This is a genomic window from Nonomuraea sp. NPDC049141 (assembly GCF_040648415.1).
Classification (GTDB): domain Bacteria; phylum Actinomycetota; class Actinomycetes; order Streptosporangiales; family Streptosporangiaceae; genus Nonomuraea.
In genome coordinates this window covers 57,672-285,879 of sequence record NZ_JBEZDR010000002.1, presented here as the reverse complement: position 1 = coordinate 285,879, position 228,208 = coordinate 57,672, and the positions used below count along the sequence as shown (strand labels likewise).

Here is a 228,208-nt window from a genome sequence, read left to right as displayed (position 1 = left end):
GTGTGCCCGCCGACGACCGCCGGGCCTGGTCCGACTACGGCGGCATGTGGCACGCGGTGGACGTGCGCTACCCGTCGCGGCTCATCTGGGGCAGGCCGCCGCTGCACACCGTGGGCCGTGGCCTGGCGGCCGGGTTCTTCGCGGGATTCTGGACGTGGATCGTGCTGGTCGTCCTGTCGGCGTTCGACCTGTGGCCGCGCGCCCTGACCCAACCGGGCGGCCTCGCCGTGGGCCTCGCGATCGCCGCCGTGCCCGCCGTCCGCGCCCTGCTCGACCTGACCGGCCAGACCTGGATCGAGGGCCAGATCGTACGGCTGCGCAGCCGCCGATCGGGCGGCGACGACAACAACACGAAGTACGTCTACTGGTGCGCCATCGACGAGGGCCGCAGCCGCGAACTCAAGGCGTACGGCATGGCCGAAGAGGAGTGGACCCGCCTGTCGGAAGGCGACCTGGTCCGCGCCAGAACCGGACGGCGGGTCGGCTGGATCGCCGAGATCGAGGTGCTCCGGAACACGACCCACCGGGGCCATTACGCCGACACCCGGGACCACCTGATCGAGGCCCCACACAATCTCGGCGAGGTCCGGCCCGAGTGGGGCGGATAAGAAACTCATGTCACGCCATCAGCGACTTTTCGCTCCCAACACCCCCTAGATCTGGGGATCCGTCCACGGCGATGAACGAGTGATTCTGGAGGGGCAGCTCAGGAAAGAGAAACGAGAGGCCACCATGAAAACTCGCTCGATTCGCAAGACGGCCGCCCTGCTTCTGGGGGCGTCACTCATCGCCATTCCGATGAACGCGGCGCCCGCGTCGGCCGCCGGCGACGAGGACTTCAAGGCATTCAGCATGTGGTTCGACGTCGGCAACCTCTCCAACACCAACAAGTGCATTCCCGTGTGGGTGACCGCACGGTACCGGGATGCGTCCGGTAGCGATACCTGGACCAAGCTGATCAGGACGAACACCAACGGCTGCGACTCCGACCCAGAGCATCTGCAGAAATTCGGTGATTTTCAAAGCACCTACAGCACGGTCCACCTGCTGGCCGGTCCGAAGCCGGCCCATCACTTCCGCTGGAAGGACCTCACGAGCTTGACGCTGACGGTGACCACTCCGAACACGCCGCCGGGGCGCCAGAAGAACGTGCGGATAATCAAGGAGGTCATTTCGGCGCAGGACCTCGACAACAATTGGCACGAGCTGTTCAACGAGAAATACGAGTACACGTTCTCCGACGGTCATAACGACTTCGAAATGTTCGTCAAGCACCCTGCGTGAGCCTCGGGGGCCGGGGGATTATCCACGCGGAATCCCCCGATACCCGGTCAGGTGCGGTGGCGGGCGCGGGATGCGGCGGCGTGGGCGCGGTTGGCGCACCGGGTCGAGCAGAACTGCCGCCGCCCCGGCCGGCTCCGGTCGATGAAGGCGTCGCGGCACGGCGCGGCGGCGCACAGGCGCAGGCGTACCCAGTCCCCCGCGGCGGCGACGTCGAGCAGCTCGCGCACCGCACGCACCGCCAGCCGGTCCGCCGTCCCCGCGCCGTCCGGCGCCACGAGCCGTAGCACCGGCACCCCGTCGACATCCTCGACCTCCACGCGCGCCGACAGCCCCGCCGTGAACCGAGTCAGCGCCCGCGTCCGCTCCGGCACTTCGCAGGCCAGCACGGCCCGCAACCGCCCGCGCATCTCCCGCACAGCGGCCAACTCTGACTCCAAGAAATCCGCCTGCCCCCCAGGCTCCTCGCCAGCCAACTCCCCCGGCTCCTTGCCCGCCCGCCCCCCAGGCTCCTCGCCAACACGCCGGCCGGGCGTCCGACCAAATGGTTCGCCGAACTCCTCGCAGAACCGCCGCAGCGCCGCAGGGTCCGGCAGTCGTTCCGGCTCGTCCAGATACTCGTCCCACGTGTTGGCCAGGTCCAACGCCACCAACCCCGTATCGACGTACTGGCGCATCCCCGACTCCTCCTGCTAGCGTCACGAGTATGACCACTATAACTCCTGACGCAAGATTCGCCATCCTCGACGCCCCGTCCAACCTCGGCCTCCGCCCGCCTGCCCCCGACGTGGTCCCCGGCTGCTACAAGGCCCCGTGGGCGCTCCGCGACGCCGGGCTGCGGGAGCGGATCGGCGCGAGTGACGCGGGCGCGGTGGTTCCGCCGCGCTATGTGTCCACCTGGCAGCCGGGCGACGGCGTCCGCAACGGCCCGGCGATCGCCGCGTACGCCAGGAAGCTGGCCGACCGCGTCGCCGCCATCCGCGCGTCGGGGACGTTCCCGATCGTCCTCGGCGGCGACTGCTCGATCCTGCTCGGCCCAGCCCTCGCACTGCGCGAAGCAGGTCGGTACGGCCTGGCGTACCTGGACGCCCATGCCGACTTCCGCCACCTCGGCAACTCCCCGCACGTGGGCTCAGCGGGCGGAGAAGCCCTCGCCCTGGTGACCGGTCGTGGCGACGACTACCTGGTGGACATCGGCGGCCTGCGCCCGTACGTCGCCGACGAGGACGTGATCGTGCTCGGCGTACGCGACGACGAGGACCTCAGGGACGTCAAGGAGTCCGGCCTCGCCCACGTGCCCGCCCCCGGCATCGGCCCCGGCACCCTCGACGTCGCCAGGGAGATCCTGGTCCGCGACGACCTCGACGGCTTCTGGATCCACATCGACGCCGACGTACTCGACCCCGCGGTGCTGCCCGCCGTCGACTCCCCCACGCCCGGCGGGCTCGACGCGGACGGCCTGGCCGGGCTGCTGCGCGGCCTGCTCCGTCTCCCGGGAGCCGCCGGTCTGGAGATCACGATTTTCGACCCCGACCTCGACGAGGACGGCACGCAGGCCGCCCTGCTCGTGGACGTCCTCGCGTCGGCGCTCCGATGATGACTCGCCGCACGCCCTTGACGATGCCTGATCCACCCCAGAGGATTATGTACAGATTGTGGACTAAAAGCACCATGGGAGCTGAGAATGACCAAGCCGCTCAGTGTGCAGCTCTACTCCGTAAGGGACCAACTGGCCGCGGACCGTGACGACGTGCTACGCCGGATAGCCGGGATCGGTTACGGAGCCGTCGAGCCCTTCGACCCCACCGGCGACCCCAAGGGCTTCCGGCGGGTGGCCGACGACCTCGGGCTGGCCGTGTCGAGCACGCACGCCTACGCCCTGCTCAGCCAGGAGCCGGCCGAGGTCTTCGACGCCATCGCCACCGTCGGCACCGACCTGGTGATCATCCCGGGCGGCATCGCGCACGAGGAGTTCACCACGCGCGACGGCCTGTCCAGGACCGCCGACCTGCTGAACGGCCTGGCCGAGCAGGCGTCCGCGTACGGCATGCGGATCGGCTACCACAACCACTGGTGGGAGATCGAGCCGCGGATCGACGGCCGCCACGCTTTGGAGGCGCTCGCCGACCTGCTGGCTCCGGAGGTGTTCCTGGAGATCGACACCTATTGGGCGGCTGTGGGCGGCGCGGACGTACCTGCCTTACTCCGTGGACTCTCCTCCAGGATCCTGGCGCTGCACGTCAAGGACGGCCCGGTCGTCAAGGACGAGCCGCACGTGGCCGTGGGCCAGGGCGTCATGCCGGTGCCGGAGATCCTCGCGGCCAGCCCGAACGCCTGGCGGATCGTGGAGCTCGACAGCTGCGCGGGCGACATCTTCGACGCTCTCGCGGGCAGCCACGCCTACCTCACGCAGCTGAGCGGTTCGTGAACGCCGGCCCCGTAGGCGTCGCCGTCGTCGGCGCCGGTGTGATCAGCAGCCATTATCTCCGCCACCTGTCCACCTTCCCGGACGTCCGGGTGCTCGGCGTGGCCGACCTCGACACGGCCAGGGCCGAGACCGCCGCGCGCGAGTACGGGGTGCCGGTCTCCGGCACCGTCGACACCGTACTGGCGCTGCCGGAGGTGGAGATCGTCGTCAACCTGACGATCCCGTCCGCGCACGGCGCCGTGGCGCTCGCGGCGCTGCGCGCGGGCAAGCACGTGTACGGCGAGAAGCCGCTGGCCCTGGACATGGACGAGGCGGCCAAGGTCACGGCGGAGGCCGCGAACCTGAACCTGCTCGTCGGCAACGCCCCCGACACCTTCCTCGGCGCGGGGCTCCAGTCGGCGGCCAGGGCGCTCGCCGCCGGCCTCATCGGCACCCCGGTCGCCGTCACGGCCGCCCTGCAGAGCCTGGGTCCCGAGTCGTGGCACCCCAATCCCGAGTTCCTGTACCAGCGCGGCGCCGGCCCGCTGTTCGACCTGGGCCCCTACTACCTGACCGCCCTCGTCGCCCTGCTCGGTCCGGCGGCCCGAGTCGCGGCCAGTACGCGGCGGGCTCGTGACCACCGGGTGATCGGCTCGGGGCCGAAGGCGGGCACGGCGTTTCCCGTGGAGGTGCCCACGCACGTCAACGCGCTGATCGACTTCGCGGGCAGCGCCAGCGCGACCACCACGTTCAGCTTCGACTCGCCCGTCGACCGGAGGATGATCGAGGTCATCGGCACCGAGGGGGCGCTGTCGCTGCCCGACCCCAACACCTTCGACGGACCGCTGCTGGCCCGCGGCCCGCATGACGCCGAGTGGCGCGAACTGCCTGTCACGGGCACGACCGCCGGGCGCGGGCTGGGCGTCCTGGACATGGCCAGATCACTGCGCACCGGAACCCCGCACCGGGCCTCGGGCGCGCTCGCCCTGCACGTCCTGGAGATCATGACCGCCATCGGCGACGCCGGAGAAGACGGGGAGTCCCGCCGCCTCCACACCACCTCGCCAACCCCACCACCACTCCCCGACGACTGGGACCCGCACGCCGCCACACTGGACTGACACCGCCGCCAGGTGGCATCGGCCGCCTCCGGCGCCGCGACGATGGCGCCGCCGAACTGTCGGCGGCGCCACCGCCTTGGTGAAGCAACCGCGCCGGACCGCGGCCTTGCGAAGGTGGCGGTCGCGGAAGGGGCCGGGCCACAGCCGATGGACGCGGTTGCCGGACCGGGCCGGCCAGCCCGATGGACCCCACAGACGGTGCTGGATCGCGGACAACGGACGTCACGGACGGCGTCAGGCGGGGATGACGTAGGGGTTGGTGGTGGAGTGGCCGGCGCCGTTCACGGCCGTGATGTACAGCCACGGTCGCCGGGGATCCACGTCGGTCGGGGCGGTGAAGGGGATCCAGGCGGCGGTGGATTCGTCTGGTCCTTGAGTCACGGTCACTGTCTTGACCCCGGCCCCGGTCCGGGCGTACTGGACCTTGACCGTGCCGCCCGCGAGGTCCCTCCCCTTGACCGCGATCCCGGCAGCGTTCCTGGTCGCGCCGAGGATGAGCGGCTCGTTCCAGGAGGCGTGGAGGTCGTCGCTCAGCGACGGGGTCATCCAGTTGAGCTGGCACGTCAGGAACGGGTCCCAGCCATAGGAGATCACCTTGGTCACGGCCGTCCCGGCCGCCATGATCTGGGCGTCGAGGCGTTTCTTGGTCGTACGGCCACGCAGCGGCATCGGGTCGGCCCGGCCGCACTCGCCGGGCACCGGGGCGGGCTCGAATGCCTCCACGTTCACCCACAGCTCCACCCCCGGCGGCCGTGACCGCGCCGCCGCTTGGAGGTAGTCGTAGGTCGAGCCGTAGTACGCCTGCCGGTTGGTGACGTCGCCCACCACCGGCACCAGCCGGGGATCGACTTTGGCGTCCGCTTCGTCGAGGCCGTAGACGGGCGTCTTGCCCGTCCCGCGCCCATCCTGCACGGCGACGGCCATGGGCGCGCCGTGCGCGGTGGCCGCGATGGCGAGCAACCCCGCCCCCACGCGCTGCGGCGGGAAGCCCTTGTCCCTGCGCGCGTCGAAATAGGGGCTGACCAGGATCTTCTTCCCCGGCAGCGTGGCGGCCACCACAGCGTGCTGGGCCTGGTACAGGTCGATGGTCGGATCGACGCTGGGCCGCGACTTCACCGCCAGCTCGAACGACTGGTACACCCCGGCGAACGCCGCCGACGCCCCGTACCTGCCCCGATAGTCCGTCAGCACCCGCTCGGTGAGCGCGGTGACGGCGCCGAGGTGCACCAGGTTCGGCAGCCACGGCCGCTTGACGTCCTGCGGCGCGGCGGGCAGTCCGGGGAACACTTTCATCCCGTACGCGGCCGCCTCCGCCATCAGGTTGCCCAGCCCGTCGCCGTCGGTCGCGATCAGCACGAGGTCGTACGGGCCGCTGGAGCATGACTTGCCCAGCAGCAGCCGGTAGTAGACGCGCCCGCCGCTCTCGATCCGCCGGTCCAGCGCCGGGCACCGCAGCAGGCCGGCGCCGAACAGCTCGTTCGCCGCGTAGCCGTACACCCGGCGGATGCGCGGGACCGCCTCGCGGGCGGCCTGGTAGCACGTCTTCCGGTTCTCGACGCAGCCGGTGAAGTCGGGGTCGGGCACCCCGTCCTTGAGCAGCCGCCCCGCCCGGTCGACCCGGCTCGGCACCAGGCGCGGGCCGAACGTGATGAGCGTGTCGCCCCCGACCCCGTGGATCGCCTCCACGGTCCGCCGCGTGACGCACGGGTCGGAGCGCGGCACCAACCAGTAACCGGTGATCGCGTACGGCGTGGTGACCCGCATGTCCCGCGCCGGGCACACCGCGTCATCGGGGGTCGTAGTGGGCGTAGTGGCCTCGACCGCCACGCCGGAAACAGCCTCGACCCGCCCGAGGGGAACGACGGCGGCCGCCATCACCGCCACGGCCGCGACCAAGCGCAGGATCCACCCGGATACCAAAGGACCTCCTCGCGCGAGTGCCCCTCGCGGCCAGAACGGTCGTACCCGTCAGATCACTCAATGCACCTTATCGAGCCGAGCACACCGCGCACCTGGGACGGCGTCAAAAGCCCGCCGTCCCAGGTGCCACGCTCAGGCCACCGGATCGTCAGCCGGATCCCGGTACGGAGCGGTGAACGTGTGCATCCCCGCCCCCACCTCGACCGGCTCCCCGGCTGGCAGCGAGACCTCGGCCGTCGTCCCCGGCGGTACGGAGACGGTGACCGTGAGCTTGCCGCCCGACCGGGACCAGGCCACCGCCGCCGGACCGTACGGCGTCTCGTGCTCGGCGGAGGCGTGGGTGAGGCCGGCGCCGGGCCGCGGTGCGACGCGGATGCGGCGGTAGCCGGGCGCGGCGGGGGCGAGGCCGGCCAGCGTGCCGTGCAGGAAGTCGGCGACCGCGCCCAGCGCGTAGTGGTTGAACGAGGTCATCTCGCCGGGGTTGACCGAGCCGTCGGGCAGGAGGCTGTCCCAGCGTTCCCAGATCGTGGTGGCGCCCATGGTCACCGGGTACAGCCACGAGGGGCATTCGCGCTGCGTCAGCAGCCGGTAGGCCGTGTCGTGCTCCCCGACCGACGCCAGGGCGGCGCAGACCAGTGGCGTGCCGACGAAACCGGTGCCGATGCGGTAGTCGTCCTGGTCGACCAGCTCCGCCAGCCGCTTGCCCTGCCGGGCCCGCTGCTCCGGCGTCTCCGCCAGGCCGAGGTGCAGGGCCAGCGCGTAGGCGGTCTGGGTGTCGCTGACCAGGCGGCCCGACGGCGAGACGTACTCGCGGCGGAAGGCCGCCCGCACCTCGGCCGCCAGCGCACCGTACTTCTCCGCGTCGCCGCCCCGGCCCAGCAGCTCCGCGGTGTCGGCCAGGAGCTGCGCGGTCCACGCGTGGTAGGCGGTGGCGATGAGGTACGCGTCGGTCCTGGCCTTGCCGGGCTGGTCCGGCGGCGCGGCGGGGTCGAGCCAGTCGCCGAACTGGAAGCCCTCGTCCCACAGGTGGTCGTCGCCGGCGATGCCCGCGATGTGGTCGACCCACCCCTTCATGCTGTCGTACTGCGCCTCCAGCACCCCGAGGTCCCCGAAACGCTCGTAGAGCACCCAGGGCACGATCACCGCCGCGTCTCCCCAGGCCGCCGCCGGCTTGGGGGGTATGGCGAGGCCGACCCACGGAATGTAGTAAGGCACCATGCCCGACTCGTCCTGGTCCGCGGCCAGGTCGGCCAGCCAGGAGCCGAGGGTGCCCGCGCAGTCGTACAGGAAGCTCGCGGTGGGGGCGAAGACCTGGATGTCGCCGGTCCAGCCGAGACGCTCGTCGCGCTGGGGGCAGTCGGTCGGCAGGTCGACGAAGTTGCCGCGCATGCTCCACACGACGTTGTCGTGCAGGCGCTGGAGCTGGGGGTCCGAGCAGGTGAACCAGCCGGTGCGGCGCATGTCGGTGTGGCAGACGACGGCCTGGACGCTGTCGGGGGCGAGCTCGCCCGGCCAGTCGATCAGCTCGGCGTAGCGGAAGCCGTGCATGGTGAAGCGCGGCTCCCACTCCTCCGCCGCGCCGCCCGCGAGGGTGTACTCGTCCTGGGCGGCCGCGTTGCGCAGCGGGCGCCGCGACAGGACGCCGTTCTCCAGGACCTCGGCGTGGCGCAGTGTGATGGTGTGGCCGGCGGGGCCCTCGACGCGGATGCGCAGGCGGCCGGAGATGTTCTGGCCGAAGTCGAGGATCGTCTCGCCGCCGGGGCCCTGGAAGACCTCGACGGGACGCAGCGTCTCCACCCGGCGGACCGGCGGCCCGGTGGGGGCGACGAGCAGGCCGGGGTCATGGTCCACGAGGTCGGCGGGCAGCCAGGCGCTGTCGTCGAAGCCGGCCGAGGACCAGCCGGCGGGCATCAGGCGGGCGTCGTACTTCTCGCCGTCGTACAGGCTCGCCGCGAGGATCGGGCCGCGGGCGCAGCGCCAGGAGCCGTCGGTGGTCACCACGTCGGTCGAGCCGTCGGCGTAGACCACTTCGAGCTGGGCGATGAGCGCGGTACGCGTACCGTACGTCTCGACCCGGCCGTCCCTGAAGCCGAGGCGGCCGCGGTACCACCCGTCGGCGAGCATCGCGCCGATGGCGTTGTCGCCCTCCGACAGCAGCGCGGTGACGTCGTGCGTACGGTAACGCAGCCGGTGGTCGTAGCTCGACCAGCCCGGCGCGAGCACGTCGTCGCCTACGACGCGCCCGTTGATCTCCACCTCGTACAGGCCGTGGCCGGTCACGTACAGGCGCGCCCGCTCGACCGGCCCGCGGAGGGCGAAGTCGCGCCTGAGCATGGTCGCGGGCCCGTCCGGCGCGTCGAGCAGCTCGGCGGGCGGCGCCGCCGCGCCCGCCTGCCACTGCTCCGCGTCCAGCAGCCCCGCCTCGACCGAGTTCCACTCGCTCCACTCGCTCGTCTTGCCGTCCTGACCGCGGACCCGCACACGTACGTCCCGGCGCTCGCGCGAGCTCAGATCGTCACCGGGCCACGGGACCAGCACGGATTCCGAGCGCCCGGTCGCCGAGACGACCTTGCCCTCCGCATCGCGGATCTCGACCTCATAGCCGTGCTGCAGCCAGCCCGGACGGTCGTTGCGGACCGTCCAGGACAGCCGTGGCCTGGGTTCTCCGATGCCGATCGGCTCTCGGTGGTGCTCGAAACGCAGGTCGATGGTCATGCGGCTCCTCTGAGCGGTCAGCCCTTGACAGCGCCGGCGGTCATCCCGGCGACGATCTTGCGGTTGAAGAAGATGAAGGCGAGCAGCGGCGGGATCGTGATGAGCACGATGTCCATGAACAGCAGGTTCCACTGCGTGCTGTACTGGCTCTGGAAGTTGTACAGGGTGAGCTGGACGGTGGCGTTCTCGTCACCGGGCAGGAAGTAGAGCGGGTTGACGAAGTCGTTGAAGACGGCGACCGACGTCGTCAGGATGACCGTGATCGTCACCGGCCGGAGCAGCGGGAAGATCACCTTGAAGAACAGCTTGAACCCGGTGCAGCCGTCGATCATCGCCGCCTCGTCCAGCTCGCGCGGCACCGCCGACACAAAAGCACGATAAAGCAGCACGGAGTACGACATGTGGAAGGCGACCTCGACCAGGATGAGCCCCGGCAACGTCTTGAACAGGCCGAGAGTCTGGAGCACCCAGATGGTCGGGACGATCGCGGGCGGGATGATCAGCCCGGACAGCACCAGGAAGTTGACCACCGACCGCATCCGGCCGGCCCTTCGCTGGAGCACGAACCCGGCCATCGAGCAGAAGACCACGAGCAGCGTCACGGCGGCGACCGTGAGCACGGTGCTGTTGACGAAGGCCCTCAGCAGGACGTAGTCGCGGGCCTCGATCACCTCGACGAAGTTCTGGACCACGGGCCAGCTCGTCGGCCAGCCGAAGTCCAGCTCTCCCGACTGGACCTCGTCCTTGACCGCCGTGAGCACCATGAACGAGAACGGCACGACGAAGATGACGACGGCCAGGACGACCGCGACGAGTTCGAGTCCGGACCTCCGCAGTGCCCTCATGCGGCGACCTCCCTGGCGCTCAAGAAGCGGGTGAGCGGCACGACCAGCGCGGTGACCACGACGAACAGGATCACGTTCCCGGCGGTCGAGAGGCCGAAGAACCCCGCCTGATACTGCTTGTAGATGATCGAGGCGATGACGTCGCTGGTGAAGCCGGGCCCGCCGCGGGTCATCGTCCAGATGAGGTCGAAGGAGCGCAGCCCGCCGATGAACGACAGGATGATCACCGAGTTGGTGGCGGGCCAGCTCAGCGGCAACGTCACATACCTGAACCGGTGCCAGGCGCTGCCGCCGTCGACCGCGACCGCCTGGTAGTAGTCGCGCGGGATCGACATCATGCCCGCGATGTAGATGACGGTGGCCAGGCCGACGCCCTTCCAGACGTCCACGAGCGCCACCGACAGCAGCGCGGTGTTCGCGTCGCCGAGCCAGTCCGGGCCCGAGATGCCCACCAGGGCCAGCGCCTTGTTCACCAGCCCGGTGTCGGGCTTGAGCAGCACACTGAACGTGATGCCGACCGCGACCGTGCTCACCAGCACCGGGAAGAACACCACGGAACGCAGGAAGCCGCGCATCTTCAGCCGCGAGGTGAGCACCACGCCGAGCGCCATCCCCAGGACGACCTTCAGCCCGCTGGTGGTCACCGCGTAGATCAGCGTGTTCTGGAAGCCGATTCGCAGGTTCTGCTCGGCGAAGAAGTCGGTGAAGTTCTCCAGCCCCACGAAGGTGCTGTCGAACAGTGTCCACCTGGTCATCGAGAAGTAGAAGGCCATGATCGTCGGGACCAGGAAGACGACCGTGTAGACGATCCCCGCGGGCACGTAGAACAGGTAGGGGTACGGGTTGCCACGCCCGTCCTTGCCCTTCCGCGCGGGGGCACGCCGCCCGGCCGCCGCTGTGGGCGGCTCGGACGACGTGACCGTGTCGGGCCTCGAGGAGGTCACCACCCTGCGAGCCCCAGTTGCTTGGCCTGCTTCTCCACGTCCTTGTCGTACTGGGCCGCCCCCTCCGCCGCGGTGGTCAGGCCGGAGCCGACCGCGACCGTGATGTTCTCCAGGGACGGGCCCTTGACCGGGGAGACGAACTCCAGCGCGGGCGCCGCTTCCTTCTTGTCGAGGTAGCCCTGCAGATCCTTGGCCACCTGGACCGCGTCGGCCGGGAGCGTGGCCCCCTTGATCCGGTACGGACCGGACGGCGGCGTCCCCTTGCCGAGGGCCGCCGTACCCGCCGGGGAGGCGATGAAGGCCAGGAACTTCTTGGCGGCGTCGAGCTTCTTGGTCGTCTTGGGGATGTAGGCGGCCGAGGGCTCCCAGACCGTGGCACCGTTCTTCGCGGCGTCGTCACCCGGGAGGGCGAAGTAGCCGATGTCAGTGGCCACCTGCGGGAACTTCCCGATGAAACCGGGCACCACCCCCGTGAGCAGCGGGAAGTGCGCGCCCTGGCCTTCGGCCAGCAGCTTGATCCCCGCGTCCAGGTTGGCCGAGCCGAAGCCCTTGTTGAGGTACCCCTTGGCGTGCACCTCTTCCAGACGCTTGAAGCCGGTGAGCGCGGCCGGGGTGGTGGCGTACTTCGCCTTGTTGGCCGTGTAGTCCTGCGCGAAGGTCGGCGAGGCGGCCTGGACGTTGAAGAAGTCGGCCAGCACGAACAGCTGTGAGGTCCACGAGTCCTTGAACGTGGAGATCACCGGTGTCAGCCCGGCGGCCTTGATCTTGTCGTTGTTGGCCGTGAACTCGGCCCAGCTCTTCGGGACCTGGAGCCCGAGCTTCTCGTAGACCTTCCTGTTGTAGAGGATGCCGCCTCCGGTGGCGGTGCCCGCGGGCACGCCGTACACCTTTCCGGCCTGGGTGACCACGGGCAGGTACGTCTCCTCGACGTCCTTGATGACCGGGTCGCCCGTGAGGTCGACGAGGGTCTGACCGGGATTCAGCGCCTGGAGGAGGGAGCCGGAGTTGTACCAGAAGACGTCGCTCATCTCGCCAGTCGACAGCTTGGTCTTGATGATGTTGTCGCCTTCGGTGCCCGCCGGGCGGGACTCCGTCTCTATCTTGATCTTCGGATTGGCCGCCTCGAAGGCCTGGACGACGGCTTTGGCCGCGTTGACCGTCGACTCGTTGTTGTCGTAGAGGAAGGAGATCGTGACGCTGCCGTCGGAGGCGGTCGTCCCGCCGGACGAGCCGCATGCCGCCAATGAGAGGAGAGGGAGGGCGGCGAAGAAGGCCACCCCGAGCCTGTGACGCGTGGTCTTCATAACACCCCTTGGGGCTCGAAGCTTAAATCGTTTCAATGGCCTCGTTAGGGCGTTAACATAGGCTTTACATTCCGGGGGCGTCAAGCCTTTCCTGCGGTAACGAAACGGAAACGTATCAGTAGACCTGCCGCGTGTCCGCCCCTCGGCGCCCCCGAACTACCGACCTGAAGCGAAACGATTCAAAGCCTTCAGTGCCGATGATCCGGCCCCTATCCTGGACATCCGACCCCTCGGTGCCTAAGGAGCCCTCCATGCACGTCGTCGTCACAGGTGCCCATGGAAAGGTCGGACGTGCGGCCACCCGGGCCCTGCTCGAAGCCGGTCACGAGGTGACCGCCGTCGACCTCACCCGCCCGATCTGGGAGCGCCCGGAGCCCGGCGCCCCCCACTACCAGCAGGCCGACCTGACCGACGCCGGGGCGGCGTACGCGGTGGCCCGCGGCGCCGACGCGATCGTCCACACCGCCGCCATCCCCGTGCCCACCACCAACCCCCCGCACGTGGTCTTCCAGAACAACCTGATGGCCACCTTCAACATGCTGGAGGCGGCGATCAGGTTCGGCGCGACCCGGTTCGTGAACATCTCCAGCGAGACCGTGCCCGGCTTCTTCTTCCCCGAGCGCCCGTTCCTGCCCGACTACGCGCCCGTGGACGAGGAGCACCCGATCCGGCCGCAGGATCCGTACGCCACCGCCAAGCACTTCGGCGAGCAGCTCATGGACGCCGCCGTGCGCCGATCAGACATTCGATGCATCTCCCTGCGCCCGAGCTGGGTGCAGCACGAGGGCAATTACGAGCGCAATCTCGGCCCGCAGATCCGCGACGGGCAGCCGGGCGCCGGGCTGTGGAGCTACATCGACGCCTACGACCTGGCCGACGCCATCGTGCTGGCCACCGAGTCCGACCTGCCGGGGCACGAGGTGTTCTACATCGCCTCGCCCGACAACGTGGGCGGCCACGACTTCGCGGCGCTCCTGCGGGAGCACTTCGGCGACGCGATCCCGCTGCGGCCGCTCGCCCGTCCCGACGCCTCCGGCATCTCCTGCGCCAAGGCGGTGCGCATGCTCGGCTGGACGCCCAAGCGCTCGTGGCGCGACTACCTCGACGAGGAGGGCCACGCACTCAAGAAGTGACCTTGGTGATGCGGACGGCGTCGGCGATGACGTAGCCCGTCGTGGTGGTCCAGCGGCTCACCCCGACCACGTTGTAGGTGCCCGCGTTGAGGGTGTACGTGCCGAGGGTCCGCCACTGGCCGCCGCCCGTGCGCTGGTCCACGGCCACGCTCTGGTTCCCGCCCGAGGCCGCCACGATGTACGGCGTGGCGCTGTTGTAGCCGGCGTTGGCGGCGTACCAGACCTCCACCCGGTAGCTCCCGGCGCTGGGGATGGCCGCCTTGTACCAGGCCGGGTCGCTGGCCGCGACGGGGTCGGCGAAGCGGTAGTCGGCGCCGTAGAGTTGCGCGGAGAACGACGAGGTGCCCCAGGAGGAGCTCGCGGCGAATCCGGCGTCGGAATTGTCGATTACCACGCTGAACGCACCCGAGCCCGTCACCACCGAGCCCGCGCTCGGCGCGCTCTCCTGGTGGGTCCGGTTCAGCGCGGTCACGTAGTAGGTGTACGTGCCGGTGGCCGTCGCCGTGGCGTCGGTGAAGGCGGTCTGCCTGGTCGTGCCGAGCAGGTTGCGGGCGTCGGCGTACGAGCACGGATCGGCGGCCGGTTGGGAGCCGCTGACCCGGTAGATCGCGTAGGCCGTGGACCCGCTCGCCTGCCACGAGAGCGCGACGCCGCCTGAGCTCCTGGTCGCCGCCGTGATCGTGGGAGCCGCCGGTGCGGCGGCGGTGCCGCGGGCGGGCAGCAGGGCGGGCTTGGCGTAGTGGGCGGCGACCAGCGTGGCGATGGCGCCGATCCGGTTGGCCTTGACGTCCTTGGCGCTGAAGTAGACGTCTCCGACCACCTCAGGGTGTTTCCTGTTGTCGGTCAGGTGGTCGCTGAGCTCGGCGGCATCCTGCCAGGCCGTGTCCTGGCCGCTGGCACCCGCCCGGTAGGCGGCCTGGCCGACGACCAGTTGGACGCCGGTGCCCCGCACCACGCCCGACCACCAGGTGGTCAGCACCGCGTAGTCCGCCGCGCTGTAGCCGATGTTCCAGTAGATCTGCGGCGCGAGGTAGTCGACCCAGCCCTGCTTGACCCAGAGCCTGCTGTCGGCGTAGATCGCGTCGTAGGACTGCAGGCCCGACGTGCTCGATCCGAGCGGGTCGGTGCTCGCGTTGCGCCAGATGCCGAACGGGCTGATGCCGAAGGCCACCCAGGACTTGGCGGTGTGGATGCGCTGGTCCAACTCGCGCACCAGCAGGTTGACGTTCTCGCGCCGCCAGTCGGCGATGCTGCTGAACCCGCTGCCGTACTGGGCGAAGGTCGCGGCGTCCGGGATGGTCTGGCCGCTGACCGGATAGGGGTAGAAGTAGTCGTCGAGGTGCACGCCGTCGAGGTCGTAGCGGGTGACGGCGTCCATGATGGCGTCCTCGATGAAGTCGCGGACCTCCGGGATGCCGGGGTTGTAGACGAGCTTGCCGCCGTAGGCGAACCGCCAGCTCGGATGCTGGCGGGCCGGATGGGTCGCGACCAGCTTGCTCGGGTCGTCGTCGTTGGCGATCCGGTACGGGTTGAACCAGGCGTGGAACTCCAGGTTGCGGGCGTGGGCCTCGGCGACCATGAAAGCCATCGGGTCGTAGCCCGGGTCCTTGCCCTGGGTGCCGGTCAGCCACTGCGACCACGGCTCGTACGAAGAGGGCCAGAACGCGTCCGCCGTCGGCCTGACCTGCACGAACACCGCGTTCATCCGCTTGGACACAGCCAGGTCCAGCCACGCGCGGAACTCCGCCTGCTGGGTCGCCACGCTCAGCCCCGCGCTGCTCGGCCAGTCGATGTTGGCGACCGACGAGACCCACATCCCCCGTAACTGCCGCTTGGGCGTCGCGGGATCCGTCGTGCACGCCGCGGCCGAAACCGCGGGTGTCGTGGTGGGCACTACGAGAGCGGTGAGCACAAGGGTGAGCGTGGCCAGGATGGTGCGCAGGGGGTGCATGGTCACGAAAAGAAGTTTCAGCTTCTATCGATCAGAGCGCAATAGTCTTCAGCCGATCGGGGGGCCCAACTTTCACGGCCCACTTGTGCGGGCGAAAAGTTTCTTCTAACTCATCAGTAATGTCAATTATCGACATCTGTCAGGAACGCGCTTACTGTGCAGCCGTCGACTCGAATCGAGGGAGCTCCCATGTCACTCTCCCCCAAGCGATTAACCGCTCTCGTCTCCTCGGTCCTCGCCGCTCTCCTGGTCTTCGCCGGCCAACCCGCCATCGCGGCCAAGGACACACCGCTCTCCGATGCCTTCGCCCGCGCCGCCGCGGCCCAGGATGTTCCCCGTGACCTGCTCGTCGCCCTCGCCTACGCCGAGACCCACCTCGACGGCCACAACGGCGAGCCCAGCGCCAGCGGCGGATACGGCGTGATGCACCTGGTCAGCAACCCCACCACGAAGGCGCTGGAGAAGGCGGCCGGGCTCACCGGGCTCTCGGTCAAGAAGCTGCGCGCCGACACCGAGGCCAACATCCTCGGCGGCGCCGCGCTGCTGCGCGCCGACGCCGACGAGCTCGGCCTCGACCAGGCCGCCAGGAAGGACCCCGGCCGCTGGTACGAGGCCGTGGCCAAGTACGGCAACACCGCCTCACCCCAGCTCGCCCGCCTCTACGCCGACGCGGTCTACGAACTGCTCGGCCTCGGCATCCAGACCAAGGACGTCCGCGTGGCGCCGCAAGAGGTGACCGCCGACCGAGGCCAGTACGCCGGCACGCGCTCGCTCAGCGCCGAGGCGGCCAGCCCCGACTATCCGGACGCCACCTGGACGGCCGCCAGCTCCAGCAACTACACCGCCTCCAGCCGCCCGTCGGCCTACGCCATCGACCGCGTCGTCATCCACGTGACCCAGGGCTCCTACGCCGGGACCATCTCCTGGTTCCAGAACTCGGCCGCCCAGGTCTCGGCCCACTACGTGGTCAAGTCGTCGAACGGCGCCATCACCCAGATGGTCCGCGACAAGGACATCGCCTGGCACGCCGGCAACTGGTCGTACAACACCAGGTCCATCGGCATCGAGCACGAGGGCTACGTCAGTGAGGCCTCCTGGTTCACCGACGCGATGTACCGCTCCTCGGCCGCGCTGACCAGCTACATCTGCGACAAGTACGGCATCCCGAAGGACCGCAGCCACATCATCGGCCACTCCGAGGTGCCCGGCGCCGACCACACCGACCCGGGGCAGTACTGGAACTGGACCACGTACATGAGCTACGTGACCGGTGGCGGCGGCACCCCGTCGTGGACCACCACGGTCGACAACACCACCTCCGGCCAGTTCACCGCCAGCGCCAACTGGGGCACCTCCACCTACTCCACCCAGCGTTACGGCGCGGACTACCGGTTCGCCAACCCCGTGGCCGCCAGTGACCCGGCCTGGTACCAGGCGACCATCCCCAGCGCGGGCACCTACCGCGTGGAGGTCTGGTATCCGGACGACGCCGGCTACAACAGCTCCGCGCCGTACATCGTCGCCGCCTCCGGCGGCAACCAGACGGTGTACGTGGACCAACGCTCCGGCGGCGGCAGCTGGCACAGCCTGGGCACCTTCTCCCTCAACGCGGGCACCGCCAACGTCGTGGGAGTCAGCCGGTGGACCTCCGGCACCGGCTACGTCATCGCGGACGCCGTCCGCATCAGCAAGGTCTGAGATCCATCTGGTACGGCCCGTGCCCGGTCGTACGGGCCGTACTTGTTCGTCGCGCCCAAATAAACGTCGATAAATATATGCGTATTCGCTAATAAGCAGCCGGATGGAAACTTCCCTCTTTGCACGCTCAACCAAAGCATGTTAGATGGAGGGCGGCGCGGTAGTTGATCCAGACTCCGGCAAGGAGGCTCGTGCACATGGCGCTGGTTCTCGACGGCGTCCGCGTACGGCAGCGCGGGGAAACCTGGCTGCACGACATCCACCTCGAATTATCCAGCGGAATGACCACCCTCGTCGGCCCGATGGCGGCGGGGAAGACGACGCTGATGCGTGTCGTCGGGGGGCTGCTTCCGCCCGACTCGGGGCGGGTCGTGGTGAACGGAAAAGACGTAACGGCTATTTCCGTGCGCAAACGCTCGGTCGCCTTCGTCTATCAGCAATTCATCAATTATCCCTCGCTCTCGGTCTACGAGAACATCGCCTCACCGCTGCGCCTGGCACGCTCCTTTCCGAAGAAAGATATGGATCGCCGGGTGCGCGAGGTCGCCGAAATCATGGGCATCGGCGACCTGCTCGACCGCCGGCCCGCCGAGCTGTCGGGCGGCCAGCAGCAACGCACCGCGATCGCCCGCGCACTGGCCCGGCCGGTCGACGTGCTGCTGCTCGACGAGCCGCTGGCCAACCTCGACTTCAAGCTCCGCGAGCAGTTGCGCGGCGATCTGAAGGACATGTTCCGCGACTCGCCGAGCGTGGTCCTCTATTCGACGGCCGACCCGGCCGAGGCCCTGACCTTCGCCTCGCCGACGGTGGTCCTGGGCGAGGGCCGGGTGCTGGACGTGGGCGACGTGGCGGACATGTACGCCCAGCCGCCGACGCTGGCCGTCGCCGCGACGCTCAGCGATCCGCCCCTGAACCTGCTGCCCGGCGTCGTGCGCGAGGGCCGGATCGAGTGCCTGGGCAGCTCGTTCCCCTCCCCCGGCGCGCACGTCTCGGGACGGAACGTCGTCCTCGCGGTCCGCCCCCACCAGGTGACCATCGAACGGAGCGGATCCGACGTGCTGGAGTTCCCGGCGGAGATCAGGCTCGCGGAGGTGACGGGCAGCGAGACCTTCCTGCACCTGCTGCTGGCCGACGGGCGGCACCTCGTCGCCCAGCTCGCGGGCACCCAGCTCTTCACCCCCGGCGAGCGGACCGTGGCCTACGTGGACCCGGCGCACATCTTCGTCTTCGACGACGCCGGCGGGCGCCTGCTCGCCACCTCGGCCGCGGAGGTCGACCTGCATGGCTGACATCCGGCTCGAAGGCGTGGGGCACAGCTACGACGGCGGCCGGACCTGGGCGCTGAAGCCGATGACGTGGACGTGGCGGAGCTCCAGGGCGTACGCGCTGCTCGGCCCGAGCGGATGCGGCAAGACGACGCTGCTGAACATCATCTCGGGGCTGCTCTCCCCGACCGTGGGGCGCATCTGGTTCGACGACCGCGAGGTGACCGCCGTGCCGACGGCGGGCCGCAACATCGCGCAGGTCTTCCAGTTCCCGGTGCTGTACGAGGAGATGTCGGTCTACGACAACCTGGCCTTCCCCCTGCGCAACCGAAAATATCCCAAGGCGGAGATCGACCAGCGGGTACGCCGGGTCTCGCAGCTCCTCGGACTGGACGACCACCTCCGACGCCGGTCACGGCGGCTGGACCCGGGCCGGCAGCAGATCGTCAGCCTGGGCCGCGGGCTGGTCCGCTCCGAGGTGGCCGCCGTACTGCTCGACGAGCCGCTCACCGTCGTGGACCCGGCGCTGAAGTGGACGCTGCGCAGCAAGCTCAAGGAGATCCACCGCGACACCGGGCACACGCTCATCTACGTCACCCACGACCAGACCGAGGCGCTGACCTTCGCCGACGAGGTGGTGGTGCTCAACGAGGGGGCGATCGTGCAGGCGGGCGAGCCGGCCGAGCTGTTCCTGTCGCCCGCGCACGAGTTCGTCGGCCACTTCATCGGCTCGCCCGGCATGAACGTCGTGCCCGCCGAGATCGCCGACGGGGTGGTCAGAGTGGCGGGGACGGACGTCGGGCGAGCTGTCGGCGAGCTGGAGCCGGGGCCCGTGCACATCGGGGTGCGGCCGGAGTTCGCCCGGCTCGGCGCCGGGGAGACCTCGCCCGGACTGCCCGTACGCGTGACGGCGGTCGACCGGATGGGCGCCTACAACCTGGTGCACGTCCAGGCCGGTGACCACCCGATGATCGCCAAGACGGAGGCGGATGCCCGGTTCGCACCGGACGCCGTGGAGTTCCTGCACTTCGCACCCGACCGGGCGTTCCTGTTCAGGGACGCGGTCCGGTGCGGGTCCATCGCACCGCTGGACGGAGAGGGCGCACCGTGACCGAGCAGAGCGTCACAGTCGCGGGCAGCCCGGTGGGCGGCGAGATCGTCACCGCCGCCGCCCCGCAGGACGGCACGCCCGACACGCGGGTGAGCGTCAAGCCGAAGAACAACCGCGCCTGGTTCCTCGTGCTGCCGGTCGTCGTGTCGGTGGCGTTCACCGCGGTGATCCCGCTGATGACCGTCGTCAACTTCTCCGTCCAGGACATCTTCAGTCCCGACGACCGGATCTTCGTGGGGCTGGAGTGGTTCAGATCCGTCGCCCGCGACCCCGAGATCCGCGCCGCGTTCGTACGGACCCTGCTCTTCTCGGCCCAGGTGCTGCTGCTGGAGATCCCGCTCGGGGTGGCGCTCGCGGTGGCGATGCCGCGGCGCGGGATCTGGGTGTCGGCGGCCCTGGTCATCGTCGCGCTGCCGCTGCTCATCCCGTGGAACGTAGTGGGCACCATCTGGCAGATCTTCGCCCGCGCCGACATCGGGCTGGGTGGCTGGACGATCAACAACGTCCTGGGCGTCGACTTCAACTACACCCTGGACTCCACCGACGCCTGGATCACGGTCCTGATCATGGACGTGTGGCACTGGACCCCGCTGGTGGCGCTGCTGGCCTACGCGGGGCTGCGGTCGATCCCCGACCCCTACTTCCAGGCCGCGCAGATCGATGGCGCCTCCGCCTGGGCGACCTTCCGCCACATCCAGCTGCCCCGGCTGCGCGGGGTGCTGACGATCGCGATCCTGCTCCGGTTCATGGACAGCTTCATGATCTACACCGAGCCGTTCGTGGTGACCGGGGGCGGGCCGGGCAACGCCACCTCGTTCCTGAGCATCCTGCTGTCGAAGATCGCCGTCGGGCAGTTCGACCTGGGGCCGGCCGGCGCCTTCTCGCTGCTGTACTTCCTCGTCGTGCAGATCGTCTCGTACGTCTTCTTCACCGTACTGACCAGGGCAGGGAGGTGACCGCGATGGCCGAGGGGCAGGTCGCCGTGGCGCGGCGGGCCAGGCGGCAGTTGCCGTGGGCGCGGGCGGTGTTCTGGCTGTACGCCGCCACCCTGATGCTGCCGCTGCTGTGGATGTTCGGCATGTCCATCCGCCCGAACGAGGACATCCTCGGCAGTTTTTCGCTCATTCCGCAGCGGACCACGCTCGACAACTACCGGACGTTCTTCACGGACCCGGTCTGGTATTCGAGCTACCTGAACTCCATCATCTACACGTCCATGAACGCGGTGATGTCGCTCATCGTGGCGCTGCCGGCCGCCTATGCCTTCTCCCGGTTCCGGTTCGCCGGGGACAAGCACCTGTTCTTCTGGCTGCTGACGAATCGCATGGCGCCGCCGGCCGTCTTCCTGCTGCCCTTTTTCCAGATTTATCAGAGCGTGGGGTTGTTCGATACCCATCTCGGCGTGGCCATCGCGCACATGCTGTTCAACGTCCCGCTCGCCGTCTGGATCCTCGAAGGGTTCATGTCCGGAATACCGCGCGAGATAGATGAGACGGCGGCGATCGACGGCTATTCCCTGCCGCGATTCTTCCTGCGCATCTTCCTGCCGATGATCCGCTCCGCCGTGGGCGTGACCCTCTTCTTCTGCTTCATGTTCAGCTGGGTCGAGCTGCTCATCGCCAGGACCATCACCTCGGTCGACGCCAAGCCCATCGCCGCCACGATGACCCGGACGGTGAGCGCGGCCGGAGTGGACTGGGGGCTCCTGGCCACGGCGGGCGTGCTGACCATCATTCCCGGCGCCATCGTCATCTGGTTCGTGCGCAACTACGTGGCTAAGGGCTTCGCCCTCGGAAGGGTCTGACGATGCAGTGGATGGTGTGGACCCTCCCCACGGCCCTGGTCTTCATCGGCCTGGCGCTGCTGCTGTGCGGCATGGCGATCTGGGGCCACTTCTCGCCACCGGTCGCCCGGCGCGGCTTCCTGCGCATCGAGACCGACCGTGGTGACCGCTTGTACATCGGCCTGATCAGCGCGGCCGTCGTACTCGCCGGCTGGATCGCCGTCACCGACCTGTCCATGTGGCTGGCGCTGGCGTGCGCGCTCCTGGTGACGATCGTGATCGGGATTTGGGGCTGACCGAAGGAGGCATTCAGGCGATGAGACGTCTAAGGGGCAGAACCACGGCGCTTGGCCTGGCCGTGCTCGTCCTGCTGGCGAACGGCTGCTCGGGCGGTGAGAAGAAACCCCAGAGCAACTTCACCGAGGCCGAGGGGAAGGCGGCGGCGCAGAAGTGGGTGTCCAGCGAGTTCACGCCGAGCACCCTGTCCAAGGACCAGCAGCTCGCGGAGATGGACTGGTTCACCAAGGCCGCCGCTCCATACCGCGGCATGGAGATCAACGTCGTCTCCGAGACGATCACCACCCACGAGTACGAGTCGCAGAAACTCGCCAAGGCGTTCACCGACATCACCGGGATCAAGGTCAAGCACGACCTGATCCAGGAAGGTGACGTGATCGAGAAGCTGCAGACCCAGATCCAGGGCAACCAGAACATCTACGACGCCTACGTCAACGACTCCGACCTCATCGGCACCCACTCCCGCGGCAACTATGTCTTCCCGTTGTCCGACTACATGGCGGGCGAGGGCAAGGCGATCACCTCGCCCACCCTCGACCTGAACGACTTCATCGGCACCAGCTTCACCACCGGGCCGGACAAGAAGCTGTACCAGCTGCCCGACCAGCAGTTCGCCAACCTCTACTGGTTCCGCTACGACTGGTTCACAAACCCGGCGATCAAGAAGCAGTTCAAGGACGCCTACGGCTACGACCTGGGTGTGCCGGTCAACTGGGCGGCATATGAGGACATCGCCGACTTCTTCACCAACAAGGTGAACGGCAACGGGACCGTCGACGGCAAGAAGGTCTACGGCCACATGGACTACGGCCGCAAGGACCCCTCGCTCGGCTGGCGCTTCACCGACGCGTGGCTGTCCATGGCCGGCAATGGCGACCCGGGCATCCCCAACGGCCTGCCGGTGGACGAGTGGGGCATCAGGGTGGAGAACTGCCGCCCGGTCGGCTCCTCGATGACCCGCGGCGGCGACACCAACGGGCCCGCCTCGGTGTACGCGCTGACCAAGTACGTCGACTGGTTGAAGAAGTACGCGCCGAAGGAAGCGGCCGGCATGAACTTCAGCGAGGCGGGACCGGTGCCGGCGCAGGGCAACATCGCCCAGCAGGTCTTCTGGTACACCACGTTCACCGCCGACATGACCAAGCCGGGACTCCCGGTCGTCAACGCCGACGGGACGCCGAAGTGGCGCATCGCGCCCAGCCCGCACGGCATCTACTGGAAGGAAGGCAACAAGCTGGGCTACCAGGACGCCGGCTCCTGGACCCTGCTGAAGAACACCCCCAAGGAGCGCAGAGCGGCGGCCTGGCTGTACGCCCAGTTCGTCACCTCCAAGACGGTCTCGCTGAAGAAGTCGATCACCGGTCTGACCTTCATCCGCGACTCCGACATCAAGAGCGACTACTTCGCCAAGAACGCGGCCAAGTACGGCGGCCTGATCGAGTTCTACAACTCGCCCGCCCGCAAGCAGTGGACGCCGACCGGCACCAACGTGCCCGACTACCCGAAGCTGGCCCAGCTCTGGTGGCAGAACGTCGCCACCGCCGTCACCGGTGAGACCACCGCCCAGCAGTCGATGGACAACCTGGCCAAGCAGCAGGACGACATCCTGTCCCGGCTGGAGCGCCGCGGCGGCAACTGCGCGCCCAAGCTGAACCCTGAGCAGCCCGCCCAGTACTGGCTGGACCAGCCCGGCGCCCCGGTGCCGAAGCTGGCCGACGAGCGCGGCAAGCCGGCGACGCTGGACTACGACAAGCTCATCGCCACGTGGAAGACCGGAGGCTGATCAGTCGCGGCGGGACCGACAGGTAATCTGTCGGTCCCCCTCCTTAGTGTGCCTACACGGCCAGTAAGCGCGAATGATTGGATCAGTGCCGTGGAGGCCTCTGTCGAGCAGCTCGTGTACGTCCGTGAGGACGAATACACGGTTGCTCGGATGAGCGCCGAGTCCACACCCTCCTTCGTAGCCGTGGGCCGCGCGCTGGCCGGCGTCCAGCCGGGAGAGACGCTGGAGCTCACCGGCGAGTGGGGCGAGCACCCCCGCCACGGCAGGCGCTTCACGGTGACGGCGTGCGAGCGGGTCGTGCCGTCCACCACCCGGGCCATCCAGCTCTACCTGGGCTCCGGCCTGATCCGCGGCATCGGCCCGCGACTCGCCCAGGCCATCGTCGGCCACTTCGGCGAGGCGACGCTGACCGTCATCGACACCGAGCCCCAGCGGCTCACGGAAGTCGTCAACATCGGCCCGGCACGGCAGGGCCAGATCCTGGAGGCGTGGCGGGAGCAGAAGGAGATCGCCGCGCTGATGGTGGTCCTCCAGGGCTTCGGGGTCAGCCCGCTGCTCGCCGCCAAGATCTTCCAGGTCTTCGGCCGCGACTCGGCGGAGCTCGTCGCCTCCGACCCGTACCAGCTCATCGGCCGGGTGCGGGGCATCGCGTTCGGCACGGCCGACAAGATCGCTCTCCAGTCGGGAGTCCCGGAGCACAGCCCGCAGCGGATCAAGGCGGCGCTGCTCGACCGGCTGGAGAGCGCCGCCGCCCGGGGCGGCCACTGCTACCTGTCGATGACCGCGCTGCTCACGCAGACCGCCGAGCTCGTCGAGCAGGATCAGGACGTGGTGCGGCCGATGATCGACGCCCTCACGGCCGAGCGGCGGGTGGTCGTCGAGGCGGCCCCCGACCAGATCGTGGTCTACGGCAAGGAGCTGCACAGCCGCGAGCTCAAGCTGGCCGAGCACGTGGACCGGTTGTGGCGGGCCCGCTCGACGCTGCCCATGCGGCCCTTCCAGGAGGACCCCGCGCTGCACGACGACCAGAAAGCGGCCGTGACCATGGCGCTGACCAGCACCGTATCGGTCCTCACCGGCGGTCCTGGCTGCGGCAAGAGCCACACGGTGCGGGTGATCGCGGCCACCGCGCGGGCGATGGGCGGCCAGGTGACGCTCGCCGCGCCCACCGGGAAGGCGGCCAAGCGCCTGTCGGAGCTCACCGGCCTGCCCGCCATGACCATCCACCGGATGCTGGCCCAGCAGCCCGACCCCGACAAGCTGTTCGACCAGACGCCCGCGCAGGCCGACCTGATCGTGGTCGACGAGGCGTCCATGCTGGACCTGCACCTGGCCACCCGGCTCACCTCGGCCATCCCGTCGGGCAGCCACCTGCTGCTCGTCGGCGACAGCGACCAGCTGCCGAGCATCGGCCCCGGCAGCGTGCTGGCCGACCTGCTGCGCGTCGAGGAGATCCCACGCGTACGGCTCACCCACGTCTTCCGCCAGGCCGACGGCAGCGGCATCATCCAGAACGCCCACCGCATCAAGGCCGGGCGGCTGCCCGCGATCCCGGGCGGCGGCGGCTTCTGGTTCGAGGAGCTCGACGACCCCGAGGCCGTCGCCGAACGGGTCGTCCACCTGGCGACGGTGGCGATCCCGCGCAAGCAGGGCGTCGAGCCGGGTCAGGTGCAGGTGCTGTGCCCGATGCGCAAGGGCGTGGCGGGCACCGCCGAGATCGGCCGCCGGCTCCAGGAGCGGCTCAACCCGGCCAGGGAGGGACGGGCCGAGCACTGGTCGGGCGCCTCGGCCTTCCGGATCGGCGACCGGGTCATGCCGATCCGCAACAACTACGACAAGGGCGTCTTCAACGGCGAGACGGGCACGATCACCGACATCATCCAGGAGCAGCGGCTCGTGGAGATCGTCATCGACGACGGCGACACGGTGACCTACGGCTTCGACGAGCTCGACGACCTGACCCACGCCTACGCGATCAGCGTGCACCGCTCGCAGGGCAGCGAATATCCGTTCGTGGTCGCGCCGCTCGTCGCCGAGTCCGGCGGCATCATGCTGCGCCGCAAGCTTCTCTACACCCTGGTCACGCGGGCCCGGTCGTGGGTGGTGCTGGTCGGCGAGCGCAAAGCGCTGGAGCTGGCGGTCGCCCGGCTCGGCGACCGCCGCAACACCGGCCTCACCCGGCGGCTGGCCCACCTGCTGGCCTGACATTTTGCTGGCCTGACATCCCCCGAAGGAGCACCATGGCCATCGACTTCACCCTCGCCCCCGAGCACGAGAAGATCCGCGACCGGGTCCGGGCCTTCATCCAGGGCACGGTCGTCCCGGCCGTCGAGGAGGTGCCGGAGAGCGACCGCGAGGCCTACCTGCGGACCATCTTCCGGCTGCGCGAGAAGGCCAAGGCCGAAGGGCTGTGGCTGCCGCACATGCCCAAGGAGTGGGGCGGCATGGGCCTCGGCCACGTCGAGCTGGCCATGGTGCAGTCGGAGGCCGCCAAGACCCGGCTCGGGCCGTGGGTACTCAACTGCATGGCACCCGACGAGGGCAACATGCACACGCTGCTGCACTGGGCGAGCGACGAGCAGAAGGAGAGATACCTGCGTCCCCTGCTTGAGGGGAGCAAGATGTCGTGCTTCGCGATGACCGAGCCGGAGGTCGCCGGCTCCGACCCGACGCTGATCCGTACGCGGGCGGTGAAGGACGGCGACGAATGGGTGATCAACGGCCACAAGTGGTTCATCTCCAACGCCCGCCGGGCCGGCTTCGCCATCCTCATCGCCAGGACCGAGCTCGACCTGCCCGAAGGCGCGCGGGGCGCCAACACGGCCTTCCTCGTCGACCTGCCCTCGCCCGGCTGGAACGACATCCGCGAGGTCGAGACCATGCACGGCTCGACGGGCCACAGCGAGATCGTCATCACCGACCTGCGCGTGCCCGACGGCCAGGTGCTCGGCGGGCGGGGCAACGGCCACCGGCTCGGCCAATACCGCCTGGGCCCGGCCCGGCTGGCGCACTGCATGCGCTGGATCTCGCAGGCGGAGACGGCGCTGGACATGATGGTCGACCGCGCGCTCAACAGGTACAGCCACGGCTCTCTGCTCGCCGACAAGCAGGGGGTGCAGTGGCTGATCGCCGACTCGGCCATGGAGCTGTACCAGTGCAAGCTGATGGTGCTGCACGCCGCGTACAAGATCGACAAGGGCGAGGACTTCCGTACGGAGGTGTCGATGGCCAAGCACTTCGTGGCCAACAGTCTCAACCGCATCATCGACCGGGCGATCCAGGTGCACGGCGCGCTCGGCTACTCCACCGACACGCCGCTGGCGAACATGTTCCAGCACGCCCGCTGGGCCAGGTTCGCCGACGGGGCCGACGAGATCCACCAGATGCGCATCGCGGAGCGCACCATCGCCGCCTACCGCGACACCGGCTCGACCGGTGCGGCCACCGGCGGTCTTCCCCTGTGACCCGCCGTCAGGGCTGAGGGTTCTTGGGGCGATAAGGGTCGCCCGCCTTTCACCGGGCGGCCGACCCGACCTCCCTTCTCCTGGGCGCACGACCGACGAGCTGCCCGAGCCGGTAGCACCATCCCACGGTGTCTCAGCCCGCACGTCCCAAGGCCGGTAGATCAATGCGAGCGACTGGCATGGGAAGCAACCCGCGCGCGGGAACGCGTTCGCGTCGTCGCGTGGACCCCCGGCGGCAGGCGAGCAGACCGCCCCCGCCGAGCGGCACTTCCCGGTCGCCGTGGTCGGCGCATACGGGCTGTTCGCTGTCGCGACCGTACTCCTGGTCCTGCTCTCCGCCCTGGGCGTCGGCGGCAGCTGACATTCCCCAGCGTTCCACGCCCTCCCCCAGCCGACGCCATCGGCCTCGCGGGTGGTCTCCTCGGTCCAGCGGGAGGTGTCGCGCCGCTGCCCAGGTCACACCCGCAGGCCTCCGGCGCGCACCGCGCGCGCCGAAGGCCGGGGCCGTGCTGCCGGTCAGCTCGGGTTGAGATCGTTCTTCCAGATTTCCCGCTCGTCGCGGCGCGGGTCGTGCACGATGACGTTGTCCGGCTTGTTGTCGCGGTAGAAGGTCATCACCGGGCGTTCGGTGGTGTTGTAGGGGGCCCACTGGCCGAGGTCGCCGGTTTTGACGAACTCGACCCAGCGTCCGTGCAGAGCGTCCGCCAGTCCCTGGGGCGGGTTCGGACCGGTGAACTCCGCGCTGTCGGGATTGTCGAGCGTGTCCCACACGAAGGGGAGCGGAAGGCTGTGGCAGGCGCCGAGCTTGACGCGGAGGGTGTTGGGCGTGGCGGGTGACCGCCAGCCGAACTCGAAGACGTGGGTGGTGGCGGGCGCGTCGCTGCGAGCCTCGGCGATGCGGTAGGTGGGGATGCGGAACATGCGGTCGGTCAGCGTCGCGCAGGCGATGCCGGAGGGGGCGTTGCGGACATACGGCTCGACGCTGGTATCGGCGTAGCGGTCGTAGAAGCCGACCGGGGCACCGTAGACCTCGGTCCTGGTCCTGAACGGCGCCGCTCCGGGCCAGCCCACCATGGCGGTGGGAACGACGAAGGTCCTGAACTCCTCGACCGTGGTGCCGATCAGCAGCGGCAGGTCAGCGCCACGACCGTCGGCGATGGCGTCGAGTGACGCAGACGACGCCGTCGCGGGCGAAGGTGGCGCCGTCGTAGGTCGTCACCGCGGAGGAGCCGGTGGTGAACGCGCCGCCGTGGATCCACACCAGCACCGGCATCGCGGCGTCGGAGCCGGCGGCGCTGGTCCACACGTTCAGGTTGAGGTAACCGTCCCCCGGGATGACCGGGTTGTGGAACAGCTCGCCGAGCTTGCCCTTGAGCGGCGGTTGCGGCGGGGTCGGTCCGAAGTCGTGAGCGGGCAACGGCGCACTCCACGTATCGGGCGGCACGGGCGCGCCGAACCTGTTCGGCCCGACGGGAGCGGCGGCATAGGGGATCCCGCGGAAGGACGCGATCCCGTTTTCGATCAGCCCCGCTACCGGGCCATAGGCGGTCGGGACCTCAACGGTGGTGGGTGACATGACGCTCCTCGGCCGGGACAAGGCGGTGCACACTCGCACAGGGTCGGCCGTCCCCCGGAGCACCATCCAGACCGCCAGCTGCGGCCAGTCACCACATCATTACCCAGAGTGACGTCTGTTCGTCGCAGAGTGTCACCAATGACGATCTATGGCTGTGGGGTCTCTCCACGGAGGCGGGCAGGCTCCCGTCATGTTCGGCGAGTACTCCACCCACGAACTCCGCATCAGCCCGAGGCGTACGACCCGAAGCTGGACGCCGACTTCGCCCCGCTTCGCGAGCAAGACGCGGCCCGCGGTTGGCTTCGGCCAGGCCGCCGGCAACCTCCCACCAGAACCCCAAGACCCCCAGGCCAGCAGCCTACCCAGCCATATCCGCCCGACTTTTCCGAGTTCTACGGGGACCGCGGGGCGTGCTGCGCGGCGCGGGTGACGGAGACGTCGCCGCTGCGCGCGGCGCTCTGTAGCCACCCCCATCGGCCTGGGCTATTTGTCCAACCGCACGTCTGGACAATGTTTGGACGGCTGTCCGGCGGATGTCCGTTGCCGCCGTTCGAGGCGCCCGGCATAGTCGGAGCTGTTCTCGCCCCCCGCCTATCGGGAAATCTCCCTCCTTCCAGAGATCTTTCTCGCGGAGAGATAAGGGCGCGAGAAATTGAGTTCGTACCCGGGCCTCTCACAAAGGAGTCGACCGATATGAAGATCCACGTAGCAGCGGCTGCGGTGTCCGTAGCGACGATTGGGACGCTCTTGCTGACCACGGGCCCAGCGAGTGCCCACACGTACGACGGAAAGGACCCCTACAGAAGCGGGTGCGCCAACAGCAAGGTCTACACCGGGAAGAAGGCCTCGCTGAGCAACGAGATCGATGACACCCTGGGCACGATCCGGCTGTATTACTCCCGTCGCTGCGGCACCAACTGGGGCGAGGTGACGGTGCCCAAGAACGCGACCGGCCATATCACCGTCTTCACCAGCCGCAAGAGCATCTCCTTCACCTACCGCGCCGGGAACGGCGGGCACCACTGGGGCGACATGGTCTACGCGCCAAGCGGCGTCTGTGCCCAAGCCACGGGCAGCGTGACGATCGGGATCGGCCGCGTCAACAAGGGCAGCGGCACCACGGCGAAGGCCTGCGGCTGATTTGTGATCGCCGCGCTACTGCGTCAGGCATAGCTGAGCGAGCAGGTGGGCGACCGCCCAGTCCTGCATGGGATGCCGACGGTCTTGAAGACCGTGCGTCCGGTTCGGGGGGCCAGGCCGTCCGTTAGGGCGGTGCCAAGCTCGATCAGGTGATCCTCGGTGATCACACCGTGTGCGAGAGCGTGGATCACCTCTCCGGCCTCCTCGAGGACCGCTTCCCGCTCGTCGATCACGACGGTCGCGTCGGCGTACTCGTGTGAGTGCTCCACCGAGTACGCGGATACGTGCACAGCTCAGGCATCGCGCTCGGCGGGCAGGAAGATCGTCTGCTGGTTCTTGCGGGCGGTTCGGGCGGCCGGGATGCGGGCGGCGGTCGTGGCGGGCAGCTTGATGGCCGCCTCGTCCCAGGGCCAGAACTGGGCGGCGTCGAGCTCGTCGGTCTGCAACCGGATCCGGCAAGGATCGGCGATGATCCCGCCGTCGAAGATGAAGTTCATCATCGGCCGCCGCCGATCCCCCATCGGGGCCACCCAATCGACCACGAGCAGAGCGCCGGCGGGGACCTGCAGACCGAGTTCCTCGCCGACCTCGCGCGCGGCGCACATCTGAGGAGGCTCACCGTCGTCCACCATCCCGCCGGGCACCGCCCAGTAGGGGCGGTAGTTGGGTTTGACCAGCAGGACGCGATCGGCGTCATCGGTGAGCAGCATGCACGCGGAGAGGTGAACGGTGGGCAGGCTGGCATACCACTGCTCGGGCGGCAGATAGGTCTGACTCACCTCATCCACGCTACCCCGGCACGGGCTGCCCGCCCGCGATTTGGCCGATCTGTCCAGAGGGCAGCTGGTCCGGCAGTTGATCGAGGAACGCGCTCACCTCGGCGACGGGCCGATACGGGATCAGCACGTCGGCCAGCAGGCATCGGCGCTGGGATCGGGGCGCGGCGTGAGGTGGTCAGAGCCGCCAGGCTGCGCGGGCCCGGCAGGTAAGTGATTGTCTGCGCCTATCTCGGCCCAAATGACCTTCCCACCGCACTGGGAGGGGTAGGTGCCCCAGCGGCGCGCCAGGGCGCCTACGGCGCTCATGTGGGGGTCCGGTGGGGTAGTGCCTGGTGGGGTGGGGTCGGTGTCCCACACGTCGATGATCAGGGCATCGACGCGGCGGTGGACCCGGATACTCACGGCGGTGATGGTGGCGGGGTTGATATCGGAGTATCGGGGGTTGGGGTCGGGGTGGCCAGTGTTCTCGACAGCGCGGGCGAGCAGGTGGCCAGCGGTCTGTTCGGCGGGGTGTTCGAGGTAGGGCAGGCCCCACACTCGGGCGCCGATGCGGGCGACTTGCGCGCCGATGGTGATCGCGGTGTGCAGCGCCAACAGGGTGACCTCGGAGGCGCGCACGGTGGGCGGCACGGGCGCGAACCGGTCGCTCATGAGGCCCCCCGACCCTCGATGGGGAAGAGAACCGGTTCGGCGTCGCGGAGGTAGTGCGCGAGCGTCGGTTGGACAGTGCAGGCCCGCCGCGCCCTCCGGGGCCACCATCGCCGCAGGAATCCGGGGCGGCACAGTCGGCACCTCCCGCGCGGGTCGACGCGGTGCCAGGCGTTGATCCCCAGCAAGGCACCGGTCAGCCGTAGGAGCCACCGTTCGGCGGTGGCTTGGTCCACAACGATCGCGGGAACCCCCGCCGCGATCACCTGACCGATCAACTCTTTCAGCCGTCGGTCATGGACCTCATGGACAGGTGCTGGGGTCATGGCATGGCCTCGATGGTGTGGGACATCACCAAGACATCAGCACCGGTCTCTATCTCGATCAGGGCGCGCATGGCCTGATAGATGCCGTCGAACTCCGACAGATGCTCCGGACCGGGGATCACCACGGTGCTGATGTCGGGGCGGCACAGCGCCTGGAGAAGCTCACCAAACGCCGACTGCCGGAACGGGTGCGGGTGCTCGGTGTAGATGCCGACCAGGTCCAGCCCGGACCGCGCCGCGAACCCGCGCAGGCGTGCGGTGACCTGCTCGCTGGCGGCGGTGTCGGTGTCGGGCCGAAGCCGCACGTACCCCACCGCCCGGCATCGTGCTGTGGGTGGGAGGGCCGATGCGGTCAGCGGTCCCGGATGCGTGACCGGAGCGACCCCGACGACGGGGCGGCCCGTGGTCGCCAGGTAGTCCCCGCCGATCACCGGCTCTGGTGCTGCGTGTTGTGTGGTCACGGTGTGCCTTTCGTGCTGGTCGGCTGGGAGGTGCTCCCACAGTGACCAACCGCCCGCGCATGCAGCCATGACCAATAACGCATATGGATATGCGCCCCAGCGAATACCTGGATGCGCAACGTGAGCGCATGGTTACATTCGGGGTGAAGGATCTCCGATGTGGCGGTGAGTCCAGATGACTGACACGCAGGCGCGGCGCTGCCGCTGCGGGACACGACTAGCGCGCGACAACACCAGCGGCCGGTGCGCGGCATGCACCACGGGCGCGCGTGCGGCGACTGGTACGCCCGCCGGGCCGCCGAGGGTGCCGCCGGAGTTCTGGACCCATCCCGGCATGCGCTCAGCGCTCGACCAGTGGCACATGGGCAAGGTCATCGCGGCCTATCGCGCCCACCCGCACCACGGCCGCCCCCTACGACAGGAAACGGTGGCAGCGTGGGTGGGCATCACCCAACCCCAGCTGTCCAGGATTGAGAACGGCCCGCCGATAACCAACTTGGGCAGACTCACACAGTGGGCGCGACTGCTGCACATCCCGGCTGACCGGCTGTGGTTTCAGGTACCGCAGCAGCGCGCGGCGCGCCCACCAGCGCACGCCTCAGCCCCGGCCGCGGAACCGCCCCCGGTCCCTGTTCCGGTGTCGGCGCGGGCCACCGTCTTGGGGCCGGGTGAGGATGCGGCAGCGGCGGCGGTGGCGGCGGCGTGGCGGGCGGTGGACGCCCAAATTGGCGGCGCTCACCTGTACGCGACCGTCACCACCTACCTACGCGACCACCTCAGTCCCCGCATGTTCGGCGGTGAGGGCCCGCAGGTGTTCACCGCGGCCGCGGCACTCACAGAAATGGCCGGGTGGATGGCGCATGACGCCGGAGACGACGACCGCGCCGGGCGGCATTTCGCGCGGGCGCGAGACCTGTCCGGCGTGGGCGACGACCCCCATTTGAGGGTTCACGTGCTCGCGAGCCTGGCCCACCTCGCGCACCATCGCGCCCACCCCGATGACGCTATCGGCTACGCCGCTCAGGGACAGCGCGAGTTGACGGCGGGACCGGCTCACCCCGAACTGGCGGCGCGGCTGTGGGCGTTGCAGGCTCGCGGGCACGCCGCCGCAGGACGATCACGGGAAACGCGCGCACTGTTGGGCCGCGCTGAGACCGCCCTGCAGGGCAGCCACAGCGCAGCCCCGTCGCCCTGGGTGTCACCGTTTGATGCTGCGTCCCTCGCCGGAGACGCGGCCCGGTGCATGCGGCAGCTCGGCGACCTACTCGCAGCCCAGCGCCACGCCCAGCGAGTTCTAGAGCTGCGGCCAGCCGGCCGCACCCGCTCCCGCGCGTTCGGGCACCTCACCCTGGCCGGTGTGCTCATCGAACGCGGCGCGTTGGACCAGGCGTGTGCGGTCGCGACCGATGTTCTTCATACCACCGGGTCGCTAGGCTCGTATCTGGTGATTCAGCAACTACGCGATCTGCGCCGCGCCACCGCATGCGCGCGGGGCTTCCTCGACCACCTGGCCGAGGCGCTGCGGCAGCGTGAATGGCTCTACCAGCTCACCACCGACACCACACAGCCAAGGACCAGCCCAACCCCATGACCGAGCCCGACACCCGGCCGCTCTACGAACGCGATCCCGCCGCCTACCGCGCGCATCTGACCGAGGGCAACGCCCGCCAGGCCCGCAAGCGCGTGGGGGTAGACGCCCTCATTTGTGATGATCACGGCCGTGTGCTGCTCGTCGACCCCACCTACAAACCCAATTGGGATCTCCCCGGTGGCATGGCCGAAGCCAACGAACCACCGCTTGATGCCCTCCGCCGAGAACTGACCGAAGAACTCGGCCTCCACCTCCCGGAGGACATGGCGTTGGTGTGTGTGGACTGGGTGCCACCACACGGCCCATGGGACGACTCGGTGATGTTCATTTTCAACGCCGGAATCCTCACCCCCGACCAAACCGCCGCGCTACGCCTTGCAGATACCGAGTTGGGCGCGTTCGAGTTCTGCACCCACAACCAAGCAGAGAAACGGCTCCGGCCGTACGTGTGGGCACGCCTACAGGCCGCGATCACCGCCGCTGACGCTGGCACCGTCGCATACCTGCACAACGGCCACCCCGTCAGGTAGTGCTGTGACCGCATAGGTTCGCCGGGTCGGCGATCGTAGCGGTTGGATGTTCAGTGTTCAGTGTTCTGTCCCGGCTGCATCAACCCTGAGAAGCTCACGGGCCTCGCTCTGTGACTCTGTCGATATGCAGCGGGGCTCACGCGTGCAACCGGCCCGTGGGCCGCATCTTTCCGCCTGAACTGCTCGCATGGCTGAACAAGAGAAGAGCGAAGCCGGCGGGACAAGCAGAGTCCCCAGGCCCAGCCACTACGTCCGGCCTCGTGGTGCAGCAGGACTCGCCGGCGCTGCCGTCGCCACCCAAGGACGATCCCACGGATCCGGCTGCCTGATCCCCCGCCAGCAGCGGGATCCCGGGCGGGGAGTGTGTCACGTCCCCGGCTTGGTGACACCAAGCCCCCAACCACGCTCAGCGTATGCCTTCGGCCAGCAACTGGTCGATGCGGTCCGGCGGCTCCTCCGTCGCGGCGGCGATCAGTGGCAGCAGGCCGCTCAGCGCCGGAATGTGCTGGCCGTACAGCGGGGCCGATTCCCACATGCGAGCGTCAGCGACCGGGTGTTGCGAGATCTGACTTGGCAAGCCCGTCTGTCGGCGGTTTACGCGCGTTGCCGGGCAGAGTCGGTTTCGCCGGTAGTAAACGTCCAGGTGTAGGGCGTCATGACGTTGCCCGAGCCGTCCTTAGCGCCACTCACCTCGATTCGGTAGGCCTTCGAGGTGGCGAGTGGCGAGGTGGGGGTGAACGTCCATGTGGTGGTGTCGCCCGCGGTCGTTCCCTGCACGGTCGCGTTCGACGGGTCCTTGACGGAGATCTGAACGCCGGATACCGCTTCGCTGAACCCGACCGTGACGGCAGCGTCCACCGGCACGTTGGTTTCGTCCGCGGCGGGGTCGGTGCCATCCACCGTGGGCGGGTCGGTGTCCGGGGCGCCTGTGGTGAACGACCAGCTGTGCGGGGCGGGCATCACGTTGCCGGCCGCGTCTTTGGCGCCGGAGACCTCCACGGTGTAGCGGGTGTTGGCGGTCAGCGGCTTTTCCGGCAGGAATTGCGCGATGTCCTCATTCTCTTGCCTGGACACTCCGGCGATCGGCTCCCCGCCGGACCCCTTCAGCGCCATCTGAGCCTGGGTGACCTGCTCGCTGAACACAACCCAGATCTCGGTGTTGGTTGGCACGCCCGTCGCGTCCTTGTTCGGCCCTGCGGCGACCACGGTCGGTGGGTCGGCGTCTTCGGCGGGTGGATCGCCCGGCTCTGGAGTGGTCTCGGGCAGGTCGGTGGTGTCCACCACGGACTGGGTGTTGACCGCCGAGGTCTGTTCCAGCAGTTGTTCCGCCGTGATGTCCTCCGCCGGGAGCATTCCTGGGTAGCCGCGGGAACGTTCGGGGTCGTTCATGAACGCTTCCAACTCTTCGGGAGTCTGCGGCTCAGGTTCGCCTTCGTAGAAGAAGCGCATCTCTTCGGACACAAGAGGTCATCTTAATCGGCCGTCCGACAGCAGCATTAGGTTGCCGAGAACCTAGGAGTCTGTACGTGGGACACGGAACACTGTTGGCCCTTTGGCCCAAGCGTCTTGTGCTGAGATGGGGCCGGCAGGAGAAAGCCCTGCCGGCCCCATCTCAGGAAAACATCAGCTTTTGTCTATGGTTTTGGAATCTTCCCGCACAACTTGAATGACGAAGGTATTGAGATCTTTGTGGAGAAGGCGATGGAGAACCGGTCTCCATGGAGGATTCTCCGACCGCTGTAGAAGCGATTTGCCCTGCCCCCAGCTATTCGGTTATCCGGCGTCGGGATAACGCAGAGGGAGAACGGAATGTCCGGCACGAGGGGCTTGAATTCCCATCGTTCCCAGGTACTTGCGAAGGAGTATTCGTCGCATTGTTTGGCGTTGCCCTTCGAATAGCCTGCGCCGAAGATTTGAATGCATTTCGGATAAGTCAGGGTGCGACGCCTCTCGTCGGCTAGCTTGCCGTCGAGACGGTGTAGGAAGCTGAGTTTTTCCGGCGGTATTGTTATATTGGGGTCGCAGCGCTGGACCTGCCCATCGCGAAGAAGAACACCGAGAACATCCGCGCCAAGCTCAAACGTCTGGTCAACCGGGGCATTCTCGTCGAAACCGAGCCAGGACTGTTCGCCCAGCCACGCCCCCAGCCCAGCTGATAACGCCCTGACCAGCCCGCCTTCCCAAGACAAGGGACGAAAGGGGCATCAACTCGCGCAATGCCCACTGATGCTGAGCGGTTGCCTGTTGGAGCTGGGTGGGCTCGCTCCGGTTAAGGGGCCGCTTGCGTTTGGGAGGCGCCCGAGCGATTAGCGAGGACCACGCTTGTGAAGGTGGGGGTGTGGGGGGCGCTGCCCCCCACTGGACGCAGCCCGAAGCCCATTGCGCGACAGCGCCCCAAAAGCGAAGGCCCATGCTTGTTCAGCCCGTCAGCGGCCCGAACTCCTTGCGGGTGTCGATCACGTCCCCGAACAGCTCCCACCGCTCGCCCTTGAACTTCATGAGCTGCATCGACTCGATCGGGAAGCCGTCACCGGCGGCGGTGTTCATCGTCACCCCGGGCAGCAGCATGCCGACCTGCACGTCGCTCAAGCTGCGCATGGCGTCGCGCAGTCCTTCGCGCGTCGGGCACTTCGCGGCTGACATCGTCTTGTTGAAGGCGTCGGCCACCGCCCAGCCGTAGGTGAAGAACGGCACGTTCGGGTCGGCGCCCGGCGCGTACTGCTGCATCTTCGCCTTGTAGAGCTTCATCTCCGCGTCGTCGTTCCACGTCGGGTCCCTGGGGTCCTTGTAGTAGGAGGCGGACACGACGCCCTGCACGTTCTCCAACCCGACGGGCTTGAGCACGGTGATCGAGGCGGAGACGTTGTTGAGGATGTGCAGGGGGTTCCAGACGGTGTTCTTGGCGTCGGCGGCCAGCGCCTGGGAGGCGAACTTGGGCGTCGACACGTTGAGGAACACGTCCGCCTTGGACCCGGCCAGGTTGCGCATCTGGGGGTCCACACTCGGGTCGGTGACCTCGTAGCTCTGCTCGCCGACAACGGTGATCCCGCTGCCCTCGATGGCCCGCTTGAACCCGCCGAGCAGGTCCTTGCCGAAGTCGTCGTTCTGGTAGAGCACCGCGACCTTGGCATTGGGCTTCTCCGTCTTGAGGTATTTGGCGTAGATGCGGGCCTCGGAGATGTAGTTGGGCTGCCAGCCGATGGTCCACGGGTGCTGCGTGTCGGTGCCCCACTTCGAGGCGCCGGTCGCGACGAAGATCTGCGGCACCTTGTGCTGGTTGGTGTAGTCCCAGGTCGCCGTCGTCGAGGGGGTGCCCAGCGTCTGGAACAGCGCGAACACCTGCTCCTGCTCGACGAGCCGGCGGGCCTCCTCGACCGCCTTGGGCGGCTGGTAGCCGTCGTCGCGGACCACGAACTCGACCTTGCGCCCGCCGATGCCGTTCTTCTCGGCGTTGACGTAGTCGAAGTACGCCTTGATGCCCTTGGGGATGTCGCCGTAGGCGGAGGCGGGTCCCGACAGCGGGTAGATGCCGCCGAGCTTGAGGCTCTTGTCGGTGATGCCGGTCGCCTGCTGGCCCTGGCACGGTCCTGACGCCGTCGGGGCCGCCTCGTTCCCGCCCCGCCCCCCGCAGGCCGCCACGGCGACCAGGAGCATCGCCGTACAGCCGATAACAGATACGCGCATGCCTGTTACTCCTTCCGGAGGGTCTTCTTGATCGAGTACGCCGCGCGGCCCGCCAGCCCGGCCAGGCCGGTCGGGGCGACGTACATGACCGCGATGATGAGCAGGCCGAACACGACGCCGGGCGCGGCGTCGTTGACGCTCTGGGAGATGCTCGGCACGAACATCACGAACAGCCCGCCCAGCAGCGGCCCCCAGAACGAGCCGAGGCCGCCCACGACGAGGCCCGCCAGCAGCGTGATCGAGAGCGTTACGCCGAACGAGTCCGGCGAGACGTATCCGATCACCCACGTGTAGACACAGCCCGCGATCCCGGCGAGCATCGCGCTCCAGGCGAAGGAGAGCGTCTTGTAGTACGACAGCCGCACGCCCATGACCTCGGCCGCCGCCTGGTTGTCCCGGATGGCGTGCAACGCCCGGCCGACCCGCGAGTGCAGCAGGCCGCGGGTCACCAGGAACGCCGCGACGGCCACGGCCAGCGTGAGGAAGTACAGCCACTGGTCCTCGGCCAGCCCCGTCCAGGCGGGCGGCTCCGGCTTGGCGAGTGTCAGCCCCATGGAGCCGCCGGTGACCGACTCGAACCGTTTGAGCAGCGGCCCCAGGAAGATCGCGATGGCCATCGTCACGAGGGCCAGGTAGAGGCCGCGCAGCCGGACGGCGGGCACGCCGAACCCCAGCCCCAGCGTGAACGCCACCGCGGCGGCGACCGGCAGCGTGGCCGGGTAGGGCGCGTCCCAGCTGTGCAGCATGATGGCCGCGCTGTAGGCGCCCACGGCGAAGAAGGCGCCGTGCCCGAGGGAGATCTGGCCCGCGTGCCCGACGAGCAGGTTCAGGCCGAGCAGCGCCACCGCGTAGATCAGCACCATGGTGAACTGGAAGACCCGGAACGGCACCAGTTGGAAGGGCGCGTAGCAGGCCAGCGCGAGCAGCACCACCACGACGATCCAGCGCCAGTTCGCGGGAATCCGCCACCGCCCGCCGGAGACCCGAGCCTCTGTCGCCTCGCTCATACCCGCTCCACCACCGCTCGCCCGAACAGCCCCTGAGGCCGCAGCAGCAGGACGCCGAGGATGATGACCAGCGGCACCCCGATCTTGAGGTCCGATCCGATGAAGCCGACGTACGCCCCGGCGAGCGTCTCGGCCACGCCGACGATCAGTCCGCCCACGACCGCGCCCACCGGGCTGTCGAACCCGCCGAGCGTCGCCGCCGCGAACGCGTAGATGAGCACCCCGCCCATCAGGTTGGGGTCCAGGAAGAGCAGCGGCGCCACCAGGACGCCGGATACCGCGCCCACCGTGGCGGCCAGTCCCCAGCCGAGCGCGAGCGTCCAGCCCACCCGGATGCCGACGAGCCGGGCGGAGCCCGGGTTCGACGCCACCGCGCGCATGCCCAGCCCGATCTTGGTGTGCTGGAAGAGCAGGTACAGCAGGCCCATGACCACGCCGACCACCCCGAGGATGCCCAGCGTCGAGTACCCCACGCTGACGCCCCCGGCCGTGACCGCGCCCTCGGGGAACGGGTTGGGGAAGTCCTTGATGAGGAACGACCAGATCCACCCGGCGGCGGCGTTCACGAAGATGAACAGCCCCACGGTGACGATCACCACGGTCAGCTCGGGAGCGCCTTCGACCGGCCGGATGATCACCCGCTCGATGAGCATGCCGCCCGCGAACGACACCACCAGCGTGATGACCAGCGCCAGCCAGAACGGCAGGCCCGCGGCGGTGAACTGCCAGGCGAGGTAGGTGGAGAACATCGCCAGCTCGCCCTGGGCGAAGTTGACGATGCCGGTGAACTGGTAGATCAGCACCAGGGCCAGAGCCAGGCTGGCGTAGATGGCGCCCGCGCCGAGCCCCTCGACGACCTGCTGCAGGAAGCCGGCCATGGCTAGACCCGATACCCGAGGTAGGACTGGGCGACCTGCTCGTCCGCCCTGATCCGCTCGGCCGTGCCCGACAGCACGATCCGGCCGGTCTCCAGGACATGCGCCTGTTGGGCGATGCCGAGGGCGAGATGGGCGTTCTGCTCGACGACGACCACGGTGGTCCGCTCCTGTTCGTTTATCGCCCGCACGATGCGGAACAGCTCCCGGGTGATCAGCGGGGCCAGGCCCAGGGACGGCTCGTCCAGCAGGAGCAGCCGGGGCCGCAGCATGAGCGCCCGGCCGATGGCCAGCATCTGCTGCTCCCCGCCGCTGAGGCTGCCCGCCGCCTGCCGCAGCCTGGACTTCAGCGCCGGGAAATAGGTGTAGATGCGGTCGAGGTCGGCGTCCACGCCGGTGCTGCGCCGCCGTACGTACGCGCCCAGGCGGAGGTTCTCCTCGACGGTGAGCGGCATGAACGTGCCGCGACCCTCGGGCACGTGGGCGACGCCGCGCCGGGCGATCGCGTCCGGCGAGCGGCCGGTCAGCTCGGTTCCGCCGAGCCGGACGCTGCCGCGCCCGCGCACCATGCCGGACAGCGCCCGCAGCAGGGTCGTCTTGCCGGCGCCGTTCGGCCCGAGTATCGCGCAGATCTCCCCCGGGGCGACGGTGAAGCTCAGCCCGCGCAGCACCCGGGCGTCCCCATATCCGGCTACCAGCTCCGTGACCGACAACTCACTCATGTGCCGTCCCCAGGTACGCCTCGATGACCCCGGGATCGCGCTGGACCTCGGCCGGGGCACCCTCGGCGATCTTGCGGCCGAAGTCCAGGCAGACGATCCGGTCGCAGATCCCCATGACGAAGCCCATGTGGTGCTCGACCACGACCATCGTCAGGTCGTACTCGTCGCGGATCGCGCGCAGGACGCCGGAGAACTCCGCCACCTCCGCCGAGCTGAGCCCGTTCACCGGCTCGTCGAGCAGCAGCAGTTCCGGGCGGCCGACCAGCGCCCTGGCCAGCTCCACCCGCTTGAGCGTGCCGAACGGCAGCCCGGCGGCCGGGTGGTCGGCGACCTCGGTCAGCGTCAGCCGGTCGAGCACCGCGTCGGCCTCGGCACGCAGCCTGGCCTCCTCGCGGCGCACGCCGGGCAGGCGCAGTCCCGCGGTGAAGAAGCCGGCCCGGCCTCGGTGGTGCGCGCCGACCAGCGTGTTGTCGCGGACCGACAGGCGCGGGAACAGGCCGAGGTTCTGGAAGGTCCGCGCGATGCCCAGGGCCGCGATCGCGTGCGGTGGTACGGCGAGCAGGTCCCGCCCCTCGTACGCGACCCGGCCGGCGTCGGCGTCGTGGCGGCGGGTCAGGCAGTTGAACAGCGTGGTCTTGCCCGCGCCGTTCGGCCCGATGAGCCCCACCATCTCGCCGCGCCGTACGGAGAAGCCCACCTCGTCGAGCGCCGTGATGCCTCCGAAGCGGACCGTGAGCTCGCTGACCTCCAGCATCCGGCCTCCTGCTGACGGCGAGCGGAGAGCAATGTTCTGAAAGCGTAGGAGCCACCTCTCCGAAACCACATTGGGCACGGTCACCCAAGATGTGTCCTGGCTGTTGTCCGCCGGGCACAGGGTGTGTCTCGGACCGGTTACGACCCGTTGACCGCCCGGCGAAGTGCATGGATCATCCCGACATGTCCGGTGGTTTCAGCACGGAAACGCTCACCGGTTCGGAGGCGGTCCGCGTCCAGCGCACGCGTATCCTCTCCGAGCTTCTCGATCACCTAGCCGAACTGGCCGACACAGCCGTTCAGACGATGCGGGCCGAGATCCCCGCCTACGCGGCCCAGGACGAGAACTTCCTCGCCGACGTACGCGACCAAGTGGTCCGCCACTACCGCAGCACGCTGGCCGTGATGCTCGAAGACCGCACGGTCACGCTCGACGACATCGCCTTCGCGCGCCGGGCCGCCATGCGGCGGGCCAGGGCCGGGCTCGCCCTGACCGACTACATCAACGCCTTCCGCGTCGGCCAGCAGGTCTTCTGGGGGTCGGTGCTGGAGCGGGCCGGCCACTCGGCCGCCGGCCACGAGGCCGCGCTCTCGCTGGCGGCCCCGATCATGCGCTTCTGCGACTTCGCCAGCACGCACGCGGCCAACGCGTACATGGAGTTCCAGCACTACGCCGCGGCGGACGCCGTACGCGAGAGCAGAGACCTGCTGGAGACGCTGCTGGCCGGCGGCGCCCCCACGCGGAGCAGGCAGCTCGCCGCGGCCCAGGCGTACGGGCTGGGGCCCGACACCCGCGCGCCGCTGCTCGTGGTGGTCGCGGTCCTGCTCGGGCCGCGCGCGCTCGGCGCCGTGACCGGCGGGAACCCGGTCACCAGGGGCCCCGATCGCGGCGTCGACGCGCGGCACGTGACCTGCGCGGCCATCTCCAGGGCCGGGGCGAACGGCACGCGGACGCTGTCGGTCGTGCGGCAGTCGGAGATCGTCGCCATCCCCGCGCTCGGCCCCGGCGGCGATCCCGGAGAGCTGTGCGACCGGCTGCAGGCCGTGCGCGAGAACCTCATGCACGAGGGGATCGTGCTGGCCATGGGCATCAGCACGGTCGCCGCCGGGACGGCGGGCATCCCGCGGGCCTACGACGAGGCCCGTGCCGTGCTGGAGTTCCTGCCGGAGGACGGCGGGGTGGCGGCGCTCCCGCGGCTCTCCCCGTTCCAGTACCTGGCGATGAGAGCCGACGACACCGCCCGCCACCTGGTGGATCCGCGGATCACCGCGCTCCTGTCGGAGGACCGGGCGCGCGGCGGCGTGCTCACCGCCACGATCCGCGCCTTCGCCGCCGCCGACCTGAACCTGCGCGCCTCCGCCGAGCGGCTGCAGATCCACCCCAACACCGCCCAATACCGCCTGCGCCGCATCCAGGAGCGCACCGGGCGCAGCCTGCGCCGGATCAGCGACCTGCTCGATCTGCTCGTGGCGATCGCCCTGCACGACTCCCTGCCGCCCACCACCAATCCCGAGCGGTAAAGACTGGCCACCGCAACCGATGAGCGACGTGGGAGCGCCGACGTACCGTCGATTTCATGAACCTCGCTGACCGGCTCCACACCGCCGCCGATCGGCTCGGCGGGAGGACGGTTGTCACGCTCGACGACGAGGCGCTCACCTATGGCGCGCTCGATCTGATGAGCGCCCGCGTCGCCACGCTGCTGCGGCGGCGCGGGATCGGCGCGGGCGACCGGGTCGCGGTCATGCTGCCGAACGTCCCCGAGTTCGCCGTCGTCTACTACGGGGTGCTGCGGATCGGGGCGGTGGTCGTCCCGCTCGATCCGCTGCTGCGCAGGCGGGAGATCGCCGCGTACGTCGGCGACTGCGGACCCTGCCTGCTGATCGCCTGGCACGCCTTCGCCGAGACCGCCGAGGCGGGCACCGCGGGCACCCTGACCGACTGCTTCTTCGTCGTCCCCGGCGAGTTCCAGCGGCTGCTGCGTGGCCTGGCGGCCGACCTCGACGTCACCCCGCGCGCGGACGGCGAGACGGCGGTCATCCACTACACCTCCGGCACGACCGGCCGGGCCAAGGGCATCGAGCTGACCCACGGCAACCTCGGCGGCAACGCCGCGGCCGTCGCCCGCATGCACGCGCTCGGGGTGGACGACGTCGTGCTCGGGGCGCTGCCGCTCTACCACGCGTTCGGGCAGACCTGCTCGCTCAACGCCACCGTCCAGGCCGGCGCGCGGCTCACGCTGCTGCGGCGGTTCGAGGCGGGCCGGGCGCTGGAGGTCATCCGGCGGGACGGCGTCACGGTCTTCCAGGGCGTGCCGACCATGTACATCGCGCTGCTCGACCATCCGGGCGCCTCCGACATGTCGCTGCTGCGCATCCTGGTCTCCGGCGGGGCGGCGCTCCCGCTCGACGTGCTGCGGGCCTTCCAGACGCGGTTCGGCTGCTCGATCGTGGAGGGGTACGGGCTCAGCGAGACCTCGCCCGTCGCCTCGTCCAACCGCGGCCGCCACGGCACCCGGCCCGGGTCGATCGGCCGGCCGATCAAGGACGTCGAGATGAAGGTGGTCGACGAGGACGACGGCGACGTGCCGACCGGCCACATCGGCGAGATCGTCATCCGGGGCCCCAACGTGATGAAGGGCTACTGGAACAACCCGGCCGCCACGGCGGAGGCGATCCGCGACGGCTGGTTCCACACCGGCGACCTCGGCCGGGTCGACGACGACGGGTTCTTCTTCCTGGTCGACCGCCGCCGCGACGTGATCATCCGCGGTGGGTACACGGTGTACCCGCGCGAGGTGGAGGAGGTCCTGTACGAGCATCCCGCCGTCCGGCAGGCCGCGGTCATCGGGGTTCCGCACCCGGAGCTCGGGGAGGAGATCGCGGCCGTGGTGACGTTGCGCGCGCCGGTCGAGGCCGAGGAGTTGCAGGCCTTCGTCAAGGAGCGGGTGGCCGCCTACAAGTACCCCCGGCACGTCTCGTTCGCCGACGAGTTGCCCATGAGCCCCACAGGCAAGATCCTCAAACGCGCCATCGGCACGTTGACGCGCCACCGCTAGTAGAACTACGTTCTAGATACCGGCTGGTCGGCTAGGAAGGTGGCTTCATGCGGGTGCGGGACAAAGTCGTCGTCGTCACGGGCGCGGCGAGTGGGATCGGCCGCGCCATGGCGCTCAGGTTCGCCGCGGAGGGGGCGTCCGGAGTGGTCGTCGCCGACCTCGACGAGGCGGGCGCGGCCGAGGTGGCGAAGGAGATCGGCGACCGGGCCGTGGCCGTGCGGACCGACGTGTCGGTGGAGGCCGAAGTGGCCGAGCTGGCCGAGACACCGTTCGGGCCTGTGGATTTGTTCTGTTCCAACGCGGGCGTCATCGCCGGGCGCGGGCTGGACGCCACCGCCCAGGACTGGAGCAGCCTGTGGGCGGTCAACGTGCAGGCGCACGTGTACGCCGCGCGGGCGGTCGTGCCCCTCATGGTCTCGCGGGGCAGCGGCTACCTGCTCAACACCTGCTCGGCGGCCGGGCTGATCAGCTGCCCCGGCGACGCCCCCTACGCCGTGACCAAGGCGGCGGCCATCGCCTTCGCCGAGTGGGTCTCGATCCACTACGCGCCCAAGGGCGTCAAGGTCAGCGTGCTGTGCCCGCAGGGCGTACGGACGGCCATGCTGGAGCGCGGTGTCGCGGAGGACCACCTGACGGCCCGCGCGGTCGGCGCGTCCGGGGCGATACTCGACCCGGCCGACGTGGCCGGCACGGTGGTCGAGGGGCTGGCGGCGGAGCGGTTCCACATCTTCCCGCACCCCGAGGTGGCCGACTTCGCCCGCCGGAAAGCCGACGATCCCGACCGGTGGCTGGCCGGGATGTCCAGGTTCGTGGAGTCGCTTTCATGAAGGCGGCACGGCAGGCCTGGCGGCGCCTGGAGCCGGTGCACGGCATGATCTACTTCGTCCCCGAGGGCCGGAAGCGGTACGCCGCGCTGGGGCTGAACAGCCGGGCCGGTTACTTCGCCTCGCGCTCGGCGGCGCTCGGCCGCGCCTCCGCCGAGCTGGTCATCGCGACCTTCTACAACTTCCACCCCGCTCTCGTACGGCAGGCGCTGCCCGCCGCGTGGGACCAGGCGACGCCCGAGCAGCTCCTGACCGCGCGGTACGAGGCGGCCGATGAAGCTCTGCGCCGGGCGGGCATCCATGAGCTGCCCTCGCTGGACACGGTTCTCATGCTGGCCCGGCGCGCCGCGGAGGCGGCTTGCGAGCACCCGCAGGGGCGCCCGCTGTTCGCCGCCCACGCCGCGCTGGCCTGGCCGGACGATCCGCTGCTGCAGTTGTGGCACGCGCAGACGTTGCTGCGCGAGTTCCGCGGCGACGGGCACATCAGCACGCTGGTCACCGAGGGCGTCGGCCCGCTGGACGCGCTCGTGCTGCACGCCGGCACCGGGGAGGTCCCGACGCCCTTCCTCAAGCTGAGCCGGGCCTGGCCGGAGCCGGAGTGGGCGGCCGCCGAGGAACGCCTGCGCGAACGCGGCCTCCTCGACGGCGACCTGCTCAGCGCCGAGGGCAAGGCCCTGCGCCAGCACATCGAGGACCGCACCGACACACTGGCGCTGCCCGCGTACTCGGCCCTGGGCGGGGATTGCTGCGAACGCCTGGCCGAACTCGCCCGCCCCTTCGGCCGCGCCATCGTCGACGCGGGCCTCCTCAAACCGGGCTGACCTTCGTCGGCGCGCGCCTCTCCAAGCGCGCGCCGCTCTGGGGGCGGGCCGCTCTGGGGGCGGGCCGCTCTGGGGGCGGGCCGCTCTGGGGGCGGGCCGCTCTGGGGGCGGGCCGCTTCAAGCCGGGTTTGAAGAGGCCCGCATAGGGGTCAGTCCTTCGTGGTGGGCAGGCCGGTGGACGGGTCCACCGTGGTGGTGAAGACGTCGCCGTTGCCCAGGGGCGCGCCGCCGGTCGGGGTGCCGTACGTCAGGCCTGAGATGGCCACCTGGCCCGACGGGGTGGCGGTGGCGTACAGGTTGGCTTCGGCGAAGGGGTCGACGCCGTCGTCGCGGGCGGTGCCGAGTTGGGCGGCGGACTGCTGCTTGCCCTTGCCGTCGAGCCGGACCGTCAGGATGTCGGCCGCGCCCGCCACCACGCCCACCCGGCCACGGGTGTAGCCGGCCAGTGAGACCGCGCCACCGGGCAGTGGCACCACCGCGGCGCCCTCGTCGGCGGCCGAGGTGGCGACGGTGGTCTGCCAGCGCTGCTTGCCCGCGCCCGTGTACGCCGCCGCGACCAGGTCGCCGCCGACGCCGCCGGTGGCGACCGCGAGGCCCGCCGTGGTGACGGCCACCGCGTTCAGCCGGTCGTCACCGGCGCCGCCCACCGAGGTGGCCCATTGCCGGGTGCCGTTCAGGTCGTAGCCGGCGAGCCAGCCGTCGAGCCCACCGAGCGCGGTCATCCCTGGCAGGGCCGCGGTGGCGCTGCCGGTCACGTAGACGTTCGTCCCGGAAGAGGCAACGCCGTACGCCTTGTCCTCCCCCACCCCGCCGTACTGGCGGACCCAGGAGACCGCACCGTCAGCGGACAGGCGGGCGACCAGCGCGTCCTTGTCCCCGCTGTTGGCCCCGTCGAGCGCGCCCTTGGTGTATCCGGCCACGTAGGCGCCGGCGTCGGGGGCGGCGGACAGGCCGTAGAGGCGGTCGGCCACGCCGGGCGCGCCGAACTGGGTAAGCCAGCGCACCTCGCCCTTCGCGTCCAGCCGGACCACGAACGCGTCGTCCGTGGCGTTCCCCGCGTGGTGGCCGTCCAGGTCGCCCTTGGTATAACCGGCGGCGAGCACGCCTCCGTCGGGCAGCGCCGCGACGCCGTACAGCCGCTCGTCGGCGGCGGTGCCGAGCTGTCTGGTCCAGCCGTCCGCCCCGCCGTGGACCAGCACCGCGTCCAGGCGTCCCGCGTACGGCTGACCGCCGACGGGTCCGCTCGCCGCGAACCCGGTGGTCAGCGAGCCGTCGGCGTGGGCCGCGACGCCACCGGCCCAGTCCTGGGCGGCCGTGCCGTACAGCGGGGCGGGCAGCCCGGCCGGCGGCGTGACGCTCAGCGCCGGGCCCAGCTCGGCCATCGCCTGCTCGAACGCGGGCGTCCAGACGGTCCAGTCGTGGCCGCCGTCGAGGACGCGGAGCTGCGCCGAGATCGCGGGCGAGCGCCTGGCCGCGTTGTAGAGGGCGGCGGACTCGAAGTCGAGGTCGTGGTGGGCGTCGGCCGGATCGGGGTTGGCGTACTCGTCGTCGCCGACGGCCACGAACAGCCGTACGGGCAGGTCCTGGTCCAGTTTGGGGAGCAGGGCGGGATAGTTCAGCTCCTGGTACACGACGTCGGCGAACTTCGCGCCGTCCTGGCCGTACGCGCCGTAGTCGCGGGCGGAGGAGTCGGACGGCGGCAGCGGCGTGTAGACGGCCGGGCTGAGCACGATGGCGCTGCCGAACAGGTCCTGGTGGGCCAGCGCGAAGCGCAGCGCGCCCGAGCCGCCCATGCTGTAGCCGCCGACCATACGGGCCTGGCGGATCGCCGCCGTACGGTACGTCGCGTCCACGTGGGCGACCAGGTCGCGGGTCAGCGCGGTCTCGACCGGCCGGCCGGGCAGGTCAGAGCCGGTGTAGCGGGAGTCCACGTACCAGCTTCCGCGTTCGCTCCACGGAGCGTCGGGCATGACGGCGATGAGCGGCGGGATCCGGCGGGTTCTGATCATCGCGTCGAGCGTGTCCTTGACGCGGGTCCACGCCTGCATGGTGTCGCCCCGGCCGTGCAGCAGGTACAGCGCCGGATAGCGATCGGCGCCCTTGGCGTACCCGTACGGCAGGTAGAGGTTGTAGGCGATGCTCTCCCCAAGCGCCGCCGAGGGCGCGGACGCCGCGGTGATCGTCCCGGTCCGGTCCGCGTGCACGCGGGCCTCTCCCGGTACGGCCAGCAGGACGACGAGGGCGAGGGACACGAGCGCACCGACGCCGCTCCATCGAGGTAAGGGCATCGGCCGGCTCCCCGTAAACGTTTACAAGTGGTGCAGGAGAGTGTCCTGGCACCCCTTGAGCGGTGTCAAGTATCGCGACAAACGATCACAAGTCGCGATTTCTTACATTCGGCACCTCTGGCGGGCTCTAGGCTCTGACCCGACAAGAACTTTCCTCTGCTACGACGATCCGGGGGCGCCTGATGACCGAGGACGCGAACGACGACGTGATGGAACAGCTCAGCCGCATAGACACCTCGGTGGCCCATCCGGCCCGCGTCTACGACTACTGGCTGGGCGGCAAGGACCACTACGCCGCCGACCGCGAGACGGGCGAGCAGATCCTCAAGGTCATGCCGGAGCTGGCCGTCATCGCCCGTGCCGAGCGGGAGTTCCTGGCCCGCGTGGTGCGGCACCTGGTCGTCGAGGCGGGCGTGCGCCAGTTCCTCGACATCGGCACCGGCATCCCGTCGGCCGACAACACCCACGAGGTGGCCCAGGCCGCCGCGCCCGACGCGCGCATCGTGTACGTCGACAACGACCCGATCGTCCTCGCCCACGCCCGCGCGCTGCTGCGCGGCACCCCTGAGGGCTCGACCATGTACATCGACGCCGACCTGCGCGACCCCGCGACGATCCTGCGGCAGGCGGCCGAGTCGCTGGACTTCACCCAGCCGGTCGGGCTCATGCTGCTGGGCGTGCTGGAGTTCGTGACCGACGACGAGCAGGCGTACACGGTCGTTGCCGAGCTGATGGAGGCGCTCCCCTCGGGCAGCCACCTGATCGTCGCCTCCAGCGTGAGCACCCCGGACATGGACCGCGCTGCGGCCATCTGGAACGAGAGCGGCGCCACGCCCATCACGATCCGCACCCCCGAACAGCTCATGGGGTTCTACAAGGGGATGGACCTGGTCGAGCCGGGCATGGTGTCGCTGCCGAAGTGGCGCCCCGAACCGACCACCCAGTACGCCGGCCAGGAGGTGTCGCAGTACGGCGCCGTCGGTCGCAAATCCTGACCTTCTATCCCCTATCCCCACTATGGCTTGACCACAACGCGGCAGTTGGCGCGATCGACAGGGGCACCTGACTATCCTCCCTGGTGAAGCTTTGACCATCCAAGATCGGAGCCAGGGTGAACATGAGTGACACAGCGGGGGTCTCACGTTCGTCCGAGCGGGGCAAGCGGACCCGTGATGTCGGCGAAGTCGGCGAACCAGAGCTCCGGCAACTGCTGGCCGGGCTGACCGCGGTCCGTGACGGCGACTTCGGCACCCGGCTGCCGAACGACGCCGACGGACTGCTCGGAGAGATCGCCTCCGTCTTCAACGGCATGGTCGACCAGCTCTCGCTGTTCACCTCCGAGGTGACCCGGGTATCCCGCGAGGTCGGCACCGAGGGCCGGCTCGGCGGCCAGGCCGAGGTGCCGGCCGTGTCCGGCACCTGGAAGGACCTCACGGAGTCCGTCAACGCCATGGCCGGCAACCTCACCGACCAGGTACGCAGCATCGCCCAGGTCACCACGGCCGTGGCCAGGGGCGACCTGTCACAGAAGATCACCGTCGCCGCCCGCGGCGAGATCCTGGAGCTCAAGAACACCGTCAACACGATGGTCGACCAGCTCTCCTCCTTCGCCGACGAGGTCACCCGGGTCGCCCGCGAGGTCGGCACCGAGGGCGAGCTGGGCGGGCAGGCCGACGTCAAGGGCGTGGCGGGCACCTGGCGGGACCTGACCGACTCGGTGAACTTCATGGCGGGCAACCTCACCGCCCAGGTCCGCAACATCTCGCAGGTGGCCACGGCGGTGGCGCGCGGCGACCTGTCGCAGAAGATCACCGTCTCGGCGCGCGGCGAGATCCTGGAGCTCAAGAACACCCTCAACACGATGGTCGACCAGCTCTCCTCCTTCGCCGACGAGGTCACCAGAGTCGCCCGCGAGGTCGGCACCGACGGCCGGCTCGGCGGCCAGGCCGACGTCAAGGGCGTCTCCGGCACCTGGAAGGACCTGACGGAGTCGGTCAACGTCATGGCCGACAACCTCACCGCCCAGGTACGCAGCATCGCCCAGGTCACCACGGCCGTGGCCAGGGGCGACCTGTCACAGAAGATCACCGTCGCCGCCCGCGGCGAGATCCTGGAGCTCAAGGAGACCATCAACACGATGGTCGACCAGCTCTCCTCCTTCGCCGACGAGGTCACCAGAGTCGCCCGCGAAGTCGGCACCGAAGGCCAGCTCGGCGGCCAGGCCCGGGTGCCGAACGTGGCGGGCACCTGGAAGAACCTCACCGACAACGTCAACTCGATGGCCGACAACCTGACCAACCAGGTACGCAGCATCGCCCAGGTCACCACGGCGGTGGCCAGGGGCGACCTGACCCGCAAGATCGACGTCGACGCCCGCGGCGAGATCCTGGAGCTGAAGACCACCATCAACACGATGGTCGACCAGCTCTCCTCCTTCGCCGCGGAGGTCACCAGGGTCGCCCGCGAGGTCGGCAGCGAAGGCCGGCTGGGCGGCCAGGCCGAGGTCGAAGGCGTCTCCGGCACCTGGAAGCGGCTGACGGAGAACGTCAACGAGCTGGCCGGCAACCTCACCCGCCAGGTCCGCGCCATCGCGGCGGTGACCAGCGCGGTCACCTCGGGCGACCTGACCCGCTCCATCACCGTGGACGCGGAAGGGGAGCTCGCCGACCTGAAGGACAACATCAACTCGATGGTGGAGTCGCTGCGCGAGACCACCAGGGCCAACGAGGAACAGGACTGGCTCAAGTCCAACCTGGCCCGCGTGTCCGGGCTGATGCAGGGGCATCGCGACCTGGCCACGGTCGCCGTCCTGGTGATGGACGAGCTGGCGCCGCTGGTCGCGGCCCAGTACGGCGCGTTCTTCCTGGCCGAGGAGAACGAGCTGCAGCTCATCAGCGCGTACGGATTCGCCGCCGACCCCGAGCGGCCGACCCGGTTCCGCATCGGCGAGTCGCTGGTCGGCCAGGCGGCGCGCACCCACAAGACCATCGCCATGACCGACATCCCGGGCGACTACATCACCGTCTCCTCCGGGCTCGGCCAGACGGCCCCGGTCTCGGTGGTCGTGCTGCCGATCGTGGCCGAGGAGCAGGTGCTCGGCGTCATCGAGCTGGCCTCGGTCTACGCCTTCACCCCGGTGCACCGCGCGTTCCTCGACCAGTTGATGGAGACCATCGGCGTCAACCTCAACACCATCGTCGCCAACGCCCGCACCGACGTGCTGCTCGTGGAGTCGCAGCGGCTCACCGTCGAGCTGCAGACCCGCTCGGCGGAGCTGCAGAGCCAGCAGGAGGAGCTCCAGCGCTCCAACGCGCAGCTGGAGGAGAAGGCGACGCTGCTGGCCACCCAGAACCGCGACATCGAGACCAAGAACCTCGAGATCGAGCAGGCCAGGCAGGAGCTGGAGGACCGTGCCCAGCAGCTCTCGCTGGCCTCCAAGTACAAGAGTGAGTTCCTGGCCAACATGAGCCACGAGCTGCGCACCCCGCTCAACTCCCTGCTCATCCTGGCCCAGCTGCTCGCCCAGAACCACACCCGCAACCTCACGGCCAAGCAGGTCGAGTACGCGGGCATCATCCATTCGGCCGGCTCCGACCTGCTGCAGCTGATCAACGACATCCTCGACCTGTCCAAGGTCGAGGCCGGCAAGATGGACATCAACCCCGAACGGGTGCCGCTGCGCCAGTTGCTCGACTACGTCGAGGCCACCTTCCGGCCGATGACCACGCAGAAGAGCCTGGAGTTCGTGATCACCACCGCTCCGGGTGTGCCGTCCGAGCTGCTCACCGATGACTCGCGGCTCCGCCAGGTGCTGCGCAACCTGCTGTCCAACGCGGTCAAGTTCACCGAGACGGGTAGCGTCGAGCTGCGGATCGAACCGGCCAATCCGGCCGAGCTGCCCGTTCCCGCGCGCCCGCACGGTTCGGCCGTCGCCCTGCGGGTCATCGACACCGGCATCGGCATCCCCGAGCAGCAACTGGAAGCGATCTTCGGCGCGTTCCAGCAGGCCGACGGCACCACCAGCCGCAAGTACGGCGGCACCGGGCTGGGCCTGTCGATCAGCCGCGAGATCGCCTACCTGCTCGGCGGCGCCATCACCGCGCAGAGCATCCCGGGGCAGGGCAGCGTCTTCACCTTCTACCTGCCGGTCGCGCGCCCCGACTTCGAGGACCGGCCGCCCGCCAGGTCCATGCCGTACCCGTCCGCCCCCATGCGGCTCGCGCCGCCCACGCCCGTGGCGCCGCAGCAGCGGCGGCTCCTGGTCATCGAGCAGCGGCAGCGTGGGCTGCTGTCCCTGGTCGCGGAGAGCGTGGTGGCCGACCTGGCCGACACCCGCGACCTGACCAGCCTCAACGGGAGCATCGAGGTGGTCACCGCCGCCGGCGCGGAGGAGGCCGCCGCCACGCTCGCGGCGGAGCCCTGCCACTGCATCGTCCTCGACATGGACATGCCCCACAGGGCCGCGTACGGGCTGCTGGAGGCCATGGACGGCGATCCCGCGCTCCAGCAGGTGCCGGTCCTGGCCTACAACAACTGGCGCACGAACCCGCAGCAGGAGGCGACCCTCCAGGACCGCGCCGGCCACCGGCCGCTGGAGCTGCTGTCCAGCCTCGACGAGCTGCGCGAGCGCATCGCCCTGCACCTGACCGCCGACCAGCCGGGCGACGTGCTCCCCCTGGCCCGGCCCGGCGAGCTGGGCGCGCCCGCCGGGCGCGAGGTCGACGACACGCTGGCCGGGCGTACGGTGCTGGTGGTCGACGACGACGCCAGGAACCTGTTCGCGCTCACCAGCATGCTGGAGATCCACGGCATGCATGTGCTGCACGCGGACAACGGCCGCAAGGGCATCGACACGCTGGTCGCCCACCCGGAGACCGACCTCATCCTGATGGACGTGATGATGCCGGAGATGGACGGCTACGCCGCCACGGAGGCGATCCGGGCCATGCCCCAGTACGTCAGCCTGCCCATCATCGCGGTCACGGCCAAGGCCATGCCGGGCGACCAGGAGAAGTCACTCGCGGCGGGCGCGAGCGACTACGTCACCAAGCCGGTCGACTCCGACCATCTCATCGAGGTGATCCAGCGCTGGATGAACTCCTAGCGCGGTCCCCACCCCACCTCGTCCACCCCCGAGGAGTCGCACGTTGCAGCCATCACAGCAGCCCGGCGCCGCCCTGCCAGGAGGCGACGCCACGGCGGCTGGTACCAGTGCGGAGGCGCCGGCCGGTGACGCGAACGTCGGCCGGCTGGCCGCCACGATCGAGCGGATGCGCAGGCAGATCCAGGACGCCCACCTGGCCGCCGAGGGGCGCGCCCTGATCGAGCTGGCCAAGGGCATCCTGGTCGAGCGGCTGCGCTGCGGCCCCGCCCAGGCGGCCCGCCAGCTCGCCACGCTCGCGGAGCAGTCCGGGCTGTCGCAGCTGGAGCTGGCCTCCGACATCATCGACCAGGCGGCGCAGGATCGCATCAGCGAGACGGCCCGCGAGTTCCTGCTCTCGGCGAGCGCGAGCCACGACCGGGCTCTTTCGGTTCGGCTGCGAGCCGCCGAGAGTGGCGTGCTCGGCGCGACGGACACCCAGGCGGTCGCCGAGTCTCTCCTGGAGCACGCGCTGGCGCCGCTCGGCGCGACGTCGGCCGCCGTGTGGGCCGCCGGTCCCGACGCCTCGCTCACCCTCGCCGGGTATGCGGGATTCAGTGCCGAGGAGGCCATGCGGTGGCGTTACGTCCCTCCCGGCGTCGCCACTCCGGCTCGCCAGGCTCTCACGGAACGCCATATCGTCTGGTTCCCGGCCCTACGCGAGGTCGGCCTGCCCAGTATCGGCCACCGGCAGGCGGTGGAAGGCGGGCGGGTGGCGGTGCCCGCGGGCACGGGCGGGCGCATCCTGGGTGTCCTGGAGATCGGCTGGCCACATGACCTGGAGCCGCAGTCGCCGCAGATCGAGCGGCAGATCGAGGCCCTGGCGGACTTGTGCGCCCACACCCTGGATGCGGCTCCGGCGCCGTCCCTCTCCGGGTTCGGCGACCCGGCCTTCTCCGAACTCGTCGATCTGGCCGAGGCGCTGCCGGATCCCGCCCTGGTGCTGCGTCCGCACCTCGACACCAGCGGCAGGCTGACCGACTTCCGCATCGTGCACACCAACGAGCGGTTCGCCGACCCGGCCGGGCGTCCGCGCCACCGAGTCACCGGGGCTCTGCTGCTGGAGGCGTACCCGCTGGCGGCCGAGGACGGCGGCCTGTTCGCCAAGGTCGAGCACGTACACGCGACAGGCGAGCCGTTCCGCACCGAGCGCATGACCCTCACCACCCTGGTGGACCAGGTGCGGCTGACCACCGAGGCCGACGTCAGCGTCACCCGTCACGGCGACAGCGTGCTGCTCATCTGGCGCGCCCACGACGAGACGGCGCGACTGGCCGGCATCCTGCTCCACGCGCAGCGCCTGGGCCGCATCGGCGGCTTCGAGGAGAACGCGCTCACCGGCCAGGTCACCTGGAACGACCAGCTCTTCTCCCTGTACGGCATCTCTCCCGCCGACCAGCCGATACCCCTGGAGCGGCTGCGCGAACACGCGCATCCCGACGACGCGGTCAGCATCGGCCGGTTCCTGCGCACCGTGCTGCATCATCGGCGGCCCGCCACCATGGCGTTCCGGCTCCATCGGCCCGACGGGATCTCCCGGCACATCCGCGTGGTGGCGGAGCCCGTTTTCGGGAACGACGACCGGCTGCTGGCCGTACGCGGTGCTTATCAGGACATTTCCTCCCAGCACTGGACCGAGGTCGCGCTCGCCGCGACCCGCGACCAGCTCGCGCACAGCGAGCAGCAGACCGCCGAGCGCAACCGCCTGGCCCTGCAGCTGCAGCGGGCCATCATGCCGTCGACGCGCAACACGATGGACGCCTTCGGGCTGCGGATCGCCGTCCACTACCGCCCGGCGGAGAAGGACCACCTGGTCGGCGGCGACTGGTATGACGCCGTCGTGCTGCCGTCCAAACAGGTGCTCCTGTCGGTGGGCGACGTCGCCGGGCACGGCATCGAGGCGGCCACCGGCATGGTCATGCTACGCAACGCCCTGCGCGGCCTGGCCGCCACCGGCGCGGGGCCCGCTCAGCTGCTGACCTGGCTCAACCTCGTCGCCCACCACCTGACCGACAGCGTGACCGCCACCGCGATCTGCGGCCTGTACGACCCGCAGACCCGGGTACTGCGCTGGGCCCGGGCCGGGCACCTGCCGCCCCTTCTGGTCCGGGGGACGAGCGCGTCGGAACTGCCGATGATCGGAGGGCTGCTGCTCGGGGCGATGTCCGAGGCATCGTACGAGGAGGGGCAGTTGCAGCTCGAAGCCAAGGACACCCTGCTGATGTATACGGACGGGCTCATCGAACGCCGGGACCGAGCCCTGCAACACGCCCAGAACCAACTGCTCGTCGTCTCCGCGCAGCCCGCTACGACGCTCGAACAGCGGCTGGACCACCTGCTCACGGACTGCACCTCGGACACCGACGACGACACGTGCCTCATCGGTGTCGAGCTGCGGTGACCCTCAGTCTGACAAGCCCTTGCGCAGGTCGTCGAGCACCTTGCGCAGGATGCGCGAGACGTGCATCTGCGAGATCCCGAACTCGGCGGCGATCTCGGCCTGCGTCATGTTGCCGTAGAAACGCAGCAGCAGGATCTTCTTCTCCCGTACGGGCAGCGCGTCGATGAGCGGCTTGACGGCGTGCTTGTCGACCAGGGAGTCCAGCGATTCGTCGTGCTCGGGGATGACGTCGCCGAGGCTCGCGGAGTCGTCGTCGACACCCGTCGGAGCATCGAGCGACAGCGTGCTGTAGGCCGCCGAGGCGTCCATCGTGAGCAGCACGTCCTCCTGGGAGATCTTCATCTTCTCGGCCAGCTCGGCGACCGTCGGCGCGCGGCCGAGGGTCTGGCTGAGGTCCGAGACGAGCTTGTTGAGCTCGGAGCGGCGCTCCTGGTAGACGCGCGGCACCCGGATGGCCCAGGTACGGTCCCTGAAGTGGCGCTTGACCTCACCGGTCATGGTGACGACCGCGTAGCCGCGGAAGTCGTGACCAAGGGAGGCGTCGAACCCGTTGATGGCCTTCATGAGGCCGACGTAGGCGGCTTGGCGCAGGTCTTCGACAGGCTCGCCGCGGTAGCGGTAGCGACGGGTGATGTCGTTCGCCAGCCACTCGTGCATCGCCACGAGCCGCTCACGGATCCGTACCTTGTCGAGCTCGGAGGTCTCCGGCTTGACCATCTCGACCAGAAGTTGTTCGGGGGTCATCTCGCTGAGCACGAGCGTCTGGGCTTGCTGGACGGTCATTCCTGCTCCTCATATCTACAGCAGGCGGTCCCGTCCAGAACCCAAAAAAGCCCAGACAGAGACACGCCTCGATAAAACGAGACGAAGCCCTCTGCTGGACTTCACTTCTAACATTACCCGCTTTACGACAATATCACCCGGAGCTAGATCACGAAAGGGTCACGCCTTCCTGGGTGTGGTTCCTCAGTCGCGTACCCAGAAGCTCTCCGGCAGCGCCTCGATCTCGACCACGGCCTGTTCGAGGTTCGCGGCGAACGGCAGCAGTGCCTGGTGCACCGGCTCACCGCCCTCGGCGAGCCGCCGGATGACCTGGGCGTTCACCCGCGCCCGGTCGACGACCTCGGGGCCGAACTTCGTACGGTCGCCCTCATAGCCGTAGGCGTCGAGCAGCAGGTGCAGCCGCCGGGACCGATCGTCGAACGCCGTGAACCCCTGCTCCGTGACGACGCGCCGAGCGTGCAGCGGCACCCAGGTCAACGCGCAGTAGGCCAGGTCGCGCTCCCGCGACGACGGCCCGGCGGTGTCCCAGTCGACGAACCCGACCAGATCGTCGCCCTGCCACACCGCGTTGTACGGGGAGGCGTCGTGGTGCCCGATGACGAGCCCCGGCCGCCACGGCCGCCCGATGAACCAGACCGCGCCGGACTCGGGCACGAACGTCGCCGTCGCGTCGTGCAGCCGCCGCATCCAGGCCCCGACCTGCTTGAGCGCGCTGTCCGACCACGCCCACGCGGGCCAGGGAGCCTGCTCCCCGATCGTGTCGCCGTGCAGGAAGGTCAGCACCTCGCGCCCCTGCTCGTCGAACCCGAGCACCCGAGGCGCCCCCTCGAACCCGACCGCCTCCAGATGGGCCAGCACGGTGTGCACGGTGCGCGTCCACGGATTGGCGGGCCGGTGGACGGTCTCACCGATGCGTACACCGCCGACATGCCTGCCACCCGGCAGGGGCTGCTCGTCCATGCTGCCGTTTCTACTCCCGGCCCGCGACTCGCGCACCTGGTTTTCGATCGGTTCGGTCAGGGGCGGATCAGGTAGGCGTGCAGCCGGCGGCACTCCGTACGGAACCTGCTGCCGCCACCCTGCCCGGCCACCGCCTCGACCTCGGGAATCGCTCCCCGAGCCGCGGCCTGCTGGGCCACTGTCACGGCGAGTCCGACCATCTTGGCCAGTCCCGCGCGAGGCTTCTCTCCGTCTGCGGCACTGGGCAGGAGGGCGGGCAGCAGGGCCCGCAGCACCTCCCACACCTCACGATGCGCACCGCGGTCGGCGGCGGCCTCGAGTGCGTCCATGATGTGCTGCTGCTTCAGCCACGTCCACCGGATGAGCACTCCGAGGTGAGCCCCCAGCTCGGCGGCCGGCAGGGCGCCGCGGGCCGCCATCGTCACCAGGACCGATGCCGCGCCGTTCGCGTCCCTCTGCGCCAGGAAGTAGGCCAGCACGAGTGCGGTGGCCACACCCGCGGGGCCGTCGGCCGCGGCCAGCATGGCGGGCTGGACAGGGTACGTACTTTCCCCAGCCCACTGGCGATGCAGGCGTGGCACCAGATTGACCGCCACCACCTCCCGGTGCGAGGGCAGGACCGACGGCCACCAGCCCATGCAGTGGCCGTAATCGTTCATGGTCCCGGCCGGTGGTTCGGTGATGAATTCGTCGATCAGGTCCAGGCCGGTCGGCTCGGCCTGCAGCCGCGGGGTCAGCCAAATCTGGCCGGTCCCGGTAGGCCGTCGCTCGTCGAGGTAGTAGGAGTCGAGGTCCTTGTTATAGCTCCACCGAACCCGGACCTCCGGGTCGGGCAGGCCGCCGTCGGCCAGCCGCCGCGCCACGGTCCGGCCCGCCTCGGAGGTCAGCCGCGCCGCCCGGGACGCCGCCTCCGGATGGGCGCCGCGCGGCAGCCGCAACAGCGCCTGCCGCAGATCCACCGGAAGGGGTACGGCCCGCGCAGCCTCACACTCCGCCAACCGGGAGACCAGGACGTCGGGGTCGAGCATCCCGCTGGCGAGAGTGGGCGTGGCCAGCAGCACCGGCGGCAGCGTGCCGTCCTTGAGCGCGGCGAGCACCTCCGCGAAACGACGCAGCACGAACATGTCCAACCCCGAGACCTCCCGTGGGTCGGGGAGCCGATCCCCCGGCGCCTTGGCGACCGGCTCCGCCGGTTCTGCGGCCCGGAGGGGGTCGGCCTGTGGCGTCGGCATGCCGGCCTGTTCGAGCAGGTCGAAGAACTGCTCTTGGACCTCCACGGGCAGGTGGGCGAACGAGAAGCCGTCCGCCTGCGCCGCGGATTCATCCTCGGAGCCATCCGCCAAGGCTTCGAGCGCGACCACCTGGAGGGCGCTGAAGGTGACCTCACTCTCGTACGCCGACCCTCCACGCCGCCAGCGCCCCTCGGCCGGGACACCCGGGTCGGCCCCCGGCGTGATCAGCTCCCGGGCGATCGCGGCACGCCATTGGTCGTCCTGCAGCCAGCGCCGCATCTCGAACAACTGCGGATAGCTGCTGCCGAACGGCACTTCGAGCGCCGATCGCAACCCGTCCCGGTCACGTGCGGCAAGCCGGACGAATCCGGCCAGCCAGCGCTCGCCGTCCGCCCATTGCCAGGAGGTCCAGCCGAGCGTCTCCATCTCCGCCGGCTTCTCCGGAGCGGCCGGGAACGGCGGTACCGGGACCGGCTCAGGAAGCGGCGGCGGGGTGAAGGCGGGTCCGGTCTCCTCGACGGCGGCCTGCCCGCCGAACACCGCGACCAGCCGGGCACCGAGCGCGGGCGGCAGCGCCGGGATGGCGTCCCTGATCTGCTCGGTGCCGAGCGGGCTGAAGCGGGCGGCGTGCTTGAGGGCGAGCTGGGCGGCTCGGCCCTGGATCTCGTACGCCTCGTGGTGGAAGGCGGTGACCAGGGCGGCGACCAGTTCGTCTGCTCGATCGGGCGCCAGGCGTACGGTCTGGTCGAACCACGTCAGACCTGGACGTACGAGCTTGGCCTCAGCCCGGAACAGCAGCCCTTCCAGCGCCTCGGCCACGTCGGCGGGATCGTGCGCGTCGAGCCGCCGCAGGTGGCGCAGGGACAGCTCGGCGACCGGGCCCGGTGCGGCGGGGAGCAGGCGCAGGTAGTCGCGACGGCGCGCGTCGATCTCGGCCGTGGTGGGTTCGAGGAGTTCGTGGAGACGGGCGAAGAAGCGCAGGTCCTGTGCGGTCCCACCGCGCAGGAAGCGGCGAACGCAGCCGTCGAGCAGCGCTTCCCGCTCGCCCACCGCGCGGATGGCACTGAACCACGGCGAGATCGGCTCGGCCTTCTCGTACTGCAACGCCCGGCCGACTCCTTCGGCCTCGAAGAGCCGGGGCAGCAGCGCGGGAAGCAGCGGATCGGACTCGACCACACTCCCGCCGACCCTACCCAGCGGGGCGCTCCCGGCGACCGCCCAGGCCACGACCAGCGGGTCGTGCTCGGGCGGCGGCGCCCCGGTGTGCCGCAGCATCGCCAGCGCGAGGACCGCGCCGGGATCCCGGGGCCCCCGGACCTTGGCGGCGAGCCGTACGGCCAGCTCGGCCTGCCACTCGGCAGGCCGGTGGTCGAGAAGCCGGATGACCCGCGCGGGATCGCCGAATTCGGTGCGGCCGGTGAACGTTCGCCACATCGCGAGGTCCCGGCGGGTCAGCCAGGAGGCCACCGCGCTGACCGCGCTGAGGGTGCCGGCTCCCGCCAGGCGTAACAGATCGGCCCAGTCCTGCCAGGGCTCGCGATCGGGCTCGCGCCAGTGCGTCCAGTAGCCCGGGTCCTCCTGCCGACGCCGGGTCTCCGCCACCCAGCGCTCCTGCTGCTTGGCCTCGGCGTGCCCGCTCAGCACGGGGATGTGGCCGCGCAGCTCGCCCGCGACGAGCTTGCGCTCGGCATCGTCCAGGGTGATCAGCCGCTCGATCAGCTTGTCCGCGTCACCTGCGCTGATGAGGTCGCGGATCTCGTCCCAGCTCGTCATGGCAGGGACCATAGAGATCACCACCGACAGAAACTCCGCCTCGCTCGTTCGCGCGCGGTCGCTTATCACGATCATGGTAAAAGGATCACGTGTCGACCGATGAATTCTTATCCACGGCCAGTCAACCGCTCGGTAACGTTTCGCCGCCTGCCTCGGCGTCCGGGACGCCTGGCCTCTCGCCGTCGCTGGTGAGCCCGTGCCCGCACACCCCCGCGTGCCCGCCGCCCACGTGCCTTCCATCGCGTCTGCGCGCGCAGCCCGTGCAGGCGTCACTGCTTGAGGACCCCGACGGGCCCACGAAAGGGTACGAGACCAACGCGGGGTACGTGCGGAAGTTCGCCGGCACCATGGACGGCTCGGCCACCGGCGTGGACACCGTCAAGCAGTGGACGCCCCGCTTCGAGGGCTGGAATCTAATCCCCATGGCCGGAGTGCCCATTGTCGGGCTGATGTTCGTCAACCGGCTGAACACCATCGCCGACACCTGGCGGGACAGCGCGGGCATCCTCTCCGAAGTGCTGCGCACCGACAGCGGCAAGATCTACAAGGCCGCGGACAACTACGTCGCCGCCGCGCGGGCCAACACCGTCAAGTGAGGAGAAACCCGCCATGGGCGAACCGCCGAAGCTGATCGTGCCGGGCCAGACCACCCCTGCGGCCAACCAGCAGCTCCACATCTCCAACGCCAGCGGCACCGTACAGCGGACCGTCACGGTCACTCCCCCGACGCGCACCGACCCCGGCTTCTACAAGCGGCTGATCACGGAGCTGAACCCGCTGCGCCAGAGCAACAGGGCCGCGATGGCCGTTTCCGGGCTCGGCGTCGCCGCGCTCGCGCTGGACGTGGCGGCCACCCTCAACCTGGGCAACCCGTTCCTCTTCTACGATCGGCGCGAGCAGTGGAAGGGCATGGCCGGTCTGCTGGAAGGCAGCCGGTCCGACCTGTGGCGCGCCTTCTTCGATGACATCTCCCCCAACTGGAAGGGCCAGGCGAGGGACACGCTCCAGCAGTACGTCCGGTTCAACGTCAACGGCTTGTACGGCCAGCTCGGCAAGATCTCCGACGAGATGAGCGGCGCCATGCACGGCCAGTACAAAGAGGTACTGGAGTACGACCTGTCGGTGTTCGGGCTCTACGCCACCTCGGCCCCCATACTGCGCAGCGTCGCCGCCATGAGCGCGCACCCGGTCGGGAGGGTCGCCCTGATGACCCAGGTCGGCCTGTTCATGAGCGCGGCGGGGAATCTGGTCAAGCAGTTCGCCGACGTGTACAACTCCTACGAGAGCGCCCTCAACAAGCTGGAACTCAAGCTCAACGATCTGAGGGGCGCCTTCTACCGGTCCGGCAACCCGGCGCTGGGAGCACGCGATCTCCACCTCACTCCAGCGATCGCCGATCCCGCCCAGCTCAACGACTACTGGGTGCCCATGGCGAAGGACGCCTCATGAGGCGCGTCGAGGCGTTCGCCGGGGGCCGGCAGGACGACGTCGACGGGCTGCTGCGCGAGACGGACGGCTGGGCGCGCACCCTGGCCGGGGCGCTGGGCGAGCTGGCGGAGGAACGGCTGGCGGGTGCCGACCCGTCCGAGGTCGTCCGCGCCGAGGTGTCCGGCACCGGTCGCCTGCGCGGGTTGTCCATCGACCCGCGCGGCCTGCGCGACCTGGACCACGTCCAGCTCGCCGAGGCCGTTTGCGCGGCGATCGCCGCGGCCCACCTCGCGATGGGGGAACGACTGACAGAGGTCGTCCAGGATCTGACGGGTCGAGCGCCTGACACCGCGGACACAGAGGGCGCCGTCGACCCGCTCGACGGCCATATCCGCAACGTGCTGCGAGGAGAGTGAGCGATGGAGGACATGGAGGGCATGGCGGAGGCGCAGGCGCGGCTGGAGGCGTTGATCGCCGCCGCCGAGCAGGCGGAGGCGAGGGTGGAGGAGTGGAGCGCCACCGAGTTCACCGGCGAGGCCGATCAGGGAGGGATCGTGGCCGTCACCGACGCGCTCGGCACCATCACCCGGTTGGAGATCTCCCCGCGGAGCAGGAGGCGACTGGACGCGACCGGCTTGGCCGCCGCCCTCCTCACGGCGATCACGACAGCCGAGGAGGACGCGGCGGCCTCCAGGGACGCGCTGCTCGGCGACCTGCACCCCACTTCGGGCAAGATCGCGTAGCGGTACGGTCACGGGTCCGCGCTGAAGCGGTCCGCCTGGTCATCCGGACCTGCCTGGCGCACCACCGGGACTCACCCGGCGCACCACCGGCGCTCACCGGTCGCACATCGTGGCGATGAAGGCGTCGATCAGGTGCTGCCGATTGCCGGGCACGCCGGTGACGTAGACGGTTGCGGCGCGCCCGGCCTGATCCCGGCCGCTGAACACCGCGGCCCCCGGCATGTCGCCGGCGGCGAAGTAGGTGTATCCGCAGCTCGACTTCATCCGGGCCACGCCGTAGCCGTAGCGAGCGCCCGCGGGCCAGCCTTCCTGCTCGACCTTCACTGACCCGGTCATCATCTTGCCCAGCGGGGCCTTGCGCCAGAATCGGTTGAGGTCCTCGGGAGTGGAGACCAGGCCGCCGCTGGGACCGAACTCGTAGGTGGGCAGCTGGTCGGTCAGATCTACCTCACCGCCCTGCGGACGACGAGGATCCACCCCGTAGGTGTGAGCGTGCGGGCCGCGGATGCCGTTGTCGCCCTTGGCCGGCCAGTACGTGTCCAGCATCCCGTACGGCCTGAGGATCAGGTCCCGGCTAGCCTGGCGGAAGTCCTTGCCGGTCACCTCGGTCACGATCATGCCGAGGACCAGGTAGTTGGTGTTGGCGTAGGCGAAGGAGCCGCGGGGCGTGGGCTTGAGCGTCAGCGCCACCCGCAGCAAGTCCGGGAAGGGCTCCTTCCACTCGATCGCGTTGAGGAACTCGGGCAGGCCGCTGGTCTGCTGCAGCAGCATCCGGACGGTGATCTTCCGACCGTCGATCTCGGCGCCGTCGCCGGTGCCGCGCAGCACTCCGGGCAGGTAACGCTCCACCGTGGCGTCCAGGTCGATCTTCTTCTGATCGACCAGCCGCAGCACGGTGGCGGCAATGATCGGCTTGCTCCCGCTGGCGATCCTGAACCGTCCCTGGGGCCCGATCATCGGCTCCCCGGTGCCCCGCTCCGCGGTGCCGGAGCGCCGGGTCACGGTCGCGCCACCCGGGCTCCGCACCTGGCTCAACGCGCCCGCCATGCCGTCCTCGGTGGTGAGCAGGTCAAGGCGGGACTGCGGCGAGGGCGTCGCGGCAGCGGCGAAGGCGGGCGCGACAGGGGCGAGAACCAGGGAACAGGCGACAGCAGCGGCGAGCAATTTCGTCATGCGTCCAATGTCGCGGGAAGATCGCTCAAGATCAGTCACGCCTGCTTGCCTGTTGAGGTGGGGGTCTTCCCTACCATCGAGGTGATCGCCAAGCGGCCGTCCTCACCACGCGGCACGGGGCCCACCCAGCCGAGCAGGCCCCTGATGGAGTCTTAATCGGTTTGCCGCCGGCCAGCCCGATCGGATAGGAAGCATGCATGCTAAGGGGTAGCAAGGTCATGCTCAGAGCCCGGCACGAGGGCGATATTCCGATCCTGCAGGCCGAGCTCGGCGATGACGTGGTCACCTCTTCGCGGGCCAATGGCCAGCCGTGGCGGCCGATCACGCCCGGCTCGAAGGACTCGCAGTTCGTGGTGGACGACAAGGAGCAAGAGCTCGCCAAGTTCTCCGTCGTGGAGTCGGACGGCGGCATGCTGGTCGGCAGCGCGCTGCTGTGGGGCATCGACAACCACAACCGGTCCGCGCACATCGGGCTGGGGCTGCTGCCGTCCGCCCGCGGCAAGGGCTACGGCACCGACGTGGTCGCGGTGCTGTGCCACTACGGTTTTGTCGTGCGCGGCCTGCAGCGGCTGCAGATCGAGACGCTGTCGGACAACGTCGCGATGTTGCGCTCCGCCGAGCACAACGGCTTCGTCCGCGAGGGCGTGCTGCGCTCCTCGGCCTGGGTCATGGGCGAGTTCCTTGACGAGGTGCTTCTCGGACTCCTCGTCCAGGACTGGAAGCCGGACCCGAAGGGCTAGGCCGCCCGACGGTCAAGGGCGGGCCGGAATCCTTGGCCGGTGCGCGGTCGTCGGCGCCTTGGCCGCAGTGACGGCACTGGCCTCGGCGGCGCAGGTGGTAGGCGAGGGCCGCTGCGGCCAGGGCTCCTCCCCAAACCGGCCAGAGCGTCTCCGGGAGCCAGGCGCCCCACTCCGCCATGGTGAACCGGCCCGAGAGCGCCCAGCGGATGTACGTCATACCGGCCACCGTGATGATGATCGCGACCAGCGTCGCCGGGATGATGGCGAGCAGCGGGGGCACCCGCTTGCCCCTCAGCCCGAGGATCCAGCGGGGGAAGACCTCGCCCCAGCGCTGAACCAGCCCGAGGGTGAGCAGCCCGCCGCCCGCGCCGAAAGTGGCCAGGTAGGCACCGGCCAGCCAGATGCCGGGAGCGTCGCGCGCGCCCTCGTCGAGAAACTCCTCGCTCACCCCGAGCGGCACGCCAAGTGCCCAGCACCACCGGGTCGCGCAGTAGACCAGCGGCACGGTTGCGGCGATGTAGACGGCCCGGCGTCCCCACCGGGCCGCCGCCTCGGGTGTGGTCCAGCCGTCCCGGCCGGTACGTCCGCACGAATGGCAGGCGTCCCGGCGACGTCGCTGGTAGGCGAGCGCGGCGGCGACCAGCAGCAACCCGCCGAACACGCACACGAGCTGGTTGACCACCGGCCATGGCCAGGCGTCGGCCAGGGTGGTGCCGCCCACGTTCAGGCCGAAGAGCGGGGCGACGGCCAGCAGGGGCGAGTAGGCCACGCCCATCATGAGCCGGGAGTCGGGGACCACGATGATCAGTAAGACCGCCATGGGCCAGGCCAGGAACAAGGGTGTGAGCCGGGGCACGCCTCGGCCGGTGCGGGCGAGCGTCACTCCGACGACTGCGCCGAGCAGGCCGAAGGCGGCGATCCACCAGCCGCCGGGGCGCGGGGTGGCGCCGGCGAGGATGGACAGCGCTCGGTCCAGGTCGGGGTCGGACGCGCCCCAGGGGAAGCCGGGCGCGCCAAGTGCCCAAGCCGCGCCGAGCGAGCCGTAGCACAAAGACCACAGCGCCGCCGCGTAGCCCGCCCACTCCGGCCAGCGCGAGATCAGGGATCGTGCGGTTGTTGTTGGCATACGACCAGCGTGCTGACTGGGTGTGCGGCGGGCCATGCGCCGTTCGGCCGATCTCCGCGCTGTTCAGGCGCCGCGGGTATGCCATTCGGCAGAGGCGGGGCCGTCAGTCGTCGTTCAGCGGCGGTCCCGGCGCATCGTGTGGCGTTGCCGCAAGTAGAGGCCGAGCGACGCCACCACTCCGGTCACCACGATGGCCGCCGTCAGCCAGTAGATCCCCCAGTACCGCCCGTCGAACATCGAAACCCGCACATCCACCTCTTGCGCATTCACCCCGAAAAAGGTGAGCACCAAGGTCACCGGCACCGCCACCGCCGACACGAACCCGATAGCCACCGACCACCGCAACTGCCGGTCCTCGTCCGCCCGCCGCTCCAGGCTCTCGATCGTGGTCAGTTCCGCCCTGATCGCCCGTTCGAGCCGTTCGAGCATGCGGGCCACGTTCTCCGCCTTGCCCACCAGCCCCATCGTCTCGTACAGGGCGTCGTGGTAGCCCGCCACCCGCAACGACGGCACCAGCATCCCGAGGTCCGCCGTCGCCTCGACGCTGTAGCTGAGGTCCAGCTCCAGGTCGCCGAGCTGGCTGGTCAGCGACGCCAGGCTCCGGCGGCGGTCCCGCGTGTCCTGCTGCGCTCGGTCGCGGCCGCGGAACGCCTCCACTGCCTGGTAGGCCACCGACCGGATCTCGCGCAGCCGCGCCGCGCTCGCCACTCCCTGCACGGCCGACAGGAAGATGCCGTCCTCCACGTAGTCCGGCTGGCCGCAGAGCACGCTGACGTACGGGCTCACGGCGGCAGTGGTCTCCGGACGCCTGTTCAGCTCGCTCGGGTAGGTGATCGTGCTGAACTCGTCGCGGTTCGGCAGATCGCCGCGGTAGATCACCCGCTGGACGATCCCGTTGGAGTCGGCTGCCGGGAGCTGGGCGGCGAAGGCGAGCTGGTGGCGTTCGGGGAAGAAGCCGCCGGTCGTGCCCGCCAGCTCCGCGGTCACCGCCTCCAGCGGGCGGCCGTCGATCTTCAGGTCGGCGTAGAAGCAGTCCTCCAGCAGGTCGACCGTGTCGGCCAGCTCGCACTCGAGGTCCAGGCTCAGCACGGCCACGATCTGCGTGGACGGCACCGCGAACAGCCACAACCGGGCACCCGCGAGCTGCCGGTCCCAGTCGGCGAACTCGATCGTCCGCTGGTCGAGCGCCAGCCGGTGCAGCACCCGAGGAGTGGCCGACCCGGTGAAGTAGGTTTCCGGCCGCCCGAGCCGTGGACGGTCGCCTGGCGGCGCCGCCTCCGCGTCGTCCGTCACGTGCCAGGGTGTGGCGAAGATGTTGGTGAGCCGTACACCCTGTGCTGGACGAATGCCGAACAACGTCACGATCTAGAGGGTATCCGTACGGTCACCACAAGTCCCCCACCTTCCCGCGGTACGGCCGCCGCGGTGCCGCTGTGGACACGGGCGACGGCCCGCACGATGGACAGCCCGAGCCCCGCACCCGACGCCGACCCCGTGCGGTCGTCGTTCAGCCGGCGGAACGGCTCGAACAGGTGGGGCACCTGAGCCGGGGCGATCTCCGGGCCGGTGTTCTCCACCACGACAAAGGATCCGTCCGCCCCCGAACCCGTGCGGACGAACACCGAGCCTCGCGAGTCGTTGTACTTGACCGCGTTGTCGGCGAGATTCACCACCACCCGCTCCAGCAGCAGGGCATCACCCGTCGCGGGCGCGGCGGCCAGATCCGCGTCAACCCCCGGATAACGGTCGAGAGCGGACCGGGCCAGCTCGGCCAGGTCCACGGGCTCCCGGTCGGTCAGCTCGCTTTCGGTCTGGGCCAGCGTGAGCAGCCCTTCGATGAGGCGCTCCTGGCGGCTGTTGGAGGCGAGCAGGTGGTCACGGACCGGCCGCAGCTCCGCCGGCAGCGTCGCATCGGCGAACGACACCTGCAGCAGCGCCCGGTCGATCGCCAGAGGCGTCTTGAGCTCATGCGAGGCGTTGGCGACGAACCGCCGCTGCCCGTCGAAGGCCCGGTCGAGCCGTTCAAGCATGGAGTCGAAGGTGTCGGTGACCTGCTGCAGGGGACCGAGCGCGCGCCGGGCGACGCTCCAGCCGACCGCGAGCCCGCCCAGCCCGACCAGGACGGTGGCCAGGATCGACCAGGACACGATCGAGTCGATCACCCGGTTCTTGTAGCCGTCGACCTCGACCATCACCTGCTGGACGAGCACCCGGTCCGGGGGCTCCGGCAGGCCCGAACCGGGGTCGATGGACTGGCTGACGATCCGGGTGACCACGAAGTAGTTGACGCCCACCAGGATGATCGCGGCCAGGAAGAACAGCGTCCCGTACACGACCGTCAGTCGCCACCTGACGGACAGACGCCGCCTGCTCATATGCGGTATCCGGTGCCGGTGACCGTCTCGATCACCGGTGGGTCGCCCAGCTTCTTGCGCAACGTGCCCAGGGTCACCCGCACGGAGTTCGTGAAGTAGTTGATGTTCTCGTCCCATGCCTTCTCCAGCAGGTCCTCGGCGCTGACCACGGCGCCCTCGGCGCGCAGCAGCACCTCCAGCACGGCGAACTCCTTCTGACTGAGCGCGACGTACCAGCCGTCCCTGAACACCTCGTGCCGCGCCGGGTCGAGCGTGATGCCGCAGCGGGACAGACCGATCACGTCGTAGTCGTTGGTCATCGCCGGTTCCAGCGCGGCGTCGCCGTCGTAGACGACGTCCACGGCCATCGCCTCCTTGCGCAGCCCGACCGCCACGACGTCGGCCAGGACCCGCTCGTCTTCCGCGATCAGTACACGCATGTCTTGATGATCCCCATCATCCGGTGGAAAGCGCCAGCGTGGGTGACGTCCTGGCCGCGCGCATCGCCGGGTAGATCCCCGCGACGGTGCCGACCAGCATGGTCGCCGCCGGCCCGCCGCCGAGCGCCCAGGCGGGCACGACCGCGGGCATGTCCTGCCACAGCGCGTACCCGTACGTGACGGCGAGCCCGAGCACCGCGCCACTCACCCCGCCGAACCCGGCCAGCAGCACCGACTCCGCCAGGAACTGGACCCGCACCTGGCCCCGGGTCGCGCCGAGCGAGCGGCGCAGGCCGATCTCGCGGCGCCGTTCCAGCACCGAGATGACCATGGTGTTGGCCACACCGACCGCGCCGACGAGCAGCGCGACCCCGCCGACGCCGAGCAGCAGGTTCGTGAACGCCCCCGCCACGGCGGCCCGCGCGGCGAGCGCGTCCGACGGTCGGCTGACCGCGACCTCTTCCGGGTGCTCCGGGTTGGTGGTACGGGCCGTTCGAGCTGCTCAACGTCCGCTCCCCTGGAGGCGATGACCAGCTCGCGGTACATCGGGATCGACCCGTACATGAGGACGACCGGATGGCGGTCGACCTGGTAGAGCCACCCACCTCGGCGTACGACCGTCCCCTCGGCGTGGGTGTTGGTCACGGTGCCCATCGCCTTTTCGGCTGGACGAGGCGGCCCGAGTAGCCAAGCGTGCCGCCGACCGCCTTGGTGTCCACCAGGTCCGAGCGGGTGATCTCCGCGGTGGCTCCCACGGCGGAAGCGGCGATCGCGGGCGTGCCCGGCCTCTGAGAGAGCGCCGCCGCCGTCGCCCCGGCGATCAACACCGCGATCCCGGCGACCGCCGCCTTCCGACTCACCGCTTTACGGCTAACGGTCTTCCGGCTCAGCGCTTGACGGCTCACCGCGCGCCCTGGTCCATCAGTGGCAGGCATGCCTTCTGCGCGGCCTGTGCCGCCGGCGAGTCCCCGTCGATTCCCTGCGGTGGGTCCAGCCTGATGCCGCCTTTCTCGTCCTGGCGTGGGTCGGGCATATTGACGCCCTTCTGACGCATGCAGGCGGTGAACTTGAGCGCCCGATCCATAGCGTTCTTCCGCTCTTCGGCGGACATGGGGGGAAGCACCGGCGCGTATTGCTTGCAGGCCTGCTCCGCCGCCGCGCCTTTCTGCGGGTCGGAGCCGCGGACGCTCATCCCATCGTCGTTCTGGGTCACGGTGAGGCCGTGCTCACGCAGGCAGGAGGCGTATTTCGCCGGGTCGCCCGAGGACGTGGGCGACCCGGCGCCGGGGCTGTTCCGCTGACCGGCGCACGCGGTCAGGACGAGGGGGATCGCGATCAGAATGGCGATCCGGATTCTTTTTCGGGTCACGCCCGCATAGTGCGAGAGAGCCGTTAAAAGTGCGTTAAGCGGATTTGTTTAACCGGTCTTTATCCGGCGGGCGTCCCGAGGAGGTCGTTCATGGTGCCGTACGGGATGCCGTCGGCGGTCGAGTCGTACGTGCCGTGTTCCAGGAGCTCCGTCGTGGCGCGGGCGGCGACGGCGTACGCGGTCTGGGCGATCGCGGAGCCGAGGCTGATGCGGACCGCGCCGGCCGCGGCCAGCTCGGCCACCGTCGGGGCGCCGGCCCACACCATCACCGCGATCGGCAGCGGCCCGGCCGCCAGCTCGGCGATCGCCTCCAGGTCGATCAGGCCGGGCACGAACAGGCTGTCCGCACCGGCCGCCGCGTAGGCGACGGCTCGCTCCTGTACTGCCTCCAGCTTCTTGTCCGGACCGTCAGCGGTCAGGAACACGTCCGTCCGCGCGTTGATCCACACGGGTACGGCCAGCCGGTCGGCGGCGGCGCGGGCCGCGGCCAGCCGGTCGGCCTGTTCGGCGGGCTCGAACAGGCCGGAGCCGCGGCGATCTTCAAGGTTGACCCCGACGGCGCCGGCCTGGACGACGGCCGTGATCGTGGCGGCCACGGCTTCGGGCTCAGGTCCGTATCCGGCTTCGATGTCGGCCGAGACCGGTACGCCGACCGCCGCCGCGATGCGTTCGATGGCCGCCGCGGCTCGGTCCACCCCCAGGTCGGCGGCGTCGGGCACGCCCAGGGACCAGGCGACGCCGGCGCTGGTGGTGGCCACGGCCTTGGCGCCGGCGTGGACGACAGTGACCGCCGAGGCGGCGTCCCAGGCGTTGGCCAGCAGCAGCGGGTCGCCGGACCGGTGCAGACCGGTGAAGATCTCCGCCTGGCGGATCTGTCGTTGCGGGTCGATCGTCATGGCGCCAACCCTACGAGGGAGACGACTGGCTTGGTAGCCGTATTCGGACAGCAGTGCGAAAGGCTCACGACAGGGCCGCTTGCTATCGTCGACAAGCCACGCTCCCCTCACCTCTCAGGAGCACACCCATGGACGCGTTACGCATCGTCTCCCTGATGGCCGCCACCATGACGATGGGGCTGGTGGCCGGCGCCTTCGCCCTCTACGCGCACACCGTCATGCCGGGCCTCGGCAAAACCGACGACCGCACCTTCGTCGGCGCGTTCCAGTCCATGGACCGGGCCATCATCAACCCGTGGTTCATGGGCGGCGGCTTTCTGGGGGCGCTGATATTCAGCATCCTCGCCGCGGTCACCCATGTCGGCCGGCCCGAGCTGCCGTGGATCGCGGTCGCGCTCGTTCTCTACATCGTCACGTTCGTCATCACAATGGCGATCAACGTGCCGCGGAACGACGCGCTCAAGGCGGCCGGGGATCCGGACGGCATCGCCGACCTCGCCGCGGTCCGGGCGGAGTTCGACGAGGCGCGATGGGTGCGCTGGAACCGCGTCCGGGTCCTCGCCTCCACGACCGCCTTCGGCCTGCTGGCCTGGGCGCTCACCGTGCACGGCATGTCGAGCTAGCGCCTTTCCGCCCAGAGCCGCGGTACGCGAGAGTAATCTTCCCGCAACAGCCAGTTGCCAGGAGGTCACGTGTCCCCCTCCTTCCCCGCCCGGCAGCCGTTGAGCGACGACTCCATCGATCAGCTCCTTCAGAGCGTGGCCGACGCCGCCGAGCAGGCCGCGACCGACCACGCGGCGGCAGCGCGGCACTATCGCGACCTTTCCACCGCCGCCGAACAGGACCCCGCGTCCGGCCGGCCGATCGGGGGGCTGAGACTCGATCCGCAGGCCTCGCTCACCGTCCAGCGGGTGCTCCTCGCCGAGAGCCTGGCCGACGAGTATGAGGATGCGGCCCAGAAGTTCATCGCCTGGTGGGTCGACCTCGCGGTCTGCGCGGTGCTGGCCCTGCTCACCGAGGTCCCGCTGACCAGGGGACGCGCGGCGGCCGGCGATCCGAGCTCGTGCATGGAGCCGGACGAGCTCGTCTGCCTGCCCCCGGTGCCCGAGGGCGAACGTCAACTCGCCGAGCTCGCCGTCAGCATGGACCAGTGCTGGACCCCGGAAGGGATCGCGATGGGTGGCAAGGCGTTCGCGGCCGAGCTCGGGCTGACCCTGCGGCGCGACCCGGAGGGAAACCCGCTGCTCGTCGAGGACGGGACTCCGGAGGCGCGGCGGCAGCGCCTGTGGGGCCAGATGTGGCGGTGGCACCGGATGCCGCTCCTGCCGGAGACCGCCGACCTCGTCCAGGCCCTGACCGCGGCCGGCGCCGCCCCGCCCATGGTGGACAACGTCCGCTACGCCTCCAGCGCCGTGGAGGCCGCCATAGCGGCCAAGGAACGCGCGTGGGATCTGTCCGATCAATGGGACAGCACTCGGTCGGCGGAGGAGACCGCGCTGGTCGACTCCCTGTGGCGGCAGGCGGATGAGCTGCCCCATCTGCTCACCGCCTATGCCCGCGTCCTGACCGCGCACCTGCCCACGCTCCGCGCGCTGAGAAGAGTGTCCTAGGCGAGAGTGCTACGCGTGAAAGACGGTGGCCAGCTCCGGGATGCGGGCCCGGTAGCCGTCGAGCAGCTTGCGTGCCGTGCCGACGGAGTCGACCAGCGGGTGCAGGGCGAACGCCTCGACGGCCAGGCGGGACGAGCCCGACATGGCGGCCTCGATGGCCGTCTGCTCGACCGCCTTCACCTGCTGCACGAGACCGAGGAACCGGCCGGGGAGCGGGCGGGTGGCCAGCGGCCGGATCCCGGAGCCGTCCACCGCGCAGGGGATCTCGACGACCGCCTCCGCGGGCAGGCCGGGCACCGCGCTGCCGTTGCGGACATTGAGGATCATGGTGGACGGCTCACCGCGGGCGATGGCGGCCATGAGCGCGAGCGCGATGCCTTCGTAGCCGCCCGCCTCCAGGTCGGCGGCGTCGCGCTCGCCGGCGTCGGTGATCTCGCGGGTGTCGGCCATGTACGACGCGTCGCGCTCGCTGCGTGCCCTGCCCCACTCGGCGAGGGCGTGCTCGGGCCGCTCGCGTACGGCCGCGTAGAACCGGTCCTGCTGCCCGAGCAGGGACTCACCACGGGTCGGCCCGGAGACGGCGGCGACGGACTCGCGGGTGAAGTAGTAGTAGTACAGATACTCGTTGGGCAGCGCCCCCAGAGTCCGCACCCAGTCGCCGCCGAAGATCCGGGCCTCCTCGACCTGCCGCAGCGCCACGTCGTCGGCGAGCAGGTCAGGCAGCACATCGCGGCCCTGGTGGGAGAGCCCGTGCAGCCAGCCGAGATGGTTCAGTCCCACGTAGTCGGGCGACACGCGCGCCGGGTCGAGGCCGAGGGCGGCGGCGGCGCGGCGGATCAGCCCGATCGGCGAGTCGCAGATGCCGACCACGCGATCGCCGAGCACGCTCCGCATGGCCTCGGTGATCATGCCGGCCGGGTTGGTGAAGTTGATCACCCACGCCTGGGGCGCGACCGCGGCCACCCGCTCGGCCACCCGGACGGCGACCGGGATCGTACGCAGCCCATAGGCGATGCCGCCTGGCCCGGTCGTCTCCTGACCGAGCAGGCCCAGCTCCAGCGCGACCCGCTCATCGGCGGTGCGGCCCGCCAGTCCGCCGACGCGGATCGCCGAGAAGACGAAGGTGGCGTCGCGCAGCGCGGTGTCCAGGTCGGTGGTGGTCAGCACCCTGGGCGGGTCGTCGTGCCCGGCGGCGAGCTGCTGGAGCACGTGCTGGATGGCGGCCAGCCGGTCCGCCGACACGTCGTACAGCACCACCTCCTCCACGCGCGGCTTCGCGGTGTCGCGCAGCAACGCGCCGTAGACCAGCGGGACCCGGAAGCCGCCGCCGCCGAGGACGGTCAGTCTCATCGCCACCCCTTCACACGATTCACACGACCTGCACCTCGGCACCCGCGGCGGCGCAGTTGCGCAGCGTCGCCGCGTCGGCGCCCTCGTTCGTGACGACCACGTCGATGTCCTCGGGACCGCACACCCGCAGCGCGCCGGTGCCGGGGAACTTCTGCCGGTCGGCGAGTAACACCACCTGACCCGCCGCCGCGATCATGGCCCGCTTCAGCGGCACCTCGGCGAGCGTGGTGTCGACGAGCTGGCCGTCCGGCCGGACGCCGCTCACGCCCAGGAACACGCGGTCGGCGCACACCTGGCGCAGCGCCTCCTCGGTCAGCACCCCGACCAGCGAGTGGTACGTCCGGCGGACCATGCCGCCGAGCAGCAGCAGCTCGACCGCCGGGTCGGCGCGGAGCACGTCGAGGACGGCGAGGCTGGAGGTGACCACGGTGATGCGGCGGCCACGGAGGCGGCGGGCCAGGCGCATCGTCGTCGTCCCGATGTCGAGCAGGACCACGTCGCCGTCGCGGACGATCTGCGCGGCGCGGCCAGCCACGGCCTCCTTGTCCTGCTCGTCGACCCCCGCCACCTCGGCGAAGGGCCGGTTGGTGTCGGCGTCGACCTCGGCGAGAGCGCCGCCGCGCACGCGCCTCAGCGTGCCGTCGCGGTCGAGCACCTCAAGGTCGCGGCGGATGGTCGACGGGCTCACGCCGAGCTGGCTGGCCAGATCGCTAACGCTGGTAGCGCCTGAGAGGCGGACCCGGCGCATGATCTCGGCATGCCTGAGGCGCTGAAGCACGGGGGCATCGTATCAGTCATATCCGCGCATGAGTGAGCATCATTGGCCAAAAGCCCGCGTGAAACACTTGAAGTGAGCAAGCCAAACATGCAAGATTGCGCACATCTCGCTCTGTCGAGGAGGACTTTCCGTGTCTAGCCAGGCTTATGACCCTCTAGCCGATCAGCGAACCCCGGAGGGGCCACAGTTCGACGTCTTCTTAGCGGGCACGGTCTTCCTCGACATCGTGTTCACCGGGCTGCCCGCGATGCCCGCCGCCGGCACGGAGATCTGGGCCGACGGCATGGGCTCGTGCCCGGGCGGCATCGCCAACCTGGCCATCGCGACCAGCCGGCTGGGCCTGCGCACCTCGCTGGCCGCCGCGTTCGGGGACGACGACTACGCCGACTTCTGCTGGCGTACGCTCGCGGAGCAGGAATCCGTTGACCTGTCCAGGTCGCGGCGCTTCGAGAACTGGCACTCGCCGGTGACGGTCTCCATGGCGGTCGACCGCGACCGCAGCATGGTGACCCACGGCCACTCCGCGCCCATGTCGGCGTCGGACATGATCGGCTCCCCGCCCCGGTCCAAAGCGGTGATCGTGACGCTGTCCGCCGAGGAGCCGCTCGGCATGCCCGGCAAGTGCAACTGGGCCGAGAAGGCGCAGCTCGACGGCGCCCTCATCTTCGCCGACGTGGGCTGGGATCCGTCCGGCGCCTGGTCGCCCGACATGCTGGAGCAGCTCTCGGTCTGCCATGCGTTCATGCCCAACGCGGTCGAGGCCATGGCCTACACCGGCACCGACAGCCCCCGCGACGCGCTGTACGCGATCGCCGACCGGGTTCCGCTCGCCGTGGTCACCGACGGGGCCAACGGCGCCATGGCCATCGACTCCCTGACGGGTGAGGAAGCGTTCGTCCCGGCTCCGCGGGTGACGGCGCTGGACCCGACCGGCGCGGGGGACGTCTTCGGCGCGGGACTCGTGCTCGGCACCCTGTGCGGCTGGCCGCTGAACGACCGGCTGGCGTTCGCCGGGGTCTGCTCGGCGCTGGCCGTCCAGCAGTTCGGCGGCTCGCTGGCGGCACCCGGCTGGGGGGACATCGCCGACTGGTGGCACGAGGTGCGGGCGGCGGCCGGCCACAGCGGCGCCTACGGCGACTCGCTGGCCCGCCGCTACGCCTTCCTCGACAAGCTGGTGCCCACCGACCCGGTGGGCGCGGTACGCCGGGCGGCCGCCACCATCGCCCGGCACGCCGACGTCGGGATGGCTCCGCAGGCACCGGGTAAGCCACCGGCCAAGCCTGAAGGCGCGGCACCCGACGAGCCCGAGGACCCGGACACGCCTCGCGTGCCTGCTCAGAAGGAGTAACACCATGATCGCCTCGACACCTCGCGGACGTGCCGTACTCGCCGCCACCGTCGTGGCCCTCGCCGCGACGGCGTGCGCGCCCGGCTCCTCGGCTCCGCCGACGACGGCCTCGTCGGCGGCGCCCAGCGCGGTGCGCACCGACGCCGCGGCCCTCGGCAACGTGACCCTCACGATCTGGGACCAGGAGGTACGCGGCGGGCAGGCCGCCCAGATGAAGCAGCTCAACGCCGCGTTCGAGGCGAAGTACCCCAACATCAAGCTCAAGCGGGTCTCCCGCTCCTTCGACGACCTCAACACCACCCTGCGCCTGGCGCTGAGCGGCAACGAACCGCCGGACGTGGTGGAGGCCAACAACGGCCGGTCCTCGATGGGCGCGTTCGTGAAGGCCGGCCAGCTGCGCCCGCTGAACGCCTACGCCGAGGCGTACGGCTGGAAGAAGCGCTATCCGGACTCGGTCCTGCGCTACTCCAGCTACAGCGCCGACGGCAAGCTGTTCGGCGAGGGCAACCTGTACGGCCTGCCTCAGGTCGGCGAGGTCGTCGGCATCTACTACAACGCCGCCAAGCTGACCGGCCTCGGCCTGCAGCCGCCGAAGACCTGGGAGGAGTTCCAGGCCGCGCTGGCCAAGGCCAAGGACGCCGGCGAGGTGCCGATGCAGCTCGGCAACCTCGACAAGTGGCCGGCCATCCACGTGTTCGGCACCGTGCAGGGCCGCGACGTCCCCGCCGCGCAGATCAGCACGCTGGCCTTCGGCCGCAAGGGCGCCTCCTGGAACACGCCCGAGAACACCAAGGCCGCCCAGCAACTCGTCGACTGGGTCGACAAGGGCTACTTCAACAAGGGCTTCAACGGCCAGGGCTATGACCCGGCGTGGCAGGCGTTCAGCAAGGGCACGGGCGTCTTCATGATCGCCGGCACCTGGCTGATGGCCGACATGGAGAAGGTCCTGGGCAAGAACCTGGGCTTCATGCTGCCGCCCGGCGTCACGGCCGACGCGCCGCCCGTCGCGACCGGTGGCACGGGCCTGCCGTTCGCCATCACCGCCAAGAGCCCCAACCCCGACGCGGCGGCCGCGTACATCGACTTCATCACCAACGCCGACGCCATGAAGGTGCTCACCGCCACCGGCAACCTGCCGGTCGCCGACACCGACCAGCAGAGCGTCAAGGCGGGCGCGCAGCAGGACGTCTTCAAGGCGTTCGGCACCGCGACCAAGAACGACGGCCTGGTGCCCTACCTCGACTACGCGACCCCGACCTTCGCCGACACGCTGGGCGCGGCGCTGCAGGACCTGCTGGCCAAGAAGGCGACTCCGCAGGAGTTCCTGGCCACGCTGGAGAAGGACTACAAGACCTTCTCGGAGACGAACGGGTGAGCGTGGCCCGACCTCCCGGGGAGCCCAGACGGGTCGCCTACCTCTACTTACTGCCGGCGTTCGTCGTCTACGCGGCGTTCCTGCTCTATCCGATCGGCCGCGCCGTCCAGTTGTCGCTGTACGACTGGGACGGGCTGTCCGTCGGCCGGTGGGCGGGGCTGTCCAACTACGCGGCGATCGTCGCGGACGAGGGGCTGCGTGACGCCTTCGTCCACGCCCTGGTCCTGGTCGGGTTCTACGCGCTGGCGCCGCTGGCCATCGGGCTGATGCTGGCCGCGATACTCAACCACGCCAAGGTGCGCGGGCTCGGGTTCTTCCGCACGGTGGTGTTCCTGCCGCAGGTGGTCGCCATGGTGGTGGTGGCCGTCGCCTGGCGCCGCGTGTACGCCCCGGACGGCACGCTCAACGGCCTGCTCGACGCGCTCGGCCTCGACTCGCTGACCAGGGGCTGGCTGGGCGACTACACGTTCGCGCTGCCGGCCGTCGGCGTGGTCGGCACCTGGTTCGAGACCGGGCTGGTGACCGTGCTGCTGCTGGCCGGGATGAGCCGCATCCCGCTGGAGCTGTACGAGGCGGCGCGGCTCGACGGGGCGGGCGCGGTCAAGGAGTTCTTCGCGGTCACGCTGCCGTCGGTGCGCGGGGAGATCGCGGTCGCGCTGACGCTGACCGTCATCGCCGCGCTGCGGACGTTCGACCTGGTGTACATCACCACGCGCGGCGGTCCGGGAAACTCCACGTCGGTGCCGTCGTACGAGGTCTACCACCGGGCCTTCGGGCTCAGCCAGATCGGTTCGGCGGCGGCGATCGGGGTAACCCTGACGGTGATCATCTTCGCGATCTCGTTCGTGATCAACCGCTTCGCGGACAGGGGGGCCTCGTGATCTCGCGTGGGGAGCGGCTGGCCAACTACGTCATCCTGTCGGCGTTCGCCGCGTTCGCGCTCTTCCCCATCCTGTCGATCCTGTTCGCCGCGCTCGGCCCCGACGACAGCGCCGACGCCACCGGGCAGGGGCTCAGCGTGGCGGGGCTGCACGTGGGCAACTTCGCGGCGGCGTGGGAGATCGGGCATTTCGGGACCTACCTGCGTACCAGCCTGGCGGTGTCGGCGTTCGTCGTGGTGGTCAGCGTGGTGCTGTCGATCATGAGCGGGTACGCGTTCGGCACCATGCGCTTCCGCGGCCAGTCGGTGCTGTTCTACCTGTTCATGCTCGGGATCATGATGCCGAGTGAGGCCATCGCGGTGCCGCTCTACTTCGACCTGCGCTCGCTCGGCCTGATCGACACGTTCTGGTCGGTCGCGCTGCCGCAGGTCGCGCTGTCGGTGGCGTTCGGCACGTTCTGGATGCGGGCCTACTTCCGGGCCGGCAGCCGGGCCATCGTCGAGGCCGCCCGCATCGACGGCGCCTCGACCTGGCGCATCCTGTGGCAGGTGCTGGTGCCCCCGGCCCGGCCCGCCGTGGTGACCCTGACCGTCCTGGTCTTCATGTGGACGTGGAACGAGTTCCTCATCCCGCTGATCATGGTGACGAGCGAGTCGCTGCGTACCGCGCCGCTGGGTCTGGCCTTCTTCCAGGGCCAGTACACCTCCGGCTTCACCCTGCTCGCCGCCGGATCGGTCATCGTCGCGACCCCGGTGGTGATCTTCTACCTGTTCCTCCAGCGTCACTTCGTCCGCGGGCTGCTCCAGGGAGCGGTCCGCGAATAACCCCCCGGAGGTTCCCTTGAAGATAGTGGCGCTGGTCGCCGCGGCCGTGCTCGCCCTTTCGCCGGTCACCCCGGCACTGGCCGAGCAGGCCCCCGCTCCCCCCGTCGACCTCGACGCGCTGTTCGTCGGCGCCCATCCCGACGACGAGGCGTTCAGCCTGTCCACGCTCGGCCAGTGGAACGAGGACCACGACATCCGCACCGGCGTCGTCACCGTCACCCGGGGCGAGGGCGGCGGCAACGCCGTCGGACCGGAGGAAGGCCCGGCGCTCGGCCTGCTGCGGGAGGCCGAGGAGCGTACCGCGGTCGGCAAGGCCGGGGTGCGGGAGGTGTTCAACCTCGACGACGTCGACTTCTACTACACGGTCAGCGCCCCGCTGACCGACCAGATCTGGGGGGACGACACCCTGGAGAAGGTCGTGCGAATCGTCCGCCAGACCCGCCCCGAGGTCCTGCTCACCATGGACCCGGCCCCCTCCCCCGGCAACCACGGGAACCACCAGCAGGCCGCGCGGCTGGCCGTCGAGGCGTTCTACGCGGCGGCCGACCCGAAGGCCTTCCCCGAGCAGATCACCCGCGAGGGGCTGCGGCCCTTCGCGCCCGCCCGCCTGTTCCTCGGCGGCGGCCGCGGCACCTCCCAGGTCGGCCCCGCCTGCGCCGCGACGTTCCGCCCCACGAACCCGGCCCAGAACGTGTACGGCGTGTGGAGCGGACGCGCCTCCCAGAGCCAGGGCAAGACCTGGGCCGCCATCGAGCGCGAGGCCCAGCGCTCGTACGCCTCCCAGGGCTGGGCCGTCTTCCCCGACGTGCCGTCCGACCCCGCCCAGCTGGGCTGCGACTTCTTCACCCAGGTGGACTCGCGGGTGCCCTTCCCCGAGCCGGGCACCGCGGCGGCGGCCGCGCCCACGGCGATCCTCGACGGCGCGCTGACCCGCCCGGCCGGAACCGTCCCACTCGGCACCCTGCTCGGCCTGCGCCCCAGCACGTTCGACGTCCGCCCGGGCACGGCGTTCACCGTCAAGGTCGCCGCGACCGCCCCGTCGCGCGAACCGCTGGGCCGCTCGGCCGTGACGCTGAAGGCCCCCGAGGGCTGGCGGGTCAGCGGCTCCGGCGACCTCGGCAGGATCGCCGCGGGGCGTACGGGATCCGCGACGTTCACGGTGACCCCGCCCCAGGGCACGGGTGACCGGGCCCGCCTCGCGGCCACGCTGACCACCGAACACGGACGCGGCTACACCGACCGGCAGGTCGAGATCAGCCCCGCCGTACGCGGTGGGCAGCAACTGCTCCCCCAGGTCGCCCAGTACGAGAAGTGGACCGCCGAACTCGGCGCGCCGCAGCTTCGCGGCCTGGTCACGCCGGTGCTCACCCTCCCGTCCGGCGGCTCCCGGCCGGTGGGCGTCGTGGTCACCAACGTGAGCGGCGCCACCCAGTCCGGCACCGTACGCCTGGACCTGCCCGCCGGCTTCACCGCTGACCGCGCCGAAGCGCCCTACAGCGGCCTGGCGGCCGGGGCCTCGACGACGGTGCCGTTCACCGTCACCAACGCGGACCCCTCGCTGAAGACCTCGAACCAGGGTGGCGACTACGCCTACACCATCACCACCACGAGCACGGACGGCTCCAGCGTGAGCAAGCCCGCGCTCGAACTGGTCCCGGCGGCGTCCATCCCGCAGGCCGCGGCGGCGCCCGCGATCGACGGCGTGGAGGGCGACGGCGAGTACTCCGGCCCCGCCCTGGACATCTCCCGCCTGTGGGAGGGCACCGCGTGCTCGTCGGCGGCGGACTGCTCCGGCACGGCCAAGGTCACCTGGCGCGACGACACGCTGTTCCTGGTGGTCCACGTGAAGGACGACGTGGTCGGCACCCGGCTGGCCGTCGCCGACTGCAAGCGGCACTGGCGTACCGACTCGGTGGAGGTGACCCTCGACCCGCGCGGCACGTCGGAGAACACCTCCACCACGTTCAAGGCCGCGGTGCTGCCGGTGACGGCCGAGGGGCCGCCCTGCGCCCTGCGTGACGCCGACAACCACCAGGGTTCCGCCACCGGGATGCGGGTGGCGTCGAAGGTCTCCGCCGGCGGGTACGACGTCGAGCTGGCCATCCCGATGGAGACCCTGCCGGGCGCGGTCGATCCCGCGCACCTTGGGCTGAACATCCTGGTGTACGACTCCGACACCCAGGACAAGACCGGCCAGACCCGGATCGGCTGGTCGACGTGGGGTGGCGTACAGGGTGACCCGTACCGGTGGGGCGTCGCGACGCTGCCGGGCTACCAGCCTCCGGCGGGCCGGCCGACCACCCCGCCCGACCCGGTGATCCCCGACACCGGCCTGTCCAGCCTGGACTCACCGCAGTCGCTGGAGCAGGCGGTCCGCGTCCACCTCCCGCTCGCCGGCGGTCCCGCGGCGAAGGAGTCCGAGAGCGGCCGGGTGACCTCCGCGGCGAGCGGCCAGAACGCCGTGAAGGTGACGTTGCGCGCCAACGCCGCCGGCAAGGCGCACCTGTTCGTCCGCGACGACCAGGGCACGGCGGGCAGCCGCGTCGTCACCGTCTCCGGCCGGGGCACCACGACGGTGACCGTCCCGCTGACCCGCGCTGTCAGCGCCCACCCGACGGTGGTGGCCGGGTGGCAGGCGACTGGGGGCGGCACGCTGGCCACCCAGGCCCGCGTGCGCTAACCGTCCAGACGCGCGTGCGCTGACGAGCTCACGCGGGCCATCCGGACGCGCGTGCGCTGACGCTGATGGAGGTGGCGGCCCATAACCGGCCGTCACCTCCTGGATCGGCCGCCGCGCCGGGCGGGCGTGGCCCGACAACCAGCGACGACGCCTGCGCGACCGCCCGGGGCCACCGGCCGATGGACATCGTCGCGGCGGCGATTCTGCTCGCCGCCGCATGCGCCGTGGACCCCGGTACGAACTCGTGGTCACGTCCTCAGATGTCGTCGGCCTTCCAGCGGGTCAGGTCGTAGGTCTCCGCGAGGGGGCGCCACGCCTCGGCGAATCGGGCCTTCGCCGCCTGCGCGGCCTCGGATCTGTCCAGGCCGCGCCGGTAGTCGCGGTCCTCGGCGATGGTCCCGGTGCAGCCCTTGCCCAGGTGGCGCCGGGCCCAGGAGAGGAAGGCGGCGTCGGCCTCATGTGAGGCGTCGAGTGCTTCGACGAGTGACTCCTTGAGGGCGGGGCCTCCCGGCAGGGCGGTCACGTCGAGTGCTCGGGCCAGGGTGAGTTGGTCGCGGCGGTTCGTGGTGATGCTCTGGATGGTGTCCCTTCCGTCCGGCTCGCACTTGCTCGCGCGGGCGATCGCCTCGGAGAGGCTGGACCGGGCCGAGTGGCTGTTGGTCAGCAGATCATCGAGCTTCGCGGCCTGCCGGGCGGCCTCGCCGGTGGACGGGTCAGTCTCCGGCGTCATCTCTTCGACCTCGGCAAGGACAGGGGTTTCGTCCTGGCGTACCTGGGCGTCTCCATCGGTGAAGGGCCATGGGCGACCGGCGAGGAACCACCAGGCCAGAGCGAGACCCGACAGGACTAAGCCGACGAAGATCAGCGGCGTCCGGCGGCGCGGCCCGAGGGAGCCCCAGTCGTCATCGCGGGCCGGCGCCTGCGGCTCCACGAGGGCCGCTCCACATCTCGGGCACTGGGCGAGATTGCCGGCGTCGGCCCCACATCGCCCACACAGCTGGCCGGACCCCGCTTCATCCACCAACGCACGCCTCCCGGAATAATCCCGAAAAAATATGACAAATGCTTAATTCGCGTTATTCTCCGCTCGCCAGCATTCCGAAAGAGACTATTTGATAACGAGGCGTTCCAGAGACATTCGCCCACTATAGGCTCACCTCCACGCACGAATAACGGGAGGCGGCCACGATGCTCGACAGCCCCGGAGCGGATTCCCTGCATGCGCGAACCCGGAATATGAATTCTTCTCGCATGAGTAATGTGACGCGCTACCTCTGTGCCGCCGCCTACCTGGACAGCGGTTTCCGCGATAAAGTGCTGGCCGAGCTGCTGTTTGACCAGTTTCGGGCGATCCCTCCCTCGCATGGGGGATTCAACCTCATGCCGGTGATCTACCACTGCCGGCGCTCTCGCATGATGCTCGTGGTCCGCGACGCCCTGATTAGCGGATTTTTCATCATCGGCTGTTTCATGGCGCCTTTGAGCACTTTCGGATGGTTGTGGACCCTCGTCCCCTTCGCCCTTCTCACCGTGGACGGGATCCGGCGCGGGCCGCTGATCGTGCGGGCGCTGATCTGGTTCTGGGCCTGCTATTCGGTCTTCTCGCTGATCTTTCTGGCGATCCTGACCGCGCTCATTCCCGCGGCGGCGTACCTGTTCGCGTCAGGACTGCCGTTCTCCGGCCTCTACGGAAGCGGGAGCACCGGCTCCGTCCTGCAGCAGTTCCTCGTTCCGGTCGTCACGCTCGGCATCGCGCTCGTGTACCGGATCGCGATCTACCTGACGCTCGTGGGCAGCCTCAAGCCGGGCGCGCCCGAACCGATCATCGGGACCACCCACCCCAGGCTGGCCCGCCGCCTCGACTACATCCGCAGAGCCCAGTGGGGCAACGTCACCATGTACGCGAACGAGGACGCGTTCATGGGCGCCGGCCGGATCCAGCGCAGCTGGTCCATCGCCGTCGAGCTCGACCGCGTACGCGAGAACCACAAGCCGTCGCGGCGGGCGGACCCCGTCGACATCGACCCGGTAGAGCTGCACGCCTTCGTCCGCGGGCGCCTCATCGAGATGCGTGACCGCGTACTCCGGCCCAACGAGGGCATCCAGCGGCTCGACATCGGAGATCACGTGGTGACGCGCGGGATCTTCACGGTGGCCGACGGGCAGCGCGACCGGGCGGCCGGGGCGCACCCGATGATCGACAGGAACGGCCTTCCCCGGTTCCAGGCCACCCCCGAGGAGATCGCGGCGATCGCCCGCCATCCGCAGGGCGGCGTCCGTTACTACCAGCGCGTGACGATCAACAACGCCGGCCAGGAGATCCGCGACCTCGACGGCAACCTGGTCGCGCCCGCCGAGGACCAGGAGGCGCTGACCTCCGCGTTCATCTACCTGGCCGTCGAAGGCCGGATGCTCTACACGCAGTTCGTGGTCACCGTGCTGCCTCCGGCCCACGACCACTATCACGTGGTCGACAGCCTCCCCACCATGACCAGCGGGCGGGTCACCTGGGAAGCGCTCAAGGTGCTGAAGCTCCAGCTGCTGCGTGACGTGCTGGCCGCTCCCGTGCGGGTCGTCCGTACGGCCGTGGAGTCCGTACGCCAGAGCGCGATGACGCCGAACCCGCGCGACCACATCGTCTATCCGTACGGCGCCCGCGTCAGCGTCCGCGAGCTGGGCGCCAGCGAACGCCTCCAGACCCACATCCAGGTGCTCGACGTCACGAAGTACATCAAGATGATCGAGCAGCGGCTCACCGAGGCGGTCCTCGACTTCCTGGAGGAACGGAAGGTGGAGACCGGCGCCTACCGGATGCAGGCGGCCGGCATCACCGTGTCAGCCGGCAACGGCGGCACGGTGAACGTGCCGATGGCCTTCGGGGAGCACGCGTCGGCGACGGTCAACGGCCTCCGGCCGGGCACATGACGAGCAGGGAGCCTCCCATGGGAACACAACCCGACATCCGCATCACCGGTGGCAACGTCAACGCCCCCATCGCGATGGGCACGCACGCCCGCGCCACCGTGAACACCTTCGGTTCGCCGGCGACGGAGCAGCTCCTGGACCAGTTGGACAGGCTGCTCGGCGAGCACGAGGCGACAGTGGACGAGCCAGCGAAGGCACGCAGGGACGCGGCCGACATCCGGCGGGAGCTGGCGGAGCCCGAGCCGGACAGGTCGCGCATCCTCGATGCGCTGAAACGGCTCTCGCTCAGGGCGGCCGAGGTGTCGGTCATCGTCGAGGTCATCGGCAAGATCCGCGAACTCTGGACGTAGGCGCTGCTTTGAGTACGGGGCTACTCAGGCCAGCGACCCCTTACCCGGCCACCATCAAGGACATCTGACTCAGAACGGGAGGCCCCGATGAGCGCCATTTTCGGAGAGACCCTGAGTTTCGCGCAGGCGGACGGCGACGAGGTGCGGCTCGTCGTCTTCGGGGACGAGCACTACGCCCGCTATGAGACCGTCGACGGCTACACGGCCGTCTACGACACCTCGGCCGGTGTCTATTGCTACGCGAACGTCGAGGACGGGCGGTTCCGGTCCACCGGGGTCCGGGTCGACTCCTACGACGCGCCCGACGGGGTGCCCCGTCACCTGCGCGAGCGGGGCACGGTCATGGCGGCGGCGCGGGACATCGCGATGACGCAGGGACCGGCGGGCGGGCTGCTGGAGGGCCGCCGGCTCAGCGTGGGGACGGTACGCGGGCTCACCATCCTCGTGGACTTCCCCGACCAGGCGACCACGGTCACCAAAGCGCAGGTGGACGCGCTGCTCAACGCGCCCGGCTACCGCGAGAACGGCAACGCGTGCTCGGTCAACGAGTACTTCGCGACCATGTCGAACGGGCTCCTGCAGTACACCAACGACGTCGTCGGCCCGTTCCGGATGAGCCGCGACATCACGGTGTACGCCGACCCGCGCAACCACGACCTGCTCGTCCCCGAAGCGCTCCAGGCGGCCGTGGACTCGGGCATCGACCTCAGCCGCTACGACTCGCTCGGCCAGAGCGTCGTCGACGCGGTGATCATCATGTACGCCGGTAAGACCCAGTACATCCGCGACAGCATCCTGTGGCCGCACAACAGCGTCCACGAGCAGGTCTTCGGCAACATGCGCACCCATTTCTACATGGTGACGAGCATGGGCGAAGGGCCGGAGCAGCTCACCATCGGTACGTTCTGCCACGAATCCGGCCACATGCTCTGCCGCTTCCCCGACCTGTACGACTACGGCCGCCGCGACGGCGACGACTTCACCAGCGCGGGCCTGGGCCGCTACTGCCTGATGAGCTCCGGCAACCATCTGAACGGCGGCAAGACCCCCGCCGCGATCAACGCCTACCTGCGTGAGCTGGCCGGCTGGTGCCCGGACAAGGTCGACCTCAACGCGGGCGGCGTGTTCGAGGCCAGGCACGCGGACTACGGCAAAGTGCTCCGCTACTCCACACCACAGCCGGAGGAGTACTTCCTGGTGGAGAACCGGTCCAAGCTCGGCCTGGACCTGCACCTGCCGGCGAGCGGACTGGCCGTGTACCACTGCGACACCCGGGGCTCCAACGAGCTGCAGGACGGGACCCCGCTGCGTCACTTCCAGATCGGGCTGCTCCAGGCCGACGGCCACCTCGACCTGGAGAACAACCTCAACGCGGGCGACAGCCGCGACCTGTACAGCGGGGTCGACGGCACGGCCCTGTCGCACTCCACGGTCCCCGCGAGCCTGCTGTGGAGCGGCGCGGAGTCGGGGCTGACCCTCTCGGCGATCGGCGAGCCCGGCGCGGCCATCCGCTTCAAGGCCGGGCCGGTGGGGATCAACGGCGCGAGTGTCAGCGGGATCTCCAAGCCGAGCCTGCGCATCCCCGACAGCGACCCGCACGGCGTCGCCGACACGATCACGGTCGAGGCCGAGGGCACCGTGCGCTCCCTGAAGGTCCTCATCGACCTCGACCACACCCACCCCGAGGACCTGCGGATCGTCCTGCACTCCCCCACCGGGCGGCGGGTCGTCCTGTCGCACCGGGCGGAACTGGACACCTCGAAGCTGCTGGAGTACAAGACCGAACCACCGTCCGTGATCACGCCCCTCGTGGGCCAGCCCGCGGGAGGCGGCTGGACCCTGCGGGTCAGCGACCTCGCTCCCTCGCACGCCACGGCCGGCATCCTCAGCGCGTGGCGGCTGGACATCGTCACCGGCACCTGACGCTGTCGCGCATGAGGCCTGGTACGGCTCGCCGTACCAGGCCTTTCACACGCGGTCAGAAGTCGTCGGCGGTGCGGACTCTGTCGCGGACCCAGACGCCGGCCGCCTTGAGGCGGGAGGTACCGGTGAAGGGGCCGTTCGGGCAGGTGCCTTCGGTGAAGACGGCGCCGGAGCGCTCGTCGTCGGAGTAGTTCCAGTTCGTCCAGCTGATCTTCTTCTGGGCCATCAGGTCGAGGTACTGCTGCGACCTGGTGAAGTTGTTCGAGCCGTCACCGGAGGAGGTCTGGGTGCCGAACTCGGTGACGAACATCGGGATCTTGTCGGCGGCCCTGGACAGCGTGTTGAGGTACTCGGTGCCGTGGGAGGCCGCGTAGAAGTGGAAGGTGTACATGATGTTGGTCGCGCTGACCGGGTTGTTGACGACCTCGGTCTCGCTCGCGCCGTCGGAGACGCCGAGGGAGGACCAGGCGCGGGTGCCGACCAGGATCGGGGTGTCGGGGTCGTACTGCCTGATGACGGGGATGAGCTGGTTGGCGTAGCTCCTGATCGTGGACCAGGAGACGCCGCTGGGCTCGTTGGCGATCTCGTACAGCAGGTTGTTCTTGCCGTTGTGCCGCTGGGCGATCTCGGTGAAGAACGTCTTGGCCCTGGCCAGGTTGTAGTTGGGGTCGCCGGGGGTGAGCATGTGCCAGTCGACGATCGCGTACATGCCTCTGGCGGTGGCCTGCTCGATCAGGTTGTGCACCCGGTCGGTGAACAGCCGGGGGTTCGTCTCGTAGCCGTCCTCCTGGATGTACATGGAGATACGGAGCACGTCGGCCTTCCAGTCGTCGGCCAGCGCGTTGAGTGACGCGGTGTTGAGGCACTGGTAGTACCACTGCAGGCCGTGCGTGCTCATGCCGCGGAGCTGGATCTCCTTGCCGTGCTCGTTGCAGAGCCTGACGCCGCAGACGTGCAGTTGGCCGTTGGCCGCGACGGGGGTGCCGGTGCCGGCCGGCTGGGTGGTGGCCGTGACGGTGGCGCTGCGGTCCGACTCGTTGTCCGACGGGTCGCGGGCGGTGACCGTGTAGGTGTGCGTGCTGCTCGCCGCCAGGCCGGTGATCTGGGCGGTGGCTCCCGGCACGGTGGCCACGACGGTGTCGCCCTCGCGTACCCGGTAGTCCTTGATGGTGCCGCTGTTGTCCGTGGCGGCGTCCCAGGCCAGGGTGATGGAGCCGGACGTGGTGCCCGTGGCGCGCGGGTTGCCCGGCACGGTCGGCTTCTCGGTGTCAGGTGGTCCGATGGCTGAGGCGCTCAGCCTGTCGAGGTTGGGCCCGCCGTTCGCCGTGGTGGAGGTGGCGCGGACGGTGTTGGCGCCCGCGGTCAGCGCCGCCGGGACCGTGACCTCCTGCCAGGTCGTCCAGGCTCCGGTGCCCGGGAAGTCGCGGTTCACGGTCGTGCCGTTGACCGCGATGGCCATCGGGCGGTTCACGGTGGTGCCGTTGGCGAAGCGGAAGGCCAGCGTGGCGTTGCCCGCCGTGGCCGCGTTCACGGTGAACTCCACGTACGAGCCGACGACGTTGTCGAGGTTGACGAAGCCCGTACCGGTGAACCCGGCGTGGTTCGACTCGACCACGCCCTGCGAGATCGTGGCGCTCTCGGCCTGGTAGTCGTTCGACGGCGCGGCGACGTCGGCCTCGATGTAGTCGAGATTGGGCCCGCCGTTGGCGGTCGTCGCCGTGGCCCGGACCGTGTTGGCGCCCGCGTTGACCGGCGCGGTGATCGTGACGTCCTGCCAGGTGGTCCACGCGCCGGTGCCCGGGAAGTCGCGGTTCACGGTCGTTCCGTTGACCGCGATGGCCATCGGGCGGTTGACGGTGGTGCCGTTGGCGAAGCGCAGCGTGATCGAGGCGGTGCCCGCGCTCGCGGCGTTGATCGTGGTCTCGACGTAGCTGCCGGTCAGATTGTCGTAGTTGACGAATCCGGTGCCGCTGTATCCGGCGTGGTTGGACTCGACCACACCTTGGGAGATCGTGGCGCTCTCGGCCTCGAACCTGGTGGGGGCGGCCTGGGCGGGAACGGCGGGTAAGAGGGCGACGACGATCGCGGCCAGTGCGACGAGCCGTGGGGATCGGTGCATCGGGGGGTGCTCCTACTCGTTCATTAGGAAAGTTAACTAACGAGTATGTGTGAGCATAGATAGGATGTCTCTCCGCGAGAAGGCCCAAATCTGACCGGCCCGGTCAAGATCGCTAGGACAGCAGGTCGAGGAAGTGGGCGCGGAGTTCTTTCGGGCCCAGGTCGGTCAGGGCGAGGACGCCCTGCTCGCCTAAGAAGGCATCCCCGACCCCGAGCCCGACTCCCACGCCCACCCCTTCGAAGAAGCGGAAGGCGCGCAAGCCGACGCCGCTGGCCCAGCCGACTGTGACCGTACGCGTGCCCGTGCAGACGCAGCCGCTCCCGACCACCCGTCCCGTCAAGAAACGCACCGCCACTCCGACGCCGACGCCCACCACCAAGAAGCCGACGCCTACTCCGACCCCCACACCGTCGGAGAAGGTGAATCCGTACAACCCGGTGGACGCGTGCAACTCCAACTCCAACGGGTCCACCGGGTACAGCCTGCTGAGCTCCGCCACCTACGCCGGCGGCTCGGTTCACCTGCTGCACAGCGACAGCGCTCGCGCGTACTGCGCCGTCCTGCTGAAGGCGAAGTCCGTGGGGGAGAACACCGACGTCTGGCTGGAGCTGCAGACTCTCGCGGGCGGCAAGGTGACCAGAACCAAGCGACTGCCCGGCCGGGCGACCTATCTGTTCCGCAACTTCGTCATGTCCACGGACGCCCGCTGCGTCCGCTTCTCCGGCGGCACGGCCGAGGGCAGCACCTCAGGCGTCTGGGGACAATGCGGTTCCTGATGCCGGGCGTCACATCACCAGGGCGCGGTGCAGATGGCGCGGCTGCCTGGCACGCCCCTCGGCGCCCCGCAGGCGCGGAACTGCAGATTCGGATCGCTTGAGGTGCGGGCGGCGGGCGTGATCACGATGTCCCCGTCCCATCGCGCCTCGAACGGACCGCAGTAGCCCCAGGTACGGCCCCCGTCGCTGGTCACGTCGAGGGTGACCCAGTCGCCCTGTTTGGCGCCGGAGAGCTGCGCCCAGCCGTGCTGGATGCCCTGGATCTTGCCGTACATGAGGTTGAACTGCGGCCGCCCGTTGGGGCCGCCCCAGCGGACCATGCGGGCGGACTTCGGGTCGTTGCCGGTGAAGTGCCACCAGCCGCCGCAGTTGATGGGATCGGCCGCGGCCACCGCCGTACCGGCGGACGCGCTCGGGGTGGACATAACCGCGCCGGCGAGGACGAATGCCGACACCACAGCCATCCCGAGAATTCTTTTGCGCATCTTTCTCCCCCTTGTATGCGTGAAATTTCTGACCCCTGCGGTCATCACGCTAAACATGGGCGCTGTCGTCATCCTTTCGCCTACCTGTCGCCTTCACGAAGGCGGCTGAATTAAGGATGGCCATGAAGCTGATCTCCGGGCAGGATGTATTTCCATACCCGCGGAAACGGTCCTCCTTTGTTGCAGGGTGGAGAGTGCGAACGGGGTGATCGCGCCATTGGGGATGGCGCGTCATGCCGCCGGGAGATCGCGGAGAGGTCCACGGATGGAAACGGGTACGGGGATCCGGTTCAGTGTGCTGGGACCATTGGAGATGACACGGGGCGGCCGGCCGGTGCGGCTCTCCGCGGCCAAGCAGCGCATCGCGCTGGCGACGTTGCTGGTGAACGCCAACCACCACGTATCACTGGACAAGCTCATCGAGTACATGTGGGGCGACAAGGCGCCCAAGCAGGCGCGCGGGGCGCTGCACACCCACATGACCAGGCTGCGCCGGGTGCTGGACGACGGCGCCGACGGCCGGCCGCTGATCGAGACCGTCGGGGCGGGCTACGTGCTGCGGGCCGACGCCGACAGTCTCGACCTGGAGCGGTTCCGCGAGCTCGCCGTACAGGCGGCGGGGGCGGGGCGCGCGGGCGACCAGTCGGGAGAGTCCGGCCTGCTGCGTGAGGCGCTCGGGTTGTGGCGGGGCCCGGCGCTGGTCGACGTCCTGTCGGAATCGCTGCACCGCGACGAGGTGTCCCGGCTGGAAGAGGAGCGGATGCGGCTGCTGGAGCGCTGGTTCGATCTCGGGCTGCGTACCGGTCGCCACGAGGAGATCATCGCGGACCTCAAGGCCGCCACGGCCGAGCACCCGCTGCGCGAGCGGCTGTGGGAGCAGCTGATGCTGGCCCTGCAGCTCGCCGAGCGCCGGGCCGAAGCGCTCGACGTCTACCGCAACGTCGCCGACCTGCTGCGCGATGAGCTCGGGATCGACCCTGGCCACGAGCTGCGCCGTCTCCACCAGGCCGTGCTGAACGGCGATCCCGCGCGGGCCGTGCCGAGCGGCGAGCCCACGCAGGCCGGGCTGACGCGCGAGCCCACGCAGGCCGTGCCGGGCGGCGAAGCCGCGTCGGCGCCTCGCGCGCCCGAGGTTCCTCCCCCGCCGTCGGTGCCGCGCCAGTTGCCGTCCGACCTCGCCCGGTTCACCGGCCGCCACGCGGACCTGGCCAAGTTGTACGACCTGCTTCCGGAAGAGGGACAGAACCGGCCCATCGTCATCGCGGCGATCGGTGGCACCGGCGGCGTCGGCAAGACCGCGCTGGCCGTGCACTGGGCCCACCGGGTTCAGGACCGGTTCCCCGACGGGCAGCTCCATGTCGACCTACGCGGGTTCGGGCCCGGCGAGCCCATGGCGCCCGCCACCGCACTGGAGATGATGCTGCGGTCCCTGCACGTACCCGCCGACCAGATCCCCGCGGAGGTCGAGGCCCGCTCCGCGCTGCTGCGCAGCACGCTGGCCGGGCGGCGCGTGCTGGTGCTGCTGGACAACGCCCGGAACACCGCCCAGGTACGGCCACTGCTCCCCGGCTCGGACTGTTTGGTGCTGGTGACCAGCCGTACCCGCCTGGCCGGGCTGGCCGTACACGATGACGCCCGGCATGTGTTCCTGCGCAGGCTGCGCGAGGCGGAGTCGCACACGCTCCTGGGCAAGATCCTCGGTGCCGGGCGCGTGTCCGCCGAGGCCGAGGCCGCGGCCGAACTGGCCCGGCTCTGCGCTCACCTCCCGCTGGCGCTGGCGATCAGCGCCGAGCACGTCACCCGGCGGCCCGGCGCGCAGCTGGCGAACCTGGTCGCCCAGTTGCGGGACGAGCGGTCCCGGCTCGATCTGCTCGGTGTGGACGAGGATCCGCAGATGAGCCTGCGGGCCGTGTTCTCGTGGTCGTACCAGGCGCTCGACCCGCGGGCGGCGCGGGCGTTCCGGCTGCTCGGCCTGCACCGGGGGCTCGCGTTCGGGGTGGGCGCCGCCGCCGCGCTGATCGGGGTGCCGCCCGCGGAGGCTCAGCGGCTGCTCGAGATCCTGACCGACCGGTGCCTGCTGGAGACCGGCGGCCCCGACCGGTATCGCATGCATGACCTGATGCGGGTCTACGCCACCGAACTGGTCGAGGCCGAGGAGTCCGACGCCGACCGGCTGGCCGCGGTCCAGCGCATGCTCTCCTGGTACCTGCACACCGTCGACCGGGCCGATCAGGTGCTCAACCCCCAGCACCAGCAGCTCCCGCTCCCCCAGCTCGCACCGTCGTGCGAGCCGTACACCTTCTCCGGCCACGAGGACGCGCTGCTCTGGCTCGAGACCGAGCACGCCAATCTCATGGCCGCCGTACGGCAGGCGTTCGCGCTCGGCCAGTACACCCTGGCCTGGCGGCTGCCGGTCGCGCTGTGGAGCTTCTTCAACCTGTGCAAGCACTGGGATTCCTGGATCGCCAGCCACGAGATCGCGCTGGAGGCCGCGCTGCTGCTGGGCGACGGGCACGCCGAGGCTCCGGTCCGTACCAGCCTGGCGCTGGCCTATTGGGACCGGCGGCAGTTCAAGGACGCGCTCCCGCACGCCGAGCTCGCGCTGGCGCTCCAGCGCGAGCTCGGCGACCGCTGGGGCGAGGGCAACGCGCTGAACACCCTCGGCCTGGTGTATGTCGACCTGGGCGCGCCGGAGCAGGCCGTCGCGTGCCACCGTCAGGCACTGGCCATCTTCACCGACCTCGGCTACTCCTGGGGGCAGGGCATCGCCTCGGCCGGCACCGGCCGGGCCCTGATCGCTCTCCACCAGCCGCGTACGGCCCTCCAGCACCATCTTTCGGCACTCGCCGCCTTCCGCGCGATCGGCAACCTCTGGGGCGAGGGCATCGCGCTGACCGACATGTGCACCACGTACGCCGCGCTGGGCGACCACGAGGAGACGATCCGCTGGTGCTACCGCTCGCTCGACCTCTGCCGCGAGATCGGCGACCGCAACACCGAGGCCCGCACCCTGCACATCCTCGGCCGGGCACTGGCGGCGACCGGCTGCCCGGTGTCGGCGATCGAGACCTGGCAGCAGGCCCTGACCATCTTCGACCACCTGGCCGACAGCCAGGCGGCACGGGTACGCGCCAGCATCGCCGAACTGGAGGCGAACACGGACCTCATGCTCGAAGCGGACACCGTCTGTTGACGGCCGCTTCACCCGATGGCGACCACCACCATTCCGGTGTACCCGCCGGACAGCAGCGAGATCAGTGCGGCCGGCGCGGCGTCCAGGCCGGGCACGACGACCCGGGGCACGTCGATGCGCCCCTCGCGCAGCCATCCGCTGAAGTCCTCCAGCCATGGTTCTTGGAGGTCGCGATGGTCGGCCACGTGGAATCCGGACAGTGTCAGCCGTCTGCCGATCAGCTCGACCGGGTCCACCGAGACCGCGGCCGACCTGCCACCGAGCTGGTTGTCCAGGGCCCCGCACAGCGCGTATCGGGCGCCCGGCCTGGCCAGCTCGATCGCCGCGGCGAGCTGCTCGCCACCGACGTTGTCGAAGCAGACGTCGATGCCGTCGGGGAGCGCCACCCGCAGCAGACCGGCATAGGCGGTCAGGCCCTGGCCGAGATGCAGGATCGGGTCGGGCAGCGTGCCGGGGTCCAGGCGGCGGAACCGGTCGGCGGCCTCGACGACGTACTCGCGCCAGCCGTAGTGATGCATGACGAGGTCGCCGAAACGCAGCCCGTCCGGTGCCGCCGGCCCGGCGTCGACGACTTCGCCGATCGCGGATCCGAACAGGACCTGGCCGGGCCGGTACGTACCCAGCGGCATGCCGATCTCGACGCCGGACATCAGGGTCCGCATCACGGCGGCGAGCGCGAAATACCGGTTGTGCACCAGCACCTGGTCGTCACGTGGTTCGGGGACGACGGTCTCGACCAGCCGGAAGTCGGACAGGCGCGGCGCTCCCTGCGGGTGGCGGACGAGGTGGATCTCTCTACTGATCATGTGGGAGACGGTAAACCGGTAAATGGTGCACATGTGTAACACTTAACTGTGACCTCCCCGCCCCGGCGCCGGGGCCCGCGTAGCGACGCGCGGGCCAACGACGCCCTGATCCTCACCACCGCCGCACGGGTGCTGGCCGAGGATCCCCACGCCTCCGTGCAACGCATCGCCGACGAGGCCGGTCTCGTACGCATGACCGTCTATCGCCGCTTCCGCAACCGCCAGGCCCTGCGCGAGGCCATCTTCGAGACCGCCGCCGCCGAAGCCCAACAGGCGATCACCAACGCGCTCGACGGCGATCCCGACCCGCGCGCCGCCCTACGTGCCCTGATCATCGAGATGGCCGCGATCATCCAGCGCTATCCCCTGCTGGCCGTCAGCTCCGCCTGGCAACCGCTGCCCGCCGACTCACACCGCCCCTCCCCGTCACCCGCCTCCAGGCGCATGCACCAGACCGTCTTCGCCCTGGTCAAACGCGGGCAGCAGGACGGGGTCCTGCGACGGGACCTGCCACCCGAGCTGCTCCCGCAAGCGATCACCGGCACCCTGCACGTCGTCACGAGGTTCGCCCGCAGCCTGCGGACCGACCCCGCCACCATCGGCCCCCAGGTCGCCGACCTGCTGCTCGACGGGTTCAGCGCGTAGCCGTCCTTCCCTCGCCGGCCCCGGTCAGGTGGCCGGGCGGAAGGAGCTGTCGGTGCGGAACAGGGTTGTGTCCTCCGCCTTGTCCAGGCGGAGGACGTTGTCACGATGACGGATGAACCGTCCCGGGTAGTTGACCGACTCCAGCCGTACCGACCCGTCCGCCGTGCCCTGGCGGGCGTGGAAGGTCGCGTCCCGTTTGAACAGCGCGGTGCCGTCATTGGTGTCGAACCGGACCAGGAAGTCCTTGTGCCGCAGGTAGCGGCCCTCGGAGTCGACGAAGGAGTAGCCCTTGGCGTCGGACAGGCCGGGCACGATCCGCAGCGTGAGCGCGGTCGCCCCGATGCGGCCCGTGGCTTGGATATACGCCTTCGGCTGGTTGACCGACTCGAAGGTCCGTGAAACGCCCGTCGGTAGCAGCCCGCCCCCGCCTCCGGCCGTGGCCGTGGCTCGGGTGAAGGTCAGTGTGCCGAAGCCGAGGTGGTCGTACTTGGCGCCGCCGTAGTCGCCGCCTCCCCCTTCGGGGGCGAGCCGCTTGCTGTACGCCTCCAGGTAGGGCACCGCCAGCCCGCGGCGGACCCCGTAGTGGTTGTAGAGCACCGCCCAGATCGGGTCGCTCGCGCCGCGCCCCGCCGCGGAGACCTCGGTCTGCTCGCGGGGTGCGCAGTTCTGTCCGGTCCCCCACTTGTACGTGGTGAACGGCACGGTCTCGCCGAGGTTGTACTTGGCGACGTACTGGGCGCCCTTCATGAACCGGTTGTCGGCGTAGCCGTACAGGTCGATGCCCTGGTTCCAGGCCATCTCGCAGAGCACGCCCATCAACCCGATGCCGAGACTGGCGTGGCCCTGGTCGCGGCCGCTCTCCTGCCACTGGCCGAGACCGCCGGGGTGCAGGAACGGCACGGCGTTCATGATGGCGCCGTTGCCCTTGCCGTGCTTGAAGTACTCCACGGCCTGGTCGACCTTGGCCTGGTCGTCGCAGAGGACGCCGATGGCCAGGATGGAGGCCATGGCGCACAGGTCCCAGTTGGCCCAGTAGTTGGTGATGCAGGCGTCGTTGTGCCCCTTCAGGAACTGGTTGTTCAGCGGGTAGAAGACCGTGAGCATCATCTTCTTGAAGCGGTCGAGGTCGAATCCGGGGTAACCGCGCATGATCTCGCCGACGTTGGCCAGCTGCCAGCCCTGGATCCCGGCCGCGAGGAAGCGGTCGGCATTGCCCGTCACCGCCTTCAGCGCGGCCGACCAGGCGTTGAGGGTGTCGCGGGCGGCGTCGCCGTGGGCCTTCTCGCCGCTGACCTTCCAGCGCAGCGCGTTCTGGTAGGCGGCGGCCACGTCGATGGCGAGCTGCACATGGTTCGCGCCCGTACCGCCCCTGACGACCGTCTCAAGCGGGCGGGGCTTCCAGGTGCTCTTGGAGCGGCCGTTGGCCACCAGCTTGTCCCAGCCCGCCTTCCACGGCTGGGCTCCGGCGTTCACCTGGGCCCGCATCCGGTCGAAATCCTGCTGCGTGTGCAGCAGGCCGGGGTGCTTGAGCGCCGCGGCCGAGGAGGGGGCGGCGGGCAGCGCGGGCAGTACGGCGGCGCCCGCACCCATGGTCACGGCCGCCTTCAGCAGGCTCCGGCGGGAGGGCTGCGTGGTCATGGAGGTCCTTTCACAGGGGTCACTCTTGTCACAGGAGACTGAGGCGGCCGTCGTCGATAACAGAAATTTCGCCTTTTAGGCCGATACCCGACTGCGCTGGGGGACCTTCGCGGGGTCGGCGGGCCGCGCTCTGGTGAGGTACTGCGGGACGGGGGCGCGGTCGTCGCCGGTGTCGCGGGTCAGGCCGTAGCGGACGATCCCCTTGGCGGGGTCGAGCGCGGTGGAGAGGTCCCTCCAGACCTCGGTCCAGGTCCTGGGCGCCACGCTGAGGTCGACGTCCGTGCCGCTCTCGTTGTTGTGGAGGGTGACCTGGCCGTTCAGGTAGTAGAACTCGTTCTGCCACATCTGCTGCTGACCACGGGGCAGCCGGACGAAGCCGACCTCCGGGGCGCCCATCCAGGTCACACCTGGCGCCTGCTCGTCGTCCATCCGCCGCCCGCCGCCGGAGGCGACGTGGAACAGCTTGCCCTTCAGCCCGGTCCAGGTGGCGGGCTGGAAGTCGCCGATCCGGCTGCGGTAGAGGATGCCCCACCGGACTTCGAGGTAGCCCTTGCCGGTGATGGTGATGTAGTCGCCCCGGTGCGTGATCTGCGGGGCGCCGCCGTACCGGGAGTAGCCGTGCTTTCCGCCGATGGCCAGCGTGCCGGCGCCGCGCCGGGGCAGCGGGGCGGGGCGCCGGTTCTTGGGCGGCGCCTGGTCCGCCGTGTCGATGGTGCGCCCGTACGGGCTGATCGGACGGCTCTTCGTCGGGGTCGGTGTCGGGGTCGGCGTCGGCTTCGGCGAGGGGCGGGTCGGGCGCGGGGAGGACGCGGGCACGGAGGTGGCGATCACCGGTGCGGCCCGGCTGGGCGGCGGCTCGGGCCGCAGGTTCTGGACGACCACCGCGCCACCGGCGATCAGCGCGGTGCTGACGGCGGCGATCGCGACGGGCTTGACGGCCAGCGAGGAACCCGCCGCACCGGCCGCCACCTTGCCCTTGGCGATCAGGCCGCCCTTCAGCGCCGGTACGGCGGCCGTCCGCGCCAGCTCCAGCAACCCCGCCGCGACACCCGCCGGGATGGCCACCAGGCCCAGCCCCGCCAGCAGCCGGTCGGCCGGGATCAGATCCGACAGCTGATCCGTGCAGGTCTGGCACTCCCGTACGTGCCGCGACAGCCGCTTGCGCCAGAGGGGCGACGGCGTACCGTTCCAGCCGCCGGCCACGTACGCCAGCCCGGCGCAGCGGGGCTGGGCCGAGAGCGCGCGCACCACCGCGCGGGCCGACTCCAGTCGCCGCTTGACCCGCTGCACGCGGACGGCGGCGTGTTTCTCGTGCAAGTCCAGTCCGGCTGCCAGCTCCGCCCGGGTGAGCTCGTCCGCGACCTCCAGCCACCACAGCGCCAGCACCTCGCGGTCGTCGTCGTCGAGCCACCGACCGGCCTCCGCGCTCTCCTTGCGCTGCCCGGACAGGCCGAGCCGGGTCACGGTGAGACCCGCGAAGTCGGCACTGGCGTCGGCCATGCCCAGCGCCTCGTCGAGGGCGGCGGGGGTGGCGGCGGTGACCCGCCGCCACTCCCGCACCTGGTTCATGGTGATGGCGACCAGCCAGGATCGGAAGCTCCTGGGATCGCGCAGCCCGGACACCCCGGTCACGACCCTGGCCATCGTCTCCTGGACGACGTCGTCCACGTCCGGGTGGCCGTTCATGGCGCGCCCGGCGATGTTGTACACGAGCTGCAGATGGCCCCTGACCAGCTCGTCGACCGCTCCGTGATCGCCCGCCCCGGCCGCCAGCACCGTTTCGACCTCGTACGTCGACCGCGCGTACATCCATCACCCCGATCCGGAGCCTCCGATGCTCCGACCAGGAGACGGGAACATCACCACTGAGATAACAGAAAACAGTGATTGTTCCAGTTTGTCGCTTATATGGGCATCACGGATGGTGTGTGGGGTTAATCCGTCAGGACGCTCACGCTCGAGTCCCACGCCCGGACGCCGGACAACTTGGCGTACGCGCTGTAGCACACGCCGGTCGGGCCGTTCCAACCGGCGCTGATGATGCCCATCGCGACCACCTTGCCGCCGGCCATGGATCGGTAGATGGCGCCGCCGGAATCGCCCTGGATGGCGCCGGCGCAGTCGTAGGTGCCGTCACCGTTCTGGTCGGAGTTGGTGATCGCCCAATGATTGATGAACATGTCCGCGCCGTTGACGTTGATCCATCCGGCGTAGGAGCCGTCGGTCACGTACTGCCGGCAGGTCTGGCCTGACATGACGCCACTGGTGCAGACCTGGGTGCCGTTGGCTGGGGTGCCGTACTCGGCCGCGCCGACCACCAGCGAGGTGCAGGGTTCGGCGTTCTTGGCGCAGTTGTACACACGGGGGAGGTAGCCGCCGCCTCCCTGCAGCAGGCTGAAGTCGCCGTACAGGTCCTGGGTCCCGTCGGTCGGGTTGAGGAGAGTGCCACGCATCGTGGTGGTGACCATGGCGCCCTGATAGTAGGTGGTCAAGGGCGCGGATGCCGAGGTGAACGACGACGACCAGGCTCTGGGATAGTCGGTCTCCGACGGGAAGCAGTGCGCGGCCGACAACATGTGGGCGACCCCCTGTTTGACGACTGCGAAGGCGGTCGAGCAGACGCCGCCGTAGGAGACGTGCCCCGCGGTCCACATGCGGATCCCCGCACCGCCATAGTGCGGTGCCGTGTCCCGCGAACGGGTGTTGGGTCGCGCGACCGCGTCCTGGAGGCGGAAGGTGATCGCGTCGCCGAAGCGCTGTTTGAGTTCGGTCCTGGCAGTGTCGGAGTCTTCTGAGGCGTAGACCACGGCCGTCGCCTTGACCGGGTCGACGCCCACTCCGAACACCTGGTTCTTGTAGGCGCCGGCCGTGATCAACTCGACGATCTGCGCCTTGGTGGCCTCCACGTCGGCCAGGCTGCGCGGGACCTGTTCTACCGCCACAGATACGGTCTCGCCCGATACTGATCGCGTTCCACTGCGCAGAGTGTCGGCGCGCTGCTTGAAATCAGCGCCGGACGGCAGCGTGACGGTCACGGCGCCCGGACCCGTGACCCGCACGCCGGTGTAGGAACCCGGCGAGGCTTCCACGAGCTTCGCTAACTCGCCGGCCGCGTTCTGGGTGTCCACCGAGATCGAGTCGCCGGGGGGCGGGGGGAAGGGATCGAATCCGGGTGCCTGCAGATCAGCCGAAGCCGACTGGAGAGGGGCGAACGGGACTACGAATGCCACCAGCGAAAGGGCGGCAATCATCATTTTGCGAGACCGCACAGGTCCTCCGACTTGAGGAAGATGGTTACGACACAGAGGTTTCGGTCTGTGCCGATATAAGTGACGATCTTCGCATCAGAAGAGGACCGAAGCTAGGGGCAGGACGAAAACGCCGTCAGGTGCCCTCTGGATAGGGGCCCCACACTGGTACGGCCCGCGCCAGGATCGCGTCGATCGTGCGCAGGTCGGCCTCGGAGAGCCCGAGGCCGACCGCCGGGGTGGTGCCGTCCAGTTGGGCGGGCCGGCGGGCGCCCACGATGGCGACGTGGACGGCGGGATTGGCCAGCGTCCAGGCGACCGAGAGCTGCGGCAGGCTCATGCCCCGTTCCCGCGCCGCCTCCTCCAGCCGCCGCACCACGGCGAGGTTCTTGCTGAAGGCCTCGCCGGTGAAGTCGGGGCTCTTGCCGCGCCAGTCGTCGGCGTCGAAGGTGGTGAACTCGGTCAACCGGCCGGACAGCAGTCCGTGGGCCAGCGGCCCGTACACCAGCACGCCCATGTCGTGCGCGGCGGCACAGGGCAGGACGGCGTCCTCGATGTCCCTGCGGAACAGGTGGTACGGCGGCTGCAGCGTCTCCACGCGCCCGAAGCGTCCCAGCGCCTCTATCTGCTCGGCGTCGTAGTTCGACACTCCGATGTGGCGGATCTTGCCCTCCCCGACCAGTTCCGCCAGCACCCCGGCGGTCTCCTCCGGTGGGGTGTGCTGGTCGGGCCAGTGCACCTGGTAGAGGTCGATGTAGTCGGTTCCGAGGTTGCGCAGGCTCTCCTCGACGCTCTCGCGCAGCCACTGTCCGCCGGCGTCGCGCAGCAGTCGGTCGCCCTCCTGACGGAGCCCGCCTTTGGTGGCGATGACCACGTCCTCGCGGCATGACCGTTGCCGCAGGGCCTTGCCCAGCAGGCGCTCGGCGACGCCGTACCCAGGTGCGGTGTCGAAGAGGTTGATGCCCAGGTCCAGGGCGTGATGGATGGCGTGTTCGCTTTCCCGGAGGTCGACGGCGCCCCAGTCGCCGCTGAAAGCCCAGGTCCCGAATCCGATCACGGAGACCCGCAGGCCGGTCTGTCCCAGTCGAACCTGTCGCATGCCGCTGCCCTTCCGTTGAGCGGTTGTCCGTCCGTTCGATGCCGTTCGTCTGTCAGGCGCGCCGTGTGGCGGTCATACCGTCAAGCCTCGCTCGCGGACGGCCTCCGGGCATTGCGGGTGGCGCCCGGATGGGCTTCCAGGTGGCTGCAATCGTGGGCTACCGGCTGGCCATAGAGCTGACCAGATTCCGGCTGGCGGGACCGCCGGCCCCGACGCAAACCGGCCAGTATTCGATCCGGCTTCCAGCGCAAGACAGGACAGAACCCGCTACCCTGCTGCCGCGTGTCATCAGGACCAAGCGTTGGGCAGGGAGGGCCATGACACACGGAACCCCGCTGGATTGGCCCGGGACAGAGGATCAGCTACCGCCGGACACGTGGGGGCGCAGGCCCGACCGCGAGTCGTGGCTGCCGTGGTCGTTCGTCTTCCTGATCGCGCTCCTGGTGACGGGCCGATTCCTGCTGGCGCCGTACCTGACGGCGCCGGCGCTGCAGACGTGGGCCACCATCTTCGTGGCGGTGTGCGTGCAGGCCCTGCCGTTCCTGGTGTTCGGGGTGGCGTTGTCGGCGGCGATCACCGCATTCGTGCCCGCCTCGTTCTGGACCAGGGCCCTGCCGCGCAGGACCTACGCGGCGGTGCCGGTGGCCGGGGTGGCGGGCGCGGTGCTGCCGGGGTGTGAGTGCGCCTCGGTGCCGGTGGCTTCGGGGTTGATGGCGCGGGGTGTGGAGCCGGCCGCGGCGCTGGCGTTTCTGCTCGCCTCGCCGGCGATCAATCCGGTTGTGCTGGTGGCCACCGCGGTGGCCTTTCCCGGTGATCCCGCGATGGTGGTCGCGCGGTTCGGCGCCTCGCTGACCGTGGCGGTGCTGGCCGGTTGGATCTGGGCGCGGTTCGGGCGTAGCGAGTGGCTGCCGACGCCTCGTCGTACGGCGGCGCCCGGGCAGGGCAAGGGGGGCGCCTTTGTGGACGCGATGTGCCATGACCTGCTGCACACCGGCGGGTTCCTGGTCATCGGCGGGCTGACCGCGGCGACGCTGAACGTGGTGGTCCCCCGCTCGTGGCTCGCCTCCGTGGCCGGCGTTCCAGTGGTGTCGGTGCTGGTCCTGGCGCTGCTGGCGGTGCTGCTGTCGATCTGCTCGGAGGCCGACGCGTTCGTGGCCGCCTCGCTGACCGCCTTCTCGCCCACGGCCAAGCTCGCCTTCCTGGTGGTGGGGCCGATGGTCGACCTGAAACTGATCGCGTTGCAGGCGGGGACGTTCGGGCGGGCCTTCGCCTGGCGCTTCGTACCGCTGACGCTGACGCTGGCGATCGGCGTCAGCTTCGTCACGGGGTGGGTGCTGCTGTGAAACGCCAGACGCAGAGCCTGCTGCTGTTGATCCTCGGCGGCGCGCTGCTGAACATCTCCGCCTTCTCCGGCACGTACGTCAACTACGTCAAACCGGGGTTCCGGCCCTTGCTCATCGGAGCCGGCGCGGTGCTGGTCGGCCTCGCCCTGGTGGCTCTCATCCTCCAGTCGCGAAACCACGGCAGCCACGCGCAGGGTCAGGGACACGGCCACGACCACGGGCGTGGGCCGCGAGTGGCGTGGCTGCTGGCCGTGCCCGTGTTCGCCATCGTGCTGGTCGCGCCGCCCGCGTTGGGCTCGTTCGCGGCAGGGAGCGAGGACGACGCGCCCGCGCCGCGCCCGCCCACCCCGGTGGCCTACCGGCAGCTCTCCGGCGGCGTGCCCGAGCTGGCGCTCGGTGAGTTCATCGGGCGTGCCTACGACCCGGCCGGCACGTCGCTCGCGGGGCGGCAGGTCAAGCTGACCGGCTTCGTGGTGCCGTCGAAGAAGAAGAACCGCTGGTACGTCACCAGGATGCAGATCAGCTGCTGCGCCGCCGACGCCCTCGCCCTGAAGGTCGCGGTCCAGGGCGTGCCCACACCAAGGGAGAACTCCTGGGTCCAGGTCACCGGCGAGTGGATCCCATGGAAGGGCAAGATCCCCAACGGCTACGTGATCCCCGACATGTCCGCGACCGACGTCACGAAAATCGACCAGCCCACGGAGCCGTACGAGTGATACATCGTGAAATGTGCTGGATTGTCGGCAGGATTCTGGCAACTCGATAGGGTTCTCGGCCGCGTGATCGCTGGTTACACTCCGGTCGGAAACCGAGCCGCCCGACAAGGGCGGCCCTTCAGCTCGTCACCCACCGGGGAGGGTTCAGTGATCTCTCCGGTGTGCCTCGACGCAGGGTGACCTGATGCCTCCTGGGCGGCGTGGTGAGTCCGTGCAGCCCCTCGACGAGGAGGATCTTGTGTTATCCAGTTCTCGCTTATCGCGCGCGCGGCGGTTCGCCTCTGTGGCCATCGGGTTGAGCATGGTGGTGGTCATGAGCCCCGCCGCGGCGCGGGCCACGCCCACACCTTCTCCCTCGAACGCGAAGTGGCAGGCAACTCCCGTCACCGGAGCCCAGCTCGTCGAGGGCGCCAAGTCTCCGACGGGCAAGCTGGCCAAGAGCGACCAGGCGCTGCTGCGGGTCACCTCGCCGGCGCCGATCAACATCATGGTCAAGCTGGACTACGACTCGCTCGCCGCCTACCGGGGCGGGCTGCCCGGCCTGCCGGGGACCAGTCCCGCTGTCACCGGCAAGGCTCTTGACACCAGAAGTGCCGAGGCCAAGAAGTACGGCCAGCACATCGAGAGCGTTGAGAAGGAGTTCCTGGGCGCGCTGGCGAGCAAGGTACCCGGGGCCGTCGTGGGCCAGCGGGTCAGGACGGTCTACGGCGGCATCGCGCTCCGGATTCCGGGCAACAAGGTAGCCGAGGTGCTGAAGCTGCCCGGCGCGGTCGCCGTACAGGAGGACAAGCCCCAGCAGCTCCTCACCGACGCGAGCCCGCAGTTCATCGGCGCCGACACCATCTACAGCCAGCTCGGCGGCAGCAACTCCTCGGGCAAGGGCGTGATCGTGGGCGTGCTGGACTCCGGCGCCTGGCCCGAGCACCCCTCTTTCGCCGCGCCGAGCGGCCTGCCCGCCCCCGGCCCGACCAAGGACGGCACAGCCCGGGTCTGTAACTTCGGCGACAACCCGCTGACCCCGGCCAGCGATCCCTTCACCTGCAACAACAAGCTGATCGGCGGCCAGCCGTTCCTGGAGACCTACAACGCGGTCTTCGGCGGCGAGGTCTACCCCGACAGCGCCCGTGACTCCAACGGCCACGGCACCCACACCGCCACCACGTCGGCCGGCGGCCCGGTGGCCGACGCGAACCCGCTGGGGATCAGCCGCGGGCCGATCCACGGCATAGCACCAGCCGCCGAGGTCTCGGTCTACAAGGTGTGCGGCGCGGAGGGCTGCTTCCCGTCCGACGCGGCGCAGGCGGTGGCACGTGCCATCCTGGACGGCGTCCGCGTCATCAACTTCTCGATCTCCGGTGGCAGTGACCCGTACAGCGACCCGGTCGAGCTGGCGTTCCTCGACGCGTACGCGGCGGGTGTGCTGGTCTCGGCGTCGGCGGGCAACTCGGGGCCCGGCGCCAACACCACCGACCACCGCAGCCCGTGGGTGACCACGGTGGCCGCCTCCACGCAGACCAGGACGTTCCAGTCCACGATCACGCTGTCCGGTGGTGGCGCGACGGCGACGATCAAGGGCGCGTCCGTCACTTCGGGGATCGCCGCGCCGCTGCCCGTGGTGCTGGCGTCCGCTCCCCCGTACTCCAACGCGCTGTGCGACACCCCGGCACCGGCCGGAATCTTCACCGGGAAGATCGTCGCCTGTGAGCGCGGCCCGAACCGGGTGTTGAAGAGCTTCAACGTCAGGCAGGGCGGCGCCGCCGGGATGATCCTCTACAACGCCTTCCCGTTCGACGTCTTCACCGACGCCCACTGGGTCCCGTCGGTGCACGTCGACAAGCCCGCGACCGACACCCTGCTGAGCTTCCTGACCGCGCATCCGGGCGCGACCGCGTCGTTCACCCAGGGGGTCAAGGCCAGCTGGCAGGGCGACGTGATGACGTACTTCTCCTCGCGCGGTCCCGGCGGCGACTTCCTCAAGCCGGACGTCACCGCGCCCGGACTGCACATCCTGGCGGGCATGACCCCGACCCCCGAGTCACCGCTCGAAGGGCCGCCCGGCAACCTCTACCAGGTCATCCAAGGCACCTCCATGTCGGCGCCGCACGTGACCGGCGCGGCCGCGCTCGTGTTCGCCCTGCACCCGACCTGGACACCGGGACAGGTGAAGTCCGCCCTGGAGACCACGGGCAAGACCGCCGTCACCAAGCCGGATCGCACCACCGCCGCCGACGCGTTCGACATGGGCGGCGGGCGCATCGACCTGACCAAGGCCGGTGACCCCGGACTGACCCTGGACGAGAGCGCGGCCAACTTCGTCGCCTCGGCCGCCGACCCGCTCAACCGCATCGATCTCAACCTGCCCTCGGTGAACGCGCCGACCATGCCCGGCATCATCAACGCCAAGCGCACGGTCACGAACACCACCAACAAGACGCTCACCTTCACCGCCTCGGGCACGACCGTCAGCGGCGCCAACATCACGGTGCTGCCGGCACACTTCACCGTCGCGCCGGGCAAGAGCGCCAAGCTGAACGTGATCATCACCGCGCCGGATCTGCCCGACGGGCAGTACTTCGGCCAGGTGAACCTCAAGCAGGTCGGCGGCTCGCGTGCGCTGCACCTGCCGGTGGCGTTCTTCCGCCAGGAAGGCATCGTGCCGGTCGACCAGACCTGCGCACCGTCCACCATCCCGAGGAACACCGGCGAATCCACGTGTACGGTCACCGTGCAGAACAACAGCCTGGCCAACGCCGAGGTGACCGCGCTCAGCACGCTCGACGCCCGCCTGCGGCTGAACAGCGTGACCGGCGCCACCAAGATCGGCACCCAGATCGCGACGACCAAGGTGACACTGGCCGGCCGGCAACCCGACAAGCCGACGATCGCGCCTGGCGTGGGGCCCGCCGGATATCTTCCGCTGGACGCCTTCGGCATCACACCGACGCCGATCGGTGACGAGCAGGCGCTGAACTTCACGGTGCCCGCCTTCACCTTCGCCGGCAAGACCTACACCAGGATTGGCGTGGTCTCCAACGGCTACAGCATCGCCGGCGGCAGCAACGGAGCCGACGACATCGCGTTCCTCCCGCAGACGCTGCCCGACCCCGCGCGGCCGAACGGCGTACTCGCCTCCTACTGGACCGACCTCGACGGCACCGGCGCCCCCGGCGTCTTCGCCGGAATACTGACCGACGGCGTCAGTCGCTGGCTGGTCCTGGAGTGGCGGGTGAACACCTTCGGTACGACCAGCACCAAGGTGTTCCAGCAATGGATCGGGCTCAACGGAGTGGAGGACATCAGCTACGCCTACGATCCGGCCAACCTGCCGGGTGACGCCCCCGCCGGCGCCGGCCTGACCGTGGGCGCGGAGAACGACGAGGGTACGGCGGGCGCCCAGATCAGCGGTCCGCCCACCCAGGACCTGGTCGTCACGAGCACGCCCGGCGCGCCCGGCGGCACCCTGACCTACTCGATGAAGATCAAGGGGGTCAGCGCCGGCGTCGGCAACGTGACGACGGCCACCTCGACCCCGCAGGTCAAGGGGATCACCGTCGAAGTGGACAAGATCACCGTCCAGTGACCCGCGAGTGATCCGACTGAGCCGCGGGCGGCCCGACCGCCCGCGGCTCACCTGTCCGGCCGCCCGGTGGATATTGGGTCGCTGATATCGCATGGATTGTTCACACTGGCGGAATGAGTCGGACGGTCAGTGCATGGGTGACCTCGGGTGCGGACTACCTCGGCGTCCTCGGGCCGTTCGCGGTGGACGTGCCGTGGTGGGCGGAGGTCGAGCCGGTCGTCACGTACGTGCGGCAGGTGCTGGAAGTCGACGTACTGGTGCTGCGCCTGCTGCGCGTCGACGGTGGGGAAGGCGCCCGTGACGGTCACGTCACCTACCATGTCGAGGCCCTCCGGCGGCCCGCGGCCGGGCTGCTGACCCGGCGCCCCATCGATGAGGCCGCACTGACCAGGCCGGAAAGGCTGCGTGCGCCGTGGGCTCGCGTGGCGGGGCTGCGGGAGGTGTTCGGCTGGGCGGCGGAGCTGCTGGCCGCCGCGGGTCGTCCGGTGACCGGGCCGATCCGGCAGCGCAAGACCTGGAACCTGGCGGGGCTGTTTCTCCTGCCCACCGACCAGGGACCGGTCTGGCTGAAGACCACGCTGCACTTCGCCGCCGATGAGGGCGCCGTCATCGGCGCGTTCGCGAACCTGGACCCCGGCCTGGTGCCCACGGTCATCGCGGCCGGACCGGGCCGGGTCCTGCTCGAACACCTACCCGGCGAGGACTGCTGGGACGCCTCCGCCCAGGCCATCACCAGCGCGGTGACCCGCATGGTCACCGCACAGGCCGCGCTCGCAGGCCCAGCCGGGCTCGGGCTGCGTGACCTGCGTGGGCCCGTTATCGCGGGCCGGGTCCGCGAGCTCCTCGCCGGCCCGGTCGGCCGCGAGCTGACCGCTGAGGAGTTGGCCGGGGCCCGCCGGCTGGTCGAACGGTGGCCCATGCTGGACGAATGCGGCCTGCCCGACACGATCGTGCACGGCGACTTCCACTCGGGCAACTGGCGCAGCGACGGCGGCCCGCCGGTCGTGGTGGACTTCGCCGACGCGCATCTCGGGAACCCGGTGCTCGACGGGCTCCGGGTCTGCGACTTCCTGCCCGAAGCCAAGCGGCCGGCCGCCGCCCGGGCCTGGATCGACGCCTGGACCTCCCAGGTGCCGGGCTGCGATCCGGCCCGAGCGCTGTCCGTCGCCGAACCGCTGGCCCACCTGGCCTACGCCGTGCGCTACCAGGAGTTCCTGGACGGCATCGAATCGTCGGAGCGGATCTACCACCTCGGCGATCCCGCCGCCGTCATCCGTGCCGCCTTACGCGTCAGACCGGCCTGGCCTCAAGCAGGCTCGCTCCCGCGCCCAGCTCGATGACCTCTGTCAACTCCAGGTCGGCCTGCTGGAACAGCGTCGCGTACTCCTCCCGGCTACGCTCCAAGGCGCCGTTGAAGATGGCCAGCATGCGCAGATCGAGATCCTTGCCCAAGTGCGGCGCGTCGTCGTCGGGCAGCGCCACCTCCAGCACCAGCACCCGCCCACCGGGGTTCATCGCGCGGCGAACATTGCGCAGGATCCGCACGGCATCGCCGTCGTCCCAGTTGTGCAGGACACTGGCCAGCAGGTAGGCGTCCGCGCCCGCCGGCACCGAGGCGAAGAAGTCGCCGGCCACGGCCTCGGACCGATCGGCCAGGCCCTCCGCGGCCAGCAGTTCTCTGGCTCCGTCCGCCACGTGGTCGAGATCGTAGAGGATGCCGCGCATGTCCGGATGGGCGTGCAGGACCGTGGCCAGGATGTGGCCCCTGCCTCCGGCGACGTCCACCAAAGTGCCGACGCCCGCGAAGTCGTACCGCTTGACCAGGCCTTCCGTGAACGGGATGGCCCTGGCGGTCATGTAGGCATCGAAGATCCGCGCGGAATCAGGATTTGTCGCCAAATACTCGTATAGATGGCCGTATTTCGTGACGAATGCTGAGCTGCCGGTGCGCACCGTGTCCGGCAGCCTGCCCATCGCGTACCAGAAGCTGTCCTCGCCGAGCATGCGGATCGAGGACCGGATCGAGCCGGGGACGTCGGAGCGGAGCGCGGCGCCCGCGTCGGTCAGGTCAAATCCGTCGGCGCCGACTCTGCGGACGACCCCCATGCTGGCCAGCTCACGCAGGACCCGGCGGAGTGCGGGGGCATGCGCCCCGCACCTCTTGGCCAGTTGCTCGGTGTCGAGCGGCCCGTCCGCCAACTGGTCGGCGACGCCCAGCTCCGCCATGGTCAACAGAGCCGAGAAACGCGAAATGCCGGAAACCGCTCCCCAGAGGAGGTCGTCGGAGTTTGGCATGTTTCCCTTCCAAGAATTAGTCACGGCGTTCTGGTGGCCTGCCGGTGCCAGACCAGCAGCCGCCGCTCGGCGAGCACGAAAAGCGAGTTCACGAGGAAGCCGAGCATCCCCAGCAGGGCGATCGTCGCCCACACCTGGGGCGTTTCGAAGCTGCGCTGCGCCACGATCAGCTGGTAGCCGATGCCGTCCGTACTGCCGAACACCTCGGAGATCACCATGAGGATCAGCGCGAGCGACAGGCTCAGCCGCAGGCCCGCGAAGATCTTGGGTGAGGCGGCGGGGATGACGACCTGGCGCAGGCGCTGCGCCCTCGACAGCCCGAAGACGATGGCGGTCTCGGTGTAGGTCCGGTCCACGGCCCTGGCCCCGTCCATCGAGTTGAGCAGCACCGGCCAGATCACCCCGAACACGATCGCGGCGAGCTGCATCTGCAATCCCGCCCGGAACACCACCAGGAACAACGGCAGCAGCAGCGGCGGCGGGATGGCTCGGCCGAACTCGATCAGCGCGTTCACGTAGTCGGCCGCCACCCGCGAGCGCCCCAGGACCACGCCCAGCACCACTCCGATGATCGAGGCCAGGATCCACCCGGCGAACATGCGCCCCAGGCTGGGCAGGATGTTGGCCATCGCCTCGTCGGTGAGGAACAGTCGTGCGGCCGGGCCGGAGAACCACAGGTCGTACATGCGGGTGACGATCGTGGTGGGCGGCGGAAAGTCCGTGTCCTCCAGTCGCCGCGCGACCAGCTCCCAGAAGACGATGACGGCGGGGATCAGCCAGAACCTGGCGAGCGACTTCACGACACCGCCCCCGTCCGCGCCCGGTGCCAGCGGAACAGGCGGCGCTCGGCCGCCTGCAACGCCACGTTGGCCAGCAGGCCGAATCCGCCGGCCCAGAACGTGGCCGCCATGATGAGGTCGGTCCTGTCGCCGCTCCCGGCCTGGATCACGAAGACCCCCAGGCCCGCGGTGCCTCCGGCGAGCAGTTCGGCGCTGATGGCGATGATCAGCGCGATCCCGGCGGCGATCCGGATGCCGGTCGCGACGAAGGGCGCGGCACTGGGCAGGCTCACCCTGCCGAGCACGGCCAGCCCGCCGAATCCGAAGCTGCGCAGCGAGTCCTTGGCCAGCGGGTCGACGTCATGCATGCCGTACAACGTGTTGATCAAGATCGGCCAGACGGACGCGTAGACGATGACGGAGACCTTCAGCAGCTCGTCCACCGGGATCAGCAGGATGGCCAGCGGGATGATCGCGACAGAGGGGATGGGCCGCAGGAACTCGAGCAGCGGCCGGACGGCGCGCTCCACCGGAGTGAGCGCGCCGAGCAGGACTCCCGCCGGGACGGCCACCATCACCGCGACCAGCAGGCCGAGCGCCCAGTTCGTGAGCGTCGTGAGCGCTCCCTGCAGGAATTCTCCGTCGGCCGGGAGGAGCACCGCCTGGTACAGGATGGTCGAGGGCGGCGGGAAGACCACGCCTTTGCTCAGCCCGAACCGGATGACCAGCTCTCCGACGACAAGAAAGCCCGCGGCGCCCACGGCGCCGCGGAGCAGTCGTGCACGTGTCATCCGTTGGACGGTGCCGCGATGATCGACTTCACGTCGAAGGGGCTGCTGAGGTACTTGTAGTCGAGCATGAGGTCGGCCACCTTCTGCAGCCGGGTCGCGCTCAACGCGCTCGGATAGGTGCCCAGCGTGATGACCGAAGCGGTCTTCGCGTCGATCTTCGTGTACTTGGGCAGCATCGCTTCGATCTCCTTTCGGTCACTCGATGCGAGCTCCTGAGCCTTGGCGACCGCCCGCTGGAAGGCGGCCAGCGTCTTCGGGTTCTTCTGCGCCCACCCGTCCGTGGCCATCCAGCCCGCCATCGGCAGGTCCTCGGTCTCGCCCGTCATGGTGTCGGCCAGCTTGCGGAAGCCCAGCGAGCTCTGGAGCGCGGTGATGAACGGCTCGGTGATCCAGCAGGCGTCAGCCTGGCCGCTCTTGAGCGCGTTACCCATCTCGGGGAACGGCTTCTCGGCGAATTTGACGTCGTTCTCGGTGAGACCCGCCACCTTCAGCTGCGTCGTCACGGCCAGCTGGGCGACGTTCCGGAGATTGTTGATCAGGACGGTCTTTCCCTTGAGGTCAGCGACCGTTTTGATCGGTGAATCCTTCGGAACCATGATGTTGAAGGTGTTCGGGCCGGCCTGGTACATATCCGCGACCAGCTTGAGCTTCTCACCCTTGCTGACGGCCATGAAGGTCGAGACGTAATTGGTCTGAGAGATGTCCAGCGCACCGCTCTTGACCTGGGGAATGGCCGCCGCGCCGCCGGTGATGACGACTGGCTGGACCGTCAGACCCTCTTCCTTGAAGAAGCCCTTCTCGTTGGCGATATACAGCGACACGGCGTCGGGAATCGGCAGCGCGCCAACCTTGATTACGGTCTTCTCTAAACCCTTGCTGTTGGCCGAAGAGCCAGCGGAGTCGCTGTTCCCGCTACAGGCGGTCAGGGTGAGAGCGACTGCGGCGCCGAGTACGAGGGCGCGACAGCGCAGTGTGCGGGTCATCGGGGGGTTCTCCTACCAGGGGAAGCACGTCTGGAGATGCGGCATCAGCGACACCGAGCGTGAAGCGTACCGGAGGGTAGATCAAAGCAGAAGCGCCATGTCACGCATATCCGATTTTTTCAATAAAAAGCAATAAATGGGGCGGATGGACGGTGAAATGCCCTTCGAGCGTCGTTGATGATCTTGTGTCCGGTTTGTCATGATTCTAGCGTTCCACGCGCCGGAATTAATCTGTTGAAAAATCAACGAACAAAATGGACCGATTGAAATCTGTGAGGCGTTGGCTAACTCGTGAGGTTCATGCTCAAATTGGGCCCAAACTTGCCTGCGAGCATTCATCAGTGTGACCAAGTCCCTGAAGCAGGCCACGCGAGAGGTTGCCACTAGTGAGGACAACGACGACCAAACATGGTCGTGTCGGGGCCCCCGCTCTGCCGGGTCAGTCCGTGGCTGACGAGAAGTCCGCCGAGCCGGTGCCCGCGCCCGGTAGCGCGATGGCCCTCCGCAATTGGCGGGTGCGAACCCGCCTCATTTCTCTCATCGCCATTCCCACGCTGGTGGCCGTGATGCTGGGCGGGCTCCGCGTCACCACCTCGGTCAGCAGCGCACAGCAGTATCAGCACATCAGCAACGTGAGCACCCTCGTCGCGCAGCTCGGCGAGCTGTCCCGCGAGATGGCGCTCGAACGCGACCTCTCGGCGCAGTTCGTCGCCTCCAACAGGGCGTCGGCCGAGAAGGACCAGCTTGAGGCCCAGCAGGACATCGTGAACGCCAGCGTGACGCGCACGGGCGCGGCGGCCACGGCGGCCGAGGACTCACTGTCCGATCTCGGCCGCAAGAAACTGGCCACCGTACGCACCCGGCTGACCCAGCTCACCTCGCTGCGAGCCACCGTGACCGGCTCGCAACTGCCGCCGCTCCCGACGATGGAGAAGTACTCCGAGGCCATCGCCGAGATGGTGCAGCTCTACGACGAGGTCACGCAGGGCTCGACGGACGAGCAGCTCATCTCCACGACCGCGGCCCTGCAAGCCATGGCCCGCTACGAGGAGGAGACCTCCAAGCTGCGGGGCCTGCTGATGATCGCGCTCGTCAGGGGGTCGTTCGAAGAACCCGAGTACAAGGCGTTCCTCGACGCCCGCTCCAGGCGCGAGAGCGCGCGCACCGCGTTCCGCACCGCGGCCACCGTCGCCCAGCGGCAGTTCTTCGACAACACGGTCGCCAGCGTGAAGGTCGGGCGGGGCGAGTTCTACATGAACAGGGCCGTGTTCCTGACCAACACGGGTCTGTCCCTGCGCCGGCTCGACACCTCGACCTCCGACGACGTCTCCCGCTGGTTCGAGTCCATCAGCGACACCGTCGACAGCGCGCACACCGTGCAGAAGGCGCTGTCGGAGCAGGTCACCACGATCAGCACCGACGTGCAGAGCAATGACCAGTACGTGGCCGTGCTCAACATCGCCCTCGTCATCACCCTGATCATCCTGGTTCTGGCCATCACCGCCGTCATGGCGCGCTCGCTCGTCCGGCCGCTCAGGCGGCTGCGCGGAGACGCGCTCAAGGTCGCCGGCCAGACGCTGCCCGAGCTCGTGCGGCAGCTCCGCACCAGCGAGGTCAGCTCGGACGACATACAGGTGCCACCGATCGCCGTCTCGTCGAAGGACGAGATCGGGGAAGTGGCGCGGGCCTTCGACGAGGTACACCGCGAAGCCGTACGACTGGCGGGCGAGGAGTCCAAGCTCCGTACCAACGTCAACGCGATGTTCGTCAACCTCTCCCGCAGAAGCCAGACGCTGGTCGAGCGGCAGATCACCCTCATCGACGGGCTGGAGCAGGGCGAGCAGGACGAGAGCCGGTTGGCGAACCTGTTCAAGCTGGACCACCTGGCCACCCGCATGCGCCGCAACAGCGAGAACCTCCTGGTCCTCGCCGGTCAGGACCCGCCGCGACGCTGGAGCCAGCCGGTCAAGCTGATCGACGTGACCCGCGCCACGCTGTCGGAGGTCGAGAACTACGAGCGGGTCGTCCTGCAGGTGCCCGACGGCGTGTCCGTCGCCGGCCAGGCCGTCAACGACGTCATCCACCTGCTCGCCGAGCTGGTGGAGAACGCGCTGTCGTTCTCGCCGCGCGAGACCCGCGTGACGGTCTCCGGCAGCCGGATCGACGGCGGCGGTGTCATGCTGTCGATCACCGACTCCGGCATCGGCATGACCGTAGAGGAGCTGGGCCAGGCCAACGACCGCCTGGTCGACGCGCCCATCGTGGACGTCTCGGTGTCGCGTCGCATGGGTCTGTTCGTGGTCGCCAGGCTGGCGCACCGGCACGGCATCCGGGTGCAACTGCGCCCGCACGGCTCCGGCGGCCTGACCGCCATGGTGCTGATGCCGGAGACGCTGGTGGGCGCGCAGGCGCCGACGCCCGCCTACGCGGGTGTGCCCAGCGGCGCCCGCGAGGAGGCCTATCCCGCGCCGCAGTGGCAGGGCGGCGGCGGCTACCAGATGGGTCCGGGGCACCCGTCGTATTCCTCCATCCCGTCGGGTGGCTCGGCCGATGGCTGGCCCTCAACGCCCCCACGGCCCGACACCGGCCGGCCGGTCGAGCCGCGCTCGGACTACAGCACCTACGACTCCACCGACATCTGGGCGCCGTCGAGGAACCCGAGCATTCCGAGCAGCCCGAGCGGCCCGAGCGGCCCGAGCGGCCCGAGCAGTTGGCCCAGCGACAGTGGGCTGCCGAAATGGCCCACCGGCGACCAGCCGCAGAGCTGGAGCCGCGGCGATCGCGCGGGCGGCCCGGCGCGGCAGAGATACGACTTCCCCGAGACCGGATCGGTCGCCACCGGCCCGATTCCGACCGTGAAGCCGGCCACCTCGGGCGACGAGTACCTGCCGATCTTCGCGGCGGTGGAGTCGGCCTGGTTCGAGCACGGGAGCGAGTCCAGTGCCAGCTGGGGATCGTCCAATGCCGACGCCGGCTGGAGCGCGGCCGAGACCGTGGTGCAGCCGGTACGCGACGGCGCGACCTCGGCGGGCCTCCCCAAGCGGGTGCCCAAGGCCAACCTGGTGCCGGGCTCGGCCCAGACGGCCGCCGCGCCCCAGAACGTGGCACCGATGCCGGCGCCCTCGCCGGAGCAGGTGCGCAACCGCCTGTCCAGCTTCCAGCAGGGTTTTCGGGCGGCCCGAAATGACATCAGTTCGGGCAAGACATCTGCTGCCGACCCCACGAACAGCGGAGGGGGCACATGACCGACCTGACGTACGTGGCACATGGCCTCGACTGGCTGATCACTGAATTCGTCAGCACCGTCCCAGGCGTCGCCCACGCGGTCGTCGTCTCGTCCGACGGCCTACCGCTCGCGTTCTCGTCGGCCTTCCCCGCCGACCGGGCCGACCAGCTTGCCGCGATCGCCTCGGGGCTGGTCAGCCTGACGCAGGGAGCGGCCCGCATGTTCGAGTCCGGCCCCGTCACCCAGGCGGTGGTGGAGATGCAACGCGGGCTGATGCTGACGATGTCGATCAGCGACGGCTCGTGCCTGGCCGTGCTCGTGGCGCCCGACTGCGACATGGCGCTCGTGGCGTACCACATGACGCTCATGGTGGAGCGTACCGGCCAGGTGCTGACCCCGGCCGTGCACGCCCACCTGCGGGCCGGCCAGAGCAGGTGATACGACGGTCAGCCGGGCTGCCGGGTGAGCACCTGGCGGCTCGGCCGCACCTGCTCGGCCAGGAATTCCTCCCAGGACACGCGCGGCCCGGCCAGGTCGGGCACGAGACCGGCCGGTCCGGCTGAGCGCCCGCCTCGCGGCCGGCGTTCCGCAGGAGTGGTACGACCAGACGCCCCAGCGTGCCCGTGCCACCGGTGACCAGGATGGGAGATGCCCTGTCTGCTCCAAGCTAGTTTCGGACGCCCGGATTTCGAGGGTCCAGTTGGACGACCCGCGCGTGGAAGGAATGTGACATCGCCAGAAATAGTCGGAGCATCGACAGGAGTGCTAGCGGTGCTAGAGTTGATGGCATGTCGATTCAGGAGCGCCGGGAGCGCGAGCGGGCAGAGCGCGAACAGCTGATCATCACAGCCGCCCGCGCGCTGGCCGAGGCCGAAGGCTGGGAGGCGGTGACGACCCGGCGCCTGGCCGAACGCGTCGAATACAGCCAGCCGGTGCTCTACAGCCACTTCAAGGGCAAGGACGCCATCATGGCCGCCGTCGCCGTGGAGGGCTTCGCCGACCTGGCCGCCGACATGCGCGCGGCCCGTACCTCGGCGAGCGACCCTCGGGAGGCTCTCGCCGACGTCAGCGCCGCCTACGCGGACTTCGCCGAACGACGGCCCGCACTGTACGACGCCATGTTCAACCAGACCCTCGACCTGCCCTTCGCCACCCCCCAAGCACCGCCTGCCCTGCACGCGTGCTTCGGCGAACTGAGCCAGGCGCTGTGGCCACACACCGGCGACGACGAACTGGGCACGCTCACCGAGACCCTCTGGGCCGGCCTGCACGGACTGGTGACGCTGATGCGCGGCGGCAGGCTCCCGCCCGAGCTCCACGACCGGCGGCTGGCGCTCCTGATCAGCCGCTTCTCACAGCCATCCGGCGACCGCACCTGATCACCCTCATGCCTCGGCGAGCAGCCGTCCCACGCCTGCCTGGCTGAAGACCTCCCGGCCCGCCAGGGCGATCGCGCCGATGATTCCCGCGTCGGCGCCGAGCTGGCTCGGTGTGATGATGAGCTTCCGCGTCGCCAGCGGCAACGCCTGTTCGTACACCGCCGCGCGGACTCCGGACAGGATCTCGTCCTGCAGCTCGCTCAAGGGGCCGCCGAGCACCAGCATGCGCGGATTGAGCGTGTGGATCAGCATCGCCACGACCTCGCCGATGTCGGCGGCCGCCTGGCGGATTCTGTGCAGCGCGCGGGTGTCGCTGTCGGCCACCAGCCGGGCCAGCTCGCGCGAGGCGTACAGCCGGTCGTCGATCGAGGACGGTGCGATGCCGAGGTCGGCGAGGACCGCGCGATGGCTCGCCACGGCCTCCAGGCAGCCGAACTTGCCGCACCTGCAGACGACGTCGCGCCGGGTGGACGCCCGGATGTGCCCGATGTCGCCGGCCGCGCCGTCGGCACCGCGATGCACCGAGCCGTCCGCCGTCACGATGCCGGCGCCGATGCCCGATCCGACCTTGATGACCAGCAGGGGCGTGTCGGCCATCTCCTGGGTCGCCTCGCCCAGCGCCATCAGGTTCACGTCGTTGTCGACCGTGACGGCGGCGCCGAACTGCCCGCGCAGGTAGTCCCCGACGGGGTAGGCGTCCCAGCCGGGCATGATCGGCGGGCGCACCGCGCAGCCACGCTGGAAGTCGACGGGCGCCGGTAGGCCGGCGACGACGTGACGCACCCGGGCCGGATCATGGCCGTGCTCGGCGAGCATCGAACGCAGCCGCCCGGACACCTCGGCCAGCAGTTCCTCGGGACCGCGATCGACCGGCAGGTTGACGGTGTCGCGGCCGATGATGGTGCCGCCGAGGTCGGCGATCGCGAGCTGGGTCGCGGCGACGTCCACGTCGGCCACGGCGATCGTGCCGGCGCGCGGGCTGATGGTGAGCGCCCGGGGCGGCCGGCCGCGCACCGACTGGCTCGACTCGGTCTCCTCGACGATGCCGACCTCGATCAGGCTGTCCACCTGCTGACTGACGGTCGACCGGGCGAGGCCGGTGAGCCGCGCGATCGCCGCGCGGCTGGTCGCCTCGCCATTGGCGATCATCCCCAGCACCCGGTGCAGCGCGATGGCCACCGGCGCCGGCACGGCATGACCGCCGGTTTTCCCGTCTTTTTGCATGCGATGAAACTAAAGACGTCATCTTGTGCCTGTCAATACCCTCAACCATGCTCGGATGTGGCCAAACAGTCTTTTGGAGGTCTGAACGTGGCGCATCCGCGCACTCAAGCCGTCATCATCGGCGCCGGCATGATCGGTTCGGTCCATGCGGCGGCCATCCGCGGCGTCGGCGCGACCGTGCGGGGCGTCGTCGGTTCCACCCCGAGCCGTTCCGACGTACTCGCCAAGGAGTGGGACGTCCCGGTGCGCTATCCGGACCTCGCGGCCGTGCTCGCCGATGACGCGGTGGACGTCGTACACATCTGCACGCCGAACGCGCTCCACGCCGACCAGGCGGTGGCGGCGTTGCGCGCCGGCAAGCACGTGATCTGCGAGAAGCCGATCGCGACGTCGCTCGCCGACGCTCAGCGGCTCGCCTCGGTGACCGCCGAGACGGGCCGCACGCTCGCCGTCCCGTACGTCTACCGCTATCACCCGCTGGTCCGTGAGATCCGGGCCCGCCGGTTGAACGGCGACTTCGGCGCCTGGCAACTCCTGCACGGCAGCTATCTACAGGACTGGATGCTCGACGCCGGCACCGCGAACTGGCGCGTCGACGCCACGCTGGGCGGGCAATCGCGCGCTTTCGCCGACATCGGCTCCCACTGGTGCGACCTCGTGGAATGGGTGGCCGGCGTCCGGTTCCACGAGGTCACGGCGCGGCGCGGCATCACCAAGCCCGAGCGGCCCGCGGGCAGCGGCGCGACCTTCGGTCCGGCCAGCGGACCGGCATCGGACCAGCTGCGGCCGGTTACGACCGAGGATGTCGCCACCGTCCTGCTGCGGACGGCGGAGGGGGTGCTCGGCTCGTTGACGGTGTCGCAGGTATCGGCCGGACGCAAGAACCGGCTCTGGTTCGAGCTCGACGGCGCGGCCGGCAGCGCCGTGTTCGACCAGGAGAACCCGGAGTCGGTGTGGCTCGGCGACGTGGAGGGCGCCCGGATTGTCGTACGAGACCCGAGTCAGGGATCGGCCGAGCAGCGCCGCCTGGCCACCCTTCCCGCCGGACACGCGCAGGGCTACGGCGACTGCTTCCGCGCGTTCGTCGACGACGCCTACTCGGCCATGGCCGGCCTGCCGGTCGTGGGACTGCCGACCGCCGCGGACGGCGTCCGCTCGGCACGGCTGGTCGATGCGGTACTGCGGGCCGACGAGAGCCTCACCTGGACCGTGGTCGAGTGATCACGACGCCAGGATCCATCCAGGAAGGAAAGAGAGAACGTGGCAACTCAGCCGCAGCACCACCGCATCGGCATCCTCGGTAGCGGCAACATCTTCAGCCGGTACGTCACCGGCATGGCCCGGTATCCGGAGCTTGAGATCGTCCGCGTCGGCGACATCGACGTCGACCGCGCCAAGCGGGCCGCCGGCGAGCACGGCATCCCGGGCTGGGGGGACGCCGACGAGCTCTACGCCGACGACTCGATCGACATCGTGGTCAACCTGACCCCGCCGGTGCACCACGCGAGCACGATCATGCGGGCGCTCGACGCCGGCAAGCACGTCTACGTCGAGAAGCCGCTGGCCACGACCGTCGCCGACGCGAAGACGGTGCTGGCGGCGGCCGCGGCCAGCGGGCGGGTGCTCGGCTCCGCTCCGGACACCTTCCTCGGCAGCGCCGCCCAGACCGCGCGCAAGGCGCTCGACGACGGGCTGATCGGCGAACCCATCGGCGCGTCGGCGTTCATCCGGCACAGCAAGGCCGAGACCTGGCATCCGGATCCGCGCTTCCTGTTCCAGGCCGGTGGCGGTCCCGTCCTGGACATGGGGCCGTACTATCTGGCGATCCTGGTGAACCTGCTCGGACCCGTCAGGTCCGTGGCGGGAGCCGCCCGCATCGGCGCGCCGGTGCGTACGGTGACCGCGCCGGATCGGGCCGTGGACTCCATCGACGTCGAGGTGCCCACCCACGCCTCGGCCGTCCTCGTCTTCGACTCCGGGGTCATCGGCACGACCATGATGAGCTTCGACGTCTGGGACAGCGATCTGCCCGCCATCGAGATCTACGGCACCGAGGGGACGCTCACGCTGCCCAATCCCAACCACTTCGACGGCGACGTCCGGGTGCGGCGGCACGGTGAAGCGGACTGGTCCGTGCTGCCGCCCGTGGTCGAGTTGTTCGGCGCGGTCGGCACCAAGGAGCAGGCGCGCCGCGGGCTCGGCGTACGGGATCTGGCCGACGCGATCGAGGGCGGACCGCACCGCGCCAACGCCGCGTTCGCCTTCCACGTGCTCGAAGCGCTGTCCGCGATCGACGGACCCGGGCAGGTCACCCTCTTGGAGAGCACATGCGACCGCCCGGCCGGCCGCTTCGAGAAGTGACCCCGCAGAGGGGATGACTCACCCCGCCGGGCGGCTGTGCGCGAGGGGGTGAGCCTCAGCGCCGGGCAACCCCGCGCGGCGGGCAGCCGCGCGGGGTGAGCCTCAGCGCCGGGCGGTGACGTCGATGACGACCTTGCCGGCCGCGTGACCGGCCTCCACCAGCGCGAGCGCGTCGCCCGCCGCGGACAGCGGGAACACCCGGCGGACGTACGGGTCCAGCTTCCCGGCGGCCACCAGCTCGGCCACGGCCGACAGCGTCGCCGGGTCACCGGTGCGCTTCAGCGGGCGCGCGCCGAAGCGGGCGAGGGTCTCCTCGTCGGCCACGCTGCTCACCCGCGTCCGTGCGGTGATCACGCCGGCGACACCATCGAGCGCGTCACCACCGGCCAGATCGAGAACCGCGTCGGCGCCGCCCGGAAGCAGCTCCTGGAGCCGGCGCGCGACGTCGTCGCGATCGTAGGCGACCGCCGTGGCGCCGAGGGACTCGATGAACGCCCGCTTCGCCTCGCTCCCGGTGCCCACGACGGTGACGCCACGCATGACCGCGAGCTGGGCCGCGACCGTGCCGACTCCCCCGCCGGCGCCCAGGATCAGCAGCGTCTGCCCCGGAGCCGGGCCGAGGGTGGCGAGCCCCTCATAGGCGGTCCCCCCCGCGATCGGCAGCGCCGCCGCGTCGATGAACGACAGCCCGTCCGGCATCCGCGCCGCCCGTGTCACCGGCAGCAGCGCCAGCTCGGCGTAGCCGCCGCAGCCGCCGACCGTACTGCCGAGGACCTTGTCCCCGACGGCGAGTTCGACGACTCCCGGCCCGGTCCGCACAACGGTCCCTGAGACCTCACGGCCGAGGGTCGCGGGCAGCTTCATCGGCAGGAAGGCGCGGTGCATGCCGGCCCGGACCTTCCAGTCCACCGGGTTGACGCCGGCCGCGCGCACCTCGACGAGCACTTCGCCCTGTCCCGGCTCGGGTGCGGGAACGTCGAGAAAGCGCTGGAGGTCAGGACCGCCGTAGTCGAGGAACCCGTATGTGAGAGGCATGGTCCCGGACGCTATCCGCCGCAGATCGATGGGCGTGACGCGCCGTTTCGGTCAGCGAACCGGCAGACGGACGGACGGTCCAGATCTTGCGCGGCAGCGCAGGCAGGCGGGCTGTTCCGGTCAGCGAACCGGTGCGAGGGCCTGCCGGAATCCTGCGTCCTAGGGTGTGAGGCCATCACCTGAAGGACGGTGACGACGGTGCGAATGCCTGACGATCCCGTTGCCGAACCCGTTCGGCGCTCGGTGATCATCTCGGCCGTCTTCGGCTGCGGACGGCGGAACCGAGCCGCTCGCTTTATGTCGGAAACAAAACTAAAAGCGGCGGGTTGCGCCTATCTGAGTCACAAACCATGCTCCTCGCCAGAGGACAAATCGGGCTGACTGTACAATTCCCGACGCCTTGGTACATCCCCCACCCCCAGAATGTCTCGAGGAGTATCGATGTCACTGACGAAGTCCGCCTGGCGACGCCGGCTCGCAGCAGGCGCCACCGGCGCGGCGATGCTCGCGTCCGCCGCGTGCAGTGCCGCCAACCAAGGCGCCATCGGCAGCTCCGCGCCCTCCGGCCCGGCGAGCAAGGGCGGAACCCTCGTGGTCGGGCAGACGACCGAGGCCGAACCGGGCTCGTTCCTCAAGACCTCGTTCGGCAACATCCTGTGGGAGTACGCCGTCCTCGAGACGCTGACCCTCATCGACACCAAGACCGGGCAGCCCAACGGCGTCCTGGCCAAGTCCTGGACGCTGGCGCCGGACGGCAAGAGCCTGGACATCAAGCTCCGCGACGACGTGACCTTCCACAGCGGCCGCAAGCTGACCGTGGCAGACGTCATCTTCGCCATCAAGCAGGTCCAGGACCCGAAGGTGGGGGCGGCGAACCAGTCGATCGCCGCCCAGATCTCCGACATGAAGGCGACGGGCGACTACGAGCTCGCGCTGACCTTCAAGCAGCCGCTGCCGAACGTCTTCGACCTCTTCGAGACCATGCCGATCCCGAACAAGGACGCCTACGCCGACTACGCGGCCGGCACCAAGGTGGACGGCACCGGACGCTTCGAGTGGAAGTCGTGGACCCCGGGCGGCAAGCTCCAGCTCGCCAAGTACGCGAAATACCGCGATGCCCAGAACACCCATCTCGACAACATCGAGATCAACCTCATCAAGGACCCGACCGCGATGGTCGCGGCCATCCGCAGCGGCCGCGTCCAGTACGGTGTCGGCCTGGCCGGGCTGGACGCGAGAAGCCTGAGCCAGCAGCCGGGCTTCGCCCTCGTGTCGTCCGGCGGCGCGGCGATCCCGCTCGGCTTCGACGTGACCAAGCCACCGTTCGACAACAAGGCCGTGCGCCAGGCGATCCATTACGCGATCGACCGCGACCGCATCGTGCAGCAGGTCGAGGGCGGCCAGGCCCAGGCGACCAACCTGCCGTGGCGGACCTCCACGATCGGCTACGACGCCGCGCAGACCAAGCAGTACACCTACCAGCCCGACAAGGCCAAGCAAATGCTCGCCGCCGCGGGCGTGAAGGCGGGCACGTCGTTCGACGTGACCATGCTGAACACCCCCGAGGCCACCGGAGTCTTCCAGATCGTCAAGAACAACCTGGCCGCCGTCGGGCTGAACGCCAAGCCGGTCATCGCCACGGCCGACTATGACGCCAAGGTCTCCAGCAAGAACATGGGGACTCCCGCCTTCCTGATGATGAACAGCAACGGCCTCTCACCGGCGAGCGCCGTCGTGAGCCGCCCGGAGCTCCAGGCGGACGAGAACGTCTCACACTTCAAGAGCCCCGAGTACACGCGGCTCGTCAAGGCGGTCACCAGCGCCAGCACCACGCCCGACCAGCAGAAGGCGCTGCACGACTACAGCGCCTACTTCGCCGATGAGGCGTTCGTGCTCCCGCTGATCACCCGCCCCACCCTCACCGTGCGGTCGAACGCCCTGAACGACCTCGCACCTACGCAGATGGGCTTCCTCGACATCAGCCGGGCGTGGCTGTCCAAGTAATCGACCTTTAGAGCGACTGGCGGTATCGAGACGATGGTCCGGTTCCTGATACGCAAGATCCCATCAGTGGTGTTCGTGCTCTTCGCGAGCTCGATCGTCGCTTTCGCCCTGCCCCGTCTGGCGCCCGGTGACGTCGCCGTCACCCTCGCCGGCACGGATTCGACCGCGGCCACCATCGCCGCGATCCGGCAGGAGCTGGGCCTGAACCGGCCCCTGGTGGTTCAGTACTGGGACTGGATCGTCGGGCTCTTCCAGGGCGATCTCGGAGAGTCCTACCTCCTGCGCCGCAGCGTCGCGAGCCTCATCGGCGACCGGCTCGAAAGCACCCTGGAGCTCGCCGCGCTGGCGACGCTCCTGGTCATCGCGATAGGGACGACCCTGGGCGTCGCGGTCGGCTCGACCCGGCGCCGCTGGGCGCGGGCCGGCCTCGACCTGGTCAACAGCTTCTTCATCGCCATTCCGTCGTTCCTCACCGGCTTGGCGCTGATCCTGGTCTGCGGCGTGCTGAACCGCTGGCTGCCGGTCAGCGGCGAGGTCAGCTTCCTGGCGGATCCGGTGATCGGCTTCCAGTTCCTGATCCTGCCGGCGTTCGCGCTGGCGCTGCCCTCGGCCGCGGTCGTCGCCCGCCTGCTGCAGGCGGAGATGCTCGCCGTCAAGAACGAGGACTACGTCGACCTCGCGCTGAGCAAGGGGGCGTCGGCCACCCGGATCACCCTCCGGCACGTACTGAGGAACAGCGTGGGAACCGCGGTCGTGGCCGTGGGGCTCCAGATCGGCAACCTGCTCGCCGGCGCGGTGATCATCGAGGCGATCTTCAACCGCAACGGGCTCGGCCAGCTCGCCGTGTCCAGCGTGCAGACCCGCGACTTCACCGTGTTGCAGGTGCTGATCCTCGCCATCGTCTTCGTGGCGGTGCTCTGTCAGATCCTCACCGAGGTCGTCCTGGCAGGACTTGACCCGCGCATCAAATTGGGAGAGTAGGTATGGCAGACCCTCAGCTGGTACCCCCCGACGTGGCTCTCCCAGAGGCGCGCCGGCGACTGAACCCGACCCTGGCCCGCTACCTGGCGGCGCTCCGCACGCCGAAGGGGGTGGTCGGGCTGTCGATCCTCCTCCTCATGGGACTCGCCGCCCTGCTCGCGCCCGTGCTGTTCCCCGGTGGCTACGACCAGCAGGGGCCGGAGGCGCTGACCGGGATGTCGGCCAAGCACGTCTTCGGCGTCGACGAGTTCGGCCGCGACATCTTCGTCCGCAGCCTCTACGGCCTGCGTATCGACCTGAGCCTCATCCTCACCGCGGTCCCCCTCAGCATGGCGGCGGGCACGCTGCTCGGCCTGAGCGGCGTGATCTCCGAACGCCTGGGCGCCGCGGTGCAGCGGCTGCTCGACGTGATCATCGGCTTCCCCGGCCTGATCCTGGGGATCTGCCTGGTCGCCATCCTCCAGCCGGGCTGGCCGGCGCTCTTCCTCACGATCCTGATCAGCGGCCTGCCCACCGCCGGACGCCTCGCCCGCGGCGCCTGGCTGACCCAGCAGAGCAGGGAGTACGTCCTCGCCGCCCGGGTGCTCGGCGTCTCACGATGGCAGTTGCTCGTACGCCACGTGCTGCCGAACGCGATGGACGCCATCGTCGTCAACGGCGCCGTCTGGATGGTCGTCGGCGTCTACATCGAGGCCGGACTGAGCATCGTCGGCCTCGGCGTGCAGCCGCCGACGCCCTCGCTCGGCGTGCTGCTGAACAACGGCCTGCGGTTCGTCACCCAGTCACCCACGTACATCGTCGGCCCGGCCCTGCTGCTCCTGCTGGTCTCGGTCGGCTTCAGTCTGCTGTCGGACGCGCTCAACGAGGCGGTGAACCGCCGATGACCTCCACCGAATCGATGGCACCGGTGACGGCCAAGGACGCGCCGCTGCTGCGCGTCGAGGGGCTGCGGACGGAGTTCCGCTCGAAGAAGGGCGGCATCAAGGCCGTCAACGACGTCAGCTTCGACATCTACCCGGGTGACGTGCTGGGCATCGTCGGCGAGTCCGGCTCGGGCAAGTCGGTGACGGCGCGCTCCATCATGCGCATGCTGCGCCCGCCGGGCGAGGTCGTCGCCGGCTCCGTACGGTTCGGCGGGGAAGACCTGCTCACGCTGCCCGAACGGGAGATGAGACGCCGCCGCGGCAGCAAGGTGGCCCTGGTCTTCCAGGACCCGCAGTCCGCGCTCAACCCCGTCATGAAGGTGGGCGATCAGATCGTCGAGGCCATGACGGTCCATGGCGTCGGCAAGCAGGCCGCGCGCGAGCGCGCGATCGACCTGCTGGAGCAGGTCGGCATCCCCGACGTCCAGACGAAGATCGACCACTACCCGCACCAGTTCTCCGGCGGCATGCGCCAGCGCGTCGTCATCGCGATCGCCCTGGCGAACGACCCCGCGCTGCTGATCGCCGACGAGCCGACCACCGCCCTCGACGTCACCATCCAGGCCCAGATCCTGCGTCTGCTCGCCAGGCTCCGCACCGAGCTGGGCATCGCCATCGCGATCATCACCCATGACATGGGTGTGGTGGCCGAACTCTGCACGGACGTCGTCGTCATGTACGGCGGCCGCACCGTCGAGAAGGGGACCGTCGAGCAGGTCTTCGAGCAGCCGCGGCATCCGTACACCGCGGCGTTGCTGGCGGCCATGCCCCGTATCGACGACGACCGGACCGGCCGGTCGCTGCCCGCGATCCCGGGCGCGCCGCCCGACCCCGCCGCGCCACCCCCCGGCTGTCCCTTCGCCCCCCGGTGCCGGTTCACCGAGGAGGTCTGCGAGCAGGAGCCGCCGGCGTTGCTGCAGATCGGCGGCGCCGGGCAGGCCGCGGCCTGCTTCGTCGCCCAGCGGGCCGCCGGCGGCCTCGATCTTTCCGCTCCGGTGCCGGACGAACAGGCCGCGACCGGCACACCGGCCGCTCCCCCTGCGGCCGAGGCCGTCCTGGAGGTCCGCGACCTGCGAGTCGACGTCGGATCCCGGCGGCGCGGGCTGTTCCACCGTGAGCCCCCCGTGTACGCGGTCGACTCGGTGAGCCTGTCGGTGCACGCGGGCCGCACGCTCGGGCTCGTGGGCGAGAGCGGCTGCGGCAAGTCGACGCTGTCGCGCAGCATCGTGGGCATCAATCAGGTCGCGGGCGGGTCGATCCTCGTCGACGGCGCCGACGTGAGCGCGATGGGCGGGGAGGAGCTGACGCGGGTCCGGTCCTCGGTGCAGTACCTGTTCCAGGATCCGTACGCGTCGCTGAACCCGCGCCGCACCATCCGGCAGTCGCTGGCCGAGGCACTCGCGTTCAGAGGCATCGGCGGGCGGGCCCGCGAGGAGGCGGCGCGATCGCTGATGGCGCAGGTCGGGCTCCGAACCGAGCACCTCGACCGCTACCCGCACGCGTTCTCGGGCGGCCAGCGCCAGCGGGTCGGCATCGCCCGTGCGCTGGCCCGCCAACCGCGCACGCTCATCCTCGACGAGCCGGTCTCCGCGCTGGACATGTCGATCCAGGCGCAGATCATCAACCTGCTGGAGAAGCTGCAGAACGAACTCGGGCTCGGCTACCTGTTCATCGCCCACGACCTGTCGGTCGTGCGTCACCTCAGCGACACCGTCGCGGTGATGTACCTCGGCCGGATCGTGGAGCACGGCGACGCCGCCGAGGTCTACGGCAACCCGCAGCACCCCTACACCGCCGCGCTGCTGTCGTCCTCGCCCGTCCCATCGGTCTCGGCGCGGTCCCGCGAACGCATCATCCTGCCGGGTGACCTGCCCAGCCCCGCCAACCCACCGACCGGTTGCCGTTTCCGCACCAGGTGCCCGATCGGCCCGCTGGCGCATCCGGATCGGACGATCTGTAAAGAGGTCGACCCGCAACTCACCCTCACCGCCACCGGCCAGCGTGCCGCCTGCCACTTCGCCGGCGAACTCACGCTCCAAGCCTGACACCGAATACCGAAAGGAAGCCATATGCCCGGCACACCGAAGATCGCCCTCAACCCCATCCAGTGGATGGCCAGCGCCGACGGATGGCTGGACCCGTCCTTGGCGCCCGAGCCGAAGCAGCGGCTGTCACTGATCAAGCAGGCCGGATTCGACGCCCTCATGGCCGAGGTCCCGGCCGGCTTCACCGTGGAGCAGTACCTGGCGCTGCTGGACGAGACCGGTCTGACGCTCGCGCCCGGCTACTTCGTCTGCCGGTCGGACGGCCGGGACGGCAACCAGGGCGACGTCGTGGCCAGTGCCACCGAGGTCGCGCGCCAGCACGCCCGGCTCGGCATGACCGAGATCGGTCTCGGGCTCGGCATGGCCAAGGACCGGCCGCGTGTGCTGCACCCCGGCCAGGGCTACGACGCGGACGACTCCCGCGTCGAGGCGGTGACGGCGCTGATCGGGCAGATCTCCGACGCCATGCTCGCCGAGGGCGTCCGGCCGTCGCTGCACCCGCATGTGGGCACGTGGATCGAGACCGAGGAGGAGGGCCGGGCGGTGCTCGACGCCCTTCCGTCGTCGCGGCTCGGCTTCCTCCCCGACACCGGGCACCTGGCGTGGGCGGGCGCCGACGTCGGCCGGTTCGTCAAGGACTACGCCGAGCGGATCCCGTTCGTGCATGTGAAGGACTGCCGGCTCAGCGTCGCCGCCGAAGGCCGCGAGAAGGACTGGGGCTACCAGCAGACCGTTCTGGCCGGGCTGTGGGTCGAGCCGGGCCGAGGTGAGCTCGATCTGGCCGGCATCATCGGCAATCTGCCCAGCGGGTTCGACGGGTGGCTGATGGTGGAGGTGGACCGTCCCGACATCGCCGACCCCTACGAGAGCGCGCAGGTGTCGGCCCGCTGGATGCACAGCACGTTCCCGGCGCAGAGCTGACGCGCACTGCCGGCGCGGCGCCTTCGGCCGCGCCGGTGGTCGGCCGTCAGTCCCGCCGCTCGCTTCCGAAGGCACGGGAGATGCCCGCCGCGGTCGAAAGCAGTTCGGGCAGCAACAGCCTGGTCTCCAGGCGGGCCACCGGCGCGGTGGCCGACACCGACGCGACGACCGTGCCATCGGGGCCCGCGACGGGCACCGCCACGCTGCCGAATCCCAGCAAGATCTCTTCCCGCTCGACGGCGTAACCGCGTTCCCGGACGAGCACGAGCTGCCGTCGCAGATCTTCGACGGACCCGACCGTCCGTGGGGTCACGCTCGGCAGGCCGGTCAGCGCGAGGCGGCGCAGCCGTTCCTCCAGGTCGGAGCGCGTCGCGAGCAGGACCTTGCCCGTCGCCGTGCACGTCGCGGGCAACCGCCCACCGACCTGGGAGTGCGTATGGACGTTCGCCTCCCCTGCGACCTTCTCCACATACAGCACGTGGCCGCCATCGAGCACCGCCAGATGGATGGCCGCCCTGGTGGCGGCGAACAGGTCGGTGAGGAGAGGCCGCGCCACGCGACGCAGCATCGCCGACACCGGGACCCGCTGCCCCAGCTCGAACACGCGCATGCCGAGCTGGTAGGAATCTCCCCTGCGCTCCAGCAGTCCCCACTGCACCAGCTCCTGCGCGAGCCGGTACGCCGACGCCTTCGGCACCCCTGAGCGCCGGCTGAGCTCGGCGAGCCGGAGGTGGAAGGCCCCCGACTCGAAGGCGCCGAGAAGGAGCTGGGCCTTGCCGAGGACCGAGTTGGGATATGTCCCGTCATCGCTGGAGTCGGCGAACGCCGCCATGGACATCTGGACTCCTTCGCGCCGGTCCGGTCACCGGTCCCCTCCCGTAGCGATCACGGATGGGCCCGGCGAAACTCCGGAGGGGAAAGCCACCTTACCTCCGACACCTCCGACCTGCAGAAGAGGATCTTTTGCGCATCTCGCCGCCACTCCGATTCGGGTACGCCGACTCGCCGTTCGGCCAGCTTCACTACGCCGAGCAGGGCACCGGCCGCCCCTTGCTCCTCCTGCACCAGACGCCCCGATCCTGGGAGGAGTTCCGGGAGTTGATCCCCCTCCTGGCGCCGTGCCGGCGGGTCATCGCCATGGACATGCTCGGTTTCGGAGCCAGCGCGAAAGCCCCGGCGCCCCACACGATCGAGCTGTTCGCGACCGGTGCTCTGGCGCTGCTGGACGCCCTGGGCATCGAGCGCGCCGACCTCCTGGGCCACCACACCGGCGGCGCGGTGGCCGTCGAGGTGGCGGCGTCCGCGCCCGAGCGGATCGGCCGGCTCGTCCTGTCGTCGGCTCCGTGGATCGACGTCCGCTACCGCGAGTCCCATGCGAACGGACCGGGTGTGGACGAGGCCGTGCGCTCGCCCGACGGCGACCATCTGCGCAGGCTGTGGCGGCTCCGGCAGCCTTACTATCCCGCACCGGGCACGGACCTCCTCGACCGGTTCGTCCACGACGCCCTCACCCCCGGCGTCGATCCCGCGGAGGGGCATCGGGCGTGCGCGCGTTACTACATGGAGGACAAGATCGGGCTGGTCAAGACGTCCGTGCTGCTGCTGGGGGCCGCTGAGGACCCGTTCGCGCTGCCGTCCATGACGCCCCTCCGGGAGAACCTCACCGGAGCGGAGAGCGTGACGTCGGTCGTCATCGAAGGCGGCACGATCCCACTCATGGAGCACAAGGCCCGGGAGGTGGCCGAGGTGGTGACGGCCTTTCTCACTCGCTGAACTCTCACCCGCTGACCTGCGTCAGCTCCGGCCGCCGTCGGCGGCCAGGATGGACTTCGTGATGCGCCTGCTCACCATGGTCAGCAGGCCCACGTACTTGTTGACGTCGGCGCGGAAGGTCGGTGCCGTCACCGACAGCGCCGCGACCATCGTTCCGGTGGCGCCGGTGAGCGGGATGGCCACGCTGAGGTAGCCGGTGCGGGTCTGCTCCTGCTCGATCGCGTACCCGACCTTGCGCGCCTGCTGGATCTCCTGGGCCAGCAACCTGGGTACGGTGATCGTCCGTGGCGTCACGCGGGCCAGCGGTTCGGCGACGACGTCGCCGAACAGGGCACCCGGACCGAAGGCGAGCAGGGCCTTGCCGGTCGCGGTGCAGTGCAGCGGCATGCGTCCGGCGACGCGCGACGGCCTGGACACCTGGCCGTGACCGGACACCTTCTCCAGGTAGATCACTTCCAGTCCGTCCAGCACCGCCAGATGGATGGTCTCGCCGGTCGCCTGGTAGAGATCCTCCATGAAGGGCCGCGCCGCCTCGCGCAGGATCCGCTGGCGCGGCACGCGCTGCCCGATCTCGAACAGGCGCATGCCCAGCCAGTATTCGGATCCGCGCCGCTCCAGCAGCCCCCACTGCAGCAGTTCCTGAGCCAGCCGGTGGACCGACGCCTTGGCCACGCCGGTGCGGCGGACGATCTCGGACAGGCCGAGGCTCTCGTCGTCCGGGCCGAACGCCTCGAGGATCAGCCGTACCTTGCCCAGCACGCTGTTCGCCGCGCCGTCGGGCTCGGGCGGAAAGGCGATCGTGGGTTCACGGTCGACACGCGACAGCTGCGAGGAGATAAGCGTCATTGACCGATAATCGAGCTTATGTCCGGTTCGATCAACGGTCCTGTTCCGGTGAGCGAGACGGCCCTCAGTGATTGTTTCCCAGGTCGACGACCGCGCGTCCGCGTACTCGGCCGTCGCGCAGCAGTTCGAGGGCCTTGGCGATCTCCGACAGGTCGAACCGCTCGACCTCCAGGGTGAGCTCGCCCGTGGCCAGGCGGTCGATCAGCGCCGGGGCCACCTCGCGGGCCCGCCGCTCCTGCCGGACCATGTTCACCGGAAGCAACGCCACGTCGTCGAGCAGCCAGGACGGCAGATCGACCGTGACGGACGTCCCCAGCACGTAGCCGATCACCACGGCCCGGCCGCCGGGACGGACCCACCGCGAGCGTTCGACCAGCGCGTTCCCGCCGAGCGTGTCGACCAGCAGGGACGCCGGGCGGGCCGCGGCCAGCTCGGCGACCGCCTCGGCGTCGTCGGCCACCACCCCGCGGATCCCCTCGGGCACCTGACCGAGCTGATCGGCCCGGCCGACCACCCCGGTCACCGTGGCTCCAGCCAGCCGGGCCTGCTGGGCCACCATCGCGCCGACCGCGCCGGCGGCACCGGTCACGATGACTTCCTCGCCTGCCTCCAGGCGGGCGACGTCGTGCAGGGCGACGTACGCCGTGGTGGTCGGCAGGAAGAACGACGCCGCGACCTCCGGCGGAAGCGGCGAGGCCAGCGGGGTGACGGCCTTGGGGGTGACGCTGAGGCGTTCGCGCCAGCAACCGTCGCGCAGCAGGCCGAGCCCGCCACCGCGGAGCAGCACCTGCGTGCCCGGCGCCAAGGTGTCGGAGGCGAGGACCACGCCGCTGGCCTCGACACCGCCGACGTAGGGAAGCGGCGGCTTCAGGGCGAAATTCCCGCCGGCGACGGTCAGGTCCAGATGCCCCAGCGCCGTGGCCTGGACCTCGACGAGCACCTCTCCGGGCTTGTGCTCCGGCTCGGGCAGCTCCTCCACGATCGGCGCGGCGCCCCAGTCATGGAACCGGGCCGCGCGCATCAGCCGCGCCCCTTGCCGGAGAAGCCGGCCGCCGAGCTCTTGTCCAGGAAGGCCAGGCTGAGCGGGTTGTACCGGGCGGCCTGCTCGTGCTGGGGCCAGTGGCCGCATTCCTCGAACAGTTCGAGCTGCGAGCCCGCGATGGCCTCGTGCATGGCGGTCGCCTCCGGCACGTCGCCGAACGGGTTCTTGCGGCCCCAGACGATCAGCGTGGGCTGGGAGATCCTGGCCAGATCGTCCGGCTGAAGGATGTTGCGCAGGCGGGTCTCCATATTCTGCAGGCATAGCAGATTGTCGACGTTGGCCACGAAGTCGGGCTGGTGGTAGATGGCGTGGCGCACCTCCACCAGCTCCTCGGTGGCGTCGGCCGGATCGGCCATCAGCAGCCGCAGCCGCTTGCGGGTGAGCTCCACGTCATCGCTGAGCACGGCCTCGCGGGTGCTCGTCCGGATGCGCTTCATGACCTCGGGATTGGCCACGGTCCCGCCCGCGCAGAGCAGCTGAAGGCTGGCCACCCGGTCGGGGTGGTCGATCGCGACGCGCCCGCCGACCCAGCCGCCCAGCGACTCCCCCACGATGTGGGCCCGCTCGATGCCCACCGCGTCGAAGTAGGCCAGCAGGTGGTCGGCATAACGCGGGATCTCGTACGGGTAGTCGGGCTTGCCGGTGTAGCCGTGGCCCAGCATGTCGATGGCGTGGCACTCGTAACGTGCCGCGTGCGCGGCCATGTTCCGGGTGAACGCTTCCAGGTGGCCGCTGGTCCCGTGCAGGAACACCACGGGCTCGCCCGACCCGGCCCGCAGGCTGCGGGTCCGCACTCCCGCCGCGTCCACGTACGAGACACTCACGTCCAGCGGGCTCAATTCTGTCCAGATACTCATCGTCACGTCACCTTCAGCGGTCGAGAGCGGGCTTGTCTTGGTTGATGCGGTGCACCTGGGTGTTGCTGCGGGCCGCGAGCAGGCGGCCGAGGATCACGAGCAGCGCGATGACGGGCGCGGCGATCAGCAGCTTCCTGGTCCTGGACATGCTCATCTCTCCATTCCGGCGCCGAGCGAGTTCAGGAATCCGGTGACCACGGCGTGGTAGGCCTCCGGCCGTTCCTCCTGGAGGTGGTGCGAGGCGTGGTCCATGACGTGCAGGTTCCCGCGCGGCACCATGCGCGCGAGCATCAGCGGATAGTCGGGCGTGAGGAAGGCGTCCTGCATGCCCCAGATGAAGAGCGCGGGGGCCTGGACCTCGGCCAGTTCGGCGGTGAGGTCCTGCCATTCGCCACGGGGTGAGTCCGACATGGCGGCCAGCTCCCGCTCCCCGGGGTCCAGGCTCTGCTCGTAGCGCAGGTCCAGGGTGGACTCGGGCAGCCGGTCCCCGTCGTACCACTCCAGCCGGGTGATGAGGTCGCGCATCTTCTGCCGGGTGGGGCCCTCGCCGCCGTAGTAGGCGTCCCGGGCGGCGCGACCCCGACGACCGCCTTCGGGCAAGGGCGCGAGCGGGCCGTAGAACACCGGCATGCTGCCGGTGATGACCAGCGAACGCACCCGGTCCGGGTACCGTGCGGCCAGGCACAGCGCGATGGTGCCGCCCCAGGAGTTGCAGATGAAGTCGGCCCGCTCCACACCCAGCGTGTCCATGAGCGCCACGGTCTTGGCCGCGTGGAAGTCCCACATCGGGCCGGTGATCAGGCACTTCTCCGACTTGCCGTACTGCAGGATGTCGACGATCAGGCAGCGCCGGTCGGCGGCGAACAACGGCGCCACCGGGCCGAAGTCGCTCCATCCGGTGCAGCCGGGGCCGCCGCCGTGCAGGAAGATCGTGTCCGTCCCCGAGCCCTGGTCGAGGTAGTGGTATTTGACGCCGTCGGCGTCGGCGTACGAACCGGTGGGGGGTTCCATGTCGCCTCCTTAGTAGTCGGTCTCGGCGCGGGTCCGCGTGGTGGTGTCGACGGCCACCCGTACGAGCAGCTCGCACAGGCGGCGCATGGCTCTGACGTCGACGGTGTTCATCCCGCGGGCGAAGTCGACGTCGAACTCGGTGGAGACGACCTTCGGCATGCCCACCCGGGCGGTCGGGATCCCCCGCGCCCGCAGGATGTTGGCGTCGGTGGCGCCGCTGTTGCCGTCGATGGGCTCGTGCGGGCGGCCGGACACGCTCTCCCAGGCCCGGACCGTACTGCGCACGACCCAGTCCTCCGGTGGCGTGCGGGTGCCCGGGATGGCCAGCACCAGCTCGACCGTCAGCTCCACGTCCAGCTCCGCCGACAGCCGCCGGAGGTACGCCGCCAGCTCGCGCTTGGCCGCCAACGGGGTCGTGCCGGGCTCGATCCGCAGGTCGAGGCGGATACGGCAGGCCGCGGACGTGACGGACGGCATGCGCTCCCAGCCGCCGGCGACCGAGCCGATGATCCCCTGAGGCGCGGCCGTCGCGGTGCGGTGTCGCTCGGGGTAGTCCGCCAGCCACCGTTCCAGCCGGGTCACCACCTCGGCGGCCGTCACGATCGGGTTCTGGTACGGCAGCCGGTGCCGGCTGCCGGAGTAGGTGTGGATGCCGGGGACGACGATCTCGAACCAGCACAGACCGACTTCTTCGTGCGCGACGAAGTCCCCCGGCTTGGCGATCACGGCGTAGTCGGGGTGCCAGCCGCGTTCCAGCAGGAACGAGCAGCCGACACCGTGCCCGGTGTTCAGCCGGCCGGTGCCGTCGATGGCGTTGGTCGGCATGCCGCCCGCCCCGAACGCGACCAGCAGGTCTCCGGCGAGCCGCGCCCGCACCCCGGCCAGGGCCTCACCCACGACGAGGACGCACGCCGCGTGGCCCTTGGGGTTGCTCGCGCCGAGGCCGCTGACGTAAGGGCCGTCGCAACGCGCCTCGGCCCGCATGTCGGGGCGCAGACCGGGGCCGATCCACGGCACGTCCAGGTCCGGGTCACCGGTGGTCAGGGTGTCGATCGGGGCGTACAGCATGAGGTCGGCGCCCGTACCGTCGCCGCTGAGCCGGCCGACCGCGTTGGCCTGGCCGTCGTCGATGCGCTGCACGTGCGCGTCCAGGCCCGCGGCGGCGAGCCGGTCCGCCAGCCATCGGGCCAGCGGTGCCTCCCCGCCGGTGGGGCTGGCGATGGAGGTGACCCCTACCGCCGCCTCGCGCAGGCGGTCCTCGGTGATCGACGCGAGCGCCTCCGTCACGATCCGCTCGCGCTCGGCTTCCGTCATGTCGATCGTGCTCATGCCGACGGTGTTCCTGCCGATGCTGTTCCCGCCGATGGGGCGGGCTCGATGATGGCGACCCCCATGCCGGTCAGCCATTCCGGCATCGGCGCGTACGCCAGCGCCCGCCCGGGGGCGAAGCCCAGCGCCGCGGCCATCATCAGCCAGGTCCGCAGTTCCTGGCCGCCGTTGCCGGCCACGGCCTCGATCTCCTCGGTGGACAGGTTCGCGTAGCGCGACAGCTCGCCCTTCTCCAGCGCGGCGAGGAACTCCTCGTCGAACTCGGGGAAGATGGTCGGCCGCGCGGCGGTGATGATCTGCCGCCGGCGCGCGTCGTACCGCTGCCAGTCACCCCGGCCTTCGCGCCAGGCCTCCACCAGGAACTCCTCGTCCGCCCCCTCGGGGTCCTGCCAGCGGCTCGGCCACGGGAGCCGGTGCGAGAGGCCGCCTGACGCGATGACGGCCACGCGCAGCTCGTGCGGCAGCGCGGCCACCGCGGCGGCGAGGTTGCGCCCCAGCTCGACGCAGCGCCGCATGAGAGGCAGCGGCGTGGCGAACACGTTCACCACCAGCGGGATCACGGGCACGTCGAGGTCACGCAGGAGGTACTGGATCGCGTGGCTCTGGCCGTGGTCGATCTGCAGCTTCGCCGAGATCGCCACCTCGGTGCCCGCGGCCACCAGGGATTCGGCGACGGCCTGGGCGGCGGCGGGGTGGGTGCGCTGCGGTCCCGACGGCGTTCCCGACTCTCCCGAGGAGATGACCTCGTCCACCCCGAGGGTGAAGGCGGGGATCAGGTCCAGCCAGAAGCCGCGGAAGTGGTTGGAGCCGATGATGATCGCCACGTCCGGACGGGCCGCGGCCAGGGCGTCGCGGGCCGTGCCGAGCGCGTCGCGGAAGCGTTCGGCGCGGTCTTTGTGCTCGACCTGCTCCCAGTGGGTGTTCATCAGCGTCGAGTGGGACGCCCCCACACCCAGGACGATCCTGCCCATCAGCCGGCCTGCTTCGAGGGGTTCTCGACAGCCAGTCCGGACGCCCGCAGCCGCTCGATGCGCTCCTCGGTGACGTCCTCGGCGAGCTTGCGCCACTGCAGGAGCGAGTCGTCGGGGCGGTAGAGCCGCTCCGGCGGCGCGTCGGTCACCTCGACCATCCATTTGTCCTGGCCGGAGAACTGGCCATGGAACAGCCAGCGGACCGCGCCGAGATACTTGGCGTAGAAGGGCAGCGTCCTGACGCCCTTCTCGAAGTTGGCCATCACGCCGACATAGAGGTGGTTGTCCGCGTCGACCGGCACATAGAACTCGTAGTGGATGAAGGTCGGATAGACGATGCGCAGGACGCCCGGCATGCTGACCGAGGCGAAGCCGGGGAAGTCCTCGGCGGCGATGGCCGGGTTCACCTTCCGGTGGCTGCCCGTGTTCCCGATGTTGGCGATCTGCTTCGGCGGCTTGAGCTTGAACCACGCCTGGTTGTTCCACCGGCCGAGGCCGGGGAAGTCGGCGTCCCAGTGCTGGGCCTCCTGCACCCGGTAGATCCAGCGGCCACGGCGTTCGATCCGGGTCTCGTTCCACACCGGCATGGCCTTGAACAGCCGCCACAGCGCCGTGCGGTGCAGGTACTTGGCGTGCCCCTCGTCATAGCCGTTCTCGCAGGCGAAGCGCCAGTTCCCCTCGCGCGCCTGAATGCGCGCGCCGACCACGGCCGGGTTGTCGCGCAGTTCCTCGGGGAGTTGGTCGTCGATGGGCGGCGCGTCCTCGCCGTCTCCCACGAAGATCCACACCATGCCGAGGCGTTCCTCGACGTCGTAGGTGGGCTGGGTGACCTTTCCGCAGATCGGTGACTGCGGGCCGTCGGTGATCGCCGCCTTGAGATCGCCTGTCTCCAGGTCGAACGTCCAGCCGTGGTACGCGCACGAGATGGTGCCGGGGAACTGCTGGTTGCCGTAGCTCAGCGGCACGCCCCGGTGCGGGCACCGGTCCTTGAGCGCGTACGCCTTGCCGCCGTCGCGGATGACGACGATCCGCTCGCCGAGCAGGGTGATCGCCTTGGGCTTTCCGGTGATGTGCGAGGAGAACGCCACCGGATACCAGTAGCCGCGGAACCCGCTGCCCGCGCCCTGGTAGTGGGGCCAGCTCGACCAGTCCTGGCGGCCCGGCAGCTTGCCCCGCCGTGACGGCCGGCGCCTGGCAGCGCCTCCGGCCGCAGTCGGCGCATCCGCCTCTGCACTCATTCTCGCCTCCGCTTCCCATGGCTGTGCTCGCGGCGCCCCGATGCGGCCGCCGACCACGACACGCAGTTCACCATCGGCCCGGCCGGGCGCCCAGCGGTTCATCCCGCCCAGCGGACCGTGTCCCACTGAACGAGCCGCGTTCCGGTCAGCGGTCCGCGACCTGCGGGATCCCGCTGCCGGGGTGTGTAGCTTCCGTGGCCTGACAGGCGACTACCGGGAGACCTAGGTGGAACCAGCGTGATCGAGACCGACATCGTGATCATCGGAGCGGGGCCGACCGGCCTCTACGGCGCCTACTGCGCGGGCTTCCGCGGCTTGCGGTCCGTGGTCGTGGACGCGCTGCCTCAGGTCGGCGGGCAGATTTCGGCGCTGTACCCGGAGAAGGAAGTACAGGACGTGGCCGGCGTCCCCGGGCTGTCCGGACGTTCGCTGGTGGCCGCGCTCTCGGCCCAGGCGGCGGCCTACAACCCGGTCTACCTGCTGGGCAGGCAGGCCGTCGAGCTGCGCCGCGACGCGGACGAGCGGCCTGTCGTGCTGCTGTCCGACGGCACGGCCGTCCAGGCACAGGCCGTCATCCTCACCTCGGGCATCGGGACGTTCACCCCGCGCCCGCTGCCGGCCGGCGAGGAATGGCTCGGCCGGGGGCTTTCGTACTTCGTGCCGGACCTGTCCGAACACACCGGCCGCGACGTCGTCGTCGTGGGTGGCGGGGACAGCGCGGTCGACTGGTCGCTGGCGCTGGCGCCGCTGGCCAGGTCGGTCACCCTGGTGCATCGCCGGGCCGCGTTCCGCGCGCACGCCGCCGGCGTCGAGGCCGCCCGGAGAGCCGGGGTCGGCATCGTCGTCGACAGCCAGGTGATCTCCCTGTCCGGTGGCGAGCGGGTCGAGAAGGCGCATCTTCGTACGCGCGGCGAAGCGGACCGGGCGCTGCCCGCGGAGTCCGTCATCGCGGCCCTCGGCTTCATCAGCGACCTCGGCCCGCTCGCGGACTGGGGCCTGGAGCTGCGCGGCAGGTCCGTCCTGGTGAATCGGCGCATGCGCACCAACCTGCCCAGGGTGTACGCGGCGGGCGACCTCGCCGACCACGAGGGCAAGGTCCGCCTGATGTCGGTGGGGTTCGGCGAGGTGGCCACCGCCGTGAACAACGCCGCCGTCGAACTGGACCCCGAACTGGCCCTCTTCCCCGGGCACTCCACGGACACCGCCTGACCCCGTACTCCAGCAGACAGGAGAAGATCCATGAGCTACGTCATCGGCCCGGCCTGCATCGACGTCAACGATCGCGCGTGCGTGGACGTATGTCCCGTCGACTGCATCTACGTCGGCGATCGCAAGAGCTACATCAACACCGCCGAGTGCATCGACTGCGGGGCCTGCGAACCGGAGTGCCCGGTCGAGGCGATCTTCGTCGATCGCACGGCGCGCGGTGACGAGACGCGCACGCTCTTCCTACAGGACTCCAAGGCCTTCTTCACCGAGGTGCTGCCCGGCCGTGACGAGCCGCTGGGCAACCCGGGAGGCGCTCGCAAGGTCGGCGACCTCGACACCGACACCTCGCTGGTCACCGGCTACAGCGGCTGACAACGGCGGAGGTCCGGCCATCCGCCGGACCTCCGCCGTTATCAGCGCGCCGTTATCAGCGGCCGGTGAACCGCGGCGCGCGCTTGTCCAGGAACGCCTGGAGCCCTTCGGCGGCATCGTCGGTGTGGATCAGCTCCATGACCGCCTGGCGCTCCATTTCCAGCGCCTCTTCGATCGGCAGGCCGTACCCGGCGTCCACGATCTGCTTGAGCAGGCCGATGGTCCCGGTCGGCTTGGCCGCCAGGCTCTCGGCGTGCTCGGCCACCACGCGGTCGAAGTCCTCATCGTCCGCCACCACGTCGACCAGCCCCAGATCGAGCGCTTCGGCCGCGGACAGGCGGGCGCCCTCGAACATCAGCCGCTTGGCGCGATGCGGGCCGAGCAGGCGCGGCAGTCGCTGGCTGCCGCCCGCTCCCGGGAACAGGCCCAGGTTGATCTCGGGGAAGCCGATCGTCGCCGAGGCCGCCAGGATACGCAGGTCACAGGCGAGGGACAGCTCGGCGCCGCCGCCCAGGGCGTGACCGTTCATCGCCGCGATCACCGGCTTGGGCGCCAGTTCGAGCAGCCGCTGTACGTCGATCCAGCGGCGCATCTTCACGTGGTTGGCCGTCGAAAGGTCACGCATCACGGCGATGTCCGCCCCCGCCACGAAGAAGCGGCCGGTCCCGCGGATGACCAGGCAGCGGACCGTGACGTCCTTGGCCAGCTCGGGGAGCAGCGCCAGGAACTCTTCGATCATCGCGGGGTCGACGGCGTTGGCGGGCGGGCGATTGATGACGATCGTCGCCGTGCCCCCGTCGCGCCGCACGTCCAGCACGTTCATTTGCCCTCCCGTGGTGTCATTTCAGCGGTTTCATTCCGGCGGCGTCATTCCAGGACCCCAGCCTCGCGTAGCCGGGAGAGTTCGTCGTCATCCATGCCGAGCAGGCCCTTCAGCACCGCGTCGGTGTGCTGGCCCAGCAGGGGGGCCGGTGCCGTAAGCGCGCCAGGGGTGGCGGACATGCGGACGACGATGCCCTCGTGCCGGACCGGACCCGCGAGCGCGTGCTCCAGCACCGGGTAGAAGTCGCGAGCGGCCAGGTGTTCGTCGGCTTCCACCAGGTCCCGGCCGGTGGCGACGACGGCGGCGGCTATGCCCAGCCCTTGCAGCTCGGCCGCCAGGGACTCGCCGTCGTGTTCCGCGCACCAGGCCGCCAGGGCGGCGTCGATCTCGTCCTCGTGCCCGCGCCGCTCCTCCAGCCCGGCGGACGCCGACACCGGCAGCCCAGCGGACGCCGGCTCCGACAGTCCGGCGGACGCCGACCTCGGCAGTCCAGCGTGTTCGGCGAGGCGCCGCCATTCCGCGTCCCCGCGTACGGCCAGCGCGATCCAGCGATCGTCGCCTCTGGTCGGGTACACACCGTGCGGAACCATCCGCGGGTGCCGGTTGGGCTGGGCCGCCGTACGGGAGTCCGTACGGGAGTCGCCGAGTTCCGTCTCCAGCACGGCCGGCCCCATCGACGCGGCCATCGACTCCAGCTGGGAGAGGTCCACGTGTCCCCCGCGACCGGCCGCGATCATGTCCAGGACGGCCAGGACGGCCGAGTTGGCGGCCACCATGTCGCCCAGCCCGAAAGTCAGCCCCTGCGGCTCCTCGCCGGGATCGGCGGTCTCGCTGGTGAGCCCGGACATGGCGGCGAGCGTGTCGGCGAAGGTCACCGCGTCCCGCCAGGGTCCGCTCTGCCCCACACCGGCCATCGACACCAGGATGACGCCGGGGTTCAGCTCCGCCATCCGGTCGTAGGACAGCCCCCACCTGTCGAGCACGCCGGGGCTGAAATTCTCGATGACCACGTCGCATTCGGCGACGAGCCGCCGCAGCACCTCGCGACCGGGCTCGGTACGCAGGTTGAGCGCGACGCCGCGCTTTTCACGGTTGAAGTTGATGAAGTAGCCGCTGTCGTCGAACCCCGCTTCGGGCCGCAGCCTCATCGATGGGGCGAAGCGCGTGGGATCCTGCCGATGCCGGGATTCGATCTTGATGATGTCCGCGCCGTGCTCGGCCAACGTCTTGGTCGCGTACGGGCCCGCGAGCACCCAGGTCAGGTCCAGGACCCGGATCCCGGCGAGCGAGCGTGCGCCAGACCCGTCACTGGACCCCCCCGCAAGCAAGCGCCCGCCGGACCCCTCCCGGACCCCTCGGGGGCGCGAGGTCTGCCAGGGAGTCTCGGCATCGGCGGGAAGCGGCTCGCTAAGGCGTACCGGGCGTGGGAGGCCCGGGGCGGCGAAGGGGAAGCCCACGTCCGTGACGCCGTCGCGCGGCAACCCTTCGCCCAGGATGCGCGTGAAGAAGGCACGCTCGGTGAGCTGGGGGTTGGCGGGCAGGCGGTCGGCCGTGGCGACCTCCGCCCAGGGCAGCGCCCGGGCGCGTCCTTCCGCGGCGATGAACGCGGCGGAACGTTTCGCGGCGAACCTGGCCACGATCTCGTCCACGTGGGCCCGGCCCCGCCAGCGGAAGACGGGATCAGACCACTTCTCCTCCGTCAGGTCCTCGGCCTCGCCCGACTCCGCCATCCAGGCGAGCAGATCCGTCCACATGCGGTCACTACCGGAGTACCCGCCCGCGACATGACCGTCCGCGGCACGGAAGACGCGGTGCGCCACGTGCTCGTACACCCCGCCATTACGGGACGGGTACCGGCCGGCGTGGATCCAGGAGATGGCGGCCGTCTCCAGCGTGGCGGCCACCGCCTCCTGCACGGAGATGTCGATGAGCTGCCCCAGCCCGGTGCGGTCACGGGCGATGACGCCGAGCAGCGCCGCGATGGCCGCGTGCGCCCCCGCGAGCTGGGTGGCCTGCTCGCGGGGCGGCGGCTTGGGCGGCTGGCCGGGCTGCCCGCCCAGCCAGGCCATGCCACCGGCGGCCGCGGCTACGAGGTCGTCGGCTCGCCACGAGCGCCGGGGGCCGGTCGTGCCGAACGGCGTGACCACGACGTGGACCACCCCCGGCCAGCGCGACACCGCGCCGTCTCGCGTACGGTCTCCCGCCCCGGCACTGTCTCCCGCGCCGCCCTGCGTACCGTCTCCCGCGCCGCCCTGCGTACCGTCTCCCGCGCCGCCTTGCGTGCCGTCTTTCGTGCGGGATGCCGTGTCGGCTCCTGCGCGTACGCCGAGTAGCTGGTCGAGGGGGCCGCTCTCGATGACCACATCAGCCTGCTCGACGAGCCGGTCGAGCGCACCAGGGCTCTCCGGGACGCCTACGACCCGCTTGCCCGCATGCCAGTGCAGCGTCTCCGCGCGCGACAGTGCCGGGGCGGGCGAGCGTTCGACGCGTACGACATCCGCCCCGAGCCCCACCAGTAGCCGCGCCCCGTGGAAGGCCAGCTCATCGGTGAGGTCGAGAATCCGCAACCTGTCCGGCATGCCGGTCTCCTCCCATGTGCAGAAGGCTCGAACGTAGAGCGCGGGATCGCCGGAACGCGACCCTCCCGGTCTGTCCAGCGGTCCACGTGGTCAGGCTTGGGCGTCCCAGGCGTCCGATGGGACTCCGGCACCGCGCAGCTCCCCCTTGACCACCTTGGTGTTGGTGTTGCGCGGCAGGTCGTCGAGCACGCGCACGTAGCGGGGGACGGCGTGTCGCGGGAGCCGATCCAGGCACCAGGCGTGCACCTGCGGCGCGCGCAGTACGGCTCCGGGCGCCACGGTCACCGCCACCAGCACCTCCTCCTCGGTCAACTCCGAGGGCACGCCCACCGCGGCCACCTCCAGGACACCGGGCATCGCGGCCACCACCTGCTCCACGTCCCAGGTCGCGATGTTCTCGCCGCGCCGCCTGATGACATCCGCGCGGCGACCGGCGAAATACAGGAACCCGTCCTCATCGAGCCACCCGCGATCCCCCGTCCAGAACCACCCGTCGCGCAGAACCTTCCCGGTGGCCTCGTCATCACCGGCATACCCGGTGAAGACGATCGACCGCGCCCTCGGCCGGGCGGTGATCTGCCCGACCTGTCCCGCCGGCAGCGGACGCCCGTCCTCGTCACTGATCACCACCTCGTACTCCGGTACGGGCTGCCCGGCCGCGCCCGGCCGCCGAACGTCGGGCGTGCTCGCCGCCACATCACCGAGCTCGGTACACGCGTACGCCTCCAGCAGCAACACACCGAACCGATCCAGAAATCGCCTCGACAGGGCCTCGGGCGCCGGTCCGCCATAGGCGCGGCGTACCTGGTGGCGATCATCGTCGGCGGCCACGGGAGCCCGTTCCAAGATGGCCACCATCGCGCCCATGAAGTTGAACGCGGTGACCCCTTCTCGCCGGCAGGTCTCCCAGAACCGGGAAGCGGAGAAACGCGCGTGCGCCACCAGCGTGGCGCCGCTGATCAACGCGGGGAGCAGACCCGCGTGCCGGACGTTGATGTGGTTCCAGGGAAAAACGTTGAACAGCACGTCGTCCGCACCGTAATCCATCGTGTGGGCTACCCGCCGGGCATGCCGGACCCCGGCGAAATGCGGCAACAGCGCCGCTTTGGCCCGGCCGGTGGTGCCCGACGTCGCCATCACCACGGCCGGATCCGCCGGCCCCGGACGCCACGACGCAAGCCGGCCCGGCGAAGCGACCAAATCCCCCAAATCGACCGAACGTCGACCCGGCGAAGCGAGCAAGCCCTCCAGATCGACCGAACCTGGCACCCCAGCCTGCTTCCCCTCCCTCACCAGCACCACGTGCTCCATCTCCGCGGCCAACGCGATCAGATCGGGGTTGCCGCCCAAGGCGTCCGTCCCGACGATGAGCACCCGCGCCCCCGTCACCCCGGCGAGTTGCCGGGCTGCCGCCGGCCGTACATCCAAAGCCAGCGGCACCTCCACCGCGCCGAGCCTGGCCAGAGCGAAGACCACCTCGATCAACCGCCGGCCGGGACGCAGACACGTGACCACCCGATCGCCGGGCGCCACCAGACCCGCCAGCCCCCGCGCCACGGCGAGCGCCCCCTCGTGGCACTCCCCGACACGCAGCGACGTCCCGTCCTCGAACCGCACCAGCTCCGCCTCCGGCGCACTGGCCGCGCGGCGTTCCAGCACGTCAAGCATCGTCTCGGGCGAGGCCGTGACATCGTCCGCACCACGATTACCCATGTTCTCCCCCTGATCGAGACGGTTCGCCCACCGGACTCCGGATGGAGGGCCCGTCCGGCAATCCCGCACCATATGAGGATGTCTTATACCTCATCGCATAGAACCAAGAGGTTCGTCCGCTGATGGGCGACATCATCCATATTCGCGGAGTCTGGCGCGAGGCTGAGATCACGTTCACCGCCTCCGCAGACCTCCCCGGAGCCCGGTGGGTACGCCACGGTGGGCGTCTGGGCCGACCTCATCCACGATGACGGGCGCGCCGTGCGCAGGCCGGTGTTCTATGACGGTGGCCGCATCCGGCGGATCAGATTCAGCAGTTCTCCCGCGACACACGGCACGTGGCATGTGGCGCTGGAACACCCACGCATCGATCAACGACCCGGGGCTGCGCGTCATCGACGGCTTGGGCGAGGGCGAGGTGGCAGGCGAGGGCGTGGGCGAGGTGGCGGGCGCGGTCGCAAGCGCGAGTGCAGGCGAGGTGGCAGGCTCGGTCGCAAACAAGGTCGCGAGCGCGGTGGCGGGCGTGTCGGGTCGTCAGCTTCTACGGCGAGCGTCCTTGGGTGGTTCCGGAGTCAGGCGCGTCTGATCACGATGTCGCCGTCATGGCTGCGGGCGCGTATTTCGACGACCTCGTCGGACCCCTCCGCGTCGTCGTGCGGATCGAGGGAGTTGCGCAAGCTGCCGTTGGCCGTGCTGACGTCGAGCCACGCGGCGGTGCCCCGCGTGATGCCGACCTCGACGTCGCCGGACTGGCTGGCCAGGACGACCGAACCGCGGGTGACCTCGCCGATCCGCACGCTGCCGTCCACAGACTTGGCCTCGATCGCGCCGTGGGCGCGGTCGACGGCCATGTCGCCGCTGTCGCTGATCAACCGGAGGTCGCCGGTGATGTCGCGGATGTGGCTCTCGCCATCGTCGTTCCTGATCGACGCGGTGCCGTCGATCTCGTGGACCGTGATCTCGCCCGACGCGCTGGTGATCTCGGCGTGGCCGGTAACCCGCTCGACGGAGATCTCGCCGCTGTCGCTGGTCAGGTCCACCGGGCCGGCCTGGTCCAGCCGGATGTCGCCGTAGTCGGTACGGAGCCGGCACTCGCCGAGCCTGCCCGAGCAGTCGAAGCCGCCGCCCATCGTCTGGCCGTGCACGTGCGAACCCGACGGCAGTTCGATCGTCACCTGCACCGATGCGCAGCCGCCGACCAGCAGGCCCCGGCTGAGCTGTTTCACGGCCTCGACGATCAGGTTGCCACGATGGGGGCGGGGCGGCTCCGAGCCCTGGCGGCTCGCGCTCGTGACGACCAGGGTGCCATGCTCGTAGCCAACCTGGATCGCGGCCTCCTCGTCGTCATCGTCGTGCCGCACCTGGACCACCGTTTCCGTGCGGTCGCTCGCGATGATCCGCACGTCGCCGCCGGGCAGGTCGATCCTGACCGAGATCGGCTCAGGGGTGTCGAACGTGGGATGAAGTTCCATGACGCCATTCTGACGCTATTTCGACGCCATGACAAGTTCTCGTGCCACCGATGATGTCACATTGGCGTCATCACACAGAGAGAGTGGGGCAGGCGGCCTGTCAGGACTCGGCTGGGCAGAACTCCGCCGCGAGCACGTCGCTGAAGACGCCGAGGCCGCTCCAGTCGCCGTTGACCTGGCTGACGACCATGTGCTTGCCGTCGCGGGTGCCCATGGCGTACGTCCACGACCCGTAGGTGGCGCCGGCGTTGCCCCAGACCGTGACGCCGCACGACAGCTTCTGGGCGAAGACGCCGAGGCCGTATGTGGTGCCGGGGATCCAGTTCTGGGTCGTGACCATGGTGAACATCTCCCGCTGCTGGGCGGCCGGCAGCAGGCGTCCGCCCAGCAGTGCGCCGAAGAACCGGCCGAGATCCCCGGTGGTCGAGACGATGCCGCCGGCCGACCAGGCGAAGGACTGGTTCATCTCGGTCGCGTCGTAGATCTTGGGGTCGGCGTCCTGGGAGAACAGCGTGGAGTAGTGCACGGGGTGCACCCCGCGGATCTTCGCCTCGCCACCCGGCAGGTACGTCCCGGTCAACCCCAGCGGGCGGAGGATCAGCCGGGAAAGCTCTTCGGTGTACGTCCTGCCGGTCGCCTTTTCGACGATCATGGCGGCCAGGAAGTAGTTGGTGTTGGAGTACGCGAACCCCCCGCCCGGCTGGAAGTAGGGCGGGTTGGCCAGGCCGATCCGCACCAGTTCCTCAGGGGTGTACGTGTCGTAGCGGTTCTTGAACCACGCGGCGCCCACGCCCTTGGCGAAGAAGTCCTTGTCGTTGCCGTAGTTGAAGATCCCGCTGGTGTGGTTGAGCAGCCGCCGGACGGTGATCTTGCCGCCGTCGTAGCCGTTGCCCTTGACCAGGCCGGGCAGCCACTTGTCCACCGTGTCGTCCAGGCTCAGCTTGCGTTCGGCCGCCAGTTTCAGGACCAGGGCGGCCGTGAACGCCTTGGTGGCGCTCCCGATCCTGAACCGCTCCTGCGCCTGGCGCTTGCGACCGGTCTTGGTGTCGGCCACGCCCGCCGAGCCGAACCACTTCCCGCGACCGTCACGGACCTCGGCGACGATGCCGGGAGCACCGCTCTTGGCCACGGCATCGTCGAGCGCCCGCTGGACCCCGGCATGGCCGGACGCGGATGCCGCGGGGGCCGCCATGGTGGCCCCCGCCACCGTCACCGCGGTGATGAGCAGCCGTGCCGCGACAGGGAGGGATCTGGTCATGTCGATTCCTTTGCGATAGTACGTGTTCAGCGCATGACAAAAGCTACTTTGCCTTTACGAAACTGTCAACGTAAATGATGAATCTATTTCTATTTGTGCAGGTAGAAGCGTCGCTTCTTGCAATGAGTATGAAGTCGAATGCAACATGCACTCACCGGCTATTGCAATGAGATGCTCGCGAACGCAATACTGTCGAAAACACAGCAACAGGAGGCGACCACCGATGCCGGGAGGCAGGCTCACCCATCAGGACCGCCGCCACATCGCCGAGGGGTTGGCCGGCGGACTCACCTACACCGAGATCGCCAGGCGCCTCGAACGACCGACCTCGACCATCACCCGGGAGGTGACCCGCAATGGTGGCGCCGGCGGCTACCGGCCCGACCAGGCACACCAGGCGACAGAAAGCCGTGCCCGCCGGCGCAGGCCGACCCCGGCCCAGGGGCCACGGGTCGCCGGCGAGGCGCACGGGCGGGACCCGGAAGCGGTCCACGAGCTGGAGGAGCAGTTCACCGTATTGATGATCCAGACAGGGCTGCCGCGCATGACCGCCCGGGTGCTCACCTGCCTGTACACCACCGACAGCGGCAGCCTCACCGCCGCCGAACTCGTCCAGCGCCTCCAGGTCAGCCCGGCGTCCATCTCCAAGGCCATCGGGGAGCTCGAACAGCAGGAGCTGATCCGGCGCGAACGCGACCCGCGGCGGCGGCGCGACCGGTACATCATCGACGACGACGTCTGGTTCCGATCGTGGCTGGCCAGTGCCCGGCAGAACGCCACGCTCGCGGAGTTCGCCCGCAAAGGAGCCGAGGTCCTCGGCGCCACCACACCCGCCGGCACCCGGCTACAGGACGCGGGCCGGTTCTTCGAGCACGTCGGCCAGGACATGATCCAGGCAGCCGAACGCTGGCGGCAGCTCTTCTCCGGCAGCCGGACGACAGACAGTTAGCACGCCGAAGCCATGCGCCGGCCGCGTGGGGTCAAGCCCTGGCAAGTCGGCGCGCGGAGCGAACTCTCAGGCGGCCGTAGCCGAGCTTCCCGGTGACCTGGACGTGCAGCGCCCCTGGACGCGGCCGACCCGCCGTCTTGCAGATCACGCTGCCCCATTCGGTCTGCGTCCCGTCGACGTTGGCCGTCGCGCCGGGAGGCAGGACGATCGTGGCGGAGCCGTACGCGAGCTGGAGGTCGATCTCGATCTCGGAATGCGCGATGACGGCCCGCGACAGGTCGAGGACCACGCCGCCGTAATCGGACTCGATCCGCAGCAGGCGCGGGACCTGCCAGTCGCCCGTCCGTCTGACGCGCCCGTTGGTGGTCTTCAGCCGGACCACCTCGTCGGGGGGCTCGGGCAGGTCGGCGACAGCCCGCGCCAGCTCGGCCCGAGTCACGGCGCTGAGAGCCGTTTCGAGCCGCTCTTCCATCTCGGCGAAGCCGAGGCGTCCGTCGGCGAACGCCCGCTGGACGCGCGCGATGATCGGGTCGCGATCGACGTCGTGGAGCCGTGCCAGGGGGTGGGCCATTGACTGACCGCTCACTTCTACCGCCGTGTGTCCGGCGGGTGAGCGCGCGACGCGGTGGAGGTGCTCGACGTGCGGCACAGAATCCATGACACAACTATGACGCCATCGTGGCGCCATCGCAAGCCTCAATGACCTACGATGACGCCACGCGGACCTCGCGCCGCGCAGCTGGACGCTGGACCTGACAGACATTCGGATCATCGTTCCGTATGTGCCGTCCGATACGCGCGGCGGCTAGTGCGGCAGGCGCAGGCCCGCGATGAGGAGTTCGACCAGCCGGCGCGCGTCGTAGCGGGGATCGTTGTCCGCGCCGATGCAGAGGTTTCCGACACCGCGCATGAGCTCGTAGGCATCGATGTCCGCGCGGATCTGGCCGGCGACGGCCGCGGCGTCGAGCAGTTGGGCGCACACGGGCACGAGCCGGTCGAGGAAGTACGCGTGCAGCGTGTCGAAGCCGGCGCTGTCGGACTGCAGCACGGCGGCGAGTCCGTGCTTGGTGACCAGGAAGTCGACGAAGAGGTTGATCCATCGCCCCAGCGCGGCGTGCGGGGTCGCGCCGCTCGCCAACAGGGCCGGACCGGCCTCGGCGCAGGCCTCGACCTGGTGTCGGTAGACGGCGATGATGAGATCCGCCCGAGTCGGGAAGTGGCGGTAGATCGTGGCCAGCCCGACCCCCGCCCTGGCCGCGATGTCGCGCACCGGCGCCTCGACGCCCGAGGTCACGAAGACCGCCGCGGCGGCGTCGAGCAGCGTCCTCTCGTTGCGCCGGGCGTCGGCCCGCTTGCGCGGGGCCGCGCCCCCTGCGCTGTCGTTCACCGTGTCATTCCCTCCGTTGCCGAACTTGCCAAACGGAACAACGTTCCTTATCGTAATCGGAACAAGGTTCCTCTTGCTCATCATGCCAGAGCACCAAGCCACGCGCTTCCTCGTGTCAAAAGGACGAATACCCCATGCCACAAACACCCCGGACTCGCTTCGGGATCATGACCGCCCCATCACAGGTCGACTACCAGGACATCCTGCGGGTCTGGCGCGAGGCCGACACGATCCCGGAGATCGAGCACGCGTGGCTGTTCGATCACCTCATGCCGATCTTCGGCGACCCGAACGGACCGACCCACGAAGGCTGGACGCTGCTCTCGGCCCTCGCCCCACAGACCCGGCGACTGCGGATCGGCGTGCTCGTGACCAGCAACCGCTTCCGGCCGCCCGCGATGCTGGCCAAGATCGCGGCGACCGTCGACATCGTCTCGGGTGGACGGCTCGACTTCGGTATCGGCGTCGGCTCGCGGCCCGGCCACCCGCTGGCCCGGCGCGAGTACGAAGCACACGGCCTGCCCTTCCACGAAACCGCCCACGCCGTGGGCAGCCTCGCCGAAGCATGCACCGTGATCCGGCGGCTGTGGACCGAGACCGAACCGTTCGACTTCGACGGCACCCACGTCCAGCTCACCGGAGCGTTCGGCAACCCCAAACCCGTCCAGCGCCCCCATCCGCCGATCATCATCGGCGGGCGCTCGGCCGCGACCCTGCGTGTGGTCGCCGAGCACGCCGACCTCTGGAACATCCCCGGCGGCGACATCGACGACGTCGTCCAGCGCAGCGCGCTGCTGGACCGCTACTGCGCCGAGATCGGCCGGGACCCCGCCTCGATCATCCGCTCGATCCACCTGCCGGTCTCCTACGACCATCCCGGCACCACCCGGGACGCGATCGGCGAAGCGATCGACGCCGGCTTCCGGCACATCGTTCTCGGACTGCAGGCGCCCTACCCCGCCGACGTCGCACGGTGGGTCACCGACGAGCTCATCACCACCTCGGCCCAGCGATGACACACACATTTGGAAGGAAGACGTTGCTATGAGCCAATCAGACCTGGCGCTCACGGACGAGCCCACTGCGATCGTCTCGGTGAAGCCGGTAGTGCTGCCAGCCCCGGGCCGCGATGAGGACCTGCGAGTACGCGTGTCCGCGCCCGCGATCGGCCGCGAATTGCCGATCATTATCTTCTCGCACGGCTTTGGCGAGTCGTTGGATGGTTACGCCCCGTTGGTCGACTTCTGGGCCGCTCACGGCTTCGTGGTCATCCAACCCACCCATCTCGACTCGCGGACGCTGAGCCTTCCCCCTGACGATCCCCGTACCCCACTGATCTGGCGTTTCCGGGTCGAGGACCTGAAGCGCGTCCTCGACCAGCTTGATCTCCTTGAAGCCTCCGTTCCCGGCCTCAGCGGGCGCCTCGATCGAAGCCGCATCGCCGTGGCCGGACACTCGTGGGGCGGCCAGACGGCGAGCTTGCTGCTGGGCGCGCGAGTCCTCGATCCCGAGGGCGGAACGGGAGAGGACCTGTCCGACTCGCGGATCACAGCGGGTGTGCTGCTTGCCGCTCCTGGGCGGGGCGGAGCCGACCTGACTCCGTTCGCGGCCGAGCACTTTCCCTTCATGAACCCGAGCTTCGCGAACATGACCACGCCGACCCTGGTGATCGCGGGGGATCGGGACCAGTCCGCCCTGTCCGTTCGGGGGCCGGACTGGTTTACCGACCCGTATCTCTTGAGCCCCAGCGGAAAGTCCCTGCTTACGCTGTTCGGGGCGGAACACTCGCTCGGCGGAATTTCCGGATACAACGTCACGGAAACGACGGATGAGAACCCCGAACGAGTCGCCCTGATCCAGCAGCTCACATGGGCTTACCTGCGCCATGTTCTCTACCCCGAAGACAAGAGCTGGCAGGCGGCGCGCTCCGCGTTGACGGAAGCGCCTGATCCGCTGGGACGGATCGACTGACGGGCGCATGGACCTGTCACCCGGTCAGTTCCCGCTTGCGGCGCAGCAGGGCGGCCCGCCCGGCATGGGCCCGCACCGCGAGCACAGCGGCCACGGCGATGAAAACGACCCCGACCACGACGGCGGGAAGCAGACCGGATCCGCGTTGGGCGGCGAGGGTCATGGTGAGGGCGGTCGTGGCGATCGAAGCGGCCAGGGCGAGCCAGGCGGCGATCACCCGGTCCAGGGCGAACAGTGCGGCCCGCCGTGTGATCGCCCAGCTTCCGTACCCGGCCCACGCCAGGCAGAACAGCGTGAACATGGCGAAGGCGAGTTGGGTACGGCCCGGCAACGGACCAGGTTCGGTGGCCCAGAGCAGGACCACGAAGACGGCCCCGGCCAGCCCTGCCACCAGGGCCGCGACGCCGCGGAGGCGCCGCCACGGGGACAGGGCCCCCGACAGCCGCTCGATCATCTGTTCCGCCGACAGGCGCGGCTCGTCGTTCATCGCTGGAATCCCTTCTCGATCAGGTGCTCACGCAGCAGGCGACGGGCCCGGTTGAGCCGGGACTTGACCGTGCCGACCGGGACGGCGCAGATCTCGGCGCAGTCCTCGAGCGAGAGATCCTCCAGATAGAACAGCACCAGGATCTCCCGTTCGAGGGCCGGCAGCCCGGACAGCCCGGTGACCAGCTCGGCATGGTCCACCAGCGCGGTGATCGAGTCCTCGGCGACCGGCTCCGGCGGGGCCGGTGCCTCGGCCTCGCCGTACTGTTCGCGCAGCCGGTTGGTCACCGCCCGCCTGGCGATCGTGAACAGCCAGGGGGTGAACCGGCCGGGGTCCTTCAGCCGGGGCAGCCCACGGATCACGGCCAGCCAGATCTCCTGGGTCACGTCGTCGGCCCTGTCGGCATCCAGCATGCGCCGCACATACCTCCATACCGGCACATGCCAGGCAGCCACCAGCTCGGTGAACGCCGCACGTTCGCCGAGCTGGCAGCGGACCACCAGTAACTCGTCGGTCATCTCGTTCTCCTGTCGCCCGTCACCAAGCACAGTCGGTGAGTGAGGCCGCCAGGTTCACGCCGCCGGCACGCTCACAGGCCGACCTCCGCGTACTGCGCCACGCCGTCGCCGAATGACCAGTCGAGCGGCTCGTTCTCGGTGATCGTGACGAACACGTTCCGCGGCTCGGTGCCCGCGTACTCCTCGGCGAGCTCGGCGATCCTGCGGTAGAGAGCCTGCTTCTGCGCCGCGGTGCGTCCGGAGCGCATGGTGATGGCGACGAACACGAGGTCGTCGTCCCGGTGTACGCCGAGGTAGTGGCCGTCGTAGCGGAACAGGCGCCGCGTGCCGTCGTGGCTGGTGAGCACCTGGAACAGGTCGTCTTTCGGGATGCCGATGGCGTCGACCAGGGCATCGTGCACGGCCCGGCCCAGGGCCTCCAACCGCTTCTCGTCTGCACGGAGCGCGTCAATGCGTACAAATGGCATGGTTTTCTTCTTTCAGCTCAGTGGGCATGTCCGGCGAGCAGGCCGAGCGCGCCGTCAACGGCCTGCGCGTACACCTCCGCGTCGCCGGCGGCGCGGGCCAGCACGTATCCGCCCTGCAGCACCGCGACGAGCGCGGTGGCGGTGGCCGACGGGTCGAGCGCGGTGTCGAGCTCGCCGTCCGCCCGTGCTTCGGTGAGAACCCCGGCGAGCCGGGTGCGCAGCCAGGCGAAGGTCTCCTCGACCGGACGGCGCAACGTGGGATCGGCCATCACGTCCCGGTCCTGGGTCAGCCGCCCGACCGGGCAGCCCCGGAGTGCCTCCCGCTCCCGGCGCAGGTACGTGGTGATCCGCTGGACCGGAGCTCCGGGGCCGGAGAACTCCGCCTCCGCGCGATCGCGCAGCTCCTCGGCGCTGCGGGTGATCGCGGCCAGCGCCAGATCGGGCTTGCCGCGGAAATGGTGGTACATGCTGCCCTGACCCGCCCCGGCCCGCTGCTGGATCGCCTTGGGCGAGGTGCCCACGTATCCGTACTCCCACAGCAGCTCGCGGGTGCTCTCGATCAGCCGTTCCCTGGTGTCCACGCACTGACCGTACATACTAGTAGGTACAGAGCGCAACTCCGCCGCGATCAGCTCATCCGGCTCATACGCCCCTCGAGAACAGCGACGAGAGCCGTACGCCCACTTGGTCGATCCGGTAGTACAGCCGGGGCGGGATGTGCGAGAGCAGCCGGGAATGCCGCTGACCGAGCAGCGTGACCACCTGGGACGGCGGCAGGCCGATGTAGCGCGGGAGGTTCTCGTACCACCGGGAGCTGTAGCGGGCCGATGTCTGGGTGGAGCGGATCGCGGCCTTGCGCTGCCGCTCGTAGCGGGCGAGGGCGGGCTGGAGGGGTGTGCCCCCGTGCAGCGCGCCGACCAGGAAGGCGGCATCCCCCAGCGCGAGGGCGGTGCCCGTGCCGATGGAGTAGTGCGTGGTGTGCGCGGCGTCCCCGAGCAGCACGAGGTTGTCGTGGTACCACTTCCGGTTGGTCAGGGTGCGGAAGTTCAGCCAGTGCGCGCTGCCGTCAGGGTGCGCCCGGCCGATCAGCGGGTGCCCGTCCAGCATGTCGACGAAGAGCTTCTCCAGGAGGGACAGGCCGTCGGCCTCGTTCGCCTCGTGGAGCCCGAGCCCCCTCCAGGTCTCGGGGGCGCACTCGATGACGCAGGTGCTGTGGTGCTCGCCGAATCCGTAGCCGTAACACCAGATCCAGCCGTGCGCGGTCTCCGTGAAGCCGAAGGTGAAGTGGTCGAAGATCTTGGTGGTGCCGAGCCAGGTGTAGATGTTCCGCCCGACCGCGATCTCGGTGCCGAAGTGGTCGGCGTGGCGCTCGCGCAGCGCGCTGTTGACACCGTCGCCGGCGACGACGAGGTCGGCATCGGCCAGCTCGTCCTCGTCGGCGATCTCGTGCTCGAACTCGATGCGCGCGCCGAGGGAGCGGGCCCGCTCGGTGAGGATGCCGAGCAGCTCGTGCCGGCCGATGCCGAAGCCCTCGTCCCCGCTCTCCACCGTCACCGTCGCGCGGTCGCCGACGTGGGCCACCCAGCTGTCCCAGCGGACCGAGCTCTCGCGGATGGCGTGCGCGGATTCGGGGTCGGCAGCGTGCAGGCTGTGGAGTAGTTCGTCCCAGTAGGTCACGCCCCAGCCGTACGTCGATCCGGCCGGATTCCGCTCGTAGACGGTGATGTCATGGGACGGGTCCACCAGCTTCATCAGGATCGAGAAGTACAGGCTGGCGGGTCCGCCGCCGACGCAGGCGACTTTCACACGAGCTCCCGTTGGTGACAGAAGGTAGTCAACACGTAACATAGAGTAGCAGACGTGTGTACGACGGGACAGTCTGCTCCCGCTCCGCCACCGGTCACGAGATACCCAATTATCTGGACCGCCTCAGGGACCTGCGGATTTGACCCTGTCACCGGCGTCAACGTTTACCCTCGGTCCCCAACCGCCGACGAACGGACAGCCCATGAGCACGGACCGCGCCACCCTCCTCAAGCACGACCAGAGCTTCTTCGACGCCTTGGTGGCCAACGACCTCGACCACCTGAAGGAGTTGCTGGCGGACGACTTCATCCTGGTGGGGGTCGAGGACGGGGCGGTCGCCGACAAAGGGATCGTGCTCGACCTGGTGGCGTCGGGGTCGCTCCAGTTTCCGCGGATCGACTCCTTCCCGGACGAGGCGATTGTCCGAGTCATCGGGAAGGTGGGCATCGTCGTTGGACGTACCGGGATGAACTTCACGAACCCCGACGGCACCACGTTCAGCGCCGGGAGCCGCTACACCCACGTGTACGCCGCCGACGCCCACGGCTCCTGGCGCCTCACCTCCGCTCAGGGCACCGCGATCAAGGCCTGACGTCCGTTGGGACGAACAGCGCCTCGAACGCCGATCCGCCGTCGTCGGTACGGGTGATCCTGGTGAAACGCACGCTCTCCTCCATCAACTCGCCTCGATGAACTGGTGGTCGGTACGGATCCTGCCGTCGCCGTCCAAGGCCAGGACGTCCAGGCCCCCGCCGACGGCCTCGGCGCCGCGGGCCGACACCATCGACCACCGGACCCCGACCACGTTGGGCATCAGGAGGAACGCGTCCCCGCGAGCCCGGAAGACATACTCGCCCGGCGCGACGAACATCTCGTAGGCACGGGCCACCCGGGCGTCCAAGGCGTCGAAGCCGCGGACTTCCAAGGGCGGCACGGGGAACGCGAGCTGCTCGGCGGCTTCGCGGATCTCCTGGGGCGGGTCGACCAGGACCTGGATCCCGTCGTGCGCCCACAGCTCGCGGATGAGCGCGCTTCGAGCCGCCGCATCGGGCTCGTTCCACTGGGCGACATATCGGTCGGCCAGCACTTTCACGTCAAGTTCGTTGCTCATGCGCAGCAGTGTGCTGGCCCGACCTGCGCCTTGGCGATTCCCCGCAGGGAATCGCGCAGCCAAAGGCACAATTAACTTCGTCAAGAATTGAATTCCGCCAGGCTCGCATTTACGCTCCATAGGTCCGATGTCTCCGCACCCCCCGGTGGTGACCATGCCCTCTCGACGATCTCTACTGAAGGCCGGCGGAGTTCTCGCCGCCGCCACACTGGCCCCCGGAACCGCGGGTACCGCGTCGGCGCAGACCGAAGACCGATCAGCCGATCCGTGGCACAAGGTGCCGGACATCCTGCGTAAGATCCGACCTCCTCGCTTCCCTCGCCGAAGGTGGGAGGTCACCGCCTTCGGCGCCGTAGGTGACGGCACGACCGACTGCACGGCCGCGTTCAAGGCGGCGATCGCCGAGTGCCATCGCGCGGGCGGCGGCCGGGTGGTGGTCCCGCCGGGCCGCTTCCTCACCGGCGCCGTCCACCTGCTCAGCAACGTCGAACTGCACGTCTCCGAGGGCGGCGTGATCGCCTTCAGCACCGATCCGAACGCGTACCTGCCGGTCGTCTTCACCCGGTGGGAGGGTACGGAGTGCTACAACTACAGCCCCTTCATCTACGCCCACGGCCAGCGGAACATCGCGGTCACGGGCAAAGGCACGCTCGACGGCCAGGCCAGGCAGGGCCCATGGGAGAGCTGGTACGCCAACAGCGGCCCCCAGGGCGCCGACCAGCGCGCACTGCGCAAGATGGGCGACGACGGCGTACCGGTCGAGCAGCGCGTGTTCGGGGCGGGCCACTACCTGCGCCCCGCCATGGTCCAGTTCGTGAAATGTCAGAACGTCCTGGTCAGCGACCTCACGATCCTCGAACCGGCCATGTGGACCGTGAACCCGGTCCTGTCCACGAACGTCACCGTGCGCGGCATCACCGTCGTCAGCACGCTGTACAACACCGACGGCTGCGACCCCGAGGCGTCCTCGTACGTACACATCCACGACTGCCGCTTCAACACCAACGACGACTGCGTGGCGGTCAAGTCGGGACGTGACGCCGACGGCCGCAGGGTGGGCGTGCCCAGCGAGAACATCGTCGTCCAGGACTGCTCCTTCTCCGGCCGCTGGGGCGGCGTCACCGTCGGCAGCGAGATGTCGGGCGGCGTGCGGAATGTCTTCGCGGAGCGGTGCGTGATCAACTCGCCGGACTTCCCCGGCAACTACCCGGTGAAGTATCCCGTCTACATCAAGGCCAGCAAGAAGCGCGGCGCCTATGTCGAAGGCGTCTACGTACGCGACTTCACCGGCCAGAACGTGGACCGCGAGGTGATGTTCGTCAACATGGCCTACCAGAGCAACGAACAGGGCACGGAGCCGGTGTCCGTACGTGACATCCGCATGGAGCGGACCAGGCTCGACGGCGCCGACGCCGTGCTCAATCTGGTCGGCCTGGAGACCGACCACCTGGCCGGGGTGCGCTTGGAGCGCTGCGTGTTCACGAACGTCACCGGCCCGAACACGATCACGTTCACCGACGACCTGACCCTGCGGAAGGTGTTCGTGAACGGCGTGGAGCAATAAGAAGGCGGCCCCGCTCCCCAGATCGCGGGGCCGCACGGGAAAGTGGCCACTGCTTCAGGCAGCGGCGCGTCCTACTCAGGCTTCGGAGTCTCCCCCGTTCACGCCGCATCGTAGCGGTTCAACTACTGAGAGTTTCTCTTTTTCGGCCTATACGAGGCCGCGGCGGCTGGCCTGGGCGCCGGCCTGGAAGCGGGTCTCGGCGTTCAACTGGTCCAGGAGGTGACGCAGGCGGCGGCGGAGACTGCGCGGGCTGGTGCCGAGCTGGCGGGCGATCGCGTCGTCCTTGAGCCCGGCCGCGAGCAGCGTCAGGAGCCGGCGATCCTCGGGGCCGAGCTCCGTCAGGTCCAGCTCCTGGTCGGCGGGCTCCGGGGCCGGGGGCGACTCCCGCCACAGCTCGGGGCGCACCGGCAGCGCCTCCCGCCACAGGCGCTCGAACAGCTCCACCAGCGCAACCACCATGGTCGATCCGCTGATCAGCACGCCGCGCGTCAGCGGCGGGTCCATGTGCAGCGGCATGACCGCGCGCCACCGGTCGACGATCGCCATCTTGAACGGCAGCCGGGGCAGGACCCGCGCCTCCTCGCCCGCCTTGATCAGGCTGCCCACCTCGTCGAGCGCCCCCGCGTGATCGAACGCCTCCGGCACGTAGATGGTCCGGTAGCGGACGCCGCTGCGCAGCAGGCCGGTCTGCAGCGGGTTGTGGTAGTCCAGCACGTACGGGGGCCGGTCGAAGGTCAGCACCTCCTCCTTGGCCTCCTGCTGCAGCCGGACGTACCACCGGGCCTGCTCCTCCGGGCCCGCCAGGACCTCGAACTGCCCGCCCTCCTCCGAGTCCTGGCCGACGGTACGGAAGGCCGCCTCCAGTTCGTCGGCCGTGTCGGTGAGCCGGTCCAGCTCGCTCTGCAGGTTGCGTACCAGGGAGCGGATCGAGGTTCCCGGGTTCGTCACCGTCCACCGAGGTGAGCGCCCCCACAGGCGGCTGACGAGGCCCTTCGCGCGGAGCCTGCTCAGCGACGTCTGGATGCGGGCCGCGCTCTCCCCGCTCCTCATGACGAGCTCCTGCACCGTGATGCCGGGGCAGGCCAGCACCCCGCGGTAGACCCGCTCGTCGAACGCGCTGACTCCCACGACCTCCAGCGCCCGGCCGTCCTCAAGCATGCCTATGATCGTGGCCACTTCCGGCAGTTGCCGCAATAGGCCACACCAATCACCTTGTCGCCAAAAGTCACAAACAACTAGAAAGCGGTTGTGCTTCAGAGAACCGCCCTCCTGGGCGTCGCGATAACGGCCCTGTTAGCGGCCGCCACTCCGGCCCAGGCAGCACCCACTCCCGCTCCCTCGGCCCAGTCCTCCACCCCAGTTGAGCAGCCCAAGACCATCACCCTCATCACCGGGGACAAGGTCGCCCTCCGCCCGCTCCCCGACAAGCAGACCCAGCTCGACGTCCAGCCCGGCCCCGGCAGGGAGAAGATCACCTTCGTGCACCGCCGGGCCAAGGACGGGCTCAGCATCGTCCCCGTCGACGCGATGCCCCTGCTGGCCGCCGGACGGCTGGACCCCCGGCTGTTCAACGTCACCCGGCTCGCCGCCCTCGGCTATGACGACGCCGCCAGCTCGGCGCTCCCGCTGATCGTGACGTACCCGGACCAAACTGCCGCCGCCACGCTGCGTGTCGCGGGCGGGCGCCCGCTGCCCGCGATCAACGGGATCGCCCAGAGCGAGCCCCGCGCCGCCGCCGGCACGCTCTGGAAGTCCCTGACCGGGCAGGCCAGAGCGGCCGCCGCGCCCGCGAAGATCTGGCTGGACGGCAAGGCCAAGCTGTCCCTCGACGTCAGCGTCCCGCACATCGGCGCGCCCAAGGCCTGGGAGGCCGGTCAGACCGGCAAGGACGTCACGGTCGCGGTGATCGACACCGGCTACGACCCGGACCATCCCGACCTCAAGGGGCTGGTCGCCAAGACCCAGAACTTCACCTCCGAGCCCGACGTCCGCGACCTCAACGGCCACGGCACCCACGTCGCGTCGACGATCGCCGGATCCGGCGCCGCCTCGGGCGGCCGGTACAAGGGCGTCGCCCCCGGCGCCCGGCTGCTGATCGGCAAGGTCTGCCTGCAGAGCGGGGACTGCCCGGACTCGGGCATCATCGAGGCCATGACCTGGGCGGCGGAGAACGGCGCCCGCGTCGCCAACCTCAGTCTCGGGGAGGCCGACACCCCCGGAGACGACCCGGTGGAACAGGCCGTCAACAGCCTGTCGGAGAAGTACGGCACGCTGTTCGTGATCGCGTCGGGCAACGACGGCCCGCAGACGGTCGGCTCGCCGAGCACCGCGGACCGCGCGCTGTCGGTCGGCGCCTCCTTCCGCGACGACGACACGGTCGCGCAGTTCAGCAGCACGGGCCCGCGCGCGAGTGACGCCGCGGTCAAGCCCGACCTGATCGCGCCCGGCGTGGGCATCGTCGCCGCGCGAGCCGCGGGCACCTCCGCCGGCTCCCCGGTCGACGACTCCTACACGACGCTGAGCGGCACGTCCATGGCGACGCCACACGTGGCCGGCGCGGCCGCGATCGTCGCCGGGCAGCACCCCGACTGGAAGGCCGGCCAGATCAAGGCCGCGCTGATGGCCTCCACCGCACCGGGCGACGAGCTGGGCGCCTACGTCCAGGGCTCCGGCCGCGTGGACGTCGCCCGCGCCATCACCCAGCAGGTCACGACCGAGCCCGCCGCGCTGAGCATGGGCGACATCGAGCTGCCCAGCCCCGCGCCCAAGGAGCAGACGCTCACCTACCGCAACGACGGCGCCGCCGCCGTCCGGCTGGACCTGAGTGTGATCGCCAAGGACGGCAAGGGCGCGACGGTGACGCCGTTCAAGCTCGGCGCCACCGCCCTGGAGGTGCCCGCGCACGGCACCGCCCAGGTCAAGGTGACCGCCGTGCCGGGCCCGACCGGCCTGTTCAGCGGCACGGTCATCGCCAAGAACGCCGACGTCTCCGTACGCACCGGCATCGGCATGCGGGTCGAGCCGGAGAAGCGCGGGCTCAAGCTGCGCTTCACCGGCACGGACGGGCAGCCCGCCCAGGCCGCCTTCGCCGGGCTGATCGACCTCGACACCGAGGAGCAGCGCAACTACGACATCTCCGGCGGCGCGCTGGACCTCAAGCTGGAGAAGGGCCACCGTTTCACCGTCGTCAGCCTCATGGCCGACCATGACGGCACCCTGGTGATGGCCTCCGACCCGGAGTTCACCCTCGACGCCGACCGTACCGTCACCGCCGACGCCCGCAAGGCCAAGGCGGTGGACGTACGCACGGAGGAACCGACCGCCCGGCTGGCCGTCGGCATGCTCGGCATGCTCCAGCTCATCGACAGCGGTCAGCCGCTCGGCGTGGACGTGGACCTGGGAGGCATGTGGGGCGCGGATCGCGTCGAGGGCATCAAGGCCATCCCGACGACCCGTACGGCGAGCAAGAAGTTCGCGTTCTACCGCTGGACCCAGTGGGCCAAGCCGAAGGCCGACGGGAGCTACGACGACAGCCCGTACTTCTATCACCTGATGAAGGCCGAGCCGCGCATCCCCGCCGACCCCGGCTACCGCCCGCGCCGCCGTGACCTCGCCGAGGTCAGCTCCACCTATGCCACGCAGAACGACGTCAAGTTCGGCGAGCACTTCGCCCTGCCCGTGCTGTACGGGACGGAGCTGGCCTGGATGCCGTACGGCCAGGTGTCGCGGTTCGCGCTCCCGTTCCACCGGACGGAGTACTACACCCCCGGTGACACCGGCTGGTACCCGTCCTTCATCCAGTACCGGACCCCACCGGACGGCTGGAACGACACCGACCAGTTCTTCTTCGGCAAGACCACCGTCTACCGCGCCGGCCAGAAGACCGACGACCGGTGGAACACCGGCGTCTTCGCGGCGGCGCTCAACCCCGGCGGCGACTACACCTGGCGGGAGGAGAACCTGCTGCAGTTCGCGGCCGCCCTGTTCGAGGACGGCACACCCGATCGCGTCTCCTACGGCGAGTACGTCGCCCCGCAGGCCAGGCTCTACCGGGACGGCAAGGAGATCTACGCCGCCGACTATCTGCCCGGCACGATCGAGGTGCCCGCGGAGAAGAAGGAGAGCGAGTACCGGTTCACCATGACGGCCGACCGTGTGCCGGCCCAGACCAAGGTGTCCACCCGGGTCAGCGCCGAGTGGCGGTTCAGGTCGAAGACGCCCGAGCCGGGTCGGCGGCAGGTGCTGCCGCTGCTGGCCGTCAAGATCAACCCGGAGCTGGACGACCGTAACCGGGCCGCAGCGGGTCTCATGCGGATCCCGCTGCGCGTCCAGCGTCAGGACGGCTCGCCCGCGCTGAAGCTGCGGACGCTCACCGTGGAGATCTCCTACGACGACGGCCGTACCTGGCTGCCCACGCTGGTGCACCCATCGGCCCAGGGCTCCTGGTCAGCCGAGACCTGGCACCCGATCAGTGCGCGCGGCAAGTTCGCCTCGCTGCGCGTCAAGGCCACCGACACCGGCGGCAACGGCTTCGCCGAGACCGTCACCAGGGCCTACCAGGTCAAGTGACCACCGGGACGCCCCGCCGCGCCCGGACAGGCGCCGCGGGGCGTTCGTCGGCCCTCACAGGCCGTCAGGGTGGCGCCTGGAACCAGGCCGTGACCTTGTTGTACGCCGCGCCGGAGACGGGGTCGCTCGGCAGGTAGATGCGCAACTGGCCGCGGCCACCCAGATGGCCGAACTCGTCGGAGACCGCGCGCATGTGGCCTTCTGGCGTGACCTGGATCGCCGAATCGGCGGCGATGACGACATGGCCGGTGAGTTTGGCGACGGTCGCGGGATGCTGGCCGGTTCCGATGTGGCAGTTGGCCAGCAGGATGACGTCGTCCGGCTTCAGCTTCGAGATGTTCAGAAGGAGAGCCGCCATCTGCTTCGCGTCCAGGTCCTGGCCGCCGATCGAGTTGCCCCTTTTCGAGCCGTGCCCGTCCACGTAGAGGGCGCCGTCGATGCGCTGCACCTTGAGTGCGGTGTCGGCCAAGATCATGTCGTGTGGGTGGTTGAGGTCACGCAGCCAGACACCCGCGTCCGTCTCCTTGACGTGCTCGTTGAGGTGATGGGCCAGCTCGGGGGTGAGCGGGGGCTTCATCCGCGGCACCCGCAGCGGCATCGAGTCGGCGCTTTGGCCCTGCGGCACCTGGATGGCGAACACGTGCCGCTCGCCGTACGACTCCTGCACGGCCAGCACCTTCAGCCTGACCCCGGATCTGAACAGCGCGTGGGCGGGCTTACCCGACAGGTCCCCCACCTCGGCGTACTCGCTCGCCCTGATCGTCAGCCGGACGCTGTCGGGCAGGTCGGTCAACTTCCCGGGGTCGTCGACGCCGTCCAGGATCCCGTGGAAGACGACCTCGTCGCCGGGCCGGACAGCGCTCGGCAACCAGTCATTGGGGACGCGGGCGGAGACGTGGCCCGACGTGGTCGGCCTGGCGGCGAGTTCGGCGTCCGCCCTGTCGAGGGTCGTCTCGGCCCAGGGAACGAGCGAGGGGTCGTCCGCGCGCCCGACGGCCAGTTCGTTCACCTGGCGCAGGTTGACGCCTTCGAGCAGGTGCGGCAGCGCCGGCACCTGGTTGCCGGGCGGCCGCCACGGCGTCTCCCGGAAGTCGGGGACCAGCGGGGAGGGGTCGTGCAGCGGGCCGAGATCGAGCGGGGCGTGCAGGCCCACGCTGTCGATCACGTCGAGGTGGTCATAGTAGGCGTTCATGAGGCCGTACCTCTCGAACTCCGGCCGCAGCGCCTCGTACCTGGCGCGCAGCGCGTCGCTGTCGGCCTCCGTGAGCAGCGGCTTGTCCACCCCTCCTACGTGCTCCATCCGCGGGTTCTCCGACCGCAGCGTTGACGCGCCGTCCTGGATGAGCGAGGCGTACAGCGCGCGCTTGTCCAGTTCGTGCCGGAGCGCCGCCGGAACGGCGCGCTCCTCGTCGCTCCAGTGCCACGGGTTGATGCGGTGTTCGTACACGACGGTGGGTGAGGCCCGGTAGTGGCCCTGCACACCGTCCCTGACGGCGTGCGCCGCATGAGCGGATGCCTCGAACTTGTCCGCCCCGGCGACGAACTCGAACTCGTGGCGCAGCGCCGTGGTTCCGTCGTTGAACGTCACCACCTCCGCGACGGCCCCCGTCAACGACACCATGGTGGTCTCGCGGACGCCGGTGGCGAGGGCGGCGCGGAGCCGTTCGCTGCCGTACGTCTGGTAGACGGTGCCATCGGCGGCCTGGTGCACCGCGGGGCCGTCCAGGCCGAGCGCGCGCCGGGCCAGCGCCCCTGCCAACGCGTCACTGGCGTGGTAACCGGTCAGCGCCAGCGCCTGCGATCCGTCGCCGAACGTGACGACGCGCCCCAGGTCGGACTCACGCGAGGCCACGATGTCGTCGAGGTTGTCCACCAGCCGCTGTACGGGATCCACGAGAGGGCGTCCCGCGCCCGGCGGGGTGGTGTCCCTGAGGTCGGCGGCCAGGTCGGCGATCTGCTCGGCCTGGTCGTTGAGCCACTGCGTGGTGATCTCAGGCAGAGTCTCGTCGAGACGGGCATCGAAGATGGAGTCGACGCCGACCGCCTTCTCCGCGATCATCCGCAGGGAGTCGGTGATCCTCTGGTGCGACTCCGCCATTCCCATGCGGGCGAAGTCGAACTTGAGGTCCCTCACGATGATCTGGACCCTGGTGACGTCCTTCGGCGAGAGCGGGTTGGCCGCCCATCCCTCCGGGTGGGTGCCCACCTCGCGGAAGAACAGCCGGCTCATCAGCTTGGCCATATGGGGCTTGGGCATGAGGGCCGCCTCGCCGGACAGCGCGTCGAGCAAGAGGGGATCGTCCCTGAACAGGGCGCCGAGCAGGCCGGCCAGGACGCCCTCGCCAGTGACCGCGCTGCGGGGCAGGTTCCACTCCTGGCCGCTCCAGCTCATGTGGTTCGGATCGCCGTACACCCATTCGAGCAACAGTCCCGTGTCTCGAACCGGATGCACCGAGGGCATCTTGAGTCCGAGCTCATCGCCGAGCTGGGCGACCAGCACCTTGGCGTCCCTGGCCTTCTTGGTGGGGAAATCGGCCAGCATGGCGTGCGAGCCGTCGGCGAGCGTGACCCTGGCGCTGTCGGCCCCGGCGGGCTCCCATCCGCCCTTCGTCCCTTGGGCGGCCAACTTGCCGAACTCGTACTGGTTGTGCGGCGGGTTGCCCGCCGCCCGGGTCTGGCCCCAGTTGAGCATGCTGTCGATGCGACTGCGGGGCTCTGAGTGCGGTGCGTCGACGACAGCGGGCTCGAAGCGCTGCCAGTGGCCGTCCAGCGGGCCGCGATATCCCTGCGCGGAGCCGAACGGCATGCCGTTGTCGGCGGCGAGCACGACCCGGCCCGTACGATCGGCCAGGTCCTGCAGTAACACGGCGTCATGGCGGGCGTGCGGCCCGAACACCCGCAGCGCGGCGTCCGGCTGGGCCACCAGCCGCGGGTCCTCGCGCAGCACACCGGCCAGGTCGGCGGTGTCGACGCGGATGTCGCGGCCCGGTACGAGGTCGCGCATGGCGGGCGGCAGGTCGGCGGGCAGCCGGCGGAAGCCGCCGACCAGGAAGCCGTCCGAGGTGGCGCGGATGCCCACGTCCACGTGGCCGGGCAGCGGCGGGCGGCGTCGCATGTCGCCCGTGACGCTCATGTCAGCGCTTTCCGGGTTGCGGAACCACAGGCCGGACCAGGTCTCCTCCCGGAGGTGGCGAACGAGGAACTGCTGACGCTGCGCGGCTGCCTCTCCAGGGCGGAGCACCGGGTCGTGAGCCGAGTCGGCCCCGTGACGCAACCCGGCCAGGTCGGTCGCGTCCCGCCTGCCCGTGTGAAAGGGCTCGGGATCAGGGCTTCGCGGGTCGGGGCCTCCGTCAGGTTCGGGGTGCGGTGAGCCGTCGCCGCTCCCCCTGCCGAAGTGCGGGTTCCAGCCGGCCCAGTGCGCGTCCGCGGCGCCGACGGCGCCCGAGGTGAAGCCCTTGAGCAGGCGTTCCCAATCGAACGGTTGCCCGTCGAACGCCTGCGTGGTCGCGTCGGTCAGACCGCCCGCCGCGCCGGAGGCGAGCATGAAGCCCAGCAGCGACCGCGGCGGCGCCAGCCACGTCGCGCCGGTCAGGAACACACCGTTCAGCGCTCCGGTGCCCAGCGAGGTCAGCGCCTGACCCCAGTCGATCCTGTCGCGCCGGCTCTGGCCGGCCTGCACGCCCAGGTCCATCGCGAGCATCAGGCCGCCGAACAGCGCGATGTTGAACAGCAGCCGCCTGGCCAGCTGCCTGATGATCACCTTGGTGAAGCGGGCGCGCAGTCCCACGGCCGCCATCCCGGCGCTGGCCGTGGCCGGGTTCAGGATGACCGGCACCAGTGTCCACAGCTGGAAGATCAGGAACCCGATCGACAGCTTGATCAGCCGCTTGGTGTACTGGATCTGCACGCCGAGGTCGTTCAGCGCCACCGCCGTTCGAGCGAGGCGGTTCAGCAGGTCGGCCTCGCTGCCGCTGACCCTGGGCATGGCGTGGCTGACGAAGGTCTGGAGCGCCTCGCCGTCCCAGGTGTCCCGATCGGGAATGGGAAGGCCGATGGCATCCGCGACTCGGTAGGCCGCGGCGGCCAGCACGTCGGCCAGCGTGAACAGCTTGGACTCATCGCCCTGCGGCCAGTCCATGCCGACGGCCCAGCCGATCCACGGCCGCATCCAGCCGGGTATGTCCCCGTCGAGCAGCACCGCCCGTCAGGTCCGGGGATGCTCTGCTGCCCGGTAGTTGACAGCCGTCGCGCCCATCCCGTCGCCGACGCCTTCCAACTGGTCGATGTAGTCGTTGAAGGCGTTGATGATGCCGTCGCGCATGCTGGGGAAGTCCTTCTCCATCTGGGCGCCGTACTGGTCATGCCCCATCGGCCGCCCCGCCGCCACGAACGCCTCGCGCACGTCGTGCAGGATGCCCCGGACGCGGTCGGCCTCCTCGGCGGAGGCCTTCCCGTACCGGAAGATTCCCTGCGGCTCCGCCGTGTACCCGGGGACCGTCATGCCTCCTCGCCCTCAAGAATCACCCCAGCATCGTACAACTCACGCCAAAGCCTCATCTTTGCTTCTTGGCCGCCGCCCGCCTGAGTTCGTCGAGGATCTCGAACTCCTCGGCGGTGAGGTCGGCCGCCACGCTCAGGGTGCCGTCCGAGGTGTGCAAAGTGATCGGCTCAGGCCGCTCGTCCTGGTCCGGGAGAACCTCGAAAAGCGGAGGCCGCCGGTCGTCCGCGCTCATGTCTCGAACCTACAGGGCGCAGGCGAAAGCGTCACGAACATGTTCGTGCTAGGTTGCCCGCATGATTTCCAGCGACCCTGCCCGGGCACCCGTCAGCCGCCGGGAGCGTCCGGCGAAACCCGCGCTGACCAGGCAGGGGATCATCGACGCCGCACTGATGATCCTGCGTGACGAGGGTCTGGGCAAGGTGACGATGCGGCGCATCGCCACGGCGCTGGACACCGGGCCGGCCTCGCTGTACGTCTATGTCCGCGACACCGAGGATCTGCACGCGCAGATCCTCGACGCGCTGCTGGCGCCGGTCACGGCGGCCCCGCCCGGAGCCGGTCCGTGGCGGGAGCGGTTGAAGGCTCTGCTGACCAGCTACCGCGACGTCCTGTTCGCTCATCCGGAGATCGCCCGGATGGCCCTGTCCACGCAGCCCAGCGGCCCCAACTACCTGGCCTTGGGCGACGCGATCGCGGGCCTGCTCAACGAGGGCGGCGTGCCGGACCGGGCGGCGGCGTGGGGCCTGGACCTGCTGTTGCTCTATCCCACCGCGATCGCCGTCGAGCAGACCAGTCAGAAGTCGGCCACCCGGAAGGCCGATGACCTGACGGCCCTGGCCGCGCAGGTCGCCACCGTGGACGCGGCGCGCTTTCCCCACCTCGCCCGGCTCGGCGACGACCTCGTGTCCGGCGAGGGCCCCGACCGAGCCGAGTGGGCGCTCGACGTCCTCCTCGACGGCATGCTTGCCGCTAGTTCACGCAGTCCTGGGTCTTGAGGCCGAGGGCGAACTGCTCGACCTTGTTCCGCTGGTTGACGCCGAAGTAGTAGTACGCCTTGGGGTTGCCCGGCACGGTGGCGTACCAGCCGCTCTCCTGCTCCTTGACGCTCGGGTAGGCCTTCTTGACCTGGCTGAGAGTGGAGCCGACGCCGACGCCCTTGGGGGTACGCACCCCGCCCCACCCGAAGATGACGGCGACGCCGCGCTTCTTGGAGATGTAAAGCCCAATCTCGTCCTTGGGGTTGGGGTGGGCCTTGTAGTCCCAGCCGGCGCAGTAGCCGGACATCTTGAGCACAACCTTGCCGGTGGCTTTGGCCTGCTTGGCGGTCATCCCCAGCTTGACGCCGCCGTAGCCGTACGGGCCGAAGGTGCCCGGCTTGGCGGCGGTGGCTCCCGCCGGGCTCGCGATCACCAGCGCCGCGCTCGTGGCCGCCAGCGCCGCCGCCATCAGTCGAGTCATCTGCATCCCCGTCGCCCCATTTCTTGTAACAGGAGTTGTTATCCCCCTCTCTGATGCCGACCGCAGGCGAAAAGTTCGCCACCAGAGCCGGCGGGCGCCCCCCACCTACCCGCCGGCCCCCAGCGGCTGGTGATCAGTTTCTGGCCTGCTCCTTGACCATCCCTTCGTCGGAGTCCGCCTTCACGGGCCGGCAAGGCGCGACTGGGCTACCGGCCTTGGCCAGATAGGGGAGGAACACCCAGCGCATCCCCGGGTAGTTACCCGGTCGGAACTCCAGGACCAGCGTCTCTGACGGCCGCATGAAACGCGGGGAGATCACGAAGGTGTCCTGGTTGATCGGCGCGGCGACGTCTCGGGAGCGCCAGTTGTCCGGCTTGTCGAACTCCTTGCGCTGCTGTTCGGTCATGTTCTGGGTGTTCGGTGGGTCGTAGGCCAGGTCCGCGCCGACGAAACGGCCACGGGCACATTGCTTGCCCGCCTCGGTGAACGTCACGTCGGCGGGGATTCCCACGGCCTTGAGCTTGGCCTCCAGTCCGTCGGGGTCCCGCAGCTCCTTGACCGTCACCTGAATGGTGCCGTCGGAGTTCTCCGTGACCGCGTACGCCGCGTTCGACGGCCCTGAGACCATCGGCGCGGCCACCACCGCGGCCGCCGCGAGGCCCGCGACCGCCACCCCCGCCAGCAGGGGCCGACGCCACGGTGAACGGCCGCGTCGCAGCGCGGGCGGGGTGGCCACGATCTCCGCGAGGAGGTCATGGACGCCCTGGCTCATGGCAGGCTCGGTGCAGGCCGCGGCCGGATCGATGGCGGACACCATACGGTCGAGCTTGTTCATCGTGCCTCTCCTCTCAGCGCGGTCATCACAGTGACCTCGTCCGTCGTGTCGATCAGCCGGGCCAGTCGTTTACGGGCCCGATACAGCCGGAGCCGGGCGGCGGTGCTGCTGCAGCCCAGTACCGTGGCGATCTGCGGGCCGGTCAGCCCCTCCCAGCAGGCCAGCGCGAGCACCTCGCGGTCGGCCTGGTCCAGGGCGGCGAAGGCCGTGCGTACGGCCTCGGTCCGCGGATCGGCGGGCGCCTCGTCCTGGCTGATGGCCAGTTCACCGCGGAGCCGCGAGGCCAGCGCGCTCCTGCGCGACTCCCCGCGCCGGTGATTGGCCAGGACTCGGCGTGCCGCGCCGTACAGCCACAGCACGGTGGCGTCCCCGTCGGGAACGTCGTCCAGCCGCCGCCACGCGGCGAGGAAGGTCTCCGCGATCACGTCGGCGACGTCGTCGGCCGAATCGGTACGGCGCAGCGCGTAGCGATGTACGGCCGGATAGCAATCGAGATAGAGCCGCTCGAAACGATCTCGCGTGTCGGGGGGCACGCGTGGATCCTGCACAGGTGTCTCCTTACCGAAGAATGCCGGAACACCTCACTAGGTGTCCGGCATCTCCGCAAGTGTTTCCCGCCCAGGTCCGTCAGGAGTGGGGCCGTTCGTCCACCACCTGCAGCACCTTCCCGGTGCGGGGATGCAGCACCAGCTCCGACGGCCGCACCCATTCGATCGCCAGCGGATGGACGAGCCCTTCCTCCACGCTCTGGGGGTACAGCGGCTTGGCCGCGTACACGGCGTCGATGAGCCGCTGGGTCAGCTCAGGCGGCGGCTCCTCGACGCAGGCCAGCCGGAGCAGCAGGCCGTCCTTGCTGTTCCAGCGGCGCTGCACCATCTGCATCCCCGACATGGCCCGGTCCGGGTCCGCCGCGACGAGGACCGCGCGGATGGCCTCCGTCGACATCGCCACCGTCTCCACCCTGGCGCCCTCGTCCGACCGGCCGACCAGCCGGAACCCCCGGCAGTCCGCGTCGGTCCACTCCGCCAGGTCGCCGACCGGGTAGCGGATGATCGGCATCAGCGTCCTGAACAGGTTGGTGACGACCACCCGGCCCCGTACGCCGGGCACCGTGATCGGTTCACCGATCGTGTCGTCGATCAGCTCCACCAGGGTCCGGTCGGCGAACGCCTCGTGCACCCGCACGTCGTCGCCCGGCACCGGGCCGCCGACCAGCCCGGCGTCCACCGAGGCGTAGCCGAGCGAGGCGATCCCGGCCCCGGGGAACGCCTTGGCCAGTTGGGGGCGCAGGTCGTCGAAGAGCAGGTCACCGGCGAACAGCAGCAGCTCCACCGTGTCGGCCACCTGCCCACGGGCGGTCACCGCCGCGGCCACGCTCGCCAGCTTCATCGGCGGGCCCGCCAGCACGTCGACGCCGAAGTAGGCGATCAGGTCGGCGACGGAGTCGTCCGAGGCGTGGCAGGCGATGGGCAGCCGGACGTTCTCCACCGGGGCGTTGTGCAGGGAGTGTTCGATGTAGAGGAAACCGCCGTACATCTCACCGGCCGAGAACAGGTTCGCCACCCGGTGCCCCGGCTTCAGCCCGGCCCGGACCATGCCCGCGCCGAACGCGGTCACCGAGTCGGCGTGCTCGGTGCGGGTCCACGGGGAGAACTTCGGCGCGCCGGTGGTGCCGCCGGAGGTGTACACGCCGGCGTCGGTCAGCGGTCCGGTCAGCAGCCGGTTGTCCGGATAGACGTTCGCGGCCCAGAACGCCTTCTGGTCGACGATCGGCAGCCGGGTGAGGTCGCTGACGCCGTCGGGCAGGTCGCGGTACGCCTCCGCGTAGAAGGGCGAGTGGCGACGGGCGAACGCGATCAGGTCACGCAGGGATTTCGCGGGCATGTGTCGCTCCTAGATTCGGCTGTGGGCCAGATTGGGCACCCGGGCCAGCACCCGGCGGCGGTAGAACCACCAGTTGGTCGCCAGGAACACGGCGTAGCCGCCGATGAACACGTACAACGCCAGGTCGATGGACCCGGTCTGCCCGAGTGACATGGCGAACCCGCGCGGGATGAGGAACCCGCCGAACGCGCCGATCGACGAGGCGATGCCGATGGCCGCCGCGGCCTCCCGCCTGGCGCGCAGCCGGGCGTCAGGCTCGCCGTGCTCCGCCTGGGCCGTGAAGATCGCCGGAATCATACGGTACGTGGACCCGTTGCCGATCCCCGAAGCGGTGAACAGCAGCATGAACGAGCCCAGGAACAGGGGGAACCCGTGCTGCCTGAGCCCGGCGAGCGCGCCGACGACCCCTGCCGCCATGGCCATGAAGGACCACGCGGTGACCCTGGCCCCGCCGTACCTGTCGGCCAGCCACCCGCCGACCGGCCGCGACAGCGAGCCGACCAGGGGACCGAGGAAGGCGAAGTACGGCGACGCGGACTCGGCGAACGTCGCCTTCACGACCAGCGGGAACGCCGCCGAGTAGCCGATGAAGGAGCCGAAGGTGCCGATGTAGAGGAAGGACATGACCCAGGTGTGCGTACGCAGGAACGCCTTCCCCTGGGTGCCGAAGTCCGTCTTCGCCACGGCCAGGTTGTCCATGAAGAAGTACGCGCACAGTGCGGCGGCCACGATCGGCACCACCCACACCAGCCCGGCGTACACCAGGCCGGCCGTCGCCACGAGCGGGATCAGCAACTGCACGACGGCCACCCCGAGGTTGCCGCCGGCCGCGTTCACGCCCAGCGCGAACCCCTTGCGCCGCTCGGGATAGAAGTAGGAGACGTTGGCCATGGAGGAGGCGAAGTTCCCGCCGCCGACCCCGGCCGCCGCCGCGGCGATCAGGAACATCCAGTAAGGATGCGCCGTGTCCGTGACCAGCCAGGCGAGCAGCCCCACCGGTGCCAGGAGCAGCAGCGCGCTGGCCACGTTCCAGTTACGCCCGCCGAAGGCCGAGACCGCGAACGTGTACGGCAGCCGCAGCGTGGACCCCACCAGGTTCGGCACCGCCACCAGCCAGAAGAGCTGGTCGACGGTGAAGGCGAACCCCGCTTTGGGGAGCAGGACGACGATCGCGCTCCAGAGCAGCCAGATCGCGAAGCCGAGATGCTCCACGAAGATGGAGAAGACCAGGTTCCTGGTGGCGACGCGGCGCCCGGTGGCCGCCCAGAAGCCGGGGTCCTCCGGCTCCCAGTGATCGATCCAGCGCCCGGTCCTCCGCTTCTCGTTCATGAATGCTTCCCTTCGCTGGTGGACCCATTGGGCCGGCCGGAGACCATCACGCTCTGGCCGCGGAACTCCGCGACGATCTCGCCGGCCGGGCGGCGTACGGTCACGTCGTAGACGCCGTTCCTGCCGTACCTGACGCGCTCCGTGGCCTCGGCCACCAGCTCGTCGCCGGCCGCGGCCGGGCGCAGGAACGTCACCTGCGCGCTGTGCGCCAGCGTGACGTGGCCGTAGGTGTTGCAGGCATAGGCGAACGCGGCGTCGGCGAGCAGGAACAGGTAGCCGCCGTGGGCGATGCCGTGACCGTTCACCATCTCCTCGGTGATCCGCATCCGCAGCCGCGCCCGGCCGGTGGCCACCTCCTCCAGCGCGATGCCGAGCGAGCGGCAGGCCGGGTCCTCGGTGTTCATACCGCGGCTCCGATCCAGGTCCTGGCCAGGGCCTGGACGGCCGAGCCGTCCGGGTCGGCGAGCTTGCCCGCCAGGTACTCGGTCACCCAGGCGCTGGTGGGGACGCGGAACGGCGGCTCGTCCGCGCTCAACGCGCGCACCACCACCTCGGCCACCTCCCACTTGGACTGGCCGGCGCCCTCCCAGCCCGCGCCGCCCACCCAGTCGAGGTAGGCGCCGAACGTCCCCGCGTACGGCCCCGAGGCCGCCCGGATGGTCTCCCGATTGATGTCCGGAAAAATCCCGAACTCGGTATCCGGGACGAAGCCGGGCACGACCACGCTGACCCGCACCCCGTGCGCCGCCGCGACCGGCGCCAGGCTCTCCATGAACCCCTCGACGGCGGCCTTCGCCGCCGCGTACGCCTCGTTGAACGGCTGGCCGACGACGCCGTGCACGCTGCCGACGGTCAGCAGGCGGCCACCGGCGGCGCGCAGCAGCGGCATCGCGACCCGGCTCACGGCGACGACGCCGAAGAAGTTCACCTCCAGGTTGGCCCGCAGGGCCTCCATGGTGGACATCTCCATCGTCGGGTCGAAGTTGGACACCCCGGCGTTGTTGACCAGCGCGTCCAGCCGCCCGTACGTCTCCCGCACGCCCTGGAGGCACGAGGCGATGGACGCGGCGTCGGTGACGTCGAGACGGCGGACGTCCAGCGTGACCCCGGCGCGGTCCGCCGCCTCACGCAGCGCGCCGTCCCCGCCCGGGTCACGCATCGTCGCCACCACGGTGCACCCGGCTTGGGCGGCGGTGACCGCGGTCGCCAGGCCGATGCCGGACGACGTACCGGTGATCAGCACGATCATGCCGGGCTCCCCTCGAACTGCTTGGCGCGGTCCAGCAGCGGCTGGATCCCCACCGCGGGCAAGAACGAGAACGCGGCCAGCAGCGTGCCGCCGACCATGACCGCCCTGGCCGCGTCGAGCACGCCCAGGTCACCGGTCAGCAGCGTGACCGCCGTTCCCCCGGCAAGGGCGGCCAGCGGGATCACACCCCAGGTCGCGGTGCGGAACGCCGCGTGCATCACGCCCTGGTTCTCGGCCGTCATCCGCGACTGGCGGATCGGGGCGCTGCAGACGTTGATGCACGACATGAAGAAGCCGTAGCAGCCGAACGTCACGCCGATCACGGGCGCGGCGGGCAGCGCCGGCGCGGCGAGGATGCCCAGCCCGACCAGGCAGTGCAGCAGCAGCCCCCAGGCCATGGTCCGGCCGAGGCCCAGCCGGTCGCTGATCTTGGGCGCGGCGAGCGCGCCGAGCACCGCGCCGCCCGCCCCCGCCGACATCGCCGCCCCGAACACGCCCACCGAGATGCCTAGACCCCGGTATGCCAGCACCGGCAGGACCGTGACGAAGATCGGGCCGCCCGAGTTCAGGGTCACGGCGGCGATGACCACCCGGCGCAGCACCGGATCGGCCCAGTTCAGCCGGAACCCCAGCACCAGCCGCGACCACACGGAACCCTGCTGGACGGCCTTGGTCCCCCAGGGCCGCATGGCCCGGAAGCAGGCCGCCGAGACCAGGTAGCTGGCCGCGTCGACGAGCAGCGCGGCCACCCCGAACACGTGGTAGAGGCCCGCGGCGATCGACGGCCCGGCCACCTCGGACACCGTGCTGCTGCCCTCAAGGCGCGAGTACGCCCGCACCAGCTTGTCCTCCGGCACCGTGGTGGGCACGGCGACGAGGTAGCCGACATTGAAGAAGATCGTCGCCCCGCTGATCAGCGCCACGCAGACGAACAGCACCGGCGTCGACAGCATCCCGAACCAGTAGGTCACGGGTATGGCCGCCACCGCCACCAACCGCACGACGTCGCACATCAGCATGGTCAGGCGCTTGTCCCACCGGTCGACCAGCACCCCGGCGACCGGCCCCAGCAGCGGGATGCCGAGGTACTGGGCCATGGCCACGATCCCCACCTCAAGCGCGGAGGCGTGCAGCACGAAGATCATCAGGGTCGGCACCACGAACACCGTGACCCGGTCCCCGACCAGACTCACCGTCTGGCCGCCCCAGTACAGGTTGAACTGCCGGCCCAGGGATCCCGGGAACCTCACGGCTCCTCCCGTACGACGAAGCCGGCGGTCTTGCCGGTGCGCTCGTTGCTGATCAGCGCGTCCACGACCTTGACCTGGAAGGCGTGCGGGTCGTGCTGGAAGGCCGTGCTGATCGTGAACGTCGCGGCCATGAGCTCGCCGCGCAGCCGTTCGGGCAGGTCAGGCGGCGCGTCCCGGTCGGTCAGCAGCAGCACGTCCACGGCGGACACCCGGCCCCGCCGCTCGGTGATGAGGATCTGCGCCCGGGTGACGCCCGGCTCGCGCTCCGCCTGGGCGACGATGTCGTCCACGTGCAGCCCCAGGCCGCGTACCTGCACCACCGAGTCCCGGCGGCCCAGCACCCGCAGCGCTCTGTCCTCCCGGCCGCATTCGCACGTCACGAACCGGCCGGCGTCGCCGGTCCGGTAGCGCAGCACCGGGTTGAGCATGTCCGGGTCGAGCGTGGTGAAGTCCAGCAGCTCATCGGCGTCCGCGTGGACGAGCTGCGCGGGGAGCGGGTGGAAGACGTCCGCCGGGCACTGGGGGGTGTTGGTGCCGACGACCCAGGTCTCCGTGCTGCCGAACATGCCCCAGCGGCGCGCGTCCGGCGCCACCTCGGCCATGTCCTCGTCGAGCTGGGGGTGCCACGCCTCCCCGAGCCAGAGCACCTTGCGCAGCGCGGGCAGGCGCACTCCGGCGGCCCGCGCGTGCGCGAACCACAGCCGCAGCACGCTGGGGGTGCCGCCGATCGCGGTCACCTCCTGGGCGGCGAAGAACGACAGCCAGTCGCCGTACTCCTCCTTCGTCACCGAACCCAGTGCGATGACCCGGCAGCCGGACAGGTCGGCGAAGGCGGCGGCCAGGAAGTGGGCGCCCCACATGCGGCCGGCGCCCCAGGCGTTGACGAAGACGTCGTCGGGCTCCAGCGGCCGCCACTGCTCGTACACGCCGGCCATGTAGAACCCGGTGGGGGCGTAGCCGACCTTGGGCGCGCCGGTGCTGCCGCCGCTCTGGAAGAGCCAGGTGGCGCCCTGCTCGGCCTTGGGCCTCAGGTGCGCCAGCGCCACGTTCAGGTCGTCCTTCACCAGCGCGGGAAGCGCGGCAAGGTCCTCCAGCGTGAGTACCTTCTCGCAGGCGGCGTAGCGCGGCGCGAGCGCGGGCACGCTCCTGAGCCGCTCCAGGGCTCGCCGCGGGACGCGCAGGTGCGGCTCGGCCGCCTCGGGCGACAGGGAGAACGATTCGATCATTTCGTCACCTGACTTTCGGTCAGCCAGCGGGTGTGGGCGTCGCGGTAGGCCGTCCAGCGGGCCCGGGTGACCTCGCGCTGGAGGGTGCGGTGGGGGTCGCCGTAGTCCGGCGCGATCACCCCGTCGGGTTCGAGCTCGGAGAACCAGTACCGCTCGCCGTCGAACAGGAAGTCGACGCAGAAGAAGGGGATGGGCAGCTTCTCGTAGAAGTAGGCCGTCGCCTCGGCCAGTTCGGGCGGGACGGGCGGGAACTCCATCGCGCCGCCCCGGCTGGCGTTGGCCACCGGCGAGCCGGGCTCGGGGATCCGCTTCATCACGGCGTACGGCTCGCCGTCGACGACGTAGACCCGGTAGTCGACCGTGCCGTCGCCCAGGTAGGGCTGGATCACGAGCGTGGTGTCGCCGCCCTGCGCGAGGCTGGCCAGGCCGCGGATCTCCTCGGCGTCGCGGGCCAGGTTCACCCCGCCACCGCCGCACCACCCGGACGGCTTGACGATGGCCGGGTAGGTGAGGTTCTCCAGCGCCACTTCGTACAGATGCTTGCTGGTGTCCCGGCCGGTGCCGATGCGGAGCGTGGGTACCGGCGGAATGGGCGAATCGTGCAGGAGGAGGACCGTGGCCAGCTTGTCGTTGGCAATGGGCGACAGGCCAGGCGGGAACGACAGGTAGAAGCCGGCCTGCTCCAGCACGGCGTACAGCGCGTACTGGTTGAACACGTCCATGGACTGGTAGGGCAGCGAGTACAGCGCGGTGATGAAGAGCGTGTCCTCCGGGGTGACGGGTTCGTCGTCCACGTAGACGCGCGGCTTGCCGGGCTCCAGTCCGTCGACCGTCACCGCGTCGGGGGAATGCCTGCTCCAGCGGAGGCCGAGCTCGGCGGCCACGTCGGCGTAGAGGTCCCAGAAGAAGGGGTGCCACATCGCGGTGCCCCGGGTGGACTCGCGATCGGGGAAGATCCAGCACATGCGGCGCAGCGTGCTCGGGGTCATGGTCGTCCCTCTCCGTCGGCCCACCAGCGGCGGCCCGGCTCGGGCAAGGTGTCGATCGGGTCGTAGAAGGGGAAGCGGCGGTCCTGGTCGGCCGGCTGGAGTCCGATCCCGTGGTTCTGGCTCCAGTACGAGATGCCGCGTTCCCGGTCGTACTCCGCCACCTGGTGCACCCAGCGCTTGCCGACGTAGGGCACGTCGCACACGAGCCGCGGCGTCGCGTAGCCGGGGAGGTAGCCCATGATGGCTTCCTGCAGCCGCTGCGCCTGGTGGACCGGGATCCGCCAGTGCTCCGCGTTGGGGATCAGGTCGCAGAGGTAGAAGTAGTAGGGCAGGATGCCGGCTTCGCCCTGCAGGGCGAAGCACAGGTCCAGCAGGTCGTCCGGGGTCGTGTTCACGCCGCGCAGGAGCACGCCCTGGTTGCGCACGTCCCGCACACCCGCGTCGAGCATGGCCCGGGCCGCCTCGGCGACCAGTGGCGTCACCGACCGCACGTGGTTGGCGTGGGTGTGTATGGCCAGGTTCACCCCGCGGGCGCGGGCGATGGCGGCCACCCGGCCCATCCCCTCGACCACGCCGGGCTGGAGCCAGTGCTGGGGCAGGCCGATCAGCGCCTTGGTGGCCAGGCGGATGTCCCGTACGGACTCCAGTTCGAGCAGCCGCACCAGGAACGCCTCCAGCCGCGGCCATGGCAGATTGGCCACGTCGCCGCCGGAGACCACCACGTCGCGTACGCCGGGTGTGCGCTTGAGGTAGTCCAGCATCAGCTCCTGCCGGTCCACGGGTTTGAGCGCGAGCCGGGCCTTGACGACCTGCGGGGTCGAGGTGCCGACCAGGTCCATCCGGGTGCAGTGGCCGCAGTACTGCGGGCAGGTGGACAGCAGTTCGGCCAGCACCTTGGTCGGATAGCGGTGCGTCAGCCCCTCCACCACCCACATCTCGGCCTCATGCAGCGAGTCGCGGCGCGCGCGTGGATGGCTGGGCCAGACCGGATGCCGGTCGGAACTGACCGGCATCAGGTAGCGGCGGACCGGGTCCGCCAGGAACGCCCGCGTGAAGGCGGCCGGATCGCTCGCGGCGTCCGGCGCCATCACGTTGAGCAGCTGGGGCGTGATCAGCATGGACATGGTCGCGAACCGGGCCCGGTCGGCCGCCAGGTCGGCGTAGAAGGACTCCTGGAGCAGGTCGCCGACCACCACGCGCAACTGCCCGGCGTGCTGCACGCAGTGGGCGCGCTGCCACTGGGCATCGCGCCACTGCGCGTCGGTGACGCCGCGCCAGCCCGGCAGCCGTCGCCAGTCCGGCTCGACGAGCGGACGGCGCACATAGGTGTACGGGTGGCGGGCGGCGTTCATCTGATGGTTCATCCGGTGAACAGCACCGCGTGGCGGGTGCGGAGCTCGCGCTTGAGCACCTTGCCGGTGGGGCCGAGCGGATAGTCCTCGTCGGTCCGCGCGACGACGACCGCGGCGAGCGTGGCCAAACCGGCGTCGGCGAGGGCCTTGTTCGCCTTCTCCCGCACCTCGTCGGCGGTGACGTCGGCGGCGTCGGCCTGCGGCCGCACCACCGCGATCGGACGCTGCCCCTCCCCCGCCGCGCCGGGCACGCCGACGACCGAGCAGTCCTGGACGAGGTCGGCGCAGTCGGCGATGAGGATCTCCTCGATGGGCAGGCTGTAGACCGGCCCGGCCGCGGTGTCGATGACATCCACGGTGCGGTCGAGGTGGTAGAAGTTGCCCTCGCTGTCCCTGCGCGCCACGTCGCCGGTCAGCCAGTAGCCGTTGAGCTCGAAGCTGCGGGTCAGCCTCGGGTCGTTCCAGTAGCCCGGCGTGCGCGAGGGTGTGATCACGGCCAGCAGGCCGACGGTCCCGTCCGGCAGCTCCGCGCCGTTCTCGTCCAGCACCGCGGCCTTGATCACCGCGTCCTGCGCCTTGCCCACGCACCGGTCGTCGCGCGGGGTCTCCGGCGCGGTCACCTGGCCGAAGAGCGCCATCCCCATCTCCGAGGAGCCGAGCCCGTCGACGAACTGGGAGCCGGGCAGCGGTTCGCCGCCGGCGGCGCCCTCCGGGAGCAGCCACGACTTGATCAGCCCGGCGGGCCGCTCGCCGAGTTGGACCAGCCGCCTGATGTGCCCGTAGTGGGCGCTGTCTCCGGTGTTGAACCAGGAGTGAACCTTCGCCGCGGCCTTGACCGGGAGCTCGCCGGTGGCCAGCTCCACGAACGTCCGCGGGAACGAGGCCACCATGGTCGGCTGGAAGGCCTCCATCACCGGCTCCACGACCGTGCGCCGCCAGTCCGCCATGACCACGGTCGGCAGTCCGAGCAGCACCGCCGTGAGGAAGTAGCTGAGCCCGCCGGCGTGGGTGTGCGGCATGAGCGACATCAGCCGGTCGTACGGCTCGGCGGGGAAGCGCACCATCCGCGCCTGCTTGCCGTCCCAGAAGCTGCGATGCCCGAGCGTCGTCGACTTCGGGCTGCCGGTGGTGCCGGAGGAGTGGATCAACGCCACGATGTCGTCCGGCGCGTGCCGGTAGGGGTACTCGTCCGGCAGCCGGCCGGACTCGGCGTCGTAGGCCCGTACCTCCGCGGCCAGGGCGATGAACCGGGGCCTGGTCTGCGGGGCGTTGCGGTAGGCCAGTAACAGCCTGGTCGTGTCGTCGGCGACGATGCCGACGACGCCCACGTGGTCGAGGTAGCGGACCATGACGTCGGCGCGCATCGCGTCGTTGATCATCGTCGGGATGGCGCCGAGCGCCGTGAGTGCCAGGAAGTGGAGCAGCGGTTCGAGCCCTTCCGCCACCACGATTCCCACCGGCTCGCCGGGCCGTACTCCGTTGGCCCAGTACCACTTGGCGTACCGGTCGCGCAGCGCCGCGAGGTCGACCAGGCTGTGGCCGCGCAGCACCACCCGGCCGCGGTGATCGTTGTGGTGGCTGTAGACGAACGGGACCGCCCGGTTCGGGTTGGCCGCCAGGGCGTGGTCGAGGAAGTTGCCGGCGCCCAGCTCGGGCTCGGTCATGAATCCCTGCCGTACGGCAAGGGGGGCGATGGACGTGCTGTCAGTCATGGATGTTCCTCCATCGGTACATCGCGTTGATCTCCGCGGCCACCCGGTGTCCCGATCGGATGGCGCCTTCCATCAGGCCGAAGAACTCCGTGCTCGTCTCGGTGCCGGCCCAGTGCACCCGTTGGTGGGGAACCGCGAGTCGCGGGCCGAGCCGGGACCAGTCCCCCGGCCCGAACAGCGCCGCGTAGCAGCCCCGGCTGTACTCCTCGTGGACCCAGTCGGTGACGTGGCAGCCGATCGGCTCGGGCAACCCGGGGAACAGCCGCGCGGCCTGGGCGAACGCCTGCTCGCGCTGCTCGGCGGCGGGCAGCGCCGCGTACCTGTGCGCCTCTCTGCCGGTCACGAACCCGGTCAGCACGCCCACCCCGCCGTCCGCGGGCGAGTCGTCCACGGTGGACAGCAAGGGCCCCCGCGCGTTGACCGACCAGCCGGACAACCCCCGCTCCCGCCAGGCCGGCGCCGGGTACACCAGGTGGACCTTCACCGCGCAGCCGGGCACCGTGCGGGCCCCTGAACGAGGCGCCGCCGGGCCGGGCCGGTAGTCGATCGTGTCGGCGAGCGGCGGCGGTACCGCGACGACCGCGGCGCGGGCCCGTACCGATCCGGTCGCGGCGACGACGGTCACGCCGTCGCCGTCCTGATGGATCGCGCGCACCGGCTCGCCTAGCCGTACCCGGTCGCCCAGCCCGGCGGCCAGCCGCCCGCACACCTGGTGCGCGCCGCCGTCGATCCTGCTCTCCTGCGCGCCGCCCGCGAAGGCGTTCAGGTAGCGGATCCCGCCGCCCGAGCGGAGGTAGAACGCCATGTGCAGGACGGACACGTCCGCCGGGTCCGCGGCCATCATCTCGCCGAGGAACAGCGGGAAGAACAGCCGCGCGTCCGGGTGGCACAGGTGCTCGCGCGCCCACTCCGCCGCGGTCAGCCGGTCCAGCCGGGCGGCGTCCGCGGACAGCCAGGGGGCGTCCGCGCGTACGCCGCGGTCCAGTTCGTCCAGGGCGTCGAACAGCTCACCGAGCGCGACCGCGGACAGCGGCGGGAACCGGCCGGCCCGGGTCCGGCCGTCGCCGCCTAGTGCGAACCGGCTTGCGCCGGTCATGGTGGTCGGGGTGGTCTTCAGGTCCAGCTCGGCCAGCAGGGCGGTCAGCGCGGTGTGCCGGTCTCCCAGGTACGCGGCGCCGGCGTCCACCCAGGCGCCCGGGGCGACCTCGATGCCGTGCGTACGGCCGCCGACCCGCTCACGCGCCTCGAAGACGGTGACCTCGACGCCGCGTGCCGCGAGGTCGGCGGCGGCGGTGAGCCCGGCCAGGCCGGCGCCCACGACGACGACGCTCATACCTGGCTCGCTATCTTCTTGACCAGGGCGCTCGGAGTCGGCGCGTCGAGGAAGTCGTCGAAATCCAGTTCAACGCCGCTGGCCCGGGCGACCGCGCTCAGGACGCGGGTGGCGAGCAGCGAATCCCCGCCCATTACGAAAAAGTCTGAGTCCGCGCTGACTTCCGGGTTTTCCAGCACCCGCCGAAATACATCCGAGACGGCATTGACATTCACGGAATGGTCTCCCTCAAACGGTGGCGGACGCGTATCTCCGATGCGAACCGGCCCGGTCGACTTTTCCGCTCGCCGTGTAGACGAGTTCGGGGACGACGGTGATCCGGCTGGGCACGAGATGGCACGGGACGCGGTCCCGCAGGTAGTCGCGGACGTCGGTGGCCAGTGCCGGGTCGTCGGCGGTGGACGGGCCGGGGACGATGTAGGCCGCGAGCGTCGTGTGGTCGGCGACGGTGACGCCCGCCACGGCCACGGCGCCCACCCGCGGATGACCGGAGATCTGCGCCTCGACCTCACCCGGATCGACCCGGATGCCGCGGATCTTGAGCTCGTGGTCGAGCCGGCCTTCGTACACGAGCACGCCGTCGGCGGCCTGGCCGTCGGTGGCCGGGCTTTCGGCGGCCAGGCTGACCCGGTCGCCGGTGCGGAAGTAGCGCTCGGGGCCGAGCTCGACGAACCGCTCCGCCGTCGCCTCCGGCAGGCCCCGGTAGCCCAGCGCCAGTGACGGCCCACCGACCAGCAGTTCGCCGTCCTCGCTGAGGTGCTGCCGGACGTGCGGCAGGGGGCGCCCGATCGGCACCCGCTCCCCCGCTCCCCCGGCCGCCAGCGGGCCGTGCAGGTCTATGGCGTGGGTGATGAGCGTGGTCTCCGTACACCCGTAGGTGTTGACCAGGCGGATCCCGTCGGTGCCGAGCGCGCGCCAGTCGGCCAGCCGCGCCGGGCTCACGGCCTCCCCGCCGATGACGACCAGCCGGACGCACGCGGGCAGCGTGGCCCGCTCGTCCACCAGGTGGCGCACCAGCTCGTGCCAGAACGCCGACGGCAGGTCCAGCACGGTGATCCGCTCGGCGTCGATCATGCGCAGCACGCGGTGGAACGATCCCGAGTGGGCGTGGTCGTGGAAGACGAGCGTCGCGCCCGTGGTGAGCGTGGGCAGGATCTCCTCGAAGCAGGTGTCCCAGTTCAGCGACGCGAACTGGAGGACGCGGTCGGCGGGGGTGAGGGCGAACAGGTCTCGCAGCGCGCGGGTCGCGGTGGTGATGGCCCGCCTGGGGGTCACCACGGGCTTGGGCGCGCCGGTGGAACCGGACGTGAACAGGATGTACGCCGGATCTTCCCCGGCGACGACCGTGTCCGCGTCCGTCTCCGCGTCCGGCGTATGGGCGGCTTCGGCGAGGTTGGGGAGGTCGACCAGGCGCGCGCCGGGTTCGGCGGGCTGAGTGGGCTCGGCGGGCTCAATGGACTTTGCTGGCCTTGCGGGCGCGGCGGGCTCAGTCGCTATCACTGTCGTGCAGCCGCTCGCCGACATCAGCGCCCGCCGCCTCGGCCACGGGTGCGCCGGATCGATGGGTACGTACGTTCCGCCTGCCGCCAGCGTGCCGAGCAGGCCGGCCACCGTCGCCGGCGACCGTGATGCCATCACCCCGACCACCCCGGGACGCGGTCCCAGCCGCCGGGCGGTCGCGTGCACCCACGCGTGGAGTTCGGTGTAGGTAACGATCCGGCCGTTGTGCGTGATCGCCGGGCGGTCTGGATAACGGCTGACCGCGCCGGCGAAGTCCTTCATCAGGTCGGTCATCAGGTCGTGCGGATAAGACAAGGTTGCCTCTTTCCGAGATGCTCCGGCGAGCACCGCGTACTTTCATCCCATGGTCATTCGAGTGCGAATGAACCCCCGAGAACGCGTTCAGAGTCACGCACTGCACTGCACGGGGGCTTGATTTCGTCAGGATTTCTACTGGACTGCGTCTCGTGTCTTTCGTATGGCGGGCTGTAACCACAAGTGCCAGACGGGGAGCGATATGCCAGACGGATGCGAACTGCCGGCCCTCGACCACGTACTGAAGATCGGGCTGCTCGGAGCGGTGCGGGCGTGGCGTGGACACCAGGAGATCCCCCTCGGACCGCCGCGGCAGCGGGCGGTGCTGGCGCTGCTGGCGCTGGAGGCGGGCCGGGCCGTGTCGGTGGAACGGCTGATCGAGGGGCTGTGGGGAGAGCGGGCCCCGGCGGGCGCGCGGGGCATGGTGCAGGGGTACGTCTCGCGATTACGGCCCGCCCTGGCCAGAGCCGGGGTCACGATCGCGTACTACCCGAGGGGTTACCTGCTCGTGCTCGCCGCCGAGCAGGTGGACGTACACGAGTTCAGGATCGCGGTCGCCCGGGCGCGGACCATGGAGACCGACGAGGCGCAGGCCGCCGGGCTGAGGCGGGCCCTGACGCTGTGGCGGGGCGAGCCGCTGACGGGCGTGTCCGGCGGGGGGCTGCTGGACCGGCTGCGCGACGCCCTCGGCGAGGAACGGCTGGCGATCACCGAGGAATGCCTGAACGTCGAGACGCGAGCGGGCCGGCACGCCGGGCTGGTCCCCGAACTGACCGGGCTCGTCGCCGAGCACCCCTTCCGGGAGGGCCTGGTCGGACTGCTCATGCTGGCGTTGTGCCGGGCGGGCCGCCGGGTGGACGCGCTGGAGCAGTACGAACGCACCCGCCGCCGCCTCATCGAGGAGCTGGGCCTGGACCCCGGCCCCGAGCTGCTGCAACTCCGCCAGCGGATCCTCCGGGGGAACGTCTTCACCGTCAGGTCACCCGGCCTCTCCGCCCCGGCCGAGACGGAGCCGGAGGTGTCGGCGGTGCCGTCGCAACTCCCGCCGAAGCCGGGGCAGTTCACCGGCCGGGCGGCCGAACTCGGCCTGCTGGACTCGGTCGCGACCGGCGGCGACACGGTGGGGATCGCCATGATCACGGGCGCGGGCGGGGTCGGGAAGACGGCACTGGCCCTCCACTGGGGGCACCGGATCCGCTCCCGGTTCCCGGACGGCCAGCTCTACGTCAACCTGCACGGCCACTCGCCGGAGCGGCCACTGCGCCCGATCGAGGCGCTCGGGCAGTTCCTGCGCGGGCTCGGCGTGCCCGCGGAACGCGTGCCGGTCACGGAGGAGGAGGCCAGCGCCGCGTACCGCAGCCTGCTCGCCGACCGGCGGATCCTGGTGATCCTGGACGACGCCGGCAGCGAGGAGCAGATCCGTCCGCTCCTGCCGGGCGGCCGGCGCTGCGCCGCAGTGATCACCAGCAGGGACCGCCTGGCCGGCCTCGTCGCCCGGGACGGCGCGGTCCCCGTTCCCCTCGGCATGCTGGCCCCGGACGAGGCGGGCCTCCTGTTCGGCAGGCTGCTCGGGGGCGAGCGCCTGGCGGCCGAACGGGACGCCGCCCGCGAACTGGCCAGGGCCTGCGGCTACCTCCCGCTGGCGCTGCGCATCGCGGCGGCCGGCATCCTCGGCCGCCCCGGCGCCGGCATCGCCGGCCAGGTCCGCCGGCTCACCATGACCCGGCTGTCCTCACTGGCGGTCGGCGGAGATCCGCACGCGGCGGTACGAGGCGCGTTCGACCTGTCCTATCACCGCCTGGATCCGCCGTCACGGCGGCTGTTCCGGCTGCTCGGCCTCATCCCAGGACCGACGTTCACCGCCGAGGCCGCCGCCGCGCTCTCCGGTGCGCCCCTGGCCGAGACCGATCACCTGCTGTGCCGGCTCGCCGCCGCCCACCTCATCGAGGAGGGCGACCCGGGCCGCTACACCTTCCACGACCTGATGCGGGAGTACGCGCGCGAGCGCGTCCGGGCCGAGGAGAGCGAACCCGACCGTACCCGAGCGCTGGACGCGCTGATGGACTGGTACCTACGCGTCCTGCGAGAGGCAGGGAACCTCGCCTACCCGCTCACGCTGCGCACATCCGCATCCACCCCCACACCCGTACTCGCGCCCACCGCCGCGACCGCCGATGGCGACCGCGACCGCCCGATCGGCTTCACGGACAGGCCCGCCGCGCTGGCCTGGCTGAAAGCCGAACGCGCCAACCTCATCGCAGCGATGAAGAGCGCCACGCAGAGGCCGCCCGGCTGGCGGCTCATGGACGCGATGAACGGCTACCCCGAGCTGACCGGAGGGCAGCCGGGCTGGACGGGCGTCCTGCTGGACGCCCCGCCCAATGAACCGCGCCGCGCTCCAACCGAATCGGAGAGCTTGCGAATAAAAGAGGTATTTGAGAGTGCAGGGCGTGATGTGACTGCCGCGCATAATGCGAGCAGCAGTTCATGTCTGGCTGATGGCGCTTTCGGGTAGAAGTTCTCCAGAGAGGTCGGGTCTCGTGATCTTCCCAAAGGTGGCGCCATGCGGCAGTGGCTCATTCGGGCGAAGGAACAGGCCGACACCGCGCTCGCGCTTGCTTTGGCAGTTGTTTTCAGTGTTCTCGGAGTGCTGGAAACCGTCTCGGTCGACGTGGTGAGCAATGCGATTCTGGTGACGCTGGCCGTGCTCGCCTTCTCGCTGCTCAGGGACCGCTGGCGCAAACAGGACACGGGCGAATCGGTGCTGCGCAGATTCTCCCACCTCGTCAACGAGCTCGACGCGACGCTCGGCAAGCACCGGGAGGTGCAGGATCTCACGGGAGAGCTGGCGCCGGTGCGCGGACTTCTCAGAGGGTTGGCGGAAGTCGAGGTCCTGGCCGGTCCGGCGATCAGCCGGGCCTTCGCCGACGCCCGCCGGGCCTGCGCCTTCTGGGAATTCAAGGGTGGCACGGGCACCTACCTTCGGGCCAAAACCCTGCCCGAGCTCGCCCGGCTGTCGCGAATGCGCAGCAGACCCATCCACGTCCGCATTCAGATCCTTGACCCAGATGATTTACCGCTGTGCGATGCTTATGCCAGATATCAACAGCAGATCACTCAAGAATTATGGTCGCTGGACAACGGCGAAGGCACCGGGAAGAATATTCAGCTGTCCTGCCTCGCAACCATTCTCGCGGCTTTCCAGTACAATCAGGGCTCGCTCCTGGACATAGAACTGTCCCTGTCCTCGGTCTGGTCGAACCAACGCTTCGATCGCTGCGACGACTATCTCCTGATGACCGTCAGCGACAAAGGGTGGCGTGCGTACCGGATCCGGAGCTACACGAAGCTCTACGCGGACTATTTGACGCACCTGTCGATCAGCTTCCGGCAGGGCCGGCCCGTGAACTTCAGCGCCGTCGCTGACACCATGCTTGCGGAAGCACCCACCGTGGCAGAAATCAGACAGCTTTTCGAACAGCTCAATCTTCCCCTGCTGTCCTATACAGATCATGACGTCGCGTACATCATCCAGCAGGCGTTAGCCCCGTCAAACCCCTACGGCGACTGACCGTTGGCGTGTCCCCGACTTGCGAGCTGCGGCTCACCCCCTTGGGTAGCCTGCGTCTCGCGATCTGCGGATGCGTGGATGCGCAGCTGAAGGCGTGCGCCGCATTGATCGACGACCTCGCCGAGGATTGTCACGGCGTGGAGCCGTTGCTGCATCCTCTCGGCTTCGCACTCGGCGCCCTGGACCTGCCCTCCTACACCAGCCGGCGGCAGGCATTCCCCCAGACCTCATTCGGCGAAGCACTCCGAGACGTGCTGGCCGGTCGCCGGAACTGACAGGGGCAAGAGGCCACCGCGAGGCGGAGCGCGGGCTACCATCGTCCGTCGTGACCACATCCCCCTCCTATCTGAGTGCCACCGCGGAAGCCTACGACGCCGTCGCCGTTCAATATGCCGATCTCTTTCGGGGCCATCTCGCCGAGGTGCCGCTGGATCGCGCGATACTCGGCGCGTTCGCCGAGTTCGTACGGGCCGCTGGTGCTGGGCCCGTAGCCGAGCTTGGCTGCGGGCCCGGATGGGTGACAGCGCACCTGCGGGACCTGCGATTGGACGCCTTCGGCATCGATCTGTCCCCGACGATGATCGACCTCGCCCGCCAGGCCTACCCGGACCTGCGCTTCGAAGTCGGTTCGATGGACGCTCTGGACCTGCCCGACGGCACGCTGGGCGGTGTCGTGTCCTGGTACTCCGTCATCCACACACCACCGGGGGACCTGCGATCGTACTTCGCCGAATTCCGCCGGGTGCTCGCCCCGGGAGGTCACCTCCTGCTCGCCTTCTTCGAGTCTGAGGGCGACCCGGTGACGGTGTTCGACCACAAGGTGACGCCGGCTTACCGGTGGCCGATCGACGACCTTGCCGGGCTGGCGTACGAGGCCGAGTTCGTCGAGATCGGCCGGATGCTGCGTGAGCCCCTGGAGGGTGAACGCTTCCGCCGAGGCCACCTGTTGCTGCGCAGACAGTAGATCCGGCGACCGGAGGCACAGGCGACGGCCTGCCACGGTTCCGAGCTCCCAACGCGGGCCTTGGCCGGAGAGCTCGACCCGTTACGCCGGCAGGGAGTCGAGTTGCGCCAGGAGCCGCGCCTTGCCCGATCGGTCCAGCCAGGTGGTGAAGTCCATGAGGGCGGCATGGGCCTTCCGCAAGGGCGCCAGGTCGGTGTCGTAGTAGGTCTCGTTCGCCCAGGTGAAGACCTTCGCGACCTCGGGGTTGTGCTCCCAGAGAGCTTCGAGCGGAATCTGGGTGTGCGGAACCTGGCGACCGGCCGCCCTGCTCAGCGCGTCGGCGATCCGCGGGGCGGTCAGCCTGTCGCCGGTGATCTCCATGGCCTTGCCCAGGTAGACGTCTGGTTCGGCGAAGGCCAGCGCGGCGAACGCCCCGATGTCGTCGATGGCGACGAGCTGCATGACCAGGTCGTCGTGCCAGGGCACGTTGAGCGAGCCGTTCTGGAAGAACCGCGCCGGACTGGTGAAGTCCTCCATGAACCCGGCGGGCCGCAGGATCGTCGCGGGCACGCCCAGACCGCGGAGGTGCTCCTCGATCTGCCACTTGTCGATGGGCCCCCAGCCGTGCTCCACGTAGAACCGGTTCTGGCTCTCCACGCCGCCGACCGACGAGTACACCAAGTGCCGCACGTCCGCGGCCTTGGCGGCGTCCGCGACGTTCTTGCCCTGGGCGATCTCGTTGTCGTTGGCGGACTGGACGCTGTAGACGCCGTGCGCGCCGCGGATCGCGGCGTCGACGGAGGCACGGTCGTCCAGGTCGCCGCGGACGAGTTCGGCACCGGCGGCGGCGAGCGCGGCAGCCGCCGGGGCGGTGTCGTCCCGGACGAGTGCGCGGACCCGCCAACCGTCGGCGAGCAGGTGGCGGGCGGTCGCGCCGCCCTGGTTCCCGGTGGCGCCGGTGATGAGGATGGTCTTGCCGTTCATGACTCGCTCCTGCCGTAGGTGATGCCGACGACGTGACCATATGACGAAATTTGAAAATTAGTCAACCGCAAGACGGCGCTTGACCAAATCTCGCATCTGGTCATATGGTCCCTGCGTGAGCACCAGCACCGAACGACTCCGAGACCCGCAGCAGCGCGCCGAACGGGCCACCCGGATCCTCGACGTGGCGGCGGACCTACTGCTGCGCCACGGCTACCGACGGGTGACCATCGACGACGTGGCCGCCGGAGCCGACATCGGCAAGGGCACCGTCTACCTGCACTGGAAGACCCGCGAGCAACTGTTCAGCGCGGTCTTCGCGCGCGAGGTGCTCTGCGCGATGGACGAGCTACGACAGGCACTGCGGCAGGACCCGCACACATGTCTGCTACGCAACTTCGCCCGCGCCTACTTCCTGGCCATCACGAACCGCCCCCTGCTGCACGGGTTCCTCTTGCAAGACCCCCACCTGCTCGGCAAGCTGACCAGCTCCCCCGACACCGCCCGCGACGACCGGCACGGCACCATGGCGCGCGACTACCTCGAACTGCTCGCCGAGCACGGCCTGCTCCGCGACGACCTGCAACCCGACGAGCTCGGCTACGCCTACCAGGCCACCTTCGAGGGCTTCCTGCGCGCCGAAGGCACCGCCCCCTCGGGCGGCCCGGAACAGCGAGCGGACCTGCTCGCGCGTACCGTCCAGCGCGCATTCGAGCGCGAGCCGACGCTCCCCGACACCACGCTGCGAGACCTCGCCACCACCGTCGCCACCTTGCTCAGCGACCTGATCGACGCCGACCGCACCGACTCCGGCATCCCCGAGGGCTGACGACCTGAGGCGAGCAGATCTACTGGTCGCGCCGCAGAGCTCGCCGGAAGGCTTCCGGCGAGCTCGGGCCGAAACTAGCTACCTATACGGCTGAAATGCTCAGCACGATACATTGCCGCACCACTTGGGAACCTTACGGGAACCCCCATTCCATTGTTTGACCGTGTCGCCGCCGAATGGAATCCAGGTCAATGCGAGGTCGATTCCAGCAAGAGCTATTCCACCTGCCTTGCTGTCCTTGAGCACAGTTTCGCCGATTAGCCATGTCGCCATGCTCAGGGTGGTCCCAAGACAAGAGGTGTTGTCTCCACCGACACACCCAATGAAGCTGTCCGCCGTTCCGAGCATCCACAGGGCTTTCGCCGCGAGGCAGACAAGGCCGAAAACACACACCGCACTGGCGATTGCCCCGAGTGTGCCGATGATCTTTCCCCGGTTCTCCCACATCCACACGAAGGCTCTGCCCAGGTTCTCCCAGTGGGCGGGCTGTCCGAACATGCGGGCCCAGTCCATGTGCTGGAGTATGCGATACCAGAAGCCGTCGCCCAGAACGACATCCCAGTCGCCCTTGCCCTTGTAGTTCTCGTACCCCGGACCGTGCGGGCCCGAATAGTCCTCGTACCCCGGGCCGTGGGGGCCTGAATAGTCCTCGTATCCCGGGCCATGGGGGCCCTTCCATGGGATGTATTTGCGGGCCGGCGGGTGAGCTCTGCCCCAGTCGCGTAGACCCCGGCTGAGTTTCTTACGCTGCTTGATCTGGCGCTCGGTGTGCTTCCGCAAGGCGGTTGTCAGCCGCTTCTTCGCGGCATTGCGGTTCTTCGTGAGCGACTTTTTGACGGGATTCTTGGGAGAGGAGTACATCAGCCCGTCGGGGTCGCTCATCGTGGCCGGGTTGTTGTTGCCGTACGCGTACGCGTTCATCTGTTGCGGGTCGAACGGATCGATGACCGGGTCGACCGAGAGGAACCTGCCCAGCGCCGGGTCATACTCGCGGGCGCCCAAACGGGTCAGCCCTGTTTCGGGGTTGGTCGTGCCGCCGACGAAGCCGCGGCTTCCGGCGGGCCATGCGGCGGCCGCGCCGCGCGGGTCGCCGAACAGGTCCTGCCGCCGGGAGGTGACAGCCAGGGTGGTGGCGTCGATGGCGGCCTGGGAGGTGCCGTGGTGGTCGGCCACCGTCCAGGTGAAGCCGTCGCCGGTGCGGGTGCCCAGGCCCTCGTAGTAGCGGGTTCCGGTGGTCGAGCCGGTGGCGGTGTTGAGCCGGAGCTCGCCGTCGCCGACGAACAGCGTCACCGAGCCGGGGTCGCGCCGGATGAGCTGCTCTCCGCCGGCGTCGTAGACGTAGGCGGTGGTCTTGCCGCCGGCGCTGATCGACTCGAGCAGGCCCTCGGCGCCCCAGGCCAGGGTCTGCGCGCCACCGGGTCCCGGCCGCGTGACCGTGTTGCCGGCCGCGTCGTAGGCGTACGCCGCGTTCGTCGAGCCCGTGGTCGTGCCGGTGACCGCGTGCGGCCGCACCACGCCGTCGCCGGGGTTGGGGTAGGCGTACGTGGTGACCGCGTCGGCGGCGCCGGCCACGCCCTTGACGGTCTTGGTGGTGCGGTTGCCGGTCAGGTCGTAGCCGTACTGGTGCCAGTAGGGCGCGGGACCGCCGATGACCGACGCGGACGGGGTGGCCGCGCAGGTGTCGGTGCCCTGGGCCCAGGCTTCGGTGATGCGGCGCAGGTAGTCGACGGTGAAGCACTGGGTGTCCTTCGCCGCGCCCGCGGTCCGGTCGGTGATGCGCCTGACATTGCCGGCCGGGTCGTAGCCGTAGGTGAAGTCGTGCACCATGATGCCGTTGACCTGCTCGCGTTCGGTGAGGGTCTCGGTGACCCGGCGGGTGCCCTCCTCGTAGTAGGTGGTGCCCCACAGCCGTTTCCCGGCCGGACCGAGCTCACGCTGGGCGAGTTCGCCCAGTTCGTTGTATTCGGTGTCGGTGACGTAGGTCAGGGCGCCGCTCACCGTGTCCGGCCGGCCGAAATCGTCGTAGCCGTAGGTCAGCGTCTCCTTCTCCAGATTGCCCAGCTTGGGCACCGTCTTGGTGGCGATGCTGCCGTCGGCGGCGTACGTCATGGTCGTGGGGTACGTTCCGGCGAGCTGCTTCTCGACGTCGGGGACGGTCACCGACGTTCCCTCCGGGCGTCCGGCATTGTCGTAGCCGGTGACCTCCTTGACGTAGGACTGTCCGTTGACATAGCGGGTGGAGGAGGTCAGTCCACCCTTGGCCAGGGTGTCGTAGACGGTCTTGGTCAGTAGTGTCCCGGTCGGCGAGTCCAGATGGGTCTCCACGACGCGCCCGAGCTTGTCGTACACCGACGCGACGGTCTTGCCCCGCGCGTCAGTGATGGTCAGCAGCTGGTCCGCGTCGTCATAGGTCATGGTCGAGGGGCCCTTGTCCGGGTCCTCAGCCTTCGTCTTGCGGCCGAGCACGTCGTAGGTGTAACGCCAGACGTTGCCCGCCGGGTCGGCGATCTTGTTCAGGTCGCCGGCCTTGGTGTAGCTGTAGCGGGTGACGTCGTTCGGGCCGCTGAAGGTCCTGCCGTGCCACTGCACCAGCGCGGTCACGTGGTCGCGGGCGTCGGTGTACGTGGTGGTAGCGGTCCCGCCCACCGGGGGGATCACGCTGACCCAGTTGGCGCTGTACGACGTCGTGGTGCGCCATTGCTCGGCGTTCAGCTTCAGGAAGATCTCTTGGGTCGGCCGTTCCGCCCCGTCGTAGACGTTGACGGTCGCGGCCGGCACCGCACCTGCCTCTGGCTGGTACAGCGTCGTCCCGGGGGCCTCCGTGTCGTGGTAGGCGGCCCGTTTGACGCTGACCAGGCCGCGCGAGTCGTACAGGGTGTCGGTCAGGATCCGGCCGTCGGTGGGGCTGGGGGCCTGGGTCTGCCGGGGCCGCAGGAAGCCGTCGTACAGCGCGTACGTCGCGACGCGGTTGCCGTTGGGCTCCAGCGTGCTGGTGAGCACCCAGTTCGGGCCACCGCTGCGGCGCACGCCGTACTCGTAGCGCAGGTGCGGGCTGTCACCGCCCGCCTCCGTCCGGCCCGGCTTGTACACCTTCACCAGGCGGCCGAGCGCGTCGTACGTCAGCGAGGTCGTCCGGTCGTTGGCGTCCTTCTCCTTGACGGTGCTCCCCCAGGCCGGGTCGAGGGTGGTGGTCACCGTGTGGCCGAGCGGGTTGGTCACCTCGGTCGCGGTGGTCAGCCCGTTGACCTCGGTGTACGACGTGGTGGTCGCCCGCTCCAGCTCGTCACGCGACTCCTTGACCCGGCCGTGATCGTCGAACGTGGAGGTCTCACTGACCAGGTAGGACGGCGTGCTGCCGGTGTAGGACTTGGCCGTCTCGGTCCTGGTCACGTCCCCCCGGAGCGGCGCCGCGCCGAAGTCCTGGCCGTCATACGACAGCCGGATGTCGGAGATGGCGTCCGCCGGGTACGACGGCGGAGTGCCGCACGCCACGCCGACGGTCGTGGTCTTGCTGGGGAACTCGACCAGCATCGCGGCGGCATTGCGCACGTACGTGGTGGTCGTGCACTGCTCGTCGCCGGTCAAGGCGACGTCGCCCAGATCGTTGACCTGGGTCTCGTTGCCGTACTCGTCGTAGGTCTTCTCCTCCCGGGTGACGCGGTAGTTTCCAGCGGAATACCAGTCCCGGGTCTCGGTCCGCGCGATCTCCACCTGATTCGCCTGGAGAGTGCCCTGGGTGGCGGTGAGCCGGGTCCACGGGTCGTTGACCTGGAAGGTGATCTCGTTGGTGCCGTCATAGGTGATCTGCTCGCGGACGAAGCCCTTCAGCGGTTCGGCGTCGGCCAGCGCCACGCCGGAGGAGTCGGTGACGCTGACCGTCTTGGCGCCGCCGGCGGCGTTGAGCCGGTCGCCGTTCAGGCCGCGGAAGTACTGGTACTGGGTCTTGGACTCGGGCTTGTTCTCGTCGTTGGCCGGGTCACCCTTGCGGACCGCGACCTTCTCGAACCCGCGCCACTCCGACCAGGTCCGTTGGTTCTCGGCCACCAGTGGGTTGTCGTTGTACGCCCAGGCGCCGCCCCCGACGTAGTCATAGCTGGTCACCATGTCCTTGGTATCGGTCACCAGGTCGTCCTCGACGACCTTGGTCACCACGTACTTGTGGAACCAGTCGTTGACCGGTGTGGTCGCGGGCGGCATCGCCCACCGCTGCGGGAAGCAGCGCTTGGTGTTGGTCTCGGCCGCGGCCGGCAGGGCGCCCGGCTTGCAGTCGGGCAACGCGTAGCTGACGTTGATCGCTCCGCCGGACTCGGAGGTGATGGTGGTAATCCGGGGTTTGTTCAGGGCGGGCAGGCCGTCCGTGACGTAGTTGACGCGGTTGGCCAGCATCGTGCCGTCGAACGTCACCGCGTCCAGCTTGATCGTGGGGGTGCCGGCCAGGCCGGTGTGGGTGACGCCGTTCAGCCACAACGCTCTGTCACCGGTGCCGTCGTTGGCCGGCGGGTAGGTGTGGGCGAACTCCCACTCATCGACGCCGCGGTAGTTCCCGCCAGCCGTCGACACCTGGGTGGTCACCTTCGCCAGGCGCTTGGTGGACCAGAACGTGGGCGACGTCCGGTCCCCGCACGCGGTGGTCGCGCAGTCGGTGTCCCACGGCACGTCCGGCCAGGCGGTGGTGGTGTGGGTGGTGGCGCAGGTCTGGTCGGGCAGGCAGCGGTCGGCCCGGTCGAACACCACCCGGGCGGGCGCCTGGGTGGTGTACTCGGCGCCCGCCCGGGTGCCGTACTCGATGCGCGCCAGCGTGCCGCCGCGCACGTAGGTGCCCGTGGTCGCGCCCATGTTCTGGGCGTACTTGTTGGTCTCCTGTTCGTAGAAGTAGCTCATCGAATTGCCGTGCGCGTCCACGACGTAGTCGAGGTTCCAGCGGTAGGCCTGCTGGCACGCCGAGGCGGCGAACGTGGTCTGTTTGCACGGCTCGTCGGTGTCGTTGCCGTACACCGGCGCCGTCCAGGCCGACTGCGTGGTGGCCCGCCCCGACGCCCAGCCGGGCAGCCGGTTCAGGCCGAAGAAGTACTGTGTGCCGTCGCTGGTGGTGACCTTCCAGTACTCGCCGTTGTCGTCGCCGTTGGCCTGGGGGTCGGCACGGAACAGGTGCTCTACCTGGGTGCCGTCGTCGTCCTCCGGCCGCCACACGCCGTTCTGGTAGACCAGGGGCCCGGACTGCTCGCCGAAGGAGAGGGTGGCGTTCTCGGTCTCCCAGCACAGGTCGCCGGTCTTGGTCTGGCCGTTGTTCCCGCCGAGATCGTCCGCGCAGCCCTTGTACGACCGCTCGATGAACCCGGGCGACAGGTTCCAGCCCTCACCCACCCAGGACGGCTGGTTGTTCGTCGCCACGGTGTGCCCGTCCACCGCGCTGGAGGAGTAGGACGCCGCCAGGGTCGGGGCCAGCTCTCCGGGCACCGGCGGCGTGCGCATCGGGTACGACCAGGCGAAGTCGCCCGACTGCGCGGAGACCTGCCAGGTGCTCGACGGGGCCAGCGAGGTGGCCTTGTAGTCGCCCTTCGATCCCGCGGGCGCAGCGGTCAGCGCGAACGTGCTCCCCGCCTCGCCGACCGACACCTCGGCGGACACCGTCGCGGCTTCGAGGTCGTTGCGTACGGCGGTGACCGAGGTCTGGTTTCCCGAAAGTCGCAGGCGGGATGCCCAGTCGCCGCCGTACGCGTCCTTGAAGGCCGAATAGTCGACCGTCACGGTCACCGGCCCGCGCCCGGCCTTGCCATCGGCTCGTTTGACGGAGAAGAGCAACCCGGACACGCCGGCCCGCTCGGTGGCGGCCCTGTCGAGCACCTCTACCTTCACACGTTCCGGCCCCGGCTGCTTGGCCGGCGCGACCCAGACGGGGAGGTCACCGGCCCGGGTCCGTGCCATCTTCGCCGCCGAGGGAACGGTGACCTCGGCGGCGCCGGCCGCGGGCCAGTCCGCCTTCGGCGCGCTCTTCCGGGCAGAGGCGGCCTCAGGGTCGGGCCGGGCGGCCGGCGGCACGAAGTCCTTGCCCGGCACCGGCTCGACCTCGTCCGGCTCGCTCGGCTTCACCGGCCCCTGCCCGGCCATGGCATCGACGATCATCGCCGGTGACGCCTGAGCCGGGGTGCCGGCCATCAACACGGTGAACAAGCAGCCCAAGGCCGCGATCAGCCATCGGTTACGACTCATGAGTCAAGATCCCTTCCTGGCTCATAGTCCGGTGGCGACGAAGCCGAGTGAGCGGTCGAGCGTCTGGCCCTCGCAGCCGGGATCGCCCGAGTCGAACAGGTCGCCCCAGCTCGCCCGGCAGCGGAACAGCTCGAAGCCGATCGCGCCCGGCGCTCCGGGTACGCCCTGCGGCGCGCTGGTCCAGATGAAGCCGAGCCGGCGAACGACTGTCTTGCCCTCACAGGCGGAGTCGGTGGAGGTGAAGGTGTCGATGCCGTCCTGGCAGCTCAGCAACGCCGTGGTGCCGGGCAGCTGGGTCATCGACAGGGCTCCGGTGCTGCCCTCCGGACGGTAGTTCGCCCCGATCCGGGCGGTGGCGCTGGCGTGATCGTACGGATAGCCGGTCGTCGTATGCCTGATCAGGCGGGTGTAGGCGAGGGTGTAGCCGAGCGCCGGCAGCTCCGTCGTCTGGCCCTCACACCCCGGGTCCGTGGAAGCGAAGTGCCCCACGCCGGGAACCTGGCAGCGGTAGACCAGCAGCGTGGGCACATCGGGCAGCCCGCAGCGCCTTCATCGGTCGCTGGGTCAGATCGGCTGCACCATGCCTGCCGCCCGGAAGCGGACTCACGTCCTGGCCAGGCTCAGTTTCAGCCGTCGAAAGTTCTTGATCCAGAGCATTCGACCGGACATTTCGCGGACATTGCGCCGTCACGGCATGCTGCCGGCGGTCTTCCTCCGGCACGTGGGCTGCGTCGGCATCGAGAGTCCCCAAGTGTCCGGTCTTTGACCTGGTGAACTCCCTGAGGCCGGTCAAGAATGCACAGGTGTCGCGGCAGCAAGGGGAGGCGCCAGATGGACGCGGTGACGGCGTCGTTCGGCAGGCGATTGCGGGTGGTCAGGCTCCGGGCGGGATTGACGCAGGCCGAGGTGAGCGAACGCGCGGGGGTGAGCGTGCGCACGCTCCGCGACATCGAGCGGAACCGGATCGCCCGGCCACGCGTGGCGTCGCTGCGGCGGTTGGCGGACGCCGTGGGGCTGGATCCGGAGACCGTCCTGGGCCGGGTCGGCGTGGAAGTCGCCGTTCTGGGACCACTGCGGGTACGCGTTGACGAGCAGGTCGTCGAGGCCGGAACGCTGAAGCAGCGGTGTCTGCTCGCCCTGCTCGCCCTGCACGCCGGTCATCCGGTGACGCACGAGGAGATCATCGATGTCCTCTGGGACGACCGGCCACCGGTCTCGTGCCGCGGCGTCATGCACACCTATGTCTCCCGGTTGCGTGGCTTGCTGCATCCGGACGTCATCGTCGCGGAGCGGGGCGGGTATCGGCTCGCGGTGGAGAAGATCCAGCTCGATCTGGCCGACTTCGACGCGTTGGCCCACCAGGCCGGGCAGGCGCGGTCGCGGGAGCCGGCCGAGGCGCTCCACCTGTGGGAGCGTGCTTTGTCGTGCTGGCAGGGCCCCATGCTGCGGGATCTGACCAGCCGGCTGCACCAGCATCCGTTGGCCGAGGCCGCCAGGCAGCGCCGGCTGGCCGTCGTGCTGGCCCATGCCGACCTGGCCGGGCGCCACGACGCCCGGCGGCTACGGGACGAGTTGGGCGTGGCGCCCGGTGCCCAGTTGCACGAGGCGCACCGGCACGTCCTCGCGGAATCAATCCGGTGACCGTCATGGAGATGTACGTGGCCAAGGGCTTCGAGCCGGTGCGTGCGGCTTTCGCCGGCAACACGGCCGAACTGGGTGACGGCGGCGGGGCATTCTGCGCGTACGTCGACGGCGAACCGGTCGTGGACGTGTGGGGCGGCCAGAGCCGGCCGGGCCGACCCTGGCGGGCCGGCGACCGGGCCGTGCTGATGTCGCTGACCAAGGGGCTGGCGACACTGTGCGTCCAGGTCCTGGTCGATCGGGGCTGGGTGGACGTGGACGCGCCCGTGAGCAGGTACTGGCCGGCGTTCGCGGCGGCGGGCAAAGCGGAGGTACTGGTCTGGCACGTTCTCACACACACCGCCGGTGTTCTCGGCTTTCCCGGCCAGCGCGAGCTGCTCCAGCTGGACGGCACCGGCTGGGACGACTACGAGGCGATCGCCGACGGCCTCGCCGCGGCCACGCCCTCCTGGACGCCGGGGACGAGTCACGGCTACCACGCCCTGACCTACGGCTGGCTCCTCAGCGAGCTGGTGTACCGCGTCACCGGCCAGCGCGCCGGAGACTTCTTCCACGAGGAGATCGCCGTCCCCCTCGGGCTGGACACCAGGATCGGCACGCCGCCGGCCGAACAACCGCTGGTCGCGGCCGTTCTGCCGGTCTCGTTCGCGGGTCTCCCGCCGGAGTTCGAACGTCTCTACGAGGCGCGGCAGGCGCGTACCCGCGATCCCGGCACGCTGGCCGGCCAGGCGTTCGCCGCGAGGGACGGCGCCACATTCCTCGACCGGGTCGACACGTTCTTCGCCGACCCCGGTGTGCTGGCCGCCGAAATCCCCTCCGTCAACGGCACCTCCACGGCCCGTGGCATCGCCAGGCTGTTCGCGCTGCTGGCGATGGGCGGCGAGCTGGACGGCGTGCGGTTGCTGTCACCGGAGACCGTGGCGGCCTTCAGCACGGTCCGGGTGAAGAGCCCTGACGCGATCGGCGAGGACGGCCCGGGCGCGCTTCTCGTCCCGAGGACTCTCGGCTATATCGGCAACTTCGCGGCTCCCGGTCAATCGCCGCGCTACGGCCCCACCCCCGAGGCGTACGGGGCCGAGGGAGGTGGCGGGGAGATAGGTATCTGCGACCCGGTGAACCGCGTCTCCATCGGCTTCGTCCGCAGCCACCTGGCCATGTCAGGGGCGTTCTCCGCCAGGCTCATCGACACCCTCTACCGATGCCTGGCCGAGCGGGGCTGAGGCGGGCGGACGTCACGCGGGACGAGGGAGGCACTCTTGCGCCATCGTGGCCGAACCATCCTTGATCGCCCGTCCGGCGATGGCCAGCCCGGCCAGCGCCATGACCAGCGTGGCCGCGAACACCACCCAGTAAGCCGACCCCGAGGCGGTGAACAGCGCGGCGGTGACCGCCACCGCCACCACTGAGAACACCGACTCGCCCACCTGCAGCGCCGAGCTGTTCTTGCCCTGCTCCCCTGGCGCCGACAGCTCCAGCGTGAGCACCGACAGCGTCGGGTACACCAGCCCGATCCCGAATCCGGTGATGATCCACGCCGGATACGCCAGCGCCACCGGGACCGAGGTGAACGCCACCGTACCCGTGATCAGGATGCCGAGCGCCATCGAGGCCGAGCCGAGCCGCAGGTTCGTCTTCTGGCCGAAGAACTCGCGCCCCTGCACCCAGGAGGCGAACGACCAGGTCAGCGACCCTCCCATGAGCGCGAGCCCGGACGCCCACGTGGGAAGGTGGCGGTGGTCGACCAGCATGAGCGACACCATCACCTCGGCCGCGAAGAACGCCCCGGCCGACAGACCGCGCAGCCCCACCACGGCAGGCAGCCCGCGGGCGGCGCGGAGCGTGCCGCGGGGAAGGAGCCTCGGGAGCGCCACGGCCAGCACCACCATGCCGGCGACCAGCAGGGGCAGCCGCCCGCCGCCGCTGCCGTACTGCATGAGCCCCGCGCCGACGGCGGTCACGGCCGCCCAGCCGACCTTGCCGAGCAGGCCGGGGGCGGGCTCGCTCTGCCCGCCGCTCACGGGCTGCCCGGCCAGCCCGCGTAGCAGCACCAGGCCGGCGACCACGGTCAGGATCGGCACCAGCAGGAACACCCAGCGCCAGCCGAGTGTGTCGGTCACCACGCCCACGATCGCCGGCCCCACCATAGAGGGCACCACCCACGCGGTCGCGAACAGCGAGAAGATCTTGGGATGCCGGCTCTCGGGGTAGGCCCTGGCCACCACCACGTACAACGCCACGCTGACCAGCGCCCCGCTGAAGCCCTGCAGGAACCGGCCCGCGATCAGCACTTCCATGGTCGGCGCCAGCCCGGCGACCGTCAGCCCCGCGGCGAACCCCGCCGCCCCGGTCCACAGCGGAGCCTGAGGACCGCGCACGTCCGCCCACCGGCCGCCGAGCACCGTGCCGATCACGCTCGCGGCCATCGCGCCGCTGAACGCCAGCCCGTACAGCTCCAGCCCGCCGAGCTCCTTGGCCACGACCGGCATGGCGATGGCGACCGCCATGTACTCGAAGGCCACCAGCGACACCATCGCCACCAGCCCCGCCGTCAACGCGTTCCTCGTCATACCGAGGAACCTACGATGACCTGCGGCGCCGCACCTCCGGCGGGGGTCCTGGACCGGCACCGGCAATTGGTCCTAGGACCGCCGCGTCAGCGGAAGTCGGTGAGGCGGAAGACGGACATCATGTCCTTGGTCCTGGGCCCGCCGGGGTAGAAGGACGCCTCCGCGCCGACCCAGCCGCGAAAGGCCCCGCTGTCGTCGATGATCTGCATCAGCGGCTTCATGTGCGAGTTGCCGGAGTAGCAGAACGTCTTGCGCTCCATGGCCAGGCAGGTGCACCAGTGCCACATGGTGTCGCGGCGGTCGGTGTTGGAGATCTTGGTGAGGTAGTACTGGATGGAGCTGACGTTCGCCTTGGTGCCGCCGCCGAAGTTGGGGCAGCCGCCGGACTTCTGGCAGGCGCCCTTGGAGGCCGGCTGCAGGTAGGTCAGGCACCAGGTGGTGGTGGCGCAGCTACGGAAGGAGGACTGGCTGAAGGGCTGGTTGGGCGAGTTCACGATGTGGTTGCCGGACCAGGAGGTCAGGTCCTGCCGGAGCGCTCCGGGGAAGGCCCGCACGGAGCTCATCGCGCGGCGCGTGGAGAGCGAGGCGTTGCTTCCGTAGCCGTACCCGTGGGTGGCCAGGGTGCTCTTCGCGAACTGCAGCTGGGCGAGCTTGCCGTCAGGCGACAGCCGTACGCGCCACTGCTCGGTCCAGGTCTGGTTGATCTTCCATCGGATGCTCACCACGTCGCCGGCCACGGTGTAGGTCCCGGTACGGGATTCGTCCGGGGCGCCGGTGTAACCGGGGGCGGTCAGGACGTCGCAGGCGCGTACGCGGGTGCTCTTGCCGCCTGCCTTGGTCGCGCAGCTCGAATCCGGGACGACACCGGTGGCCTGCCTGCCCTCGGGGTTGCGCTGCCACCACAGATAGGAGTTCGCACTGACAGTGCCGTTGGTCTTGAACTGGTACGTACCCAGACGCACCCAGTTCTGGGTGGACGCGGCGCGCAGGAAGCCCTGCGTGACCACGAAGTTGGCCTTTCCTCCCGGCAGAGCCGACAGGGATGCCGACAGGGTTGATGCGGCACTGGCCGGACTGACTCCGGTGGCCAACAGGGTGAACGTCGCGAGCACGGCGGCAAGAACTGCGCGCACGGGAAAACCTCCTCGATTACGGTCTCCACCGATTCTTGCCTAGATTGCCGTTTGATGCCTCCCTGTTGACTTATGTTCACAGCCGGTATTCACGATGGACGGCCGCCGGACCCGGCGGCCGTCAGAGAGTCAGCCGCAGTCGGGGATGACCGCGCCGCTGTTGTCGCGGGCCTCGTCGTTGCCCCACCGGCTCAGGTAGTACGCGGACACGTAGGCCCGTCCGCTCGCGCCGGAGTTCACCGAGTCCAGGTCGGTCAGCAGCCACCAGTGATTGTGATCACCGGAGGAGTCCCTGACCTCCTTGCCCCACGTCTTGCAGAAGACGTAGTTCGTCGCCTTCCAGAGCGTGCCCTGCGCCGTCGAGCCGCTCAACGGACCGGAGTACCCCGTGGCGTTGGCGAAGGTGTCCACCCAGTACTTGCCGTCGCTCTTCCCCGTGCAGTCGGGGATGACCGCGCCGCTGTTGTCGCGGGCCTCGTCGTTGCCCCACCGGCTCAGGTAGTACGCGGACACATAGGCCCGCTCGCTCCCACCGGCCCGCATCGCGTCCAGATCGGTCAACAGCCACCAACGGTTGTAGTTGCCGGCGGAGTCCCTGACCTCGTCGCCCCATTTCTTGCAGAACACGTAGTTGGTCGCCTCCCAGAGCTGCCCCTGAGACGGACACTTTCCGACGCAGTACGTCCACGGATACCCCTGAGCGTTGGCGAAGGTGTCCACCCAGTACTTCCCGTCAGGCGGAGGCGTCGGGGTCGGCGTCGGGGTGGGCGAAGGGGAAGGAGTCGTCCCCGTGGCCGCGTCGTAGACATTGATCCGCGGCGTGGTGGCCCCCGAATAGCCGATCGCCTTGCCGTACGACTTCAGTCTCGCCTCCAGGTCGCCGATGCTCGCGGCCGGCAACGCCTGCCGCAGCACCGCGAACGCCCCCGCCACATGCGGCGCCGCCATCGACGTCCCGCTCAGCGGAGCCCACCGCCCGCCAGGCACCGAGGAGACGATGCCGGTACCCGGCGCGAGCAGGTCCAGCAACGGACCCCGGTTGGTGAAGGTGGACAACTCATCCGTGTCAGTCGTGCTCCCGACGGTGATCGCCGTGGACACGCAGGCCGGCGCGCTGACGGCGTCGCCGTACCCGTCGTTGCCCGCGGCCACCACGGTGGCCACCCCACTCGCCCACAGCCGGTCGATCACCGCCTTGCGCGGGTCGGCGTCACAGGCGGAGGTGTACCGCCCGGAGCCGAGGCTGAGGTTGGCCGCCACGATCGGCACCCCCGACTCGCGCAGCGTGTACACCTTCTCCAACGCGGCGAGCTGGGCGCTGGTGAAGCTCAGCACGCAGGGCGCGGCGCCGGGCCCGCAGAAGTCCTCCGAGCCGAACCGGCTGAAGATCTGCATCGCCACGATGCCGGCCGCGGGCGCCACTCCCGGTCCGTCGGAGCCGCTCACGCCGACACCACCGGCCACGATGCCGGCCACATGGGTGCCGTGCGCGCAGTCGAGCGTGACGCACGGCCCCTGCTCGGAGTCGGCGGTTCCCGGCCCTTCGGCCGTTTCGGACCCGTTCGGGCAGAGGCTGGTGGCGCCGTAGTCGGCATCGGCGGGCGAGAAGCACGCCTCCGCGATCACCCGGCCGCCCAGGAACGGGTGCCGCACCGCTACCCCGGTGTCCAGTACGGCTACCGCGGTGCCGGTGCCGGTCAGTCCCGCCGCCCGGGTCTTGTCAGCACCGATGAGCGGCACGCTCGTGCCGAGCACCGGTGGCGCGGGCCGATCCTCGACCACGCTCACGACCTCGGGCTGCTGGGTCAGCCGGGCAAGCCCCGCCCTGTCCACCCGCAACGCCACCATCGGCAGCTTGGTGTAGCGCCGCAGCACCGGATCGGCGCCGGTCGCGGCGATCAGGTCGGCTCTGGTCCTGGCGGTCACGATCACTCGGGCCGTTCCGCCGGCGGACAGCTGCTTGGCCAACCCCGTCTCAATCTTCGGATCATCCGATACGGCTCGCGCCGCCACCCCGTAGACCATCGTCGCGGCGATCGAGGCTAAGACCGCCAGTACAGCAGGCCATTTCTTCACGTGCGTTTCCTGTCAGTCGAGCTGCTTCCCGCAAAAAAGGGGGGCAGGCCCGCGGCTGGCCTGCCCCGACGAGTCAGAACATCGCGCCGTTACGCGGGTTGCCGAAGCGGACGCCCACGCGGTAGATCCAGGCCCAGATCCGGCAGATGGACGCCCTCACCGAGCCGTACGCGGTGCAGGTCAAGTCCCGCAGGGTGACGTAGAAGACGTCATCCACGTCGTTCTTGCGCGACCTGTCCAGGTAGTAGCTGTAGTTTCGGTAGGTGTTGCCGATCAGCCCGTACCCGTAGTCGTGCATGTCGCAGGCCGAACGGAAGTCGAACCCGCCCGGCCGGCTGCCGGTGGGGGCAGTGCACTGGTCATGGAGGATGCCGACGACCCACCGGCGTGTGGGGAGCTGACGCCAGTAGGGCTTGTGCCAGCCGTAGTGCGCGGCCCACGCCGAGCAGCCGCTGCGGGTGTACCAGAGCCAGGCCGCGGCGAACGAGCACTGCCTGGGGTAGGACTGGGTGCCGTCAATGCCGCCGGGCGGGAACTCGGCGGTGGGCGGACCGGTGGCGGACGGGTCGGCGAGGCTCGGCGCTCCGGGGGGTGGCTGCGTGCTGCTCGCCGAGTCGGGAGCGTCGGGAAAACCGCCGGGACCTGTCGAGGTGGCGGCGGGCGCTGCCGAGCTACCGGCGTAGCTCAGCTCCCAGGCGCCCTTCCGCTCCGAGGACACGACGGACACCCGCCCGGAGGCGTCGTAGGCGTAGCCGGCCCGCTCGCCCACGCCCGGGTCGGTCACCGTCCGGAGATAACCGGCGGCGTCGAAGCCATACCTGGCCACGACCTGCGGCGTGTCCGAGCCGGTTGCCAGCGAGACCTCCTTGACGCGGCCGGCGAAGTCGCCGAACGTTCCGGAGGTGGCGGTCGTCGCCGTGGCGTAGGTGAAGGTCAGCACGCTCTGGGGGCTCTCACCGGCGGCCGGTTCCGTCACAGAGGCCACGCGGCCCTGCGGGTCGTAACTGACGGATGAGGTGCCGTACGCGATGTCGCCCACGCTCGTCACCCGCCAGGACGTCGGGTCGGCGGCGTTCACCTGGGCCCAGGTGTAGGTGAGGGCGTAGTCGGCCGAGCTGGTGGCGGTGCCGTCCGCGGGCGCGCCGAGGTCCAGGGCGGGCGTCTCGGCGACCGTGCTGCGCATCGCACCGGCCGCCGCGTCCCAGCGGGTCGTCTCGCTGAGCTTGGAACCGTCGGCCGCCTCGAACTTACGGACGCCCCCACCGGCCGGGAACGAGACGCTGCTCTTGAGGTCGTACCGGATGGAGCGTGACAGATCCTGCTCAGCGACCGTGATCGTGTCACCCTGGACGCTCAGCGAGCGACTGGTGGTCCCGCCGAGGAACTCGGCCTGCCAGCCGGGGCCGAACACCGCCAGGTCAGTGCGGTTGACGGCCTCCGGACGGGCGAGGCCACCGTCCACGGCAGCCACCCGGTGCCTGCGGCCGATCGCCCCGGCCGCCACGTCGGTCTCGCTCACTTCGAAGATCTTGCTGTCGGGGAAATACTGGCCCGGGCCGATCTGTTGAACGCCACTTTCCGGCTCGGCGACGTCGGCGGTGGCGGGCACGGCGGCGAGGATCGGGAGGATCGTGGCCGCCATGGCTAATCCAATGGATAACTTACGCAGGCGTGAAGTGGACATGCGCGCACTTGCTCCTTGATCGGTTGAGATGATCGATTACCTGGACCAATACGCGTGGCGATTTTCCAGGTGGGGTGCATCAGACATCGCGCGGACCAGCAAGGTCATGCCGATAGGTAAAATGCGCCGCAGATTCCGGCGCATTGCTCGCCGACCTGAAATCGTGCCTGCGAGCGAGAACACAGCTCCCCGAAGTGGCCCTTTTACCGGGCACCTCACGCTCTCATGTGGCGAGTGCGAGAAACAGGTCAGCAACCGGACATTTACCGGCCCTTCGCGCCGCGCCGCAATCACGTACCTGTGTAACCGTCAAGAGCCATCTCCGTGATCGACGACAAACCGCCCTTTCCGGAATAGGGAGCGAATCAGACCGAAATTCCGGATACGCATCCCGATCGCCATTCATGACGAATGGAACTCGACAGAACGCCTCTCCAGGCGGGCAACGAAAGGAGCAACTCGAGCATGAGGAGATGCAGGTGCATCACGACTCGGGGTCGTTCACAGCGCGCGTTCGGGCCGGCGGCGATTCGCCGGAGCAATCCGCCCAGCACATCGCGGCGCTACTCGGTGGCATCGTTGACACGGACACTCTGCGATTGCTCTGGGACGCCTCCCAAGGCGACCGCACCCTGGCCGGCGAACTGGTGAGAATCGGACGCAGGCTGGGAGTCCTCGTCTGTCGCGAGGGGGTGTGGCACTGGACGCCGACGGCCAGCTCTCCCGCCGGCCGGCTGGCGGAGCTGATCGATGCGAGGGCCGAAGGTCTCGAAAGCCCGCAGCTGGACGCGCTGGAGAAACTGACGGGTCCGCTCACCGAGCCGCATGCCGCGATCGCGCGGGTACGGCGAGAACGGGCGGCTCAAGCCAGGCTGACACCCCGTGAGCAGGACGTTCTGCGGCTGCTCTGCGAGGGGCTCAGCCCGACCGCGATCGCCAGGCGCCTGGGGTTGTCGCCACGCACGGTGACCAAGCACCAGGAGCGCTTATACCGCAAGCTGGGCATCAGCGACCGGGTCAACGCCGTGCTCCTCGCACAGCGGTTCGGCCTCGTCCCCGAACCCCCCTGAGTCGCTGTCCCCGCTTCCCCCTGGCGCGCCCTTCCTGAATCCTGACGCGGTGTCCGCCCCGAGCCCCCAGGGGGCGCCGAGTCCGTGGAAGTCGCGCTGGTGGTACAGCAGCGGAGACCCGCCGTACACGGCCACTCGCCGCACCAGGCCGATGACGATCGTGTGGTCACCGCCCGCCACCAGCGCGTGCACGGAGCACGACAGATGGGCCAGTGCTCCGGGCACCACGGGCAGTTCGTCCATCAGCGCGTACGGCACGGCCGTACGCGCCTGGCGTGGGCCCGCGCAGCGACGGGCCACGTCCGCCTGGCCCTCGGCCAGGACGGTGACCGCGAAACGCGCCGCCGAGCAGAACACCGCGTGCGACCCCGCGTCCTTGGCCAGGCAGAACAGTACGAGCGGGGGGTCGAGCGAGAGCGAGCAGAGCGACCCGATGGTCACCATGCGCGGGCGGCCGCCATCGTCGAACGTCGCGACCACCGACACGGCCGTGGCGACGGTGGCCAGCGCGTCGCGGAAGCGGTCTCGCGGAACGAGCGCCTCACGAAGGTGACGAGCCTCGCCGTTCGCGCGCCGGCCGTGCGGACCGAGGGGAGGGGGCATCGGTCACACCCCGGCCAGGAGTTTGCCGCAGCGTTCGCGGGCGGGCTCCAGTTCCGCTGTGTCGGCGCCGGGCAGGGACAGGGCCGCGTCGAAGTCGTCCACCGCCTGCCGGGGCCGGCCCGCCGCCTCATGCGCGAGGCCGCGGTTCAGCAGCAGATCCGGATCGTCCCCGAGTAGCTCCAGCGCCCGCGTCAGGTCGTCGACGGCCCCGTCGGGACGGCCGAGCCTGAACCTGGCCACCGCCCGGTTGACCAGCGCCGCCGCGTAGTCGGGTGCGGCCATGAGCGCCGCGTCCAGACGATCCGCCGCCCGCTCCGCCTCATCGCGCTCCAGCGCGATCATCCCTTGCAGGCACAGCAGTTCGGCGTCGCCGGGCCTTACCGCCAGCCCCGCGGTCACATCGGCCTCGGCCCCCGTCAGATCGCCGGCGTCGAACAGCAGCTCCGCGCGCCTGAATAGGGTGGGCACGTCATCGGGCTCCATCTCCAGCACGTAGCCGAAGTCCGCCAGCGCTCCGGAGACGTCGCCCGCCTCCGCCCGGCACGTACCCCGGTTGTAATGGAGCTCGGGGTACGGCGGCGCCATGGCGACCGCGCGGTCGTAGTCGTCCAGTGCGGCTTCCAGATCGCCGCGACGGCGGGAGATCCTGGCGCGCTCGCTGAGGTAGTCGGTGTAGTACGGGTCCATCTCGATCAGCTTGGTGAAGCCCTCGTACGCCTCCTCGTGCCGCCCGAGCGCGGCCAGCAGCCGGGTCTTGTTGTAGAGGAGCTGGGAGCGGTGCACCACCCAGTCGTCGGGCGTCAACTCCTGGTCCAGACGGGCGATGCCCGCCTCGATCAGTTCCAGCCCGCGTTCGAGGTTGCCGCGGTGCATCTCGATCAGCGCGAGCGCGTTGTCGTTGAACACCTGGCGCGTGGTGCGCTCCCTGGGGTCGGGCAGCAGGGCGGAGATCGCGACCGCGTTGTTCTGCCAGGCGAGTGCCGTCTCGTGGTCGCGGGGCGTGAAGAACCTCGTGTACAGCATGGCGATGCCGTAACTGGTGATCATGTGGGCGCGCGCGTCGGTGTAGCGGGTGCGCAGGTCCATGTACAGCGTGTACGCCTCGTCGGGACGGTCCAGGGGCACCAGCGCGTTCGCCGCCAGCGAGGTGAACAGCCGGAAATCGTCCGAGTGGGCGTCCGGGTCGGTCACCTCCCTGCCGCGCAGGCCGAAGTCGACGGTCGCGGCCGAGAACCCGATCTCGGCGCTGAGCTTCAGCGCGTCGGACAGCGCCTCCCGCCCGCGCCCACCGGGGTCGCCTCCGCGTTCGAGGTGGTAGGGGATCGCCCCCATTCTGAGCCCGTAGCCGGCGCCCGGGACCAGCTCGGCGGCCCGCCGGTCGTGCAGCTCACGTCGCAGCTCCGCGTCCGCGGCCTCGTACGCGGCGATCTCCGCCGGATCGTCGCCGACCCCATCGGCCGCCACGAACGCCCGGACCAGCTCATCGGCACGCCCGCTGTCAGCCGGTCTCCCCGCTGAAGCGGACGAGGGCGTGACGGCGATCAGGTCGGCGTGACGGGTCAGCGCCGCCGAAAGCTGATCGCTGAGACCGTCGCGCCGGCCGCCGGCCACCACGCGCAGCGCCTCCGGATCCGCCCGCCGCAGCAGCAACGCGACCAGCTCCTGCGTGGTCTCCTCGGCCGCGTGCAGGTCGTCGAAGACCACCACCAGAGGTGATCGCTCCATCCGCGCGTACTCGGTCAGGAACGTCACGATCCCCTGGTTCATGCACCGGATCATCTGCGCCCCGTAGAACCGGGTCCGCTGCTCGAACGGCCCGGTGAACGCCAGTTGCCGCGGCCCCGCCCCGATCACCTCGGCCAGCTCGGGAATGCCGTACAGCAACGCGATCCGATGCCGCTCGACCAGCTCCGGCCACCGCCCGAACGCCTCGGGAAGCACCGCGTGCAGCACCGTGTCGACCCCGGTGTAGGGGCCGCGCAGCCGCCGATGGCACCCGGCGACGATCCCGGGTCCGTACTCGGCGGCGGCGCGCAGCCGGTCGGCCCGGCGGTCGCCGACGATCCACAGGTGACGCATGTCAGCTCACTTCCTCGGTGGTGACGGAGGCCGGGCGCCTGCGCTTGCGCCGGGCCAGGTAGACCGGAAGGACGAACGCGATGGCCACGAGTGCCAGCCCCAGCACCCCGTCCCAGAACGCCGGATGCAGCGGCCCCTGTCGCATGCCGTGCGCCGCGGTCTGGACGTACTGCACGACGACGGGCACGGAGCCGAGCACGGCGATCAGCAGCATGACGGTGACGCCGAGCACGATGAAGGGCCCGTACCACCGGCCCACGCGACGGTCGTGCTCGGTCCACTGCTGCTCGTCGACGAGCCGCCGGGTCCGGCCGAGCAGCCGCCAGATGCGGTTGCGCAGCAACGCCGTGCTGGCCTCGTGCAGGTCGTGGCAGTTGAGCGCGGTGGCGAAGACGTAGTAGAGGTCGGTGCGCATGTAGAGCTGGAACTGCCAGGCGAAGCGCATCACCACGGTGTACGCGAATGCCAGCGCGATCCGGCCGACCAGCGAGAAATCGCCGTCCGGTTGCCGGGTGGCGTCCGCGACCAGTTCGAGAATCGCGAACACCACCACGTCGCACGCCATCCCGGCCAGGAACGGTAAATATCTTTTCGCCCGCGGAACGCTCAGCAGCCCGTTCATGCGCGTTTCGAAAACAATGTACAGATATCTGTTACTGACACCGAGCCGACTGCGCAGCCCGAGTCGCCGGCCGGCAAGTGTGTGAAAGGCTTCGTGTAGAAATATCAACGGCAGCTGCCCGAACGTTATCCCGAGCTGCACAATGAGCAGTGAGTCGGTGAAGAAAATATGCCCGGGACGCGGCGCGAGCGCCGGATCGCCGACGATAGCCAGCACCGCTACGGCGAACACCGCGGCGTAGCCGATCCAGGCGAGCGGGGAGAACACGGCCCGGCCGAGCCGGCGCAGCGGGAGGCGCTCTGTCCCGGCCTGCTCCGGTGCGACCGAGGTACGCACGAACCCCAGCTCATGCAGGGTCTCCAGGAACTCCTCGATGTCGACGGGCTCGCCGTAGGTGTCCTCGTACCAGTGCGCGGCGCGTTCGGGAGGCACGCCCTTGGTCAGCTCGCGCAGCAGGGCGGCGCCGTCGGCGGGCAGGACCGCGTACGAATCGGCATCGACCCTGCCGACCACCACCTCGTCCCCCTCGGGGACGAAACTCAACTCGTGAAAAGCAACCGCGACGTCACCCATGGACATTCTCCGTAGGGAAAGACGGGGCCGTGCACCGGAGCGCACGGCCCCCCGTTATCCGCTATTCGCGCGTCAGTTGCTGGCCGGGTAAGGGCAGGAGCAGGCGGCGCTCGTGAGACGGACGTCACCGGTACGGCGGACGGAGATCTTCTTGATCCGGCTGGTCGACTTCATGGAATCCTCCTGGGGTGTCTGTCGCCGATTTCGACGACAGCCCCAAGAATGCATGCCGACGGAGTTTCCGCCCATTAGCAAAATTGCGTACGCCCGGATCGCCACCCGATGCGCCATCATGGTCCGCATGGCGATTCAGGACACGACCGGCGCCCAGTCGACCACCATCACCCGGCCCCACTCGTCCGGGGCCGCCACTTCAGCGCGGTAGTCAGTCTTCGTCCAATGCCGAGGCGTTGATGGTCGCTCGTTCACCGAGGACGATCGCGGCGGTGGCGAGGGCGAGGGCGAACGCGTCGCGACCGTCACCGTCGTCCATGGCGGCGCGCTGTGCCGCGCGCAACGCACCGGCGACCGCGCCGGCGTGGATGCGGGCCTCCAGGTCGCTGAACGGGCGGTCGCGACTGGTGGTGCGCTGGAGATAGGCCGCGACAGCGGCCTCGATGCGGGCACTGTCCGCGGTATGGCGAGCCATGAGGCCTTCGTCGGAGATGACGATCGCGCGCAGGCGGCGTTCGGATTCGGCCGGCGTGAGCAGCATGTCGGTCTCGCTGATGAGACGGTGCAGCAGACCCCAGGAGAACGAATGAACAGAACACCAGAAGATCGGATCGTCGAGTTGGGCCTGGTCCTGCCCGACGTCGTCTCTCCAGCAGGGTCCTTCCAGCCCTCGGTCAAGAGCGGTCCGTACGTCTACACCTCCGGGCAACTGCCGATCGTCAACGGCAAACTGGTGATGACCGGCAAACTCGGCCAGACAGTCACCACACAGCAGGCCGCCGAACTAGCGGCGATCTGTGCTCTCAACGCGCTCGCCGCGGTCCGAGCCGAGGTCCGCGAATTGTCGCGGGTACGGCGGATCGTCAAGGTCGTGGGCTTCGTCACCAGTGTCCCCGACTATTCGGACCAGCCCGCGGTCGTCAACGGTGCCGGTGACCTGCTCACCGAGATCTTCGGAAGAGCAGGCACCCATGCGCGCAGCGCCATCGGCGTCGTCGCCCTGCCCAGGAACGCTCCCGTCGAGCTCGAACTCATCGCCGAGATCGCCGACTGACGCGACGAAGAGCGGACCCGCCGCTCCCCGGCTACCGCCCGGCTTGTCAGACCGCGCTCCACACCATCTCGGCAGCGATGGCCACCAGCATCACGACCACCGAGACGGTGGCTATCACCCCGACCGGAAACTCGCGGGCACCAGTTTTCGGATACGAGTAATACTCCTGCACACATCCGAAACAAGCCGCAACAAAGCCAAGGGCGGCCGTCACGGCGACCCCGGCGACGCTCGTTCCCCCAAGCGCGTCGGCCACCACGAAAAAGTAGATCAACTCGGAGGTGACCAGCACACCCGCCGTCACCGGGCCCCACTCCCACCACGCCGACCTGCGCTGCGCGGCGTCCGCCCGGTCCCGGCGGGCGATCTGGCGCCGCTCCGGCCCGGTCAGCCGCCGACGCCGTTCCGGAGGCACGGACGAGAACCTGTCCGCCTGCCGACGAGCGCGCTTTCTCAGACGTCGCTTACTCGTGTTACTGGTGCCCACATCCGCCTTTCCCTGATTGACGAGAAAACGAGGCCGGTAATCACAAAGTTCCGTCGGCGCCTGGGGCCGGCGTGACGTTCAGCAGGTGAGGGCTTCCGCGTGGGCGAACGCGTCGAGCAGGCAGCCGGTGAGGTTACGCCGCGCTTCGCCACCGGGGTCGAGCGTGGGATTGTAGATCGTGACGTCGAGCGCCACGACCCGCTCATCGGCCAGCAGCGTCCCCGCCAGCACGGCGAACTCCCGCCTGCCGAACCCGTCCGGCAGGCGGTAATCCACCGCCGGCATGAGGGCGTCGTCGAGCACATCGGCGTCGACGTGCAGGAGGAACCTGTCCACGCCCGCGCCGTCCAGGTGCGCGAGCGCCCGCCTTGCCGTGGCTTCCACCCCCGTCTCGCGCATCTCCCCGAGGGTGACGACCAAGGCGTCAGTGGCGCTCAGCGCGGCGCCGGTCTCCCGCTGCTCGTCGGGGTCGCGGTGGCCGATCAGCGCTGCGGCGCGGGCGGCGACCAGCGGATTCGAGCCGTCCAGGTCGGCGATCAGGTCGGTGCCGTGCCCGAAGGCAAGGTACAGCTCGGAGTCTGACGCTTGACCGGTCGGGGAGTCCTCGGGCGGGTAGAAGTCGGTGTGCGCGTCGAGGAACACCAGGCCATGGGCGCCTCTGCGGCGCAGCGCCAGCAGGCTGCCGAAGATGACGCTGTCGTCCCCACCGAGCACGAGGGGAAAGCGGCCCGCGTCGAGCACGTTTCCCACCGCATCCGCCTGGCGCAGTGCGACCTGGGCCATGGCCTCGGCGTTGAGCAGCCGACTCGGATGAGTGCGATCCCGCGAGTACGCGGGAGCCTCCACCACCGGCCCGACGGTCGCGTCGAGAGCCTTGGCCAGGCCCTCGTCAAGCAGCGCGCCACCCAGTTGCTCGACGCCGGGCACCAGGCCGAGGTTGGTACGCACATGGATGATCTCCACGTGGCCGCGGCGCCACATCCCGGCTCCTTTCCCCAGGCTCCCCTACCCTGCCGGGCCCTGCCCACCCCGCCGGCTCGCCGCACTTTTCGGTTGCGGTGGTTCGGCGACGTAGACGAGACTCATCGGCAGTCGTGAGGTAAGGCGGAGGGGACGATGAGCACCGCTGACAGAGGCAACGCCTATCTGGAACAGGTGGTCGCACAGCAGGCGGTGCTCGAGGACGATCTGAGGGCGCGCCGCAGCTCCGCCCCCGGTGAGCCGATGCCCGCGGCGGGCCCGCTGGCCAAGCGCGATCGGGCTCTGGGCTCGGCACCGGAAAGGCTGACGCCGGGGCCGGTGGATGTCCGGATCACCGGCTTCTGGCGCTGGAAGAACGTCCTCGTCCCGCCGAACGCCTTCGTCGTACACACCCGCCGCGGCCGCGAAGAGCCCCTGCACGTCGGATTAGGCGTCTCATTCCGCTTCAACCCGGCCACGGATTCTTTCCTGGTGGTTCCGGGTGCCACCCAAACCATCCTGATCAACGCGTACTGCATCTGCCGCGAACTCCAGGGCGTCCTGGTGCAGGGGTACGTTCAGTGGATCATCCACACCTTCCCCATCGCCTACCGCAAACTGGACTTCGGCGACCCGGAGGACCCGATGAGGCTGGTCAACCTCCAACTGCGCGAGCAGGCGGAGGCGGCCATCAAGGACAAGGTCGCGACCATGGGCGTCCGCGACGTGCTCAGCGACAAGCAGCCCATCATCGAGGAGCTGACCGCCCGGCTACGCGCGGTGGCCGAGGGCGAGGCCGGCAGCGACCAGGGGCTCGGCCTGCGCATCGTCACCGTCCAGATCAAGGAAGCGGTCGTCAGCTCGTCGCGGCTCTGGGAGAACCTGCAGAAGCCCTACCGGGCCGAACAGGGGCAGATCGCCCGGCTCGCCGAACTGCAGTCCGAGGAGGCCGTCGCCCAGCGCGAGATGGCGACCGAGCGGCTCAAGGAGACCCAGCGCCTGGAGTACGAGCGAGAGCTCGCCGAACTGCGGGCCCGCAACGAGGCGTGGCAGTTCGACACCGAGGTGGCCGAGCGGCTGCGGCGTACCCAGCGAAAGCACGACGACTCCAGGGCGGTCGCCGAACTGGAGACCGAGACCACCCGGCACGCACTGCGGATGGAACGCGAACGTCACGCCGAGGAGGCCGAGACCGGCCGGCTCCGGGTCGAGCGGGAGCAGGAGCTGAAGCGCCTTGAGCTCGACGGCGAGCTGGATCTGGCCCGCTCCCGGACCCAGTCCGACCACGAGCGGGCCCTGCTCGACGTGGAGCGCACGCGCCTGCGGGCCGACATCGACAACCAGCAGACCCCGGCAAGCCTCCAGGCCAAACTGATCGGCCTGCTGCCCGAGATCATGGCGAAGCTCCCCAAGCCGGAGGAGCTGCGCATGGTGTCGATCAACGGCGGCGACCGTACCACTGTGTCCGGGCTGCTGTCCGAGCTCGCCATCGTGGTCGGCGTGCTGCGTTCCGCACTCGACGGCGACCGGCCGGCCTCCTGATCACCGCGCTACAGCCCGCCCGCTGCCGCCTCCTCGTTCCTGCACACTACGCAGAAGAGCCAGAGCTGGACGGCGACGATGGTGCTGCTTCCGTCGCGGATGTTCCTGCAGTAGGCGCGGTAGTTTCCGGTCGCCTCGTAGACGCCTCCTGCGGCCCGGCACTTCAGGCACGCGTTGGGCTGGGAGTAGGTGGCCTCCAGGAAGGAGCCTCCAGGGGCGGGTGAGTTCGTGCAGCTCACGGCGAGCGCCACGTCGGCCGTGGACTCCGCCGACGCCGGAGCCGTGCTCGCGATCCCGCCCGCGATCAGCGCGAACGCCGTGCCCAGCCCGACGGCCATTTTCTTGATGTGCAGGGTCATGACGGCTTTCCTTTCCATTCCGAATGGTGCGCGAATACGTCAGCGCCGCGGCCGCGGATCGCAGGTCTCCTGGGCTCACTCTTTATGGCCGCGCGCGGCAGGACCAGGTCACCGACCGGCCATTTACCGGGCATCAGCGTTTTCGTGACAGCCGTTCCCCCATCGTGTGATGAAACGATGACAACGCGGCTGGCCGGTGGATTCGCCTGTTTTCCTGATGGCCATGCAACCGACGAACCTCTCCCCTGTATCCACTGCCGGAGCGATCCTGGCCGCAGCCGTCGCGCTCGCGGGGTGCGGCGCATCCACCGCATCCACCGCCTCCACCGGCGACGGGGCAGTCCAGCAGACCGGCGTCAGGGTGTTGTGGATGGGTGACTCCATCGCAGGCGCGCAGGCCCCGGCCCTGGAGGCGGCGCTGAAGGCCGGCGGTGTGGCGTTCAAGAACGCCACCTCCGACGGCGGCGGCAACGTCGTCGCCAGTGACAACAAGGTGACGGCCCTGGGGGCTGCGGACACCTGGAAGACGCTGCAGGAGAACCTCGCCTCCTACCGGCCCACGGTGATCGCGTATCAGATCACCACCTACGACTGGGGCACCGCCCGCCAACAGCTGTCGGCCTACCAGAAGCTCTCCCGAACGGCCAAGGCCGCCGGCGCCCGGCTCGTGCTGGTGTCCGCCCCGCCGTTCAAGATCGACGAATTCTTCAAGCCGCACGAGAACGCGATCAAGAGCGCGCCCGCGATGGCGGCCAAGGCCGCCGAGGCCGCTCACGTACGCTACCTGGACGCCTCCGAGCTGTGGGGGAACGACTACGCCGCCGCCAAGGCCCAGCGCGCCAAGGACGGCATCCACTCCTGTCAACAAGGGTCGGCCGCCTTCGGCACCTGGTTCACCAAGCAGCTCGGCGAGCTGGCCGGCTTCGCTCCGGCCGCCCCCAGCGTCTGGGCCACCGGGCCGTGGACCGGCGATGAGCGCTTCGTCAAACTCGGCTGCGGCTGATGACCCTAGCCCCTCGCCGCACGCATATCGGCGCGCTTGACGGGCTGCGCGGGCTCGCCGTCACCGCGGTCCTGCTGTTTCACGCCGGGCACATGAGCGGCGGGTTCCTGGGCGTCGACCTGTTCTTTGTCCTGTCCGGTTTTCTGATCACCGGCCTGCTGCTGGAAGATCTCGGCAGGCGCGGCCTGGTGGCCTTCTGGGAGCGCAGGGCCCGCCGTCTCCTGCCCGCACTGACCGTCATGGTCACGTCAACGCTGCTGCTGGCCTGGGCGTACGCCACGCCGGACATGCTGAGGTCCGCCCTCCAGGACGCGCCATGGGTGGCTGCCCAGGGCGTGAACTGGCACTTCATCGGCGAGCGGATCGGATACTGGAACGCCTCCGGCACCCGCCTGTTCGCCCATCTGTGGAGCATCGGCGTCGAATGGCAGTTCTACCTGGCCTGGCCCCCGCTGGTGGCGCTGGCCGGGAGGGGGCCCGGCGGACAGCGGCGGGTCGCGCTTGCCGCGGTCGCCGGCGCGCTCGTCTCACTCCTGCTCATGATCAAGCTCGGGACGGCCGTGGACACCACCCGCGCCTACGAGGGCACCGACACCCGGGCCTTCTCCCTGCTCCTCGGCGCGGCCGCCGCCACGGCGCCCGTCCGAGACGCCGTGGCCGGCCTGTCGCGTACGGCAGTGGATGTGATCTGCGTCCCGCTGCTGTGCGGGCTGTTCGCCTCATGGCTGCTGACCAGCGGGGAGAAGGCCCCCGGCCTGTTCCAGGGCGGGATGTTCGCGCACTCCCTGGGCAGCGCCGCGCTGATCGCGCTCCTGGCCAACGCGCCGGACAGCCTGGCGGGCCGGTTGATCGGCAGCGCCGTACCGCGTCGGCTGGGCGAGCTGTCCTACAGCCTGTACCTGTGGCACTGGCCGGTCTATCTGCTGCTGCCCCGGCCGGTGGCCGGGCTCGACGGCTGGAGCTGGACGGTCATCGCCGCCGGGCTGTCGCTGCTGGCTGCGATAATCTCGAAGGCCGCCGTCGAGGATCCCGTACGGCTGCGCGCCCGCTGGACCACCGGGCGGCGCGGCTGGGCGGCGCTGACCGTCGCGGGGGTGATGACCGCGGGGCTGTGGGCGGCGATACCGCGGCCGGAGCCCGGCGCCGGGACGGTTGACGTGAGCAGGCTCGACCAGCTTTAGCCGGAAAGGCCACGCCGGAGTACGAGGGAGCGAACATGCCTGGGGTGCTGTGCCGCGCGGCGGCCGTCCTGTTCGCGGCGGCGACGCTGACGGGCTGCGGGATCACCGACACCGACGCGCGCCCCGCCGGGCAGCCGGCCCAAGGCGGCCTGACCGAGAACAGCAGCCGTCTGCTGCGACTGTACTTCGTCACGCCCGAAGGCACCTGGCCGGTGTCCCGGCCGGCACCCGCCGGAGACCGGTTGCAACAGGCGATGAACGCGCTGCTGGACGGCCCCACAGCGGCCGAGCGGGACCGGGGGCTCATCACGCGGTTGCCCTCGGCGACCCGACCGGTCCGGGCCAAGGTGACCAAGGGCCGGGTGGAGCTGCGTCTGCCGTGGCTGGTGCGCGACCTGCCGCACGTGGCGGTGAGCCAGCTCGTGTGTACGGCCGCCACGGCCCAAGCTCTCGGCGCCAACCCTGTCATCGAAGTGTTCGAGCCCGGCATGGCGGGCGATCCCTGGCCGGTCAGATGCGATGGAAGCGGGTCGGCCGTCCCAGCCGAACAAGGAGCCTCCTCGTGACCCGCGTACTCCTGATAGAAGACGACCCGGCTGTGCGCAGGGGCGTGAGCATCGGCCTGCGCCACAGAGGCCACGAAACCCTGCTCGTCGCGACCGGCGAGGACGGGCTGGCCGAACTCATCGCGAGCGCGCCCGACCTCGTACTGCTCGACCTGATGCTGCCCGGCATGAGCGGCCTGGAGACCTGCCGCCGCATCCGCGCCTTCAGCCAGGTGCCCATCGTGATCCTTTCCGCGCGCGACGATGACGTGGACGTCGTCGTGGGACTGGAGGCAGGCGCCGACGACTACGTGATCAAGCCGGCCAGCAGCGAGGTCATCGAAGCCCGCATGCGCGCGGTGCTGCGCCGTACCACCCAGCCCACCTCCGCCGAACAGGCCCGCACCACCCACGGCGACCTGCTCATCGACCGGGTCGCCCTGCGCGTGCTCAAACACGGCGCGCAATTGGCGATGGCGCCGACGGAGCTGAAGCTGCTGCTGTTCCTGTCAGCCGCGCCCGAGCAGACCTTCAGCCGCCAGCAGCTCCTGGAACAGGTGTGGGAACACACCTACCATGGCGACTACCGGCTGGTCGACGCGTGCGTGATGCGGCTGCGGGCCAAGATCGAGGACACCCCCCGCGACCCTCGTTACATCCAGACCGTGCGCGGCTTCGGCTACCGCTTCGGGCCCCTGTGATCCGCGGCCTGCGAGCCCAGCTCGTCCTGGTGTTCCTCCTGGTCTCGGCGCTCAGCGCGCTGACCGCCACCGCGTTCACCTTCCGCCAGGGCCGTACCGCGATCGTGGACCGCGCCCAGGCCGACGCCCTGCAGGAACTGCGCTCCCACATCACCTCCCGGGCGCTCGACCTGCCCGCCGACCCCGCCGAGGCGGACCTGCGTACGCTGGCGCTGCAACTGGACCGCGCGGCGGGCACACGCGCCTGGCGCACCGCCCTGTCCTATCGCGGCGGCCCGCTCATCACCGCCGACGCGCGGACGCCACCTCTGCCCGCGCAACTGCGCGCCCAGGCGACCTCGGCGACCACCGCGCTGGCCCAGCGCTTCCACCACGCGCGGACGCCCTGGCTGGCCGTGGCCCTTCCCGTCATCGCCACCGCCCGCCCGCAGAGCCCCCCGCCGCTCATCGTCTACGCCTCCTTCTCCCTGGCCTCCCAGGAGCAGGACGTGGACACCCTGGCGGCCGCCGCCCGCGCCGGTGCCCTGCCCGTCGCCCTGGCCTCCATCGTCCCCGCGCTGCTGGCCGCGCGCAGACTGCTGCGACCGGTCCGGCGGCTGCGGACGGCCGCCGAGCAGATGTCGGGAGGCAGTCTGGACACCCGCGTGCGCGTCACCGGCGATGACGAACTCGCCGACCTCGGCCGTACCTTCAACACCATGGCGGCCACACTCCAGGCCGACGCGGCCGCGCTGCGCGACATGGAAGCGCGGGCGCGCCGGTTCGCCGCCGACGTCTCCCACGAGTTGCGCACGCCGCTGGCGGCCATGACCGCCGTGACCGAAGTCCTCGACGCCGACGCCGCCTCCGGCCGCCTCGCCCCACTCACCGCCGAGGCGCTGCACCTGGTCTCCGACGAGACCCGCAAGCTCACCCGCCTGGTGGAGGACCTGATCGAGGTATCCCGCTTCGACGCCGGCGCCGCCGTACTGAACCTCGACGAGGTCGACCTGGGCGAGTTCATCGCCAAGACGCTCGCGCTGCGGCACTGGCGCGACCAGGTCCGCACCGACATTCCGCCGGGACTGCGGGCCCGCCTCGACCCGCGCCGCGTCGATGTCATCCTCGCCAACCTCGTCGGCAACGCGCTGCGGCACGGCGGCACGACGGCGTCGGTGCTCATCCAGGTCCGGGCCGGTACCGACGAGATCGCCATCACCGTCTCCGACGACGGGCCCGGCATCCCCGCGGACCTTCTGCCCCACGTCTTCGACCGCTTCACCAAAGCCGACGCCGCCCGCCCCCGAACCGACGGCAGCGGACTGGGCCTGGCCATCGCCACCGAGAACGCGCACCTGCACGGCGGCACACTCACCGCGGCCAACGCCCCCCACGGCGGTGCCGTCCTGACCCTCACCCTGCCCCGGAACCCACCAGGCGGAATGTAATCCCCTCATAGAACCAGATCGGACAGTTACTGAACAGGCAATTGACCGGACATTCACCGGACATTTCTCCGTGTGCCGGCAGGGAATTTTTTAATCGTCAGGCGGCGCAGATTCCCCCTTTCCTATTCCATAACCCCGCGCCTATGCTCGGCTCTTATGGAGGACACGGAGAAAGAGACGGTCCTGGGCCTTCAGCGGCAATTCGACGCGGCTGAGCTGGCCGCGGACGCCGAACGCCTGCGCGACCTGCTGACCGACGACTTCCAGTCGATCGGCCCCAAGGGATACGTACTCGACAAGGACCAGTGGATCGGCCGCCACGCCCAGTTCCAGTACCACGCCCTGGACACCAGCCAGATCGACGTCCGGCTGTACGGCGACACGGCGATCGTCCGCAACGTGCAGAGCAACAAGGCGACCTCGCACGGCCGGGCGGTGGCGCTGCGGGTGCGGGTGTCGCAGGTCTGGGTGAAGCAGGAGGGGGCGTGGACACTGGCCGGCATCCAGTTCAGCCCGATGGCCGACGACGCCTAGCCCGCGCTGCGGTGATCACCGCGACCAAATCCCGCAGCCGCCAAGGGCGTCTGCGACCAGGAGGTTGATGATGACGACACCGACGACGTCACGGCTCGGCCCGGTGTTGCGGCACTGGCCGGTTCTGGTCGGGGTCGGAGTGGCCGTACTCGTGATCCTCGACATGGCCGCGGGAGTCGAGCTGGCGAAGCTGCTGGCCGCCTCGGCGGTGGTCTACCTGGGGGCGGCCGCCCTGGGAAAGCGGTCCGCTACCTGGCCCGTGTTCTTCGCGACCCTCGCTGTCATCCTGGCCGCGGACATCATCGACGAGGACTTCGAGGCGACCTGGGCGGTGTTGGGCCTGGGTGTACTGCTGGGCGGCTACGGCCTCGTGCGACGAGTACGTGAGGGCACGCGATCTGACCCGGCGGGGCTGCCGTTACAGTCGCTCGCCATGCTCGTCTTCGGCGCCGCTGCCACGATCGCGCTGTTCGTCAATGCGACGGTCGGCAGCTTCCTGGTGGCGCTGGGCCTGCTCGGCCACGCCGCATGGGACGTTTACCACTACAGAACGAACAAGGTCGTGTCCCGTTCGCTCGCCGAGTTCTGCTTGATACTCGACACGGCCGTAGCCGCGGCGATCATCCTCCTGACATTCACATCACCCTGACCCGCGGGCCATGCGAATTCGTCGTGGAACGGCGATGGAACTCCTTTAGAAGAGAACCGTCACCGTTCGAAAAGGGGAACGCATGCGCCACCAGATCGGCTTCCAGCGCCGCGTGTTAACGGTCCTGGTCATGTTCGCCATGGCCCTCGGTTTCCCGGCCGCCGCCCAGGCGAAATCTCTTTCCTCGACCGCTCTGCGCAGCAACGCCGGCATCTCCAAGTGCATCGGTCTGGCCAACAACGGCAGCACCGCCAACGGCACCCCGCTCGTGATCTGGGGCTGCCACCTCCACGCCGACCAGCAATGGGGTCTGCCTGACGCTCCTGCGGCCTTCGGATTCGCTTCCTGATCGAGGCTTCGCCGCCACGCTGGACGAGCCTGACCACCCTGTTCTCGGAAGCCCTCCACGCGAGGACTTCCGAGAACAGGGTCTTACTGCTTGCCGCCCATCAGCGTGCCTGCGCACGACAGTGCTGGTGATCGACCCAGCTGACCATGCGGTGTGGTGTCAGCGGCCGCGTCAGGGCGGCAACGGTCCAGTATCAGAGCGGTCGGCGATGGTTGACCCATGAACGGTTCAGCGATCGCGGCCAACAGGACGCGGTCCACCAGCCGTCCATCCAATCTGAAGGAGCACACCATCATGTCCGTCACCCTTTCCGACCAGGACAAGCTCACCCTGCGAGTCGCCGCGTGGGGCGCCGTCTCGCTGATGTCGGCCGCCGGTGCCGCCGGCTCGGCCCACAAGGTCGCCACCCACGCCTCCATCGCCCTGACCTCCGCGACCGGCCTGGTCGGGCACGTGCTCGCCAAAGCGCCCAAGGGCGTCAAGTACGGCAAGTCCGTGGCCGAACTCGCCGACCAGGTGCTCCCGGCCCTGACCGCCGCCATGCGCCTGCTGAACCAGCAGGATCCGGCGGAAGCCGACAACTTCCGCGGCACCGTCACCGTCGCCATCGAAGCAGCCCGCACCCACCAGGGCGAGCCCAGCCCCACCATGGCCGAGATGGCCCGCAAGATCACCGAAGCCCTCGACGCCGCCTGACGGCACGCCAGGCCAGGCGATCTCATAACAGACTCAAAGGAGCACACCATTATGTCCGCCCTTACCGACCAGGACGAGCTCACCCCGGAGCTGCAGAAGGCCATCCAGGAGATCGTCGACTCCGGTTTCACCGGCGTGTCGCTGCGTGTGCACGACGAGCGGGGCCAGTGGGCCGGCAGCACCGGAGTAGCCGAGCTGGGCCAGACCGCCAAGCCCCCGACGAACGGGCACGTCCGGATCGGCAGCAACACCAAGACCTTCACCGCGACCCTGGTGCTGCAGCTGGTGGCCGAGGGCAAGATCGGGCTGGACACCCCGGCGGCCGGTTACCTGCCCGAGTTCGGACTGGACGAGCGGATCACCGTGCGGATGCTGTTGCAGCACACCAGCGGGGTGTTCAACTTCACCGGCGACTACTACCCCGAGTACGTACCGGGGATCGTCTGGTCCGGCCAGGAGTGGGTGGACAACCGGTTCACGACCTACCGGCCGCAGGAACTGGTGGAGCTGGCGTTGTCCAAGCCTGCGCGGTTCGAGCCGGGGACGGGCTGGAGCTACTCCAACACCAACTACGTGCTGGCCAGACTGCTGATCGAGAAGGTCACCGGCCGCCCGCTCGCCGAGGAGATGCAACGACTGATCCTGGGGCCGCTCGGCCTGTCGGACACCGTGGTGCCCGACACCTCACCGGAGATCCCCGAGCCGTACGCCCACGCCTACTACCGCTACCAGGACAAGACGGTCGACGTCACCCGCCAGAACCCGTCCTGGATCTCCACCGGCGGCGACATGATCTCCACCACCCAGGACCTCCACACCTTCATCTCCGCCCTGCTGAGCGGCAAGCTCCTGCCCGCCCCGCTCCTGGCCGAGATGTGCACCCCGCACCCCACGGGCATCCCGAACATGGACTACGGCCTGGGAGTGTTCGTCCTGACCACAGACGACGGCGGCACCCTCATCACCCACAACGGCGGCATCGCGGGCCACGGCGCACTGATGTACAGCACTCCCGACGGCGGCAAAACCCTCACCGCCGCGCTCAACTATGTGGACGACGCCGCATTGTCCCTGGCAGAGGCATTCCAGAAGGCGACACAGAAGCTCGTCAAGGAAGTGTTCGGCGGCGGGCAGCCGACTCAGTAGACGGAACTGGAACGGAAGAAGAACGGAAGATCGATCTCATAGCATCCACAGGCGTTGCCCAAGCGCTGGTGCCTGGTGACGGCACCAGTTCACGCCGCCTGTCCACCGGGTTCATGCCTGAACAGGCCGTGCGGATCAAGCAACCCGGTAAGGGTCAGACCACCTCATGGAGGCTTTGTGATCAGCAGACGTCAGCTCATGCGCACGGTTGCGGTCGGCCTGCCGGCCGCCGTGCTGGGCGGGACGCTTTCGCAGGTGCCCGCCGCGCAAGCGCGCTCAAGGACGAGATCGATCACAGCCGAAGGCTACGAGCAGCAGGCGTGCGCTCCGGGCAGTGGCAAGATCCTCCAATGGGGTCCGGCGAGCGCCCCGGCAGTGCCGGCGGCCGGGTTGTCGGGAGTGACCGCCATCTCTACCGGGGCCTGCGCGAACCTGTACAACCTGATGCTCAAGAACGGGCAGGTGGCCACCTGGGGAAACTTCAACCTCAATGACCCCAACCAGCAAAGGCTGTCTCGAGTACCTGTTGCGGCGACCAGAGACGTCACGGCGATCGCGACGGCCGGCGCGTATGCCTTCGCGCTCAGAGACGGTGGCGTAATCGTCTGGGGCGGCACCCGCGACACCCAGTTAACCCTCCCTGAAGCGGCAAAATCCGGTGTCACCGCGATCGCCGGCGCGAATGGTGGAAGCTCGTACGGCCTCTTTCTCAAGGACGGCGGCGTCATCCAATGGAATGGATATGTCGCCGTTCCTGATGAAGCGAAGGAAGGCATCGTCGCGATTTCCGCCAGGCAACATGCTCTCGCGCTGCGGGAGGACGGCCGCGTCATCACGTGGGGGCCCAACCTTCCCGCGAACCTGATGGTGCCCGCCGAAGCACAGTCCGGTGTCACCGCCATCTCCGCGGGCAACGGTTTCAGCCTCGCCCTCAAAAATGGTGCCGTGCTCGCATGGGGCAACAACGAGTACGGACAACTGGAAGTCCCGTACGAGGCACAGACCGATGTTGTCGCTATCTCCGCTGGAAACTTGGCCAGCATGGCGCTGACCGCCGACGGAAAGATCGTCACGTGGGCGTACAACTTCTACAAGCAACTCGACATCCCCGCTGAGGCGCACTGCGGGGCGAGCGCCATCTCGTGCGGGTACGTCTGCATGGTGCTCCTGTGACGGAACTCTGGGGTCGGTGATCACGTGGGCGGGGACGTTCCTGGAAGATCCCTGAACGTGCCCCACCCTTGCCTACATGATCTTTCCCGAGCCCGCTATCTGCCTTCGCCGGCCATCACGGTAAAGGTGAACCCGGCGCTCGTCGTACGGCGCAGCGGAATGTCGCACTTGATCCGGCGCAGCACCTCGTTCCTGCTGAGGCCGAGTCCCTGCGCGATGAGCCATTCCGCGCGCACCGGCACCGGATCCTCGAAGACGACCTCCACCTGGACCGGCCATGCCTCGTCGAGACATACCGACGGGGTGTCCAGCCGCCAGGCCCCCTTCCAGTCCAGGGTGAAGCGGTTGCGCCGGGCGAGCAGCGGATCCAACAGCCTGGACGCCACCAGCTCCGGATCGTTGGCGTAGTAGCCGTCGAGCTCGGCCGGATCGATGCGCCTGACCGGCGCTCGCTCGTGCACGGTGAGCTTGCTGGTCCGATCGCAGGACACGCAGCGGACCAGCAGCCACACGTCCAGCAGCTTGCCGTTGGCGTTGACGCGGAACCTGCCCTCGCCGGTGGTGGCCGACTCCGACCGGCAGTCCACGCACCGCAACGACAGCAGAGGCAGCCTGGTCCGACGGACGACCCAGGGCAGCACAGTATGAGGTTGTGAAGACATGATCTCTCTAGACCTGACACGAGGCCGATTACGCGCGGCCTCAAACGCTGAATGACCAGGCGCACACGGGCAGCCCGGCAGAACCGACGTCAGCGTCGGCTTGAAAGTGAGCGGAAGGTGTCAGGTCTAAAGAGCAGGCGGGGTCACGCGGTTTTGTCCTCTGTCCTCACTACGACGGGCCGCAGGCAAGGTACCGGAACGCGGAAGGAAGGCTCAAACGGTTTTCCGGCGGCCCTAGCCGATGTCCACCACCCGTGCCCATGAGGGCGGCGTGTCCGGCACATAGTCGGGATCGCTCTCGTACGACCGCTTGTTCCGGGAGAACAGCCCCACCACCATCCGGGACGCCGGCCGTTCCCGCGGCCACGGAGTCTGCCCGTCGGTCAGGACCACGATGACATCCGGCAGCGAACTCGCCCGCAGCGCCTTGGCGATGCCCGCACGCAGGTCCGTACCGCCGCCACCCACCAGCGTCATCCCCTCGGCCCGGCACAGCGGTTGCGCGACCCGGGCCGCCGCGTCGCAGGACAGGACGCTGACCAGGTCGCGCCGGCCGCCCACGGCGCGGACGATCGCGGCGACCTCCAGCAACGCGCTCCCCAGTTCGGCGTCGCTGACCGACGCGGAGGTGTCGATGACCACGCTGATCCGCGGCGGCCTGCGCCGCAGGCTCGGCAGGATGACGCCGGGCAGGCCGGCCGAGCGCCGCGGCGGCCTGCCGTAGGTGTAGTCCTCGCCCACGCCGGGTCCTGACACGGCCGAGCGGATGGCCGTGCCGAGCAGTTCCCGCCATGGCTGCGGCGGGTGGAACGCCTCCTCCGCCCACCGCCGCCACCCCTTCGGCACGTTCCCCGGATGGGCGTTGATGCCCTGCGCCACCCGGAACCGGACCGCCTCCCGCTCGTGGTCGCTGAGCCCGTTCGCGCCCTCGGGCCCGAGATCCCACTCCCGCTCGAGTCCGTCGGCGCCGCTGCCGCAGTCCAGCCAGACCAGACCCTGCGTGTACGGCCCGAGCCGGAACTGGCGCAGATAGTCCTCCATGAGCTCGCCTTCGTCCAGCCCCAGCATCTTCGGCTGGACGGCGCCCTCAGGCCGGGCCAGCCCGTCACCGTACACGTCGTCGTTGATCTCGAAGTCGGCGGCGATGTTCATCCGCAGCCGCTCTCCCCGTCCCGTCAGCTCCCGCTGCCGGGCCACCCGGTCGCTGCGGCCGTGATGGTCGCGCAGCAGGTGGGAGACCTCGTGCACCCACACGCTCGCCAGCTCCTCGACGGGTGTCCGCGCGACGAACGCCGGTGAGACGTAACACCGCCAGTGCCGATCCACGGCCATCGTGGGCACGAACCGCGACTCCACCGGATGCAGCGCGAACAGCGCCGTCGCCAGATAGGGCCGGGCCCGCGCGGCGTACAACCGGGCGGTGAAGAGCTTCTCCAGGTCCATCAGCCCGTCACCCGCGCCGCGACCTCATCCGCCTTCCTGCTCAAGGAGACCACCCCGGCGAGCCTGTCTATCGAGGCCGGGACCTGCCAGTCCGCGCGGCGCAGCGCGGCGAGCGTGGAGGCGGGCACGACCACCAGGTCCGGGGCGCCGGTCTCCAGGGCTCGTACCAGCAGCGCCCACGCCGCTTCCCACCGGTCCTTCTCCGGCCGCCTCCGCACGGCCGCGACCACACCGTCAAGTACGGCCTGGCGCAGGTCACCCCGCTGGGGCAGCTCGGCCGTCGCCGGGTCGGCCAGCAGCGCCTCGGGGTCGGGGAGGTCCATCCGATCCAAGGCGGCAAGCAGCTCCAGCCCGGGCCCGTCTCCCACCGCGCCCCTGACCAGCATGGACAGCGCGTCCTTGGACGCGTCGGCCGCGGTGGCGAAGGCGGTCAGGCACAACGCCATCTCCCAGCTACGAGGTGAGGGCCACGGGCCACCCCGGTGCGCCTCGTTGTTCGGCAGCCGGTGCACGAGATCGGGCCGGGCGGTGAGGAGCCCGCACACCGCACGCCGGGCGAACGTCACCGCCTCGGTCAGCCGCTCTGGGTGGAGCCACGGCAGGCTCGCGCGCGGCCAGGTCCCGCCGAGGCCGCGTACGACGACATCGTGATCGTGACGCCATTGCAGATGGACGAACCGGTTCGCGAGCGGCGGGGTCAGCTCCCAGCCGTCAGCGGCGGAGGAACGCGGGTTGGCGGCCGCCACGATCCGGACACCTGCCGGGAGCCGCAGAGCTCCGACCCGCCGTTCCAGAACCAGGCGGAGCAGAGCTGCCTGTACGGCGGGCGGTGCCGTGGACAGCTCGTCCAGGAAGAGCAGCCCCCGGCCCGCGCGAGCCACATGTACGGCCCAATCCGGCGGCGCCATCGGAACGCCCTGCACGGCGGGGTCGTCACCGACCACCGGCAGGCCGGAGAAGTCGGACGGCTCGTGCACACTGGCGATCACCGTCGTGAGCGGCAGGTCGAGCGCCTCGGCGAGTTGCCGCAGCGCCGCGGTCTTGCCGATCCCCGGCTCCCCCCACAGCAGGACGGGCAGGTCGGCCGCCACGGCCAGGGTCAGGGCCTCCAGTTGCGTGTCGGTACGTGGCTCCGTGGTGGTGTCGCGGAGCAGGGACAGTAGATCGCCGGCGACTTCAAGGCGCGAGGCATGAACAGACGAAAGCATGATTAATCACCTTTGATGGCTCGGAAAGCGTCAGAGGAATGTGGCGTGGCGCGGGCGTGCCCGGCCCTTACGGGAGCGGCGGTCCGGTCGCTCGACCGGTCCCGGCCTCGACCCGAGCCCGGCACGGAACAGCCCGTGGTCGATCCGCCGCCGCGCCGCCTCCTCCAGCACGTCGCACAGCGCGCCCTCGGGCAGCCGCGCACCAGGTCCGAGGAGACCGTCGACAGTGGCCTGAGCACCGGCGGCGTCGCCGTGCTCCAGCCGCGCGCGAACGTCGAGGAGGCACTCCGGGGAGCGGTGGGCCTGCTCGATCAGCCGCAAACAGGGCAACGGGGTGCCGGTCAACCCGGCCAGCAGTTTCTCGCGCCGGATCTCGGTCGCGTCGTGATCCAGGGCGACCAGCACGCCGTTCACGAGCGCGATCCTGTGCTGGGCGCCGCGGCACTCGACCATGCGCGGCCCGTTCTCGCTCTGGTGGCCGGGTGGCTTGGCGTCCGGCGAATGACCGGGTACGAGCGCCGCCGCGACGAGCGGGTGCAGCCTGTCGGCCGCGATCAGCCCGGCACGCAGCAACGCCAGGTCGGGCAGCACCCAGGTCGCCGCATCAGGCAAGATCGGCGCCGATGCAGGTCCTTCGTCGCTGACCTGGGAGGCGTCCACATCGAGGAACACCTGACGCCGCCCGCCGACCCGGACGGCGACCGTACCCCCGTCCTGCCCCTCGGCGCAGAGCAGCAACCGGGCCTCGGCCGGCCACCGATCGACGGCCCAGCCCCATGCGTGCGGCGCCGTTTCGGAACGCGCACGCAACTCACCGACCCTGCGCACATCCCACAAGTGGCGATGCAGGTCGAGCCGGAAGCGTCGATGCGGATGGGGGTGCGGATGCGGTCCCGACCGGGAGCCGTCCCAGAGCGCCAGACTGATCCGCTGACCGGCATCCGCCCAGGCCGGCGGGGTCCTCGCCACAAGGTGAACCTCGTGGTACCGGGCCAGCGAGAGGGTCAGGCCCGGACGTATCAGGCCGTTGGGGGCGATCCTTGGCATGTGCCAGCGCAGCAGATCAGGCGCCAGGTGGCGAAGGTCGGTTCGGAGGTGGGTGGCCAGTTCCTGGCCGTGGACGCGCGCTATGTGGCGCAGATTGAGATCGACGTCCACGTGTGCTGCCGCGCACGCTGCTGCCCAGTCTCCGGTGGTACGGCGGGCGGTCGCTGACTCGATCATGGAGGGCGGCACGGCGAACTCACGCACGCGCAGCCAGAGGGTCAGGCGGGAATCCTCGTTCGAGGTCGAGTGCGGCATCAGCACTCACCTTGCGCGAACGGGTCCCCCAATCTGATGCAGGAGGTATTCATCATGATCAGCCTAGCGTCTTCCGGTCCACGCGAGAAGAGCGGCGCCAACCGCTGGAGGTCCTTTCATCGGTGGAGCGCGTCCGGAGTGTCGTCCGCCACCAGGAAGCCGCCGGACTGGTGACGCCAGAGCCGGGCATAGGAGCCCTCGGACTCAAGCAGCTCACCGTGGGTGCCCTGCTCCACGATCTCGCCCCGGTTCAGCACGACAAGCCGGTCCATCCGGACGACGGTGCTCAGCCGGTGCGCGACCACGAGCGCGGTGCGGTCCTGCATCAGCTCCCACAACGCTTCCTGGACGAGGATCTCGCTCTCCGAGTCCAGGGCGCTGGTCGCCTCGTCCAGCAGCAGGATCGGGGCGTCGCGCAGGATGGCGCGGGCGAGTGCGACCCGTTGCCGCTGGCCGCCGGACAGCTTGACACCACGCTCACCGACCAGGGTGTCGAATCCCTTCGGCAGCGACTCGACGAACTCCGTGACGTGCGCCGCCCGCGCGGCCCGCATGATCTCCGCATCGGTGGCGCTCGGCCGGGCGAAGGCGATGTTGTCCCGCACCGACCGGTGGAACATGGCCGGCTCCTGGGGCACGTACGCGATGAGGCCGCGCAGCTCGGCCTGCCGCAGGCGGGCGATGTCCTGGCCGCCGATCAGGATCCGGCCATCGTCGACGTCCATGAGGCGCAGCAACAGCCGGGTGAGCGTGGTCTTGCCGCCGCCGGACTGGCCGACCAGTCCGATCTTGGTACCGCTGGGGACGTCCAGGTCCAGGCGCTCGAACAGGGGCGGACCGCCGGCGTGCGCGAACTTCACCCGGTCGAAACGGATGCTCGCGTCCGCCGGGCGCAGCGGCTGCGGGTCGGCCGGATCGACCACACTCGGCGGTACGAGCAGCAGCTCGGTGAACTGGGCGGCTTCGGTGAGCACGCTCTCGATGCGCCGGTATATCTGGTTGAACTCGAACATGACGTTGATCGTGTTGGAGTAATAGGTGAACGTCACCACGATGGCCTCCACACCCAGACCGCCCCGGAGCGCGACGGCGAGCAGCAGGCCGAGGGCGCTGGTGAGGATCGATATGGGGGCGACCACGGTGTCCACGCGCAGGTTGCCGTAGTCCCAGGAGCGCAGCGACAGTTTCCGCTGCTCGGCGACCCTGACGCGATGCTCTGCGGCCTCGCGGTCCTCGGCGGCGAACGCGCGTACGGTGTCCATGTTCGCCAGGACGTCGGCGACGTGGCCGGAGACCCGCACCTTGGCGGCCTCGCGCTGGTCGACCAGCGCCTGGCGGCGGCGGATGAGCGGCGCGACCACGCAGCCCGTGACGATGATGAGGCCCACCAGAACGAAGACCAGCAGCGGGTGATAAGTCCACAGCACCACCGAGGCGAAGACGATCGGCACCACCTTGGCCATGATGGAG

Annotated in this window: 200 protein-coding genes and 1 pseudogene (2 of these 201 only partly in view); 89 read left to right on the top strand and 112 right to left on the bottom strand. The window is 69.8% G+C overall.

All coding sequences use genetic code 11. From position 1 onward, the window contains the following. Together AB0B91_RS06150 and AB0B91_RS06145 are read left to right on the top strand one after the other, a co-directional pair. Positions 1-608: the 3' portion of a hypothetical protein gene (locus AB0B91_RS06150; RefSeq protein ID WP_358316417.1), read on the top strand. Its footprint begins 793 nt before the window's first position; 608 of the gene's 1,401 nt are visible here — the last part of the coding sequence; its start codon lies off the left edge, out of view; it ends in the stop codon at positions 606-608. Between the two features lie 124 nt (positions 609-732). Next, positions 733-1,284, top strand: a complete 552-nt coding sequence (locus AB0B91_RS06145) for a hypothetical protein (protein WP_358316414.1) — start codon at positions 733-735, stop codon at positions 1,282-1,284. A 47-nt stretch (positions 1,285-1,331) separates the two neighbouring features. Here the strand turns inward: AB0B91_RS06145 and AB0B91_RS06140 are convergent, their stop codons facing one another. Then, complete coding sequence (locus AB0B91_RS06140) at positions 1,332-1,958, bottom strand: CGNR zinc finger domain-containing protein (protein WP_358316411.1); 627 nt, start codon at positions 1,956-1,958, stop codon at positions 1,332-1,334. Positions 1,959-1,987: 29 nt separating this feature from the next. Between AB0B91_RS06140 and AB0B91_RS06135 the strand changes: the two genes are divergently transcribed. The 3 genes from AB0B91_RS06135 (at position 1,988) to AB0B91_RS06125 (ending at position 4,809) form a co-directional block, all read left to right on the top strand. Then, a complete protein-coding gene (locus tag AB0B91_RS06135) occupies positions 1,988-2,878 on the top strand; it encodes an arginase family protein (protein ID WP_358316408.1) in 891 nt (296 codons plus the stop codon). Between the two features lie 87 nt (positions 2,879-2,965). Next, positions 2,966-3,709, top strand: coding sequence for a sugar phosphate isomerase/epimerase (locus AB0B91_RS06130; RefSeq protein WP_358316405.1), 744 nt, complete (start codon positions 2,966-2,968; stop codon positions 3,707-3,709). Then, a complete protein-coding gene (locus tag AB0B91_RS06125; RefSeq protein ID WP_358316403.1) occupies positions 3,706-4,809 on the top strand; it encodes a Gfo/Idh/MocA family oxidoreductase in 1,104 nt (367 codons plus the stop codon). Before AB0B91_RS06130 ends, AB0B91_RS06125 begins: the two co-directional genes overlap by 4 nt. Positions 4,810-5,043: 234 nt before the next feature. On the opposite strand, the gene AB0B91_RS06120 is transcribed toward AB0B91_RS06125, so the two are convergent. From AB0B91_RS06120 to AB0B91_RS06100, 5 genes are all read right to left on the bottom strand, one after another. Then, positions 5,044-6,729, bottom strand: a complete 1,686-nt coding sequence (locus AB0B91_RS06120) for a DUF4434 domain-containing protein (RefSeq protein ID WP_358316400.1) — start codon at positions 6,727-6,729, stop codon at positions 5,044-5,046. Positions 6,730-6,861: 132 nt separating this feature from the next. Beyond that, entirely contained in the window at positions 6,862-9,444 is a 2,583-nt protein-coding gene (locus tag AB0B91_RS06115; protein WP_358316397.1) for a glycoside hydrolase family 78 protein, read from the bottom strand. A gap of 17 nt (positions 9,445-9,461) precedes the next feature. Then, positions 9,462-10,289 (bottom strand): carbohydrate ABC transporter permease, encoded by an 828-nt coding sequence (locus tag AB0B91_RS06110; RefSeq protein ID WP_358316394.1) that lies wholly within the window; start codon positions 10,287-10,289, stop codon positions 9,462-9,464. Further along, on the bottom strand, positions 10,286-11,233 hold the full coding sequence (locus AB0B91_RS06105; RefSeq protein ID WP_358316391.1) for a sugar ABC transporter permease: 948 nt from the start codon (positions 11,231-11,233) through the stop codon (positions 10,286-10,288). Before AB0B91_RS06105 ends, AB0B91_RS06110 begins: the two co-directional genes overlap by 4 nt. Beyond that, the gene (locus AB0B91_RS06100; protein WP_358316388.1) at positions 11,230-12,537 is read right to left on the bottom strand and encodes an ABC transporter substrate-binding protein; all 1,308 of its coding nucleotides are present in this window, start codon (positions 12,535-12,537) and stop codon (positions 11,230-11,232) included. Before AB0B91_RS06100 ends, AB0B91_RS06105 begins: the two co-directional genes overlap by 4 nt. Positions 12,538-12,788: 251 nt before the next feature. Between AB0B91_RS06100 and AB0B91_RS06095 the strand changes: the two genes are divergently transcribed. Then, a complete protein-coding gene (locus AB0B91_RS06095) occupies positions 12,789-13,670 on the top strand; it encodes an NAD(P)-dependent oxidoreductase (RefSeq protein ID WP_358316385.1) in 882 nt (293 codons plus the stop codon). Here the strand turns inward: AB0B91_RS06095 and AB0B91_RS06090 are convergent. Beyond that, entirely contained in the window at positions 13,660-15,621 is a 1,962-nt protein-coding gene (locus AB0B91_RS06090) for a family 10 glycosylhydrolase (RefSeq protein ID WP_358317505.1), read from the bottom strand. The genes AB0B91_RS06095 and AB0B91_RS06090 overlap by 11 nt on opposite strands. A 189-nt stretch (positions 15,622-15,810) precedes the next feature. Here AB0B91_RS06090 and AB0B91_RS06085 point away from each other — a divergent pair, with 189 nt between their 5' ends. The 9 genes from AB0B91_RS06085 (at position 15,811) to AB0B91_RS06045 (ending at position 27,022) form a co-directional block, all read left to right on the top strand. After that, on the top strand, positions 15,811-17,319 hold the full coding sequence (locus tag AB0B91_RS06085) for an N-acetylmuramoyl-L-alanine amidase (protein WP_358316382.1): 1,509 nt from the start codon (positions 15,811-15,813) through the stop codon (positions 17,317-17,319). A gap of 197 nt (positions 17,320-17,516) precedes the next feature. Further along, entirely contained in the window at positions 17,517-18,608 is a 1,092-nt protein-coding gene (locus AB0B91_RS06080; protein WP_358316379.1) for an ABC transporter ATP-binding protein, read from the top strand. Next, positions 18,601-19,695 (top strand): ABC transporter ATP-binding protein, encoded by a 1,095-nt coding sequence (locus tag AB0B91_RS06075; protein ID WP_358316376.1) that lies wholly within the window; start codon positions 18,601-18,603, stop codon positions 19,693-19,695. Before AB0B91_RS06080 ends, AB0B91_RS06075 begins: the two co-directional genes overlap by 8 nt. Beyond that, positions 19,692-20,651 (top strand): sugar ABC transporter permease, encoded by a 960-nt coding sequence (locus tag AB0B91_RS06070; RefSeq protein WP_358316373.1) that lies wholly within the window; start codon positions 19,692-19,694, stop codon positions 20,649-20,651. The genes AB0B91_RS06075 and AB0B91_RS06070 overlap by 4 nt, the downstream gene beginning before the upstream one ends. Positions 20,652-20,746: 95 nt before the next feature. Beyond that, complete coding sequence (locus tag AB0B91_RS06065) at positions 20,747-21,499, top strand: carbohydrate ABC transporter permease (protein WP_358317503.1); 753 nt, start codon at positions 20,747-20,749, stop codon at positions 21,497-21,499. 11 nt (positions 21,500-21,510) lie between these two features. Next, the gene (locus AB0B91_RS06060) at positions 21,511-21,774 is read left to right on the top strand and encodes a DUF2160 family membrane protein (RefSeq protein ID WP_358316370.1); all 264 of its coding nucleotides are present in this window, start codon (positions 21,511-21,513) and stop codon (positions 21,772-21,774) included. 20 nt (positions 21,775-21,794) lie between these two features. Beyond that, positions 21,795-23,558, top strand: a complete 1,764-nt coding sequence (locus AB0B91_RS06055) for an ABC transporter substrate-binding protein (protein WP_358316367.1) — start codon at positions 21,795-21,797, stop codon at positions 23,556-23,558. Between the two features lie 90 nt (positions 23,559-23,648). Continuing rightward, positions 23,649-25,763 (top strand): ATP-dependent RecD-like DNA helicase, encoded by a 2,115-nt coding sequence (locus tag AB0B91_RS06050; protein ID WP_358316365.1) that lies wholly within the window; start codon positions 23,649-23,651, stop codon positions 25,761-25,763. A 35-nt stretch (positions 25,764-25,798) separates the two neighbouring features. Further along, entirely contained in the window at positions 25,799-27,022 is a 1,224-nt protein-coding gene (locus tag AB0B91_RS06045) for an acyl-CoA dehydrogenase family protein (protein WP_358316362.1), read from the top strand. A gap of 516 nt (positions 27,023-27,538) precedes the next feature. Here AB0B91_RS06045 and AB0B91_RS06040 read toward each other — a convergent pair. Both AB0B91_RS06040 and AB0B91_RS06035 read right to left on the bottom strand, forming a co-directional pair. Beyond that, a complete protein-coding gene (locus tag AB0B91_RS06040) occupies positions 27,539-28,096 on the bottom strand; it encodes a hypothetical protein (RefSeq protein ID WP_358316359.1) in 558 nt (185 codons plus the stop codon). Positions 28,097-28,157: 61 nt separating this feature from the next. Beyond that, a complete protein-coding gene (locus AB0B91_RS06035) occupies positions 28,158-28,598 on the bottom strand; it encodes a carboxylesterase family protein (protein ID WP_358316356.1) in 441 nt (146 codons plus the stop codon). 693 nt (positions 28,599-29,291) lie between these two features. On the opposite strand from AB0B91_RS06035, the gene AB0B91_RS06030 reads away from it, so the two are divergent. Next, positions 29,292-29,738 carry a DUF2690 domain-containing protein gene (locus AB0B91_RS06030; protein ID WP_358316353.1) on the top strand — a complete coding sequence of 149 codons (447 nt, stop codon included), beginning with the start codon at positions 29,292-29,294 and terminating at the stop codon, positions 29,736-29,738. A 23-nt stretch (positions 29,739-29,761) separates the two neighbouring features. On the opposite strand, the gene AB0B91_RS06025 is transcribed toward AB0B91_RS06030, so the two are convergent. From AB0B91_RS06025 to AB0B91_RS06010, 4 genes are all read right to left on the bottom strand, one after another. After that, complete coding sequence (locus AB0B91_RS06025; RefSeq protein WP_358316350.1) at positions 29,762-30,028, bottom strand: hypothetical protein; 267 nt, start codon at positions 30,026-30,028, stop codon at positions 29,762-29,764. A 3-nt stretch (positions 30,029-30,031) separates the two neighbouring features. After that, the gene (locus AB0B91_RS06020; RefSeq protein ID WP_358316347.1) at positions 30,032-30,517 is read right to left on the bottom strand and encodes an NUDIX hydrolase; all 486 of its coding nucleotides are present in this window, start codon (positions 30,515-30,517) and stop codon (positions 30,032-30,034) included. 120 nt (positions 30,518-30,637) lie between these two features. Next, positions 30,638-31,168, bottom strand: a complete 531-nt coding sequence (locus AB0B91_RS06015; RefSeq protein ID WP_358316344.1) for a hypothetical protein — start codon at positions 31,166-31,168, stop codon at positions 30,638-30,640. Between the two features lie 319 nt (positions 31,169-31,487). Next, positions 31,488-31,952 carry a hypothetical protein gene (locus AB0B91_RS06010; RefSeq protein WP_358316341.1) on the bottom strand — a complete coding sequence of 155 codons (465 nt, stop codon included), beginning with the start codon at positions 31,950-31,952 and terminating at the stop codon, positions 31,488-31,490. A 175-nt stretch (positions 31,953-32,127) separates the two neighbouring features. Between AB0B91_RS06010 and AB0B91_RS06005 the strand changes: the two genes are divergently transcribed. Then, entirely contained in the window at positions 32,128-33,543 is a 1,416-nt protein-coding gene (locus tag AB0B91_RS06005) for a helix-turn-helix transcriptional regulator (RefSeq protein WP_358316338.1), read from the top strand. Beyond that, positions 33,540-34,073, top strand: coding sequence for an NUDIX hydrolase (locus tag AB0B91_RS06000; RefSeq protein ID WP_358316335.1), 534 nt, complete (start codon positions 33,540-33,542; stop codon positions 34,071-34,073). Before AB0B91_RS06005 ends, AB0B91_RS06000 begins: the two co-directional genes overlap by 4 nt. A 406-nt stretch (positions 34,074-34,479) precedes the next feature. Here the strand turns inward: AB0B91_RS06000 and AB0B91_RS05995 are convergent, their stop codons facing one another. From AB0B91_RS05995 to AB0B91_RS05960, 8 genes are all read right to left on the bottom strand, one after another. Then, positions 34,480-34,608: a hypothetical protein gene (locus AB0B91_RS05995; protein ID WP_358316332.1), complete on the bottom strand. Its 129-nt coding sequence runs from the start codon at positions 34,606-34,608 to the stop codon at positions 34,480-34,482. Positions 34,609-34,667: 59 nt separating this feature from the next. Then, positions 34,668-35,534, bottom strand: a complete 867-nt coding sequence (locus AB0B91_RS05990) for an Ig-like domain-containing protein (protein ID WP_358316329.1) — start codon at positions 35,532-35,534, stop codon at positions 34,668-34,670. A 173-nt stretch (positions 35,535-35,707) separates the two neighbouring features. Further along, the gene (locus tag AB0B91_RS05985; protein WP_358316326.1) at positions 35,708-36,262 is read right to left on the bottom strand and encodes a hypothetical protein; all 555 of its coding nucleotides are present in this window, start codon (positions 36,260-36,262) and stop codon (positions 35,708-35,710) included. 229 nt (positions 36,263-36,491) lie between these two features. Next, positions 36,492-37,757: an ABC transporter substrate-binding protein gene (locus AB0B91_RS05980; protein ID WP_358316323.1), complete on the bottom strand. Its 1,266-nt coding sequence runs from the start codon at positions 37,755-37,757 to the stop codon at positions 36,492-36,494. A 5-nt stretch (positions 37,758-37,762) separates the two neighbouring features. Next, a complete protein-coding gene (locus AB0B91_RS05975) occupies positions 37,763-38,764 on the bottom strand; it encodes a branched-chain amino acid ABC transporter permease (RefSeq protein ID WP_358316321.1) in 1,002 nt (333 codons plus the stop codon). Further along, entirely contained in the window at positions 38,761-39,642 is an 882-nt protein-coding gene (locus AB0B91_RS05970) for a branched-chain amino acid ABC transporter permease (RefSeq protein WP_358316318.1), read from the bottom strand. Before AB0B91_RS05970 ends, AB0B91_RS05975 begins: the two co-directional genes overlap by 4 nt. 2 nt (positions 39,643-39,644) lie before the next feature. After that, entirely contained in the window at positions 39,645-40,361 is a 717-nt protein-coding gene (locus tag AB0B91_RS05965) for an ABC transporter ATP-binding protein (protein WP_358316315.1), read from the bottom strand. Then, on the bottom strand, positions 40,354-41,115 hold the full coding sequence (locus AB0B91_RS05960) for an ABC transporter ATP-binding protein (RefSeq protein WP_358316312.1): 762 nt from the start codon (positions 41,113-41,115) through the stop codon (positions 40,354-40,356). Before AB0B91_RS05960 ends, AB0B91_RS05965 begins: the two co-directional genes overlap by 8 nt. Before the next feature lie 182 nt (positions 41,116-41,297). On the opposite strand from AB0B91_RS05960, the gene AB0B91_RS05955 reads away from it, so the two are divergent. The 4 genes from AB0B91_RS05955 to AB0B91_RS05940 are packed head-to-tail and all read left to right on the top strand — an operon-like array spanning position 41,298 to position 45,818. Further along, entirely contained in the window at positions 41,298-42,635 is a 1,338-nt protein-coding gene (locus tag AB0B91_RS05955; RefSeq protein ID WP_358316309.1) for a helix-turn-helix domain-containing protein, read from the top strand. 56 nt (positions 42,636-42,691) lie between these two features. After that, complete coding sequence (locus AB0B91_RS05950) at positions 42,692-44,173, top strand: long-chain fatty acid--CoA ligase (protein ID WP_358316306.1); 1,482 nt, start codon at positions 42,692-42,694, stop codon at positions 44,171-44,173. 47 nt (positions 44,174-44,220) lie between these two features. Beyond that, on the top strand, positions 44,221-45,000 hold the full coding sequence (locus AB0B91_RS05945) for an SDR family oxidoreductase (RefSeq protein WP_358316303.1): 780 nt from the start codon (positions 44,221-44,223) through the stop codon (positions 44,998-45,000). Continuing rightward, complete coding sequence (locus tag AB0B91_RS05940) at positions 44,997-45,818, top strand: hypothetical protein (RefSeq protein ID WP_358316300.1); 822 nt, start codon at positions 44,997-44,999, stop codon at positions 45,816-45,818. Before AB0B91_RS05945 ends, AB0B91_RS05940 begins: the two co-directional genes overlap by 4 nt. Positions 45,819-45,967: 149 nt before the next feature. Here the strand turns inward: AB0B91_RS05940 and AB0B91_RS05935 are convergent, their stop codons facing one another. Next, positions 45,968-48,106 (bottom strand): alpha/beta hydrolase-fold protein, encoded by a 2,139-nt coding sequence (locus AB0B91_RS05935; RefSeq protein WP_358316298.1) that lies wholly within the window; start codon positions 48,104-48,106, stop codon positions 45,968-45,970. A 182-nt stretch (positions 48,107-48,288) separates the two neighbouring features. Here AB0B91_RS05935 and AB0B91_RS05930 point away from each other — a divergent pair, with 182 nt between their 5' ends. From AB0B91_RS05930 to AB0B91_RS05920, 3 genes are all read left to right on the top strand, one after another. Continuing rightward, positions 48,289-49,101 (top strand): SAM-dependent methyltransferase, encoded by an 813-nt coding sequence (locus tag AB0B91_RS05930; RefSeq protein ID WP_358316295.1) that lies wholly within the window; start codon positions 48,289-48,291, stop codon positions 49,099-49,101. 122 nt (positions 49,102-49,223) lie between these two features. After that, the gene (locus tag AB0B91_RS05925; protein WP_358316292.1) at positions 49,224-53,210 is read left to right on the top strand and encodes a HAMP domain-containing protein; all 3,987 of its coding nucleotides are present in this window, start codon (positions 49,224-49,226) and stop codon (positions 53,208-53,210) included. 43 nt (positions 53,211-53,253) lie between these two features. Further along, positions 53,254-55,647: a SpoIIE family protein phosphatase gene (locus AB0B91_RS05920; RefSeq protein WP_358316289.1), complete on the top strand. Its 2,394-nt coding sequence runs from the start codon at positions 53,254-53,256 to the stop codon at positions 55,645-55,647. Between the two features lie 3 nt (positions 55,648-55,650). On the opposite strand, the gene AB0B91_RS05915 is transcribed toward AB0B91_RS05920, so the two are convergent. The 3 genes from AB0B91_RS05915 to AB0B91_RS05905 form a co-directional block, all read right to left on the bottom strand. Next, positions 55,651-56,430: a SigB/SigF/SigG family RNA polymerase sigma factor gene (locus tag AB0B91_RS05915; RefSeq protein ID WP_358316287.1), complete on the bottom strand. Its 780-nt coding sequence runs from the start codon at positions 56,428-56,430 to the stop codon at positions 55,651-55,653. A gap of 183 nt (positions 56,431-56,613) precedes the next feature. Beyond that, positions 56,614-57,390 (bottom strand): phosphotransferase, encoded by a 777-nt coding sequence (locus AB0B91_RS05910; RefSeq protein ID WP_358316284.1) that lies wholly within the window; start codon positions 57,388-57,390, stop codon positions 56,614-56,616. 56 nt (positions 57,391-57,446) lie between these two features. Beyond that, positions 57,447-60,395, bottom strand: coding sequence for a DUF6493 family protein (locus AB0B91_RS05905; RefSeq protein WP_358316281.1), 2,949 nt, complete (start codon positions 60,393-60,395; stop codon positions 57,447-57,449). A gap of 260 nt (positions 60,396-60,655) precedes the next feature. Here AB0B91_RS05905 and AB0B91_RS05900 point away from each other — a divergent pair, with 260 nt between their 5' ends. The 4 genes from AB0B91_RS05900 to AB0B91_RS05885 are packed head-to-tail and all read left to right on the top strand — an operon-like array spanning position 60,656 to position 62,566. After that, a complete protein-coding gene (locus tag AB0B91_RS05900; protein WP_358316278.1) occupies positions 60,656-60,991 on the top strand; it encodes a hypothetical protein in 336 nt (111 codons plus the stop codon). Positions 60,992-61,004: 13 nt separating this feature from the next. After that, positions 61,005-61,844, top strand: coding sequence for a hypothetical protein (locus tag AB0B91_RS05895; RefSeq protein WP_358316275.1), 840 nt, complete (start codon positions 61,005-61,007; stop codon positions 61,842-61,844). Continuing rightward, positions 61,841-62,239: a YbaB/EbfC family nucleoid-associated protein gene (locus AB0B91_RS05890; RefSeq protein WP_358316272.1), complete on the top strand. Its 399-nt coding sequence runs from the start codon at positions 61,841-61,843 to the stop codon at positions 62,237-62,239. Before AB0B91_RS05895 ends, AB0B91_RS05890 begins: the two co-directional genes overlap by 4 nt. Positions 62,240-62,242: 3 nt before the next feature. Next, positions 62,243-62,566, top strand: a complete 324-nt coding sequence (locus AB0B91_RS05885; RefSeq protein WP_358316269.1) for a YbaB/EbfC family nucleoid-associated protein — start codon at positions 62,243-62,245, stop codon at positions 62,564-62,566. A gap of 93 nt (positions 62,567-62,659) precedes the next feature. Here the strand turns inward: AB0B91_RS05885 and AB0B91_RS05880 are convergent, their stop codons facing one another. After that, positions 62,660-63,739: a serine hydrolase domain-containing protein gene (locus AB0B91_RS05880; protein ID WP_358316266.1), complete on the bottom strand. Its 1,080-nt coding sequence runs from the start codon at positions 63,737-63,739 to the stop codon at positions 62,660-62,662. A 218-nt stretch (positions 63,740-63,957) separates the two neighbouring features. On the opposite strand from AB0B91_RS05880, the gene AB0B91_RS05875 reads away from it, so the two are divergent. Continuing rightward, positions 63,958-64,479, top strand: a complete 522-nt coding sequence (locus AB0B91_RS05875; protein WP_358316263.1) for a GNAT family protein — start codon at positions 63,958-63,960, stop codon at positions 64,477-64,479. Here AB0B91_RS05875 and AB0B91_RS05870 read toward each other — a convergent pair. From AB0B91_RS05870 to AB0B91_RS05835, 8 genes are all read right to left on the bottom strand, one after another. Then, positions 64,406-65,605: a hypothetical protein gene (locus tag AB0B91_RS05870; RefSeq protein WP_358316260.1), complete on the bottom strand. Its 1,200-nt coding sequence runs from the start codon at positions 65,603-65,605 to the stop codon at positions 64,406-64,408. The genes AB0B91_RS05875 and AB0B91_RS05870 overlap by 74 nt on opposite strands. 114 nt (positions 65,606-65,719) lie before the next feature. Continuing rightward, positions 65,720-66,967 carry a hypothetical protein gene (locus AB0B91_RS05865; RefSeq protein ID WP_358316257.1) on the bottom strand — a complete coding sequence of 416 codons (1,248 nt, stop codon included), beginning with the start codon at positions 66,965-66,967 and terminating at the stop codon, positions 65,720-65,722. Beyond that, on the bottom strand, positions 66,964-67,980 hold the full coding sequence (locus tag AB0B91_RS05860; RefSeq protein WP_358316254.1) for a HAMP domain-containing sensor histidine kinase: 1,017 nt from the start codon (positions 67,978-67,980) through the stop codon (positions 66,964-66,966). Before AB0B91_RS05860 ends, AB0B91_RS05865 begins: the two co-directional genes overlap by 4 nt. Next, positions 67,977-68,399, bottom strand: a complete 423-nt coding sequence (locus tag AB0B91_RS05855) for a DNA-binding response regulator (RefSeq protein WP_358316251.1) — start codon at positions 68,397-68,399, stop codon at positions 67,977-67,979. Before AB0B91_RS05855 ends, AB0B91_RS05860 begins: the two co-directional genes overlap by 4 nt. Positions 68,400-68,415: 16 nt before the next feature. After that, the gene (locus AB0B91_RS05850) at positions 68,416-68,811 is read right to left on the bottom strand and encodes an ABC transporter permease (protein WP_358316248.1); all 396 of its coding nucleotides are present in this window, start codon (positions 68,809-68,811) and stop codon (positions 68,416-68,418) included. A gap of 229 nt (positions 68,812-69,040) precedes the next feature. Next, entirely contained in the window at positions 69,041-69,259 is a 219-nt protein-coding gene (locus AB0B91_RS05845) for a hypothetical protein (protein WP_358316245.1), read from the bottom strand. 41 nt (positions 69,260-69,300) lie between these two features. Then, positions 69,301-69,768 carry a hypothetical protein gene (locus tag AB0B91_RS05840; protein ID WP_358316243.1) on the bottom strand — a complete coding sequence of 156 codons (468 nt, stop codon included), beginning with the start codon at positions 69,766-69,768 and terminating at the stop codon, positions 69,301-69,303. 59 nt (positions 69,769-69,827) lie between these two features. Continuing rightward, positions 69,828-70,664 carry an isocitrate lyase/phosphoenolpyruvate mutase family protein gene (locus tag AB0B91_RS05835; protein ID WP_358316240.1) on the bottom strand — a complete coding sequence of 279 codons (837 nt, stop codon included), beginning with the start codon at positions 70,662-70,664 and terminating at the stop codon, positions 69,828-69,830. Between the two features lie 128 nt (positions 70,665-70,792). Between AB0B91_RS05835 and AB0B91_RS05830 the strand changes: the two genes are divergently transcribed. Further along, positions 70,793-71,287 carry a DUF1772 domain-containing protein gene (locus tag AB0B91_RS05830; protein WP_358316237.1) on the top strand — a complete coding sequence of 165 codons (495 nt, stop codon included), beginning with the start codon at positions 70,793-70,795 and terminating at the stop codon, positions 71,285-71,287. A 69-nt stretch (positions 71,288-71,356) separates the two neighbouring features. Continuing rightward, positions 71,357-72,274, top strand: coding sequence for a hypothetical protein (locus AB0B91_RS05825; RefSeq protein WP_358316234.1), 918 nt, complete (start codon positions 71,357-71,359; stop codon positions 72,272-72,274). A 9-nt stretch (positions 72,275-72,283) separates the two neighbouring features. Here the strand turns inward: AB0B91_RS05825 and AB0B91_RS05820 are convergent, their stop codons facing one another. Both AB0B91_RS05820 and AB0B91_RS05815 read right to left on the bottom strand, forming a co-directional pair. After that, positions 72,284-73,624, bottom strand: coding sequence for a 6-phospho-beta-glucosidase (locus AB0B91_RS05820; RefSeq protein ID WP_358316231.1), 1,341 nt, complete (start codon positions 73,622-73,624; stop codon positions 72,284-72,286). 19 nt (positions 73,625-73,643) lie between these two features. Further along, positions 73,644-74,402 carry a DeoR/GlpR family DNA-binding transcription regulator gene (locus AB0B91_RS05815; protein WP_358316229.1) on the bottom strand — a complete coding sequence of 253 codons (759 nt, stop codon included), beginning with the start codon at positions 74,400-74,402 and terminating at the stop codon, positions 73,644-73,646. Between the two features lie 130 nt (positions 74,403-74,532). Between AB0B91_RS05815 and AB0B91_RS05810 the strand changes: the two genes are divergently transcribed. From AB0B91_RS05810 to AB0B91_RS05790, 5 genes are read left to right on the top strand one after another with little or no spacing between them, the layout of a single operon-like run. Beyond that, positions 74,533-75,750: a PfkB family carbohydrate kinase gene (locus tag AB0B91_RS05810; RefSeq protein WP_358316226.1), complete on the top strand. Its 1,218-nt coding sequence runs from the start codon at positions 74,533-74,535 to the stop codon at positions 75,748-75,750. 4 nt (positions 75,751-75,754) lie between these two features. Beyond that, positions 75,755-77,125 carry an extracellular solute-binding protein gene (locus tag AB0B91_RS05805; RefSeq protein WP_358316223.1) on the top strand — a complete coding sequence of 457 codons (1,371 nt, stop codon included), beginning with the start codon at positions 75,755-75,757 and terminating at the stop codon, positions 77,123-77,125. Between the two features lie 2 nt (positions 77,126-77,127). Then, positions 77,128-78,006 carry a sugar ABC transporter permease gene (locus tag AB0B91_RS05800; RefSeq protein WP_358316220.1) on the top strand — a complete coding sequence of 293 codons (879 nt, stop codon included), beginning with the start codon at positions 77,128-77,130 and terminating at the stop codon, positions 78,004-78,006. Beyond that, positions 78,003-78,830: a carbohydrate ABC transporter permease gene (locus AB0B91_RS05795; RefSeq protein ID WP_358316217.1), complete on the top strand. Its 828-nt coding sequence runs from the start codon at positions 78,003-78,005 to the stop codon at positions 78,828-78,830. The genes AB0B91_RS05800 and AB0B91_RS05795 overlap by 4 nt, the downstream gene beginning before the upstream one ends. A gap of 25 nt (positions 78,831-78,855) precedes the next feature. Next, on the top strand, positions 78,856-81,510 hold the full coding sequence (locus AB0B91_RS05790; protein ID WP_358317501.1) for a sugar-binding protein: 2,655 nt from the start codon (positions 78,856-78,858) through the stop codon (positions 81,508-81,510). A gap of 256 nt (positions 81,511-81,766) precedes the next feature. Here AB0B91_RS05790 and AB0B91_RS05785 read toward each other — a convergent pair whose 3' ends face one another. Next, a complete protein-coding gene (locus AB0B91_RS05785) occupies positions 81,767-82,441 on the bottom strand; it encodes a hypothetical protein (protein WP_358316214.1) in 675 nt (224 codons plus the stop codon). A gap of 320 nt (positions 82,442-82,761) precedes the next feature. Between AB0B91_RS05785 and AB0B91_RS05780 the strand changes: the two genes are divergently transcribed. The 3 genes from AB0B91_RS05780 (at position 82,762) to AB0B91_RS05770 (ending at position 86,708) form a co-directional block, all read left to right on the top strand. Beyond that, positions 82,762-84,435: a hypothetical protein gene (locus AB0B91_RS05780; RefSeq protein ID WP_358316211.1), complete on the top strand. Its 1,674-nt coding sequence runs from the start codon at positions 82,762-82,764 to the stop codon at positions 84,433-84,435. Between the two features lie 17 nt (positions 84,436-84,452). Continuing rightward, a complete protein-coding gene (locus tag AB0B91_RS05775; RefSeq protein WP_358316208.1) occupies positions 84,453-84,785 on the top strand; it encodes a hypothetical protein in 333 nt (110 codons plus the stop codon). Between the two features lie 87 nt (positions 84,786-84,872). Beyond that, positions 84,873-86,708 carry a M6 family metalloprotease domain-containing protein gene (locus AB0B91_RS05770; protein ID WP_358316205.1) on the top strand — a complete coding sequence of 612 codons (1,836 nt, stop codon included), beginning with the start codon at positions 84,873-84,875 and terminating at the stop codon, positions 86,706-86,708. A 55-nt stretch (positions 86,709-86,763) separates the two neighbouring features. On the opposite strand, the gene AB0B91_RS05765 is transcribed toward AB0B91_RS05770, so the two are convergent. From AB0B91_RS05765 to AB0B91_RS05755, 3 genes and pseudogenes are all read right to left on the bottom strand, one after another. Continuing rightward, positions 86,764-87,960 (bottom strand): cellulase family glycosylhydrolase, encoded by a 1,197-nt coding sequence (locus tag AB0B91_RS05765; protein ID WP_358317499.1) that lies wholly within the window; start codon positions 87,958-87,960, stop codon positions 86,764-86,766. A 66-nt stretch (positions 87,961-88,026) separates the two neighbouring features. Then, positions 88,027-88,827 (bottom strand): annotated as a pseudogene (locus AB0B91_RS05760) (carbohydrate-binding protein); the annotation flags it as partial. 112 nt (positions 88,828-88,939) lie between these two features. Continuing rightward, positions 88,940-89,176: a hypothetical protein gene (locus AB0B91_RS05755; RefSeq protein WP_358316202.1), complete on the bottom strand. Its 237-nt coding sequence runs from the start codon at positions 89,174-89,176 to the stop codon at positions 88,940-88,942. A 70-nt stretch (positions 89,177-89,246) separates the two neighbouring features. Here AB0B91_RS05755 and AB0B91_RS05750 point away from each other — a divergent pair, with 70 nt between their 5' ends. Then, positions 89,247-89,603 carry a hypothetical protein gene (locus AB0B91_RS05750; protein ID WP_358316199.1) on the top strand — a complete coding sequence of 119 codons (357 nt, stop codon included), beginning with the start codon at positions 89,247-89,249 and terminating at the stop codon, positions 89,601-89,603. Between the two features lie 14 nt (positions 89,604-89,617). Here the strand turns inward: AB0B91_RS05750 and AB0B91_RS05745 are convergent, their stop codons facing one another. Continuing rightward, complete coding sequence (locus tag AB0B91_RS05745; RefSeq protein WP_358316196.1) at positions 89,618-90,088, bottom strand: hypothetical protein; 471 nt, start codon at positions 90,086-90,088, stop codon at positions 89,618-89,620. 313 nt (positions 90,089-90,401) lie between these two features. Here AB0B91_RS05745 and AB0B91_RS05740 point away from each other — a divergent pair, with 313 nt between their 5' ends. Next, positions 90,402-93,281 (top strand): BTAD domain-containing putative transcriptional regulator, encoded by a 2,880-nt coding sequence (locus AB0B91_RS05740; RefSeq protein ID WP_358317497.1) that lies wholly within the window; start codon positions 90,402-90,404, stop codon positions 93,279-93,281. 8 nt (positions 93,282-93,289) lie between these two features. Here AB0B91_RS05740 and AB0B91_RS05735 read toward each other — a convergent pair whose 3' ends face one another. Further along, the gene (locus tag AB0B91_RS05735; protein WP_358316193.1) at positions 93,290-94,087 is read right to left on the bottom strand and encodes an NADP-dependent oxidoreductase; all 798 of its coding nucleotides are present in this window, start codon (positions 94,085-94,087) and stop codon (positions 93,290-93,292) included. Between the two features lie 48 nt (positions 94,088-94,135). Here AB0B91_RS05735 and AB0B91_RS05730 point away from each other — a divergent pair, with 48 nt between their 5' ends. After that, on the top strand, positions 94,136-94,732 hold the full coding sequence (locus AB0B91_RS05730; protein WP_358316191.1) for a TetR/AcrR family transcriptional regulator: 597 nt from the start codon (positions 94,136-94,138) through the stop codon (positions 94,730-94,732). Between the two features lie 24 nt (positions 94,733-94,756). On the opposite strand, the gene AB0B91_RS05725 is transcribed toward AB0B91_RS05730, so the two are convergent. The 4 genes from AB0B91_RS05725 to AB0B91_RS05710 all read right to left on the bottom strand — a co-directional run bounded on the left by AB0B91_RS05725 (position 94,757) and on the right by AB0B91_RS05710 (position 100,717). After that, positions 94,757-96,370 (bottom strand): AbfB domain-containing protein, encoded by a 1,614-nt coding sequence (locus AB0B91_RS05725; protein ID WP_358316188.1) that lies wholly within the window; start codon positions 96,368-96,370, stop codon positions 94,757-94,759. 75 nt (positions 96,371-96,445) lie between these two features. Further along, the gene (locus tag AB0B91_RS05720; RefSeq protein WP_358316185.1) at positions 96,446-98,179 is read right to left on the bottom strand and encodes a sigma-70 family RNA polymerase sigma factor; all 1,734 of its coding nucleotides are present in this window, start codon (positions 98,177-98,179) and stop codon (positions 96,446-96,448) included. Positions 98,180-98,304: 125 nt separating this feature from the next. Continuing rightward, positions 98,305-99,600, bottom strand: a complete 1,296-nt coding sequence (locus AB0B91_RS05715; RefSeq protein WP_358316182.1) for a hypothetical protein — start codon at positions 99,598-99,600, stop codon at positions 98,305-98,307. 154 nt (positions 99,601-99,754) lie between these two features. Then, a complete protein-coding gene (locus tag AB0B91_RS05710; RefSeq protein ID WP_358316179.1) occupies positions 99,755-100,717 on the bottom strand; it encodes an aldo/keto reductase in 963 nt (320 codons plus the stop codon). 317 nt (positions 100,718-101,034) lie between these two features. On the opposite strand from AB0B91_RS05710, the gene AB0B91_RS05705 reads away from it, so the two are divergent. The 4 genes from AB0B91_RS05705 (at position 101,035) to AB0B91_RS05690 (ending at position 107,696) form a co-directional block, all read left to right on the top strand. Further along, positions 101,035-102,060, top strand: coding sequence for a permease (locus tag AB0B91_RS05705; protein ID WP_358316176.1), 1,026 nt, complete (start codon positions 101,035-101,037; stop codon positions 102,058-102,060). Next, positions 102,057-102,776, top strand: coding sequence for a TIGR03943 family protein (locus AB0B91_RS05700; RefSeq protein ID WP_358316173.1), 720 nt, complete (start codon positions 102,057-102,059; stop codon positions 102,774-102,776). Before AB0B91_RS05705 ends, AB0B91_RS05700 begins: the two co-directional genes overlap by 4 nt. Before the next feature lie 313 nt (positions 102,777-103,089). Then, on the top strand, positions 103,090-106,356 hold the full coding sequence (locus AB0B91_RS05695; protein ID WP_358316170.1) for a S8 family serine peptidase: 3,267 nt from the start codon (positions 103,090-103,092) through the stop codon (positions 106,354-106,356). A gap of 113 nt (positions 106,357-106,469) precedes the next feature. After that, the gene (locus AB0B91_RS05690; RefSeq protein ID WP_358316167.1) at positions 106,470-107,696 is read left to right on the top strand and encodes an aminoglycoside phosphotransferase family protein; all 1,227 of its coding nucleotides are present in this window, start codon (positions 106,470-106,472) and stop codon (positions 107,694-107,696) included. Here AB0B91_RS05690 and AB0B91_RS05685 read toward each other — a convergent pair. Genes AB0B91_RS05685 through AB0B91_RS05670 form a run of 4 tightly spaced genes read right to left on the bottom strand, consistent with a single transcriptional unit; the run spans position 107,647 to position 111,204 of the window. Then, a complete protein-coding gene (locus tag AB0B91_RS05685) occupies positions 107,647-108,651 on the bottom strand; it encodes a methyltransferase (RefSeq protein WP_358316164.1) in 1,005 nt (334 codons plus the stop codon). The two genes, AB0B91_RS05690 and AB0B91_RS05685, sit on opposite strands and share 50 nt — an antisense overlap. Positions 108,652-108,671: 20 nt before the next feature. Then, positions 108,672-109,451, bottom strand: a complete 780-nt coding sequence (locus tag AB0B91_RS05680; RefSeq protein WP_358316161.1) for an ABC transporter permease — start codon at positions 109,449-109,451, stop codon at positions 108,672-108,674. Next, entirely contained in the window at positions 109,448-110,221 is a 774-nt protein-coding gene (locus tag AB0B91_RS05675) for an ABC transporter permease (RefSeq protein WP_358316157.1), read from the bottom strand. The genes AB0B91_RS05680 and AB0B91_RS05675 overlap by 4 nt, the downstream gene beginning before the upstream one ends. After that, entirely contained in the window at positions 110,218-111,204 is a 987-nt protein-coding gene (locus tag AB0B91_RS05670) for an ABC transporter substrate-binding protein (RefSeq protein WP_358316154.1), read from the bottom strand. Before AB0B91_RS05670 ends, AB0B91_RS05675 begins: the two co-directional genes overlap by 4 nt. A 446-nt stretch (positions 111,205-111,650) precedes the next feature. On the opposite strand from AB0B91_RS05670, the gene AB0B91_RS05665 reads away from it, so the two are divergent. The 3 genes from AB0B91_RS05665 (at position 111,651) to AB0B91_RS05655 (ending at position 115,809) form a co-directional block, all read left to right on the top strand. Further along, on the top strand, positions 111,651-114,449 hold the full coding sequence (locus AB0B91_RS05665; RefSeq protein WP_358316151.1) for a nitrate- and nitrite sensing domain-containing protein: 2,799 nt from the start codon (positions 111,651-111,653) through the stop codon (positions 114,447-114,449). After that, positions 114,446-114,868 (top strand): roadblock/LC7 domain-containing protein, encoded by a 423-nt coding sequence (locus tag AB0B91_RS05660; protein ID WP_219539800.1) that lies wholly within the window; start codon positions 114,446-114,448, stop codon positions 114,866-114,868. Before AB0B91_RS05665 ends, AB0B91_RS05660 begins: the two co-directional genes overlap by 4 nt. A 350-nt stretch (positions 114,869-115,218) precedes the next feature. Next, a complete protein-coding gene (locus tag AB0B91_RS05655; RefSeq protein ID WP_358316147.1) occupies positions 115,219-115,809 on the top strand; it encodes a TetR/AcrR family transcriptional regulator in 591 nt (196 codons plus the stop codon). Positions 115,810-115,815: 6 nt separating this feature from the next. On the opposite strand, the gene AB0B91_RS05650 is transcribed toward AB0B91_RS05655, so the two are convergent. Further along, entirely contained in the window at positions 115,816-117,033 is a 1,218-nt protein-coding gene (locus AB0B91_RS05650) for an ROK family transcriptional regulator (RefSeq protein WP_358316145.1), read from the bottom strand. Between the two features lie 87 nt (positions 117,034-117,120). Here AB0B91_RS05650 and AB0B91_RS05645 point away from each other — a divergent pair, with 87 nt between their 5' ends. Both AB0B91_RS05645 and AB0B91_RS05640 read left to right on the top strand, forming a co-directional pair. Next, complete coding sequence (locus tag AB0B91_RS05645; protein WP_358316142.1) at positions 117,121-118,254, top strand: Gfo/Idh/MocA family oxidoreductase; 1,134 nt, start codon at positions 117,121-117,123, stop codon at positions 118,252-118,254. 39 nt (positions 118,255-118,293) lie between these two features. After that, complete coding sequence (locus AB0B91_RS05640) at positions 118,294-119,394, top strand: Gfo/Idh/MocA family oxidoreductase (RefSeq protein ID WP_358316139.1); 1,101 nt, start codon at positions 118,294-118,296, stop codon at positions 119,392-119,394. A 102-nt stretch (positions 119,395-119,496) separates the two neighbouring features. Here the strand turns inward: AB0B91_RS05640 and AB0B91_RS05635 are convergent, their stop codons facing one another. Continuing rightward, positions 119,497-120,429: an NADP-dependent oxidoreductase gene (locus AB0B91_RS05635; RefSeq protein ID WP_358316136.1), complete on the bottom strand. Its 933-nt coding sequence runs from the start codon at positions 120,427-120,429 to the stop codon at positions 119,497-119,499. Positions 120,430-120,870: 441 nt separating this feature from the next. On the opposite strand from AB0B91_RS05635, the gene AB0B91_RS05630 reads away from it, so the two are divergent. From AB0B91_RS05630 to AB0B91_RS05610, 5 genes are read left to right on the top strand one after another with little or no spacing between them, the layout of a single operon-like run. Next, the gene (locus tag AB0B91_RS05630; protein WP_358316133.1) at positions 120,871-122,433 is read left to right on the top strand and encodes an ABC transporter substrate-binding protein; all 1,563 of its coding nucleotides are present in this window, start codon (positions 120,871-120,873) and stop codon (positions 122,431-122,433) included. A 33-nt stretch (positions 122,434-122,466) separates the two neighbouring features. Further along, a complete protein-coding gene (locus tag AB0B91_RS05625) occupies positions 122,467-123,414 on the top strand; it encodes an ABC transporter permease (protein WP_358316130.1) in 948 nt (315 codons plus the stop codon). Between the two features lie 2 nt (positions 123,415-123,416). Then, positions 123,417-124,298 (top strand): ABC transporter permease, encoded by an 882-nt coding sequence (locus AB0B91_RS05620; RefSeq protein ID WP_358316127.1) that lies wholly within the window; start codon positions 123,417-123,419, stop codon positions 124,296-124,298. Then, positions 124,295-126,382, top strand: a complete 2,088-nt coding sequence (locus AB0B91_RS05615; protein WP_358316124.1) for an ABC transporter ATP-binding protein — start codon at positions 124,295-124,297, stop codon at positions 126,380-126,382. The genes AB0B91_RS05620 and AB0B91_RS05615 overlap by 4 nt, the downstream gene beginning before the upstream one ends. Before the next feature lie 24 nt (positions 126,383-126,406). Next, positions 126,407-127,303 carry a sugar phosphate isomerase/epimerase gene (locus tag AB0B91_RS05610; RefSeq protein ID WP_358316121.1) on the top strand — a complete coding sequence of 299 codons (897 nt, stop codon included), beginning with the start codon at positions 126,407-126,409 and terminating at the stop codon, positions 127,301-127,303. A 46-nt stretch (positions 127,304-127,349) separates the two neighbouring features. Here the strand turns inward: AB0B91_RS05610 and AB0B91_RS05605 are convergent, their stop codons facing one another. Further along, positions 127,350-128,141, bottom strand: coding sequence for an IclR family transcriptional regulator (locus AB0B91_RS05605; protein WP_358316118.1), 792 nt, complete (start codon positions 128,139-128,141; stop codon positions 127,350-127,352). Positions 128,142-128,266: 125 nt separating this feature from the next. Between AB0B91_RS05605 and AB0B91_RS05600 the strand changes: the two genes are divergently transcribed. After that, a complete protein-coding gene (locus AB0B91_RS05600) occupies positions 128,267-129,076 on the top strand; it encodes an alpha/beta fold hydrolase (protein ID WP_358316115.1) in 810 nt (269 codons plus the stop codon). Positions 129,077-129,097: 21 nt separating this feature from the next. Here the strand turns inward: AB0B91_RS05600 and AB0B91_RS05595 are convergent, their stop codons facing one another. From AB0B91_RS05595 to AB0B91_RS05560, 8 genes are all read right to left on the bottom strand, one after another. Beyond that, entirely contained in the window at positions 129,098-129,922 is an 825-nt protein-coding gene (locus tag AB0B91_RS05595; protein ID WP_358316113.1) for an IclR family transcriptional regulator, read from the bottom strand. Between the two features lie 64 nt (positions 129,923-129,986). After that, positions 129,987-130,943, bottom strand: a complete 957-nt coding sequence (locus AB0B91_RS05590; RefSeq protein WP_358316110.1) for a zinc-binding dehydrogenase — start codon at positions 130,941-130,943, stop codon at positions 129,987-129,989. Next, positions 130,943-131,821 (bottom strand): alpha/beta fold hydrolase, encoded by an 879-nt coding sequence (locus AB0B91_RS05585; RefSeq protein ID WP_358316107.1) that lies wholly within the window; start codon positions 131,819-131,821, stop codon positions 130,943-130,945. The genes AB0B91_RS05590 and AB0B91_RS05585 overlap by 1 nt, the downstream gene beginning before the upstream one ends. A gap of 13 nt (positions 131,822-131,834) precedes the next feature. Then, positions 131,835-131,969 (bottom strand): hypothetical protein, encoded by a 135-nt coding sequence (locus tag AB0B91_RS05580; RefSeq protein WP_358316104.1) that lies wholly within the window; start codon positions 131,967-131,969, stop codon positions 131,835-131,837. Positions 131,970-131,971: 2 nt separating this feature from the next. Next, a complete protein-coding gene (locus tag AB0B91_RS05575; protein ID WP_358316101.1) occupies positions 131,972-132,832 on the bottom strand; it encodes an alpha/beta hydrolase in 861 nt (286 codons plus the stop codon). A gap of 9 nt (positions 132,833-132,841) precedes the next feature. Continuing rightward, a complete protein-coding gene (locus tag AB0B91_RS05570; protein ID WP_358316098.1) occupies positions 132,842-134,161 on the bottom strand; it encodes a hypothetical protein in 1,320 nt (439 codons plus the stop codon). Next, positions 134,158-135,132, bottom strand: a complete 975-nt coding sequence (locus AB0B91_RS05565; protein WP_358316095.1) for a hypothetical protein — start codon at positions 135,130-135,132, stop codon at positions 134,158-134,160. Before AB0B91_RS05565 ends, AB0B91_RS05570 begins: the two co-directional genes overlap by 4 nt. Then, positions 135,132-136,370 (bottom strand): Rieske 2Fe-2S domain-containing protein, encoded by a 1,239-nt coding sequence (locus tag AB0B91_RS05560; protein ID WP_358316092.1) that lies wholly within the window; start codon positions 136,368-136,370, stop codon positions 135,132-135,134. Before AB0B91_RS05560 ends, AB0B91_RS05565 begins: the two co-directional genes overlap by 1 nt. Positions 136,371-136,607: 237 nt before the next feature. On the opposite strand from AB0B91_RS05560, the gene AB0B91_RS05555 reads away from it, so the two are divergent. Together AB0B91_RS05555 and AB0B91_RS05550 are read left to right on the top strand one after the other, a co-directional pair. Then, entirely contained in the window at positions 136,608-137,579 is a 972-nt protein-coding gene (locus AB0B91_RS05555; RefSeq protein ID WP_358316089.1) for an NAD(P)/FAD-dependent oxidoreductase, read from the top strand. A gap of 30 nt (positions 137,580-137,609) precedes the next feature. Next, entirely contained in the window at positions 137,610-137,951 is a 342-nt protein-coding gene (locus AB0B91_RS05550; protein ID WP_358316086.1) for a ferredoxin family protein, read from the top strand. A 55-nt stretch (positions 137,952-138,006) separates the two neighbouring features. On the opposite strand, the gene AB0B91_RS05545 is transcribed toward AB0B91_RS05550, so the two are convergent. The 3 genes from AB0B91_RS05545 to AB0B91_RS05535 form a co-directional block, all read right to left on the bottom strand. Next, positions 138,007-138,774, bottom strand: a complete 768-nt coding sequence (locus AB0B91_RS05545; protein WP_358316083.1) for an enoyl-CoA hydratase-related protein — start codon at positions 138,772-138,774, stop codon at positions 138,007-138,009. 44 nt (positions 138,775-138,818) lie between these two features. Next, positions 138,819-141,353 (bottom strand): CoA transferase, encoded by a 2,535-nt coding sequence (locus AB0B91_RS05540; protein WP_358316080.1) that lies wholly within the window; start codon positions 141,351-141,353, stop codon positions 138,819-138,821. Positions 141,354-141,443: 90 nt separating this feature from the next. Further along, positions 141,444-143,066: an AMP-binding protein gene (locus AB0B91_RS05535; protein WP_358316077.1), complete on the bottom strand. Its 1,623-nt coding sequence runs from the start codon at positions 143,064-143,066 to the stop codon at positions 141,444-141,446. Between the two features lie 343 nt (positions 143,067-143,409). On the opposite strand from AB0B91_RS05535, the gene AB0B91_RS05530 reads away from it, so the two are divergent. Then, entirely contained in the window at positions 143,410-143,652 is a 243-nt protein-coding gene (locus tag AB0B91_RS05530) for a hypothetical protein (protein ID WP_358316074.1), read from the top strand. Here the strand turns inward: AB0B91_RS05530 and AB0B91_RS05525 are convergent. Beyond that, positions 143,639-144,538 carry a DUF4097 family beta strand repeat-containing protein gene (locus tag AB0B91_RS05525; protein ID WP_358316071.1) on the bottom strand — a complete coding sequence of 300 codons (900 nt, stop codon included), beginning with the start codon at positions 144,536-144,538 and terminating at the stop codon, positions 143,639-143,641. The genes AB0B91_RS05530 and AB0B91_RS05525 overlap by 14 nt on opposite strands. A gap of 100 nt (positions 144,539-144,638) precedes the next feature. Beyond that, complete coding sequence (locus AB0B91_RS05520) at positions 144,639-145,796, bottom strand: serine hydrolase domain-containing protein (protein ID WP_358316068.1); 1,158 nt, start codon at positions 145,794-145,796, stop codon at positions 144,639-144,641. Positions 145,797-146,019: 223 nt separating this feature from the next. Here AB0B91_RS05520 and AB0B91_RS05515 point away from each other — a divergent pair, with 223 nt between their 5' ends. Continuing rightward, positions 146,020-146,745 carry a MarR family transcriptional regulator gene (locus AB0B91_RS05515; RefSeq protein WP_358316065.1) on the top strand — a complete coding sequence of 242 codons (726 nt, stop codon included), beginning with the start codon at positions 146,020-146,022 and terminating at the stop codon, positions 146,743-146,745. A gap of 31 nt (positions 146,746-146,776) precedes the next feature. On the opposite strand, the gene AB0B91_RS05510 is transcribed toward AB0B91_RS05515, so the two are convergent. Together AB0B91_RS05510 and AB0B91_RS05505 are read right to left on the bottom strand one after the other, a co-directional pair. Continuing rightward, positions 146,777-147,403 carry a DUF1707 domain-containing protein gene (locus AB0B91_RS05510; RefSeq protein WP_358316063.1) on the bottom strand — a complete coding sequence of 209 codons (627 nt, stop codon included), beginning with the start codon at positions 147,401-147,403 and terminating at the stop codon, positions 146,777-146,779. 147 nt (positions 147,404-147,550) lie between these two features. After that, positions 147,551-148,132: a helix-turn-helix domain-containing protein gene (locus AB0B91_RS05505; protein ID WP_358316060.1), complete on the bottom strand. Its 582-nt coding sequence runs from the start codon at positions 148,130-148,132 to the stop codon at positions 147,551-147,553. A gap of 167 nt (positions 148,133-148,299) precedes the next feature. Between AB0B91_RS05505 and AB0B91_RS05500 the strand changes: the two genes are divergently transcribed. Beyond that, positions 148,300-149,148, top strand: coding sequence for an LLM class flavin-dependent oxidoreductase (locus AB0B91_RS05500; RefSeq protein ID WP_358316057.1), 849 nt, complete (start codon positions 148,300-148,302; stop codon positions 149,146-149,148). Between the two features lie 28 nt (positions 149,149-149,176). Further along, positions 149,177-150,103: an alpha/beta fold hydrolase gene (locus AB0B91_RS05495; RefSeq protein WP_358316055.1), complete on the top strand. Its 927-nt coding sequence runs from the start codon at positions 149,177-149,179 to the stop codon at positions 150,101-150,103. A gap of 16 nt (positions 150,104-150,119) precedes the next feature. Here AB0B91_RS05495 and AB0B91_RS05490 read toward each other — a convergent pair whose 3' ends face one another. The 5 genes from AB0B91_RS05490 to AB0B91_RS05470 form a co-directional block, all read right to left on the bottom strand. Beyond that, positions 150,120-150,590 (bottom strand): hypothetical protein, encoded by a 471-nt coding sequence (locus AB0B91_RS05490; protein WP_358316052.1) that lies wholly within the window; start codon positions 150,588-150,590, stop codon positions 150,120-150,122. Further along, positions 150,587-151,108, bottom strand: a complete 522-nt coding sequence (locus tag AB0B91_RS05485; RefSeq protein WP_358316049.1) for an RNA polymerase sigma factor — start codon at positions 151,106-151,108, stop codon at positions 150,587-150,589. The genes AB0B91_RS05490 and AB0B91_RS05485 overlap by 4 nt, the downstream gene beginning before the upstream one ends. Before the next feature lie 71 nt (positions 151,109-151,179). Next, positions 151,180-151,575, bottom strand: coding sequence for a tautomerase family protein (locus AB0B91_RS05480; RefSeq protein ID WP_358316046.1), 396 nt, complete (start codon positions 151,573-151,575; stop codon positions 151,180-151,182). A gap of 17 nt (positions 151,576-151,592) precedes the next feature. Further along, entirely contained in the window at positions 151,593-152,156 is a 564-nt protein-coding gene (locus AB0B91_RS05475; RefSeq protein ID WP_358316043.1) for a TetR/AcrR family transcriptional regulator, read from the bottom strand. 61 nt (positions 152,157-152,217) lie between these two features. Then, positions 152,218-153,381, bottom strand: coding sequence for an FAD-binding monooxygenase (locus tag AB0B91_RS05470; protein ID WP_358316040.1), 1,164 nt, complete (start codon positions 153,379-153,381; stop codon positions 152,218-152,220). A gap of 202 nt (positions 153,382-153,583) precedes the next feature. Here AB0B91_RS05470 and AB0B91_RS05465 point away from each other — a divergent pair, with 202 nt between their 5' ends. Continuing rightward, positions 153,584-153,973: a nuclear transport factor 2 family protein gene (locus AB0B91_RS05465; protein WP_358316037.1), complete on the top strand. Its 390-nt coding sequence runs from the start codon at positions 153,584-153,586 to the stop codon at positions 153,971-153,973. 84 nt (positions 153,974-154,057) lie between these two features. On the opposite strand, the gene AB0B91_RS05460 is transcribed toward AB0B91_RS05465, so the two are convergent. Further along, entirely contained in the window at positions 154,058-154,492 is a 435-nt protein-coding gene (locus AB0B91_RS05460; protein WP_358316034.1) for a hypothetical protein, read from the bottom strand. Between the two features lie 154 nt (positions 154,493-154,646). Here AB0B91_RS05460 and AB0B91_RS05455 point away from each other — a divergent pair, with 154 nt between their 5' ends. Continuing rightward, a complete protein-coding gene (locus tag AB0B91_RS05455; protein WP_358316031.1) occupies positions 154,647-156,056 on the top strand; it encodes a glycosyl hydrolase family 28 protein in 1,410 nt (469 codons plus the stop codon). Between the two features lie 147 nt (positions 156,057-156,203). Here AB0B91_RS05455 and AB0B91_RS05450 read toward each other — a convergent pair whose 3' ends face one another. Continuing rightward, positions 156,204-157,214, bottom strand: coding sequence for a hypothetical protein (locus AB0B91_RS05450; protein WP_358316028.1), 1,011 nt, complete (start codon positions 157,212-157,214; stop codon positions 156,204-156,206). A gap of 90 nt (positions 157,215-157,304) precedes the next feature. Here AB0B91_RS05450 and AB0B91_RS05445 point away from each other — a divergent pair, with 90 nt between their 5' ends. Further along, entirely contained in the window at positions 157,305-160,625 is a 3,321-nt protein-coding gene (locus AB0B91_RS05445; RefSeq protein ID WP_358316026.1) for a S8 family serine peptidase, read from the top strand. Between the two features lie 64 nt (positions 160,626-160,689). Here AB0B91_RS05445 and AB0B91_RS05440 read toward each other — a convergent pair whose 3' ends face one another. The 3 genes from AB0B91_RS05440 to AB0B91_RS05430 are packed head-to-tail and all read right to left on the bottom strand — an operon-like array spanning position 160,690 to position 165,358. Further along, positions 160,690-164,793 (bottom strand): hypothetical protein, encoded by a 4,104-nt coding sequence (locus AB0B91_RS05440; protein WP_358316023.1) that lies wholly within the window; start codon positions 164,791-164,793, stop codon positions 160,690-160,692. 36 nt (positions 164,794-164,829) lie between these two features. After that, complete coding sequence (locus tag AB0B91_RS05435) at positions 164,830-165,126, bottom strand: hypothetical protein (RefSeq protein WP_358316020.1); 297 nt, start codon at positions 165,124-165,126, stop codon at positions 164,830-164,832. 52 nt (positions 165,127-165,178) lie between these two features. Continuing rightward, positions 165,179-165,358, bottom strand: coding sequence for a hypothetical protein (locus AB0B91_RS05430; RefSeq protein WP_358316017.1), 180 nt, complete (start codon positions 165,356-165,358; stop codon positions 165,179-165,181). Positions 165,359-165,419: 61 nt separating this feature from the next. On the opposite strand from AB0B91_RS05430, the gene AB0B91_RS05425 reads away from it, so the two are divergent. After that, positions 165,420-166,121, top strand: a complete 702-nt coding sequence (locus AB0B91_RS05425) for a TetR/AcrR family transcriptional regulator (RefSeq protein ID WP_358316015.1) — start codon at positions 165,420-165,422, stop codon at positions 166,119-166,121. Here AB0B91_RS05425 and AB0B91_RS05420 read toward each other — a convergent pair. The 15 genes from AB0B91_RS05420 to AB0B91_RS05350 form a co-directional block, all read right to left on the bottom strand. Beyond that, complete coding sequence (locus AB0B91_RS05420; protein WP_358316013.1) at positions 166,096-166,584, bottom strand: hypothetical protein; 489 nt, start codon at positions 166,582-166,584, stop codon at positions 166,096-166,098. The genes AB0B91_RS05425 and AB0B91_RS05420 overlap by 26 nt on opposite strands. A gap of 133 nt (positions 166,585-166,717) precedes the next feature. Beyond that, entirely contained in the window at positions 166,718-167,419 is a 702-nt protein-coding gene (locus AB0B91_RS05415; protein ID WP_358316011.1) for a hypothetical protein, read from the bottom strand. Then, on the bottom strand, positions 167,416-167,967 hold the full coding sequence (locus tag AB0B91_RS05410) for an RNA polymerase sigma factor (RefSeq protein ID WP_358316010.1): 552 nt from the start codon (positions 167,965-167,967) through the stop codon (positions 167,416-167,418). Before AB0B91_RS05410 ends, AB0B91_RS05415 begins: the two co-directional genes overlap by 4 nt. A gap of 79 nt (positions 167,968-168,046) precedes the next feature. Beyond that, positions 168,047-169,303: a hypothetical protein gene (locus AB0B91_RS05405; protein WP_358316008.1), complete on the bottom strand. Its 1,257-nt coding sequence runs from the start codon at positions 169,301-169,303 to the stop codon at positions 168,047-168,049. Positions 169,304-169,312: 9 nt separating this feature from the next. After that, a complete protein-coding gene (locus AB0B91_RS05400; RefSeq protein WP_358316006.1) occupies positions 169,313-170,632 on the bottom strand; it encodes a nitrate/nitrite transporter in 1,320 nt (439 codons plus the stop codon). Beyond that, on the bottom strand, positions 170,629-171,036 hold the full coding sequence (gene paaI, locus AB0B91_RS05395; protein ID WP_358316004.1) for a hydroxyphenylacetyl-CoA thioesterase PaaI: 408 nt from the start codon (positions 171,034-171,036) through the stop codon (positions 170,629-170,631). The genes AB0B91_RS05400 and paaI overlap by 4 nt, the downstream gene beginning before the upstream one ends. Then, positions 171,033-171,881, bottom strand: coding sequence for an SDR family NAD(P)-dependent oxidoreductase (locus tag AB0B91_RS05390; protein ID WP_358316003.1), 849 nt, complete (start codon positions 171,879-171,881; stop codon positions 171,033-171,035). The genes paaI and AB0B91_RS05390 overlap by 4 nt, the downstream gene beginning before the upstream one ends. Then, positions 171,878-173,131, bottom strand: a complete 1,254-nt coding sequence (locus tag AB0B91_RS05385) for an MFS transporter (protein ID WP_358316001.1) — start codon at positions 173,129-173,131, stop codon at positions 171,878-171,880. Before AB0B91_RS05385 ends, AB0B91_RS05390 begins: the two co-directional genes overlap by 4 nt. Beyond that, entirely contained in the window at positions 173,128-174,357 is a 1,230-nt protein-coding gene (locus AB0B91_RS05380; RefSeq protein WP_358315999.1) for an AMP-binding protein, read from the bottom strand. The genes AB0B91_RS05385 and AB0B91_RS05380 overlap by 4 nt, the downstream gene beginning before the upstream one ends. Further along, positions 174,354-175,346 carry a hypothetical protein gene (locus AB0B91_RS05375; RefSeq protein ID WP_358315997.1) on the bottom strand — a complete coding sequence of 331 codons (993 nt, stop codon included), beginning with the start codon at positions 175,344-175,346 and terminating at the stop codon, positions 174,354-174,356. Before AB0B91_RS05375 ends, AB0B91_RS05380 begins: the two co-directional genes overlap by 4 nt. Further along, positions 175,343-176,710, bottom strand: a complete 1,368-nt coding sequence (locus AB0B91_RS05370; RefSeq protein WP_358315995.1) for a lysine 2,3-aminomutase — start codon at positions 176,708-176,710, stop codon at positions 175,343-175,345. Before AB0B91_RS05370 ends, AB0B91_RS05375 begins: the two co-directional genes overlap by 4 nt. After that, positions 176,707-178,410 (bottom strand): class I adenylate-forming enzyme family protein, encoded by a 1,704-nt coding sequence (locus tag AB0B91_RS05365; RefSeq protein ID WP_358315993.1) that lies wholly within the window; start codon positions 178,408-178,410, stop codon positions 176,707-176,709. The genes AB0B91_RS05370 and AB0B91_RS05365 overlap by 4 nt, the downstream gene beginning before the upstream one ends. Further along, the gene (locus AB0B91_RS05360; protein WP_358315991.1) at positions 178,403-179,743 is read right to left on the bottom strand and encodes an FAD-dependent oxidoreductase; all 1,341 of its coding nucleotides are present in this window, start codon (positions 179,741-179,743) and stop codon (positions 178,403-178,405) included. Before AB0B91_RS05360 ends, AB0B91_RS05365 begins: the two co-directional genes overlap by 8 nt. Continuing rightward, positions 179,740-179,958 (bottom strand): acyl carrier protein, encoded by a 219-nt coding sequence (locus tag AB0B91_RS05355; protein ID WP_358315989.1) that lies wholly within the window; start codon positions 179,956-179,958, stop codon positions 179,740-179,742. Before AB0B91_RS05355 ends, AB0B91_RS05360 begins: the two co-directional genes overlap by 4 nt. A gap of 13 nt (positions 179,959-179,971) precedes the next feature. After that, positions 179,972-181,558 (bottom strand): amino acid adenylation domain-containing protein, encoded by a 1,587-nt coding sequence (locus AB0B91_RS05350; RefSeq protein ID WP_358315987.1) that lies wholly within the window; start codon positions 181,556-181,558, stop codon positions 179,972-179,974. A gap of 202 nt (positions 181,559-181,760) precedes the next feature. On the opposite strand from AB0B91_RS05350, the gene AB0B91_RS05345 reads away from it, so the two are divergent. The 4 genes from AB0B91_RS05345 (at position 181,761) to AB0B91_RS05330 (ending at position 186,093) form a co-directional block, all read left to right on the top strand. Beyond that, a complete protein-coding gene (locus AB0B91_RS05345; protein ID WP_358315985.1) occupies positions 181,761-184,073 on the top strand; it encodes a BTAD domain-containing putative transcriptional regulator in 2,313 nt (770 codons plus the stop codon). Between the two features lie 48 nt (positions 184,074-184,121). Further along, positions 184,122-185,129: a hypothetical protein gene (locus AB0B91_RS05340; protein ID WP_358315982.1), complete on the top strand. Its 1,008-nt coding sequence runs from the start codon at positions 184,122-184,124 to the stop codon at positions 185,127-185,129. Between the two features lie 74 nt (positions 185,130-185,203). Beyond that, positions 185,204-185,404, top strand: a complete 201-nt coding sequence (locus tag AB0B91_RS05335; RefSeq protein ID WP_358315979.1) for a hypothetical protein — start codon at positions 185,204-185,206, stop codon at positions 185,402-185,404. A gap of 50 nt (positions 185,405-185,454) precedes the next feature. Then, positions 185,455-186,093 carry a class I SAM-dependent methyltransferase gene (locus tag AB0B91_RS05330; RefSeq protein WP_358315976.1) on the top strand — a complete coding sequence of 213 codons (639 nt, stop codon included), beginning with the start codon at positions 185,455-185,457 and terminating at the stop codon, positions 186,091-186,093. Positions 186,094-186,174: 81 nt separating this feature from the next. Here the strand turns inward: AB0B91_RS05330 and AB0B91_RS05325 are convergent, their stop codons facing one another. Continuing rightward, a complete protein-coding gene (locus AB0B91_RS05325; protein WP_358315973.1) occupies positions 186,175-187,056 on the bottom strand; it encodes an NmrA/HSCARG family protein in 882 nt (293 codons plus the stop codon). Positions 187,057-187,171: 115 nt separating this feature from the next. Here AB0B91_RS05325 and AB0B91_RS05320 point away from each other — a divergent pair, with 115 nt between their 5' ends. Beyond that, on the top strand, positions 187,172-187,885 hold the full coding sequence (locus AB0B91_RS05320) for a TetR/AcrR family transcriptional regulator (RefSeq protein ID WP_358315970.1): 714 nt from the start codon (positions 187,172-187,174) through the stop codon (positions 187,883-187,885). A gap of 99 nt (positions 187,886-187,984) precedes the next feature. On the opposite strand, the gene AB0B91_RS05315 is transcribed toward AB0B91_RS05320, so the two are convergent. After that, positions 187,985-194,095 (bottom strand): RHS repeat-associated core domain-containing protein, encoded by a 6,111-nt coding sequence (locus AB0B91_RS05315; RefSeq protein WP_358315967.1) that lies wholly within the window; start codon positions 194,093-194,095, stop codon positions 187,985-187,987. 21 nt (positions 194,096-194,116) lie between these two features. Further along, positions 194,117-194,623, bottom strand: coding sequence for a hypothetical protein (locus AB0B91_RS05310; protein WP_358315964.1), 507 nt, complete (start codon positions 194,621-194,623; stop codon positions 194,117-194,119). Positions 194,624-194,926: 303 nt separating this feature from the next. On the opposite strand from AB0B91_RS05310, the gene AB0B91_RS05305 reads away from it, so the two are divergent. Next, the gene (locus AB0B91_RS05305; protein WP_358315961.1) at positions 194,927-195,736 is read left to right on the top strand and encodes a helix-turn-helix domain-containing protein; all 810 of its coding nucleotides are present in this window, start codon (positions 194,927-194,929) and stop codon (positions 195,734-195,736) included. Between the two features lie 5 nt (positions 195,737-195,741). After that, the gene (locus AB0B91_RS05300; RefSeq protein WP_358317495.1) at positions 195,742-196,956 is read left to right on the top strand and encodes a serine hydrolase domain-containing protein; all 1,215 of its coding nucleotides are present in this window, start codon (positions 195,742-195,744) and stop codon (positions 196,954-196,956) included. 12 nt (positions 196,957-196,968) lie between these two features. Here the strand turns inward: AB0B91_RS05300 and AB0B91_RS05295 are convergent, their stop codons facing one another. The 4 genes from AB0B91_RS05295 to AB0B91_RS05280 all read right to left on the bottom strand — a co-directional run bounded on the left by AB0B91_RS05295 (position 196,969) and on the right by AB0B91_RS05280 (position 203,154). After that, positions 196,969-198,303 (bottom strand): MFS transporter, encoded by a 1,335-nt coding sequence (locus tag AB0B91_RS05295; protein WP_358315958.1) that lies wholly within the window; start codon positions 198,301-198,303, stop codon positions 196,969-196,971. An 86-nt stretch (positions 198,304-198,389) separates the two neighbouring features. Beyond that, positions 198,390-199,436, bottom strand: coding sequence for a hypothetical protein (locus tag AB0B91_RS05290; RefSeq protein ID WP_358315955.1), 1,047 nt, complete (start codon positions 199,434-199,436; stop codon positions 198,390-198,392). A 129-nt stretch (positions 199,437-199,565) separates the two neighbouring features. Then, on the bottom strand, positions 199,566-201,512 hold the full coding sequence (locus AB0B91_RS05285; protein ID WP_358315952.1) for a S8 family serine peptidase: 1,947 nt from the start codon (positions 201,510-201,512) through the stop codon (positions 199,566-199,568). A gap of 73 nt (positions 201,513-201,585) precedes the next feature. After that, positions 201,586-203,154: a phospholipase A2 gene (locus AB0B91_RS05280; RefSeq protein WP_358315950.1), complete on the bottom strand. Its 1,569-nt coding sequence runs from the start codon at positions 203,152-203,154 to the stop codon at positions 201,586-201,588. Between the two features lie 521 nt (positions 203,155-203,675). Between AB0B91_RS05280 and AB0B91_RS05275 the strand changes: the two genes are divergently transcribed. Beyond that, positions 203,676-204,266 (top strand): LuxR C-terminal-related transcriptional regulator, encoded by a 591-nt coding sequence (locus tag AB0B91_RS05275; RefSeq protein WP_358315947.1) that lies wholly within the window; start codon positions 203,676-203,678, stop codon positions 204,264-204,266. Here the strand turns inward: AB0B91_RS05275 and AB0B91_RS05270 are convergent. The 4 genes from AB0B91_RS05270 to AB0B91_RS05255 all read right to left on the bottom strand — a co-directional run bounded on the left by AB0B91_RS05270 (position 204,183) and on the right by AB0B91_RS05255 (position 208,858). Then, a complete protein-coding gene (locus tag AB0B91_RS05270) occupies positions 204,183-204,869 on the bottom strand; it encodes a flavin reductase family protein (protein WP_358315944.1) in 687 nt (228 codons plus the stop codon). The genes AB0B91_RS05275 and AB0B91_RS05270 overlap by 84 nt on opposite strands. A 3-nt stretch (positions 204,870-204,872) precedes the next feature. Then, positions 204,873-206,948, bottom strand: coding sequence for a tetratricopeptide repeat protein (locus tag AB0B91_RS05265; RefSeq protein ID WP_358315941.1), 2,076 nt, complete (start codon positions 206,946-206,948; stop codon positions 204,873-204,875). Position 206,949: 1 nt separating this feature from the next. Then, positions 206,950-208,143 carry a hypothetical protein gene (locus AB0B91_RS05260; protein ID WP_358315938.1) on the bottom strand — a complete coding sequence of 398 codons (1,194 nt, stop codon included), beginning with the start codon at positions 208,141-208,143 and terminating at the stop codon, positions 206,950-206,952. A 385-nt stretch (positions 208,144-208,528) separates the two neighbouring features. Beyond that, on the bottom strand, positions 208,529-208,858 hold the full coding sequence (locus tag AB0B91_RS05255; protein WP_358315935.1) for a hypothetical protein: 330 nt from the start codon (positions 208,856-208,858) through the stop codon (positions 208,529-208,531). Positions 208,859-208,903: 45 nt separating this feature from the next. On the opposite strand from AB0B91_RS05255, the gene AB0B91_RS05250 reads away from it, so the two are divergent. Next, positions 208,904-209,371 (top strand): RidA family protein, encoded by a 468-nt coding sequence (locus AB0B91_RS05250; RefSeq protein ID WP_358315932.1) that lies wholly within the window; start codon positions 208,904-208,906, stop codon positions 209,369-209,371. Positions 209,372-209,417: 46 nt separating this feature from the next. On the opposite strand, the gene AB0B91_RS05245 is transcribed toward AB0B91_RS05250, so the two are convergent. Then, on the bottom strand, positions 209,418-209,786 hold the full coding sequence (locus AB0B91_RS05245) for a hypothetical protein (RefSeq protein WP_358315929.1): 369 nt from the start codon (positions 209,784-209,786) through the stop codon (positions 209,418-209,420). A 150-nt stretch (positions 209,787-209,936) separates the two neighbouring features. Further along, positions 209,937-210,839 (bottom strand): arginase family protein, encoded by a 903-nt coding sequence (locus AB0B91_RS05240; protein ID WP_358315926.1) that lies wholly within the window; start codon positions 210,837-210,839, stop codon positions 209,937-209,939. Positions 210,840-210,974: 135 nt separating this feature from the next. Here AB0B91_RS05240 and AB0B91_RS05235 point away from each other — a divergent pair, with 135 nt between their 5' ends. Continuing rightward, complete coding sequence (locus tag AB0B91_RS05235; protein WP_358315924.1) at positions 210,975-212,360, top strand: SPFH domain-containing protein; 1,386 nt, start codon at positions 210,975-210,977, stop codon at positions 212,358-212,360. An 8-nt stretch (positions 212,361-212,368) separates the two neighbouring features. Here the strand turns inward: AB0B91_RS05235 and AB0B91_RS05230 are convergent, their stop codons facing one another. Then, positions 212,369-212,719, bottom strand: coding sequence for a hypothetical protein (locus AB0B91_RS05230; protein WP_358315921.1), 351 nt, complete (start codon positions 212,717-212,719; stop codon positions 212,369-212,371). Positions 212,720-212,942: 223 nt separating this feature from the next. On the opposite strand from AB0B91_RS05230, the gene AB0B91_RS05225 reads away from it, so the two are divergent. The 11 genes from AB0B91_RS05225 (at position 212,943) to AB0B91_RS05175 (ending at position 222,123) form a co-directional block, all read left to right on the top strand. Then, a complete protein-coding gene (locus AB0B91_RS05225) occupies positions 212,943-213,722 on the top strand; it encodes an SGNH hydrolase domain-containing protein (protein WP_358315918.1) in 780 nt (259 codons plus the stop codon). Next, entirely contained in the window at positions 213,722-214,903 is a 1,182-nt protein-coding gene (locus AB0B91_RS05220; RefSeq protein ID WP_358315915.1) for an acyltransferase, read from the top strand. The genes AB0B91_RS05225 and AB0B91_RS05220 overlap by 1 nt, the downstream gene beginning before the upstream one ends. A gap of 35 nt (positions 214,904-214,938) precedes the next feature. Next, the gene (locus AB0B91_RS05215) at positions 214,939-215,469 is read left to right on the top strand and encodes a GerMN domain-containing protein (protein WP_358315913.1); all 531 of its coding nucleotides are present in this window, start codon (positions 214,939-214,941) and stop codon (positions 215,467-215,469) included. Next, on the top strand, positions 215,466-216,149 hold the full coding sequence (locus tag AB0B91_RS05210; protein ID WP_358315910.1) for a response regulator transcription factor: 684 nt from the start codon (positions 215,466-215,468) through the stop codon (positions 216,147-216,149). Before AB0B91_RS05215 ends, AB0B91_RS05210 begins: the two co-directional genes overlap by 4 nt. After that, positions 216,146-217,576, top strand: a complete 1,431-nt coding sequence (locus AB0B91_RS05205) for a HAMP domain-containing sensor histidine kinase (protein WP_358315907.1) — start codon at positions 216,146-216,148, stop codon at positions 217,574-217,576. The genes AB0B91_RS05210 and AB0B91_RS05205 overlap by 4 nt, the downstream gene beginning before the upstream one ends. A 156-nt stretch (positions 217,577-217,732) precedes the next feature. Then, the gene (locus tag AB0B91_RS05200; RefSeq protein WP_358315904.1) at positions 217,733-218,110 is read left to right on the top strand and encodes a nuclear transport factor 2 family protein; all 378 of its coding nucleotides are present in this window, start codon (positions 217,733-217,735) and stop codon (positions 218,108-218,110) included. Between the two features lie 70 nt (positions 218,111-218,180). After that, a complete protein-coding gene (locus tag AB0B91_RS05195) occupies positions 218,181-218,759 on the top strand; it encodes a hypothetical protein (RefSeq protein WP_358315901.1) in 579 nt (192 codons plus the stop codon). Positions 218,760-218,841: 82 nt separating this feature from the next. Further along, positions 218,842-219,108, top strand: a complete 267-nt coding sequence (locus AB0B91_RS05190) for a hypothetical protein (RefSeq protein WP_358315899.1) — start codon at positions 218,842-218,844, stop codon at positions 219,106-219,108. 294 nt (positions 219,109-219,402) lie between these two features. Beyond that, on the top strand, positions 219,403-219,804 hold the full coding sequence (locus AB0B91_RS05185) for a hypothetical protein (RefSeq protein WP_358315896.1): 402 nt from the start codon (positions 219,403-219,405) through the stop codon (positions 219,802-219,804). Positions 219,805-219,855: 51 nt separating this feature from the next. Then, a complete protein-coding gene (locus tag AB0B91_RS05180) occupies positions 219,856-220,950 on the top strand; it encodes a serine hydrolase domain-containing protein (protein ID WP_358315894.1) in 1,095 nt (364 codons plus the stop codon). 177 nt (positions 220,951-221,127) lie between these two features. Beyond that, positions 221,128-222,123, top strand: a complete 996-nt coding sequence (locus AB0B91_RS05175; protein ID WP_358315892.1) for a hypothetical protein — start codon at positions 221,128-221,130, stop codon at positions 222,121-222,123. A 95-nt stretch (positions 222,124-222,218) separates the two neighbouring features. Here AB0B91_RS05175 and AB0B91_RS05170 read toward each other — a convergent pair whose 3' ends face one another. From AB0B91_RS05170 to AB0B91_RS05150, 5 genes are all read right to left on the bottom strand, one after another. Further along, entirely contained in the window at positions 222,219-222,764 is a 546-nt protein-coding gene (locus tag AB0B91_RS05170) for a DUF1062 domain-containing protein (protein ID WP_358315890.1), read from the bottom strand. A gap of 255 nt (positions 222,765-223,019) precedes the next feature. Then, positions 223,020-224,228: a VWA-like domain-containing protein gene (locus AB0B91_RS05165; protein WP_358315887.1), complete on the bottom strand. Its 1,209-nt coding sequence runs from the start codon at positions 224,226-224,228 to the stop codon at positions 223,020-223,022. Beyond that, positions 224,228-225,436: an AAA family ATPase gene (locus AB0B91_RS05160; protein WP_358315884.1), complete on the bottom strand. Its 1,209-nt coding sequence runs from the start codon at positions 225,434-225,436 to the stop codon at positions 224,228-224,230. Before AB0B91_RS05160 ends, AB0B91_RS05165 begins: the two co-directional genes overlap by 1 nt. Before the next feature lie 30 nt (positions 225,437-225,466). Continuing rightward, positions 225,467-226,738 (bottom strand): hypothetical protein, encoded by a 1,272-nt coding sequence (locus AB0B91_RS05155; RefSeq protein WP_358315881.1) that lies wholly within the window; start codon positions 226,736-226,738, stop codon positions 225,467-225,469. A 116-nt stretch (positions 226,739-226,854) separates the two neighbouring features. Next, positions 226,855-228,208: the 3' portion of an ABC transporter ATP-binding protein gene (locus tag AB0B91_RS05150; RefSeq protein ID WP_358315878.1), read on the bottom strand. It continues 476 nt past the right edge of the window; 1,354 of the gene's 1,830 nt are visible here — the last part of the coding sequence; its start codon lies off the right edge, out of view; the stop codon is at positions 226,855-226,857.

Excerpts from the sequence above, each read along its gene's own strand:
- AB0B91_RS06145 (WP_358316414.1), top strand. The coding sequence starts at position 733 with ATGAAAACTCGCTCGATTCGCAAGACGGCCGCCCTGCTTCTGGGGGCG.
- AB0B91_RS06140 (WP_358316411.1), bottom strand. The coding sequence starts at position 1,958 with ATGCGCCAGTACGTCGATACGGGGTTGGTGGCGTTGGACCTGGCCAAC.
- AB0B91_RS06135 (WP_358316408.1), top strand. The coding sequence starts at position 1,988 with ATGACCACTATAACTCCTGACGCAAGATTCGCCATCCTCGACGCCCCG.
- AB0B91_RS06130 (WP_358316405.1), top strand. The coding sequence starts at position 2,966 with ATGACCAAGCCGCTCAGTGTGCAGCTCTACTCCGTAAGGGACCAACTG.
- AB0B91_RS06115 (WP_358316397.1), bottom strand. The coding sequence starts at position 9,444 with ATGACCATCGACCTGCGTTTCGAGCACCACCGAGAGCCGATCGGCATC.
- AB0B91_RS06110 (WP_358316394.1), bottom strand. The coding sequence starts at position 10,289 with ATGAGGGCACTGCGGAGGTCCGGACTCGAACTCGTCGCGGTCGTCCTG.
- AB0B91_RS06100 (WP_358316388.1), bottom strand. The coding sequence starts at position 12,537 with ATGAAGACCACGCGTCACAGGCTCGGGGTGGCCTTCTTCGCCGCCCTC.
- AB0B91_RS06095 (WP_358316385.1), top strand. The coding sequence starts at position 12,789 with ATGCACGTCGTCGTCACAGGTGCCCATGGAAAGGTCGGACGTGCGGCC.
- AB0B91_RS06090 (WP_358317505.1), bottom strand. The coding sequence starts at position 15,621 with ATGCACCCCCTGCGCACCATCCTGGCCACGCTCACCCTTGTGCTCACC.
- AB0B91_RS06085 (WP_358316382.1), top strand. The coding sequence starts at position 15,811 with ATGTCACTCTCCCCCAAGCGATTAACCGCTCTCGTCTCCTCGGTCCTC.
- AB0B91_RS06080 (WP_358316379.1), top strand. The coding sequence starts at position 17,517 with ATGGCGCTGGTTCTCGACGGCGTCCGCGTACGGCAGCGCGGGGAAACC.
- AB0B91_RS06075 (WP_358316376.1), top strand. The coding sequence starts at position 18,601 with ATGGCTGACATCCGGCTCGAAGGCGTGGGGCACAGCTACGACGGCGGC.
- AB0B91_RS06065 (WP_358317503.1), top strand. The coding sequence starts at position 20,747 with ATGCTGCCGCTGCTGTGGATGTTCGGCATGTCCATCCGCCCGAACGAG.
- AB0B91_RS06060 (WP_358316370.1), top strand. The coding sequence starts at position 21,511 with ATGGTGTGGACCCTCCCCACGGCCCTGGTCTTCATCGGCCTGGCGCTG.
- AB0B91_RS06055 (WP_358316367.1), top strand. The coding sequence starts at position 21,795 with ATGAGACGTCTAAGGGGCAGAACCACGGCGCTTGGCCTGGCCGTGCTC.
- AB0B91_RS06045 (WP_358316362.1), top strand. The coding sequence starts at position 25,799 with ATGGCCATCGACTTCACCCTCGCCCCCGAGCACGAGAAGATCCGCGAC.
- AB0B91_RS06040 (WP_358316359.1), bottom strand. The coding sequence starts at position 28,096 with ATGGTGGGCTGGCCCGGAGCGGCGCCGTTCAGGACCAGGACCGAGGTC.
- AB0B91_RS06035 (WP_358316356.1), bottom strand. The coding sequence starts at position 28,598 with ATGTCACCCACCACCGTTGAGGTCCCGACCGCCTATGGCCCGGTAGCG.
- AB0B91_RS06030 (WP_358316353.1), top strand. The coding sequence starts at position 29,292 with ATGAAGATCCACGTAGCAGCGGCTGCGGTGTCCGTAGCGACGATTGGG.
- AB0B91_RS06015 (WP_358316344.1), bottom strand. The coding sequence starts at position 31,168 with ATGAGCGACCGGTTCGCGCCCGTGCCGCCCACCGTGCGCGCCTCCGAG.
- AB0B91_RS06005 (WP_358316338.1), top strand. The coding sequence starts at position 32,128 with ATGACTGACACGCAGGCGCGGCGCTGCCGCTGCGGGACACGACTAGCG.
- AB0B91_RS06000 (WP_358316335.1), top strand. The coding sequence starts at position 33,540 with ATGACCGAGCCCGACACCCGGCCGCTCTACGAACGCGATCCCGCCGCC.
- AB0B91_RS05995 (WP_358316332.1), bottom strand. The coding sequence starts at position 34,608 with ATGTGGGAATCGGCCCCGCTGTACGGCCAGCACATTCCGGCGCTGAGC.
- AB0B91_RS05980 (WP_358316323.1), bottom strand. The coding sequence starts at position 37,757 with ATGCGCGTATCTGTTATCGGCTGTACGGCGATGCTCCTGGTCGCCGTG.
- AB0B91_RS05975 (WP_358316321.1), bottom strand. The coding sequence starts at position 38,764 with ATGAGCGAGGCGACAGAGGCTCGGGTCTCCGGCGGGCGGTGGCGGATT.
- AB0B91_RS05970 (WP_358316318.1), bottom strand. The coding sequence starts at position 39,642 with ATGGCCGGCTTCCTGCAGCAGGTCGTCGAGGGGCTCGGCGCGGGCGCC.
- AB0B91_RS05965 (WP_358316315.1), bottom strand. The coding sequence starts at position 40,361 with ATGAGTGAGTTGTCGGTCACGGAGCTGGTAGCCGGATATGGGGACGCC.
- AB0B91_RS05960 (WP_358316312.1), bottom strand. The coding sequence starts at position 41,115 with ATGCTGGAGGTCAGCGAGCTCACGGTCCGCTTCGGAGGCATCACGGCG.
- AB0B91_RS05955 (WP_358316309.1), top strand. The coding sequence starts at position 41,298 with ATGTCCGGTGGTTTCAGCACGGAAACGCTCACCGGTTCGGAGGCGGTC.
- AB0B91_RS05950 (WP_358316306.1), top strand. The coding sequence starts at position 42,692 with ATGAACCTCGCTGACCGGCTCCACACCGCCGCCGATCGGCTCGGCGGG.
- AB0B91_RS05945 (WP_358316303.1), top strand. The coding sequence starts at position 44,221 with ATGCGGGTGCGGGACAAAGTCGTCGTCGTCACGGGCGCGGCGAGTGGG.
- AB0B91_RS05940 (WP_358316300.1), top strand. The coding sequence starts at position 44,997 with ATGAAGGCGGCACGGCAGGCCTGGCGGCGCCTGGAGCCGGTGCACGGC.
- AB0B91_RS05935 (WP_358316298.1), bottom strand. The coding sequence starts at position 48,106 with ATGCCCTTACCTCGATGGAGCGGCGTCGGTGCGCTCGTGTCCCTCGCC.
- AB0B91_RS05930 (WP_358316295.1), top strand. The coding sequence starts at position 48,289 with ATGACCGAGGACGCGAACGACGACGTGATGGAACAGCTCAGCCGCATA.
- AB0B91_RS05925 (WP_358316292.1), top strand. The coding sequence starts at position 49,224 with ATGAGTGACACAGCGGGGGTCTCACGTTCGTCCGAGCGGGGCAAGCGG.
- AB0B91_RS05915 (WP_358316287.1), bottom strand. The coding sequence starts at position 56,430 with ATGACCGTCCAGCAAGCCCAGACGCTCGTGCTCAGCGAGATGACCCCC.
- AB0B91_RS05910 (WP_358316284.1), bottom strand. The coding sequence starts at position 57,390 with ATGGACGAGCAGCCCCTGCCGGGTGGCAGGCATGTCGGCGGTGTACGC.
- AB0B91_RS05905 (WP_358316281.1), bottom strand. The coding sequence starts at position 60,395 with ATGACGAGCTGGGACGAGATCCGCGACCTCATCAGCGCAGGTGACGCG.
- AB0B91_RS05895 (WP_358316275.1), top strand. The coding sequence starts at position 61,005 with ATGGGCGAACCGCCGAAGCTGATCGTGCCGGGCCAGACCACCCCTGCG.
- AB0B91_RS05890 (WP_358316272.1), top strand. The coding sequence starts at position 61,841 with ATGAGGCGCGTCGAGGCGTTCGCCGGGGGCCGGCAGGACGACGTCGAC.
- AB0B91_RS05885 (WP_358316269.1), top strand. The coding sequence starts at position 62,243 with ATGGAGGACATGGAGGGCATGGCGGAGGCGCAGGCGCGGCTGGAGGCG.
- AB0B91_RS05880 (WP_358316266.1), bottom strand. The coding sequence starts at position 63,739 with ATGACGAAATTGCTCGCCGCTGCTGTCGCCTGTTCCCTGGTTCTCGCC.
- AB0B91_RS05875 (WP_358316263.1), top strand. The coding sequence starts at position 63,958 with ATGCTCAGAGCCCGGCACGAGGGCGATATTCCGATCCTGCAGGCCGAG.
- AB0B91_RS05870 (WP_358316260.1), bottom strand. The coding sequence starts at position 65,605 with ATGCCAACAACAACCGCACGATCCCTGATCTCGCGCTGGCCGGAGTGG.
- AB0B91_RS05860 (WP_358316254.1), bottom strand. The coding sequence starts at position 67,980 with ATGAGCAGGCGGCGTCTGTCCGTCAGGTGGCGACTGACGGTCGTGTAC.
- AB0B91_RS05855 (WP_358316251.1), bottom strand. The coding sequence starts at position 68,399 with ATGCGTGTACTGATCGCGGAAGACGAGCGGGTCCTGGCCGACGTCGTG.
- AB0B91_RS05835 (WP_358316240.1), bottom strand. The coding sequence starts at position 70,664 with ATGACGATCGACCCGCAACGACAGATCCGCCAGGCGGAGATCTTCACC.
- AB0B91_RS05830 (WP_358316237.1), top strand. The coding sequence starts at position 70,793 with ATGGACGCGTTACGCATCGTCTCCCTGATGGCCGCCACCATGACGATG.
- AB0B91_RS05820 (WP_358316231.1), bottom strand. The coding sequence starts at position 73,624 with ATGAGACTGACCGTCCTCGGCGGCGGCGGCTTCCGGGTCCCGCTGGTC.
- AB0B91_RS05805 (WP_358316223.1), top strand. The coding sequence starts at position 75,755 with ATGATCGCCTCGACACCTCGCGGACGTGCCGTACTCGCCGCCACCGTC.
- AB0B91_RS05780 (WP_358316211.1), top strand. The coding sequence starts at position 82,762 with ATGAGTAATGTGACGCGCTACCTCTGTGCCGCCGCCTACCTGGACAGC.
- AB0B91_RS05775 (WP_358316208.1), top strand. The coding sequence starts at position 84,453 with ATGGGAACACAACCCGACATCCGCATCACCGGTGGCAACGTCAACGCC.
- AB0B91_RS05770 (WP_358316205.1), top strand. The coding sequence starts at position 84,873 with ATGAGCGCCATTTTCGGAGAGACCCTGAGTTTCGCGCAGGCGGACGGC.
- AB0B91_RS05745 (WP_358316196.1), bottom strand. The coding sequence starts at position 90,088 with ATGCGCAAAAGAATTCTCGGGATGGCTGTGGTGTCGGCATTCGTCCTC.
- AB0B91_RS05740 (WP_358317497.1), top strand. The coding sequence starts at position 90,402 with ATGACACGGGGCGGCCGGCCGGTGCGGCTCTCCGCGGCCAAGCAGCGC.
- AB0B91_RS05735 (WP_358316193.1), bottom strand. The coding sequence starts at position 94,087 with ATGATCAGTAGAGAGATCCACCTCGTCCGCCACCCGCAGGGAGCGCCG.
- AB0B91_RS05725 (WP_358316188.1), bottom strand. The coding sequence starts at position 96,370 with ATGACCACGCAGCCCTCCCGCCGGAGCCTGCTGAAGGCGGCCGTGACC.
- AB0B91_RS05720 (WP_358316185.1), bottom strand. The coding sequence starts at position 98,179 with ATGTACGCGCGGTCGACGTACGAGGTCGAAACGGTGCTGGCGGCCGGG.
- AB0B91_RS05710 (WP_358316179.1), bottom strand. The coding sequence starts at position 100,717 with ATGCGACAGGTTCGACTGGGACAGACCGGCCTGCGGGTCTCCGTGATC.
- AB0B91_RS05705 (WP_358316176.1), top strand. The coding sequence starts at position 101,035 with ATGACACACGGAACCCCGCTGGATTGGCCCGGGACAGAGGATCAGCTA.
- AB0B91_RS05695 (WP_358316170.1), top strand. The coding sequence starts at position 103,090 with ATGAGCCCCGCCGCGGCGCGGGCCACGCCCACACCTTCTCCCTCGAAC.
- AB0B91_RS05690 (WP_358316167.1), top strand. The coding sequence starts at position 106,470 with ATGAGTCGGACGGTCAGTGCATGGGTGACCTCGGGTGCGGACTACCTC.
- AB0B91_RS05685 (WP_358316164.1), bottom strand. The coding sequence starts at position 108,651 with ATGCCAAACTCCGACGACCTCCTCTGGGGAGCGGTTTCCGGCATTTCG.
- AB0B91_RS05675 (WP_358316157.1), bottom strand. The coding sequence starts at position 110,221 with ATGACACGTGCACGACTGCTCCGCGGCGCCGTGGGCGCCGCGGGCTTT.
- AB0B91_RS05670 (WP_358316154.1), bottom strand. The coding sequence starts at position 111,204 with ATGACCCGCACACTGCGCTGTCGCGCCCTCGTACTCGGCGCCGCAGTC.
- AB0B91_RS05660 (WP_219539800.1), top strand. The coding sequence starts at position 114,446 with ATGACCGACCTGACGTACGTGGCACATGGCCTCGACTGGCTGATCACT.
- AB0B91_RS05655 (WP_358316147.1), top strand. The coding sequence starts at position 115,219 with ATGTCGATTCAGGAGCGCCGGGAGCGCGAGCGGGCAGAGCGCGAACAG.
- AB0B91_RS05650 (WP_358316145.1), bottom strand. The coding sequence starts at position 117,033 with ATGCAAAAAGACGGGAAAACCGGCGGTCATGCCGTGCCGGCGCCGGTG.
- AB0B91_RS05635 (WP_358316136.1), bottom strand. The coding sequence starts at position 120,429 with ATGCCTCTCACATACGGGTTCCTCGACTACGGCGGTCCTGACCTCCAG.
- AB0B91_RS05630 (WP_358316133.1), top strand. The coding sequence starts at position 120,871 with ATGTCACTGACGAAGTCCGCCTGGCGACGCCGGCTCGCAGCAGGCGCC.
- AB0B91_RS05625 (WP_358316130.1), top strand. The coding sequence starts at position 122,467 with ATGGTCCGGTTCCTGATACGCAAGATCCCATCAGTGGTGTTCGTGCTC.
- AB0B91_RS05620 (WP_358316127.1), top strand. The coding sequence starts at position 123,417 with ATGGCAGACCCTCAGCTGGTACCCCCCGACGTGGCTCTCCCAGAGGCG.
- AB0B91_RS05615 (WP_358316124.1), top strand. The coding sequence starts at position 124,295 with ATGACCTCCACCGAATCGATGGCACCGGTGACGGCCAAGGACGCGCCG.
- AB0B91_RS05610 (WP_358316121.1), top strand. The coding sequence starts at position 126,407 with ATGCCCGGCACACCGAAGATCGCCCTCAACCCCATCCAGTGGATGGCC.
- AB0B91_RS05605 (WP_358316118.1), bottom strand. The coding sequence starts at position 128,141 with ATGTCCATGGCGGCGTTCGCCGACTCCAGCGATGACGGGACATATCCC.
- AB0B91_RS05595 (WP_358316113.1), bottom strand. The coding sequence starts at position 129,922 with ATGACGCTTATCTCCTCGCAGCTGTCGCGTGTCGACCGTGAACCCACG.
- AB0B91_RS05590 (WP_358316110.1), bottom strand. The coding sequence starts at position 130,943 with ATGCGCGCGGCCCGGTTCCATGACTGGGGCGCCGCGCCGATCGTGGAG.
- AB0B91_RS05585 (WP_358316107.1), bottom strand. The coding sequence starts at position 131,821 with ATGAGTATCTGGACAGAATTGAGCCCGCTGGACGTGAGTGTCTCGTAC.
- AB0B91_RS05580 (WP_358316104.1), bottom strand. The coding sequence starts at position 131,969 with ATGTCCAGGACCAGGAAGCTGCTGATCGCCGCGCCCGTCATCGCGCTG.
- AB0B91_RS05575 (WP_358316101.1), bottom strand. The coding sequence starts at position 132,832 with ATGGAACCCCCCACCGGTTCGTACGCCGACGCCGACGGCGTCAAATAC.
- AB0B91_RS05570 (WP_358316098.1), bottom strand. The coding sequence starts at position 134,161 with ATGAGCACGATCGACATGACGGAAGCCGAGCGCGAGCGGATCGTGACG.
- AB0B91_RS05565 (WP_358316095.1), bottom strand. The coding sequence starts at position 135,132 with ATGGGCAGGATCGTCCTGGGTGTGGGGGCGTCCCACTCGACGCTGATG.
- AB0B91_RS05560 (WP_358316092.1), bottom strand. The coding sequence starts at position 136,370 with ATGAGTGCAGAGGCGGATGCGCCGACTGCGGCCGGAGGCGCTGCCAGG.
- AB0B91_RS05550 (WP_358316086.1), top strand. The coding sequence starts at position 137,610 with ATGAGCTACGTCATCGGCCCGGCCTGCATCGACGTCAACGATCGCGCG.
- AB0B91_RS05545 (WP_358316083.1), bottom strand. The coding sequence starts at position 138,774 with ATGAACGTGCTGGACGTGCGGCGCGACGGGGGCACGGCGACGATCGTC.
- AB0B91_RS05540 (WP_358316080.1), bottom strand. The coding sequence starts at position 141,353 with ATGCCGGACAGGTTGCGGATTCTCGACCTCACCGATGAGCTGGCCTTC.
- AB0B91_RS05535 (WP_358316077.1), bottom strand. The coding sequence starts at position 143,066 with ATGGGTAATCGTGGTGCGGACGATGTCACGGCCTCGCCCGAGACGATG.
- AB0B91_RS05530 (WP_358316074.1), top strand. The coding sequence starts at position 143,410 with ATGTGGCGCTGGAACACCCACGCATCGATCAACGACCCGGGGCTGCGC.
- AB0B91_RS05525 (WP_358316071.1), bottom strand. The coding sequence starts at position 144,538 with ATGGAACTTCATCCCACGTTCGACACCCCTGAGCCGATCTCGGTCAGG.
- AB0B91_RS05520 (WP_358316068.1), bottom strand. The coding sequence starts at position 145,796 with ATGACCAGATCCCTCCCTGTCGCGGCACGGCTGCTCATCACCGCGGTG.
- AB0B91_RS05515 (WP_358316065.1), top strand. The coding sequence starts at position 146,020 with ATGCCGGGAGGCAGGCTCACCCATCAGGACCGCCGCCACATCGCCGAG.
- AB0B91_RS05510 (WP_358316063.1), bottom strand. The coding sequence starts at position 147,403 with ATGGATTCTGTGCCGCACGTCGAGCACCTCCACCGCGTCGCGCGCTCA.
- AB0B91_RS05500 (WP_358316057.1), top strand. The coding sequence starts at position 148,300 with ATGACCGCCCCATCACAGGTCGACTACCAGGACATCCTGCGGGTCTGG.
- AB0B91_RS05495 (WP_358316055.1), top strand. The coding sequence starts at position 149,177 with ATGAGCCAATCAGACCTGGCGCTCACGGACGAGCCCACTGCGATCGTC.
- AB0B91_RS05490 (WP_358316052.1), bottom strand. The coding sequence starts at position 150,590 with ATGAACGACGAGCCGCGCCTGTCGGCGGAACAGATGATCGAGCGGCTG.
- AB0B91_RS05485 (WP_358316049.1), bottom strand. The coding sequence starts at position 151,108 with ATGACCGACGAGTTACTGGTGGTCCGCTGCCAGCTCGGCGAACGTGCG.
- AB0B91_RS05480 (WP_358316046.1), bottom strand. The coding sequence starts at position 151,575 with ATGCCATTTGTACGCATTGACGCGCTCCGTGCAGACGAGAAGCGGTTG.
- AB0B91_RS05465 (WP_358316037.1), top strand. The coding sequence starts at position 153,584 with ATGAGCACGGACCGCGCCACCCTCCTCAAGCACGACCAGAGCTTCTTC.
- AB0B91_RS05460 (WP_358316034.1), bottom strand. The coding sequence starts at position 154,492 with ATGAGCAACGAACTTGACGTGAAAGTGCTGGCCGACCGATATGTCGCC.
- AB0B91_RS05455 (WP_358316031.1), top strand. The coding sequence starts at position 154,647 with ATGCCCTCTCGACGATCTCTACTGAAGGCCGGCGGAGTTCTCGCCGCC.
- AB0B91_RS05450 (WP_358316028.1), bottom strand. The coding sequence starts at position 157,214 with ATGCTTGAGGACGGCCGGGCGCTGGAGGTCGTGGGAGTCAGCGCGTTC.
- AB0B91_RS05440 (WP_358316023.1), bottom strand. The coding sequence starts at position 164,793 with ATGCGGCCGTGGATCGGCTGGGCCGTCGGCATGGACTGGCCGCAGGGC.
- AB0B91_RS05435 (WP_358316020.1), bottom strand. The coding sequence starts at position 165,126 with ATGACGGTCCCCGGGTACACGGCGGAGCCGCAGGGAATCTTCCGGTAC.
- AB0B91_RS05430 (WP_358316017.1), bottom strand. The coding sequence starts at position 165,358 with ATGAGCGCGGACGACCGGCGGCCTCCGCTTTTCGAGGTTCTCCCGGAC.
- AB0B91_RS05425 (WP_358316015.1), top strand. The coding sequence starts at position 165,420 with ATGATTTCCAGCGACCCTGCCCGGGCACCCGTCAGCCGCCGGGAGCGT.
- AB0B91_RS05420 (WP_358316013.1), bottom strand. The coding sequence starts at position 166,584 with ATGACTCGACTGATGGCGGCGGCGCTGGCGGCCACGAGCGCGGCGCTG.
- AB0B91_RS05415 (WP_358316011.1), bottom strand. The coding sequence starts at position 167,419 with ATGAACAAGCTCGACCGTATGGTGTCCGCCATCGATCCGGCCGCGGCC.
- AB0B91_RS05405 (WP_358316008.1), bottom strand. The coding sequence starts at position 169,303 with ATGCCCGCGAAATCCCTGCGTGACCTGATCGCGTTCGCCCGTCGCCAC.
- AB0B91_RS05400 (WP_358316006.1), bottom strand. The coding sequence starts at position 170,632 with ATGAACGAGAAGCGGAGGACCGGGCGCTGGATCGATCACTGGGAGCCG.
- paaI (WP_358316004.1), bottom strand. The coding sequence starts at position 171,036 with ATGAACACCGAGGACCCGGCCTGCCGCTCGCTCGGCATCGCGCTGGAG.
- AB0B91_RS05390 (WP_358316003.1), bottom strand. The coding sequence starts at position 171,881 with ATGATCGTGCTGATCACCGGTACGTCGTCCGGCATCGGCCTGGCGACC.
- AB0B91_RS05380 (WP_358315999.1), bottom strand. The coding sequence starts at position 174,357 with ATGATCGAATCGTTCTCCCTGTCGCCCGAGGCGGCCGAGCCGCACCTG.
- AB0B91_RS05375 (WP_358315997.1), bottom strand. The coding sequence starts at position 175,346 with ATGACCCCGAGCACGCTGCGCCGCATGTGCTGGATCTTCCCCGATCGC.
- AB0B91_RS05370 (WP_358315995.1), bottom strand. The coding sequence starts at position 176,710 with ATGAACCATCAGATGAACGCCGCCCGCCACCCGTACACCTATGTGCGC.
- AB0B91_RS05365 (WP_358315993.1), bottom strand. The coding sequence starts at position 178,410 with ATGACTGACAGCACGTCCATCGCCCCCCTTGCCGTACGGCAGGGATTC.
- AB0B91_RS05360 (WP_358315991.1), bottom strand. The coding sequence starts at position 179,743 with ATGAGCGTCGTCGTCGTGGGCGCCGGCCTGGCCGGGCTCACCGCCGCC.
- AB0B91_RS05345 (WP_358315985.1), top strand. The coding sequence starts at position 181,761 with ATGCCAGACGGATGCGAACTGCCGGCCCTCGACCACGTACTGAAGATC.
- AB0B91_RS05340 (WP_358315982.1), top strand. The coding sequence starts at position 184,122 with ATGCGGCAGTGGCTCATTCGGGCGAAGGAACAGGCCGACACCGCGCTC.
- AB0B91_RS05325 (WP_358315973.1), bottom strand. The coding sequence starts at position 187,056 with ATGAACGGCAAGACCATCCTCATCACCGGCGCCACCGGGAACCAGGGC.
- AB0B91_RS05315 (WP_358315967.1), bottom strand. The coding sequence starts at position 194,095 with ATGAGTCGTAACCGATGGCTGATCGCGGCCTTGGGCTGCTTGTTCACC.
- AB0B91_RS05305 (WP_358315961.1), top strand. The coding sequence starts at position 194,927 with ATGGACGCGGTGACGGCGTCGTTCGGCAGGCGATTGCGGGTGGTCAGG.
- AB0B91_RS05300 (WP_358317495.1), top strand. The coding sequence starts at position 195,742 with ATGGAGATGTACGTGGCCAAGGGCTTCGAGCCGGTGCGTGCGGCTTTC.
- AB0B91_RS05295 (WP_358315958.1), bottom strand. The coding sequence starts at position 198,303 with ATGACGAGGAACGCGTTGACGGCGGGGCTGGTGGCGATGGTGTCGCTG.
- AB0B91_RS05280 (WP_358315950.1), bottom strand. The coding sequence starts at position 203,154 with ATGGCGGCCACGATCCTCCCGATCCTCGCCGCCGTGCCCGCCACCGCC.
- AB0B91_RS05270 (WP_358315944.1), bottom strand. The coding sequence starts at position 204,869 with ATGCCCCCTCCCCTCGGTCCGCACGGCCGGCGCGCGAACGGCGAGGCT.
- AB0B91_RS05265 (WP_358315941.1), bottom strand. The coding sequence starts at position 206,948 with ATGCGTCACCTGTGGATCGTCGGCGACCGCCGGGCCGACCGGCTGCGC.
- AB0B91_RS05260 (WP_358315938.1), bottom strand. The coding sequence starts at position 208,143 with ATGGGTGACGTCGCGGTTGCTTTTCACGAGTTGAGTTTCGTCCCCGAG.
- AB0B91_RS05255 (WP_358315935.1), bottom strand. The coding sequence starts at position 208,858 with ATGCTGCTCACGCCGGCCGAATCCGAACGCCGCCTGCGCGCGATCGTC.
- AB0B91_RS05250 (WP_358315932.1), top strand. The coding sequence starts at position 208,904 with ATGAACAGAACACCAGAAGATCGGATCGTCGAGTTGGGCCTGGTCCTG.
- AB0B91_RS05240 (WP_358315926.1), bottom strand. The coding sequence starts at position 210,839 with ATGTGGCGCCGCGGCCACGTGGAGATCATCCATGTGCGTACCAACCTC.
- AB0B91_RS05235 (WP_358315924.1), top strand. The coding sequence starts at position 210,975 with ATGAGCACCGCTGACAGAGGCAACGCCTATCTGGAACAGGTGGTCGCA.
- AB0B91_RS05230 (WP_358315921.1), bottom strand. The coding sequence starts at position 212,719 with ATGACCCTGCACATCAAGAAAATGGCCGTCGGGCTGGGCACGGCGTTC.
- AB0B91_RS05225 (WP_358315918.1), top strand. The coding sequence starts at position 212,943 with ATGCAACCGACGAACCTCTCCCCTGTATCCACTGCCGGAGCGATCCTG.
- AB0B91_RS05220 (WP_358315915.1), top strand. The coding sequence starts at position 213,722 with ATGACCCTAGCCCCTCGCCGCACGCATATCGGCGCGCTTGACGGGCTG.
- AB0B91_RS05215 (WP_358315913.1), top strand. The coding sequence starts at position 214,939 with ATGCCTGGGGTGCTGTGCCGCGCGGCGGCCGTCCTGTTCGCGGCGGCG.
- AB0B91_RS05200 (WP_358315904.1), top strand. The coding sequence starts at position 217,733 with ATGGAGGACACGGAGAAAGAGACGGTCCTGGGCCTTCAGCGGCAATTC.
- AB0B91_RS05195 (WP_358315901.1), top strand. The coding sequence starts at position 218,181 with ATGACGACACCGACGACGTCACGGCTCGGCCCGGTGTTGCGGCACTGG.
- AB0B91_RS05190 (WP_358315899.1), top strand. The coding sequence starts at position 218,842 with ATGCGCCACCAGATCGGCTTCCAGCGCCGCGTGTTAACGGTCCTGGTC.
- AB0B91_RS05185 (WP_358315896.1), top strand. The coding sequence starts at position 219,403 with ATGTCCGTCACCCTTTCCGACCAGGACAAGCTCACCCTGCGAGTCGCC.
- AB0B91_RS05180 (WP_358315894.1), top strand. The coding sequence starts at position 219,856 with ATGTCCGCCCTTACCGACCAGGACGAGCTCACCCCGGAGCTGCAGAAG.
- AB0B91_RS05165 (WP_358315887.1), bottom strand. The coding sequence starts at position 224,228 with ATGGACCTGGAGAAGCTCTTCACCGCCCGGTTGTACGCCGCGCGGGCC.
- AB0B91_RS05160 (WP_358315884.1), bottom strand. The coding sequence starts at position 225,436 with ATGCTTTCGTCTGTTCATGCCTCGCGCCTTGAAGTCGCCGGCGATCTA.
- AB0B91_RS05155 (WP_358315881.1), bottom strand. The coding sequence starts at position 226,738 with ATGCCGCACTCGACCTCGAACGAGGATTCCCGCCTGACCCTCTGGCTG.